Below are 230,686 nucleotides of genomic sequence, written 5' to 3'. Positions count from 1 at the left end.
ATTCGCGGTTTTCAGTTCCAGCAAACCTGTGCCCTGATGGTGCTCATCATCGTCACCGTCAGCCTGCTGGATTTCCTCTCTCAACGTTTGCGTAAGCACTTCATCTGAGAAGCGAGGCTTTGTTTTCTATGCACTTATCCAGACATCCGACCAGTTATCCTACCCGCTGGCAAGAGATTGCGGCAAAGCTCGAAGTGGAGCTGCGCACGCACTACCGCTGCGGGGACTACCTGCCCGCCGAGCAGCAGCTTGCCGACCGCTATGAAGTGAACCGCCACACCCTGCGTCGCGCCATTGACCAGCTGGTCGAGCGCGGCTGGGTCCAGCGCCGTCAGGGCGTGGGCGTGCTGGTGCTGATGCGCCCGTTCGACTACCCACTGAACGCCCAGGCGCGCTTTAGCCAGAACCTGCTGGATCAGGGCAGCCACCCGACCAGCGAAAAGCTGCTCTCGGTATTGCGTCCGGCCTCCAGCCACGTGGCGGACGCGCTGGGTATTCAGGAGGGCGACGACGTCATTCACCTGCGTACCCTGCGTCGCGTTAACGGCGTGGCGGTATGCCAGATAGACCACTACTTTGCGGACCTCGCCCTCTGGCCCGTGCTCCAGCATTTCTCCAGCGGCTCGCTGCATGACTTTCTTCAGGATGCGACCGGTATTGCGCTCAAGCGCACCCAGACGCGCATCAGCGCCCGTCGCGCGCAGGCGAAAGAGAGCAAGGTGCTCGAAATCCCCAATATGGCCCCGCTGCTCTGCGTACGCACCCTCAACCACCGTGACGGCGAGATCAACGCGACGGAATACTCCGTCAGCCTGACCCGCGCCGACATGATCGAATTCACCATGGAGCACTGAATGCACTTCGACATCGCCACCCGACAGCGCTGGATGCGCGTGCTGGCCCACAGCCAGCCTGCTGCGCTGGCTGCCCGCATGAACGCGCTCAGCCTGACGCCAGACTACGACACCCTTCGCGCCCCGGAGATCGGCCTTGTTCAGATCCAGGCGCGCATGGGCGGCACCGGCAAGCGCTTTTTCGCCGGAGACGCCACCCTCACCCGCGCGGCTATCCGCCTGCACAGCGGCACGCTGGGCTACAGCTACGTGCTGGGGCGTGATAAAGCCCACGCCGAGCGCTGCGCGGTGATCGACGCGCTTTTACAGGAACAGCCGTATTTCCAGACGCTAATGGAAACCCTTATTACCCCGCTGGAAGCCGACCGCGCCGCACGTCTTGCCGCGCGTCAGGCCGAAGTGAATACCAGCCGGGTCGACTTCTTTACGCTCGTTCGCGGAGACAACGCATGACGCTTCAACCTGCTTTTACCCTGGCCGTCCAGGATGCCCAACACAGTTTTCGTCGCCTGCTGAAGGCGATGAGCGAGCCGGGCGCGATCGTCTCGCTGCACCAGCTCTCCCAGGGCTGGCTGCCGCTGAATCTGGCGACCACCAGCGTGCTGCTGACGCTTGCCGACAACGACACCCCGGTGTGGCTTTCGGGCGCGCTGTCGAACGATATCGCCAGCCAGAACCTGCGTTTTCACACCAGCGCTCCGCTGGTCGATCAGCCCCAGCAGGCGGTTTTTGCCGTGGCCGATGAACAAATCAGCCATGAGCAATTGAACGCCCTGAGCGAAGGCAGCACCGTCGCCCCGGAGACCAGCGCCACCCTGATTTTGCAGGTCTCCAGCCTGAGCGGCGGCCGCATGCTGCGCCTCACGGGGGCAGGCATCGCCGACGAGCGCATGGTCGCGCCGCAGCTGCCGGAGTGCATCATTCACGAGCTGACCGAGCGCCCGCACCCGTTCCCGCTGGGCATTGACCTGATCCTGACCTGCGGCGAGCGCCTGCTGGCAATCCCGCGGACCACTCACGTGGAGGTGTGCTGATGTACGTTGCCGTCAAAGGGGGCGAGAAGGCCATCGCCGCCGCCCATGCGCTGCAGGCGCACAGACGACGGGGCGATGAACGGCTTCCCGAGCTGAGCGTCGCCCAGATTGAACAGCAGCTAAACCTCGCCGTCGACCGCGTGATGACCGAAGGCGGCATTGCCGACCGCGAGCTGGCGGCGCTGGCCCTGAAGCAGGCCAGCGGCGACAACGTGGAAGCCATCTTCCTGCTGCGCGCCTACCGCACCACGCTTGCCAGACTGGCGGTAAGCGAGCCGGTGAACACGGCGGAGATGCGCCTGGAACGCCGCATTTCTGCCGTTTATAAAGACGTTCCCGGCGGCCAGCTGCTTGGCCCCACGTACGACTACACCCACCGCCTGCTGGATTTTACCCTGCTGGCGAACGGCGAAGCGCCGACGCTCAGCACCTCCGACGCCGAACAGGAACCGTCTCCGCACGTCTTCAGCCTGCTGGCAAAACAGGGCCTGGCGAAGGCGGAAGAAGATTCTGGCGCGCAGCCGGATGACATCACCCGCACGCCGCCGGTTTACCCGTGCTCGCGCTCGTCCCGCCTGCAGCAGCTGATGCGCGGCGACGAAGGCTATCTGCTGGCGCTGGCCTACTCCACCCAGCGCGGCTACGGGCGCAACCACCCGTTTGCAGCCGAAATTCGCAGCGGCTACATCGACGTCGAGATCGTACCGGAAGAGCTGGGTTTTGCGGTGAACATCGGCGAACTGCTGATGACCGAATGTGAAATGGTCAACGGTTTCGTCGCCCCGGAAGACGAAGACCCGCACTTTACCCGCGGCTACGGGCTGGTATTCGGCCTCGGCGAGCGCAAGGCCATGGCCATGGCGCTGGTCGACCGCGCACTCCAGGCGCCGGACTACGGCGAGCACGTTGCAGGCCCGGCGCAGGACGAAGAGTTCGTGCTGGCCCACGCGGATAACGTTGAGGCCGCCGGTTTTGTCTCGCACCTCAAGCTGCCGCACTACGTCGATTTCCAGGCCGAACTGGAACTGCTGAAACGCCTGCAACGGGAGCGCAAAAATGGCTAACTTAAGCGGCTACAACTTTGCCTATCTGGATGAGCAAACCAAACGCATGATCCGCCGCGCCATCTTAAAAGCGGTGGCCATTCCGGGCTATCAGGTGCCGTTCGGCGGCCGCGAAATGCCGATGCCCTACGGCTGGGGCACGGGCGGCATCCAGATCACCGCCAGCGTGATCGGCGAGGCGGACGTGCTGAAGGTCATCGACCAGGGCGCGGACGACACCACCAACGCCGTGTCGATCCGCAGCTTCTTCCAGCGCGTCACCGGCGTCAATACCACCGAAAAAACCGAAGACGCCACGCTGATCCAGACCCGACACCGCATCCCGGAAACCCCGCTCACAGAAGATCAGATTTTGATTTTCCAGGTGCCGATCCCGGAGCCGCTGCGCTTTATCGAGCCGCGCGAAACGGAAACCCGCACCATGCACGCGCTGGAAGAGTACGGCGTCATGCAGGTGAAGCTGTATGAGGATATCGCCCGCTTCGGCCATATCGCCACCACCTACGCCTACCCGGTGAAGGTGAACGGGCGCTACGTGATGGACCCGTCGCCAATCCCAAAATTCGATAACCCGAAGATGGACATGATGCCGGCCCTGCAGCTTTTCGGCGCCGGGCGCGAAAAACGCATCTACGCCGTTCCGCCTTACACCCGCGTGGAAAGTCTCGATTTCGACGATCACCCGTTTACGGTGCAGGAGTGGGACGAGCCGTGCGCCATCTGCGGATCCAAACACAGCTATCTGGACGAAGTGGTGCTGGACGATACGGGCAAACGGATGTTTGTCTGCTCCGACACCGATTACTGCCGCCAACAGAGCGAGGCGAACGGCCAATGAAACCGCTGCTTTCGGTTAATAACCTGACTCACCTGTATGCGCCGGGCAAAGGCTTTAGCGACGTGTCGTTCGAGCTGTGGCCGGGCGAAGTGCTGGGGATCGTCGGCGAGTCCGGCTCCGGCAAAACCACCCTGCTGAAGTCCATCTCCGCGCGCCTGACGCCGCAGAACGGCGACATTTTGTATGAGGGCGCCTCGCTGTACGGCATGAGCGAGGCCGAGCGCCGCCGCCTGCTGCGCACCGAGTGGGGCGTGGTGCATCAGCACCCGATGGACGGCCTGCGCCGTCAGGTCTCCGCCGGGGGCAACATCGGTGAACGCCTGATGGCCACCGGCGCGCGCCACTACGGCAATATCCGCGCTACCGCCCAGCACTGGCTGGAAGAGGTGGAAATCCCCGCCTCGCGCATCGACGACCTGCCGACGACCTTCTCCGGCGGGATGCAGCAGCGCCTGCAGATTGCGCGCAACCTGGTCACCCATCCGAAGCTGGTATTTATGGATGAACCCACCGGCGGGCTGGACGTCTCCGTGCAGGCGCGCCTGCTCGACCTGCTGCGCGGCCTGGTGGTGGAGCTGAACCTCGCGGTGGTGATTGTCACCCACGATTTAGGCGTTGCGCGCCTGCTGGCGGACCGTCTGCTGGTGATGAAGCAGGGCCAGGTGGTGGAAAGTGGGTTAACCGACCGGGTGCTCGACGATCCGCACCATCCGTACACCCAGCTGCTGGTGTCGTCCGTATTGCAGAATTAAGAGGCCAACATGATCCGCGTAGAAAACGTAAGTAAGACCTTTGTGCTCCACCAGCAAAACGGCGTGCGCCTGCCGGTGCTGCAAAATGCCTCGTTAGAGGTCAGCAGCGGCGAATGCGTGGTGCTGTACGGCCATTCCGGTAGCGGAAAATCCACCCTGCTGCGCTCCCTGTATGCCAACTATCTGCCGGATGAAGGCCACATCCGCATTCGCCACAACGATGAGTGGGTCGATCTGGTGCAGGCCCCCGCGCGTAAAGTGCTGGAAGTCCGCCGCACGTCGATCGGCTGGGTGAGCCAGTTTCTGCGGGTGATCCCGCGGATCTCCGCCCTGGACGTGGTGATGCAGCCCCTGCTGGATCTGGGCGTGCCGCGAGAAGCCTGCGCCGCCAAAGCCGCCAGCCTGCTGACGCGCCTCAACGTGCCGGAGCGCCTGTGGCATCTCGCCCCGTCGACCTTTTCCGGCGGCGAGCAGCAGCGCGTCAATATCGCCCGTGGATTTATCGTCGACTACCCGATTTTACTTCTGGATGAACCCACCGCCTCGCTCGACGGTAAAAACAGCGCCGCCGTGGTGGAGCTGATCGAACAGGCCAAAGCTCGCGGCGCGGCGATCGTCGGGATCTTCCACGACGAAACCGTACGCAGCCGCGTGGCGGACAGACTGCACCCGATGGGGACAAACGCATGATTATCAATAACGTCAGGCTGGTGCTGGAAAATGAAGTCGTTGATGGCTCGGTTGAAGTTCATGAAGGCGTTATTCGCGCCTTTGCCGAAACCCAGAGCCGTACTCCTGAAGCGATGGACGGTGAAGGCGGCTGGCTGCTGCCGGGGCTGATTGAGCTTCATACCGATAATCTGGACAAATTCTTCACCCCGCGCCCGAAGGTGGACTGGCCCGCCCATTCGGCGATGAGCAGCCACGACGCGCTGATGGTCGCCAGCGGCATTACCACCGTGCTGGACGCGGTGGCGATTGGCGACGTGCGCGACGGCGGCGATCGCCTGGAAAATCTCGAGAAGATGATCAACGCCGTGGAGGAGACGCAAAAACGCGGCCTCAACCGCGCCGAGCACCGCCTGCACCTGCGCTGCGAGCTGCCGCACCACACCACCCTGCCGCTGTTTGAAAAGCTGGTAGGCCGCGAGCCGGTCTCGCTGGTCTCCCTGATGGACCACTCGCCGGGGCAGCGCCAGTTCGCCAACATTGAAAAGTATCGTGAATACTATCAGGGCAAATATTCTCTCAGCGATGCCGAGATGGCGCGCTACGAGGAGGAGCAGCTGGCGCTTGCGGCGCAGTGGTCGCAGCCAAACCGTCTCAGGATTGCCGCAATGTGCCGGGACCGCAATATCGCCCTGGCCAGCCATGACGACGCCACGCACGATCACGTGCGCGAATCCCACCAGCTTGGCAGCGTGATCGCCGAATTTCCCACCACGTTTGAAGCGGCTGAAGCCTCACGCAGGCACGGCATGAACGTGCTGATGGGCGCGCCTAACATCGTGCGCGGCGGATCGCACTCCGGCAACGTCGCGGCAAGCAGGCTTGCCTCCCTTGGTCTGCTGGATATCCTCTCATCCGACTACTACCCCGCCAGCCTGCTGGATGCGGCGTTCCGGGTTGCCGACGACGAGAACAACACCTTTACGCTGCCGCAGGCGATTCGACTGGTGACGAAAAACCCGGCCTCGGCGCTTAATCTTCAGGATCGCGGGGAAATCGCCGAGGGTAAACGCGCGGATCTGGTACTCGCCCACCGCAAGGGCGAGCACGTTCACATCGACCACGTCTGGCGTCAGGGAAAAAGGGTGTTCTGATGGGAAGGCTCATCTGGTTAATGGGGCCCTCCGGCTCCGGTAAGGACAGTCTGCTGTCCGCCTTACGGCAGCGGGAACATCCGCAGCTGCTGGTCGCGCACCGCTATATTACCCGCGCGGCCAATGCCGGGAGTGAAAACCATATCGCCCTGAGCGAGCAGGAATTTTTTACCCGCGCCGGGCAAAACCTGCTGGCGCTGAGCTGGCACGCCAACGGCTTTTACTATGGCGTGGGCATCGAAATTGACCTCTGGCTGCACGCGGGTTTTGACGTGCTGGTTAACGGCTCGCGTGCGCATCTGCCACAAGCGCGTGCCCGCTATGAGGCGGCCCTGCTGCCGGTCTGTCTGCAGGTTTCGCCGGACGTTCTGCGCAGCCGGTTGCAGAGTCGGGGGCGTGAATCAGCCCGTGAGATCGATCTGCGGCTTGAGCGCGCGGCCCGCTATGCCCCGTCGGACTGCCACATCCTCAATAACGACGGAAGTTTGCTACAGTCAGTCGATACCTTTTTATCGCTTATCCGTCAGAAGGAGAAACAGCATGCCTGACTGCCAGCTTCGCCCCGCCACCGCCGACGATGCGCAGATTGTCTATGCCCTGATCTGCGAACTGAAGCAGGCAGAGTTCGATCATCAGGCGTTCCACGCCGGGTTTCTTGCCAATCTGCAGGATCGCAACATGCGCTACCAGCTTGCGGAGAGAGAGGGACAGGTCATCGGCATGATCGGTCTGCACATGCAGTTTCACCTCCATCACGCGCGCTGGATCGGCGAGATCCAGGAGCTGGTCGTAATGCCGCAGGCGCGTGGGTTAAAGGTCGGAAGTCAGCTGCTGGCCTGGGCGGAAGAGGTGGCGCGACAGGCCGGCGCGGAGCTGACCGAACTTTCCACCAGCGTGAAGCGCACCGACGCGCACCGTTTTTACGTTCGTGAAGGATACACGCAGAGCCATTTCCGATTCACCAAACCGCTGTAGAGGTGCGCTATGAGTCTGACCATCACGTTGACGGGAACGGGTGGCGCCCAGCTGGTGCCGGTCTTTGGCTGCGACTGCGCGGCCTGCCGCCGGGCGCGCCTGCAGGACAACTATCGCCGTCGCCCGTGCAGCGCGGTGGTGAAATTCAACGATGCCGTCACCCTGCTGGATGCCGGTATTCCGCACCTGATGGACGACTGGCCGGCGGGCAGCTTCCAGCAGTTTTTGCTCACCCATTACCATATGGATCACGTTCAGGGGCTGTTCCCCCTGCGCTGGGGCGTGGGGGCGACGATCCCGGTTTACGGTCCGCCGGACGACGCCGGATGCGACGATCTGTTTAAACACCCCGGCATTCTGGATTTCAGCCACAGGGTCGAACCGTTTGTGATGTTTGAGCTTCAGGGTCTGCGGGTCACGCCGCTGCCGCTCAACCATTCGAAACTGACCTTCGGGTATTTGCTGGAATCGGCTCACAGCCGCGTGGCCTGGCTTTCCGATACCGCCGGACTGCCGGAAAAAACGGTGAAGTTCCTGCTCAACAATCAGCCGCAGGCAATAATTATCGACTGCAGCCATGAACCGCGCGAGGAAACGCCGCGAAACCATTGCGACTTAAATACCGTGATTGCGTTAAACGAGATAATTGGCTGCCCGCAGGTGATCCTGACGCACATCAGCCATCAGTTTGACGTGTGGATGATGGATAACCCGCTGCCGCAGGGCATAGAAGCGGGCTATGACGGGATGGTGCTGGTGCTGGATTAGGTTTTCTCCCTCTCCCGTGGGAGAGGGTTGGGGTGAGGGCAACAGGCGGCACTTAGCCTCGATCGTAATCGTCTTCTAACCTGCGCTCATCCTCTTCTAACCGACGGCGATCGTCATCCAGCTGACGCTGACGTTCATCTAAACGGCGGCGTCGGTCTTCGAGCTGCCGACGACGATCGTCGTATTGTCGACTGTCGATTTGACGGCTGCGATCGTAACGATCGTCGTCGTCATTGCTGCGGCTGCTGCTGGGGTTATAGGCATCGTTGATCGCCTGCTGAATGTTGCCAATAGCATCATCAACAATATCGGCATGAGCCAGCTGGCTGGTGAGTGACAGCAGACCGAATAACAGAGCAGTTAAGTAACGTTTCATAAGGCCAGACTCGCAGGTGAACTGGCCTTACGATAATGAACGGCGGAGCACTGAGGTAGCGGAGGAATCTCAAATTACCATGACCTTGCGCAGCGCCTGCGCCAGCTGCACCCGCGTAAACGGCTTGCGCAGTAGCTGGACGTCCGGCAGCTGAGGGTTATGCGCGGGCCGTAAATCCTGGCCGCTGATCAGCAGCACCGGAAGCTGCGGGTAATGGCTGCGCACATGGCTAATCACCTCAGCGCCGCTGAGGCTGCCGGGCAGCATCAGGTCGCTGATAAACATGCCAATATCCGGTGAAGCCTCCAGCATATTCAGCGCCTGCTCGCCGTTGTCCGCTTCCAGCGTCAGGTAGCCGAGCTGATGCAGCTGCTCGCACAGGGTTTGCCGAACATCGGCCTCATCTTCCAGCACCAGGACCAGCCGCTCGCTATCGACGGAGGCGGTGGCTGACAGCGCTTCATCGTCCGCCGCGGCAGGCAGCACGGAGCGCGGGAGGTGAAGCCGAACGGTCGTTCCCTGCCCCGGCGCGCTTTCAATCTCCACGCGCCCGCCGGACTGGCGGACAAAGCCGTAGACCATCGACAGGCCTAACCCGCTTCCGCTTCCGGTCTGCTTGGTGGTGAAGAACGGTTCAAAGACCCGGGATTTCACCTCCTGCGACATGCCGCTGCCGCGGTCAATCACCTCCAGCGCCACCATATCCTGCCTGCGCCCGTCGCTGCGGGTGACGCGCTGATTCCAGGTCCGGATTTTAATCACACCGCTTTGCCCTTCCATCGCATCGCGCGCGTTCATCACCAGGTTGATAATGGCGTTTTCCAGCTGGCTAACGTCAATCCACGCGGGCCATGCCGGGGTTTGCGCTTCAATCTCCAGGGTCAGGGTGGCAGGCAGGGAGTGGCGCATCAGTTCCCGGAGGTTCTCCAGCAGCGGCAGCATTTCTACCGCATGCGGCGTCAGGGACTGCTTGCGGGAAAATGCCAGCAGGCGCTGCGTCAGTAAGGCACCACGCTCGGCCGCCTTCAGCGCCCGGGTAATGCGCGGCGCGTCTTTCGATTCGGGGTCGGTGAGCTCAAGGCTGCCGATGATCACTGCCAGCAGATTGTTAAAATCATGCGCCAGCCCGCCGGTCAGCTGTCCGACCGCCTTCATCTTCTGGCTGTGCAGCAGCGCCTCTTCCAGCCCCTGACGCTCAACGCGGTCGATCTCCATCTGCGTGGTTTTCTCTTTCAGCAGGCGCGTGGTGTGCTCAAGCGAGGCGGTATTGCGGGCAAAAACGTTAAACGCGCGCGCCAGCTCGCCCAGCTCATCGCGCCGCTGGAGGGCGGGAACGGACACGTCCTGCTCGCCGTGAGCAAGGCGCGACATCGCCCGGGAAATCGCCGTCAGGTTAGAGGCCAGATTGCGGTAGATATACCAGCAGGCACACCCGGTGATGATCAGCGCCAGCACGGCGAAGATGCTGATAAACACGCTAATGGACTGCAGCTCGTGATGGCTCTGGGCCGTGCGAAGCCGGGAGGCCTGCGCCACCTGCCCGACGTACTGATTAATATCGCTGTTGAGGATCGCCACCAGCGCCTTGATGTGGAACATATACCAGCTTATCGCCAGATCGCTCTCTTCCAGCTGCTTCGACAGCGGGGCGAGCTTGCCTAACTCGGCATTAAAATCTGGCAGAACCTCCTTCACGACCGGCTGTACGGCACTCCGGGGCAGCGCTGCGGCCACGGCGTCCAGCTGCTGAACGGTCGCGCGAGGCGAAGGAGTGTCGATGGCGGCGACGATCAGCCGGTCCATCTCCATCAGCTGCTGCGCATCCGGCACGTTGCTGTCGTAACGGCGGTTGATGTCCTGCAGATGACGCAGGTAGCTTTGGCTTTGATACAGCGAGCTCAGCAGCGCGTTACGCTCCAGATGGCGGCGCTGTCCGCGCTCAAGCATCTCCGTCACGCTCTGCTGTAGCTCATTGCTTCGTTGAATAATGCGCGCTACCAGCGCCGGCTCCTGCTGCGCCAGCGGCGCATCCGCAAGCTGTTCCAGCGAGCGGCGCAGCGCCATTTGCGTCTGCTTAAGGCGCTCGGCTTCGCCTTTGTACTCCAGCGCCCCGACGACCTGTGAAAGCCGCACCGCCGCCGTCGCCACGTTGGCGGTATCGCGGGCCAGGTTCATGCTGCCGGTCATGTCATCCAGCGTTTGCTGCTGAACCTGCTCCTGGATTTGACTGGCGTGACGAAAGCCGAGCACCGCCACGCCGCTCACCATCAGCGTCACGGCGACCACCAGCAGATTAAAAATCAGCAGGCGGCCTCGGGCGCTGGCGAAAAAGGGCGGGCGGCGTGATGGCATGGGTTTGGGCTCCTGTGCGGTTTGGTGCCCTCACCCTGGCCCTCTCCCACCGGGAGAGGGAAAAGGAAAATGTGATGGCGATTAGCTATTCATAACTATGACAAATATGAACAGCTTCTGACATTTTGCATTTACGCACCTGTGATGAAGTGCAGATATCGGCATTCGCAGGAGATCCGCCATGAGCAGAACCCCGGTATTAGAGATGCGCAGCATTGCCAAAACGTTTGGCAGTTTCCACGCGCTCAAGGGTGTGGATTTGACGGTCTTTCCCGGAGAGATCCACGCGCTGATGGGCGAAAACGGCGCGGGAAAAAGCACGCTGATGAAAATCCTCGCGGGAGCCTATACCGCCACCAGCGGTGAGATCCTGATCGATGGTCAGCCGTTTCACATTAAAGGGCCGAAAGATGCGCTGGCCGCAGGCATTACCCTGATTTATCAGGAGATGCAGCTCGCGCCCAACCTGACCGTTGCCGAAAATATCTTTCTTGGCAGCGAGCTGTCGCGCGGCGGGATGGTGCAGCGCAAAGAGATGGCCGCCCAGGCGCAGGCGGTGATTGAGCGCCTCGGCGCACAGTTCAATGCTACCGACCTGGTGATGAAGCTGACCATTGCCGAGCAGCAGCAGGTGGAAATTGCCCGTGCGCTGCACCGCAACAGCCGCATTCTGGTGATGGATGAACCCACCGCCGCCCTCTCCTCGCGGGAAACCCACCGCCTGTTTGAACTGATTTTGCGCCTGCGCGATGAAGGGATGGCGATCATCTATATCAGCCACCGCATGGCGGAAGTGTATGAACTTTCTGACCGCGTCAGCGTTCTGCGCGACGGGCAGTACGTCGGCAGCCTGACGCGCGACAAGCTAAACGCCTCCGAGCTGGTGCGCATGATGGTGGGCCGCCCGTTAAGCGACCTGTTCAACAAGGAGCGTGATATTCCCCTCGGCAGCCCGCGTCTCAACGTCCACCACCTCACCGACGGTAAAAAAGTACAGCCGTGCAGCCTGCAGGTGCGTTCCGGTGAAATCGTTGGGCTGGCGGGCCTGGTCGGGGCCGGACGATCCGAGCTGGCGCAGCTGATTTTCGGCGTGCGTAAAGCCACCGGCGGCATGATTGAGGTCGACGGCGAGCCGGTGGTGATCCACTCCCCGCGTGCGGCCATCGAAAACGGCATCGGTTTTCTCACCGAAAACCGCAAGGAGCAGGGGCTGTTTCTGGAGCTGGCGGCGCAGGAGAACATCACCATGGCGACGCTGGAGCGCGACGCGACCTTCGGTATGTTAAACCGCAAAAAAGCCCAGTCGATTTCCGATGACGCCATTGCATTGCTCAACATCCGCGTGCCCCATTCGCAGGTGCGCGCGGGCGGGCTGTCAGGCGGCAATCAGCAAAAGCTGCTGATCTCCCGCTGGGTGGCCATCGGCCCGCGCATTCTGATCCTGGACGAACCCACGCGCGGCGTGGACGTCGGGGCGAAAAGTGAGATCTACCGCATCATGAACCAGATGGCGCGCAAAGGCGTAGCGATCCTGATGATCTCCAGCGAGCTGCCGGAAGTGGTGGGCATGAGCGACCGGGTGTACGTGATGCGGGAAGGCAGCATTGCGGGTGAACTCCACGGGCGCGACATCTCTCAGGAAAACATTATGACGCTGGCAACCGGCGTGAACGACACTCATCATCAGGCGGTGCAATCATGACAACTCCAACCCATCCGCAGCAGGTGGCGAAATCCGCCTCCGCCAAAAAAATGCTGATGAGCGATCTGATGCAAACGGTCGGCATCCTGCCGATTCTTATCCTGATTGTGGCGGTATTTGGCTTTATCGCCCCGAACTTCTTCACCGAGAGCAACCTGCTCAACATTACCCGTCAGGCGTCGATCAACATCGTGCTGGCGGCGGGAATGACCTTCATCATCCTAACCGGCGGGATTGACCTCTCCGTGGGCTCGATTCTGGGCACCACGGCGGTAGCGGCGATGGTGGTCTCGCTTATCCCTGAATTTGCCATGCTCTCCATTCCGGCCGCGCTGATGCTCGGCATGGTGCTGGGACTGTTCAACGGCGCGCTGGTGGCCTTTGCCGGGCTGCCGCCCTTTATCGTGACGCTCGGCACCTATACGGCGCTGCGCGGCGCGGCCTATCTGCTGGCGGACGGCACGACGGTCATTAACTCCAACATCAGCTTCGAGTGGATCGGCAATAACTACCTCGGCCCGATCCCGTGGCTGGTTGTCATTGCCCTTGCGGTGATTGCGGTGTGCTGGTTCATCCTGCGCCGCACCACGCTCGGCGTACATATCTACGCGGTGGGCGGCAACATGCAGGCGGCGCGACTGACCGGCATTAAGGTCTGGCTGGTGCTGCTGTTCGTGTACGGCATGAGCGGCCTGCTCTCCGGGCTTGGCGGCGTGATGAGCGCCTCGCGCCTCTACAGCGCCAACGGCAACCTCGGCACAGGCTACGAGCTGGATGCGATTGCGGCGGTGATCCTCGGCGGCACCAGCTTCGTCGGCGGGATCGGCACGATCACCGGCACGCTGGTCGGCGCGCTGATCATCGCCACCCTCAATAACGGCATGACGCTGATGGGCGTCTCCTACTTCTGGCAGCTGGTGATCAAAGGGGCGGTGATCATCATAGCGGTGCTGATCGACAAATACCGTACCCGACACCATCAAAGTGCATAACAACAAAACCCTACAGCTTAGAGGAAAACCATATGCGTTTGAAACCGTTAGTGACCGCGCTCTGTGCTGGCGCGCTGCTTGCCGCAACGCCGTTTGCGCAGGCAAAAGACCTGAAGTCCATCGGCGTGACGGTGGGCGACCTGGCCAACCCGTTCTTCGTGCAGATCACCAAAGGTGCCGAGCTGGAAGCGCGCAAGCTGGCTGGCGATAACGTCAAGGTGACGCTGGTCTCCAGCGGTTACGATCTGGGCCAGCAGGTGGCGCAGATCGACAACTTTATTGCTGCGAAGGTGGACATGATCATCCTCAACGCTGCGGATTCCAAAGGGATCGGCCCGGCGGTGAAGCGCGCGAAAGACGCCGGGATCGTGGTCGTTGCGGTTGACGTGGCGGCGGAAGGGGCGGATGCGACCATCACCTCCGATAACACCCAGGCGGGCGAAATGGCCTGTAAGTACATTACCGATCGCCTGAAAGGCAAAGGCAACGTGGTGATCATCAACGGACCGCCGGTCTCTGCGGTGCAAAACCGCGTGGAAGGCTGTCAGACGGAATTCAAAAAACATCCGGATATCAAGGTGCTTTCGGATAACCAAAACGCCAAGGGCAGTCGCGAAGGCGGTCTGGAGGTCATGACCTCCCTGCTGGCGGCCAATCCGAAGATCGACGGCGTGTTTGCGATTAACGATCCGACGGCGATCGGTGCCGATCTGGCCGCGAAGCAGGCTCAGCGCAACGAGTTCTTTATCGTCGGCGTGGATGGTTCCCCGGACGGTGAGGAAGCGCTGAAGCGCGAAAACTCGCTGTTTGTCGCAACCCCGGCGCAGGATCCGCAGGTGATGGCGGCAAAAGCGGTGGAGATCGGCTATGACATTCTACAGGGCAAACCTGCGCCGAAAGCGCCTGTGCTGATCCCGGTGACGATGATCGATAAAAAGAACGTCGGTACCTATAAGGGCTGGACGGTTAAGTAACTTCGGTGCGGCCTGATGCCCTCACCCTACCCCTCTCCCACAGGGAGAGGGAACTTACTCCCCCTCTCCCTCAAGGGAGAGGGCCGGGTGAGTGCTAAGGTTTTGCAAAAAAAGCCAGGAGTCCCCATGAAACGCTCCGACATCAATGAAATTCTCGGCCACACGCGACAGTTCTTTTCCATGCACGACGTGCATCTCCCGCCGTTTGCCAGCTTCCCGCCCACAAAATGGCAGCAGCTTGACCAGGCCGCCTGGCAGGAAGTGTTCGACCTCAAGCTCGGCTGGGACGTGACGGCGTTCGGCGGCAACAGCTTTGCCGCTGAGGGCCTGACGCTGTTTACCCTGCGCAACGGTTCGCCCAACGGCGTGCCTTATGAAAAGTGCTATGCCGAAAAAATTATGCACGTGCGTGACGGCCAGGTGACGCCAATGCATTTTCACTGGCGCAAGCGGGAAGACATCATCAACCGGGGTGGCGGGAATCTGATTATTGAGTTATGGAATGCCGGGGCGCATGAAGAGACGGAAAACACCGACGTGACGGTCACCGTCGACGGCTGTCGTCAGACCCACGCGCCCGGCAGCCAGCTGCGCCTCATGCCAGGGGAAAGCATCTGTCTGACACCCGGTCTGTACCACAGCTTCTGGGGCGAACGCGGCTTCGGCGACGTGCTGGTTGGGGAGGTGTCATCGGTAAACGACGACGAGCACGACAACCACTTTTTGCAGCCCGTTGCCCGCTATAACAACATCGAAGAAGACGAACCGGCGCTGCTGGTGCTGTGCAACGAGTACAACCTGTTTCGGATATAAGGAGTAAATGATGCCATTGATCTCTCTTGCCGACGGTCTGGAGCACGCCAGGGCGCATCGCTACGCGCTGGGCGCGTTTAACGTGCTCGACTCCCACTTCCTGCGCGCGCTGTTCGCTGCCGCGAAGCAGGAACGCTCGCCGTTTATCATCAACATCGCCGAAGTGCATTTTAAGTACGTTTCTCTGGATTCGCTTGTCGAAGCGGTGAAGTTCGAGGCCGCCCGTCACGATATTCCCGTGGTGCTCAATCTCGACCACGGCCTGCATTTCGAGGCGGTGGTGCGCGCCCTGCGCTTAGGGTTCAGCTCGGTGATGTTTGACGGCTCTACGCTAAGCTATGAGGAGAACATTCGCCAGACGCGGGAGGTGGTGAAGATGTGCCACGCGGTCGGCGTGTCGGTGGAAGCGGAGCTGGGCGCGGTCGGTGGCGATGAAGGCGGCGCGCTGTACGGGCATGCGGATGAAGCGTTCTTTACCGACCCGCAGCTGACGCGCGAATTTGTCGATTCAACCGGCATTGACGCGCTGGCGGTTGCCATCGGCAACGCGCACGGCAAATACAAGGGCGAGCCGAAACTCGATTTCCCACGCCTGGACGCCATTCGCCAGCATACGGGGCTGCCGCTGGTTTTACACGGCGGCTCCGGGATTAGCGATGCCGACTTCCGCCGCGCCATCGAGCTGGGCATACATAAAATCAACTTCTACACCGGCATGTCGCAGGCCGCACTCGCCGCCGTTGAGCAGCGCATGGCGAACCGCCAGCCGCTGTACGATGAGTTTGCCGAGCTGCTGCTGGGGATAGAAGAGGCGATTACCGATACGGTCGCCGAACAGATGCGCATCTTCGGCAGCGCGGGGCAGGCATAATGGAACGCAAAGGCATCATCGCCGCAGGCAACATGCTGGTGGATCACGTGCATCAGATCGTGCAGTGGCCGGAGCGCGGCTGGCTGGCGGAAATCACCCACAGCGAACGCTCAACCGGCGGCGCGCCGCTCAACGTGCTGCTGACGCTGGCAAAAATGCACGTTGGCCTGCCGCTGCAGGCAGTGGGGCTGATTGGTGAAGATGCCGACGGGGACTACATTCTGGCGATGCTCGACCAGTACCACGTCAACCGCCAGCGCGTGCAGCGCACCACCTTTGCCCCGACCTCCATGTCGCAGGTCATGACAGATCCCAGCGGACAGCGCACCTTCTTCCACTCGCCGGGCGCCAACCGCCTGCTGGATCTTCCCGCCTTCGATCGCTTAGACGGATCGATGAAGATCTTCCATCTCGGCTACCTGCTGCTGCTCGACAGCCTGGATATGCCCGATGACGAGTTCGGCACCCGCAGCGCGCGCCTGCTGGCGCAGATGCGCGACCAGGGTTATGAAACGTCGCTCGATCTGGTGTCCCGCAAGGGCGACCCGCGCTATCAGCCGCTGGTGCTCCCTGCCCTGCGCCATCTGGATTATCTGGTGATTAACGAGCTGGAAGCCGGGGAGTTTAGCGGGCTTGAGATGCGCGACGGCGACGATGCGCTGAATATCGCCCATATCGCCGATGCCGCGACGCAGCTGCTGGCGGCAGGCGTGCGTCAGCGGGTGGTGATCCACTGTCCGGAAGGCGCATGGGGTGAAGCGCCGGGTGAGCAAGGCCGCTGGATCCCATCATGGCTACTGGAGCAGAAAGACATTGTCGGCAGCGTCGGCGCGGGCGATGCGTTTTGCGCGGGGTTTTTATACGGCTGCCACGAATCGCTCCCGCTCACGGAGAGCATTTATCTGGCGCACGCCTGCGCGCGCGCAAGCCTGCTGGCCGCCAACGCAATTGACGGCGCGAAAACGCTGGCCGAGCTGCAGGCGTTTATTCGCGAGAGCACTTAATTTAACAAAAATTGCGATTTTTCATTACAGTTCTATGAATTTTATATCCCCGAACTACACTCTCTCCATCTGGCATATTCGGCGTGGGCAGCACTCTGCCCGCACGCTTTTCCGAAATGAGATAGAAAGAGGACAAGGGAAAAATGTTCGCAGCCATCATCATCGGTATTTTCATTATCAGCGTTATTTATGCGCATTCACGCGGCAAAGAAAAACAGACGCTTTCTCGTCAGCTCTTTGACCATTCGACGTTCATGGCGCCCATCAATATGTTTATGACGGCGTTTTCTTCCCTGCCCGCCAGGCAGCCATTCTTTGAAACAGAACGCTTCCCGGAATTAAATAAGCTGACGGAAAACTGGCTGGTTATTCGCGAAGAGGCCGTGCGTTTGCAGCATCATATTAAGGCAGCGCAAAATAATAACGATGCTGGCTTTAACACTTTTTTTAAACGCGGCTGGAAACGTTTTTATCTGAAATGGTATGCCGATGCCCACCCCTCTGCGCAGTCTTTATGCCCGGTGACGACCCGGCTGGTGAGTGAAATCCCCTCGGTGAAGGCGGCCATGTTTGCCGAGCTGCCGGCGGGTGCAAAGCTTGGCAAGCACCGGGATCCGTATGCGGGCTCGGTTCGTTACCATCTGGGCTTATTCACACCGAATGACGACCGCTGCTTTATTGAAGTCGACGGGCAGCGCCACAGCTGGCGGGATGGTGAAGCCGTTATTTTTGATGAGACCTACGTCCACTGGGCAGAGAATAAATCGGATCAAACGCGCATTATTCTTTTCTGTGATATTGAACGTCCGATGAAATGGCGCTGGGCGCAGGCGGTTAACCATTGGGTGGGAACCACACTGATGTCCGCAGCCAGCTCACCGAATGACGAGAATGACAGCACCGGCGGCATTAACCGCATTTTTAAATACGTTCATGCGGCCCGCGAACGAGGACAGCGTCTGAAAAAAAGGAACCGTAAAGCCTATTACGCCCTCAAGTATCTGTGCATCGTCGCAATTTTTGCCGCCATCATTGTTCCGGCGATAACGTAAGCCTTATGCCGCCTGCTCGGGCCGGCTCACATCGGTAGCAAACACGTAACCCAGCCCGCGGATCGTTTTGATGAGCGCAGGCTGATGCGGGTTAGCCTCTATTTTCCGGCGCAGGCGCATGATCAGCACGTCAATCGTGCGATCGAACACGTCGGCGCTTTCGCTGTGGGTCAGCTCAAGCAGCCGGTCACGGCTCAGCACCCGACGGGCATTTTGCGTGAGCGCCAGCAGCAGGCCGTACTCGCCCTGGGTTAAGGGAACAGGGTTACGCTGCGGATCGCTCAGCTCACAGCGGGTGGTATCCAGCGTCCAGCCGTTAAAAGCAATGCCCGCGACCGGCGCTGCGGGGGCTTCTGCCGCCAGCACGCCCGTACGGCGCAGCACCGCTTTCACGCGGGCGACCACCACGCGCGGATTGAACGGTTTGCCAATATAATCATCGGCCCCCATCTCCAGCCCCACCACCACGTCTGACTCACTGCCCAGCCCGGTTAACATGATCACCGGTAGCGCCGGGCGCTGCTTTTGCAACTGCAGCAAAACCTGTAAGCCGTTGATATCCGGCAGCATCATATCCAGCAGCACCAGCGCAATATTCGGATCCTGTTGTACCTGCCGCAGTGCATCCTGGCCGTTATGGCAGGCAAGCACGCTAAAGACGTGCTCGCTCAGCACGTCCTGAAGCAGTTCGCAGACTGCCGTATCGTCATCAACCACCAGGATCGCCGGTTTCATCGTATGCTTCCGTCAGGGGATTATGTTAAGTCTGAACCATTCTGCCGTCGGCTCCAGTCAAATGGTTTTTTCAGTGACGGAAATTCAACCCATGTCACATCCGCTGCCCTGTCGACACGTCAATTTTGACGATTGGCTGCTTTTTGTCAGGGTTTTCACCGCGAAGGGACCGTAAAGTCAGGGTATACCCATAAAAAAAACATGGCATAGAAGCTGCATAGTGGGTGCGAATGATTCGATTAACTGGAGCAGACTGATGAAAAAAGTCGTCACGGTTTGCCCTTATTGTGCCTCAGGTTGCAAGATCCACCTGGTGGTCGATAACGGCAAAATCGTCCGGGCGGAGGCCGCACAGGGGAAAACCAACCAGGGCACGCTATGCCTGAAAGGTTACTACGGCTGGGATTTTATTAACGATACCCAAATCCTCACCCCGCGCCTGAAAACCCCTATGATCCGCCGCGAGCGCGGCGGCAAGCTGGAAGCCGTCTCCTGGAGCGAGGCGCTGGATTACGTCGCCACGCGTCTGAGCGCCATCAAGGCAAAGTATGGCCCGGATGCGATTCAGACCACCGGCTCTTCACGCGGGACGGGGAATGAAACCAACTATGTGATGCAAAAATTCGCGCGCGCCGTTATTGGAACCAATAACGTCGACTGCTGCGCTCGCGTCTGACACGGCCCATCGGTTGCAGGTCTGCACCAGTCGGTCGGTAACGGCGCAATGAGTAATGCCATCAACGAGATAGATAACACCGATCTCGTCTTCATCTTTGGTTATAACCCGGCGGATTCTCATCCTATCGTCGCGAACCACGTTATTCGCGCTAAGCAGAACGGGGCGAAAATCATCGTCTGCGATCCGCGCAAAATTGAAACCGCGCGCATTGCGGATATGCATATCGCGTTGAAAAACGGCTCGAACATCGCGCTGTTGAACGCAATGGGGCACGTCATTATTGAGGAGAACCTGTACGACCAGGCGTTTGTCGCCGCCCGTACGGAAGGCTTTGAAGAGTATAAGAAAATAGTCGAAGGCTATACGCCTGAATCCGTCGAAGCGATCACCGGCGTCAGCGCGCAGGAGATCCGCCAGGCGGCACGGATGTATGCCGGGGCGAAAACCGCCGCCATTCTGTGGGGAATGGGCGTGACCCAGTTCTATCAGGGCGTGGAAACCGTGCGTTCTCTGACGAGTCTCGCGATGCTGACCGGCAATCTGGGTAAAGCGCACGTCGGCGTTAACCCGGTGCGTGGTCAGAATAACGTTCAGGGTGCCTGCGATATGGGCGCGCTGCCGGATACCTATCCGGGCTACCAGTACGTGAAGTTCCCGAAAAACCGCGAGAAATTCGCGAAGGCCTGGGGCGTGGAAAGCCTGCCGGAACACACCGGATATCGCATCAGCGAGCTGCCGCACCGCGCGGCGCACGGCGAGGTGCGAGCGGCCTACATCATGGGTGAAGATCCGCTCCAGACCGACGCCGAGCTGTCTGCGGTGCGCAAAGGGTTTGAGGATCTGGAGCTGGTGATTGTCCAGGATATCTTCATGACCAAAACCGCGGCGGCGGCGGATGTGATTTTACCGTCGACCTCCTGGGGCGAGCATGAAGGCGTCTACACGGCGGCGGACCGCGGCTTCCAGCGCTTCTTTAAGGCGGTCGAGCCGAAGTGGGATCTGAAAACGGACTGGCAGATCATCAGCGAAATCGCCACCCGCATGGGCTACCCGATGCACTACAACAACACTCAGGAGATCTGGGACGAGCTGCGCAATCTGTGTCCGGACTTCTACGGTGCAACCTATGAAAAAATGGGTGAGCTGGGATACATCCAGTGGCCGTGCCGGGATGAGTCCGAAGCCGACCAGGGAACGTCATACCTCTTTAAAGAGAAGTTCGACACCCCGAACGGGCTGGCGCAGTTCTTCACCTGCGACTGGGTCGCGCCGATCGATAAACTCACTGACGAGTATCCGATGGTGCTCTCCACCGTGCGTGAAGTGGGCCACTACTCCTGTCGTTCGATGACGGGTAACTGCGCCGCGCTGGCGGCGCTGGCGGACGAACCGGGCTACGCGCAAATCAACACCGCCGACGCAGCGCGCCTCGGCATTGAGGACGAAGCGCTGGTGTGGGTGAATTCGCGCAAAGGCCGGATCATTACCCGTGCGCAGGTCAGCGATCGTCCGAACAAAGGGGCGGTCTATATGACCTACCAGTGGTGGATTGGCGCCTGTAACGAACTGGTCACGGAGAACTTAAGCCCGATAACCAAAACGCCGGAGTATAAATACTGCGCCGTACGCGTGGAGCCGATTGTGGATCAGCACGCAGCGGAACAGTACGTCATCGACGAATATAACAAGCTGAAAGCCCGACTGCGCGAAAGCGCAATGGGTTGAAGCCGTTAATTCATCAGTGAATAAAGGGGGTGAGATATTCACTCCCTTTTTATTTCCGATTAACTCATCAAATATATCAATTATTAGTCTGGAAAGCGGCTCGCAGAAATAATGTAATTTTCGCGAAAAAGAATTACATCTTTTCATTTTAATTCAGAGAGATAAGATGTGCGGCGGGTGCTTAAGACTTTCTGTCTTGAGCATTGTTGAGGGACAGAAAGTAGAAAGCCCCGGGAAATTTTCATTTACCCGAGGCTACTCCCTCAACTCCGAACAAGTTGAGAGTAGCCTCTTATTCTTTTTTTGACAAGGAGTAAAAGGCATGACGCCATTAAAAACTGCGTTAGGCATCGTCTTTATTATTTGCCTGACGATAGTGATCTTTACCTTTATTACTCGAGGTAAGTTATGCGAGTTTTCAATAAAGGGTGAACATCAGGAGGTGGCGGCTAAATTAGCCTGTAACGCAGGCTAACCTCTACGGGCGGAACCACTGTTCCGCCCGGCTTGCAGGATGCTGAGGTCTTAATGCACCCATTTTTTTCTTCTGTCGCCGCGATTATACTGCGCGGCGTGTACCCCGATGATAAGAACCCATGAAACATATTTTTCTGTTGTTGTTACTTTTTACATCGCTTGTCCGTGCCGACGAGATTGGCAGCCAGTACAAAGAACAGGCTGAAGCGGGTGACGCCCGTGCCCAGTATTATTTGGCCGATACATACTTTAGCTCCGGTGACAGCAAGCAGGCCGCGCTGTGGGCCGAGAAAGCCGCTAAAGGTGGCGACGTCGACGCCATGGGGCTGCTCTCGCAAATCCTCTTTACCCAGGGAAATTATGCGCAAGCTAAGGCACTGGCGCAGCAGGCAACCATCGCAGGCAGCAAACGCGGCGCGATCATGCTGGCGCGCGTGCTGGTCAACACTCAGGCAGGTAAAACTGACTATCCTCAGGCCATCAAACTGCTGCAAACGGCGGCCGAAGATATCGACAACGACTCTGCGGTAGATGCGCAAATGCTGCTGGGGCTGATTTATGCCAACGGCGTTGAAGTGGCTAAGGACGACGTGCAGGCCGCCTCGTGGTTCAAGCGGAGCTCGGCACTTTCACGCACGGGCTACTCCGAGTACTGGGCAGGGATGTTGTTCAGGCAGGGTGAGAAAGGCTTTATCACGCCCAATAAACAGAAAGCGCTGTACTGGTTGAACCTGAGCTGCACTGAAGGATTTGATACCGGATGCGAAGAGTTTGATGCGCTGAGCGGGGAATAAAATCCCCTCATCCTAACCCTCTCCCCAAAGGGGAGAGGGAAGAAAACGTTACATTACTGGTCAGCCGTCTTATCAAAACGACCCAGCACCTCGCGTTCATACGCCAGCGCTTTTTTACGATCGAATTTGTGTTCCCACTTGGCGATAACCAGCACCGCCAGGGCATTCCCCACCACGTTCAGCGCGGTACGCGCCATGTCGAGGATACGGTCGACACCGGCGATAAACGCCAGACCTTCCAGCGGAATACCGACGCTGCCAAGCGTTGCAAGCAGCACCACGAAGGAGACGCCCGGAACGCCTGCAATACCTTTGGACGTCACCATCAGCGTCAGCACCAGTACGATCTCCTGCCACAGCGACAGGTCAATGCCGTACAGCTGCGCAATAAAGATAGCGGCGATGCTCTGGTACAGCGTCGAACCGTCCAGGTTAAAGGAGTAGCCGGTCGGTACCACGAAGCTGGTAATAGAGGCAGGCGCGCCGTAGGCTTCCATCTTCTCAATGATGCGCGGCAGCACGCTCTCAGAACTTGCCGTGGAGTACGCCAGAATCAGCTCATCTTTCAGGATGCGAATCAGGATCCAGATGCTCAGCCCGCACAGACGCGCCACGACCCCCAGCACCACCAGCGCGAAGAACAGAATGGCGAAGTGCACCAGGAGCACCAGCTTCGCCAGCGGCCACAGGGAGGCAAAACCGAAGTTCGCCACGGTGACCGCGATAAGCGCAAACACCCCTACCGGCGCGTAACGCATCACCATGTGGGTCACTTTAAACATGGTTTCGGAGATAGAGCGGAACACGGTCACCAGCGGCTCACGGTGCGTCGCCGGCAGGGAAGAGAGCCCCAGACCGAACAGCACCGAGAAGAAGATGATAGGCAACATCTCGCCCTTCGCCATCGACGCCACGATGTTGGTCGGCACCAGCGACAGGATAGTGCCCATCAGGCCGTGCGCATGGCTCTGCACGTCAGCGGTCGTGCTTTGGTATTTCGAAATATCCACCGTCGCCAGCTGCGACATATCAATCCCGGAACCCGGCTGGAACACGTTCGCCAGCGTGATACCGAGGATAATCGCAACCGTAGTGATCACTTCGAAATAGATAATGGTTTTCGCACCAATACGGCCTAACTGCTTCGCATCGCCGACGCCCGCAATACCGACCACCAGCGTCGAGATCACAATCGGTACCACAATCATCTTGATCAGATGAATAAAGATATCCCCTGCCGGAGAGAGCAGGTTCGCAATCAGCCATTCGCGGCTGTCGCTATGATAGTGGAGGTAACTGCCCAGCAAGATGCCCAGCACAAGGGCGATTAAGATCTGCCAGGCAAGGCTGACTTTAACGTTTTTCATAGAAACTGACTTCCTCAATGAAGCGCCTTATTCATTCAAACTGCATGAACAGGGAGACATACTGAAAGGGTATGAATTGTGTTGCGTTGGTTTATGGGATTTTTTAACGCGGCGTATGAGTATCATTTGCGCGACCTGTTGCGCAAGCCTTAAAGAACGACGCGTTTCACTCACAAAAGCGACGATGACGGGAGTTTGTTCTAATTCTGATAAATAACCTTTTGTTATAAAAACGCTTTTTTAAACATAAATGTGAATAATCGTCAGCATCAATTATTTTCCTTCAAAGTTTCATTCGCTCATTTTTCATACTCTTCAAACAATGCGTGATCTGTAGCCCAAATAATAAACAAAGCTTGTAAAGCCCCTACAATTAACGTTTTTGCGACATATTATTAACATCTTACAAGGAGAAAAAAAGCCATGAGCCAAATACATAAACACGACATTCCCGCAAATATTGCGGACCGTTGCCTGATCACCCCGGAGCAGTACCACGAGAAATATCAGCAGTCTATCACCGCCCCGGACACCTTCTGGGGTGAGCAGGGCCATATCCTGGACTGGATCAAACCTTATCAGAAGGTGAAGAACACCTCCTTTGCGCCCGGCAATGTCTCCATTAAATGGTATGAAGATGGCACCCTGAACCTGGCGGCGAACTGCCTCGATCGTCACCTCGCCGAGCGCGGGAATGAGACGGCCATCATCTGGGAAGGCGATGACGCCTCGCAAAGCAAACATATTACGTACAAAGAGCTGCACCGCGACGTGTGCCGCTTCGCCAACGTCCTGCTGGAAAAGGGCATTAAAAAAGGCGATGTGGTCGCTATCTATATGCCGATGGTGCCGGAAGCGGCGGTGGCCATGCTGGCCTGCGCGCGTATCGGCGCGATCCACTCGGTGATTTTCGGCGGGTTCTCGCCAGAGGCGGTTGCGGGCCGTATTGTCGATTCCAGTTCAAAACTGGTGATCACCGCCGATGAAGGCGTGCGCGCCGGGCGCGGTATCCCACTGAAGAAAAACGTCGACGAAGCGCTGAAAAACCCGAACGTCAAAACGGTCAGTAACGTCATCGTCCTTAAGCGTACCGGCGGCAAAATCGACTGGAACGAGGGGCGCGACCTGTGGTGGAGCGACCTGATCGAGAACGCGAGCGACCAGCATCAACCGGAAGAGATGAACGCAGAAGATCCGCTGTTCATTCTTTATACCTCCGGCTCCACCGGTAAGCCGAAAGGTGTGCTGCACACCACCGGCGGCTATCTGGTCTATGCGGCCACCACCTTCAAATACGTCTTCGACTACCATCCGGGCGACATCTACTGGTGTACCGCCGACGTGGGCTGGGTTACCGGACACAGCTACCTGCTGTACGGCCCGCTGGCCTGTGGCGCAACAACGCTGATGTTTGAGGGCGTACCAAACTGGCCGACCCCGGCGCGTATGTGTCAGGTGGTCGACAAACACCAGGTCAACATTCTCTACACTGCGCCAACGGCGATCCGCGCATTAATGGCTGAAGGAGATAAAGCCATCGAAGGCACTGACCGCTCTTCATTGCGCATCCTCGGTTCCGTGGGTGAGCCAATCAACCCGGAAGCCTGGGAGTGGTACTGGAAGAAAATCGGCAACGAGAAATGCCCGGTGATGGACACCTGGTGGCAGACCGAAACCGGCGGCTTCATGATCACCCCGATGCCGGGCGCCACGCAGCTGAAGGCCGGTTCCGCAACCCGTCCGTTCTTCGGCGTGCAGCCTGCGCTGGTGGATAACGAAGGCAACCCGCTGGAAGGCGCCACCGAAGGCAACCTGGTGATCACTGACTCCTGGCCTGGTCAGGCGCGTACCCTGTTCGGCGATCACGATCGCTTCGAGCAGACCTACTTCTCGACCTTTAAAAACATGTACTTCAGCGGCGACGGCGCGCGTCGTGACGAAGATGGCTATTACTGGATAACCGGGCGCGTGGACGACGTGCTGAACGTCTCCGGCCACCGTCTGGGCACCGCTGAGATTGAATCGGCGCTGGTGTCGCATCCGAAGATTGCCGAAGCGGCGGTTGTGGGCATTCCACACAACATCAAAGGCCAGGCGATTTACGCCTATGTCACCCTGAACCACGGTGAAGAACCGTCGCCTGAGCTCTACGCTGAGGTGCGCAACTGGGTGCGTAAAGAGATTGGCCCGCTGGCGACGCCGGACGTGTTGCACTGGACCGACTCGCTGCCGAAAACCCGTTCCGGCAAAATTATGCGTCGTATCTTGCGCAAAATCGCGGCTGGAGACACCAGCAACCTCGGCGATACCTCAACGCTCGCGGATCCTGGCGTGGTGGAAAAACTGCTCGAAGAGAAGCAGGCCATCGCGATGCCTTCCTAGTGTTTTCTCCCTCTCCCTGTGGGAGAGGGCTGGGGTGAGGGCATCAGACCGCACCTTCCTCCCCTCACCCTAACCCTCTCCCCAAAGGGGAGAGGGGACTAAAAACAAACCTACCTTACCTTTGGAGACTCTGTGATGAATAACGATATTTGTCAGCAGATAGAGAATAGTGCGCACTACAGGGAGCTCGTCGATAAGCGGCAACGGTTTGCCTTCATCCTTTCCATCATCATGCTGGTTATCTACGTCGGCTTTATTCTGCTGATCGCCTTTGCCCCGCACTGGCTGGGCACCCCGCTGCACGAAGGGACCAGCGTGACGCGCGGTATTCCGATTGGCATTGGCGTGATTGTGATTTCATTCTTGCTGACAGGCGTCTACGTCTGGCGCGCGAACGGTGAATTCGATCGACTTAATAAAGCGGTACTGCAAGAGGTAAAAGCATCATGAAGAGAGTTCTGACGGCGCTCGCCGCCACGCTTCCCTTTGCCGCCCACGCGGCGGATGCCTTTACCGGCGAGGTCCAGCGCCAGCCAACCAACTGGCAGGCCATTGTGATGTTCCTGATTTTCGTCCTGCTGACGCTGTACATCACCTACTGGGCGTCGAAACGCGTGCGCTCCCGTAACGATTACTACACCGCTGGCGGCAACATTACCGGCTTCCAGAACGGGCTGGCAATCGCGGGTGACTTTATGTCCGCCGCCTCGTTCCTCGGGATCTCCGCGCTGGTGTACACCTCCGGCTATGACGGCCTGATCTACTCTCTCGGCTTCCTCGTCGGCTGGCCGATCATCCTGTTCCTGATTGCCGAACGCTTGCGCAACCTGGGACGCTACACCTTCGCTGACGTGGCATCCTATCGCCTGAAGCAGGGGCCGATTCGCACCCTCTCCGCCTGCGGTTCGCTGGTGGTGGTGGCGCTGTACCTGATTGCGCAGATGGTGGGCGCGGGTAAATTGATCGAACTGCTGTTCGGCCTGAACTACCACGTCGCGGTGGTGCTGGTTGGCGTGCTGATGGTGATGTACGTCCTGTTCGGCGGCATGCTGGCAACCACCTGGGTGCAGATCATCAAAGCGGTATTGCTGCTGTTCGGCGCCAGCTTTATGGCCTTTATGGTGATGAAGCACGTCGGGTTCAGCTTCAATAACCTGTTCACCGAAGCGATGGCGGTCCACCCGAAAGGGGAAGCGATCATGAGCCCGGGCGGGCTGGTGAAAGACCCGATATCCGCGCTCTCGCTCGGTCTCGGCCTGATGTTCGGTACTGCGGGCCTGCCGCATATCCTGATGCGTTTCTTCACCGTGAGCGATGCGCGTGAAGCGCGTAAGAGCGTCTTTTACGCCACCGGTTTCATGGGTTACTTCTATATCCTCACCTTTATCATCGGCTTTGGCGCGATCATGCTGGTGGGGGCGAACCCGGCGTTTAAAGACGCGGCGGGCGCGCTGATTGGCGGTAACAACATGGCGGCGGTGCACCTGGCGGACGCGGTGGGCGGTAACCTGTTCCTCGGCTTTATCTCCGCCGTGGCCTTCGCCACCATTCTTGCGGTGGTTGCAGGGCTGACGCTGGCAGGCGCGTCTGCGGTATCGCATGACCTCTACGCCAACGTCTTCCGCAAAGGCGCGAGCGAGCGCGACGAGCTGAAGGTCTCGAAAATCACCGTGCTGGTGCTGGGCGTCGTGGCGATTCTGTTAGGCATTCTGTTTGAGAAGCAGAACATCGCCTTTATGGTGGGGCTGGCCTTCTCGATTGCGGCAAGCTGCAACTTCCCGATCATCCTGCTCTCCATGTACTGGTCGAAGCTGACCACGCGCGGCGCGATGATTGGCGGCTGGCTGGGGCTGCTGACGGCGGTGATCCTGATGATTCTGGGCCCGACCATCTGGGTGCAGATCCTCGGTCACGCAAGCGCTATCTTCCCGTATGAATACCCGGCGCTGTTCTCGATCGCCGTGGCGTTTATCGGCATCTGGTTCTTCTCGGCCACCGACAATTCGCCGGAGGGTAACCTGGAGCGTGAGAAATTCCGCGCCCAGTTTATCCGCTCGCAAACCGGCCTGGGCGTCGAGCAGGGCCGCGCGCATTAAGCCTTTCTCCCCGGTCATTCTGGCCGGGGAGCTTAGAACATCACCCACGCCACCAGCGGCGCAATCAGCACCATCACTACGCCTGAGAGCATCATCACCAGGCTTGCGACAACGCCCTCCTGCTGCCCCAGCTCATACGAACGTGCCGTGCCCGCCCCGTGCGACGCCGCGCCAAACCCCGCGCCTTTCGCCATCCCTTCACGGATCGACAAGCGCAGGAACAACATATCGCCGACCGCCATACCGAACACACCCGTCACGACAACAAACAGCGCCACCAAATCCGGCTGCCCGCCGAGCGGTTTAGCGGCCGCCAGCGCAAACGGCGTGGTTACCGAACGCACCGCCAGGCTGCGCTGAATTTCATCGGGCAGCGTAAACAGCCGCGCCAGCCAGACGGAGCTACACACCGCCACCACCGTGGCGGTGATTACACCCGCGCTGAGCGACATCCAGTGGCGTTTGATAATGGCGAGGTTGTCGTAAACGGGCACGGCAAAAGCGATGGTCGCCGGGCCGAGCAGCCACAGCAGCCAGTGGGATTCGCCAATGTAGTTCTGCCAGGAGATGTGGCCGAAGACCAGCATCAGCACCAGCAGGATCGGCGTGAAGACCAGCGGCATCAGCGGCAGGGCATGAAAGCGGCGATAGAGCCGCTTGTTAGCGAAGTAGATCGCCAGCGTCGCAATCAGGCACAAGACGCTGATCTGAAAGTTAGTCATGTTTATGCCTGCTGATTTCAAAGCGATACACTTTATCCACCACCCAGGCGGTCGCCCCCAGCACCATCAGCGTACTCAGCGCGATAACCGCAAAGATTCGCCAGCCGTCCACCATCAGCAGCTGCGCATAGTTCACCACCGCCACCACCGCCGGAACAAAGAACAGCAGCATCTCCGCCAGCAGCCAGCGCGCCCCGGCGCGCACCCAGTTAAGGGGGATCACGCGGCACAGAATAAGCGTCAGCATCAGCAGCATCCCGACAAGATTGGCGGGCAGCGGCAGATGCAGCCAGCCGACAAGATATTCCGCGAAAACAAACAGTCCCGCGTAGAGCAGTACCTGCACCGGGACCTGGAGTCGTTGCACAACGGCAGGCGTAACACGGCTTAACGCCACGGCCATGGGGGTTTTCCTCAAAAATGAGACGAGGCGCCAGTATAGAGAGCGCACGGTATGGACTGAAATGAATTAAAATCATCAAAGGTATAGTTTCGAGGAATAATCATGGACATAAGAACGCTGCGCTATTTTGTCGAAGTGGTTCGTCAGCAAAGTTTTACCCGCGCAGCGGAGAAGTTGTTTGTTACCCAGCCCACCATCAGCAAGATGCTGAAAAACCTCGAAGATGAACTGAACTGTACCCTGCTGATCCGCGACGGGCGCAAGCTGCTGCTGACCGACACCGGACGCGTGGTGTTCGAACGCGGGCTGGCGATTCTGGCGGAGTTTCGCCAGCTGGAAGCAGAGCTGGGCGATATCAATCATCTGAAGAAAGGTGTCCTTCGCCTCGGCATTCCGCCAATGGTGGGGATGATGATGGCCGGGCCGATCAGCCTGTTTCGCCAGCGTTATCCCGGCGTTGAGCTGAAGATTTCGGAGTTTGGTGGGTTAACCGTCCAGCAGGCCGTCACCAACGGCGAGCTCGACGTGGCAATGACCGCCCTTCCCGTTGAGGAAGAGAGCGGTCTGGCGACGCTTCCGCTCTTTAGCCACCCGCTGTGCGTGCTGGTTCCCCGCTCCGGCGACTGGCTGAAGTTAGACTCGGTGAAACCTGAACTGCTCGGCGAGCACCCTCTGCTGATCTACAACGAAGACTTCGCTCTCAGCCGCCAGCTGATGACGCTGTTTAACCAGCATAACGTCAAGCCGCGCATAGCGGTGCGCAGCGGACAGTGGGATTTCCTGGCGGCGATGGTGCAGGCCGGCGTGGGGATTGCCATTCTGCCGCAGCCGATTTGCGAGCGTCTGGATAAAAACACGCTGCGCTGGATCCCGCTGGAGAGCGATCTGCACTGGCAGCTGGGGATGATCTGGCGTGAAGGGGTGTATTTATCGCAGAGCGCGCAGGCGTGGCTGCAGTGTTGTGAGGGGTTTTGGGTGCGGTCACCCTAACCCCTGGGCTCGATCGGTTCCCTCTCCCCTGTGGGGAGAGGGCTAGGGTGAGGGGCAAAAACAGCGCTACTGATTCTCTATCAGCAGCGCTTCCAGCAGGTCCAGATCGTGCAGCAGCTTTTGCAGCGTTTCGTTGCTGATCTGCCGCGTGGCGCGTAGATGGTACAGCTCGGCGCGCTCTGAGCGCAGCGCCGCCAGGCGGAACCGGCGCTCCAGGTTTTCCTCCTGCAGCGAGCTTTCCACATCGTTACGCCCGTCCGCGCGGCGGCGCAGGTTACCAATCACGCGGGAACTGACCTCCGTCAGCAGCTGATTGTCGATGTTCTCTTCCGCATCCGCGGCCAGACGCTCTTCCATCTTCTGAATCGCGACAATTGCCACTTCGGCGGTGGCTGCCCGGGCAATACGCTCCTCTTTATGCTGCTGGGTCGAATCACCAGCATCAATATGCTGGAGTAAAATCGGCAGCATAATCACGCCGACAAACAGGGAGAACAGAATCACGCCCGCCGCCAGGAAGACCAGCTCGTAGCGCGCCGGGAAGACGTCGCCCGTAGGCAGCAGCAGCGGAATGGAGAGCACACCGGCCAGGGTGATCGCCCCGCGTACGCCCGCAAAAGAGGCGATCAGCAGCTCACGCGTTGTCCACGAGCCGAACTCCATCGGCTTTTTCTTCAGGAAGCGCACGCTGAATCTCTTCATCGTCCACAGCCAGCCGAAACGCACCAGCATCAGCGCCATGTAGATCAGCACGATGTCGGTAAACAGCATCCAGACCTCAACGTTCGGATCGGCTTCGGCCGCCACCAGCGAGGATTCCATAATGCCCGGCAGCTGCAGGCCCAACAGCAGGAACACCATGCCGTTAAAGACAAATTCCAGCATGGCCCAGGTGCTGTTGGCACGCAGACGCATGGCCAGCGGCGCGCGGCGCATTACGCCGGAACGGGTAATGGTCATCCCCGCCGCAACCGCTGCCAGAATGCCCGACACGCCGATATGTTCGGCAATCAGATAAGAGGCAAACGGCAGCAGGAACAGCAGTACGATCTGCGTTGCGGGCTCATCGCCGCCCCAGCGGCTGAGGAAGCGCAATGAGCGGCCGTACAGCCAGCTCACCACGAAGCCTGCGAGAATACCGCCAATCGCCACCTTGAAGAATTCCAGCGTCGCGCCGCCGACGGTAAAGACCATCGTGCCCATCGCAACGGCCACGGCAAACTTCAGGGCAACCAGGCCGGAGGCGTCGTTCATCAGCGCCTCACCCTGTAAAATCCCCATGATTTTCTTCGGAATACGGCCTTCACCCACAATGCCGGACAGCGCCACGGCATCGGTTGGCGACAGCACGGCGGCCAGCGCAAAAGCCGGTATTAATGGAATACCCGGTACCGCCCAGTAGATCAGAAAACCAATCCCGACGACGGTGACCACCACCAGCGCCAGCGCCAGGCCGAAGATCTCTCGCCCGTGCTCAAGGAATTCGCGCGTGGGCGTTTTCCAGCCATCGGCAAACAGCAGTGGCGGGATAAACAGCACGAGGAACAGTTCGGGGTCAAATTCCACGTGAAGGCCAAACGTCGGCCACGCCAGCAGCGCGCCGATGGCAATTTGCATTAATGGCAGGGGGACCTGAAAGGGCAGTACGCGTGTAACCACCCCGGATAGCGAGACCACAAGGGTCATGATGAGTATTGTGAAGAAGATTTCCATGCGTTCCCTGTTTGCTGTGTTGCTTATTTACTCCGGAAGGCGTCGTGCCTTTTATTCTATCTTCCCCAGAGTAACGCAAAAGGCAACAGGATGAGTCCTGAAAATAAAAACGGGCGGCCTGAGCCACCCGTTTTCGCATCAATGGACAACTTAGATTGCCCAGCCGCCCGCGTAGAACGCCACCAGCGCAACGGCGATAATCACGGTGCCAACGTTCAGCTTGCGCCATTCACCGGAAACCAGACGACCAATCACCAGCGACGCGAAGCCAATCATAATGCCGGTCACGATGTTACAGGTCAGGACGATGAAGACCGCGGTGATCAGGCCAGACATGGCGTCCACGAAATCCGCAAAGTCGATTTTCGCCACGTTGCTCAGCATCAGCAGGCCAACGTACATCAGCGCTGGCGCGGTCGCATACGCCGGAACCAGATAGGAGAGCGGAGAGAGGAACAGGATCAGCATGAACAGCACGCCGACGGTGATCGCCGTCAGGCCGGTTTTACCGCCTGCCGCCGTACCCGCTGCGGACTCGATGTACACCGCCGCAGGCGCCGCGCCCACCAGGCCGGAGAAGACGCTGCTCAGGGAGTCAGTGGTCAGCGCTTTGCCGCCGTCAATAATCTGACCGTCTTTATCCAGCAGGTTCGCCTGACCGGCCACCGCACGAATGGTACCGGTCGCGTCAAACACGGCGGTCATGACCAGCGCCAGCACGCTTGGCAGGATCACCGGGTTCAGCGCGCCAACGATATCCAGGCTGCCAATCAGGGAGTTGCCTTTGTCATCGCTTAGCGACGGCATGGCGAAGATACCGGAGAAGTGTACGGTTGGATCGAAAATCAGGCCGACGATGGATACACCGATAATGGTCAGCAGAATGCCGCCCGGGACTTTCAGTTTTTCCAGACCGATAATCACCGCCAGGCCGATCAGCGACATAATCACCGGGAAGCTGGCGAAGTGGCCCAGCGCCACCGGCAGACCGTCCAGCGGGTTCTTGATGACCAGACCGACGCCGTTGGCGGCGATCAGCAACAGGAACAGGCCGATACCGATGCCGGTACCGTGCGCCACGCCCTGCGGCAGGTTGCGCAAAATCCAGCTACGGATGCCGGTCGCCGAAATCACGGTAAACAGCACACCCATCAGGAACACGGCACCCAGCGCAACCGGTACGCTGATGTGCTGACCCAGCACCAGGCTGAACGCGGTAAACGCGGTCAGAGAGATGGCGCAACCAATCGCCAACGGCAGGTTCGCCCACAGGCCCATCACGATGGAGCCCACGCCGGCCACGAGGCAGGTCGCCACAAAGACGGCCGCTGGCGGGAAGCCTGCTTTGCCCAGCATGCCCGGCACAACGATGACGGAATAAACCATCGCCAGAAACGTTGTCAAACCGGCAACAATTTCCTGGCGCACGGTGCTGCCGCGGGCCGAAATTTTAAACATGGCGTCAAGTGAACCGCCAGTACGCGCAGATGGCGTAGACATAGAAAACATCCCCTGAGAGTTTTTTAGGAAGTCCGTAAGCGAGGTGGAGACGCCACTGCCAGCTGAACGTCAAATCCTTGTGTTGCGTTTGTGACGAAAGGGCGTCACAAAAAAAGCAAACGTTTAGCTCCGCGCTTACAAACGGGTGGTCAAATTAAGGCAAACGATTATCTAGCGTAATCCCCGCCCTTTTCAACTGAACTTTCTCGTTTTTCGCTAAAATTCACTTATGACGCTGAAGAAATAAACAGAGGATGCGCAAACGTTATCGTCTATGCGCAATTTGTTTACATTTCAGTCCTCACCGGGAATAGATAACGGTCCACCCTGTTCCAGGGTTCTTTGCCAGCCTGGGGTGTTCTCAACTTTTGCCTTCCATGCCTGAATATGCGGCAGATTAGCGATACCGCCGCGCGCCAGCAGCGCAAAGATCGGAAAGCTCATCTGGATATCGGCCATGCTGAGCGAATCCCCGGCAAACCAGCTGTTTTCGGCAAGATGTGACTCAATAAAGCGCGCATGGGTCTCCAGCTGACGGTTGAGATACGCTTTCTGCACCCCTTGCCCCAGCGCTTTGCCCAGGGTTCTGATACCAAACGGCACCGGCGGCTTGCCGAGGCTGTTGAAGACCAGCTTCATTAACAGCAGCGGCATCAGCGATCCTTCGGCGTAATGCAGCCAGAAGCGGTATTGCACCTTATGCGCGGGATCCAAAGGCTTAAGCCGAGACTCGGGATCGTACGTTTCCTGCAGATATTCCAGAATGGCGCCAGACTCCGCAAGAATCAGTCCGTTATCTTCGATGACCGGCGATTTGCCCAACGGATGCACCTTTTTAAGAGCCTCCGGCGCCAGCATGTTCTTTTCGCGCTGGTAGTGGACAATCTCATAAGGCAGGCCGAGTTCTTCCAGCGCCCAGATCGCGCGGTGCGAGCGCGACTGGTTAAGGTGGTGTACCGTGAGCATGGCTTTCTCCTGTTATTCATACTTTTTAACTATAGAAAATTGAACAACACCGCGAAAAAAATTCGTCTAAAAAACGGTCGGTGAGGCTGGCGAAAAAACGGGTCTTGCATAGAATTAAAGTGTCAGCACAATCCGGAACCTCCCCAACCAGCTCGACACTGAGGGGTGCTGATGTCGGGGGAAACCCTCCCGTGAACCAGCGGGATAGAGTGAAAGACAAAGACCGGGAAAAACTAAAGCGCCCTTATGTGGCGCTTTAGTTCTTTATTATGCTTTTTGCCGGCCGCACAAACTCAATCCTCTTCCAGCAGCCGCGCCCCCGTCCCCTGCTCGCCCAGCCTGTCGCCAGGGTTACGCAACGGACAATCGCTACGCGACAGGCAGCCGCAGCCGATACAACCGTCCAGCTCATCACGCAGGACGACCAGCGTATGAATACGCCGGTCCAGCTCTTCACGCCACTGGGACGACAGCTCTTTCCACTCTTTCGGGCTCAGCGTATGCCCTTCAGGCAGCACGCCAAACGCCTCGCCGATGGTGGCCAGGGGGATTCCGATTCGTTGCGCAATTTTGATAATCGCCACGTAGCGGAGCACGTCTCGGGTATAGCGGCGCTGGTTGCCGCCGTTGCGGATGCTTTTAATTAACCCTTTGCTTTCATAGAAGTGGAGCGCCGATACCGCAACGCCGCTTCGCTTCGCCACTTCGCCGGGGGTTAAAAGCGCTTTAATTCGCGGCAATCTCTTTTCCATAAAACCTCTTTACCTCAAGTTAACTTGAGGAATTATACTCGCCCGCAGAGAAAACGACGAATTAACCGAGATAGTTGTATCTACAGAGGGGCAACCTTATGTCGCATCAGCAGATTATTCAGACGCTTATTGAATGGATTGATGAACATATCGACCAACCGTTGAACATTGATGTGGTCGCTAAAAAGTCGGGCTATTCGAAATGGTATTTACAGAGAATGTTCCGCACGGTCATGCATCAGACGCTGGGCGAGTACATTCGCCAGCGCAGACTGCTGCTGGCGGCGCAGGCGCTACGCTCCACGCAGCGGCCCATTTTTGATATCGCGATGGACCTTGGCTATGTGTCGCAACAAACCTTTTCCCGCGTGTTTCGCCGCGAGTTTGACCGCACGCCGAGCGACTATCGCCACCAGTTGAATTAATCACCCTCAGTGCAAAGGCTGCTGCTGCCAGGTCATAAATTCCTGGGGCGGCATCGCTTTCGCGAAGTGCCATCCCTGACAAAACTGGACGCCGCGCTTCAACAGCCAGCTCACCTGCTCTGCCGTTTCTACCCCTTCCGCAATGGTTTTCAGCCGCAGGCTTTGCGCCATCTCGATAATATGCTCGGCGATCAGGTGGCTGGTACTGTTGGTCGTTAAGGTATCGATAAACGATTTATCGATTTTCAGAATATCCACGTTCAGCGAGTAGAGGTTGTGCAGGTTCGAGTAGCCGGTACCGAAATCATCGATCGCGACTTCGTAACCCGCCTGACGGAAAGCCTGAATCACCGGCGTGGTTTTTGGCACATCGATAAAACCGCGCTCCGTCACTTCTATTTTGATTTGCTGCGCACGGACGGCGTAGTGGCGGGCCTTGTCGGAAATCATGGCGATCAGCCGCGAGGAGTGGAAGTCCGTGGCCGACAGGTTAATCGAAATATAGAGATGCGGATGCTCGGCCAGGAAATGGCCCAGATCGTTGAACACCTCCTCAACGACATAGTCCGTAATCCGCTCGCTCATTCCCTCACTTTCCGCCAGCGGGATAAACTCAGCCGGGCTCATCACCTGCCCGTTAAAGCCAGGCCAGCGTAACAGCGCCTCCGCGCCCACACACTGGTTATTCTTAATATCAATAATCGGCTGATAGTGGACGCAAAGCTGTCGTTTGTTCAGCGCGCGGTGCAGTAAGCGCCCCGGCGAATTAAGCTCACGATGGGTACGGGACCATACCAGCAAAATAATAATGCTGCAGATCATGCCCAGCGGCAGCGTCAACGTCGCCTGGTGATAAAGCGTTTCATAAAAGCGTTTATTCGATGTCGACACAATGGCCGCAATCGGTCTTTTGGGAGATGTTACGATCGTATAAAAGCGGTTATCTTTTTGAAATACCGATTCCTTATCCCGAATCATCGAATTTAATAAAGAAACATTGGCTTTCTGGCTGACGGAAAAGAAAGCATTGGTTACCGTGTCGTACACACCCCAGGAGAGAGAATGATCCGCGGACATGACTTCGCTGTATGAAAGCGGATTGACGACAACCACATAATTTCCGCGCTGCATATATGTCATTTTATAGCCAGTATAAAATGGGGTGTCGCGATAATAATAGATAGCGACGTCAGGTTTACGCGTGTAATTAGCGACAGGAATGGCGTAGGGGTGATCCGGTGTAAAAACGGTCGAACAAAGAAAATTCTGACCTTCAGCGTAAATTAAATCGGCGACAAACAGGCGGCCACGAACAACGTTCAGCATATATTGACGGTGTCCCGGCGTGCAAAGCTCGCCCTGATATTTTACCGCCTCGTCCCTGGCCAGCTCAACCTGTTGAATAACCAGCTCTGTTTTGTCTAAAGCCAGTTCAGCAAATGTGCGTAGCTGGGCGCTTGTTTCAGAAACGGCTCGTAGCTGGGCAAACCATAGCGCAAGCATCACCGGCAGCATAACTACCATGATGATCCCTACCACCCTGAGCATTTTGCGCCGCGCGCTACGATTCATTTCCCGCCCTATATCCCTGCATGTTGTACGCCTGTAGTAATGAAGGCCGGATGCTTTGTTAAACAGGTGATTACGTTGCATGAATCATGCGAAGTTAGCAACTGACTTTTAGTATTAAAAATCTTAAATTTCGTTATGCCGATAATATTTTCCCGTAAGTTAAACTGTAAGTATTCGTTCCGTTTCAATTAAGGAAAATAATTATCCAGCCCGTTAGGGCTGACGGGAAGATAACACAACAGACGATCGTTGATTAAGCCAAACGTCTGACAGCATGAAAAAAGCACAACTTCATCGGGACGTTTTATGCTATTTGCTCGGAGGCATTGTGTTCGTTGATTTATAAATAGTCAGCCTTCACCACAATATTTTCAGGATTGGGTGAGAATAACGTCCCTCTTATAAAAACCGAATTTGCGGTATCACCACCTGCCCGATGTGCGTTTCCGGCACGCTGTGTGCCCACCTCCTCGAGCGCCGAAGGCCGAACCAACCCGCGCAATCGCCTTTTCTGAAGAATAAAATCCTCTTTTTTGATCGCTCAGACACTGGCGAATAAATCAACAAATGTGATATAGTTCACACATATTTTGTAACGAGAAACACCGTTTCATTCAGTTCGTCTGTTTTGTAGAGGATGGGTTTTATGGCAACCATTACTACCAGCATGGTTCTCCTGCGCTGGCCTTTGTTGAGTGCGGTACTGATGTTTTTAGCCAGCACGCTGAATATTCAGTTTCGTAAATCTGACTATGCGGGTCTTGCTGTCATCAGCACCCTGCTGGGGCTGGGTGCAGCCTGCTGGTTTGCAACGGGTCTGCTTGGCATCACCCTGCTGGATATCGCCGCCGTCTGGGAAAATATTAAAGTGGTGATGGTTGAGGCGATGAGCCACACGCCGCCAGACTGGCCGATGGTGATTACCTGATCCCTGACGGAATAAAAAAACCCAGACGATAGTCTGGGTTTTTTGTTTTCAGCACGCGGAAATCAGAACGGAATGTCGTCGTCGAAATCCATTGGCGGTTCGTTAGACGGCGCCGGAGCAGACTGCTGCTGCGGACGAGACTGCGCGCCGCCGCTGAACTGGTTGCCGCCCTGCGGCTGCTGAGGCTGACCCCAACCGCCCTGCTGCTGGCTCTGACCGCCGCCAGCCGGTGCGCCACCGCCCTGACGGCCACCCAGCATCTGCATGGTACCGCCCACGTTGACCACGACTTCCGTGGTGTACTTCTCAGCACCGGACTGATCGGTCCATTTGCGGGTACGCAGCTGGCCTTCGATATAGACCTGAGAACCTTTACGCAGATACTCACCGGCCACTTCGGCCAGTTTGCCAAACAGCACAACGCGGTGCCATTCGGTCTGCTCTTTCATCTCACCGGTCGCTTTATCACGCCAGGATTCGGAAGTAGCCAGCGTAATGTTGGCAACTGCGCCACCACTCGGCATGTAGCGTACTTCCGGGTCCTGGCCCAGATTACCGACGAGAATCACCTTGTTTACGCCTCTGCTGGCCATGTTCGTGTCTCCTGAATACGTTTCTTAATAGTGTAAACGCGCGAGTGTACCATTTCCATGCTGCACTTTGATAGTTGCGTAGCACGTTCCAGAGTTCTCTCGCAACTCCACATTGTGACACAGCCAATCAGAAAATGCATTCCAATACTGTATATTCAAACAGGTCAAATTGTGTCATAATTAGCCGTTTCTGACAGCCGTTTGTCCTTCAAACAAATCAGGCAATCCGTGTTCCAACCGGGAAAGGTGAATGGATAAGATCGAAGTTCGGGGCGCCCGCACCCACAATCTCAAGAATATCAACCTCATAATCCCTCGCGACAAACTCATTGTCGTGACCGGACTTTCGGGGTCTGGCAAATCCTCACTGGCTTTCGACACTTTGTATGCCGAAGGACAGCGTCGTTACGTTGAATCGCTCTCTGCGTACGCGCGTCAGTTCCTGTCGCTGATGGAAAAACCGGATGTCGACCACATTGAAGGGTTGTCTCCTGCTATCTCTATTGAGCAGAAGTCCACCTCGCATAACCCGCGTTCAACGGTCGGTACCATTACCGAAATTCATGACTACCTGCGTCTGCTGTATGCCCGCGTGGGCGAGCCGCGCTGCCCGGACCACGACGTCCCGCTGGCGGCCCAGACCGTCAGCCAGATGGTGGATAACGTGCTGTCGCAGCCGGAAGGCAAACGCCTGATGCTGCTGGCGCCGATCATTAAAGAGCGAAAAGGCGAACACACCAAAACGCTGGAAAACCTGGCAAGCCAGGGCTATATCCGTGCCCGTATCGACGGCGAGGTGTGCGACCTGTCCGATCCGCCAAAGCTGGAGCTGCAGAAGAAGCACACCATCGAAGTGGTGATTGACCGCTTTAAGGTGCGCGACGATCTCGCCACGCGCCTGGCGGAATCCTTTGAAACGGCGCTGGAACTCTCTGGCGGCACGGCCGTGGTCTCCGACATGGACGACCCAAAAGCGGAAGAGCTGCTCTTCTCCGCCAACTTCGCCTGCCCGATTTGCGGCTACAGCATGCGCGAGCTGGAACCGCGCCTGTTCTCATTCAACAACCCGGCGGGCGCATGCCCGACCTGTGACGGCCTGGGCGTCCAGCAGTATTTCGACCCGGACCGCGTGATTCAGAACCCGGAACTGTCGCTGGCGGGCGGCGCCATTCGCGGCTGGGACAAGCGTAACTTCTACTACTTCCAGATGCTGAAATCGCTGGCAGAGCACTATAAGTTCGACGTCGAAGCCCCGTGGGCGAGCCTGACCCCGAACGTGCACAAAGTGATCCTGTTCGGTTCCGGCAAAGAGAACATCGAGTTCAAGTATATGAACGATCGCGGCGATACCTCCGTGCGTCGCCACCCGTTCGAAGGGGTGCTGCACAACATGGAGCGCCGCTACAAAGAGACCGAATCCAGCGCGGTGCGCGAGGAGCTGGCAAAGTTCATCAGCAACCGCTCCTGCGCCACCTGTGAGGGCACGCGTCTGCGTCGCGAAGCGCGCCACGTGTTTGTGGAAAACACCGCGCTGCCGACCATCTCAGACATGAGCATCGGCCATGCGATGGACTTCTTCAACAACCTGAAGCTCTCCGGCCAGCGCGCGAAAATTGCCGAAAAAGTGCTGAAAGAGATCGGCGATCGCCTGAAGTTCCTGGTGAACGTCGGCCTGAACTACCTGACGCTTTCCCGCTCGGCAGAAACGCTCTCCGGCGGTGAAGCCCAGCGTATCCGTCTGGCCAGCCAGATTGGCGCGGGCTTAGTCGGCGTGATGTACGTGCTGGATGAGCCGTCCATCGGCCTGCACCAGCGCGACAACGAGCGCCTGCTCGGGACGCTGGTTCACCTGCGCAACCTCGGCAACACGGTAATTGTGGTCGAGCACGATGAAGATGCGATCCGCGCGGCTGACCACGTCATCGACATTGGCCCAGGCGCTGGCGTGCACGGCGGTCAGGTAGTCGCGGAAGGGACGCTGAAGGACATTATGGCGGTACCCGAATCGCTGACCGGCCAGTTCATGAGCGGCAAGCGCAAGATTGAAGTGCCGAAACAGCGCGTAGCGGCAGATCCGGAAAAAGTGCTGAAGCTGACCGGCGCGCGCGGCAACAACCTGAAAGACGTCACCCTGACGCTGCCGGTTGGCCTGTTTACCTGTATCACCGGCGTGTCCGGTTCCGGTAAATCGACGCTGATCAACGATACGCTGTTCCCGATTGCGCAGACGGCGCTGAACGGCGCGACGCTGGCCGAGCCTGCACCGTACCGCGATATCCAGGGTCTGGAGCATTTCGATAAAGTTATCGACATTGACCAGAGCCCGATTGGCCGTACCCCGCGCTCTAACCCAGCAACCTATACCGGCGTCTTCACGCCCGTACGTGAACTCTTTGCCGGTGTGCCGGAAGCGCGTTCACGCGGCTATACGCCAGGACGCTTCAGCTTTAACGTGCGCGGTGGCCGCTGCGAAGCGTGCCAGGGCGACGGCGTGATCAAGGTTGAGATGCACTTCCTGCCGGATATCTACGTGCCGTGCGATCAGTGCAAAGGCAAACGCTATAACCGCGAAACGCTGGAGATTAAGTACAAAGGCAAGACCATCCACGAAGTGCTGGACATGACCATAGAAGAGGCGCGCGAGTTCTTTGACGCCGTCCCTGCGCTGGCGCGTAAGCTGCAGACGCTGATGGACGTAGGCCTGACCTACATTCGTCTGGGACAGTCCGCAACCACGCTGTCCGGCGGTGAAGCGCAGCGCGTGAAGCTGGCGCGTGAGCTGTCAAAACGCGGCACAGGTCAGACGCTCTACATTCTGGACGAGCCGACTACGGGCCTGCACTTTGCCGACATCCAGCAGCTGCTCGAGGTTCTGCATCAGCTGCGCGATCAGGGCAACACTATCGTGGTCATCGAACATAACCTGGACGTGATTAAAACCGCGGACTGGATTGTCGATCTCGGCCCGGAAGGCGGCAGCGGCGGCGGTGAAATTCTCGTCTCCGGTACGCCAGAGACCGTTGCAGAGTGCGAAGCCTCGCACACCGCGCGCTTCCTTAAACCGTTGCTGTAATTGTCACACGGAGAGTTGCTGTCGGGTGGTTTCCGGCAGCAGCTCAACCGCCTGCTGATAGGACGCATCCACCAGGTAGTAGATCTGTGAGCCTGGAATCGATCCATCCAGATAGACGGTGCTCCAGTGCGCCTTATTAAGGTGCTTGCTCGGCCTCACGTCATCATGCTGTTGACGTAGCAAATCCGCCAGTTCAGGGCTGGTTTTCAGCGACGCCGCCGGACGGCCTTCCACCTCTTTCACCATCGCAAACAGGACATCTCCCACTTTAATCTGCGTGGCTTTCCAGTCGCTATGAACGCTCTGCTCCGCGCCGGGCTTGCTCATGCAGTACTGAAGTATCTCCGAAATTGTCATCTTTATTCCCCTTGTAGCGTGGCGATAATTTTACGCGAACCACCGTGAATGCGATGCTCTCCCAGCCAGATCCCCTGCCACGTTCCCAACAGCAACCGCCCGTTGTGAACCGGCAGCATCAACGATACGCCCAGCAGGGAGGATTTAATATGCGAAGGCATATCGTCCGCCCCCTCATAGTCATGCTCGTAAGGCGCGTTGTCCGGGACGCTCTTCAGAAAATGGTGCTCCATGTCGGACCGGACGGTGGGATCGCAATTTTCATTAAGCGTGAGAGAGGCGGACGTGTGCTGAAGCAGCAGATGCAGCAAACCCGTTTTCACCCGCGACAGGTCGCGGAGTTGACCGATGACTTCATCCGTCACCAGGTGAAATCCGCGTGGTTTAGCGCTTAAGGTCAGGGTCTGTTGATACCACATGTGCTGCTCCGTGATGAAAGATGAATCTTTCTAAGTGTGCAGCAAGAAGACGAAAGGTAAAACCCGCAGCAGCGAGATTTGATTAAAAAAGAGACAAACCCGCTGCCATGTACTTAATACTCCGAGTTGACGATCACCTCTTCGCCAAACTTTCCGGCCATCGGCAGCGGTCGATACGTGGAGTTAGAGGCACGCAACACCCTGATCCCTCTGGCTCCCACGTCATGCGCGGCGGTGATGTCGTTATCCGAATCGCCGTAGAATACTTTGATATTTTTCTTTTCCAGCCACTGGGTTTTGGTGTTTTGCCCTTCTTTGTCACCGGCAAAAATGACCGGATTCATGCTGGTTGCCGGGATCTGGAAATCATCCTGCAGCGTTTTAGAGACGGTTTCGGTTTTGGTCTGACTGCGGCCGGTAACAAAGTAGATGCTGTCACCACGCTTCACGTGCATGGCAATAAGCGCACGGGCTACCTCTTTCGGGATGCTGAATTCGTCCCAACCGTTATTCATTTTTTCCCAGAATTCCGGGTTCTTAAGATACGCTTCGCTGTCGGGTGAATACGTTTTCTTCCCGCGCCAGAAGCCGGGGCTTGAGAACAGCACTGTATCGTCAATGTCAAAACCCACGGCCATTGGCGGGCGGCCGATCAGGCTGTTTTCAATTTGGGCCACGGAAACCCAGTGAATGGGTGCCTGCTCGGCGAGAATGGCGGCGGTGGTGCCGGTGTAAAGCGGCGTCGGGGCAGAAGCTCGCGCGACGACGGCGCTATTAAGCGAGAACAATAAGCAGGCGGCGCTGAGCGCCAATGTGATCTTGCGCATATTTTCCCCTGAATATTCAGTTTGTTATCGTTTTAATTTGAGTAGATGGTCAAAAAACTATCCGACCATAACCCCAGCGGGAGGTGAAGGGAAGGAGTTTTTGCTTATGAAGCTGAATAAAAAGAAGATGATCACAAAGCGTCGGGCAAGGTTTCTGTGCGGTCAGATGCCCTCACCCCAGCCCTCTCCCATAGGGAGAGGGAGAACACCCAGCCCGTAGGCCCGGTAAGCGAAGCGCCACCGGGCAAGGTTTTGTGCGGCCAGATGCCCTCACCCCGCCCCTCTTCTACAGGGAGAGGGGGAAGCGAATAGTAAGTACTTACATTACAGCAGCAAAGGCCTGCGCCACGCGATGAACGTTGCTGGCATTCAGTCCCGCCACGCACATACGGCCGCTGGCGATCAGGTAAACGCCGAACTCTTCGCGCAGGCGATCGACCTGCGCCGCGCTCAGTCCGGTATAGCTGAACATCCCGCGCTGCTTGAGCAGATAGTCGAAGTTATGTCCCGGCACGGCCTCTTTCAGCACGTTAACCAGCTCCTGACGCATGGACAGGATGCGCTTACGCATCGCTTCCACTTCGGCAAGCCAGGACGCTTTCAGCTGTTCGTCGCCGAGAACCGTCGCCACCACCTGCGCACCAAAGTTTGGCGGGCTGGAGTAAATACGGCGCACCGTCGCCTTCAGCTGGCCGAGCACGCGACCCGCCGCTTCGGCGTCTTCACAGACCACGGACAGACCGCCAACGCGTTCACCGTACAGGGAGAAGATTTTAGAGAAGGAGTTACTTACCAGCGCTGGCAGACCTGCGCTGGCCACGGCGCGGATGGCGTAAGCATCTTCTTCCATGCCCGCGCCAAAGCCCTGGTAGGCAATGTCGAGGAACGGAATCAGGTCGCGGGCCTTCAGTACCTCAATCACCGCATCCCACTGGGCGTTGGTGAGATCCGCCCCGGTCGGGTTATGGCAGCATGGATGCAGCAGCACAATGCTGCGCGCCGGCAGGGTGTTCAGTTTTTCCAGCAGTGCTTCGACGCGCACGCCGTTCGTTTCGCTGTCGAACCACGGATAGGTCGCCACGCTGAAACCTGCGCCCTCGAAGATCGCAACGTGGTTTTCCCACGTCGGGTCACTGACCCACACGCCTGAATCCGGGAAGTATTTTTTCAGGAAGTCTGCACCCACTTTCAGCGCACCCGAGCCGCCCAGCGTCTGGATGGTCGCCACGCGTTTTTGCGCGAGCACCGCGTGATCGGCACCGAATAACAGCGGAGCGATGGTGTTGCGGTAGGCGTTTAACCCTTCCATCGGCAGATAAAGAGAAGCACCGTGTGGAACAGCGTTCAGACGCGCTTCGGCTTCGGCAACGGCTTTTAACTGAGGAATGATACCATCCTCGTTGTAATACAGACCGATGCTGAGGTTCACTTTGTCGCTGCGAGGATCTTCTTTGAAACGCTCCATTAAGGAGAGGATAGGGTCGCCGGCATAGGCGTCAACTTTCTGAAACACGCGATGGTTCTCCGGAATTCGATGAGGCAGGGATTTCAACAATAAACCGGAATATCACTCAACACCACCCCTTAAGATTATCCTGCGATCGGCATAGGTTTTTTGCGTCCTCTCGCCATGACATTTACCCAATATTTTCCCCTTCTCGCTTTCCGTAATGTGGCTCCTGCGCAACCGCGCATTCACTGATTCAAGGAGTTCACATCATGGATTCACAATTTATTGGTTCAGTTATTAACGCCCTGCCGCTGGAACATATGATCGGCGGTCCGCTGCAGGCGATGATCAAAGCACAGGTCCAGGCGAGCAAGTCCTATACCGACTTCCTGCTCTCCGTCTGTATTAAAGACGGCAAAGCTGTCGCGATCGAGTTCGATTACGACGAAACCGTGGTAGACGAACAGGGGGTCAATAAAGGCAGCGTGACCCGCAAGATGAGTATTCCGCTCCTGGCGGCGGTCACCCACCCTATCATCTGCATCGAGGACGGCACCATCGACTTTGAACTGGAAGTGAGCCAGAGCGAAGCCAGTTCCAGCAGCACCGAAGCGGAGGCTTCCGTGGAAGCGTCCATCGGCTGGGGCGTTTTCAAAGCGAAAATGACCGGCAAGGTCTCCCATAAATCGGAGCAGACCCGTTCGACCGATACACGCGCGAAATATTCCATTCATACCCAGATTAAACGCCAGGAGCCACCTGAAGCTCTGCAGCGCGTGATTGATTACCTGACCAACGCCAAAACCAAGCCTGTCGCCGCGCAATAATCTTCCACGCCGCGACATACGTGCGATTCCGTAACGCAGGGGCTACTCGGGTAGCCCTTTTTCCAGGAGCGAAATATGTCTTTTAAAAAATGGCTGCGCGGCGGCAAGGATGAGGAGCCGGAAAATAAGACGGGCAAAGAGGATGAAGGTACGCCGCCGGTACAGGAAAACACGTCTCCATCGCCTCCAGCCGATATTCCCGGCGTGCCGATCTCGCTTGAAGATATCACGCGCGGGATGCAGTACGCGGCCACTGCGGCCAACGAACTGATTGCTCAGCAGTATATGAAAGCGCTGGCTCCCTTTTTCGAACCCGCAGAAGACGGTTCGTTGGTACCGCGCACGGTACAGCTGGCGCTGGATGAAAAGCACTACTTTGACCTGCCCTTAGTCGCGCTTTCGACACCGCGCGGGCTGATGCTGGAAAAGATGAAGGTCAACCTGACGATCCGCACGGAAGGCATGCAGGCGCCTTCCCGCCAGTCCGGTGAAAACGAATTTGGCCGCTTTCACGTCAGCCTTTCGCCTTCCAGCGATAACAAAGGCGGGCGTGACAGCCGCCACGTCGATGTAGAGATGCAATTTACCGCACTTGAGCCACCGGAAAGCGTCATGCGTTTGATTGACGAATACACCAACAAGGTGATTCCCCGCCCGAAAGCAGAGGAGACTCCGTAATGCAAAAACAACCAGAACGTACAGGTGACAAGGGTATTCAGCTGATTTGCCAGTTTGAAGGGCTGAAGCTGGAGCGTTATCGCGATGCCGTAGGTTTGTGGACCATCGGCTACGGCCATTTGATCCTCAAAGAGGAGATGGAAAAGCTCACCAAAATTACCACCGGTGAAGCCAAAGATCTGCTGCGCAAAGATCTGAAACGCACCGAAGACGGCGTGAAAAAACTGATGAACAGCGTTTCAACACAGAACCAATTCGACGCGCTGGTTTCGTTCGCCTTCAACCTTGGCGTGGGCAATTTAAAGAAATCCACGCTGCTCAAAAAATTCAACGCAGGCGATATCCAGGGCGCCGCACTGCAGTTCAAAAGCTGGAATAAGGCAGGCGGTAAGGTTTTGACCGGGCTTACCCGACGCCGCGAGGCGGAAATGAAGCTATTTCTTAGTTAATTCAACAGGAAAATTACAATGAAACCACTATCCATAGTGAAAATGGCCGTACTGTCTGTTTCGTTATTCAACGTGTTACAGGCAACCGCTGCCATGCCAACCTGCGAAGAGGAAATAAAGGAAGCCAACGCCTTTTTATCTTCTCAGGGTATGGTGCCCGTCAATAACGTGACCGATCTGGCGACAACGCTTCGTCATATAAAAAATTTTGGGCGCCTGCCCGATCGCTATATCACCTCGGAGGAGGCTAAACGCCTCGGCTGGTCGGGAAGTGAAAGCGAATCGCTTTGGGGAGTGAAACTCACCCATCAAAAATGGATCGGTGGCGATAAATACAGCCATCGCGCTCTTCCTGCCAGTCAGCCCTGGCTTAGCGCGGATGTCGATGTCGTGAAGGGGTATCGCTCTCCCAAGCGTCTGATTTACAGCCTGTCAGGTCAGCAGCGCTTTATTACGACCGATAAGTATCAGCATATTGTTGAGCTGGATCCCTGCCAATAATAAGCGCCCGTTACGATAATAAATCCCCTTTTCCGAGGGGATTTATCCTTGCAGAGGATGAACATATGTCTGACATCTATCTCCCGACCCTCATCAGTGAAGCCTTGCTGGCTTTTTCAGGTTTATTCGGCGGCGTCAGTATCTCGTTTTTCTGGCAACCGCAGCGATTGCACCAGCACAGCCGATTTATGGCAGGCATTATTTTTGGTGGAATCAGCATGGGCGCGGCCGTCGCATTAGGTGGATTAGCAGCCCGCTGGTTAAAGATAGATCTTAATCAGGCCGATATCACGCTTGGTTTAGGGTATATCCTCGGGGCAATGAGTAATGGCCTGATCGTCTGGCTGGCAAACTTTTTTCGCCGGCATGAACAACGCGATATTTTTGATGTTGCAAGCGTCATCAAAAGTAAAGTCAGACATGAATCACTTTCTCCGTCTGATTTAACCCACAACAAACCCGATGGAGAATAAATGCTTAACATAATGAATGGCTGGGTGCTTCCCTTTATTATCTTCGTCGACCTGATAACATCGCTGCTGATTTTGTTTGCCGCCTTTAGCCGAAGAGTCCATGCCCTGCCGGTAATGTGTAAAATTGGCTTAGCCGCCCTCGCCTTTGGTTTTTTTGGTGAGAGCAGCTTAAACATGAAATTTATTCTTACCGGTGCTGATATACTGAGTGACAGCTTTCCATTCTGGCTATTGCAGGACTTCGGAACGCTGGTGGTGGTAGTATATTATTTTAAATCTCAATACCGTTAAAAAACAAAGCGCAACAGAGGTCTGTCTGTTGCGCTTTTCTTTTAACGCATTTTGACTGCAGCCCTTCGCTTTGCTGAAAATCGGCTAATTAGACATATATTTAAAATAGAGCATTGCGGCCTGTGTCCGATTGTTGACCTGTAATCGGTGAAAGATGGATTCAAGATGTACTTTGACCGTACCTGCACTGATATTCAATTGCCGGCTGATCTGTTTATTTGTTCCTCCATTCGCCAGCAGCTTAAGAACTTCCTTCTGCCGACGACTCAGGGAGTAGATCGGCAAACCACCAGTGGGTTGTTCTCGCTGGACCACGGCTTGCTCCGGAAAACAGACCACCCCCGAGAAGACCATGCAAAGTATCTGGCTGATTTTCTCGGCGGGGAGATCCTTGGTAAAAATGCCCTTAATGCTTTGGCGGATGTAGAAGTTGAATATCTTATCCGTCGTTTTTCGTAACATCACCACGATCGGTAGCTCAGGCCAGTTTGTCATCAAATTAGTGATAAAATCACGGCACTTCATTTCACCATCCAGCAAAATAATGCTGACTGGCATAGAGGTTAAAATTGCGTGTGCATCTTCAAAATTGTTCGCTGCAAAAACAGTGCATTCCGGCATTACGCGTTCCAGCTCTGTTTTCATACCGTGAATGAAGATCGGTAACTCATCGATCATTAATATATTCATCGTAGCATAACCCCGTGTGAAATGTATTTTCTTAGATTATTCAACCAACTTATTCCGAAATTAAGTATGCGTGCTATTACAAAACTGTAAAAACAGCATTCGGCATAAGGCAAACGTCATATACCCAAAGCAAAAAGTTAAGCAGTACTACACATTAAACATAGCCATGTTTAATTAAGAACTACCTTATCATTATCAAAAATAGCCTGGGCTTAATAGCATATTCCCCGAAAAATTGCTGGCACATATTATTTAACTGCACGCGTGCCATCCACCTACATATTAATATTTCAATGAGGTCATTTATGACAATACTAACAGTGTATTTCTGTGGTACTGGATCTAATAAATTTGATGAGTCTCATGCTAATTACTGGAACGGCGAGCTCATCTCTTCTCTGGCAGCCAATAACAAGGGTAAAGAGTTCGCCGAATGGGTCATTCTTGATGGCCCGGGGAGCGGCAATCTACAAAGCGATGAGCTTTGGGTCAAAAGCGGAGAATATTCTCAGCTTCGCGCCCAGCTTCTGGGCAGCGGCTGGAATGAGAATGTTCAGCATGCGATTAATATTATCAAAGGCCACGTTGACTGGCAGCGTGAGAAGCTCACAAAAGAAAACTATGAGCAGCTTAAAAAGGCGGGCGTGCCGATTCAGGACGTTGAGGTTACCGGTTCCTTTTGGTGGCGCAAATATGACTATGGCGATCGTAAAGTGACACAGCAGGCGCTGCAGCAGCAAATCATCAAAACCTTCCGCCAGGGTCAGATCCTACCCACTCAGGTGAACCTTGTTGGGTGGAGCCGGGGCGGAATTAGCTGTCATATGCTTGCCAATGCAATGCTTGCCGATCCCCTTTTAACGACGATTCCGGTGAATATTTTTGCGGTCGATCCCGTTCCGGGTATGGGTAATTTCCAGGCGGACAAAGTCACTCTGGGCAGCAACGTTAAGGAGTATGTGGCTTTCTATGCCAGACATGAGCGATCAAAAGGTTTCTCGTGCGTCATTCCACAGACCGATAGCGCGACAAAAGTACATATTTATCCCATGTCTGGTCGCCACGCTACGCTGGTGGGGAATGCTTCGGCCAATGGGAATAGCGGGGAAAAAGTGGTCCATGAGCCCGGCACGATCGTGCGTCATTTTGCAGAAGTTTGCCTGCAAAGATGGGGCGTCACGCTGGATAAAAAGCTCAATCTGGATGGAGTGCAGCTGCTGGAATTGCACCAGTCCATTCAGCGTAACGCTCCGCTATTCGCCGAGATGCAGAAAAAGGTGTACACCATTTCGGAAAACGATGGGGGGGAGCGCTATGTCTCGCTGGGCAGCACCGGAAAACGGTTCTCGTCCATCCAGGGTTCGCGCTTCAGTCCGGAGTCAGGGCTCGCGTCGGATTATTTGACTAATCAGGCGATCTATAACGTGTTGAAATAAGCGTTATGCGTCCAACGGCAGCTAATGCCGTTGGACGACTATCTGCGAGTCTCAGTCGATGTACTTCATCGCCACCCTTGACGTCAGGCGCGTGATAAGTTCGTAAGCACTCACTTTCGTAATTTCAGCAATGCGTTCAACGGGCAAACCTTCCCCCCACATCACGACATCGTCGCCGGGCTTATCCTGGGCTTCAGGCCCGAGATCGACACAAATCATGTCCATCGCCACGCGGCCAACAATCTTCACCTCGCGACCGTTGACCAGAACCGGCGTGCCCGAAGGCGCGGCGCGCGGATAGCCGTCACCATAACCCATCGCCACCACGCCGAGACGGGTATCACGCTCGCTGGTCCAGGTACCGCCGTAGCCCACAGGCTCACCTGCTTTATGGTCACGCACAGCAATCAGGTTAGAGACCAGCGACATGACCGGCTGGAAGCCAAAGTCCGGCCCCCAGGGTTTGTTCTCCAGCGGCGACACGCCGTAGAGAATGATGCCCGGTCGCGCCCAGTCGAAATGCGACTGAGGCCACAGCAGAATCCCGCCGGATGCCGCAATCGAGCGCATCCCCGGCTTGCCTTCGCAGAAGGTGTTAAAGATATCCAGCTGGCGCTCGGTCGCACCGCACTCGGGCTCATCGGCACGGGCGAAGTGGCTGACGATATTCACCGGCTGACGCACGTTTTTGCACCGGCATAAACGCTGATAAAACGCTTCCGCGCTTTCCGGACGCACGCCAAGACGGTGCATGCCCGTGTCGAGCTTCATCCAGACGGTCACCGGCTCGCTCAGTTCGGCGGTTTCGAGTGCGGTTAGCTGTTCTTCGTTATGTACCGCCGTGTGCAGATGCTGGTCAGCAATGGTCGGCAGATCGCTGGCTTCGAAAAAGCCTTCGAGGAGCAGTATGGGTTGAGTAATACCGCCCGCGCGCAGGCGGAGGGCTTCTTCAAGACGGGCGACGCCAAAGGCGTCGGCATCGGGGAGCGTTCGCGCGGTCTCAAGAAGACCGTGTCCGTAAGCGTTCGCTTTCACGACTGCAACGAGCTTGCTGGCAGGCGCCAGTTCACGCAGACGTTGCAGGTTGTGTCGCAGAGCGCGGCGGTTAATAACAACAGTTGCCGCTTGCATTTGAATTCCTTAGAAATTACTCATCATCATATTGAGGACCGGCATAGTTGTCGAAACGCGACCACTGTCCGTTAAAGGTCAGACGCACCGTCCCGATTGGGCCGTTACGTTGTTTACCAATAATAATTTCGGCGATCCCTTTCAGGTCGCTGTTCTCGTGATAAACCTCATCACGGTAGATAAACATAATTAAGTCGGCATCCTGCTCGATGGAGCCGGACTCACGCAGGTCAGAGTTGACCGGGCGCTTGTCGGCACGTTGTTCCAGAGAGCGGTTCAGCTGCGACAGCGCGACTACCGGTACGTGCAGCTCTTTGGCTAACGCCTTGAGCGAGCGGGAAATCTCCGCAATTTCAAGCGTACGGTTGTCGGAAAGCGACGGGACGCGCATCAGCTGAAGGTAGTCGATCATGATGAGGCCGATGCCACCGTGTTCACGGGCGATACGGCGCGCGCGGGAGCGCACTTCCGTCGGCGTCAGGCCGGACGAGTCATCGATATAGATGTTACGTTTTTCCAGCAGAATGCCCATGGTGCCGGAGATGCGCGCCCAGTCTTCATCATCGAGCTGGCCGGTACGAATGCGGGTCTGATCTACGCGCGACAGCGACGCCAGAGAACGCATCATAATCTGCTCGGAGGGCATCTCAAGGCTGAAGATCAGCACCGGCTTATCCTGCAACATCGCCGCGTTTTCGACGAGGTTCATCGCAAAGGTAGTTTTACCCATAGACGGACGCGCGGCGACGATAATCAAATCCGACGGCTGCAGGCCGGCGGTTTTCTTGTTCAAATCGTCATAGCCGGTGTTTACCCCGGTCACACCGTCGTGCGGCTGCTGGAACAGCTGTTCAATACGGGCAACGGTGGCGTCGAGGACATCGGCGATGTTTTTTGGGCCTTCGTCTTTATTGGCGCGGCTTTCGGCGATTTTAAAGACGCGGGATTCAGCCAGGTCGAGCAGGTCTTCGCTGGTGCGCCCCTGCGGATCAAAACCGGCCTCGGCGATCTCATTCGCCACCGAGATCATCTCGCGGACGACGGCACGTTCGCGCACGATATCGGCATAAGCGCTGATGTTCGCCGCACTAGGCGTGTTTTTTGACAGTTCCGCCAGATAGGCAAACCCGCCGCAGCTGTCGAGCTGACCAAGACGCTCCAGCGATTCCGCGAGCGTGATCAGGTCGATCGGGCTGCCCGATTCCTGCAGGCGCGCCATTTCAGTAAAGATGTGGCGGTGCGGGCGGGTGTAGAAATCTTCCGCCACGACGCGCTCGGCGACGTCGTCCCAGCGCTCGTTATCCAGCATTAAACCGCCCAACACCGACTGTTCCGCTTCAATCGAGTGCGGCGGGACCTTTAACCCTGCGACCTGGAAATCACGCTCGCGAGGTTCAGTCTGTTTGTTGAAGGGTTTGTTTCCTGCCATAGTGAATGGAGTTACCGAGATAAAGAGTGGGTCGAAAGATTACCATATTTTTCTTACGGAGGGAGCATGGCAACGCGCATTGAATTCCAGAAACACGGTGGGCCAGACGTACTGAAAGCGGTGGAGTTCACACCTGCCGCGCCTGGCGAAAACGAAGTGCAGGTTGAAAACAAAGCCATCGGCATTAACTACATCGACACCTATATTCGCGGCGGTCTCTATCCGCCGCCGTCAATGCCGAGCGGCCTGGGCACCGAGGCGGCCGGTGTCGTCGTTAAAGTGGGCAGCGCGGTTAAGCATTTTAAAGAGGGCGATCGCGTGGTATACGCGCAGTCTGCGCTGGGCGCTTACAGCTCCGTCCACAACGTTCCGGCGGATAAAGCCGCCCTGCTGCCTAACGCCATCTCCTTTGAGCAGGCGGCGGCCTCGTTCCTGAAAGGCCTGACGGTTTACTACCTGCTGCGCAAAACCTATGAAATTAAACCCGACGAGCAGTTCCTGTTCCATGCCGCAGCGGGTGGCGTCGGGCTCATCGCCTGTCAGTGGGCAAAGGCACTGGGCGCGAAGCTTATCGGCACCGTCGGAAATGCACAAAAAGCGCAGCGCGCGCTGCAGGCAGGCGCCTGGCAGGTGATTAACTACCGTGAAGAGAGCATTGTTGAGCGGCTGAAGGAGATCACCAGCGGCAAAAAAGTGCGCGTGGTGTATGACTCGGTGGGGAAAGACACATGGGAAGCGTCGCTGGACTGTCTGCAGCGCCGTGGTCTGATGGTCAGCTTCGGCAATGCGTCAGGCGCGGTAACCGGCGTTAACCTCGGCATACTGAACCAGAAAGGTTCGCTGTATGTGACTCGCCCTTCCCTGCAAGGATACATCACCAACCGGGAAGAACTTGAGGAAGCCAGCAACGAGCTGTTCTCGCTGATCGCCAGCGGCGTCATCAAAGTGGATGTGGCTGATGCGCAGAAATTCGCGTTGACCGATGCGCGGCGCGCGCATGAGGTGCTGGAGAGCCGGGCGACGCAGGGGTCGAGCTTGTTGATTCCCTGAGCCCCAAAAAGAAATTGGGCTTCCCGTGGGAAGCCCTTTCTTTTTTTAGTTCGGCTGTATGTAGGGTACAGCTCGATGAATTCTTTAACGGCAGTCATAGTGACAGATTCGATAACTAAATCCTATTCTGTTCTAAGCCATGCCGCCGGAAAAGTTACAAGTATGTGACGAACCCCTCAATACCTTAGTAACGGAAGCGGTTATTGCGCTGATAACTGGGCACTTTTGGCGCTTTAATCGCCCGAATCACCCACACGACCGCAATGGCCAGCAGTAGCCACGGCAACAGTTTGATCGTCAGCGCAAACAGTCCGCCAATAAACATGACCACCGTCGCCACCACGATAGCCGCCAGAATGCCGAGCAGCGAAACGCCTGTCGCTAACAGCATGACAAAAAAGCCAATCACAAAAAGTAGTTCCAGCATGGTGCTCTCCCACGAGTTCCTGAGTAATGCAGTCAGCATTACAAGAATCATGCCAGTATTAAACTGTTGTTATTAAAGCAAAACGCCCCGCGAACGTTCGCAGGGCGTGGTGAATTTGACGAACTTTTAGCGAAAGTTATCGCTTGTCCGCCACCAGTCGCAGCGCATGTTCCAGCACCTCAATATCGGCACCGGCTTTATGCGCATTCTCGCTCAGGTAGCGGCGCCACTGGCGCGCGCCCGGAATCCCCTGGAACAGACCAAGCATATGGCGGGTGATATGGCCGAGATAGGTACCATTGCTCAACTCGCGCTCAATGTAAGGGTACATCGCACGCACGACCGCAACCGGATCGGTGTCCGCGCCTTCGATACCAAAGATTTCGCGATCGACCGTCGCCAGAATGCCCGGGTTCTGATACGCCTCGCGCCCGACCATCACGCCATCCATATGCGCCAGATGCGCTTTGGCCTCTTCCAGCGACTTGATGCCACCGTTGATGGACATCGTCAGGTGCGGGAAGTCACGCTTCAGTTGATACACGCGCGGATAGTCCAGCGGCGGGATCTCACGGTTCTCTTTCGGGCTGAGGCCGGAGAGCCAGGCTTTTCGCGCGTGAATGATGAACATCTCGCACTCGCCTTTCCCGGATACCATGTTGATGAAGTCGCACAGGAATTCGTAGCTGTCCTGATCGTCAATGCCGATACGGGTTTTGACCGTGACCGGAATAGAGACCACATCGCGCATCGCCTTGATACAGTCCGCTACCAGCTGTGCATTCCCCATCAGACAGGCGCCAAACATGCCGTTCTGCACGCGATCGGACGGGCAGCCAACGTTCAGGTTGATCTCGTCGTAGCCGCGTTCTTCCGCCAGCTTCGCGCACTGCGCCAGCGCGGCCGGATCGCTGCCGCCCAGCTGCAGGGCAACCGGATGCTCTTCTTCGCTATAGGCCAGATAGTCGCCCTTCCCGTGAATGATTGCGCCCGTGGTCACCATTTCGGTGTACAGCAGCGTATGGCGGGAGAGCTGGCGCAGGAAATAGCGGCAGTGTCTGTCCGTCCAGTCGAGCATCGGCGCAATGGAGAAACGGTGTGCAGGGAAAGCGGTCTGTAATTCTGACGACATGGCGAAGTTTTAAGCATCTGGTGGAAAAGGGGCGCTACTATAGCACAAAGAAAAGCCGGAGGCGCAGCGCCTCCGGTGGACTTTAGAACGTCATGCTCAGCTGAGCCCCGGCACCCCAGGTTTCGTCCTCGCCGTACAGGCCCATCAGATCAACATGAACGGTACTGAACGGCGCGAAACCGACACCGCCGGTAAAGACATTGCTGTCGTTACCCTTCACGTCCGCGCGATAACCCGCACGCACCGCCAGCCAGCTGAGCGGCGTAACCTCGGCACCGACCCCCACGTACTGCGACGTATCTTCGCTCTTGAAGCCTTTGGTTTCCGTCAGATCGCCATCGGCGGTCAGCGTCACCAGGTCGTTGTGCCAGGCGGCACCGGCGGTCACCAGCGGACGGATCTGGTAGGTGTCTTTATAGCTCACCACTTCTCCCGTGCGCCCGTTGCGGATACGGATATCTTTGGTGTCGATATCGCGCGACATCAGGTTTTGGCCGCTCACGCCAACGGTCCAGTGTTCGCCGAAATCAGCCGCAATACCGGCATCGACGTTAAAGCCCGTGTCGTCCGTGCGGTAGCGGCTGTCGTTCCACTTGTTACTGTCGTAATCGTAGATTGACGTGGTGTAGTTATAGACCCAGGTTTTTTGCAGTTTTGGCGTCACGCCCACGGAAACCGGGACGCCGCCGAGGTCAAACTGACGGGCAACGGCAACACCATAGTCGGACACAATCGCTGCCCGGCCAGACGCCGTTGAGTTGAGATTTTTAGTGATCTGATCCGTGCCGTTCAGCGCAGCGTCCAGGGCAACACCGGCAGCCACCAGATTGCTTCGTTGAATACCGCGCAGATAATCAATATCCTGCTGATCGATAGACGAACTCACCCTGCCATGGGCGTACCCTTTCGCCATAAAGGCCACGGAAAGCACATCGTTAGGGATACTCACGGCAAGCCCAGCGCCTGCCGCCGCGCGTGCGGTTTTGCCCTTGAGGTAGTCAAGCTCATCGGCAAGATCTTTGGCCGCGCCCTGGAACTGGTTGATGGAGCCTAACGGATTGGTGATAACCTGAATTGGCGTAAGGTTATCAACCACATCCTTATAATGATTAATTTTGTCGTTGATGGTATCAATCTCGTCCTGCAGATTGTCCTCATCCGTCACCTGTACGCCAACGGACGGCAAAATGACCGTCACATCATCGTCCGGTTTTGCCTTTGCCAGCAACGCGGGGTTGATTAACGCCCCGCTACCATAGCTCCCGGAGGCAACGCCAGTGCCACCCATTGCGTCGCTACGTGATTCTGTCCAGGTATTGGCTGCTCCCGCCTGATTTGCCATAAACAAGGAAACAGCGATACTAACCACCGAAAATTTAAAATTTTTTTTCACAGTATGCCCGTTATAGTCTGTTATGAAATAACCCCTGTCTGTTATCACCCAAACAGGAACGAACTATTGCTGTGAATAAGTAGTAAAAGACCCGCTATTTCTATCCCTAAGTAAAACTTCCTTACGGCCTGTTGTATTTTGTGACGGCCCTCAATATTTATAGAAGAGGAAATTATTTTTTCCCAGGTTTTCCATCATGCGGTCCAAAAAACTGGGGCGGGTGGTCTACCCAGCGATCCTCACGGGTAGCGGCATAAACGGGGTTGAGCGGATAGTAGATGCGGTTGTGCTTCTTATTCGCCTCGCCAACGACCAGTAACCGCACCTCTTCGTCCGTGTTGTTGATAAAGGTATGGCAAATACCCGTTCCGGCAGGAAACCCCACGCTGTCGCCCGGTTCAAGTTTCCATAAATAGCCATTAATCCACGCTTCTGGATGACCTTCGAGCACATAAACGAACTCTTCTTCATCGCTTTCCGCATGCGGATAGGACGTCCTGCGCCCGGGCGGTAAACGCTCATGATGGATACCAATGCGCCCGAGCCCAAGCTTGCGAGCCAACGGGGCGCCGATAGAAAAACGCTCATCGCTATCTGGGTAGGTCGAATCATCCGCGCCTTCAACGTCGCGCCAGTGCCGAATACAGTCAGGTTTTTTCATTGTTTATTTCCCGGTTTGTAATGGGTCAGGTATAGCACAGACTGGCGGATCTCGGCGTTTTTACCAGAACATGATAAAGTGGGGGTTTCCGTCCTATAACATCCGGGGTGCTAAATGGATAAGTCCACAAAAGAGCTGTTAGCGCAGGCCGAAAAGCTATGTGCGCAACGCAATGTGCGCCTGACTCCGCAGCGCCTTGAAGTCTTACGTCTGATGAGCCTGCAGCAGGGTGCTATCAGCGCCTACGATCTGCTCGACCTGCTCCGCGAAAGCGAGCCGCAGGCGAAGCCACCGACCGTGTATCGCGCGCTGGATTTCCTGCTGGAACAAGGGTTCGTGCATAAGGTTGAGTCCACAAACAGCTATGTGTTGTGCCATCTGTTCGATCAGCCCACCCACACATCGGCGATGTTTATCTGTGACCGCTGCGGCGTGGTGAAAGAAGAGGTTGCGGAAGGTGTGGAAGATATTATGCATACGCTGGCAGCAAAAATGGGTTTTGCCCTGCGTCATAACGTGATTGAAGCGCACGGACTGTGCTCTGCCTGCGTGGAAGTGGAAGCCTGTCGTCATCAGGACGCGTGTCAGCACGACCACTCTATTCTTGTGAAGAAAAAACCGCGTTAACGGCAAAAGAACAGGCGGCTCATGGCCGCCCTCAGGGTGTACTTCCTTGTACTTGCGGGTATAGCCCGGTTACCAGCGGTAGTCGTTGCGTTTTTCCCAGTCGCCCACTTCTTTTTCCGCCTGGTCTTTCGCGTAGCCGTAACGTTCCTGAATTTTACCGACAAGCTGATCGCGTTTACCTTCAATGACGGTCATATCGTCATCAGTCAGCTTACCCCACTGTTCTTTCGCTTTACCTTTGAACTGCTTCCAGTTGCCGCCGATTTCGTCTTTATTCATCATCGTGTCCTCTTAGTTAAGCGTCGGGTCGTAACGTCCGTTACGTTCTTTTCTGCTGGACGTGATAATTATTGTAGTTAAGGATTCGGCAGTTGATTTCATATTCGGAATCTTTAACCGTCACGATATATCGTGACGTGAAGGGAACCAGGTATCGTTTTGCCAGTGGCGATGCCAGATAAAAGCCAGCGATATCCCTCTCAGCGAGAGGAAAACGGCCAGGGCCAGCCACAAACCGTGATTACCCAGCCAGGGAAGCGTCAGCAGCGTCAGGCCAAACCCTGCCGCCGCGACTGCCATGCTGTTGCGCATTTCCGCTCCGCGCGTCGCACCAATAAACATGCCGTCCAGCAGATAACACCAGACGCCGACCACCGGTAAGATGACTTGCCAGATGAGATAGTGACTCGCCAGCTCGCGCAGCGCAGGGATAGACGTAAGCAACGCGACGATTTGCTCACCAAGGCAGGCATAAACCAGGCCGAACGCCAGCGCCACCAGTCCCGACTGGCGGCAGGCTGCCCGCCAGACGTCCCGCAGCTGCCCGCTTTCGCGCGCGCCGTAAGCCTGCCCGGAATACGCTTCTACCGCATAGGCAAAACCGTCCAGCGCGTAGGCGGTAAAGGTCAGTAGCGTCATCAATACCGCGTTGACCGCGACGATTTCTGGCCCCAGTCGCGCCCCGAAAACCGTCAGCGCGCCGAAGCAGAGCTGAAGCAGCAGCGAGCGCAGCATGATGTCACGATTAAGCGCCAGCAGCCTACGGATATTGCCGCGCCATGCGGTTTTGAGCAGCGCCAGGGAGATGCCGCGCATCGCCAGCACGCGCCAGACCATCCACAGGCCAATAATAAAGGTTCCGTATTCGGCAATTGCCGTCGCCAGCGCCGCACCCCGCACGTTCATATGCAGGCCCATTACCAGCCAGACATCCAGCACAATGTTGAGAAGGTTGCCTACCACCAGCAAAATCACTGGTGCACGGGCGTACTGAACGCCCAGGAGCCACCCCAGCAGAACCAGGTTTGCCAGCGAGGCGGGCGCGCTGAGCCAGCGGATTTCAAGGAAACGTCGCGCCTGAGCCAGTACCGCCTCGCTGCCGCCGACAACATGGAGCGCAAGGTCGATCAGGGGCGTACGAAATAAAACGATTAACGCCCCTGCACCGAGCGCAAGGATCAGCGGCTGGACCAGCGCGCGCGCCAGACGCAGCGGATCTTTTGCACCATAAGCCTGGGCCGTGAGCCCGGTGGTGCTCATGCGCAAAAAGAGCAGCAGCATAAACAGGAAGCTGGTTGCCGTCGCGCCAATCGCCACGCCGCCAAGATAAACAGGCGAATCAAGGTGGCCAATAACGGCAGTATCGACCAGACCCAGCAAGGGAACGGTAATATTGGAGAAAATCATCGGCAGAGCAAGACGCCACAATGCCTTATCGGATGCCGTCAGCAGTGACATGAAAAATACCGGGAGTCGAGAATGAAGCAGGCTACAGCGGCGCCATAGCCTGTCAGGAAGAGGTTACAGCCATTCGCCGTTGCGAATGACCCCAACCGCCAGTCCTTCGATAGAGAAGTTGTGTTCGCGGAGATCGACCACAATCGGGGAGAACTCGTTGTTTTCAGGCAGTAGCTGAACAGTGTTCCCCTGTTTTTTCAGACGCTTGACGGTGACTTCATCATCAATGCGCGCGACAACCACCTGGCCGTTACGCACATCCTGCGTTTTGTGCACTGCAAGCAGATCGCCGTCAAGAATACCGATGTCTTTCATCGACATACCGCTGACGCGCAGCAGGAAATCAGCGCTCGGTTTGAACATGCCAGGATCGACCTGGTAGTGGCCTTCAATATGCTGCTGTGCCAGTAAAGGCTCACCGGCAGCAACACGGCCTATCAGCGGAATGCCCGTCTCTTCTTCCACCAGCAGGCGGATACCGCGTGACGCGCCTGAAACAATCTCAATCACGCCTTTACGCGCCAGCGCTTTCAGGTGTTCTTCAGCAGCATTCGGAGAACGGAAGCCCAGACGCTGCGCGATTTCCGCACGCGTGGGTGGCATACCCGTCTGGCCGATATGATCCCGGATGAGATCAAACACCTCTTGCTGCCTGGTCGTTAACGCTTTCATTCCGCCCCCTGGGTGTATATACAGTTATGCTGTGAGTATATACAGTCAAAGGCGATTTTGGAACCAAAAACTGCACAAAAAACCAGGGACTTAATTATTCCTCGAGGCTCATCGGAAATGTGACCAAAGCAGCGTGACCCAGGTGATAACGGCAGTGATAATCGCCAGCAGCACGGCAGCAGAGCCCATGTCTTTTGCGCGGCCAGAAAGCTCGTGGAAATCTGAACCTATGCGATCAACAACGGCCTCAATAGCGCTATTAAGAATTTCCACTATCATCACCAGAAGCACGGAACCGATAAGAAGTACGCGGGTAATAGCATCAACATCAAGGAAACAGGCGACGATCACCGCGATGATTGCGGCGACGCCCTCCTGGCGAAATGCAGCTTCGTTGATCCACGCGGCACGGAAACCTTTCCATGAATAGCCGGCGGCTTTGATGATACGCGTTAACCCAGTGGTATTATTGGCCATTAAAAGAACCTTTTATGAAAAAAAGCGTCAGTAACAGGAACTGTAGCGCGTTTCGCTACAGCCTGAAGTATGACGGGTAACAACAGAAATTTTGCGCGCTTTCTGTTATCCTTGCGCCGCAATTGCATTATTAACCAGAGGCTTTACATCGTTTATGTCCGGCTGGCCACGAATTTACTACAAATTACTTAATTTACCATTAAGCATCCTGGTAAAAAGCAAGTCTATCCCAGCAGAACCCGCGCTGGAATTGGGGCTCGATACCTCGCGTCCTATTATGTACGTTTTGCCTTATAACTCGAAGGCAGACTTACTGACGCTTCGCGCCCAGTGTCTGGCGCATGACTTACCTGACCCGCTTGAACCGCTTGAAGTTGACGGCACTTTACTGCCGCGCTACGTGTTCATTCACGGTGGACCGCGCGTGTTTACCTACTACACGCCAAAAGAAGAGTCCATCAAGCTGTTCCACGACTATCTCGACCTGCACCGGAGCAACCCCGATCTGGATGTGCAGATGGTGCCGGTATCGGTGATGTTTGGTCGTCGTCCGGGCCGTGAAAAAGGTGAAGAGAATCCGCCGCTGCGCATGCTTAACGGCATCCAGAAGTTCTTCGCGGTCTCCTGGCTGGGACGCGACAGCTTTGTGCGTTTCTCCCCTTCCGTTTCGCTGCGTCGAATGGCGGACGAGCACGGTACCGACAAGATCATCGCGCAAAAACTGGCGCGCGTGGCGCGTATGCACTTCGCTCGTCAGCGCCTGGCTGCCGTAGGGCCGCGTCTCCCGGCGCGTCAGGATCTGTTCAACAAGCTGCTGGCCTCCAAAGCGATTGCTCGCGCCGTTGAAGACGAAGCGCGCAGCAAGAAAATATCGCATGAGAAAGCCCAGCAGAACGCCATTGCGCTGATGGAAGAGATTGCAGCGAACTTCTCTTACGAGATGATTCGCCTGTCCGATCGTATTCTCGGCTTTACCTGGAACCGCCTGTATCAGGGCATCAACGTTCATAACGCCGAGCGCGTACGCCAGCTGGCGCATGATGGCCATGAGATTGTCTATGTTCCCTGCCACCGCAGCCACATGGACTACCTGCTTCTTTCCTACGTGCTCTATCACCAGGGGCTGGTACCGCCGCATATTGCTGCCGGTATCAACCTGAATTTCTGGCCAGCAGGTCCGATTTTCCGCCGCCTGGGCGCGTTCTTTATCCGTCGTACCTTCAAGGGCAACAAGCTCTACTCCACCGTGTTCCGCGAATATCTGGGCGAGCTGTTCAGCCGCGGCTATTCCGTGGAGTACTTCGTGGAGGGCGGTCGTTCCCGTACCGGACGTCTGCTCGATCCGAAGACCGGCACGCTGTCGATGACCATTCAGGCGATGCTGCGCGGAGGAAACCGTCCAATCACGCTGGTGCCAATCTACATTGGCTATGAGCACGTAATGGAAGTGGGCACGTACGCGAAAGAGCTGCGCGGTGCGACCAAAGAGAAAGAAAGCCTGCCGCAGATGCTGCGCGGCTTGAGCAAGCTACGTAATCTCGGTCAGGGCTACGTGAACTTCGGCGAGCCGATGCCGCTGATGACGTATCTGAACCATCACGTTCCCGAGTGGCGTGAATCCATCGATCCAATCGAAGCGATTCGTCCGGCCTGGCTGACGCCAACGGTTAACGGCATCGCGTCCGAGCTGATGGTGCGCATTAATAACGCCGGTGCAGCTAACGCCATGAACCTGTGCTGTACAGCGCTTCTGGCTTCGCGTCAGCGCTCGCTGACCCGCGAGCAGCTCACAGAGCAGCTGGATTGCTATCTGGACATGATGCGCAACGTGCCGTATTCCGTTGATTCAACCGTGCCTTCTGCTACCGCCAGTGAGCTTATCGATCACGCGTTGCAGATGAACAAGTTTGAAGTCGAAAAGGACACGATCGGCGACATCATCATTCTGCCGCGCGAGCAGGCAGTGCTGATGACCTACTACCGCAACAACATCACCCATATGCTGATGCTGCCGTCGCTCATGGCGGCTATCATCACCCAGCACCGCAGTATTTCGCGTCAGGAGCTATTGCGTCACGTTGAGACGCTCTATCCGATGCTGAAAGCGGAGCTGTTCCTGCGCTGGAGCAAGGATGAGCTGGCGGGCGAACTGGACAAACTGACGGAAGAGCTGCGTCGTCAGGGGCTGATCGCCGTCTCAAACGACGAGCTGCACATCAATCCGTCGCGTTCCCGTACCCTGCAACTGCTGGCGGCCGGCGCGCGCGAAACGCTGCAGCGCTACGCCATTACGTTCTGGCTGCTGAGTGCGAACCCGTCTATCAACCGCGGTACGCTGGAGAAAGAGAGCCGGACGCTGGCACAGCGCCTGTCCGTTCTGCACGGCATTAACGCCCCGGAGTTCTTCGACAAAGCGGTCTTCAGCACCCTGGTTCTGACTCTGCGTGATGAAGGCTACATCAGCGATACGGGCGATGCCGAGCCGGAAGAGACGCTGAAGGTGTACCAGATGCTGGCAGAACTGATCACCTCGGATGTGCGTTTGACGATTGAGAGCGCGACGCAGGGCGAGTGATGTGAAAAAGCCGGGTGGTGGTTTCACCTGACCCGGCCTGGCATCCTGCATAATATAAAGGCCCGGTAGGCGCTACCGCTACCGGGCCTTATTTTTGAGCCTTGTTAAATCACCGCATTCAGCTCAGCAATGTGAAAGCAATCATCCCGACAATCGCACCCGTCGTGCCGAGGATGGTTTCCATCAGCGTCCAGGTTTTCAGGGTTTGCGCTTCGGTGGCGCCGGTAAATTTACCGAAAAGCCAGAAACCCGCGTCGTTAACGTGAGAGACCACAATCGAACCGCCCGCGATACAGATAGACAGCGCGGCCATCTGCGCACCCGAGTAGTTCAGCTGTTCAATCACCGGCATCACCAGACCCACGGCGGTTAAGCACGCCACGGTTGCGGAACCCTGAATGATACGCACCGCCGCGGCCAGCACAAAGCAGGTTACCGCAATCGGCAGGCCCATCCCGGTCAGCGCTTCGCCCAGAGCCGGGCCCACGCCAGAATCCACCAGCACCTGCTTGAACACGCCGCCGGCGCCGATCACCAGCAGGATAATACCCGCCGGCTGCAGCGCGGCACCGCAGATCTCCATCACCCGGTCTTTCGGCATTCCCTGACGCATCGCCAGGCCGTAAATCGCCACCAGACAGGCCACCAGGATCGCCGTGAACGGGTGACCGATGAACTCGAACCATTCATAGGCGCTGGAACCCACCGGCACAAAGCGCGCGGCGATGGTTTTCAGACCCACGAGAACCAGCGGCAGCAGGATCAGCGACAGGCTGAAGCCGAAGGACGGCATTTTGCCCTCGCCCAGGTGCGGCTCGGTGATGTCGTCCGGAATATGCAGCTCAACGTAACGGCTGATGAAGTTGCCCCACAGCGGACCGGCAATAATCATCCCCGGAATTGCCGCGCACAGGCCAATCAGGATCATCCAGCCAAAGTCGGCGTGCATCTGGGACGCCAGCAGCATCGGCGCAGGCCCCGGCAGCAGAAACGCTGCAGCCGCCGCCACGCCCGCAAACAGCGGAATAACCAGCTTTACGAGGTTAGTGCCGGTATGGCGCGCCATGGAGAACGCGACGCTTATCAGCAGCACAACGGCCACTTCGAAGAACAGCGGCAGCGCGCAAATCAGGCCAGCCAGACCAATCGCGTAGTGCGCGCGGCTGTGGCCGAAGGATTTCAGCATCTTGACGGCAATCTGGTCGACCGCGCCCGTCTCGTGCAAAATCTTGCCAAACATCGCGCCAAGGGCGACCACAATCGCCAGGAAGCCCAGCGTGCCTCCCATCCCTTTTTCCATCGTCGCGGCGATCTTGTCGAGCGGCATACCGGAAAAGAGACCTGCACCTATAGAAACCACCATCAAAGCGACAAAAGCGTGCATACGCGCCTTCATCACTAAAAACAGCAGCAGCAACACGGAACCCACTGCTGTCAAAACTAGCGTTAATGTACTCAAAACTTACTGCCTTTTATTAATGACCTCGATGGTGCTGGCAACAACACCCTCCAGTGACTGATCGATATCAACCACTAAGACGTCTTTCTCGTCTTCACCCGGCTCCTGCAGCGCTTCGAACTGCGTCACCAGCATCTGGGTTTTGAAGAAGTGACCTTTACGCGCCTTCAGGCGGCTTTCAATCACCTCGAAATCCCCTTTCAGGTAGATGAAAGAGAGGTTCGGGTTGCCGTCGCGCAGCAGGTCGCGGTAGGTTTTTTTCAGCGCAGAGCAAACAATCAGGGAGACTTTGTTGGTACGCTGCATAGCGAACGCGGCGTCATTCAGCGCCTGCAACCACGGTTTGCGGTCGTCGTCGTTCAGCGGCTCGCCGGAGGCCATTTTCATGATGTTGCTGCGCGGATGGAGGAAGTCGCCATCAAGAAACGCAGCCTGGAGTTGATGCGCCACTTCGCTGGCTACGGCTGATTTCCCGCTACCGGAAACGCCCATCAGGACGTAGACGTGGTGATCGTGATTAGTCGTGCTCAAAGGGTGTCCCTCAGTCAATTGTTACGGGTAACAGTTATCGGTAACATTGTCCTGCCGGGGCAAAAGAGAAGCAATATCCAAACGTGCGCGAAGTGAATAAGTGTGAGCTACTTCAAATTTGTCAGTTCAAATAGATCCACCCGGTGACAAGGTGAAACCTAAATCTAACATTTTTGGGGTAACCGTCTCGCCACGAATGCGCGCCAGCAGGCGTTCTGCGCCAATGCGGCCCATACGTTCACGCGGGGTCAGGACGCTCGCCAGACGCGGCTCCATCACCTGGCCGATGTCGTGGCCGTGGAAACCGGCAATTGCCATATCATCCGGGATCTTGAGCCCCAGACGCTGGCACTCAAACGCCGCGCCAACCGCAAGGTCATCGTTGGTGCAGAAAATACCGTCCAGTTGCGGATACTCGCGTCGTGCCTGACGCATCAGTTCAATACCCGACGTATAGGAAGAGGACTGCTCCACCATCACGCTGTAGGGGGTTAAGTTCGCGTCGAGCATCGCCTGCTCGTATCCCTTCTGTTTGATGATAGTACGTTCATCAAGACGCGCACCCAGATAGGCAATATGACGATGCCCACGGGCGATGATGGCCGCCGTCATCTGACGCGCCGCTTCGAAGTTATCGAACCCCACGGCGATATCGAGGCACGGAGACTGGCTGTCCATCAGCTCCACCACCGGGATACCGGCCACTTCGATCATTTTGAGCGTGCGGGCAGTGTGGGTACGTTCCGTTAAAATCAGGCCGTCGATGTTCCAGGAAAGCATCGATTCAAGACGTTCTTCTTCCAGCTCCGGCTTGTACCCGTAGTGGGCGAGCATGGTCTGATAGCCAAAAGCATCGGTGACGCTTTCAATGCCGCGCAAAACTTCGGCGAAAACCTGGTTGGTCAGGGAAGGAAGCAGGACGCCTACCGCACGGCTGGTCGCATTGGAGAGAATATCGGGCGCGCGGTTGGGGATATAACCCAGTTCATCAAGGGCAGCGGCAATCTTGCCACGTAACGCCACGGAAACCTGCTCCGGGTTACGTAAAAAACGGCTGACCGTCATTTTGGTCACACCGACGCGATCGGCGACATCCTGAAGTACGGGGCGTTTCTTTTTCATCGTCCTGAGAAATCTTGAAGTGAGAGATTTGCTCAGTTTACCACGGACAAAGCCCATCCTTCCCCTGTCAAAGGGAAGGATGGGGATTTATTTATGTTTTATTACACCGGCGGCAGGTCAAACAGCAGAATTTCGCTTTCGCTGTCGGCATGCACGGAGATCGCCTGCTCATCCCAGACGGCCAGGCCATCGGCGGTGGTTGCTTTGGTGCCGTTGATGGACACTTCACCTTTCACCACCTGGATCCAGACACGGCGGTTAGCGGCAATCTGATGCACGGACTGTTCATCTTTCGCCAGCGCCCAGCGGTACAGCTCCATATCCTGATGCACCTTCAGGGAACCTTCACGCGCATCCGGAGACAGCACCAGCTGTTTGCCCTGTTTCGCGTCGAAGCGGCGCTGCTCGTAGCGCGGCGTGATGCCGGTCTCTTCTGGAATGATCCAGATTTGATACAGGTGCAGTTTTTCCGTTTTGCTCGGGTTGTACTCGGAGTGACGCACCCCGGTGCCCGCGCTCATAATCTGGAACTCGCCCGCCGGAACCTGCTCTTTGTTACCCATGCTGTCCTGGTGCTCAACCGCCCCTTCCAGCACATAGGTCAGGATTTCCATGTCTTTGTGCGGGTGGGTACCGAAGCCCTGGCCTGCATCAATCACGTCGTCGTTAATCACGCGCAGTGCGGAGAAGCCCATGAAGTTCGGGTCGTAGTAGTCGGCAAACGAGAATGAATGCCATGAGTCCAGCCAGCCATGATTCGCGTGACCACGTTCGTTTGCTTTGCGTAAGTAGATCATTGTTTTCACCCTCAGTTCGTTTCGATGGAGTAAGTGTGGACGCAAACCGCCTGGGATCATAGAGGGTGAAAATTGACTCCTCTGTTCAAAAATTATGAATAAGCGCAGAGGAGCCGTTTTTGCTTATTTCGCGAGGGTTACCGTGGCAGGAGAAGCCTGCTCGAAGGCCCGCTCGAGGATTTCCAGGTTGGTCAGAACGTCAGATTCCTTGACGTAATTCGGCGCGCCGGTTGTGAGAGTTTCATACAGCGCATCGTAGACGCGGCCATAGTCGCCAATTTCCGGTTTCATCTCTTCCCTGACCGTCACGCCCTCATCGTTTACGTATTCCAGAATGCCCACGGAATCATCCGCCGCAAAGCCCGGCTCACCCGGCATGATGTTGGCCTTCAGGCTGGTCTCCTGCTGGTCGATGCCGTACTTGATGAACGAGCCTCGGGTTCCGTGAGCGATAAATTTCGGATAGTCGATTTTCACCAGATGACTGGTTTTGACGATGGCTTTCAGGTCGCCGTAGAACAGCTGCGCTTCAAAGGTGTCGTCCGGGTTGGCTTTATTACGCAGGCTGCGGATGTCATACGCCACGTGGTCTGGTCGGCCAAACAGGGAGATGATCTGGTCCATCGTATGCACGCCCAGACCATAGAACGAGCCGTCCTGCGGCAGGCCGGGTTGGGTCTCCGCCACCGGACGGTAGTAATCGAAGTGGCTTTCGATTTCCACAATGCCGCCCAGCTTGCCGCTTTCAATCGCCTTTTTTGCCGTCAGGAAGCAGCTGTCAAAGCGACGGTTCTGATACGGCGTAACGGTCAGGCCTTTACTTTTCGCCAGCGCGAACAGCTGTTTTGCTTCGGCGATGGTCGGGGTGAACGGTTTTTCTACCAGCACGTTTTTGCCCGCTTCCAGCGCGCGTTTCGCGTAGTCAAAATGGCTGTCGGCGTGGGTGCAGACGACAACCAGTTTGACCTGCGGGTCGTTAAGAACTTCATCAAGATCGCTGGTGAAATGGATATGAGAATACTGCGGGGATTGCTCTTCCGGCTTCGCGCGGCGGCGGTAGATATGGGTCACGTGCCAGCTGTCTTTACGGTTGAGAACATACGGCAGGTGGTAGCGGGTCGTACTTTTACCAAATCCAATAAATGCGCAATGTAGTGTCATGGCTCAGTCCTTTTGGAAGGTTACTGAGTCTAACCATAACAAAAAAAAAGCCAGCTAAAAGCTGGCTAAAGTAATACTGGAAGCAATGTGAGCAATGTCGTGCTTTCAGGTTCCCGTAGCGGTCTTCCTGAATGCAGAGCAATAATAATCATTCTCATTCGCACTTGTCCAATACTTTTTGCAAAAAATAGCGGTTGACTCAAATTTCAAAGTCACTGATGTTGGAAGGGATGTTTAACTGACTGAGGAACAAGGAATGAGTGAGATAGTGATACGCCATGCGGAACCGAAAGATTATGACGCCATTCGTCAGATCCACGCCCAACCGGAGGTGTACCACAACACACTACAGGTTCCTCATCCGTCTGAGCAAATGTGGCAAGAACGACTCACCGACCAGCCCGGCATTAAGCAACTGGTCGCCTGTATAGACGGTAATGTCACCGGGCATCTGTGCATCGCTGTCGCGCAACGCCCACGCCGCAGCCATGTGGCTGATTTTGGGATTTGTGTAGGCGCGCAGTGGCAAAACCGGGGCGTTGCCAGCGCACTGATGCGCACCATGATTGATATGTGCGATAACTGGCTGCGCGTTGACCGCATTGAGCTGACAGTGTTTGTCGATAACGAGCCGGCGATTGCGGTGTACAAAAAACACGGATTTGAGATTGAAGGCACAGGCAAGCGTTATGCCCTGCGCAACGGCGAGTATGTGGATGCGTATTATATGGCGCGAATGAAGTAGTTTGTTGCCCTCACCCTAACCCTCTCCCATCGGGAGAGGGAATTACACAACAGATTAATACCCCGCCGTTAAATCATCCACCGACCGCGGATCCGACGCGCCAAACAGCGCCCCGTCCGGCCCGACCATAATGCTCTGGGTGCTGCCCATCGCCTCCTTCACCGCCACCTTCTGCCCGCGCTGTTCAAGCAGCTTGATGGTGTCCGGGCTAAAGCCCTTCTCCACGCGCAGCTCGTCCGGCAGCCACTGGTGATGGAAACGCGGGGCGTTGGTCGCTTCGGCGACGTTCATCCCAAAGTCGATGCTGTTCACCACCATCTGCAGCACGGTGGTGATAATACGGCTGCCGCCAGGGCTGCCGGTTACCAGCCAGGTTTTCCCGTCTTTCACGACAATGGTGGGCGACATGGACGACAGCGGACGTTTCTTCGGCCCTACCGCATTCGCATCGCCGCCCACCAGACCGTAGACGTTCGGCACGCCCGGTTTGGCAGAGAAGTCATCCATCTCGTTGTTCAGCAGAATGCCGCTGGTGCCCGCCACAATCCCGGTACCGAAGGTGGTATTGAGCGTATAGGTCACCGCCACCGCGTTACCGTCTTTATCCACCACCGAGAAGTGGGTGGTCTGGTTGCTTTCGTACGGCGCCAGCTTGCCGGGGCGGATCTCGCTCGACGGTTTGGCCTTGTTGATGTCGATCTGATCGGCAATGGATTTGGCATACGCCTTGTTGGTCAGCGCCTGCCACGGCACCTTCACGAAATCCGGATCGCCGAGATATTCCGACCGGTCGGCGTAGGCGCGTTTTTCCGCTTCCGCCATCACCTGCATGGCGTCCGCGCTGCCGAAGCCGAACTTGTGCATATCGAAATTTTCGAGAATATTGAGGATCTGCACGATGTGGATCCCACCGGAGGACGGCGGCGGCATGGAGAAGACCTCGTATCCGCGATAGGTGCCGCTAATCGGCTCGCGCTCCACCGCCTTGTATTCCGCCAGATCCGCTTTGGTGATGAGCCCGCCGTTCTTCTGCATCTCTTCGGCAATCTGGTCGGCAATCGCCCCTTTGTAGAAGGCGTCCGGGCCGTGCTCCGCAATCAGCTCCAGGCTTTTGGCGAGGTTCTTCTGCACCAGCCTGTCGCCCTTCTTCAGCGGCTCACCGTCTTTCCAGAAGATGGCCTTGCTATTTTCGTGATTCGGAATGACTTCGCTGCCGTAGGTCTTGAGATCGTCCGCCAGCGCATCGTTTACCACAAAGCCGTCGCGCGCCAGCTTGATGGCAGGCTGCACCACCTTGTTCAGCGGCATCGTGCCGTATTTTTCCAGCGCCAGCGAGAAGCCCGCGACGGTACCCGGCGTGCCGGAAGCAAGATGCGAGGTCAGGGATTTTTTGCTGTCAGGGTTACCCTGATCGTCGAGAAACATATCGCGGGACGCCTGAGAAGGGGCCATTTCGCGGAAGTCGATGGCGGTGGTTTTGCCGTCTTTGGTGCGCAGCATCATAAAACCGCCGCCGCCCAGGTTCCCCGCCTGCGGATGCGTCACCGCCAGCGCATAGCCGACGGCGACCGCTGCATCCACCGCGTTACCGCCCTGCCTGAGAATATCGACGCCCACTTTTGTTGCCAGGGCATCCACTGACGCCACCATGCCATGGGTTGCCCGCACGGGATGAAAAACATCTTCCTCCACGCCGTAAGAGACCGGAGGCGCCGCTGGCGGGTTGGCCGCCACGCTAAATGTACCGCCTGCCATCAGCGCGGCGATGGCGACCCAGCGCAAAAACGTTGGTTTCATCATTATTGTTCTCCAGGTGAAGGGATCCATATTCCCCGCTTAAGCCTGGTTCACAACTCCTAAAAAATCATCGTCATGGTGAAATCGGGGTAAACTTAAGAGAGACCTCAAAAGGAGGAAATGACAATGAAACGCTTGATGATTCTTGCGGCGCTGATCCCGTTTGCCGCGCTCGCACAGCCACTCAACACCATGAACAACCCGAACCAGCAGGGCTATGTTATCCCGAGCCAGCAGCGTATGCAGACGGAGATGATGAGCCAACAGCAGCAGCAAAAAGGGATGCTCAATCAGCAACTGAGAACGCAGACCCAGATGCAGCAGCAAAGCCTGCAAAATCAGATGAACGCCAACACCCAGCGCGTACAGCAGGGGCAGATGCGCGAGCAGCCGCTGCCGAACAAAAACGGCGGAATGTTAGGGGGGATGACGTCGTCAGGCAGCGGACAGCAGCATATGCTGCCGCCGCAGTCGAATGGCAGTATGCTTAATCCGCAGAACTAAAGTCCGGGCCGATCAGGTCGATTGCATCGGTACAGATGCTGTCCACGCCCCAGCGCAGCAGTTCGGCTGCGCGCTGGGGTTTGTTAACCGTGTAGACCAGAATATGCAGACCCGCGTCCTTCAGCATCTTCACCCGCGCCTCATCCAGCAGCCTGTGGTTGAGATGGATAGAAACGCACGCTAAGCGTGTCGTCAGCTCGCGCCAGTCCTCGCGCCACTCGTCAAGCAGCAGCCCGCGCGGCAGCTCCGGCACGGCCGCCTGTGCGGCCTCCAGCGCATCGATTTCAAATGATGACAGCAGCGGCGCGGTCATCCCTTCCCACAGCTCGCGCGCGGCCAGGGCAATGACTTTGCCCGTCAGCGGCCCGGTGCCGGTGGTCGGTTTGATTTCGATATTGGCCATCATGCCGTGCTGGCGACAGCGATCGGCCACTTCCGCCAGCAGCGGCAGCGGTTCGCCTTTAAATTCGCCGCTGTACCAGCTTCCGGCGTCGACCTTCAGCAGATCGCGCCACGGCAGCTCGCCAGCCACGCCCCATCCGTTGCTGGTGCGTTCGAGGTTATCGTCATGCAGCAGGAAAATCTCGCCGTCTTTCGACAGCTTGGCGTCGAACTCGATCATCGTGTGACCGTAGCGTGCGCCAACGTCAATCGCCGCCAGCGTATTTTCCGGCGCCAGCTTACCGCCGCCGCGGTGGGCGACGACATGGGGATAAGGCCAGTTGCTCATACTCGTTGTCCTGTTTCACCGTCAAACAGGTGCAGATGATTTTCCGGCAGGTGTAGCCAAAGCGTGCTGCCTGCTTTAGGGCGCTCCTGATGTGCCAGCCGCACCACCATTTTTTGCTCGCCCCAGCGCCCGTGCGCCAGGTTATCTGCACCCAACATCTCCAGCGTGTCCATCACCAGCGGCACGCCGCCGTCCGCCTGAGAGGTTAAACCAATATGTTCCGGGCGGATACCAAGCGTCATCTTACGCCCGGCGTGGCCACGATAGTACCAGTTGATCGGCAATGCCATCCCGCTTTCCAGCTCAAAATGCGTGCCCGCATTGCTGATACGCCCTTCCAGCAGGTTCATTGCCGGGCTGCCGATAAAGCTCGCCACAAAGCGGGTGGCCGGTTTCTCGTAGACCTCCACCGGGGTACCAATCTGCTCGGCAACGCCTTTGTTCATCACCATCACGCGCTGGGCGAGGGTCATGGCCTCAACCTGATCGTGGGTAACGTACAGTGACGTGGTTTTCAGACGACGGTGTAATTGCTGCAGCTCAAGACGCATCTGCACGCGCAGCTTGGCGTCGAGGTTAGACAGCGGCTCGTCGAAGAGGAATACCGCCGGATCGCGCACGATGGCGCGCCCCATTGCCACGCGCTGGCGCTGGCCGCCGGAGAGCTCGCGCGGGCGACGCTTCAGCAGGCCGTCCAGCTCGAGAATACGCGCCGCCTCTTTCACCCGCTCGTCGATATGGCCTTTGCCAATGCCGCGGATTTTCAGCCCCCAGGCCATGTTCTCTTCCACGCTCATGTGCGGATAGAGGGCGTAGTTCTGGAACACCATCGCGATGCCCCTGTCTTTTGGCTCCATTTCGGTGACGCGCTGACGATCAATCCAGATATCCCCGGAGGTTACGCGCTCCAGCCCCGCCACCATGCGCAGCAGGGTGGATTTGCCGCAGCCGGACGGGCCGACCATCACGATGAATTCCCCGTCCGCCACGTCGAGCGTCAGCGGCTGAATCACCTGGGTTTTACCATCCCAGCTTTTGGTTACTGCCTGAAGTTTTAAACCTGCCATCTTATTTCTCGCTATCGACCAGGCCGCGGACAAACGCGCGCTGCATGGCTAAAACAATGACTACGGGTGGGATAAGGGTGAGCAGCATCGCCGCCATCACCTGGTTCCAGAGGGTGGTGCCTTCGCCGGTGGCGATCATGCCTTTGATGCCCGCCACGGCGGTGCCGAGGTTGACGTCCTGAATAATCAGCAGCGGCCACAGGTACTGGTTCCAGCCGTAGATAAAGGTGATCACAAACAGCGCCGCAAGGTTGGTTTTCGACAGCGGCAGCACGATGTCGCGGAAGAAGCGCATCGGCGACGCGCCGTCGATGCGTGCCGCTTCAATCAGCTCGTCCGGCAGAGTCATAAAGAACTGGCGGAACAGGAAGGTGGCGGTCGCCGAGGCCATCAGCGGCAGGGTTAAGCCCGCGTAGCTGTCGAGCATCTTCAGGTTGGCGATCACCTCCACCGTCGGGAAGATACGCACTTCTACCGGCAGCATCAGCGTAATGAAGATCATCCAGAAGAAGAAGTTACGCAGCGGAAAGCGGAACCAGACGATGGCGAAGGCCGAAAGCATCGACACCGTAATTTTGCCGACCGTAATGCCAAACGCCATGATGAAGCTGTTGAGCATCATCAGCCAGAACGGCGCACTGTTGGCGCCCACGCCCCGGGTCCAGATGGTCTTCATGTTCTCGAACAGATGCCCGCCGGGGATCAGCGTCATCGGCGTGTCGAACACCGCTTTGGTGTCCAGCGTGGCGGCGACAAACGCCACGTATAGCGGGAAGAGGATAACGATGATCCCTAAAATCAGCATGGTATGGCTGAAAATCGTCAGCCCGCGACGGTTCTCAATCATTGGTAGCGCACCTTACTTTCGACATAGCGGAACTGCACCACCGTGAGGATGATGACGAGGAACATCAGCACAACCGACTGCGCGGCGGAGGCGGAGAGATCCAGACCGGCGAAGCCTTCGCGATAGATCTTATAGATAAGCGTCGTGGTCGCCTGCACCGGACCGCCTGCGGTCGCCGCGTCGATCACCGGGAAGGTGTCGAAGAAGGCGTACACGAGGTTAACCACCAGCAGGAAGAAACTCACCGGGGCGATCAGCGGCAGCGACAGCCTGAAGAAGCGACGAATGGGCCCAGCGCCGTCGATGGCAGCGGCTTCCACCAGCGAGCGCGGGATGGACTGCAGCGCGGCAAAGAAGAACAGGAAGTTGTAGCTGATCTGCTTCCACACCGAGGCGAACACCACCAGAAACATCGCCTGGCCGCTGTTCTGGGCGTGGTTCCAGTCGTAGCCCAGTTCGGCCAGGAAGTGGGTAATCAACCCGCGCCCGGGGTTAAACAGGAAGATCCACAGCACGGCGGCGACGGCGGGAGCCACGGCGTAAGGCAGCAGCATCAGGGTTTGATAAATACGGCTGCCGCGCACTACATAGTCCACCAGCGCGGCGAAAAACAGCGAGGCAACCAGACCGCTGACGGTCACCAGCGCGCTGAACTTCATCGTCGTCCAGAAGGAGCCCAGGTAGTAGCTGTCATGGAACAGCGCGGTAAAGTTGTCCAGGCCAACAAACTGGCTGGAGAGCCCGAACGGATCGACGCTTTGTACCGAGTACCACAGCGCTTCGCCCGCAGGCCAGATAAAGAAGATAACGGTGATGACCAGCTGCGGCGCGACCAACAGGTACGGAAGCCAGCGGGAACGGAACACCGGACGGGATGATGACATTGAGATTTGGTTCCTGGCGATTTCTGTTTTCTCCCTCTCCCTGGGGGAGAGGGTTGGGGTGAGGCATCAGGCCGCATTAATCCGTAGGCCCGGAACGCTGCGCGTCACCGGGCATTTTTTTACGATTTCGTCGACTGCTCAAAGCGGCGCAGCAGCTGATTCCCGCGCTCTACCGCAGAATCCAGCGCCTGCTGTGGCGTTTTCTTCCCGGTCCACACGCTTTCCAGCTCTTCATCCACGATGGTGCGGATCTGCGGCATGTTGCCCAGACGCAGGCCTTTGGTGAACGGCAACGGCGGCTTGTTCAGCATCTGACGCGTCGCGATGTCCGCCCCTGGGTTCTTGCTGTAGAAGCCCTGCTCGCGGGTCAGGTCGTACGCGGCTTTGGTGATCGGCAGGTAGCCGGTCTTCTGATGCCATTCGGCGGCGTTTTCAGGCTTGGCCAGGAAGTCGAGGAACTCGGCCACCCCTTTGTAGGTGCCCTTGTCTTTACCCTGCATCACCCACAGGCTCGCTCCGCCGATGATGGCGTTCTGCGGCGCGCCCTTCACGTCAGCGTCGTACGGCATCATGCCCACGCCGTAGTTGAATTTGGCGTAGTGGCGGATATCCGCCAGCGAGCCGGAAGAGGCGGTGGTAATGGCGCAGTCGCCGTTGTAGAACTTCTCGGTGGATTCGTCTTTACGCCCGAAGTAGCTGAAGTCGCCCTTCTTGTTCAGATCGGCAAGCAGCGCGATGTGCTTCACCTGCTCCGGCTTGTTGAACTCCAGTACCGCATCGGTGCCGTCGAAGCCGTTGTTTTTGGTCGCCACCGGCAGGCCGTGCCAGGCGCTGAAGTTTTCAATCTGGATCCAGCCCTGCCAGCCGCTGGCGTAGCCGCACTTCATCCCCGCCGCTTTCAGCTTCGCGGTGTACTCCGCCAGGTCCTGCCAGGTTTTTGGCGGCTGCTCCGGGTCTAAACCGGCTTTTTTGAAGGCGTCTTTGTTGTAGTACAGCACCGGCGTGGAGCTGTTAAACGGCTGAGACAGCAGATGGCCGGTTTTGGAATCGGTGTAGTAACCCGCTACGGTCGGCACGAACTGCGACTCATCGAAGTTGATGCCCGCTTCTTTGAACACTTCATAGACCGGCTTGATGGCTTTGGAGGCCATCATGGTGGCGGTGCCCACTTCATAAACCTGTAACAGCGCAGGAGCGTTGCCGGTACGGAAGGCGGCGATGCCCGCGCTCAGGCTCTGCTCGTAGTTGCCTTTGTACACCGGCACAATTTTGTAATCCGGATGGGCGTCGTTGAAACGCTGCGCCAGGGAGTCAACTTCTTTACCCAACTCCCCTTCCATGGAATGCCAGAACGGAATGGTGGTCACAGCCATTGCGTTCGTCGCAAAAGCCAGACCCAGTGCCAGACCCAAAGCTGTGTGTCGTAACGATGTCATTGTCATCTCTCTTATTGTGCCGGATGCGCGATATCACGCGTTTTATGCTCGCGAGGTAACATGACATGCTCGAATTACAGAAAAATAACTGTTTGTTTACAGATAAGTGACAGCCAGGCTTCAGGGGGATGATGGTTGTGTGAAGGGGGATGGGGGGGTTAGGTGCGGTCTGGTGCCCTCACCCCAGCCCTCTCCCTCGGGGAGAGGGAGCAAACACTAAAAAAGGCAACTTGCGTTGCCTTTTTGCTTTTACCTCGTGCGGTCTGGTGCCCTCACCCCGACCCTCTCCCACGGGAGAGGGAGAAAACATTAAAAAAGGCAACTTGCGTTGCCTTTTTGCTTTTACCTATCCGCCCAGATACGCGCTCCGCACCGCCTCGTTCGCCAGCAGCGCGTCGCCGGTATCCTCCAGCACCACGCGGCCGTTCTCCAGCACGTAGCCACGGTCGGCGAGCTTCAGCGCCTGGTTGGCGTTCTGCTCGACGAGGAAGATAGTCATCCCCTCTTTGCGCAGCTGCTCAATGGTGTCGAAAATCTGCTGAATGATGATCGGCGCCAGACCGAGCGACGGTTCGTCCAGCAGCAGCAGGCGCGGTTGGCTCATCAGCGCGCGGCCAATCGCCAGCATCTGCTGCTCACCGCCGGACATGGTGCCCGCACGCTGAATGCGCCGCTCCCACAGGCGCGGGAAGAGTTCGTATACCCACTTGATGCGGGTCTGGTATTCATCGCGGTGAGCGAAGAAACCGCCCATCGCCAGGTTCTCTTCCACCGTCATGCGGGAGAAGACGCGGCGCCCTTCCGGAACAATCGCCACCGCCTCGCGCATGATTCTGGCAGTCTGCCAGTCGGTAATGTCTTTACCATCGAACACAATCCGCCCGCTGGTGGCGCGCGGGTCGCCGCACAGGGTGCCGAGCAGCGTGGTTTTGCCCGCGCCGTTGGCGCCAATCAGGGTCACGATTTCACCCTGATTGATATGCAGGCTGACGTCGTGCAGCGCCTGGATCTTGCCGTAGTGCGCGTTGACCTTGTCGAACGTTAACATCGCTTTTTCCATCTTATGCCTCACCAAGGTATGCGCGGATCACGTCCGGGTTGTTGCGGATCTCTTCCGGCGTGCCGTTAGCCAGCGGCGTGCCCTGGTTTACCACGTAGATACGGTCCGAAATGCCCATCACCAGCTTCATGTCGTGCTCAATCAGCAGGATGGTGGTGTCGTGACTGTCGCGCAGCTCGGCAATCAGCTCGTCCAGCTCTTTGGTCTCTTTCGGGTTGAGCCCTGCCGCCGGTTCGTCGAGCATCAGGATTTCCGGCTGCGTCACCATGCAGCGCACGATTTCCAGGCGACGCTGGTCACCGTAGGCCAGGTTGCTCGCCTGACGGTTGGCGTGCTGCAGCAGGCCAATTCGGTCGAGCCAGGTGGCGGCGCGATCAAGCGCTTCATCCTGCGCGCGGCGGAAGGCCGGGGTTTTCAGCAGGCCGGAGAACAGCCCGGTTTTCAGCTGCTGATGCTGTGCCACCAGCAGGTTCTCAATCACCGTCATCTCGCGGAACAGACGCACGTGCTGGAAGGTTCGCACTACGCCCATGCGGGCGATCTGCTGGCCAGGCAGCCCTTCAAGGTGCTGGTCGCGCAGCATGATGGTGCCGCCCGTTGGCTTGTAGAAGCCGGTCAGGCAGTTAAAGACCGTGGTTTTCCCCGCGCCGTTCGGACCAATCAGGGAGACAATCTCTTTCTTGTGCAGATCCAGATTCACGTTGTTGACCGCCAGCAGGCCGCCAAAACGCATCATCAGGCCGTTAACGGATAATAATGGCTGACTCATGCCTGCTCTCCTTTCGCTTGCCCGTTCTTCAGCTTCAGCTGTGGACGGGTCATCGGCAGCAGACCCTGCGGACGCCAGATCATCATCAGCACCATCAAACCACCCAGCATCAGCATGCTGTATTCGTTAAAGTCGCGCATCAGCTCGCGTGAGACCACCAGCAGGATGGCCGCGAGGATAACGGCAAACTGCGAGCCCATCCCGCCGAGCACCACAATTGCCAGCACAAAGGCGGATTCGGCAAAGGTGAACGATTCCGGGCTGACGAAGCCCTGACGCGCGGCAAACAGCGTTCCGGCGAAACCGGCAAACGCGGCGCTGATGGTGAACGCGGTCAGCTTGATGCGGGTCGGGTTCAGGCCCAGGGAGCGGCAGGCGATCTCATCTTCACGCAGCGCTTCCCACGCGCGGCCCAGCGGCATGCGCAGCAGACGGTTGATCACGAACAGTGTAATCACCACCAGCAGCAGCGCCACCATGTAGAGCCAGATCACGCGGTCGGACGGGTCATACTTCACGCCGAAGAAGTTGCTGAAGGTATCCCAGCCGCCTTCGCGGGCGGTACGGCTGAATTCCAGGCCGAAGAAGGTCGGTTTCGGGATCTGGCTGATGCCGTTCGGGCCGCCGGTCACTTCGGTGTTGTTCAGCAGCAGGATACGGACGATTTCGCCGAAGCCTAAGGTCACAATCGCCAGGTAGTCACCGCGCAGGCGCAGCACCGGGAAGCCAAGCAGGAAGCCAGCAGCGGCAGAGACCAGCCCCGCCAGCGGCAGGCAGGTCCAGAAGCCGAGACCGTAATAGTGGTTCAGCAGCGCGAAGGTATAGGCGCCGATGGCGTAGAAGCCGCCGTAGCCCAGCACCAGCAGGCCCGAGAGCCCCACGACCACGTTCAGACCGAGGCCGAGAATCACGTAGATCATGGTCAAAGTGGCGATATCCACGGTGCCGCGAGACACCACAAACGGCCACGCCACGGCGGCTACCAGCAGCGCCACGAGGAACAGCTTCTGCTTAACCGTAGAACCGTCGATTGCCGGCAGCACGAATTTCGGACCGGAGACGTTTTTCAGCGTCTTCTGGAACAACGGACGCAGCAGCTGGAACAGGAACACCACGGCCGTACCGATAAATACCCACTGCCAGCGAATGTCAGCTGCGGTATCGACAACCAGTTTGGTGCCATTCAGCTCAAGCTGGACGCCCATAAAGACGCTGGCCAGCACGAAGAACATGGCGGCAGAGAGCAGCGCCATTGCAAAATGCATCGGTTTCATACTTTCTCTACCTCCGGACGGCCCAGAATACCGGTAGGCATCACCAGCAGAACCAGAATCAGCAGGGCAAACGACACCACGTCTTTATATTCCGTGCTCAGGTACGCCGAGGAGAGCGCTTCCGCCACGCCCAGGATCAGGCCGCCGATCATCGCGCCCGGAATACTGCCGATACCGCCCAGAACCGCCGCGGTGAAGGCTTTCATCCCGGCCATAAAGCCGATGTACGGGTTGATCACGCCGTAGAACTGGCCGAGCAGGACACCCGCCACCGCCGCCATCGCGGCGCCAATCACGAAGGTCAGGGCAATCACGCGGTCGGTGTTGATGCCGAGGAGACTCGCCATCTTCAGGTCTTCCGCGCAGGCGCGGCAGGCGCGTCCCATACGCGAGTAGCGGATGAACAGCGTCAGGGCGAGCATCGCAATAAAGGTCACGACCCAGATAACCAGCTGCATGGTGGTGATAGAGGCCGCGAAGTTTTCGCTGGCCCCCACAATCCACTGGCCGTTAAACAGGCTTGGCAGCGCCACGTCGCGCGAACCTTCGGTCAGGCTGACGTAGTTTTGCAGGAAGATCGACATCCCGATCGCGGAAATCAGCGCAATCAGGCGCTTGGAGCTGCGCACCGGCCGGTAGGCCACGCGCTCAATGCTCCAGCCGTAGGCGCTGGCAATCACAATCGCGCCGACAAACCCGGCGGCGACCAGCAGCCAGCTGCTGTCGATGCCCATCATCATCAGGGCGGCGATAATCATGAAAGAGACGTAGCTACCGATCATGTACACCTCGCCGTGGGCGAAGTTGATCATGCCGATAATGCCGTAAACCATCGTATAGCCGATGGCGATCAGCGCGTAGGTGCTTCCCAGCGTAACGCCGTTAAACATCTGCTGCAGGAAATAGAGAAACTGCTCGGACATATGCAAACCTTTTTATACCCGCCCGTCATGCCGGGCGGTGGGATGATTATTTGGCGGCCGAGGATGAACCGTCGGCGTGCCACTTAAAGACACCAAACTCAAATCCCTTCAGATCGCCTTTCTCATCCCAGTTCAGCGGCCCAATCACGGTGTTCGCCCCGTGTGCTTTTAAATCTTTCACCAGATCCAGCGGTTCTTTGCTGCCGGAGCGATCCAGCGCGGTGGCCAGAGACTGTACGGCCGCGTAGGTGATCCAGACGTATGGACCACTCGGATCTTTCTTCTGCGCCTTGAGCGCATCCACGATAGCCTTGTTGGCCGGATCCTGGTCATAGCGTTTTGGCATCGTCACCAGCATGCCTTCGGCAGAATCCCCCGCGATATTTGACAGGGAGGCATTGCCCACGCCCTCTGGCCCCATAAACTGGGTTTTCAGACCGGTGGCGCGCGCCTGACGCAGCATCTGTCCCATCTCCGGGTAATAGCCGCCGTAGTAAACGAAGTCGATATTCTCTTTTTGCAGACGGGCAATCAGCGCGGAGAAGTCTTTCTCACCGGCGGTAATGCCGTCGAAGAAGACGATGTTCGCGCCGCCTTTTTTCAGGCCGTCCTGCACGGAGCGCGCCAGGCCTTCGCCGTACTGCTGTTTGTCATGAATAATGGCAATGCGCTGTGGCTTAACGGTCTCGAGGATGTATTTGGCAGCGGTGGGACCCTGAGAGGAGTCCAGACCGGCGGTACGCATGATGTGCTGATAGCCGCGCTGGGTCAGCTCCGGGTTCGTTGCGCCTGGGGTGATCATCAGTATGCCTTCGTCTTCGTAGATATCAGACGCAGGCTGCGTGGAGGATGAGCACAGGTGGCCGATCACATACTGGATACCGTCGTTGACGATTTTGTTGGCGACCGCGACGGCCTGTTTAGGATCGCAGGCGTCGTCATATTCCACGCCCACCAGCTTGTCGCCTTTGATGCCGCCCTTAGCGTTGATGTCTTTGATGGCCTGGCGCGCGCCGTTGAACTCCATGTCACCCCACTGGGCAACAGGGCCGGACATCGCCCCCACTACCGCAACCTTAATGTCGTCTGCCATAGCGGCATGCGAGATCGACAGTGCGACCATCCCCGCGATAAACGTCTTCGCGTTCCTTTTCATTTCTGAATCCCCATTCGTGATGTCGTGTTTATATTTTGTTTTATTATGGTTAAAAAGCATTCTGTACTTTTAATGAACAACGCTATTTTTACCAGTGCCTTTAATGGTTTAGCGCAGGTTTTTGTCAAAAACCAGACTAAAATCTCTATTTTTCAGGCGATTAAGCAAAGATAATATTCTGAAATCAGGCAGAGATAAACAAATAAAAGTGCAGTTTGCAGCATAAAATAACGGTACAAAGCGCCGAATAAATCACTACCGTTCAGGTTAAAATTCTGCTTATTTTTCGATCCATGTGTTTTCAAACTGCCCATCGCGTTGCCAAAAAACTAATCACCTGGTTAATGAGAATAAAAAGAGGAAGCCGCTGAGTGAATAAATTGAGTACACTGCCCCTACTCAATCTGATTTGGACAAGTGGCTAATGAAACTGACTATCGTGCGTCTGGTGACCTTTAGCGACCAGGATCATATCGACCTGGGCAAGATCTGGCCGGAATATTCCCCTTCGTCGCTGCGCGTTGATGAGACCCACCGCATTTATGCCGCGCGTTTTAACGAACGCCTGCTGGCTGCGGTTCGCGTAACCCTGAGCGGTACAGAAGGGGCGCTGGACTCGCTGCGCGTGCGTGACGTCACCCGTCGTCGCGGTGTGGGACAGTATTTAATTGAAGAAGTGATCCGCGAAAACCCGAGCGTGACCTCATGGTGGATGGCTGACGTGGGCGTGGAAGACCGCGGCGTGATGGCGGCGTTTATGCAGGCGTTAGGGTTTACGGCGCAGGAGAGCGGTTGGGAGAAGCGCCAGGGCTGATTTGTGCTGCCTGATGCCCTCACCCCGGCCCTCTTCCACGGGGAGAGGGAGAAAACATTAAAAAAGGCAACTTACGTTGCCTTTTTGCTTTTATTTTGCGTCTGTCGCCGTGCCGTTAGCATGCCAGTCAAACACGCCGAACTCAAAGCCCTTCAGGTCGCCCTTCGTGTCCCAGGAGAGTGGTCCCATGACGGTCTCGACGGTATTCGCTTTCAGCCAGGTGGCAATCTCAGCCGGATCGGCCGACTGGTTCAGGCCCGCCTGCAGCGACTGCAGCGCCGCGTAGGTGGTCCAGACGAACGCGCCGCTTGGATCCTGTTTCTTCGCCTTGATGGCATCTACGATAGGTTTGTTCGCAGGGACCTGATCGTAGTTCTTAGGTTTGGTCACCAGCAGGCCTTCGGCTGATTCACCCGCAATGTTAGACAGGGAAACGTTCGCCACGCCTTCCGGGCCCATAAACTGGGTTTTCAGGCCCGCGGCGCGCGCCTGGCGCAGGATCTGACCCATTTCCGGGTGGTAGCCACCGTAGTAAACGAAGTCGATATTCTCTTTCTTCAGACGCGCCACCAGGGTGGAGAAGTCTTTCTCACCGGCAGTGATCCCGTCGAAGAACACCACGTCGGCATTCGCTTTCTTGAGGTTATCCTGCACTGAACGCGCCAGACCTTCACCGTACTGCTGCTTGTCATGAACGATAGCAATGCGCTTCGGCTTCACTTTTTCAACGATGTATTTCGCCGCGGTTGGACCCTGGTCAGAGTCCAGACCGGTGGTGCGCAGGGTCAGCTTGTAGCCGCGCGCGGTAAGCTCTGGTGCGGTCGCCGCCGGGGTGATCATCAGAATACCTTCGTCTTCGTAGATGTCAGACGCTGGCTGAGTAGAGGAAGAGCACAGGTGACCGATAACGTATTTGATCCCGTCGTTCACCACTTTGTTCGCGACCGCGACCGCTTGTTTCGGGTCACAGGCATCATCATATTTTACGATCTGCAGTTTTTCGCCTTTGATACCGCCCTTAGCATTAATGTCTGCAACCGCCTGTTCAGCGCCGGTAAATTCCTGGTCGCCGTACTGTGCTACCGGACCGGACATTGCGCCAACCACAGCCACCTTGATGTCTGCCTGTGCCATGGTGCTGAATGCCAACGCGATACATCCTGCCAGTAACGCTTTACCCTTCATGTTCATCCTGAGATTCCCCATTATTATGGTTATTACGATTGTTGTGATGTTGTTGTGCAGCGCTTTATGTCAGTTATAGGTGTGCTGTCCGCGCTTTTTCAGCATACTCTGCTAAAACATACCCGATTTTTATGATTTTGGAATAGCTAATTTGAAATGAATATATGATAAGCCCGGCAGGGATTTTCGCCGGGCATATGGCTTTAACGTGTCAGCGACGCGGAGATAATGTCCAGCGCTTTACGGAATTGCGCTTCAGGAATAGTCAGCGGATACAGGAAACGAATGACGTTGCCGTAGACGCCGCAGCTCAGCAGCAGCAGCCCTTCCTGCAACGCGCGATCCTGCACCTGGCGGGTAAATTCCGGCGAAGGCTGCCCCGTTTGCGGGTCGTTAAACTCCACCGCTACCATCGAGCCCTGCGCGCGAATGTCAGCGATATACGGGCAGCGTTCCTTCGCCTTATTCAGCACTTCCACCAGGTGGTGGCCAAGATGCGCCGAGCGCGTGCAGAGATCCTCTTCATCAATCACGTCGAGCACGGCATGTGCCGCCGCAATCGCCAGCGGGTTTCCGGCGTAGGTACCGCCCAGCCCGCCAGGCGCGGGTGCGTCCATCACTTCCGCACGGCCAGAAACCGCCGAAAGCGGCATCCCGCCCGCCAGGCTTTTCGCCATGGTGATTAGATCGGGCTTCACGCAGTGGTGTTCCATCGAGAACAGCTTGCCGGTACGGGCGAAGCCGCTTTGCACCTCGTCGGCAATCAGCAAAATACCGTGGGTGTCGCACAGGGCGCGCAGCGCCTGCATAAAATCAGCTGGCGCAATGTTGAAACCGCCCTCTCCCTGAACCGGTTCGAGAATAATGGCCGCGACCTGGTCGGGTGCGATATCCGCTTTAAAGATGCGTTCCAGGCTTTTCAACGCTTCCGCCGTGCTGACGCCGTGCAGTTCATTCGGATACTGCGCGTGATACACCGAACCGGGGAACGGGCCAAAGCCGATCTTATACGGCGCAACTTTGCCGGTCAGCGCCATGGTCATAAAGGTGCGGCCGTGGAACGCGCCGCCAAAGGTGATAAGGCCAGGACGCCTAGTGTAAGCCCGGGCAATTTTGACCGCGTTTTCGACCGCCTCCGCCCCCGTGGAGAAGAACGCGGTTTTGGCCGGACCGTCAACGGGCACGCGCTGGTTGATGCGCTCGGCCAGCGCCACATAGCCTTCGTACGGCACAATCTGGTACGCCGTATGGGTAAACGCGTGGAGCTGTTTTTCAATAGCGGAAATGACTTTTGGATGGCGATGGCCGGTATTCAGCACCGCGATCCCGGCGGCGAAGTCGATGTACTCGTTGCCTTCCACGTCCCACACCGTGGCGTTTTCAGCTTTATCAGCATAGAAGCTACACATTACGCCGATGCCGCGCGGCGTCGCCTGTAAACGCCGGTCGTTCAGTTCGTTATTTTTCACCCTGTCCCCCTGAGAAAGTCGCCTGCTTAGCGCATCAGTAAGTGTTTGCCAGGGGGAGGAAATTCGCCAGAGCGGGCGCTAAAAAAACAAAACCCCCAGACTTTCATCCAGGGGTTCTCGGTGTACTTCGCGGAAATTACGCTTCGATAGCGGCGCGAAGTTTTTTCATGGCGTTCTTTTCAAGCTGACGGACACGTTCCGCAGAAACGCCGTAGCGGTCGGCCAGCTCCTGCAGCGTGGACTTGTTGTCTTCGTCCAGCCAGCGGGCGCGGATAATATCCTGGCTACGCTCGTCGAGGCCTTCCATCGCATGGGTCAGCTTGTTCGCGGCCTGATCTTCCCAGTTATCCTCTTCGATGCCGTCAGCAAAGTTCGAGGTTTTATCCTGCAGATACAGAACCGGTGCCATCGGCTGGCTGTCAGATGCGTCGTCGTCGGAGGACATATCAAAGGTCATGTCCTGCGCGGCCATACGGGATTCCATCTCACGCACGTCTTTGCTGGTTACGCCCAGCTCGCGCGCCACCATTTCCACTTCATCCTGGTTGAACCAGCCCAGACGCTGCTTGGCTTTACGCAGGTTGAAGAACAGTTTGCGTTGCGCTTTTGTCGTGGCGACTTTCACGATACGCCAGTTGCGCAGCACGTATTCATGAATTTCTGCTTTGATCCAGTGCACAGCGAAGGAGACGAGTCGCACACCCACTTCCGGGTTAAAGCGACGCACAGCCTTCATCAGGCCGATATTACCTTCCTGAATCAAGTCCGCCTGCGGCAGGCCATAGCCCGCATAGTTACGAGCAATGTGAACAACAAAGCGCAGGTGAGACAGGATCAGCTTTTTCGCTGCTTCCAGATCGCCCTGGTAATGCAGCTTTTCAGCAAGCTCCTTTTCTTCCTCGGCCGTTAACATCGGCCAGGTGTTCGCAGCCCGGATATAAGATTCCAGGTTACCAACAGGGGCTAAAGCTAAAGTTTGCATTTCTTTGGTCATTCATTCCTCTCAATGTTTCTTCTGGTCCTGGTCGTCCCCGTCAGGCAACAACCATGCCAAAGCGTTTGAGCAACGAGATTAGCATTCACTCTTTTATCAGACAGTGATTTTATCCACAAGTTCCAGGTGCAACGGTGAATAAATTACGCACAAATTGTGACATGGAGATAATAACAGGGGAAGCGATAACAGGGACGCTTTCCCTGCAGAGCGAGCATCTCGGTGCAGGGAAAGATTATATCACGCTTTTATTAGTCGGGAGTAAAGTGACGTAAATGTTGAACGGTTGCCAGCCAGGCTGCCACCCACCCAATCATCGAACAAACCAGCAGCAGCAACAGGCACTCATCGAAGCCTAAGCCACTGATATCAAACTTTGTTCCGAAAACCTGCGCCACTTCAGTGACGGCAGACGAAAGCCGCATCACCAAAATTTCTGACAATATCAGTGAAAGAAATGCACCGGAAAAACCGAGCAGTGCACCGCCGTAAAGGAACGGTCGGAGGATGAAACCATCCGTTGCACCAATCAGTTTCTGCACGTTGATGGTATCGCGACGGGCGAAAATGCTCAGGCGCACGCTGTTACCGATGACGAGGAAGACCGCCGCCACCATCAGCACGCCAATCATCGCCGCGACGCGTCCTACCAGCCCGGTCAGGGCAGAGAGACGCGCAAACCAGCTGTCGTCCATGCGCACTTCATCAATGCCCTTAATGCGCGTGATGCGATCGCGCAGGGTGTTAAGCGAATCGGTCCCCTGGAAATCCAGCTTCGGGATCACCACCGCAACGGCGGGCAGCGGGTTCTCTTCGAGCATATCCAGCGCGCCGCCAAAGCCAGACCAGTTACGGAACTCGCCCAGCGCGTCTTCACGTGAGAGATAGTTGACCTTCTCCACGCCCTGCTCGGCCTGGATTTGCCCAACCACCTGCGCCGCGGCGTTATCGTCGAGCGCTTTATCCATATAGACCGTGATCTGCGGAGACGGATAATACTGTGAGGCCGCCTGGTTGACGTTTTTATAGACCATATAGCAGACGCTTGGCAGCGTCAGGGAGATGGCGATCACCATCACCGTCAGGAACGTCGCCAGCGGTTTGCTTTTCAGATCCTGCAGCGCGCCGTGGAAAGCGTAGCGCACCTGCTCGTTGAACACGTTGGTTTTACGGGAGGCCGGTTTTGGCGCGGCCTTCTGGCGCTTCGACGCATTACGATTGCCGTCACCACCGCCCTGCGGCTTACGGAAACGGTCAAACCGGTTCCCGAACTGCCGAATCTGGTTTATTGCATCACGCTTGTTCACCGTGGCCTCCGTGCAAATGCCCGTCGCTCAGGGTCAGCATGCGGTACGAACGACGGGAAATGAGCCCGATGTCGTGCGTCGCCATCAATACGGTGACTCCTACGCGGTTAAATTCCTCAAACAGACGCAAAATCCCTTCTGACAGAGCATCGTCCAGGTTACCGGTCGGTTCATCCGCCAGCAGTACGGCAGGCTTGTTCACCACCGCGCGGGCGATGCCCACGCGCTGCTGCTCACCGCCGGAGAGCTGGATCGGGAAGTTCTTCGCTTTGTCCAGCAGCCCGACCTTATCCAGCGCCGCAGAAACGCGACGGCGGATATCGTCATAGCTGGCGCCGGCAATAATCAGCGGAATGGCCACGTTATCGAAAACGGTGCGATCCATCAGCAGGTGGTGATCCTGGAAAATCATGCCGATCTGACGACGCAGGAACGGCACTTCGCGGTTTTTCAGGCGGCTGATCTCATGGCCGCCAAAAAAGATTTTCCCGGCGCTTGGGCGCTCGATCCCACAGATAAGCTTGAGCAGGGTACTTTTCCCCGCGCCGGAATGGCCGGTCAGGAATGCCATCTCGCCCGGCTGCAGGTGGAATGTCACCCCCTGCAGCGCTTGTCTCCCACCGAGATAGGCCTTGCTGACGTGTTCAAAGCGAATCATTGTTAGTCCTCTCGGGCAAATAATGCCTCAATAAAGTCGTCCGCCTTAAACGGACGTAAATCCTCAATACGCTCGCCCACACCAATGTAGCGGATAGGAATGCCGAACTGATCGGCCACGGAGAAGATCACCCCGCCTTTCGCGGTGCCATCCAGCTTGGTCAGCGCGATCCCGGTCAGTCCTACCGCTTCAGTGAACAGCTTCGCCTGGCTGATGGCGTTCTGTCCGGTGCTGGCATCAATGGTCAGCATAATTTCATGCGGCGCGTCTTCGTCCAGCTTCTTCATGACGCGGACGATTTTCTTCAACTCTTCCATCAGGTGCGATTTGTTCTGCAAACGCCCTGCGGTATCGGCAATCAGCACGTCCACGTTGCGCGCCTTCGCCGCCTGGATGGCATCGAAGATCACGGACGCGGAATCCGCGCCGGTATGCTGGGCAATCACCGGAATGTTGTTGCGCTGGCCCCAGACCTGCAGCTGCTCAACCGCTGCCGCGCGGAAGGTATCGCCCGCCGCCAGCATCACCGATTTGCCCTGCTGCTCGAACTGACGCGCCAGCTTGCCGATGGTGGTGGTTTTACCCACGCCGTTCACGCCAACCATCAGAATAACAAATGGCGTTTTGCCTTCAATATTAAGCGGTTCGTCAACTTTTGCGAGAATTTCGCCCATCTCGTCTTTCAGCAGACCGTACAGCGCTTCGGCGTCGCGCAGCTGTTTGCGGCTCGCCCCTTCGGTCAGATTGGCGATGATCTTACGGGTGGTTTCCACGCCGACGTCCGCAATCAGCAGCTGTTCTTCCAGCTCTTCAAAGAGATCGTCGTCGATCTTCTTGCCGCGGAACAGACTGATAAATCCGGAACCTAAGTTTTCTTTGGTTTTGAGCAGGCTGCGCTTCAGGCGCGCGAAGAAACCTTCTTTGGTCGGTTTTTCCTGCTCCTGGACGCTCTCTTCTTCGGCCTGCTCTTCTACCGGCACGACGATGACCGCTTCTTCCGCGGCTTCTGCCGCCAGCGCCTGGGCTTCCAGCTCTTCGTCGGTAAGCTCTGGCTCGAGTGCGGCTTCTTCTTCCACCGCCTCAACAATTTCAACGGTTTCCGCTTCCGCCTGCCACTCTTCGGCAGAAACCTCTTCGGCTTTCACCTCTTCCGGCAGCGGCAGCTCTTCATGTTCGATAACGGCCTGTGGCGCTTCGGTAATGTCCTCAACGATAATCGGTTCTGGCTTCTCGCTCTCCTGAACCTGTTCAGTGACCTCAACCACCTCTTGTGCAAAGGATTCAATCTCTTCTTTGCTGTGCGCCGTTTCTTCCGCTTCGACAACCGCGGCGGTTTCTACAGGCGTTTCAGGCTGCGACTGCTCTTCAACGGCTTGTTGCTCTTCGGTTTTCTGTTCTGTTTCTTGCTCTTTTTCACCGAAGCCCAGCCAGGAAAAGAAGCCACGTTTTTTTTGTTTTGCCATCTGCGACTACACTCCTCGCGGCGCTATATACATGGAAGCTAAAAAAATGATGAAATAGTCTAACACTTTACTTAATTGACATCACCGCCCGCAATCGCAGGCCAATTGTTAACAGAGCTTTCCTGAGATGAAGAAACCCAACCGCGCCCCGGCCGGTCAAATTCGTATTATCGGCGGTCAGTGGCGAGGCCGGAAATTACCGGTGCCGGACAGCCCCGGTTTACGCCCTACTACCGACCGCGTGCGCGAGACGCTGTTTAACTGGTTAGCCCCGTCAATGGTAGACGCCCACTGCCTGGACTGCTTCGCCGGAAGCGGCGCGCTGGGGCTTGAAGCGCTGTCGCGCTATGCCGCCAGCGCCACGCTGCTGGAGATGGAGCGCGGCGTTGCGCAGACGCTGCAGCAAAATCTGGCGACGCTGAAAGCGAGCAACGCCAAAGTCGTGAACACCAACACGCTGAGTTTTCTTGCGCAGAAAGGCACGCCGCATAACGTGGTGTTTGTCGATCCGCCGTTCCGTAAGGGGCTGCTGGAAGAGACGTTATCCCTGCTGGAGCAAAACGGCTGGCTGGCGGATGACGCGCTAATTTACGTTGAAAGCGAAGTGGAAAACGGTTTGCCGCCGGTTCCCGCCCACTGGGATCTGCACCGCGAAAAGGTCGCCGGCCAGGTCGCTTATCGTCTGTATCACCGTCAGGCACAAGGAGGCTCCGATGCCGGTACTGATTAACCTGGGACGTTTGCTGATGCTGGGCGTCTGGGCATTTTTGATTTTAAATCTGGTGCACCCGTTCCCGCGCCCGATGAATATTTTCGTTAACGTCGCGCTGATTTTCACGTCGTTCATGCACGCCCTGCAGATGGTGATGCTGAAAAACGGTCTGCCGAAAGACGGCCCGCAGATGACGGGCTGGCAGCAGCTGCGCGTGTTTATTTTCGGCGTGTTTGAACTGCTGGTGTGGATGAAAAAGTTTAAGGCGCAGGTGAAGAAGTAAGGCGCGGCCTGATGCCCTCACCCTAACCCTCTCCCACAGGGAGAGGGCCGGGGTGAGGGGAAAATTACCGCTCCGGTTCAAACCCTTCAAACCGCGACCCTTTGTAGCTCAACGTCCCTTTCTCCCCCACCGTCAGCTGATGGTACTGCTGCGCCTCCAGGCGGAAGGTTATCTCCAGGCCGCCCGCTTCCGGCCTAAAGCTCGCTTCATAGCGCATTGCTGTGCCCGCAGGCGTCACCTGCTGCTGGCGCGAGCGGCGGTCGTTGAGCGGTTTCTCGCGTTTGTTGGTCACCACCACTCGCTTTTGCATCAGCGGCGCGGCATCGTTATCCACCTTCTCGCGGCGCTGCTGCACGAAACGGAACGAGGCGGCAATGACGATAATCGCCACCACGATAATGAAAAAAAGCGGCATCTTGCTCATTCGACAATCCCATCAGATTTTGCGGAATTCAGGATACCTTGCCTCCCCCGCCATTGCCAAACGCCCGCCCGCGTCACTACACTGGATCAGAAACTGATTATTCAGACTTAACAGATACAGGGAGTTAATATGCTTTGGTCATTTATCGCTGTCTGTTTTTCCGCATGGCTTTATGTCGATGCGTCGTACCGCGGTCCCACCTGGCAGCGCTGGTTGTTTAAACCGGTCACGCTGTTGCTCCTGCTGCTGCTGGCCTGGCAAGCGCCGATGTTCAACGCCGTCAGCTATCTGGTGCTAGCCGGACTGTGTGCATCCCTGATTGGTGATGCCTTAACCCTGCTGCCGCGCCAGCGCCTGCTCTACGCCGTTGGGGCGTTCTTCTTGTCGCATCTGCTCTATACCATCTACTTTGCCAGCCAGATGACGCTCTCCTTCTTCTGGCCGCTGCCGCTGGTGCTGCTGGTGATTGGCGCGCTGCTGATTGCGGTGATCTGGTCACGACTGGAAGAGATGCGTTTGCCGGTCTGTACCTTTATCGCCATGACGCTCGTGATGGTGTGGCTGGCGGGCGAGCTATGGTTCTTCCGTCCGACCGCTCCGGCGATGTCCGCGTTCTTCGGCGCCGCGCTTCTGCTGATCGGGAATATCGTGTGGCTGGGCAGCCACTATCGCCGCCGCTTCCGGGCGGATAACGCGATAGCCTCCGCCTGTTACTTTGCCGGGCATTTCCTGATTGTGCGTTCGCTGTATATCTAAAAAGCGCTTGACTCTGGAGTCGACTCCAGAGTGTATGCTGCGGTTAATGAGAAAATTATCATTGCCGGAGACTGCCATGTCGACTCCAGAAATACCTAAAAAAGTTCCTCAATTCTCGGCACTTAAGCTCAGCCCGGCTCCGTCGAAAGACGACTGCTGCTGCGAAGGCGCGTGCGAAACGCAAGCTCAACCCCTTCCTGAAAGCGGCAACCGCTACAGCTGGGTCGTCAACGGAATGGACTGCGCGGCCTGCGCCCGCAAGGTGGAAAACGCCGTCAAGCAGGTGCCGGGCGTGAGTCACGTTCAGGTGCTGTTCGCCACCGAAAAGCTGCTGGTCAGCGCCGATAACGACGTCAGCAAACAGGTTGAAGCCGCCGTCAGCAAGGCGGGCTATACCCTGCGCAGCGAAACGGCGCCCGTTGAAAAAGCCTCCTCCCTGAAAGAAAACCTGCCGCTCATTACCCTCACCATCATGATGGCCCTGAGCTGGGGTCTGGAGCAGATTAACCATCCGTTCGGCAATCTGGCGTTTATCGCCACCACGCTGGTCGGCCTGTTCCCGATTGCCCGTCAGGCGCTGCGCCTGATGAAAAGCGGCAGCTGGTTTGCAATCGAAACGCTGATGAGCGTGGCGGCAATCGGCGCGCTGTTTATTGGCGCGACGGCAGAAGCGGCGATGGTGCTGCTGCTGTTCTTAATCGGCGAACGTCTTGAGGGCTGGGCGGCGAGCCGGGCGCGTAAAGGGGTCAGCGCGCTGATGGCGCTGAAGCCGGAAACCGCCACTCGCGTGATAAACGGCACGCGTGAAACGGTCGCCATCAATACGCTGCGCCCGGGCGACGTGATTGAGGTGGCCGCAGGGGGGCGTCTGCCCGCAGACGGCGCGCTGCTTGGCGCCACCGCGAGCTTTGATGAAAGCGCCCTGACCGGGGAATCCATTCCGGTAGAGCGTGCCGCGGGTGAAAAAGTGCCTGCTGGCGCCACCAGCGTCGACCGTCTGGTGCAGCTCACCGTGCTTTCCGAACCGGGCGACAGCGCCATCGACCGTATCCTGAAGCTGATTGAAGAGGCCGAAGAGCGCCGCGCGCCGGTCGAACGCTTTATCGATCGCTTCAGCCGAATTTATACCCCTGCCATCATGCTGGTTGCCCTGCTGGTCACCGTCGTCCCGCCGCTGTTACTTGGCGCGCCGTGGGAGGGCTGGATTTATAAAGGGCTGACGCTGCTGCTGATTGGCTGCCCGTGCGCGCTGGTGATTTCCACCCCGGCTGCGATTACCTCAGGTCTTGCGTCGGCGGCGCGTCGCGGGGCGCTGATTAAGGGCGGCGCGGCGCTGGAGCAGCTGAGCCAGGTCCAGCATATCGCCTTCGATAAAACCGGTACGTTAACCGTGGGTAAGCCGCAGGTAACCGGCGTATATCCGCAGGAAATCAGTGAAGATGAGCTGCTGACCCTGGCCGCCGCCGTTGAACAGGGGTCCACTCATCCGCTGGCGCAGGCGATTGTGCGTGAAGCGCAGTCGCGCGGACTGGACATCCCTCCGGCAATCGCCCAGCGGGCGCTGGTCGGGTCAGGGATTGAGGCCATCGTTGACGGTAAAAAGGTGCTGATTGTCGCGGCGGGCAAGTCTTCTAATCCAGAGGTTGAGGCGTTAGAACAGACCGGACAAACCGTCGTGACCGTTATGCAGGACGGCGTCGCGAAAGGGATGCTGGCGCTGCGCGATACCCTGCGCGATGACGCCAAAGAAGCCGTGGCGGCGCTGCACAAGCTGGGCGTGAAGGGCGTTATACTCACCGGTGATAACCCTCGCGCGGCGGCAGCGATTGCCGGTGAGCTGGGGCTGGAGTTTAAAGCCGGACTGTTGCCTGCGGATAAGGTCAGCGCCGTGACGGAGCTGAACGCTCGCGCGCCGCTGGCAATGGTCGGTGACGGGATTAACGATGCCCCGGCGATGAAAGCGTCCACCATCGGTATAGCGATGGGCAGCGGCACCGACGTGGCGCTGGAAACGGCCGACGCGGCATTGACGCACAACCGCCTGACCGGGCTGGCGCAGATGATTAGCCTGGCGCGCGCGACGCGGGCCAACATCCGTCAGAACATCGGCATTGCGCTCGGGCTGAAAGGAATTTTCCTCGTGACGACGCTGCTCGGCATGACCGGATTGTGGCTGGCGGTGCTGGCGGATACCGGGGCAACGGTACTGGTGACGGCGAACGCGCTCCGGCTGCTGCGTCGCCGATAAAAAAAGCCCGGTGGCGCTAGCGCTTACCGGGCCTCCATGTCCTGCTAACTCGTAGGTCGGGTAAGGCGAAGCCGCCACCCGACTTTTTTATAAGAAATAGCTCATCGCCAGGCCTAAAAACAGCACCAGACCAACGTAGTTATTGTTCATAAACGCTTTAAAACAGGCGTCACGTTCACGCCTGGCGATCAACTTCTGCTGATAAGCAAACAGCAGTCCCGCCACCAGCACGGACCAGTAAAACTCCCAGTTCAGCCCGTTCAGGCGACCGATCGCAACCATCAGCGCCAGTACCGCAACCTGCAGGATACCGATAATCAGCTTGTCCTGACGACCAAAGAGGATGGCGGTGGACTTGATGCCAATCTTCAGGTCATCGTCGCGATCTACCATCGCGTATTGCGTGTCATACGCCACGGCCCAGAGAATGTTCGCCAGGAACATCAGCCAGCAGCTGAGCGGTAAGGACTCACTAACCGCCGCAAACGCCATCGGAATCGACCAGCCAAACGCTGCGCCCAGCACCACCTGAGGCAGGTGGGTATAGCGCTTCATAAACGGATAAACCCAGGCTAACGCCAGCGCCGCAACGGAAAGCAGAATGGTCATGGTGTTGAGGGTTAACACCAGCAGGAAAGAGAGCAGCACCAGAACAATGAACAGCACGCGGGCTTCTTTCCCGGTGACCTGCCCGCTGGGTAACGGACGACCGGCAGTACGCTTAACATGACCGTCGAATTTACGATCGGCATAGTCATTCACCACGCAGCCCGCCGCGCGCATCAGCCAGACGCCGGCAACGAACACGGCCAGGATCCACAGCGGCGGCACGCCCGGCGTGGCGAGCCACAGCGCCCACAGGGTCGGCCACAGCAACAGTAACGCGCCAATGGGTTTATCGGTACGCATTAAGCGGTGATACGCCAACAGCTTATTCTGCGTCAGGCTCCACTCCATTTTTTCTTCCTCTTAGTACAACGGTGATGCCGGTAAAAAAAGCTCCGTCAGAATTAACGGTTTACCGCTCAGGCGAAGGCGGGAACGACGCCCCCAGAGTTCGGCATCACGACCAATCTCAATAAAATCCCGGGTAAGCTCAGACGAGGTGAAAAGGTAACGCCCCAGCGGCGTTTTCCCCAGACGTTGCAGCGCCAGCTCTGGCCCGGAAAGGGTGGACTCGGGGACCACCGTCCGCCCGGCAAGCCAAGGCTCACCATCAGCACAGAGTAAAATTTCGCGCAGCCAGTAGCGTGGTTCGTGCGGCAGCAGCGGCAGCTCGCTGGCGATCTCATCACCAGAGACAAACCCTTCCTGAATCAGGGTCACCGTGACCGTTTTACCCTGTTGCTCAAAACGTTTCGTCATGGAATCTTCCAGCAACAACCAGTCCAGCTGCTGCGGTTCAAGCGCAGGTATTTGGTCGAAATAGCGCAGCGCACGCAGTTGCGTTAGCGCAGGGTGTGACATGCCAGACTCTCCGATACATAACGTAATGGCATTGTATCGCAGAAACACGGATTGAGGGGGGCCAAACGTTATTTAACGATCACGATCGCAACATGGGCGCAACAGCCTGGCCGATACGAAAAAAAGTGCGCCCACTCAGGCGCACCAAACTACTAACAAATCAGCACTGTGGGGAAACGGTTACCCCTTGCCTTTTACACTGCTGATAAAGGTGGAACGGGCAGTGGTTGAACCTAAACGTTCGGCTTCATCAAGCAGTTTCAGCGCTTTATCGACATCGCCGCGCTTCACCGCCTGCTTAATGGCGTTGTTGAAGTACTCTTCGGTGTCGTTCAGTACCGGCTCGGCTTTCTTCGCCGGGGCAGGTGCTGCGGTCGCTACCGGTGCGGCTGCCGTGGCAGCTGGCGCGGTATAAACAGGTGCAGCAGTGTTACCTACGGTGACGGGGCCGGTGCCGGAGGAGCCAAACAGCGGGCCGACCAGCACGCTGGACGCATTGTTAGTTGAGACTTTCAGTTTGAGCAGGCCGTCGGTGACGTGGCGCGCTAACGGATCCGGAATATCCGGAACAGAGTTACCCGTTCCTTTGGCGTAGGCTTTTGCCGGATCGATAAGCTTAGTGGTCTGCTGTAGATCTTTTTCAGTCGTGAAAACCAGAACATAAATCTTCTGCTGTCCCAACGCTGGCGTCAGGCGCATTTTTCCTTCCAGACGGTCGGCGCTCATGACGCCAGGCTCCTGGTAGCTAAAGTACTCGCTTGGGAAGAAGGCAGACGGCGTCAGATTCTGATCCAGAATCAGCACGTTCGGTGCAAATACGCTGGTTTGCTTGTTCACTTCGCTGGTCAGCGTCAGGGTTAGCTCACCAATGTTAGCCGGCACGCTGTAGGCGGCAACCGGCCCGGTGATACCCGGTACGTTCAGCTGCTGGCCGCCCGTAGAAAGCTGTGTCGACTGGGTTTTGGATTGATCAACTGGCGTCCACGTCAGCTGCTGGAGGGCCGCCGCCGGGATAGCCGGCGCAGCGCTGGTATTTTGTGGCACGAAATTCACGTCTGCCAGGGAGATGGCCGGAACACAGGCTAACAGCCCCGCAGAGAGGCACAGCGCGACGAGACTTTTCTTCATTTTCATTGTTATTACCTCTGATAGCGTGAGCACTGCGGTGGCCAGGCAATAGCGCGCAGCACCCTAAGGAGAGAGGGGCTTACGCCCCTCTTTTCAGGTCATTACGTCAGGTCTAACGAATTACCACCAGATTTCCATCTGGGCGCCGAAGGTCCATTCATCGTTGTCGCCACGGCTGAAGGTTTTCGCAGAGGTGTCACTGTAAGCCACACCAGAGGTGTAACCCGTGTCGCTGTTGTTTGCGTAACCCCATTTCTCATCCCACTTCGCGTAGGTTGCGAAGACACGGATAGCCGGACGAGACCAGATGCTGTCGCCTGCCTGCCATTGCTGTGCCAGGGTGATTTTGTACTGGCTGTTTTTCTCGTCAGTTCTCTGAGATTTGACGTTGTCGTAGCCCACTTCAAGCAGGGTGCTCATGATTGGCGTCCATTTGAACATCGGACGAACACCCACAGTCCACCACTCGGTACCGTTGTTGTTGTCACGATCGATGTTCTGGTACATACCGACGTACATCAGGTCCCAACGGTCTGCCAGGGTAATTGCACCGTGGTCCAGCACACGCCACATGGAGCCGTCGTTATCAACGCTGCCGCCCTGTGGAATACCTTTACCGTTAGAGGTCATGGAGTCTGTACCGTACTGCAGTACGAACTTGTTGAAGCCCTTCATCATGCTCTGGGTATGTTCAGCAGTGAACAACCAGCCATCTTTAGAAGCGCCTGGCTGCAGGTAGTAGTCGTCAGGAATGTTGGTGTGACCATAGTCAACGCCCAGTTCCAGCGTACCGCCCGGGTTAGTTTCCAGCCCCGCTAAACGCACGTCGAAGACGTCATTTGGTACAACGTTGTCATAAATACGGTCGCCGTTCGCATCACGATCGGCGAAGGTTGCAGAACCGCCTGATTCAGAAGAGCGGGTGGCTGCCAGAGAGAGTTTACCAAAGCCCAGATCGATGTTTTCAATACCGGCACCAGGACCTGAGATGTCCCAGTAGTAGAAGTCGATCATGTGAACGTCATGACGCTGATAGAAACGCTTACCGGCCCAGATGGTGGAGCCTGGCAGCCATTCAATCAGGTTTTTACCCTGCACGTTAGCTTCACGGAAGGCCGGGCTGGTGGATTCCCAGTCGTTCTGCTGAGAAACGGAATACGCTACGTTAGTGTCGAAATAGAAGCTCTTGTCGCCTTCTTTCCACACTTCCTGACCCAGTTTCAATTCCGCATAGGTTTCACATTCGTTACCGAGACGGTATTTACTTTGAGCACCCGTTGCCTGGAAACATTGTTGTTCACCGCCACTCCCGGTCCAGCCAATGCCGGAACGAGCATAACCTTTAAAGTCCACGGCGCCTGCCTGGGCAGACAGGATGCCTGCCGCAACGGCGATTGCCAGAGGGACTTGTTTGCGCAGAGTAATCATCATTCTATCTCCTGAGATCATTGCTTTTCTTTGAACACTTCACCTGTCGGTTTCGTGTCTTCTTTTGGGATTGCTTAAACGCCTGGCTCTTTGTGCAACCGACGACATGCGGTGCCATCCTCACGGAACAGATGGCAACGCTCTGGCGGCAAGCCGATAGCGAATGTGGCACCCTCTTCTACCAACACCACGTCGTTCTGGCGGTAGACCAGGTTCTGACGGATGGCGGGGATCTGGATATGAATCTGTGTTTCGTGACCAAGCTGTTCGACGACCTGAACGTCACCTTCCAGGGTCACATCAGCGATGTGGCTCGGCAGCAGGTGCTCAGGACGAATACCGAGGGACATGTTTGCCCCGACCTGTACGTTGGCGCTGTCGACCGGCAGCCAGACCTGCTGGCGGTTTGGCAGCTCCACCTGTACCTGTTCAATGGCTGTCGCGGTCACTTTGACGGGCAGGAAGTTCATCTTTGGCGAGCCAATAAAGCCCGCAACAAAGCGGTCTGCCGGGTAGTGGTACAGCTCCAGCGGTTTACCCACCTGCGCCACGCGGCCGGCATCCAGCACCACGATTTTGTCGGCGAGGGTCATCGCTTCCACCTGATCGTGGGTGACGTAAATCATCGTGCGGCCAAGACGCTTGTGCAGACGGGAGATTTCAATTCGCATCTGGACGCGCAGGGCGGCATCCAGGTTAGAGAGAGGTTCATCGAGCAGGAACACGCGCGGTTCGGCCACCAGGGTACGGCCAATCGCCACACGCTGACGCTGACCACCGGAAAGCGCTTTTGGTTTACGCTCCAGCAGGTGGGCCAGCTGTAACACTTCCGCCACCTGCGTCACGCGCTGGTTAATGACTTCTTTCTTCGCGCCGGCCAGCTTCAGGCCAAAGGACATATTTTCGGCAACGGAAAGGTGTGGATAGAGTGCATAAGACTGGAACACCATACCGACGCCACGTTCGGCAGGCGGGATGTCGTTCATTCGGGTATCACCAATCAGCAGGTCGCCGCTGGTAATCGTTTCAAGACCGGCAATCATACGCAGCAGAGTAGATTTACCACAGCCTGATGGGCCAACAAACACCACGAATTCGCCTTCGTTGATGTCCAGATTGATGTCTTTCGACACCACAACGTCACCCCAGGCTTTCGTTACATTACGCAGCTGTACGCTCGCCATGCCCTTCTCCCTTCGTTACAACCTGTCACCGACAGAAACATTCAAGATAAGTTCACTATGGGGTATCCATTACTTTCACGAATCCTCCACCCCCCGCCTTTTTTATGGGGGAGGAGGCGGGAGGATGAGGGAGCAGGCTCTGCGACCGCCGCGGGCGGGCTGAGGCAAAATTCGTGAAGCCGCCTGCAAAATTCGGTGGGTTTTTATGTGCGCCAGCACTCATAACTTAAATTTATGTAACGGAGATCACACAAACGGGGGGTGGGGCGTAGGGGTTGGGAGGATGGAAAGAGGATGTCAAATAAGGAGACTGAGTCACGTTGAACCACCTTATGTATCCACGAGCACATCACCAAAAAGGATGGCAGATATGAATATCAAGACTGGCGCACGCGTTTTCGCATTGTCCGCCCTTGCAGCAATGATGGTTTCCGCCCCAGCGCTCGCCAAAATTGAAGAAGGCAAGCTGGTTATCTGGATTAACGGCGATAAGGGCTATAACGGCCTGGCCGAAGTGGGCAAAAAATTCGAAAAAGATACCGGCATCAAAGTTACCGTAGAACATCCGGACAAGCTGGAAGAGAAGTTCCCGCAGGTTGCAGCAACCGGCGACGGCCCGGACATCATCTTCTGGGCGCATGACCGTTTCGGGGGTTACGCGCAGTCTGGCCTGCTGGCAGAAGTGACGCCAGATAAAGCCTTCCAGGACAAGCTGTTCCCGTTCACCTGGGATGCCGTTCGCTATAACGGCAAGCTGATCGCTTACCCTATCGCGGTTGAAGCCCTGTCTCTGATTTACAACAAAGACCTGGTACCAAACCCACCGAAAACCTGGGAAGAGATCCCGAAACTGGATAAAGAGCTGAAGGCGAAAGGTAAATCCGCCCTGATGTTCAACCTGCAAGAGCCGTACTTCACCTGGCCGCTCATTGCTGCCGATGGCGGTTACGCGTTCAAGTTTGAAAACGGCAAATATGACGTGAAAGACGTGGGCGTGGACAACGCTGGCGCGAAAGCGGGTCTGACCTTCCTGGTGGATCTGATCAAGAACAAACACATGAACGCGGATACCGACTACTCCATCGCGGAAGCGGCGTTCAACAAAGGCGAAACCGCGATGACCATCAACGGTCCGTGGGCCTGGACCAATATCGACAAGAGCAAAATCAACTACGGTGTGACGCTGCTGCCAACCTTCAAAGGCAAGCCGTCTAAACCGTTCGTTGGCGTGCTGAGCGCGGGCATCAACGCCGCCAGCCCGAACAAAGAGCTGGCGAAAGAGTTCCTGGAAAACTACCTGCTGACCGATCAGGGTCTGGATGAAGTGAACAAGGACAAACCGCTGGGCGCCGTCGCGCTGAAATCCTTCCAGGATCAGCTGGCGAAAGACCCACGTATCGCGGCCACCATGGATAACGCCCAGAAAGGCGAAATCATGCCGAACATCCCACAGATGGCTGCGTTCTGGTACGCCACGCGTACCGCGGTCATCAACGCTGCAAGCGGTCGTCAGACTGTCGATGCCGCGCTGAAAGATGCTCAGGGTCGTATTACTAAGTAATGACGTAGTCCCCTCTCCCTTTGGGAGAGGGTTAGGGTGAGGGTTGGCGCTATCCGCACGCCCTCACCCCGGCCCTCTCCCCCAGGAGAGGGAGAAAAGATCAAACGTTGTAGAGGAAAAACCCCATGGATGTCATTAAAAAGAAACGCTGGTGGCAAAGCGACGCGCTGAAGTGGTCAGCGATAGGTCTGCTGTGTCTGCTGGTGGGTTACCTTGTTGTTTTAATGTACGTACAAGGGGAATATCTGTTTGCCATCATGACGCTGATTTTAAGCTCTGCTGGCCTGTATATTTTCGCTAATCGTAAAGCCTATGCCTGGCGCTATGTCTACCCGGGCGTGGCCGGGATGGGGCTGTTTGTTCTGTTCCCGCTGATTTGTACCATCGCCATTGCGTTTACCAACTACAGCAGCACCAACCAGCTTGCGCAGGAACGCGCGCAGCAGGTCCTGCTGGATCGCTCATATCAGGCAGGCAAGACCTTTAACTTCGGCCTGTATCCTGACGGTAACGAGTGGAAGTTAGCGCTTACTGACGAAGCAAGCAGCAAATACTATGTCTCCGACGCGTTCAAATTTGGCAGCGAGCAGAAGCTGGCCTTAAAAGAGGCACAGGCCCTGCCGGAAGGTGAACGAGCCAACCTGCGCGTCATTACCCAGAACCGTCAGGCGCTGACCCAGCTCACCGCCGTGCTGCCAGACGAAAGCAAGGTGACCATGAGCTCGCTGCGCCAGTTCTCCGGCACGCAGCCGCTGTATACCCTGGCGGACGACGGCACGCTGACCAACAACCAGAGCGGCGTGAAATATCGTCCGAATAACGACATTGGTTTCTATCAGTCCATTACTGCCGACGGCAAATGGGGTGATGACAAGCTCAGCCCTGGCTATACCGTCACCATCGGCTGGGACAACTTTACCCGTGTGTTTACCGACGAAGGCATTCAGAAGCCGTTCTTCGCCATCTTCGTCTGGACGGTGGTCTTCTCGGTGTTGACGGTGATCCTGACCGTGGCCGTGGGCATGGTGCTTGCCTGCCTGGTCCAGTGGGAATCCCTGAAAGGCAAAGCGATTTACCGCGTGCTGCTGATCCTGCCGTATGCCGTACCGTCGTTTATCTCGATTCTGATTTTCAAAGGGCTGTTTAACCAGAGCTTCGGTGAAATCAACATGATGCTGAGCGCCCTGTTCGGCATCAAACCAGCCTGGTTCAGCGACCCGACCACCGCTCGCTCGATGATTATCATCGTGAACACCTGGCTCGGTTATCCGTACATGATGATCCTGTGCATGGGCCTGCTGAAGGCTATCCCGGACGATCTGTACGAAGCCTCGGCGATGGACGGCGCGGGCCCGTTCCAGAACTTCTTTAAAATTACGCTGCCGCTGCTCATTAAGCCGCTGACGCCGCTGATGATTGCCAGCTTCGCCTTTAACTTTAACAACTTCGTGCTGATTCAGCTGTTGACCAACGGCGGCCCGGACCGCCTTGGCACCACGACGCCAGCAGGCTATACCGACCTGCTCGTGAGCTACACCTACCGTATCGCCTTCGAAGGCGGCGGCGGCCAGGACTTCGGTCTGGCGGCAGCGATTGCCACCCTGATCTTCCTGCTGGTAGGCGCTCTGGCGATTGTGAACCTGAAAGCCACACGTATGAAATTCGACTAAGGAGGGCATCGATCATGGCAATGGTACAACCCAAATCTCAGAAACTGCGCCTCCTGGCGACGCACTTAGGCCTGCTGATTTTCATCGCGGCGATCATGTTCCCGCTGCTGATGGTTATCGCCATCTCCCTGCGTTCGGGTAACTTCGCGACGGGGAGCCTGATCCCGGACGAAATCTCCTGGGAGCACTGGAAGCTCGCGCTGGGCTTCAGCGTGGAACACGCGGATGGCCGCGTCACGCCGCCGCCGTTCCCGGTGCTGCTGTGGCTGTGGAACTCGGTGAAAATAGCAGGCATTACCGCCATTGGTATCGTGGCGCTTTCCACCACCTGCGCCTACGCCTTCGCCCGCATGCGTTTCCCGGGCAAAGCGACGCTGCTGAAAGGGATGCTGATTTTCCAGATGTTCCCGGCCGTGCTGTCGCTGGTGGCGTTGTATGCCCTGTTTGACCGTCTGGGCCAGTACGTACCCTTTATCGGCCTGAACACCCACGGCGGCGTGATCTTCGCCTATCTTGGCGGTATCGCACTGCATGTATGGACCATTAAAGGCTATTTCGAAACTATCGACGGCTCGCTGGAAGAAGCGGCCGCCCTGGATGGCGCAACCCCGTGGCAGGCGTTCCGCCTGGTGCTGCTGCCGCTGTCGGTGCCGATTCTGGCGGTAGTGTTTATCCTGTCGTTTATCGCTGCGATCACCGAAGTACCGGTTGCCTCACTGTTACTGCGTGATGTGAACAGCTACACCCTGGCCGTAGGTATGCAGCAATACCTCAACCCGCAAAACTACCTGTGGGGCGACTTTGCCGCGGCGGCCGTGCTTTCCGCCATCCCGATTACCGTGGTGTTCCTGCTGGCGCAGCGCTGGCTGGTCAACGGCCTGACGGCGGGCGGTGTGAAAGGTTAAGTTTCATTTTGTTATGCCACTGCAACCCTCAACTTTAGACGTATTGTATTGACCCAATACTCAAAATATTTTGCGGTGCTGGAAGGCGGCAAGTGAGTGAATCCCCACGAGCTTACTAAAGTAAGTGACTGGGGTGAGCGAACGCAGCCAACGCATCAGCAGCGTAAAATATGAAGAGTAAACTTGTGACTGTTGTTAGGCGCTCTTCGGAGCGCCATTTTTTTATTCGCGTTTCAGCCGCTTCGAGTTGCACAGCCAGAGGGTGATCACCAGCAGCAGGATCGCCGCCGAGTAGATCAGCACGTCGAGCGGGGATTTATGATCGACGATGATCAGCCGCACTATCGCAGTGATCCCAATGTAGACAAAATAACGCAGCGGGAAGTGAAATCCGGACTGAAAGTACTTCACAATCAGGGCGATAAATTCAAAGTAGAGAAAGTAGACCACCAGGCCTTCCACCAGCGCATATTTGCTGGTTTGTTCAGGGGCGAACAGTACATCCGCAAGATGCACCGTCTCTTTACCCAAAAAGACGACCAGTATCAGGCCAAGGCTCAACAGACCGAGGTTCAGCACGGTCTGGAGGATAGTTGAGATGAACTCAACGCGCGGGCGAGTCAGGGATGTCATACAGCACCTCATTCTCCAGGGCGAGGTTCCTGTATAACGCAAAAATGTGACGGGGATCTATATTTTTTAATTATGTTTTATGTAGGAAGAAAACCGATGGAGCGTAAACAAACCGGGGTTCGCAACGTGACCTGTGGCGACAATGTGATCGTATATGAGCCTGCTAACCTTTACGACTGTGTGCTGGGCAACGGCGTATTCGTCGGCCCGTTTGTTGAAATCCAGGGCAATACGCGCATCGGTGACGACTGCAAAATCCAGTCGCACACCTTCATCTGCGAGTATGTCACTATTGGTCAGCGTTGCTTTGTTGGCCATGGCGTGATGTTTGCCAACGATATGTTTCGGGAGGGGAAACCGAACGCTGACCGTGAGAGCTGGGGCCATATTACCGTGGGGAATGATGTTTCGATAGGCAGTGGAGCGACCATTCTGGCGGTATCCATCTGCGACGGTGCGGTGATTGGAGCAGGGAGCGTGGTAACAAAATCGATCGTCGAGAAAGGTGTCTATGCCGGTAACCCGGCGAGGCTACTACGCCGCTTGTGATTCGCCCGGTGGCGCTGCGCTTACCGGGCCTACAAAAGAGCAGGCCGGGCAAACGCGGTGCCGCCCGGCGTGAAGCATCAGCGGAAGTTAATGTTCTTATCGCTCGTCATATCATACAGCTGGAACTTACGTCCAAGCTGCTGACCCCCGTCACGCGTCAGCGGCGTCCAGCCAATCGCCGCGCGGCTGCGGGTTGGGCCTGACGAGAACAGATCCAGCGGAATCGACACGTAGACCCCTTTAGTGAAGTCCCCTTCCCCGTATTCGTCCGGCGAGACGTTGGTGATGGTGGCGTAGCCGCCCACCACGACGCCGCTGTCGAAGTGTTTAGAGATATCGAGCGTGCCGCCCTTATCGCCCGCCAGGTACTGACCGACGCTGGCTTTCACCAGCACGTCAGGTGCGAACGACGGCGTCCAGTAGGCGGTCAGATGGCCCGTTTTGACGCTGTAGTCGGTGAACTTCATCATGTCCTGCGCGCTGCGCCAGTCACGCTGCTTGACGTAGTTGGCATCCACCCCGAACGCCCAGTTGCTGTCGACAGGACGATAAAGCACTTCCGCCCCCGCGCCGCCGTACATGGTTTCCAGATACCCGCCGTACACCTGGCCGTAGAAGCCGTTGCCGAAGTACTGGAAGTAGTTGGCCTGCAGGTTGTTCACGTAAGCATCGTTCTGCACATACTCACGCACGCGGGTGCGCACGCGCGGCAGCGTCGAGTCTTTTGGCGGGTTGGTGTAATTGAATTTGTCGTAGTTGTTGGCGATGTTGCCGAACAGGCTGCCGGTGGTCAGCAGGTGGTCGGTGAGCCACAGATCCGCCGTCGCCATGACGCCCAGCTGATACATGTAGAAGTTTTCAGGCCCGCCCACGGACTGGTTCAGCACCGGATCGATATGGAAATCGAAGCGCGATTTGTCGATATACCAGCCCTGCTCGGTGGTTTCCGGCACGATCGGCTCTACGCGTTTTTGCACCAGCTCGGTCTCATGCCCGAGCGGCTCGCCTTCCAGATGGCGCTTGAGGCTGGCAACGTCCGTTTCGGTTGTGACCTGCGGCAGGTTGAGACGGTTTTCCGTCACGCGGATCGTTCGGATCCCCTCCGGGAGATCGTTCATCACGATCCGGTTGGCGCGTTCGATCCCTTCCCGTGAGTCGCGGTATTTTACCTGCTCGCCGGTGACGTAAAGCGTGTCGCCCTTGGTCTGAATCTTCGGATCCGCCAGGCCGGCATTGTATTTCAGCAGCGTCAGCTGGTTTGCCACCACGGAGTGCTGCAGAATCGCATCCTGCGGCTCCGGCCGGTATGCAGGGCGCGCGTTATCATTGTAGTGCGGCCGCATGTCGTTAAAGTTGGTGCGCAGCGTGAAGCCAAACATCACCGTATTGCCGCGCTCGTAGCTGAGGTTAACGTCGGCCCAGTCGGTGACGCGATAAATGGCGCCGACGTTAAACTTGCTCTTCTGCTCAATCTTCCCGGCGAAGTCCTGCGAGTAGTCATTCCCTTCATACTCCAGCTTCAGGCGTAATGGCTGCCAGGGCGTTTGATACTCTACGCCGCCAAACAGCGACGCCGGACCGTGGAACATCTGGTCTCCGTTAATGGAGCCCGCTTTCTTATAGCTGTTATCGCGATAGCAGTATTTGTCGCTGTAGGAGCAAAACGGGTTTTTCACGTTACCGCTGGTGCCGAGATAGCCCCATCCCAGGCCGAGCGAGAAGTCGAACGGTCCCCAGGCTTTGCTGGCCACGATGTATTCCGCATCAAACAGACCGGTACCACCGATATCTTTGGCGCCCACGGACACCTGCGGCATCCAGTAGCTCTCTTCCCACAGGCGCAGCTTGACGTCGAAGGCTTTATCTTTGTAGGTCTGATCGCCGGAGAACGCCTCTACGCTGCTGTATTGTTTCGTACGCACGTCGGTATAGCGCAGCGTGGTTTCAAGCCACGGGAACATCTGTACCGAGGCGGAGTAGTAGCGATACTGGTCGTTATCACGGTAGTTAAGGCTAATTTCCCCTTCGCGCGCCATACGCGCGGTGGGCGTTTGCAGTAAACCGACGCCGCCGAAGTCTGACTGAGACGGGCCAATGGGTGCCGGATACGTTTCTGCATGGCAGGCGGCACTCACGCAGAGCGCCAGCATGCTGTAGAGATAGGTTTTTTTCATTATTCCGGTATCCGCTGAATCAGGGAGTGAAGGATATCGGCGTTAAGCCCGTCATACGCCTTCGTCCAGAAATGGTCGGCAAAACCGACAAAAATAATGCTGCCCGGCATAGGTTCGATATGCCGTTTATTCCAGTAAGCGACGGGGGCTTTCTGCGTGTGCCCGTCAGGGTAAACCACCCAGGCGTAGCTGTTATCGGCACCGCTCAGCAGGCTCTGCTCGTCGAGGTAGCTCGCCACGTCACGACCGGGCGTAAAGGGCTTTTTACCCGGGCTGCTGATTAGCCCCATTACGGTCACCGTCGTCGGCTTCTCCGGCAGCCAGAGCGTATACTCCCCTTCAAGCGTGGGATTACCCTTTTCCGTAACGCGCACTTCGTCGGGATCAAGGTTCACGTTCTGACGGCCCGTCACCTTCAGCGTCTGCAGCTGCTGGCCAACGCTATTAATCGCCGCCGCGTCGTCGCCATCTTCCTGTTCCGCTAACCCCGTCAGCCTGGCAAGGAGCGCCTTGTGCTGTTGTTCCGCTTCAGCGGTCTTCTGACGTTCAGCGATCACTGCCCCCGGCCACCAGCTGTTGGCGAGCCTTGGCTGTCCGACGAGATCGAGCAGATGCTCAGCGTGGGTTAAGGTTTTGGGTTTTTCACTGTCCGGCGTGTAGACCTTCACAGTCCCTGCGGACCATGCCAGCGGCGCGGCGAGGCTGGCGATAAGCGCAACGTGGATGAGCGTTTTCATGATTTCGCCGCCTTGATCAGGGTGGTTTTCACCGGGAAGAATCCGGCACCGAGATACTGCAGGGACTGGCGGATCTGCCCTTCCTCGTCGATCCAGAAGCGGTTGTGCCAGGTGGCCTGGTCGGTGGTAACTTCTTCATCCAGCACGCGGACACGGGTTTCGTCGCTGCCGACTTTCACGCTGTCCGTGCCGTCCCAGCGGAAGGTCGAGCGTGCCGTGGCGTAACGCACCTGCTTATGTTCGGTCCAGCCCATCGTGCGCGTCCAGCTTACGCCGTCGGCGATCTGGTTCGGCTTGATTAGCGGGTCGTCGGCGATATTATTCACCTCCAGCAGGTTATCGCCGCCCAACAGGGTTTTCACGATACGGCCATGCTGCGTCACGATGGTGGCCTGATCCTGCGTCACCCATTTCTGCTGCCCGTTTTCATCGAAAGCGAGCACCACAAACAGCTGCGGGCCATCGTTTAGCTGCATGTACTGACTGGCATAGGGCATGTTTTGAAGTTCGTCATCGGTCAGATGCACGCCCGGTGTACCGAACATGCTTTCCCACAGTGAGTTTCCCAGCCCTTTGGTGGTGGCCGAGCACGCCTGCAGCAGCAGGCAAATCAGAATGATTGCAGGTCGCTTCACGACTCTTCTCCGAAGGGGCGAAATAACCACACCGAAGTGTGGTTATGATTAAAACACCCGCTATTACTGGGTGCTGGTTGTCGTGGTGGTCGTGGTTCCGGTATTGGAGCCATCACCGCCACCGGTTGCCGCCAGCGCGACACCCACGGCTGAACTTACGGTGCTGGCGCTGGCTGCGGTAGAACTACCCGCAGACGCAGACGTCGCAGCCGAACCTGCCGCTTCCCCGACCTGAACCGGAGCTGCATAGACAGATGTCGCCGCAAGCGCAGATATGGCAAAAATGCCATACAGTACTTTCTTCATAACAATTTCCCTTCAATGAATGAATGGAGATTTGCCCGAAAAGAATTTCAGGCGGAATCGAGTATACACAACTAGTGCCGTGGGTTTGCCGTAAGGGGAAATAGGGATGGAGTTTTCGGACTAATGGTTAAAATGGAAATGAAAGACAAATAGCATTAATATATAAATTATAAAAATCAATAATTTATAATATAAATATATTAATGGATTACTACGTATTTTCTTAAAATAAACCGCAGGAATTAACGGGTTAAGCGTCTTTTTCGGATTAAACTCAGATTCAGAATTTGAGTTAACTAACAGACATCAGGAATTATCCGATAAAAAAATGCCGGCATTAAGCCGGCACGTTTTCATGACGTTTTAATTACGCGCGCCATGCTTTATAACGGTTGATCAAACCATTTGTCGAGCTGTCATGGCTGGCAATCGCTTTATCGTCACCCAGCTCTGGCAGAATACGGTTTGCCAGCTGTTTGCCCAGCTCAACGCCCCACTGGTCAAAGGTGAAGATGTTCAGGATGGCACCCTGCGTGAAGATCTTGTGCTCGTACAGGGCAATCAGCGCGCCCAGGCTGAACGGCGTGATTTCGCGCAGCAGGATGGAGTTGGTTGGGCGGTTGCCTTCGAACACTTTGAACGGCACCACATGGTCCAGGGTTGCCGGATCTTTACCCTGGTCACGGTATTCCTGTTCAACCACTTCGCGAGATTTACCGAACGCCAGCGCTTCGGTCTGCGCAAAGAAGTTCGACAGCAGCTTCGGATGGTGGTCGGACAGCGGGTTATGGGTGATAGCCGGGGCGATGAAATCGCACGGTACCATTTTGGTGCCCTGGTGGATCAGCTGGTAGAAGGCATGCTGACCGTTGGTGCCCGGCTCGCCCCAGATGATTGGGCCAGTCTGGTAATCCACCGCGTTGCCGTTACGGTCAACGTATTTACCGTTGGATTCCATGTTGCCCTGCTGGAAGTAGGCTGCGAAGCGGTGCATGTACTGGTCGTAAGGCAGGATCGCTTCGGTTTCAGCGCCGAAGAAGTTGTTGTACCAGATACCGATCAGCGCCAGCAGTACCGGCAGGTTTTTCTCAGGCGCGGTAGTGGAGAAGTGTTTATCCATCGCGTGCGCGCCGGAGAGCAGCTCAACGAAGTTGTCGAAGCCCACGGACAGGATGATGGACAGACCGATCGCAGACCACAGGGAGTAGCGGCCACCGACCCAGTCCCAGAACTCGAACATATTCGCGGTATCAATGCCGAACTCGCTGACCGCTTTACCGTTGGTAGACAGCGCCGCGAAGTGTTTCGCCACGTGCTTGTTGTCGCCCGCGGTTTTCAGGAACCAGTCGCGCGCGCTGTGGGCGTTGGTCATGGTTTCCTGAGTGGTGAAGGTTTTGGACGCAACCAGGAACAGGGTGGTTTCCGGGTTCACGTTCTTCAGCACTTCGGCGATGTGGGTGCCATCGACGTTAGACACAAAGTGCATATTGAGGTGGTTTTTATACGGGCGCAGCGCTTCGGTCACCATGAACGGGCCGAGGTCAGAACCGCCGATACCGATGTTCACCACGTCGGTGATCGCTTTGCCGGTGTAGCCTTTCCAGCTTCCGGAGATGATCGCTTCGGAGAAGGCTTTCATCTTTTCCAGCACCGCGTTCACTTCCGGCATGACGTCTTTGCCGTCAACGATGATTGGGGTATTGCTACGGTTACGCAGGGCCACGTGCAGCACTGCACGGTCTTCGGTGCGGTTGATCTTCTCGCCGGAGAACATGGATTTGATGGCATCCGCCAGCTCGGTTTCTTTCGCCAGATCCTGCAGCTTTGCCAGCGTCTCTTCGGTAATGCGGTTTTTAGAGAAATCCACCAGCATCAGGTCGTCGAAGGTCGCGGAGAACTTGTTGAAACGATCGGCATCTTTCGCGAACAGATCCGCGATGGTGACGTCTTTCATTTCATCAAAATGTTTCTGGAGTGCCTGCCAGGCAGCGGTCTGCGTTGGGTTGATGTTTTTCATTAGCAATACTCTTCTGATTTGAGAATTGTGACTGCGGTCGATTGTAGCGCCTGCAAATAAAAATTGTGATGGTTTTTATGCCATTGCCCTGGCCTACATCAAACACAGGTGAAAAGACCCGAAAAGTATAGCTGCTGACGGAGCCTCCTGGGGCGGCGAAATGTCGGTCAAAAAGCCCTAAAACGGAGCATAAAATCTGGCGCTGTTATAAGTCCTGTTTCTCAGGGGTACCCCCCCATAAAAAATCCGCATAATCCCAGCATTGACAGGACCTCCCCCGCATTTTATTTATAGGGCCGTATTTTGCGCCTGCACCTGTTTTCGTTTCACTCTTGTGCCAAGGTCGCTTATTCATTCCCTGACACGAGGTTGTTATGACGAGTTTTGTGGTCGCCAAATTTGGCGGCACCAGTGTGGCCGATTACGATGCCATGAACCGCAGCGCCGATGTGGTGCTGGCCGATCCGAATACCCGCCTGGTGGTGCTGTCTGCATCCGCCGGCGTGACGAACCTGCTGGTTTCTCTGTCTGAAGGACTGGAAGCGACAGAACGTTTCGTGAAGCTGGATGCACTGCGCAAAATTCAGTTCGACATTCTTGAGCGTCTGCAGAACCCGAACGTCATCCGCGAGGAAGTGGAGCGTCTGCTGGAAAATATTACCACTCTGGCAGAAGCGGCTTCTCTGGCCACCTCCACCGCCCTGACCGACGAACTGGTCAGCCACGGCGAGCTGATGTCCACCCTGCTGTTTGTCGAAATCATGCGCGAGCGTAACGTTCAGGCGCAGTGGTTTGACGTGCGTAAAGTGATGCGTACCAGCGATCGCTTTGGTCGTGCCGAGCCGGACGTTGAGGCGCTGGCGGAGCTGACCAATCAGCAGCTGGCACCACGCCTGGCAGACGGTATCGTGATCACCCAGGGCTTTATCGGCAGTGAAGCGAAAGGCCGCACCACCACGCTTGGCCGCGGCGGCAGCGACTACACCGCCGCGCTGCTGGGCGAAGCCCTGCATGCAACGCGCGTGGATATCTGGACGGACGTTCCGGGCATTTACACCACCGACCCGCGCGTCGTTTCCGCGGCTAAACGTATTGATGTGATCGCCTTTGAAGAAGCGGCGGAAATGGCCACCTTCGGCGCGAAAGTGCTGCACCCTGCAACGCTGCTGCCTGCAGTGCGCAGCGATATTCCGGTCTTCGTCGGCTCCAGCAAAGATCCCAAAGCGGGCGGGACGCTGGTCTGCAAGAAAACGGAAAACCCACCGCTTTTCCGCGCCCTGGCCCTGCGTCGTCGCCAGACGCTGGTGACGCTCCACAGCCACAATATGCTGCATTCCCGCGGTTTCCTGGCGGAAGTGTTTGGCATTCTGGCGCGCCACAATATCTCGGTGGATCTGATCACCACCTCTGAAGTGAGCATTGCGCTAACGCTGGACACCACCGGCTCGACCTCCACCGGCGACACGCTGCTGACGCAGTCGCTGCTGATTGAGCTGTCTGAGCTGTGCCGCGTGGAAGTGGAAGAAGACCTGGCGCTGGTTGCCATCATCGGCAACAAGCTGTCGCGCGCCTGCGGCGTGGGTAAAGAGGTGTTCGGCGTGCTCGACCCGTTCAGCATCCGCATGATCTGCTACGGCGCATCCAGCTATAACCTCTGCTTCCTGGTGCCTGCCGATCAGGCCGAGCAGGTCGTGCAGAAACTTCATCAGAATTTGTTTGAATAAAATTCGTTAGCACGATAAATAATACCTATAAGCCGGGCACAGACCCGGCTTTTTCATAACTAAACAACACGACAATACTGCAAGGAATCCACTATGTTATCCGTCGTTACGCGGCTGTTCCCGTTATGGGCGCTGCTGCTCTCCGTACTCGCATATTACACCCCCGCTACGTTCACGGGCATTGGTCCGTGGGTCGCCACGCTGCTGATGCTGATCATGTTCGGTATGGGCGTGCATCTGAAAATCGACGACTTTAAACGCGTGCTGTCTCGCCCTGCGCCCGTCGCAGCAGGGATCTTCCTGCACTACCTGGTGATGCCGCTTGCGGCGTGGCTGCTGGCGATGGCCTTTAAGATGCCGCCCGATCTCTCGGCCGGGATGGTGCTGGTGGGCAGCGTGGCCAGCGGCACGGCGTCCAACGTCATGATCTACCTGGCGAAAGGCGACGTGGCGCTCTCCGTCACGATCTCGTCCGTTTCGACGCTGGTGGGCGTCGTTGCCACACCGCTGTTAACCCGCCTGTACGTGGACGCGCATATTCAGGTGGACGTGATGGGCATGCTGCTCAGCATTCTGCAGATTGTGGTGATCCCGATTGCGCTGGGGCTGGTCATTCACCATCTTTTCCCGCGCGTGGTGAAGGCCGTTGAGCCGTACCTGCCTGCGTTTTCGATGGTCTGCATTCTGGCGATCATCAGCGCCGTGGTGGCGGGTTCCGCATCGCACATTGCCTCCGTGGGCTTTGTGGTGATCATCGCCGTGGTGCTGCATAACACGATTGGCCTGCTGGGCGGCTACTGGGGTGGGAAGCTGTTCGGTTTTGACGAATCTACCTGCCGCACGCTGGCAATCGAGGTAGGCATGCAGAACTCCGGCCTGGCGGCGGCGCTCGGTAAAATCTACTTCTCCCCGCTGGCGGCCCTGCCTGGCGCGCTGTTCTCCGTCTGGCATAACCTCTCCGGCTCGCTGCTGGCAGGCTACTGGTCCGGCAAACCGATTGATGAACAAACGAAAAAAGATGCGGTGAAGCAGGGTTAATTTGCGCGGCTTGCTTTACACTGAAGCCTCTCTATCAGGAGGCTTCAGCAATGGCTACACCACGTTTGACCCAGAAAGACATGACGGAAGCCGAGCAGCGCGAACTGAAAACGCTTCTCGACCGCGCCCGTATCGCACATGGCCGCACGCTGACGAACGCCGAAACCAATCAGGTGAAAAAAGAGTACATCGATAAGCTGATGGCGCAGCGTGACGCCGCGGCGAAAAAAGCCCGCAAGCTGAAAAAAGAGCAGGCTTATAAACCGGATACAGAGGCGACATTTTCCTGGTCGGCCACAACGTCTACACGTGGAAGGCGCTAATCAGCGCCCTTTCTTTTTGCGTCCCGGCTGGGTAAAGCGTTTTCCATTACCCGGCTTGCCTCGCCCCTTATCTTCCGCCTGCGGCGCCTTCACCACCGGGCGCTTAATCGCCTGGGTTTTCGGTTTTGCTTTGGCCTTCGGCTTCGCTTCGGACGAGGAATTCTCGATAAGCTTGAAGAGTTCAATCAGCTCGTCATCCGTTAAATCGCGCCACTCGCCCAGCGGGATGCCTGACAGGCTGACGTTCATGATGCGCGTGCGTTCCAGCTTCGTCACTTCATAACCGAAGTGCTCGCACATACGGCGGATCTGGCGGTTCAGGCCCTGAACCAGCGTAATGCGGAACGCGAACGGCGCTTCTTTCTTCACCTTACACTTTTTCGTGACGGTGCCGAGGATCGGCACGCCGGCGCCCATGCCGCGAATAAATTCGTCCGTGACCGGCTTGTTCACCGTCACGATGTACTCTTTCTCGTGATCGTTACCGGCACGCAGGATCTTGTTGACCAGATCGCCGTGGTTGGTGAGGAAAATCAGCCCCTGTGAGTCTTTATCCAGACGGCCAATCGGGAAGATACGGCTGCTGTGGTTCACGAAATCAACAATGTTGTCCCGCTCACCGTCTTCCGTGGTACTGACAATCCCAACCGGTTTGTTCAACGCGATAAACACCAGGTCTTCAGCATCACGCGGTTCGATGACCTGACCATTCACTTTAACCACATCGCCAGGCACCACCTGGTCGCCGATGGTGGCGCGTTTGCCGTTAAGAAACACGTTACCTTGTTCAATGTAACGGTCAGCCTCGCGACGTGAGCAGATCCCGCTCTCGCTAATGTATTTGTTTAATCGGGTTGATTGAGCTGGCAGCATAGTTTCTCCTGTGAAGGGCGAAATATACCTTACCTTGCGGCTGACAAAAAAGTGTTAGTAGCCGTTGATCAAAAAATCGAGTACATCCCGCAATGAAGCCCGGTTTTGCGTAAGATCGGCAACACGCTCACCTAACTCTTTTGGCGATATGCCAGCCATCATGTGCATCATGACCACGCAGGGCTTACCCGCTATCTCAACGACAGGGCACACTTTCGCAGGCGGCTGAATGCCTCCCAGGTTGCTAAGCTCAACTGCTGGTGCGACCAGGACATGCTTCATCACATTGGCCACGGGATGCTGCATATTGATTAGCCAGGGATAGGCAGTTTTCCCCTTACCTTCATTCTCATAAGCAAAATATTGCTCCATCAGAACGATCTCTGAGAATCACTAAAGGAGCCGTTTTCATCAACCCACTGGTTAATGGCCTCGATAGAAGCTTTATTTTCTGCTAACCACTCTGCGCGCTGATGCGCTCGAAACTGCTCTTGCAGCGCAGCCGTGAGTACAGCAGAGAGATTAAGTTTAAGCCGACGCGCCTCTTCAAGGATTTCTGGTGCTAACGACACATTGACTGATTTTTTGATGCCATGAGTAGCGCGCATGAGAACTCCCATCGGAATGCGCATGAATTGGCGAAGTGTAGCGTAATAAACGAGCATTTTCTATTCCCTTCAAAATGTAAGGTCTGAAGAGTAAATGGCGCTTTATAAGGTGTCACGCCCCGCAAAACGGTTTTGCGAGGCGCTTCCGGAGATTAATACTCATCCCGCTCGTCGTCTTCATCCGGCTGTTCCATTACGCTGTACGCCACCGCGCAGAACAACGAGTTGAGACGCTTCATATCCCCCAGTAGCCCCAGATGCAGGGAGCTGGTCTCGATACTCTGCACGTTCTGCTGGTGCAGACGCTCAACGTGGGCATGCGAGTAGCGGCGGTTCAGAATACGGAAACGATGCTTGTTGCGACGCAGGCGGCGCGCGCTCGGCACGTCGCTGGAGAAGAAGACCAGCATCGCCAGCTTGAGGTTGCTGACCAGCTGTTCGTGCAGCGCTTCCAGCTCCTTCAGGCCTTCACCTGAAAACGCACGACGCGCGGCAAGGGATTTGTCGGCTATCTCGCTGCCCATGCGCTCCACGATATCCGAGGCCTGCTCAAGGTTAAGCGACATCTCGATAATTTCCGCCCAGCGGCGGGACTCCTCTTCCGCCAGCTCGTCCTGCGGCATACGCGCCAGGTAAAGCTTAATGGCGGTATAGAGCACGTTGATATCGTCCGCCAGTCTGCGCAGTTCTTTCTCTTCACGCGGCTCGCCGTGCATCACCTTTTGCAGGCCTTCGAGCATGGTTTCCATTGCGTCGCCCATGCGCAGCGTCTCGCGCGCGGCGTTCGCCAGCGCCAGCGCAGGGGTATCCAGCGCGGACGTATCCAGGTGCTTCGGCTTCAGGCGCGCATCCAGCTCCGGTTCGTCCTGAATGAGGCGTTCGCAGAAGCGGGCCATCGGCGCGGCAAACGGCACCATCGCCAGGCAGCGCACCAGGTTGTAGAACACGTGGAAATAGATCACCAGCTCCGCCTTCGGCAGCGGTAGGTTGTCCATCAGGTTCGCCAGCGGGTGAACGAACGGCAGAATAATCAGGCTGCCCACCAGCTTAAACAGCAGGCTGCCGAGGGCCACGCGGCGGGCTGCGGCGTTGGCCGCGCTGTTATTGAGCATCGCCAGCAGGCCGGAGCCGAGGTTGGCCCCGATCACCAGACACAGCGCCACCGGGAAGGAGATCGCCCCTGTGGCGGTTAAGGTCGCCGTCAGAAGAACCGCCGCCAGGCTGGAGTAGCTGACGATGGCAAACACCGCGCCAATCAGCGCGTCAAGCATGATGTCCCCGGTCAGGGAGGCGAAGATGACCTGCACGCCGTTGGCCTCGGTGATTGGCGTGACCGCCTGCACAATCAGCTCCAGCGCCAGCAGGATCAGCCCCAGGCCTATCCCTACGCGCCCGAGCTGTCCGGCGCGCGTCTGCTTGCGGCCGAGGAAGAAGATAACGCCGATAAAAATCAGCAGCGGCGACAGCCAGGAGAGATCGAAGGTCAGGATACGCGCCATCAGCGCGGTACCTACATCCGCCCCCAGCACAATCACCAGCGCCGGGGCCAGCGCCACCAGATCCTGCGCCACAAAGGAGGTGACAAGCAGGGTCGTGGCGTTACTGCTCTGAACCAGTGCCGTTACGCCAATGCCCGCGCAGAAGGCGAGCGGCTTCTTCTCAACGCTGCTGCTGAGAACGGTACGTAAGCGCGCGCCAAATACGCGCATCACGCCGGTACGGACGATATGGGTGCCCCATACGAGCAGTGCGACTGCAGAGAGCAGGTGTAACAACGTCAGCACGGAAGTTTTTCCTCCTTATCGTTATGTGTTTTCCTGAGGTTTGTTGCGCATTGTCTTGCCGGATGGCGGCTACGCCTTATCCGGCCTACGCGCAGGTCCGGTAAGCGCAGCGCCACCGGGCAAAAGATAAGAACCTTCTTCCAGTATAAGGGTTTAAACGTAAGAAAGAGACAGGGCGCCCAATGAGCGCCCTGTTTGTTGTAAGGAAAAGTGATTTTAGTCTGCGTCGTAGCCGAGATTTGGCGCCAGCCAGCGCTCCACTTCAGACACGCTCATCCCTTTGCGCAGGGCGTAATCTTCAATCTGATCCCGCTGCAGTTGCGCCACGGCAAAGTACTTGCTGTCCGGATGGCTGAAGTACCAGCCTGAGACGGACGCGCCTGGCCACATGGCGAACGACTCGGTGAGCTTCATGCCGGTATGGGCTTCCACATCCAGCAGTTTCCAGATAGTGCCTTTTTCGGTGTGCTCCGGACAGGCCGGATAGCCCGGCGCCGGGCGAATCCCCTGGTAGTTTTCGCGGATCAGATCCTCATTGCTGAGGTTTTCATTCGCCGCGTAGCCCCAGTGCACCTTACGCACGCGCTCGTGGAGATACTCGGCAAAGGCTTCCGCCAGGCGGTCGGCAATCGCTTTCACCATGATTTTATTGTAATCATCGTGCTGCGCTTCGAACGCGTCCGCCAGCGCGTCTTCTTCCAGACCGCCGGTCACCGCAAAGGCGCCGATATAGTCGGCTTTACCACTCAGCTTAGGCGCGACGAAATCGGCCAGGCAGTAGTTGGCAAAGCCCACTTTCTCCGTTTGCTGGCGCAGATGGCGGCTGACCGCCAGCACGTGGGTGCGGGTTTCATCGCGATAAATTTCGATGTCGTCGCCCACGCGGTTCGCCGGGAACAGGCCCACCACGCCGCGCGGGTTAAGGGTTTTCTCCGCACTCAGCCTGTCGAGCATGTCGTTGGCATCTTTAAACAGGCGTTTCGCCTCCTCGCCGACCACCTCATCTTCCAGGATGCGCGGATATTTGCCCGCCAGCGACCAGGTCATAAAGAACGGCGTCCAGTCGATGTAGTTACGCAGCGTCTCAATGCTGGCCGTCACGTCCTGCACGCCCAGACGGTGTGCCACCGGTGGCGTGTAGCTGGACCAGTCGAAGGCCAGATCGTTGTCGCGCGCCGCCTGAAGCGAAACAGGCGGGGTGCGCGGCTTCTTACGGCCGTGCTGGATGCGAACGGTTTCGTACTCTTTGCGGGTGCGCGCCACAAAATCGTCGCGCTGGGTGTCGGAGAGCAGCGCGGAGACTACGCCCACCGTGCGCGAGGCGTTCTGCACGTACACCGTCGGGCCACTGTAGTTCTGCTCGATTTTCACCGCCGTGTGCGCTTTTGAGGTGGTCGCCCCGCCAATCAATAGCGGAATGGTGAAGCCCTGCCGCTCCATCTCTTTTGCCACGTTGACCATTTCGTCGAGCGACGGCGTAATCAGGCCGGAGAGGCCAATCAGGTCGGCGTTCACTTCGCGCGCGGTCTTGAGGATTTTGTCCGCCGGGACCATCACGCCGAGGTCGATAATTTCGTAGTTATTACACTGCAGCACTACGCCGACGATGTTCTTGCCGATGTCGTGCACGTCGCCCTTCACGGTGGCGATAACCATCTTGCCGTTGCTGGAACCTTTCTCTTTGCTGGCTTCGATGTAGGGCTCAAGATACGCCACCGCCTGCTTCATCACGCGGGCGGATTTAACCACCTGCGGCAGGAACATTTTTCCCTCACCGAACAGATCGCCGACCACGTTCATGCCGTCCATCAGCGGGCCTTCGATCACCTCAATCGGGCGGTCTGCCTGCTGGCGCGCCTCTTCGGTATCGAGCTCGATAAATTCGGTGATGCCTTTGACCAGCGAGTATTCCAGACGCTTTTTCACGTCCCAGGAACGCCACTCGGCCTGCTGAACGTTTGCCGCCTCATCCGATTTGCTGCCGCGATATTTCTCCGCCAGGTCCAGCATGCGCTCGGTGGCATCGTCGCGGCGGTTAAGGATCACGTCCTCTACGGCGTCGCGCAGCTCGGCAGGGAGATCGTCGTAAATCGCCAGCTGGCCGGCGTTAACGATCCCCATGTCCATGCCGTTGCGGATGGCGTAGTAGAGGAACACGGCGTGGATCGCTTCGCGCACCGGGTCGTTACCGCGGAACGAGAACGACACGTTCGACACGCCGCCGGAGATCAGCGCGTGCGGCAGCTCGCGCTTGATGTCCTCACATGCCCCGATAAAGTCCTGGGCATAGTTGTTGTGCTCTTCAATCCCGGTCGCGACGGCGAAGATATTCGGGTCAAAGATAATGTCTTCCGGCGGGAAGCCCACCTCTTCGGTCAAAATCTTGTACGCGCGGCGGCAAATCTCAATTTTACGCTCGCGGGTATCCGCCTGGCCCACTTCGTCAAAGGCCATCACCACCACGGCGGCACCGTAGCGGCGGACCATCTTCGCGTGGTGGATAAAGATATCAACGCCCTCTTTCATCGAGATAGAGTTGACGATGCCTTTACCCTGGATGCACTTCAGCCCTTTTTCGATGACTTCCCACTTGGAGGAGTCAATCATGATCGGCACGCGGGCGATGTCCGGCTCACCGGCGATCAGGTTGAGGAAACGCACCATCGCCGCTTCGGCGTCGAGCATCCCCTCGTCCATGTTGATATCGATAATCTGCGCGCCGCTTTCCACCTGCTGGCGGGCAACGTCCAGCGCTTCGCTGTATTTCTCTTCTTTGATCAGGCGCTTGAACTTTGCAGAACCTGTGACGTTAGTACGCTCACCCACGTTCACAAACAGGCTGTCGTCGCCGATGGTCAACGGCTCAAGGCCGGACAGACGACAGGCAACCGGAAGCTCGGGCAGCTTGCGCGGCGGCAGTCCGGCGACGGCGTTGCTCATGGCCGCGATGTGCTCCGGCGTGGTGCCGCAGCAGCCACCGACGATGTTCAGGAAGCCAGACTCGGCCCACTCGCGGATTTGCGCCGCCATGGTGTCGGCATCGAGATCGTATTCACCGAACGCGTTCGGCAGACCGGCGTTCGGGTGGGCGGTGACGTAGCATTCCGCGATACGGGAAAGCTCCTGCACGTACTGGCGCAGCTCATCAGGCCCCAGCGCGCAGTTCAGGCCAAAGGAGAGCGCTTCGGCGTGGCGCAGAGAGTTATAAAACGCTTCGGTTGTCTGACCGGACAGGGTACGGCCGGAGGCGTCGGTGATGGTGCCGGAAATCATGATCGGCAGGTCAACGCCCAGCGCCTCAAACTCCTCTTTCACCGCGTAAATCGCGGCTTTGGCGTTAAGGGTGTCGAATACGGTTTCAATCAGGATCAGATCGGAACCGCCTTCCACCAGCGCTTTGGTCGATTCACGGTAGGCCGCAACGAGCTGATCGAAGGTGATATTACGAAACGCCGGGTCGTTGACGTCCGGTGAAATCGACGCGGTTCGGTTCGTCGGGCCAAGCACCCCGGCAACGTAGCGAGGCTTGTCCGGCGTGCGTGCCGTCCACTCGTCGGCGCAGGCGCGCGCCAGCTTCGCGGCTTCCAGGTTGATTTCCGCCGACAGGGATTCCATCTGGTAATCCGCCATGGCGATGGTTGTCGAGTTAAAGGTGTTGGTTTCAACGATATCCGCACCCGCTTCGAAGTAGGCGTTGTGGATATCCTTAATGACGGACGGCTTGCTGAGCACCAGCAGATCGTTGTTCCCTTTCAGGTCGCAGGGCCAGTCGGCAAAGCGCTCGCCGCGGAAATCGTCTTCACTCAGACGATACCCCTGGATCATGGTGCCCATGCCGCCGTCCAGCACCAGAATTCGTTCATTTAACTGCGCACGCAGTTGCTCTACTTTGCTGCTCACACTTGCTCCCGACAACGCTCAACAAGGCCAAAAGGCTGCGTTCCATACTGGCACAATCTCGCAGGGTGGAAAAGCCGCACAGCGGTAACATGAGACATGTTCACCATCACTCCTCCGATCAGTCAGGATAACGGTTGCAAATTCACCAAATAAAACGAAAATGATTTCCACGATACAGAAAAAGGAGATCGTCATGGTCGCGACCGTTCCCGCTAAACGCGGCAGAAAACCTGCTGCCACCGCCGCCGCCGCACAACAGGGCGGACAGGTTCAATCGCTCACGCGCGGTTTGAAGCTGCTGGAGTGGATAGCCGAGTCGCACGGCAGCGTGGCCCTGACGGAGCTGGCCCAGCAGGCTGGCCTGCCGAACTCCACGACGCACCGCCTGCTGACCACCATGCAGCAGCTGGGCTTTGTCCGCCAGGTCGGCGAGCTGGGGCACTGGGCGGTGGGCGCGCACGCGTTTATCGTCGGCAGCAGCTTCCTGCAGAGCCGCAACCTGCTGGCGATTGTGCACCCGATTCTGCGCAAGCTGATGGAGGAGTCCGGCGAGACCGTAAACCTGGCGGTGCTGGACCAAAGCGACCACCAGGCGATTATCATCGACCAGGTGCAGTGCACGCAGCTGATGCGTATGTCTGCGCCGATTGGCGGCAAGCTGCCGATGCACGCCTCCGGGGCGGGGAAAGCGTTTCTGTCGCAGCTGAGCGAAGAGCAGGTGACGGGACTGCTGCACCGTAAAGGGCTGCACGCCTATACCCACGCCACGCTGGTATCGCCCGTGCATCTGAAAGAAGATCTGGCCCTGACCCGCAAGCGCGGCTATTCGTTTGATGATGAAGAACATGCCCTGGGCCTGCGCTGCCTCGCGGCCTGTATTTTTGACGAGCACCGCGAGCCGTTTGCCGCCATCTCCATCTCCGGGCCGATTTCGCGGATGACCGACGACCGCGTGACCGAGCTGGGTGCGCTGGTGATTAAGGCGGCGAAAGAGGTAACGCTGGCGTACGGTGGGATTCGCTAAGTTGGATTCCGGCGAACATTCGAACCGTAGGTCCGGTAAGCGCAGCACCACCGGGCGATGGGGTTACACTGTGGCCTGATGCCCTCACCCCGGCCCTCTCCCATAGGGAGAGGGAGAAAACATGATGCCCTCACCCTGCGAGAGAGGGTGCAAACATGATGTCCTCATCCTGCGAGAGAGGGTGCAAACCTAATGCAAAACCGCTGCTTGCGGCGGTAAGCGTACACATCTTCGACATGCCCGTTTTTGATCCGCGTTTGCAGTCCGCGCCAGTAGCTGGCGCGGAACAGATCCTCATGCATTTCTTCGAATAGCGGCCCGATGCGCGGGTCGGCGCACAGCCAGTGGCGAAACTCCTCCGGAAACACATCGCCCGGCGAGACGCTGTACCACGGCTCACCGGAAAGCTCATCTTCCGGGTAGCGGGGCTGTGGTATATCGCGGAAATTCACTTCGGTCATGTAGCAAATTTCGTCGTAATCGTAGAACACCACCCGCCCGTGACGGGTGACGCCGAAGTTTTTAAACAGCATGTCGCCCGGAAAAATATTGGCGGCGGCAAGCTGGCGAATCGCATTGCCGTATTCTTCAATGGCATCCCGCAGTGCCTGACCTTCGGACTGCTCAAGCCAGATATTCAGCGGTACCATGCGGCGCTCAATGTAGAGATGGCTAATCACGATTTTGTCACCCAGATCGGTGATTTTCGCAGGTGCTTCCTGCATTAACAGCGCCATGAGAGCCGGGTCGATCTGCTGTTTATCCAGCACAAAGTTTTCGAACTCCTGGGTATCCGCCATGCGCCCGACGCGATCGTGTTCTTTGACCAGCTGATAGCAGGCGCGAACGTGCGCGGCGGTCATCTCTTTCTGCGGCGCGAATCTGTCTTTAATCACCTTAAAGACCCGGTCGAAACCCGGCAGCGTAAAGACCAGCATCACCATGCCGCGAATGCCGGGCGCTTCGATAAACTGCTCATCGGCCGCGGTGACATAGCGCAGGTACTCCCGGTAACTTTCCGTTTTGGCGTGCTTCTGGCAGCCAATGGCCATATACAGCTCGGCGGTGGTTTTGCCCGGCAGGATCTCTCGCAGCCACTCCACCAGCGCGGCAGGCAGCGGGGCGTACACCATGAAATAGGAGCGGGCGAAGCCAAACACGATGCTGGCCTCGGCGCCGGTGGTCAGGCAGGTATCGACAAACAGTTCCCCATCGTCGGTACGGTGAATGGGCAGCAGAAAAGGCACAATGGCGGTCGGCGTAACCAGTTTGCCGACCAGCCAGGCGGCTTTATTGCGGTAGAAAAGCTCGTTGGCCACCTGCAAATGGCTATGGCTAAGCACCTCCGCGCCGAAGGTTTCGTTGAGATGCGCGTGGATATAACCGATATCCCGGGTTTTATTCTCCCAGGGCAGGCGCAGCGGCAGATCCGTTAGCACGCGGTGCAGGAGTTTTTCCCATCCGCGATCGGGAAAGAAATCTTTCGCCAGCGGACGGGGAATGGTTCGAAAGCGTCGCTCGGGCTGGGAGCTGAAGATAAATAACCGCTCAGGAGATAGTGAGCGGTGGTCAAATAACCGGCAATAGACGGAGTTGAAAAAGCTCTCCGCAATCTCGAAGCGCGGGTAGTCGGGTAACAGATGGGTGTAGTGCTCCTTCACGCGCAGTAAAAATTCCGCGTCCGGGCTTTTACCGTCGGTAATACAGCGCAGCTGCTCCACCACCAGACCCACGTGGTGGTCATAGAGATGGATACGCTGCTTCATGGCCTGCTGAACCGCATGCCAGTCTGCATGTTCGAAGCGCTGCTGCGCGCCGGATGTCACTTCAAGAAAACGACCATACTGGGCATCGAAGCCCTGCAAAATAGTTTGGGCAATCAGCAATTCCAGGCCACGCGACATATATTCCCCCTCACCCCAACCCTCTCCCCGAGAGGGGAGAGGGGGAAAAGTTTAGAACTGTGCTTCTTCCGTTGAACCCGTTAAGGCAGTGACGGAGGAGGTGCCGCCCTGAATAATCGTGGTCACATTGTCAAAGTAGCCGGTCCCCACCTCCTGCTGGTGAGACACGAAGGTGTAACCGTCTTTGCCCGCCGCAAACTCCGGCTGCTGCACCTTCTCAACGTAGTGCTTCATGCCCTCACCCTGCGCATAGGCGTGCGCCAGGTCGAACATGTTGAACCACATGCTGTGGATACCTGCCAGGGTAATGAACTGGTATTTGTAGCCCATGTCGGACAGCTGCTGCTGGAAGCTGGCGATGGTTTTGTCATCCAGCTTTTTCTGCCAGTTGAAGGACGGCGAGCAGTTATAGGCCAGCAGTTTGCCCGGATACTTCGCGTGGATGGCGTCGGCAAAGCGTTTTGCCAGCGCCAGATCCGGCGTGGAGGTTTCACACCAGACCAGGTCCGCATAAGGCGCATACGCCAGGCCGCGGCTGATCGCCTGTTCAATGCCGGCATGGGTGCGGTAGAAGCCTTCACTGGTACGCTCGCCGGTGATGAATTCGCTGTCGTACGGGTCGCAGTCAGAGGTGATCAGGTCCGCCGCGTCCGCATCGGTACGGGCAATCACCAGCGTCGGCACGCCGAGCACGTCAGCAGCCAGACGCGCGGCAACCAGCTTCTGAATCGCTTCCTGAGTCGGAACGAGCACCTTACCGCCCATGTGTCCGCATTTCTTCACTGATGCCAGCTGATCTTCGAAGTGAACGGCCGCTGCACCGGCCTCAATCATCGATTTCATCAGCTCGAAGGCGTTCAGCACGCCGCCGAAGCCTGCTTCCGCATCCGCGACGATCGGCAGGAAGTAGTCAGTAAAGCGCGGATCGCCAGGTTCGATACCGGCAGCCCACTGGATCTGATCCGCACGGCGGAAGGTGTTGTTGATCCGATCCACCACCGACGGCACGGAGTTAGCCGGATAGAGCGACTGATCCGGGTACATGCTGGATGCCAGGTTGGCGTCCGCTGCGACCTGCCAGCCGGAAAGATAGATAGCTTCAATACCGGCCTTCGCCTGCTGCAGCGCCTGACCGCCGGTCAGCGCGCCGAGGCTGTTGATGTAGCCCTTTTTAGAGCCACCGTGCAGCAGCTTCCACATTTTCGCCGCACCGTTCTGTGCCAGCGTGCATTCCGGATTGACCGAGCCGCGTAATTTCACCACTTCCTCCGCGCTGTAAGGACGGCGGATGCCTTCCCAGCGAGGTTGTGTCCACTCTTTCTTTAACTCTTCGATTTGTTGGGTACGGGTTTTCATGTGCAGATGCTCCATATTGTTATGCGGTGAGTTACGCCAGGAAGCGGTAGCCCGGCAGGGTCAGGAAGTCGATTAAGTCATCTGATGTGGTGATTTGCTCCATCAGGCGCGCAGCGTCGTCAAAACGTCCGCTGCTGAAGCGGTGTTCGCCCAGCTCGTCCTGGATCACCCGCATCTCTTCGGCCAGCATCTGGCGGAACAGAGATTTGGTCACCGGCTTGCCGTTGCTGAGCGTTTTTTGATGGTGGATCCACTGCCAGATGGAGGTACGTGAGATCTCCGCCGTCGCGGCATCTTCCATCAGGCCGTAGATAGGTACGCAGCCGTTGCCGGAGATCCACGCTTCGATGTACTGGACCGCGACGCGGATATTGGCACGCATGCCCTCTTCCGTACGCTCGCCCGCGCACGGTGCCAGCAGCTGTTCTTCAGCCGTTGGGGCATCGTCTTCACGCGTGACGAACAGCTGATTTTTATTGTCGCCGAGAACGCGGTTGAAGACCTCCATCGCCGTATCGGCCAGGCCGGGATGGGCAATCCACGTGCCGTCGTGACCGTTACGGGCTTCAAGCTCTTTATCGGCTTTCACCTTGTTGAGCACCTGATTGTTCCGCTCTGCGTCTTTGCTCGGGATAAAAGCCGCCATGCCGCCCATCGCAAAGGCGCCGCGCTTGTGGCAGGTTTTGATCAGCAGACGCGAGTAGGCGCTCAGGAACGGTTTATCCATGGTCACGACCTGGCGATCCGGCAGTACGCGATCGGGATAGTTTTTCAGGGTTTTGATGTAGCTGAAAATATAGTCCCAGCGTCCGCAGTTCAGGCCGACAATATGGTCGCGCAGGGCGTGCAGAATTTCATTCATCTGGAACACGGCAGGCAGCGTTTCAATCAGCAGGGTGGCCTTGATGGTACCGCGCGGCAGGTTGAAACGATCTTCCGCGTAGCTGAACACTTCGCTCCACCAGGCCGCTTCTTGCCAGGCCTGCGTTTTTGGCAGATAGAAATAAGGGCCGCTGCCTTTTGCCAGCAGATTCTTGTAGTTATGGAAGAAATAAAGCGCGAAATCAAACAGGCTGCCCGGAATGGCTTCCCCACGCCAGGTGACATGTTTTTCAGGCAGGTGCAGGCCGCGTACGCGACAGATCAGCACCGCCGGGTTCGGTTTGAGCTGGTAAATTTTGCCGGCTTCGTTGGTATAGCTGATGGTGCCGTTCACGGCGTCGCGCAGGTTGATCTGCCCCTCGATGACCTTACGCCAGTCAGGCGCCAGTGAGTCTTCAAAATCGGCCATAAAGACTTTAACGTTGGCGTTCATGGCGTTGATCACCATTTTGCGCTCTACCGGACCGGTGATCTCAACGCGACGATCCTGTAAATCTTCAGGGATGCCGCGGATTTTCCACTCACCGCGACGAATGGAAGCGGTTTCCGAAATGAAGCCAGGCAACTTGCCATCGTCAATTTCCTGCTGCTGATGAATGCGTGCCGCCAGCAGCTTATTACGCTGCGGCGTAAAGCGAGTCACCAGTTCAGTCAGAAATTCTACCGCTTCCGCTGTCAAAACCTGCTGTTCCTGTTCGCCATACGGCTGGGTAAAGGCCAGTTCATCGACCGTCGTTGCCTGTTGAGTCATTACTCTGCTCCTCATCAAAGATCCAAAATCACGCCCCCGATGCGAACGAAAGATCGTTGGGTAGTTTTCGCTCAGCAGAATTAAGACTATCTATATTTTTTCTAAAATCAAAAACAATTTCCATTTTAATGTAAATATAAAATTAATTATCTGATTTTATTGGGATTAAAGTTTTATTGAATGGTGAGCGACATTTCGAAAATAAAAAAGGCACCCGAAGGTGCCTGATTTGAATAGCTGAAACGCTTTAGGATCGTCTAGTGCAGAAGATTACTCCAGCGTCGGATTCATGTGACGCAGATCGTATGGCGTTATCTGGTAGACGTAATAGTTGAGCCAGTTAGTGAAAAGCAAATTCCCGTGGCTGCGCCAGGTTGCTCTCGGTTTGTTTTGCGGGTCGTCTTTCGGGAAATAGTTGTACGGTACATCCGGATTTAGACCCGCTTCGACATCACGGAAATACTCTGACGCAAGGGTATGCGGATCGTACTCAGGATGCCCGGTCACGAATGCAATGCGTTTATCCTTGCTGGCAAACAGATAAGCATCTCCATCTTCCGTTTCGGCCAGGATCTCCAGATCGGTGTAATCACGAATCAGCTGGGCCGGGAAATCGGCATAGCGAGAATGCGGGGCCAGGAAAGAGTCATCGAAACCGCGCGTCAGCAACGCGTGCGGGTGAAGAATGTGATGTTCGTATACGCCGGAGAGCTTTTCAGTACGGGTTTGCTTGGGGATGCCATAAAGAATATTCAGCGCGGCCTGTACCGCCCAACAGACAAACAATGTGGAGGTAACGTGATCTTTTGCCCACTCCAGAACCTGTTTGATCTGCGGCCAGTAAGCGACATCGTTAAATTCAACCAGACCGAGCGGCGCACCGGTCACGATCAGTCCGTCGAAGTTTTCCCCCTGAATGTCATCGAAGTTACAGTAGAAGTTGTTCAGATGCTCAGAAGGCGTGTTACGTGACTCACGGGCATCGATTCGCAGCAGCTGAATATCAACCTGCAGCGGGGAGTTCGACAGAAGACGCAGGAACTGGTTTTCTGTTTCGATCTTTTTTGGCATCAGATTGAGAATAAGCACCTTCAGCGGGCGAATTTCCTGACCTGTCGCACGCGAAGCCGTCATGACGAAGACGTTTTCTTCACGCAAGAAATTGACGGCTGGTAGCTCGTCCTGCACCCGAATCGGCATAACTTTATATCCTCACAGCATACGTATAAACGTTTAGACATCCAGACAGCTAACGATACCCAGAAATGGTTTGAATGTCGAGTCCGCAAGCAGAAGGTGAGAAAGTTTCAAGGAGGGGATGGTGCGGTTTGACTTGCCCGATGGCGCTGCGCTTACCGGGCCTACAAAGCCACTCGGCATGATTTCTGACGCACAAAGCAAAAAACCCCGCACCTTTCGGTACGGGGTTCTTCTATTTGATGCCTGGCAGTTCCCTACTCTCACATGGGGAGACCCCACACTACCATCGGCGCTACGGCGTTTCACTTCTGAGTTCGGCATGGGGTCAGGTGGGACCACCGCGCTAAAGCCGCCAGGCAAATTCTGTTAATCTGTATCAGGCTGAAATTTGATTGTTCTGTCTCTTCGCCAAAACAGCTTCGGCGTTGTAAGGTTAAGCCTCACGGTTCATTAGTATCGGTTAGCTCAACGCATCGCTGCGCTTACACACCCGACCTATCAACGTCGTCGTCTTCAACGTTCCTTCAGGACCCTTAAAGGGTCAGGGAGAACTCATCTCGGGGCAAGTTTCGTGCTTAGATGCTTTCAGCACTTATCTTTTCCGCATTTAGCTACCGGGCAGTGCCATTGGCATGACAACCCGAACACCAGTGATGCGTCCACTCCGGTCCTCTCGTACTAGGAGCAGCCCCCCTCAATTCTCCAGCGCCCACGGCAGATAGGGACCGAACTGTCTCACGACGTTCTAAACCCAGCTCGCGTACCACTTTAAATGGCGAACAGCCATACCCTTGGGACCTACTTCAGCCCCAGGATGTGATGAGCCGACATCGAGGTGCCAAACACCGCCGTCGATATGAACTCTTGGGCGGTATCAGCCTGTTATCCCCGGAGTACCTTTTATCCGTTGAGCGATGGCCCTTCCATTCAGAACCACCGGATCACTATGACCTGCTTTCGCACCTGCTCGAGCCGTCACTCTCGCAGTCAAGCTAGCTTATGCCATTGCACTAACCTCCTGATGTCCGACCAGGATTAGCTAACCTTCGTGCTCCTCCGTTACTCTTTGGGAGGAGACCGCCCCAGTCAAACTACCCACCAGACACTGTCCGCAACCCGGATCACGGGTCTACGTTAGAACACCAGCCATTAAAGGGTGGTATTTCAAGGATGGCTCCACGCAGACTGGCGTCCACGCTTCAAAGCCTCCCACCTATCCTACACATCAAGGACCAGTGTTCAGTGTCAAGCTATAGTAAAGGTTCACGGGGTCTTTCCGTCTTGCCGCGGGTACACTGCATCTTCACAGCGAGTTCAATTTCACTGAGTCTCGGGTGGAGACAGCCTGGCCATCATTACGCCATTCGTGCAGGTCGGAACTTACCCGACAAGGAATTTCGCTACCTTAGGACCGTTATAGTTACGGCCGCCGTTTACCGGGGCTTCGATCAAGAGCTTCGCGTTGCCGCTAACCCCATCAATTAACCTTCCGGCACCGGGCAGGCGTCACACCGTATACGTCCACTTTCGTGTTTGCACAGTGCTGTGTTTTTAATAAACAGTTGCAGCCAGCTGGTATCTTCGACTGATTTCAGCTCCACCCGCAGGGGCTTCACCTACATATCAGCGTGCCTTCTCCCGAAGTTACGGCACCATTTTGCCTAGTTCCTTCACCCGAGTTCTCTCAAGCGCCTTGGTATTCTCTACCTGACCACCTGTGTCGGTTTGGGGTACGATTTCGTGTTACCTGATGCTTAGAGGCTTTTCCTGGAAGCAGGGCATTTGTTACTTCAGCACCGTAGTGCCTCGTCATCACACCTCAGCGTTAAAAGGTACCGGATTTACCTGGAACCTCCGCCTACATGCTTAAACCGGGACAACCGTCGCCCGGCTAACATAGCCTTCTCCGTCCCCCCTTCGCAGTAACACCAAGTACAGGAATATTAACCTGTTTCCCATCGACTACGCCTTTCGGCCTCGCCTTAGGGGTCGACTCACCCTGCCCCGATTAACGTTGGACAGGAACCCTTGGTCTTCCGGCGAGCGGGCTTTTCACCCGCTTTATCGTTACTTATGTCAGCATTCGCACTTCTGATACCTCCAGCATGCCTCACAGCACACCTTCAACGGCTTACAGAACGCTCCCCTACCCAACAACGCATACGCGTCGCTGCCGCAGCTTCGGTGCATGGTTTAGCCCCGTTACATCTTCCGCGCAGGCCGACTCGACCAGTGAGCTATTACGCTTTCTTTAAATGATGGCTGCTTCTAAGCCAACATCCTGGCTGTCTGTGCCTTCCCACATCGTTTCCCACTTAACCATGACTTTGGGACCTTAGCTGGCGGTCTGGGTTGTTTCCCTCTTCACGACGGACGTTAGCACCCGCCGTGTGTCTCCCGTGATAACATTCTTCGGTATTCGTAGTTTGCATCGGGTTGGTAAGCCGGGATGGCCCCCTAGCCGAAACAGTGCTCTACCCCCGAAGATGAGTTCACGAGGCGCTACCTAAATAGCTTTCGGGGAGAACCAGCTATCTCCCGGTTTGATTGGCCTTTCACCCCCAGCCACAAGTCATCCGCTAATTTTTCAACATTAGTCGGTTCGGTCCTCCAGTTAGTGTTACCCAACCTTCAACCTGCCCATGGCTAGATCACCGGGTTTCGGGTCTATACCCTGCAACTTAACGCCCAGTTAAGACTCGGTTTCCCTTCGGCTCCCCTATACGGTTAACCTTGCTACAGAATATAAGTCGCTGACCCATTATACAAAAGGTACGCAGTCACACCACGAAGGTGCTCCCACTGCTTGTACGTACACGGTTTCAGGTTCTTTTTCACTCCCCTCGCCGGGGTTCTTTTCGCCTTTCCCTCACGGTACTGGTTCACTATCGGTCAGTCAGGAGTATTTAGCCTTGGAGGATGGTCCCCCCATATTCAGACAGGATACCACGTGTCCCGCCCTACTCTTCGAGTTCACAGCCTGTGTGCTTTCGTGTACGGGACTGTCACCCTGTACCGTGCGACTTTCCAGACGCTTCCACTAACACACAAGCTGATTCAGACTCTGGGCTGCTCCCCGTTCGCTCGCCGCTACTGAGGGAATCTCGGTTGATTTCTTTTCCTCGGGGTACTTAGATGTTTCAGTTCCCCCGGTTCGCCTCGTTAACCTATGTATTCAGTTAACGATAGTGCAACGAATTGCACTGGGTTTCCCCATTCGGACATCGCCGGGTCAAAGGTTCATATCACCTCGCCGGCGCTTTTCGCAGATTAGCACGTCCTTCATCGCCTCTGACTGCCAGGGCATCCACCGTGTACGCTTAGTCGCTTAACCTCACAACCCGAAGATGTTTCACTTCTGATTGCGAAAATTTGAGAGACTCGAACACACCATTTAAGATGTGTCGTTTCAATTTTCAGCTTGATCCAGATTTTTAAAGAGCAAATATCTCAAACGTCACCCGAAGATGAGTTTTGAGATATGACGGCCGGTGACTTTCACTCACGAACCAGCAAGTGGCGTCCCCTAGGGGATTCGAACCCCTGTTACCGCCGTGAAAGGGCGGTGTCCTGGGCCTCTAGACGAAGGGGACGTAAAGTCTCAATCGCAAGACGCCTTGCTATTTACTTTTCATCAGACAATCTGTGTGGACACTACAAAGGCAGGTTCTTTAAGGTAAGGAGGTGATCCAACCGCAGGTTCCCCTACGGTTACCTTGTTACGACTTCACCCCAGTCATGAATCACAAAGTGGTAAGCGCCCTCCCGAAGGTTAAGCTACCTACTTCTTTTGCAACCCACTCCCATGGTGTGACGGGCGGTGTGTACAAGGCCCGGGAACGTATTCACCGTAGCATTCTGATCTACGATTACTAGCGATTCCGACTTCATGGAGTCGAGTTGCAGACTCCAATCCGGACTACGACGCACTTTATGAGGTCCGCTTGCTCTCGCGAGGTCGCTTCTCTTTGTATGCGCCATTGTAGCACGTGTGTAGCCCTACTCGTAAGGGCCATGATGACTTGACGTCATCCCCACCTTCCTCCAGTTTATCACTGGCAGTCTCCTTTGAGTTCCCGGCCGGACCGCTGGCAACAAAGGATAAGGGTTGCGCTCGTTGCGGGACTTAACCCAACATTTCACAACACGAGCTGACGACAGCCATGCAGCACCTGTCTCAGAGTTCCCGAAGGCACCAAAGCATCTCTGCTAAGTTCTCTGGATGTCAAGAGTAGGTAAGGTTCTTCGCGTTGCATCGAATTAAACCACATGCTCCACCGCTTGTGCGGGCCCCCGTCAATTCATTTGAGTTTTAACCTTGCGGCCGTACTCCCCAGGCGGTCGACTTAACGCGTTAGCTCCGGAAGCCACGCCTCAAGGGCACAACCTCCAAGTCGACATCGTTTACGGCGTGGACTACCAGGGTATCTAATCCTGTTTGCTCCCCACGCTTTCGCACCTGAGCGTCAGTCTTTGTCCAGGGGGCCGCCTTCGCCACCGGTATTCCTCCAGATCTCTACGCATTTCACCGCTACACCTGGAATTCTACCCCCCTCTACAAGACTCTAGCCTGCCAGTTTCGAATGCAGTTCCCAGGTTGAGCCCGGGGATTTCACATCCGACTTGACAGACCGCCTGCGTGCGCTTTACGCCCAGTAATTCCGATTAACGCTTGCACCCTCCGTATTACCGCGGCTGCTGGCACGGAGTTAGCCGGTGCTTCTTCTGCGGGTAACGTCAATTGCTGAGGTTATTAGCCTCAGCACCTTCCTCCCCGCTGAAAGTACTTTACAACCCGAAGGCCTTCTTCATACACGCGGCATGGCTGCATCAGGCTTGCGCCCATTGTGCAATATTCCCCACTGCTGCCTCCCGTAGGAGTCTGGACCGTGTCTCAGTTCCAGTGTGGCTGGTCATCCTCTCAGACCAGCTAGGGATCGTCGCCTAGGTGAGCCGTTACCCCACCTACTAGCTAATCCCATCTGGGCACATCTGATGGCAAGAGGCCCGAAGGTCCCCCTCTTTGGTCTTGCGACGTTATGCGGTATTAGCTACCGTTTCCAGTAGTTATCCCCCTCCATCAGGCAGTTTCCCAGACATTACTCACCCGTCCGCCGCTCGCCGGCAAAGTAGCAAGCTACTTTCCGCTGCCGCTCGACTTGCATGTGTTAGGCCTGCCGCCAGCGTTCAATCTGAGCCATGATCAAACTCTTCAATTTAAGTTTGATGCTCGTGAATTAAACTTCGTAATGAATTACGTATGTTCACTCAGAGACTTGGTATTCATTTTTCGTCTTGCGACGTTAAGAATCCATGTCACTTTGAGTGCCCACACAGATTGTCTGATAAATTGTTAAAGAGCAGTGCAACGCGGCTTTCGCTCACCGTTGCGAGGTGGCGTATATTACGCTTTCCTCTTTCAGAGTCAATCCGTTATTTCAGGATTTTTTCTCTTCAACCGACCGGGCTGTTTGTGAAGTGATTCACATCCGCCGTGTCGATGGAGGCGCATTATAGGGAGTTCTCAGCAGGCCGCAACCGCTAAATGTCAGAAAAATGACTGACTGCTGCATTCCACAGCAAAACCCCGCCTTATACCTTTTTACACACAGACTTATCCACAATGATACGAAAAAGTGAAAATGTGCGAGCGTTGCGCAAACGTTTTCGTTAAAATGCTCGCGCTTAATAAGGATGCCCCGTCAGGTGTGTTAGATGAGTTTTTCGCAGGAAAATTCATCTAACGCTCTCTGTAATCGTGAAATCCAGGGGATTTACCATGCAACAACGTCGTCCAGTCCGCCGCGCTCTGCTCAGTGTTTCTGATAAAGCCGGTATCGTCGAATTCGCTCAGGCACTTTCCGCACGCGGTGTGGAGCTGCTTTCTACAGGCGGTACCGCTCGCCTGTTAGCAGATAAAGGTCTGCCGGTAACCGAAGTGTCCGATTACACCGGTTTCCCGGAAATGATGGATGGACGCGTCAAAACCCTGCATCCGAAAGTGCACGGTGGTATTCTTGGCCGTCGCGGTCAGGACGACGCCATTATGGAACAGTATGACATCGCGCCAATCGACATGGTTGTCGTTAACCTCTACCCGTTTGCCCAGACCGTAGCCCGCGAAAACTGTTCTCTGGAAGATGCCGTAGAGAATATTGATATCGGCGGCCCAACCATGGTGCGCTCCGCGGCCAAGAACCATAAAGATGTGGCCATCGTCGTAAAGAGCAGCGATTACGAAACCATTATTAATGAGATGGATGCCAACGAAGGGTCACTGACTCTGGAAACGCGTTTCGACCTCGCCATCAAAGCCTTCGAGCACACCGCGGCGTACGACAGCATGATCGCCAACTACTTCGGTAGCCTGGTGCCTGCTTACCACAGTGAAAGCAAAAATCCTTCTGGCCGTTTCCCGCGCACCCTGAATCTGAACTTCATTAAGAAGCAGGATATGCGTTACGGCGAGAACAGCCACCAGCAGGCAGCCTTCTATATAGAAGAAGAGGTAAAAGAAGCCTCTGTTGCGACCGCTCAGCAGGTTCAGGGCAAAGCGCTCTCCTATAACAACATTGCTGACACCGACGCCGCGCTGGAATGCGTGAAAGAGTTCAGCGAGCCGGCCTGCGTTATCGTCAAGCATGCGAACCCATGCGGTGTTGCGGTAAGCACCTCTATTCTGGACGCCTACGATCGCGCCTACAAAACCGACCCGACCTCCGCGTTCGGCGGCATTATCGCCTTCAACCGCGAGCTGGATGCTGAAACCGCGCAGGCCATCATCTCCCGCCAGTTCGTTGAAGTGATCATCGCGCCATCGGCATCCGAAGAGGCGCTGAAAATCACCGCGGCGAAACAGAACGTACGCGTGCTGGTTTGCGGCCAGTGGGCAGAACGCGTGCCGGGCCTGGACTTCAAGCGTGTGAACGGCGGCCTGCTGGTTCAGGACCGCGATCTGGGTATGGTGACAGAAGCCGACCTGCGCGTGGTAACCAAACGTCAACCGACCGAACAGGAACTGCGTGACGCTCTGTTCTGCTGGAAGGTCGCGAAGTTCGTCAAATCCAACGCCATCGTCTACGCCAAAGAAAACATGACTATCGGGATAGGCGCAGGCCAGATGAGCCGCGTTTACTCCGCGAAAATCGCGGGCATTAAAGCAGGTGACGAAGGTCTGGAAGTAAAAGGCTCCGCCATGGCTTCTGACGCCTTCTTCCCGTTCCGTGACGGTATCGACGCGGCGGCTGCAGTGGGCATCACCTGTGTGATCCAGCCTGGCGGCTCAATTCGCGACGACGAAGTGATTGCCGCTGCCGACGAACATGGCATTGCAATGATCTTCACCGACATGCGCCACTTCCGCCATTAATTCCCGGAGCAGAAAATGAAAGTATTAGTTATTGGTAACGGCGGACGCGAGCACGCTCTGGCGTGGAAAGCGGCGCAGTCTCCGCTGGTGAAAACAGTCTTCGTAGCACCGGGCAACGCCGGAACCGCGCTGGAACCCGCGCTGCAAAACGTGGCTATTGGCGTAACCGATATTCCTGCGCTGCTGAGCTTTGCCCAGAGCGAGAAAATCGATCTGACCATCGTCGGCCCGGAAGCGCCGCTGGTGATTGGCGTGGTGGATGCGTTCCGCGCGGCGGGCATGACAATCTTCGGGCCAACGGAAGGCGCCGCGCAGCTGGAAGGCTCCAAAGCCTTCACCAAAGATTTCCTCGCGCGTCACAACATCCCGACGGCGGAATATCAGAACTTCACCGAAGTGGAGCCAGCCCTGGCCTATCTGCGTGAAAAAGGCGCGCCGATTGTCATCAAGGCCGACGGTCTGGCTGCTGGTAAAGGCGTTATCGTCGCGATGACCCTCGAGGAAGCAGAAGCCGCGGTTCAGGATATGCTGGCGGGCAACGCCTTTGGCGATGCGGGCCACCGCATCGTGATCGAAGAGTTCCTCGACGGTGAAGAAGCGAGCTTTATCGTGATGGTCGACGGCGAGCACGTTCTGCCGATGGCCACTAGCCAGGATCACAAGCGTGTGGGTAATGGCGATACCGGCCCGAATACTGGCGGAATGGGCGCTTACTCCCCTGCTCCGGTAGTGACTGACGAAGTCCACCAGCGCACCATGGATCGCATCATTTGGCCAACCGTGAAAGGGATGGCGGCGGAAGGCAACACCTACACCGGTTTCCTCTATGCGGGTCTGATGATCGACAAGCAGGGCAATCCTAAGGTCATCGAATTCAACTGCCGCTTTGGCGATCCGGAAACGCAGCCCATCATGCTGCGCATGAAATCCGATCTGGTGGAACTGTGTCTGGCAGCCTGCGAAGGCAAGCTCGACGAGAAAACCTCAGAGTGGGACGAGCGTGCGTCTCTGGGCGTGGTGATTGCTGCAGGTGGTTATCCGGGCAACTACAACACCGGGGATGAAATCCACGGCCTGCCGCTGGAAGAGATTGAAGGTGCGAAGGTGTTCCATGCGGGTACGAAGCTGGCTGACGACGATCGCGTCCTCACCAACGGCGGACGCGTGCTGTGTGCAACCGCGCTGGGCCATACTGTGGCAGAAGCGCAGAAACGCGCCTACGCGCTGATGGCGGATATTCACTGGAACGGCAGCTTTAGCCGTCAGGATATCGGTTATCGCGCGATTGCGCGTGAGCAGGGAGAGTAATTTCCCGCTCACCCTAACCCTCTCCCTCAAGGGAGAGGGGATTTAAATCAAAAACTTTTTTCCGTCGGCTGCCAGGTGCAGAAGTCTTCGTTCGCCACCAGCAGCAGCTGAGAGCCTTCCGGCGCTTCCAGCCACGCCACACTCACCTCCATTGATGAATGACGCTGACGACGTTGTATGTGTTCGGTTGCCCAGGATTCGAGCTCAGGCTTGACCGTCTGTCCTTCGCAGGTTGTCACCATCCCATCGGCATGCCAGCGCCCCTGGCGCAGCACAACGCGTCCCAGACGAAGCGCATCGCTGGTCTGGCGGATTTGTTCGGCACGATAGCGGTAGAGGGCGATTTGATCGCTGGAAAGCTGCTGTTTTTGACCGCTGACTTCGCGCTGCATAAAGCTCAGCTCGCCATGGTCGTCAAAACGCACTTTCACGTGTTCGGGGGTCTTGCTGTAGACGTTCAGTTCAATCAGCGACAGGTCATCTCCCTGCCAGCGATATTCCGCAGTCGACGTATTGCCGTTATGCCACGGGCTGAAGGCAGAAAGCAGATGCACTTCGCCGCCGGAATCTTTGCGCCAGATCCTGACCGCACCCTGGTTGTCCGCGTAACCGCTGGCGGTAAACGGCGGCAGAGAGGTGTCGTGGCTGCAGGCTGACAACAGCAGCATGCCTGCCAGCGCGAGCGTTCCACGCCAGAAAGACAAAAGGGGCGTTACCGCCCCTTCGCTAAAACTGTTCACTGCCACGCGTCTTACTTAACAGCGTCTTTCAGTGCTTTACCAGAAACAAATGCCGGCACGTTAGCTGCGGCGATTTTGATTTCTTTACCGGTCTGCGGGTTGCGGCCAGTACGCTCAGCGCGGTGGTTCACTTTGAAGGTACCGAAACCAACCAGTTGCACAGCATCGCCTTCTTTCAGAGACTCAGTAATAGCAGCCAGGGTAGATTCCAGAGCAGCTTTAGCCTGCACTTTAGACAGATCAGCCTTGTCCGCAATTACATCAATCAGTTGAGTCTTGTTCATAAGTTATCCTTTCAATGTGTTTATCGCTTGCTAAGCATCGAGTGCGACGAAAATGCCAAAAAAGCACTCTCCTGCATACACGCACCGATAGCCACTTTTTTTCGCCCCCCAAATGTAGACCAGACAAGGGGCGAAAGGGAAGAGTCGAGGAGCGACAAAACGGGCGTTATCTCAAGTTTTATTGTCTCATTGGTTAAAAATTATACCAATATTGCTCTCACCAGCCTCTCGTAAGTCCGCGCGCAGCCCTTTTATCAGCTCAATATCGCGTTCTTCACACTCTGCCAGCAGGCGGAAAATTTCCCACTGAATGTCCCATTCTTGCTCAACCGCCGGGTTTGCACGCAGCTCTTCGTCGGTCATCTCGCGGCCTTCCTGGGTCATTTCCAGCATCGCGACGGTCGTAATAGATGCCTTACTGACTTCAATTGCGTGCTCCAGCGTTTCACCGCTCAGACGGGAGTGGAGCAGTTCGCTTAACGCCACGCAGGCGTCAATCGCCGGGTAGACACCGTACAGGTCAAAATCATCCGCAGCCGGAATCGCCTCTTCCAGCTTTTCCAGCTGGGAGTCGAAGTTCACCTTCGCGTCTTTCACCGTCAGCGTTTCCCAGATCAGATCCAGAATGCGGCGGTAGATATGGCCATCACCAAAGCCCGTCTCCTTACAGAACGCGGCATAGTTGGGATACATGCGCTCGCACAGGCAAGCCATAAACGTCACGTGCTGCCAGCTTTCAAGTTTCTCAAGGCGCAGGTGAATCGGGTTTTGTAGCATGATGATCTCTCGAATCGAAAATTAGGCGCAGTTTACCTGAATCATCGCTGAATTTCCTGCCAACGAACAAAAGCCGGACGCGAAGAGGCCACGGCGTCTGCCCAGCGCGTCGGCTCCGGCAAGCGGTAGCCCTTCATGCAGCGCTGCACCCACGCCAGGGCGCTGTCCATGCTCACCCGGTGCCCGGTGGCGATAAAGAGCGGGTTACAGCGCGCCTTGCTGCGCCAGACCCACGCTAGCTGCTCGCCTTTATGGATAAGCGGCGCCAGCGCGCCCGGTTCGGCAGAAAGAGGTTCAAACGCGCCGCACAGGCGTTTCTTGGCGACGCCAATGGTCGGCACATCCACCAGCAGCCCAAAATGGCTGGCAACGCCTAAACGGCGCGGGTGTGAGATACCGTGTCCATCGACAAACAGCAGGTCAGGTTTTTGCGAGAGTTGCTCCCACGCTGCCAGCAGCGCGGGATATTCGCGGAAGGAGAGAAAGCCCGGAATGTACGGCATGGTGGTCGCGATACGCGCTACCTTGTACTCCACCAGCTCAAGCGAAGGGTATTTCAGTACCACCATCGCCGCTCGCGTCACTTCCCCACCCTGCTCGAATCCGACGTCTGCTCCGCCAATGTACTGCGGAGGATCTTTATCCAGACGATCCTCGCGGATCACCGATGAGGCCAGTTCGATTTGTTGAGCGCGTAGCGACGCGAGATCCATAATCACTCCTTACTGGTGATACTGGGCAGAAAGCCGATGCACCGCCTCCACAAATACGCCTGCGTGTTCTGGCGGCACATCCTGATGAATGCCGTGGCCGAGGTTAAAGACGTGGCCTTCCCCCTGGCCGAAACCAGACAGTATAGTCGACACTTCTTCTTCAATGCGGGCTGGCGGCGCATAGAGCATGGACGGGTCCATATTGCCCTGCAGCGCCACTTTGTCGCCTACGCGACGGCGCGCATCGGCGATATCGGTGGTCCAGTCGAGGCCCAGCGCGTCGCAGCCGGTTGCCGCCATCGCTTCCAGCCACTGACCGCCACCTTTGGTGAACAGCGTCACCGGCACGCGGCGGCCTTCGTTTTCACGCAGCAGGCCATCAACGATTTTGTGCATGTAGTACAGGGAGAACTGCTGATAATCGCGCCCGGTCAGCACGCCGCCCCAGGTATCGAAAATCATCACCGACTGCGCACCGGCCTTAATCTGCGCGTTCAGATAGAGGGTGACGCTCTTCGCCAGCTTGTCGAGCAGCGCATGCAGGGCCAGCGGCTCGGCGTACATCATCTTTTTAATCATGGTAAAGGCTTTGCTGCTGCCCCCTTCAACCATATAGGTCGCCAGCGTCCACGGGCTGCCGGAGAAGCCAATCAGCGGCACTTCACCTTTCAGCTCGCGGCGAATGGTGCGCACGGCGTTCATCACGTAGCCCAGCTCGCCTTCCGGATCGGGGATCGGCAGCTTATCCACGTCGGCTTTGCTTTTGATTGGGGAGGTGAAACGCGGGCCTTCGCCGGTTTCGAAGTACAGGCCAAGGCCCATTGCATCCGGAATGGTCAGAATATCCGAGAAGAGGATCGCGGCATCCAGCGGGAAGCGGCGCAGCGGCTGGAGCGTCACTTCACAGGCCAGCTCGGCGTTTTTGCACAGCGACATAAAATCGCCCGCCTGCGCGCGCGTGGCTTTGTACTCCGGGAGATAGCGTCCCGCCTGGCGCATCATCCACACCGGGGTGACATCAACGGGCTGGCGCAGCAGCGCACGCAGATAACGATCGTTCTTCAGTTCGGTCATTTTTGCAGTTCCTTAAGCGTCATGGCCTCAGTGTAACACTACTCATACTCGGCCCGACACATCGCCACGGTATCTTCTATCAGGCGACGCGCCACGGTGCCCGGCGGAGGCAACAGCGGTAGATCGTCGTAGCGATACCAGTTCGCGTCCAGAAGCTCTTTCTGGTCGATAACGATCTCGCCGCTGTCGTATTCGGCCATAAATGCCGTCATCAGCGACTGCGGGAACGGCCACGGCTGGGAGGTGACGTAGCGCAGGTTCTTCACTTTGATCCCACTCTCCTCCATCACCTCGCGCGCCACCGCCTGCTCCAGCGTTTCGCCCACCTCGACGAAGCCGGCCAGCACGGTGTGAATGCCGTTGCGATGGCGGGTATGCTGCGCCAGCAGGATGGAATCCTCCCGGCGGATAGCGACGATAATGCACGGCGCAATCTGCGGATAGTAGCGTTCGCGGCAGTGGCTGCAGAGCATCGCCCACTCGGTTTTGCTCGGGCGCATGGTATGACCGCAGTAGCCGCAGTATTTATGCGAGCGGTAAAACTCGGCCAGCTGCACGCCGCGCCCCGCCAGCTGGAACAGCCCTACGTCCAGATCCAGCACCTGGCGCACCGATCCCATATCCTGGCGGCGGGGCTGTTGGATCAACCACACGGGCTCACCCTGCCACTCGCCGATCTGTAGCGCTGGCTGTCCAACGAGATCGAACGCTTCAGCTGCACCGTAGGGGATTTCCCCGGCAGGAAGCCATAATTTTTGTTCGTGACTGACGATCCACCAACCAAGATCTGATTTTTCAATAATACGATCCATATCTATTGCACTACCTTCGCTTCACTGACATGTTGTTAGCATTGTGGTTACATTCTGGATAAGCAGATTCAATCCTACATTTTGCGGAGTCGACCATGTTAAACCAGCTGCAAAGCCTGACTGAGCGCGTTAGAGGAAATAACAAACTGGTGGATCGCTGGCTACATGTACGCAAGCATCTACTCGTGGCTTATTACAATCTGGTCGGTATTAAGCCTGGCAAAGAATCGTTTATGCGACTGAACGAAAAAGCGCTGGATGATTTTTGTCAGGGCCTGGTCGACTATCTGTCCGACGGCCATTTCAATATTTATGAACGCATTATCCGCGAAATGGAAGGGACAACGCCGTATTTAGCGGCCAGCAAGCTCTATCCGCTTCTGGAAGCCAACACCCAGCAGATCATGGATTACTATGATTCCGCGCTCGAGAACGCTATCGACCACGATAACTATCTTGAATTTCAGCAGGCGCTATCCGACCTCGGCGAAGCGCTGGAAGAGCGATTCACGCTGGAAGATAAGCTGATCGCCCTCGTGCTGGACAACGATTTGAACATCAGTAACGAAGAGAACGTCGCGCGCCCTGCTTGAGTTCTTCATCGTTAACGAGTAATTTACAACCATTCGCCCCTCTCACGAGGGGGATTTTTCTTGTCGGAGTGCCCAGCGCCTGAAAGCGCGGGCTGAGACCGTTAATTCGGGATCCGCGGAACCTGATCAGGCTAATACCTGCGAAGGGAACAAGAGTCACACTGCTGTTGTATCGCCTGAGGGCGATCCTCTCTTGCTTCATCCGTCGTCTGACAAGCCATGTCCTTCACTTTTGGAATGAGCTATGTCTACTGCAAAACTGACCCGCCGCGAACAGCGCGCACAGGCCCAACACTTCATCGACACGCTGGAAGGCACCGCTTTCCCGAACTCGAAACGCATCTACATTTCCGGCTCGCAGGCCGATATCCGCGTCCCAATGCGCGAAATTCAGCTCAGCCCGACGCTTATCGGCGGCAGCAAAGATAACCCGCAGTACGAAGACAACGAAGCCGTGCCGGTGTATGACACCTCCGGCCCGTACGGGGATCCCTCTGTTACTATCAACGTCCAGCAGGGTCTGGCAAAGCTGCGCCAGCCGTGGATTGACGCGCGTAACGACTGCGAAGAGCTGAACGTCCTGAGTTCTGCATACACTAAAGAGCGCCTGGCCGACGACGGTCTGGACGAGCTGCGCTTTACCGGCCTGCTGACGCCAAAACGCGCTAAGGCGGGCAAATGCGTGACCCAGCTGCACTACGCGCGCCAGGGCATCGTCACGCCGGAGATGGAGTTCATCGCCATCCGCGAAAACATGGGTCGCGAGCGCATCCGTAGCGAAGTGCTGCGCTATCAGCATCCGGGTGAAGGCTTTGGCGCTCGCCTGCCGGAGAACATCACGCCGGAGTTTGTGCGTGACGAAGTGGCCGCCGGGCGCGCAATTATCCCTGCCAACATCAACCACCCGGAATCCGAGCCGATGATTATCGGCCGCAACTTCCTGGTGAAGGTCAACGCGAACATCGGTAACTCGGCCGTCACCTCCTCCATCGAAGAAGAGGTGGAAAAGCTGGTCTGGTCCACGCGCTGGGGTGCGGACACGGTAATGGACCTCTCCACTGGACGCTATATTCACGAAACCCGCGAATGGATCCTGCGTAACAGCCCGGTACCAATTGGCACCGTCCCGATTTATCAGGCGCTGGAAAAGGTCAACGGCATTGCCGAAGACCTCACCTGGGAAGCGTTCCGCGACACGCTGCTGGAGCAGGCCGAGCAGGGCGTGGACTACTTCACCATTCACGCGGGCGTGCTGCTGCGCTACGTGCCGATGACCGCGAAGCGTCTGACCGGCATCGTCTCGCGCGGCGGTTCCATCATGGCGAAGTGGTGCCTGTCACATCATCAGGAAAACTTCCTCTACGAGCACTTCCGCGAAATTTGCGAAATCTGCGCCGCGTACGATGTCTCTCTGTCGCTGGGCGATGGCCTGCGTCCGGGCTCTATTCGCGACGCGAACGACGAAGCGCAGTTTGCCGAGCTGCACACGCTGGGTGAGCTGACCAAAATCGCCTGGGAGTATGACGTGCAGGTGATGATTGAAGGTCCGGGCCACGTGCCGATGCAGATGATCCGCCGCAACATGACCGAGGAGCTGGAGCACTGCCACGAAGCACCGTTCTACACCCTGGGGCCGTTGACTACCGATATTGCGCCGGGCTATGACCACTTCACGTCGGGCATTGGGGCGGCGATGATCGGCTGGTTCGGCTGCGCCATGCTCTGCTACGTGACGCCGAAAGAGCACCTCGGCCTGCCAAACAAAGAGGATGTGAAGCAGGGGCTGATCACCTACAAAATTGCCGCCCACGCGGCTGATCTGGCCAAAGGCCACCCGGGCGCGCAAATCCGCGATAACGCCATGTCGAAGGCGCGCTTCGAATTCCGCTGGGAAGACCAGTTCAACCTGGCGCTGGACCCGTTCACCGCCCGCGCCTATCACGACGAGACCCTGCCGCAGGAGTCAGGCAAAGTCGCGCACTTCTGCTCTATGTGCGGACCGAAGTTCTGCTCGATGAAAATCAGCCAGGAGGTGCGCGACTACGCCGCCGCGCAAACCATTGAAGTGGGTATGGCGGACATGTCTGAGACCTTCCGCGCCAAAGGCGGCGAAATCTACCTCAAAAAAGAGGAGGCGTAATGTATAAGCCCGATTTCCCGCCCGTCCCCTACCGTTTAGGGCTCTATCCGGTGGTGGACAGCGTGGAGTGGATAGAGCGCCTGCTGGAGACAGGCGTTCGAACGATCCAGCTGCGCATCAAGGATAAACGCGACGACGAGGTAGAAGCCGATGTGGTTGCCGCCATCGCGCTGGGGCGTCGGCATAACGCCCGTCTGTTTATCAACGACTACTGGCGGCTGGCCGTTAAGCACCAGGCGTACGGCGTGCATCTGGGTCAGGAGGATCTGGAAACAACGGATCTGAGCGCTATCCGCGAAGCCGGGTTGCGTCTTGGCGTGTCAACGCACGATGACATGGAGATCGACGTGGCGCTGGCGGCCCGTCCTTCTTACATCGCGCTGGGTCACGTCTTCCCGACGCAAACCAAGCAGATGCCCTCCGCACCGCAGGGGCTGACGCAGCTGGCGAGTCACGTTAAACGCCTTGCCGATTACCCCACCGTCGCCATCGGTGGAATCAGTCTTGAACGCGCCCCGGCGGTGCTGGAGACCGGCGTCGGCAGTATCGCCGTCGTCAGCGCCATCACCCAGGCCGCAGACTGGCGTCTCGCCACCGAACAGCTGTTACAGCTGGCAGGAGCGGGTGATGAACGATCGTGATTTTATGCGCTACAGCCGTCAGATCCTGCTGGAAGATATCGCCATCGACGGGCAGCAAAAGCTGCTCGCCAGCCGGGTGTTAATTGTCGGTCTGGGCGGGTTAGGCGCGCCCGCCGCGCTTTATCTGGCAGGCGCAGGTATCGGTACGCTGGTGCTGGCCGACGACGACGAGGTTCACCTTAGCAACCTGCAGCGACAAATCCTCTTTACCACCGAGGATATCAACCAGCCGAAAGCGCAAATTACCCGGCAGCGCCTGAACCAGCTCAACCCGGATATTGAGCTGATTGCCCTGCAGGACCGGCTCAGCGGTGACAATCTGCGCCGTGAGGTCGCCCTGGCCGACGTGGTGCTGGACTGCACGGACAACATGGCGACGCGCCAGGCGATTAACGCCGCCTGCGTGGCAAATAATACGCCGCTTATCACGGCCAGCGCGGTGGGTTTCGGCGGGCAGATGATGGTCCTGACCCCGCCGTGGTCGCAGGGCTGCTATCGCTGCCTGTGGCCGGATGATGCAGAGCCAGCGCGCAACTGCCGTACGGCGGGCATTCTTGGTCCGGTGGTCGGCGTAATGGGCACAATGCAGGCGCTGGAGGCCATCAAGCTGCTCAGCGGCATGGAGACGGAACGCAATACGCTGCGGCTGTTCGATGCCCGCTCCAGCGGCTGGCGCCATCTGGCATTACACCGCGCCAGCCGCTGCCCGGTATGCGGAGGCCGCGATGCGCATTCTGTTTAACGATGAGCCGATGAGATGCGACGACGGTCTCACCGTTGCGGTACTGCTCGACAAGCTGCGCCAGCTCAAGCCGGGAACGGCGCTGGCGCTCAATCAACAGATCCTGCCGCGCGAGCAGTGGGAAAACCAGCAGGTCAATGAAGGCGACCAGATCCTGCTGTTTCAGGTTATCGCAGGGGGCTGAGATGTTACGTATTGCCGATAAAGTCTTTGATTCACATCTGTTTACCGGAACCGGAAAATTCGCCTCGCCGCAGCTGATGGTGGATGCCATTCGCGAAAGCGGCAGCCAGCTGGTGACGCTGGCGCTCAAGCGCGTGGATCTGCGTCATCACAGCGACGCCATTCTGGCGCCTTTACTGGAGGCTGGCGTCACGCTGCTGCCCAACACCTCCGGTGCCAAAACAGCCGAAGAGGCGATTTTTGCCGCGCAGCTGGCCCGCGAGGCGCTCGGCACCCGCTGGCTGAAGCTGGAAATTCATCCTGACGCCCGCTGGCTGCTGCCCGACCCCATCGAAACGCTGAAAGCGGCTGAAAAGCTGGTGCAGCAAGGGTTTACCGTCCTGCCTTACTGCGGCGCCGACCCTGTCCTGTGCAAACGGCTGGAAGAGGTCGGCTGCGCCGCCGTCATGCCACTGGGCGCCCCCATTGGCTCCAACCAGGGGCTGGAAACCCGCGCGATGCTGGAAATCATTATTGAGCAGGCTACCGTACCGGTGGTGGTTGATGCGGGCATTGGCGTGCCCAGCCATGCCGCGCAGGCGCTGGAGATGGGCGCCGACGCGGTACTGGTCAATACGGCCATCGCGGTTGCCGACGATCCGGTCATGATGGCGCGTGCGTTCCGCATGGCCGTAGAGGCTGGCCTGCTGGCAAGGGAGTCCGGTCCTGGCTCGCGCAGTTTCCAGGCGCAGGCCACCAGCCCGCTGACCGGTTTTCTGGAGGCGATCTCATGAGCACGTTTACCGAGCGCTGGCGCCAGCTTAACTGGGACGACATTGCCCTTCGCATCAACAGCAAAACGGCGGCTGACGTGGAGCGCGCGCTGAATGCCCGCCATCTGACCCGCGAGGATCTGATGGCTCTGCTCTCCCCGGCGGCCAGCGCGTACCTCGAACCGATGGCCCAGCGAGCACAGCGGCTCACCCGCCAGCGTTTTGGCAACACGGTGAGCTTCTACGTGCCGCTCTATCTCTCAAACCTGTGCGCCAATGACTGCACCTACTGCGGTTTTTCCATGAGCAACCGCATCAAGCGTAAAACGCTCGATGAAGATGAGATTGCCCGTGAGTGTGCGGCCATTCGTGAAATGGGTTTTGAACATCTTCTGCTGGTCACGGGCGAACATCAGGGAAAGGTGGGAATGGACTATTTCCGTCAGCACCTTCCCGCCATTCGCCGTCAGTTTGCATCGCTGCAGATGGAAGTACAGCCTCTCGCGCAGGAGGAGTACGCGGAGCTCAAAACCCTCGGGCTGGACGGGGTCATGGTCTATCAGGAAACCTACCACGAGGCGACGTACGCCCGGCACCACCTGAAGGGCAAGAAACAGGATTTCTTTTTCCGGCTGGAAACGCCGGACAGGCTGGGTCGTGCGGGCATCGACAAAATCGGCCTGGGTGCGCTGATCGGGCTCTCTGACAGCTGGCGGGTGGATTGTTACATGGTGGCGGAACATTTGCTGTGGCTTCAGCAGCACTACTGGCAGAGCCGTTATTCCATCTCCTTCCCGCGCCTGAGACCCTGCGCGGGCGGGATTGAACCGGCTTCGCTGATGGATGAACGCCAGCTGGTGCAGACCATCTGTGCGTTTCGCCTGCTCGCCCCGGAAGTTGAATTATCGCTCTCAACGCGTGAATCCCCGGCGTTTCGCGATCGCGTTATCCCGCTTGCGATTAACAACGTCAGCGCGTTTTCCAAAACGCAGCCTGGCGGCTACGCTGACGATCGTCCGGAGCTGGAGCAGTTTGTGCCGCATGACGGGCGACGTCCGGAAGCGGTCGCCGCAGCGCTGACGGCCCAGGGTCTTCAGCCTGTCTGGAAAGACTGGGACAGCTGGCTGGGAAGAGTCTCGCAATGACGCTGAAACGTACTGCAACGCTATAAAAAATTGTCGAGGCGCTACGAAAAGGCAAAACCGGATGGTTGTCAGCGATCGTCCGGTTTTTTATTGTCACACGGTCAGCAACGGATGCTGACCAGGGCGAAAAGCTTCTTCCTCGTTTCGCCCTGCCTCTGGTTCATTGCACAAACGGCTCCTGACAAGTTGAATAAGTATTTTCTTAATGGTTCTTAAGATAAATCATCCCACCAGAAATCGTGTGCCGTATAATTCACCGCTAACCGCAGGACAGCGACTATGCTGAGAGGATATCGGCAGACGAAAAGTATTCACCATCAGGAACGATGTACAGCTCATGGCACTTCACAGCAAAAAGCTCTCTTTTACCCGGCCAATCATGCTCAGCTTTGCGGGGATCCTCTGCAGTTTTGCGGTGATCGCGATCGCGGTAACGCTTTCGCAACGAAAGGATTTTCTTGAGGATTATCATCAGATCAACAGCAATTTCACGCACAACCTGGCGGTGAACTACACCGAATCTATCCTGCGTGAAAACGACTATATCCTGGGCCGTTCCGCGATGTACTTTGCCCGCGACGACAGGCTCAACGAGACGCTCAACGTCAACCCGACGCAGGGGCTGCAGATGATGATGCATTTGCAGAACCTGATGCCGACCGTCTCCTCCATCTCGCTGGCGGACACGCAGGGGCATTATCTTCGCGCGCCGGAAGTGCTCCCCACGGAGACGAGTAAAACCTTCGATCCCCGGACACGCCCGTGGTTCGTCGCTCAGGCGGAAGCCAGTATCTTCAGTCACTATACCCGTCCCTATATGGACTACTTCACTGGCCATCCGACTGTGACACTCTATAAACCTTTGATTTCGCCTGAAGGGAGACTGAAGGGAACGCTCGCTTTCCATCTCGATTTGACGTCTATGGGCTTCACCCTGCGCCAGATGGTGGCGCCCGTTCAGGGGGAATTCTTCGTCGTCGAACGCGACGGCGCCGTGGTGCTGCATCCGGATACCGGCGCGCTGTTCAAACAGTACGTGAGCGAAGCGCTGATGGACAAAATGACCAGCGGCGAAGGTCATCTTTACGACAAGAAAAGCAACGCCTGGTATTACTACTACTCGTTTACCAACCCGGACTGGTTTGTCATCTACCGGGTATCCGGTGCGACGCTCACCGATATCACCCGCCACGAAACGACGATCGTTGGCTGGGGGTTTGCGCTGGCCGCCATCATCATCATCCTCTTCGGCTTATACCTCCGCCACGCCTCGCGTTCAGTGCTGATGCACATTATCAATGCCATCAAAACTGGCGATGTTAGCGAGGCACCGCGCCTGGAAGCGATGTTGAGCCATACTATCCAGTCCAACAAAGAGCGTGAGATGGCCTATGTGCGCCAGGCCACTCACGATGCGCTGACGGGCTGTAAAAACCGCCGCGCGTTCGACAGCGATGTCGCGGAGCTGCTGAATGCCCAGCAGCCTTTCGCGATGGCGCTGGTTGACATCGATAACTTCAAGTCGATTAACGACACGCTGGGCCACCTGACCGGTGATATTGTTCTGCGCAACGTGGCCCGCGAAGGGATCCAGATCATGCAGCCACATCACGTCTCGCTTTACCGGTACGGTGGAGAAGAGTTTGCGGTAATTTTCCAGGCTGAGCAGATGACGTCTGCGCTCTCATTGCTGGAAGCCTGGCGTACCGCAGTTGAAAAACGCGTCTGGCGAGAAGAAAACCTGCGGGTTACGTTCAGCGGCGGTCTTGGGGAGTGGCATTTTGAACCGCTGGAGCAATTTGTCGGAAGCGTTGATAACGCCCTCTATAGCGCCAAACAGCAGGGCAAAAACCGCATTAACCGAACGTCCATCAGCTAATCCTCCCTCTTTCACCCTGCCCGTTTCCACGGGCCGGGTGCCCGACAATGTAAAATTGTAACCGGTTTCAGAAAATCACCGGTTTCTTTGTGATGCCTGACACACAATCGCGGTAAACCGGTTGTTGAAGCGCTCTGCACGGGATAATTATCAATAAACACATGTAGATCGAGGCTGATTATGAAGAACATCGTTTTATGCTGTGCAGCGGGAATGTCAACCAGCATGCTGGTTCAACGTATGAAAGACGCCGCACAGAAAAAAGGGGTTGAAGTCACCATTAAAGCCGTTCCGGTTGCGGAGTTTAAAGACAACATCGCGACGGCCGACATCGTATTGCTGGGGCCACAGGTTAAATACGAGCAGGCTAAACTCCAGGCGCAGGCCGACCCGTTGGGTAAAAAGGTCGCGGTGATCGACATGATGGATTACGGCATGATGAAAGGTGATGCCGTACTGGAAAAAGCGCTCAAACTTCTGGAGTCATAATGGAAGACTTAGAAACCACGATTATGGAACTGCTGGTCAACGCGGGCGCGGCGCGCAGTGCAGCCCTGACGGCGTTGCAGATGGCGCGTAAAGGTGATTTTGACGAAGCTGAAAAAGCGATGGAAGAGTCGCGTGAATATGTGAAGCATGCGCACACTATACAGACGCAGCTTATCGGTCTTGATGAGGGGACCGGGAAGCTTCCGGTTAACCTGATCACCGTCCACTCGCAGGATCACCTGATGAACGCCATGGTCATTCAGGATCTGGCGGGCGATATGATTGAGCTTTATCGTCGGATCCCGTTGGTGAATTGAATACATGCAGATGTAAAAAAACCCGCCGAGGCGGGTTTTTTATTTACGGCATCAACGATTACTCGTTGTCGGAACCGCCCAGACCTGCGTTCAGCAGTTCTGCCAGGCTCGCGGATGCATCTTCAGCAGTCACCTGCGGTGCAGCTGGCAGTTCGCCCGCAGCACGACGACGCATACGATCCTGATGGTACGCATAACCGGTACCCGCCGGGATCAGACGACCCACGATGACGTTCTCTTTCAGACCGCGCAGTTCATCACGTTTACCTGCAACAGCGGCTTCGGTCAGGACACGAGTCGTTTCCTGGAACGATGCTGCAGAGATGAAGGACTCGGTTGCCAGAGACGCTTTGGTGATACCCAGCAGATCGCGCGAGAAGGTCGCACCGATTTTGCCGTTCGCTTCCAGTTCGCGGTTAGCGATCTTGACGCGTGAGTATTCAACCTGCTCGCCTTCCAGGAACTCGGAGCTGCCTGCGTTTTCGATGGTTGCTTTACGCAGCATCTGACGAACGATAACTTCGATGTGCTTATCGTTAATCTTAACGCCCTGCAGACGGTAAACGTCCTGTACTTCGTTGGTGATGTAACGCGTTACCGCGTGTACGCCACGAAGACGCAGAATGTCGTGCGGAGCTTCTGGACCATCGGAAACCACGTCACCACGTTCTACACGTTCACCTTCGAACACGTTGAGCTGACGCCACTTAGGAATCATCTCTTCGTACGGTTCGCTGCCATCTACTGGAGTGATAACCAGACGGCGCTTCCCTTTGGTCTCTTTACCGAAGGAGATGATACCGCTGATTTCAGCCAGGATTGCAGGCTCTTTCGGACGACGTGCTTCGAACAGGTCCGCAACGCGTGGCAGACCACCGGTGATGTCCTTGGTACCGCTGGATTCCTGTGGAATACGCGCCAGAGCATCACCCGCACCGATCTGAATGCCATCTTCCAGCTGAACGATCGCTTTACCCGGCAGGAAGTACTGCGCAGGCATGTCGGTACCAGGGATCAGAACGTCGTTACCCTGAGCATCAACGATTTTCAGTGCAGGACGCAGATCTTTACCACCGGTAGTACGTTCAGCAGAATCCAGAACCACCAGAGAAGACAGACCGGTCAGCTCGTCGGTCTGACGAGTAATGGTCTGGCCGTCGATCATGTCAGTGAAGCGGATGAAACCACTCACTTCGGTGATAACCGGCATGGTGTGTGGATCCCAGTTTGCAACGGTTTCACCGCCGGCAACCTGTTCGCCATCACCTTTCGCCATAACCGCACCGTAAGGCACTTTATAGCTCTCTTTGGTACGACCGAATTCGTCGATCAGCTTCAGCTCGGTGTTACGGGAGGTCACAACCAGCTTGCCAGCGGAGTTAACAACAGACTTCGCGTTGCTGAGCTTGATGCTACCTTTGTTTTTCACCTGGATGCTGGATTCAGCAGCCGCACGAGATGCCGCACCACCGATGTGGAACGTACGCATCGTCAGCTGTGTACCCGGCTCACCGATGGACTGTGCCGCGATAACGCCGATTGCTTCACCTTTGTTGATGATGTGGCCACGCGCCAGGTCACGACCGTAGCAGTGCGCACATACACCAAAGTCGGTGTCACAGGATACAACGGAACGTACTTTCACGGAGTCAACAGAGTTCGCTTCCAGCAGGTCACACCAGTGCTCGTGCAGCAGCGTGTTGCGTGGAACCAGGATGTCTGCAGTACCCGGCTTCAGAATGTCTTCCGCGGTTACACGACCCAGAACGCGATCGCGCAGTGGCTCTTTAACATCACCACCCTCGATAACCGGGGTCATGGTGATACCTTCGAGGGTGCCACAATCGTCTTCGGTCACAACCAGATCCTGCGCAACGTCAACCAGACGACGCGTCAGATAACCGGAGTTCGCCGTTTTCAGTGCGGTATCCGCCAGACCTTTACGAGCACCGTGCGTGGAGATGAAGTACTGGAGTACGTTCAGACCTTCACGGAAGTTCGCGGTGATTGGCGTTTCGATGATGGAGCCATCTGGCTTCGCCATCAGACCACGCATACCTGCCAGCTGACGAATCTGTGCTGCGGAACCACGCGCACCAGAGTCGGCCATCATGTAGATGCTGTTGAAGGAAACCTGCTGCTCTTCTACGCCGTCACGGTTAATCACGGTTTCGGTCTGCAGGTTATCCATCATCGCCTTGGATACACGATCGTTCGCTGCAGCCCAGATATCGATAACTTTGTTATAGCGTTCGCCCGCGGTAACCAGACCAGACTGGAACTGCTCCTGGATCTCAGCAACTTCGGCTTCCGCTTCAGAGATGATCTCGTGTTTCTTCTCTGGGATGACCATGTCATCGATACCAACAGATGCACCTGAACGCGCTGCATAAGCAAAGCCGGTATACATTGTCTGGTCAGCGAAGATAACGGTCGGCTTCAGACCCAGAATGCGGTAACAGGTGTTCAGCATTTTGGAGATCGCTTTCTTGCCCAGCGCCTGGTTGACGATGGAGAAAGGCAGACCTTTCGGTACGATCATCCACAGAATGGCACGGCCAACGGTCGTGTCTTTCAGGCTGGTTTTCGCAACGAATTCGCCGTTTTCATCTTTTTCGTATTCGGTGATACGCACTTTAACGCGCGCATGCAGAGAGGCCAGGCCAGCGCGATAAATACGCTCAGCTTCTTTCGGGCCAGTCAGCACCATGCCTTCGCCTTTGGCGTTAACACAGTCACGGGTCATGTAGTACAGACCCAATACAACGTCCTGAGAAGGAACGATAATTGGTTCACCGTTCGCTGGGGACAGGATGTTGTTAGTAGACATCATCAGCGCACGCGCTTCGAGCTGGGCTTCCAGCGTCAGCGGTACGTGAACAGCCATCTGGTCACCATCGAAGTCGGCGTTATATGCCGCACATACCAGCGGGTGCAGCTGGATAGCTTTACCTTCGATCAGGACTGGCTCAAATGCCTGGATACCCAAACGGTGCAGAGTTGGTGCACGGTTCAGCAGTACCGGGTGCTCGCGGATAACTTCGTCCAGGATATCCCAAACGACAGCTTCTTCACGCTCAACCATTTTCTTAGCGGCTTTGATGGTGGTGGCGAGGCCACGCAGTTCCAGCTTGCCGTAGATGAACGGTTTGAACAGCTCCAGTGCCATTTTCTTCGGCAGACCGCACTGATGCAGACGCAGGTATGGACCTACGGTGATAACAGAACGACCAGAGTAGTCAACACGCTTACCGAGCAGGTTCTGACGGAAACGACCCTGCTTACCTTTGATCATGTCGGCCAAAGATTTCAGAGGACGCTTGTTAGAACCGGTGATCGCACGACCGCGACGACCGTTATCCAGCAGGGCATCTACCGCTTCCTGCAGCATACGTTTTTCGTTGCGTACGATGATGTCCGGCGCAGCCAGATCCAGCAGACGTTTCAGACGGTTGTTACGGTTGATAACGCGACGATACAGATCGTTCAGATCGGACGTTGCGAAACGACCACCATCCAGCGGAACCAGTGGACGCAGATCTGGCGGCAGAACCGGCAGAACGGTCAGGATCATCCACTCTGGTTTGTTACCAGACTGAACGAAAGCTTCCAGCAGTTTGATACGCTTGGTCAGCTTTTTACGTTTGGTTTCGGAGTTGGTTTCGTTCAGCTCTTCACGCAGCTGCTCGCACTCTTGCTCCAGATCCATGCTCTTCAGCAGGGCCTGAATAGCTTCCGCACCCATCTTCGCATCGAATTCGTCACCGAACTCTTCCAGCGCGTCCAGATACTGCTCTTCAGTCAGGATCTGATGACGTTCCAGGTTCGTCATCCCGCCTTCGATAACCACATAAGATTCGAAGTACAGAACGCGTTCGATATCGCGCAGCGGCATATCCAGCAGCAGACCGATACGGGACGGCAGAGATTTCAGGAACCAGATGTGAGCGGTCGGAGACGCCAGCTCGATGTGGCCCATGCGTTCACGACGCACTTTGGTCTGGGTCACTTCAACGCCGCACTTCTCACAGATCACACCACGGTGTTTCAGGCGCTTGTACTTACCGCACAGGCACTCGTAATCTTTTACTGGCCCGAAAATACGCGCACAGAAAAGGCCGTCACGCTCAGGTTTGAACGTACGGTAGTTGATGGTTTCCGGCTTTTTAACTTCACCGAATGACCATGAACGGATCATGTCTGGCGAAGCCAGAGCAATTTTGATCGCATCAAACTCTTCGGTTTTAGTCTGCGCTTTCAGAAACTTTAATAAATCTTTCACGGATTTGCTCCCGTCGGAGTTAGCACAATCTGGTGCCGGGGGTTAACCCGGCACCAGTGACCTGTTTGAGCGAGAATTACTCGTCTTCCAGTTCGATGTTGATACCCAGCGAACGAATCTCTTTCAACAGTACGTTGAAGGATTCTGGCATGCCCGGCTCCATCTGATGGTTGCCGTCCACGATGTTTTTATACATCTTGGTACGACCGTTCACGTCATCAGACTTAACGGTGAGCATTTCCTGCAGGGTGTATGCCGCGCCGTATGCTTCCAGCGCCCACACTTCCATCTCCCCGAAGCGCTGACCACCGAACTGTGCCTTACCACCCAGCGGCTGCTGAGTAACCAGGCTGTAAGAACCGGTAGAACGAGCGTGCATCTTGTCGTCGACCAGGTGGTTCAGTTTCAGCATGTACATGTAACCTACGGTTACCGGACGCTCGAACTGTTCACCAGTACGGCCGTCAAACAGCGTAATCTGACCAGACGTTGGCAGACCACCCAGTTGCAGCAGCTCTTTAATTTCAGCTTCTTTTGCACCGTCGAATACCGGCGTTGCAATTGGCATACCTTTGCGCAGGTTCTCTGCCAGACGCAGCACTTCTTCATCGCTGAAGGTGTTCAGGTCGACTTTCTGACGCACGTCGGTACCCAGATCGTAGGCACGCTGGATGAATTCGCGCAGTTTCGCGACTTCCTGCTGCTGTTTCAGCATGGCGTTAATCTTATCGCCGATGCCTTTCGCAGCCATACCCAGGTGAGTTTCCAGGATCTGACCAATGTTCATACGAGACGGTACGCCCAGCGGGTTCAGTACGATATCTACCGGCGTACCGTTAGCATCGTGCGGCATATCTTCGATCGGGTTGATCTTAGAGATAACACCCTTGTTACCGTGACGACCTGCCATCTTATCACCAGGCTGGATCTGACGTTTAACGGCCAGATACACCTTAACAATCTTCAGCACGCCTGGTGCCAGATCGTCGCCCTGAGTGATTTTGCGGCGTTTCGCTTCGAGTTTTTTCTCGAACTCGTGTTTCAGTTCGTCATACTGCTCAGCCAGCTGTTCCAGCTGATTTTGTTTCTCTTCGTCGGTCAGGCCCAGTTCCAGCCAGCGATCGCGTGGCAGTTTGTCGAGCTTCTCAGCTTCAACGCCACCGGCAACCAGCACCGCATAGATACGGCTGAACAGACCCGCTTCGAGGATCTGCAGTTCTTCAGACAGGTCTTTCTTAGCCTGTTTGAGCTGCATCTCTTCGATTTCCAGCGCACGCTTATCTTTTTCAACGCCGTCACGAGTGAAGACCTGAACGTCGATAACCGTACCGGAAACACCGTTTGGTACGCGCAGAGAAGAGTCTTTAACGTCAGACGCTTTCTCACCGAAGATTGCACGCAGCAGTTTCTCTTCTGGCGTCAGCTGGGTTTCACCTTTAGGCGTAACCTTACCAACCAGAATGTCGCCGCCGGTCACTTCAGCACCGATGTAAACGATACCGGATTCATCCAGTTTGGAGAGCGCAGCTTCACCCACGTTAGGGATGTCAGCGGTGATCTCTTCTGGCCCCAGCTTGGTGTCACGGGACACACATGCCAGCTCCTGAATATGGATGGTGGTGAAACGATCTTCCTGAACCACCCGCTCGGAGACGAGGATGGAGTCTTCGAAGTTATAACCATTCCACGGCATGAACGCTACGCGCATGTTCTGACCAAGCGCCAGTTCACCGAGGTCGGTGGACGGACCGTCTGCCAGCACGTCGCCGCGCTCAACTGGCTCACCCAGAGATACGCAAGGCATCTGGTTGATACAGGTGTTCTGGTTAGAACGGGTGTATTTGGTCAGGTTATAAATGTCGATACCTGCTTCGCCCGGATACATCTCGTCTTCGTTAACTTTGATAACGATACGGGATGCATCGACGTACTGAACAGTACCGCCACGTTTAGCAACTGCAGTAACACCGGAGTCAACGGCAACAGCACGTTCCATACCGGTACCAACCAGCGGCTTATCAGCGCGCAGAGTTGGAACGGCCTGACGTTGCATGTTCGCACCCATCAATGCACGGTTGGCGTCATCGTGTTCCAGGAACGGGATCAGGGACGCACCGACGGATACCACCTGCTGGGTGGATACGTCCATGTAGTCAACCTGGTCGCGGCTGAACAAGCTGGATTCGCCTTTGCTACGGCAGGTAACCAGATCTTCTACAAAGTGGCCTTCGTCATCCAGGTTGGAGTTCGCCTGAGCGATAACGTAGTTGCCTTCTTCGATAGCAGACAGGTAGTGAATTTCGTCGGTTACAACACCGTCGGTCACTTTACGGTACGGGGTCTCGAGGAAACCGTATTCGTTAGTCTGTGCGTACACGGACAGGGAGTTGATCAGACCGATGTTTGGACCTTCAGGCGTTTCGATTGGACATACGCGACCGTAGTGCGTCGGGTGTACGTCTCGAACTTCAAAGCCTGCGCGTTCACGGGTCAAACCGCCTGGGCCGAGTGCAGAGATACGACGTTTGTGCGTAATCTCAGACAGCGGGTTGTTCTGGTCCATGAACTGAGACAGCTGGCTTGAACCGAAGAACTCTTTCACTGCTGCAGAAATCGGCTTGGCGTTGATCATATCCTGAGGCATCAGGGTATCCAGATCGCCCAGAGACAGACGCTCTTTCACCGCACGTTCTACACGTACCAGGCCAACGCGGAATTGGTTTTCCGCCATTTCGCCTACGGAACGGATACGACGGTTGCCGAGGTGGTCGATATCGTCCACTTCGCCTTTACCGTTACGGATATCGATGAGCTTCTTCATCACTTCGATGATGTCGTCTTTGCTCAGGATACCGGAACCTTCGATTTCGTCGCGCAGCAGAGAACGGTTGAACTTCATACGACCAACCGCGGACAGATCGTAGCGGTCTTCGGAGAAGAACAGGTTCTCGAACAGGCTTTCCGCCGCTTCGCGAGTTGGTGGCTCACCAGGGCGCATCATGCGGTAGATTTCTACCAGCGCGCTCAGACGATCGGTGGTTGGGTCGACGCGAATAGTCTCAGAGATATACGCACCGTGGTCCAGATCGTTGGTGAACAGCGTTTCGATACGTTTGTGGCCAGACTGGCTCAGCTTAGCCAGCAGATCCAGGCTCAGCTCCATGTTAGCTGGGCAGATCAGCTCACCCGTTGATTCATCAACGTAATCTTTCGCGGCTACTTTTCCTGCAATGTACTCAACCGGAACTTCGATGAGTTTGATATCATCTTTTTCCAGCTGGCGGATGTGGCGCGCGGTGATACGGCGACCTTTTTCCACATACACTTTGCCGTCGGCTTCGATGTCGAACGACGCGGTCTCGCCACGCAGACGTTCCGGCACCAGCTCCATCTGCAGCTTGTTGTCGCGGATTTCAAAGATCACTTTCTCAAAGAACAGGTCCAGGATCTGTTCAGTGGTGTATTGCAGCGCACGCAGAATGATGGTTGCAGGCAGCTTACGACGGCGGTCGATACGGACAAACAGGTTGTCTTTCGGATCGAACTCGAAGTCCAGCCATGAACCACGGTAAGGAATGATGCGTGCGTTATACAGTACTTTACCGGAAGAGTGTGTTTTACCTTTATCGCTGTCGAAGAAGACGCCCGGGCTACGGTGCAGCTGGGAAACGATAACACGCTCAGTACCGTTGATTACGAAAGTACCGTTGTCTGTCATGAGTGGAATTTCACCCATGTAGACTTCTTGTTCTTTAATGTCTTTTACGGTGCCTTCCGGCGCTTCGCGCTCGTAGATCACCAGACGCAGTTTTACGCGCAGCGGTGCGGAATAGGTCACGCCACGGATCTGACATTCCTGAACGTCAAACACCGGTTCGCCAAGGCGGTAGCTGACGTACTGCAGCTCGGAGTTACCGCTGTAGCTCTGAATCGGGAACACGGAGCGGAAGGCTGCTTCCAGACCGTACTGCCCTTCAGGATCTTGCTCGATAAACTTCTGGAACGAGTCAAGCTGGATAGAAAGGAGATATGGAATGTCCAGAACTTGTGGACGTTTACCAAAATCCTTACGAATACGTTTTTTCTCGGTATAGGAGTAAACCATAGGGTTCCTCAGCTCGCTGACAAGTCGACCCATCTGTCCGACGAAGGGACAGTTTGTGCAACACCATTTTGTGGACCGGAAAATTGAATACTTTCCGCAATACCTGTTGCTATCACGCTTAAATCATTTCGTCGCGATTTACACAGAGCGAGCACCCTGTCGCAATATATTAAGTCGTCGATAGAAACATGCATTGTCAGGACAATCAGCAGTCAAACAGTGTGAAATGCTACTGATGCCTTACAGCGCAAAAAGGCTGGTGACTAAAAAGTCACCAGCCATCAGCCTAATTACTCAGGCTGCAACCAGAAAAGTTGGCTTATTTAACTTCAACTTCAGCGCCAGCTTCTTCCAGAGATTTTTTCAGTGCTTCTGCGTCGTCTTTGCTCACGCCTTCTTTCAGCGCAGCTGGAGCAGATTCTACCAGGTCTTTAGCTTCTTTCAGACCCAGGCCAGTTGCGCCACGTACTGCTTTGATAACAGCAACTTTGTTAGCGCCAGCAGCTTTCAGAATTACGTCGAATTCAGTTTTTTCTTCAGCAGCTTCAGCCGGGCCCGCAGCTACAGCTACAGCAGCAGCAGCAGAAACACCGAATTTTTCTTCCATTGCAGAAACCAGCTCTACAACGTCCATTACGGACATAGCTGCTACTGCTTCAATGATTTGATCTTTAGTGATAGACATTTAAATTGTTCCTGAAAATCAGAATAAGTTTATACGTAAGCAAATGCTTTATAAAGATAACTGCGATTAAGCAGCTTCTTTCGCATCGCGTACAGCAGCCAGAGTGCGAACCAGTTTGCCAGCCGCAGCTTCTTTCATGGTTGCCATCAGGCGTGCAATTGCTTCTTCGTAGGTCGGCAGGGTTGCCAGGCGATCGATTTGCGATGCCGGGATCAACTCACCTTCAAAGGCTGCAGCTTTGACCTCAAATTTTGCATTCGCTTTCGCGAACTCTTTGAACAGACGAGCAGCAGCGCCCGGGTGTTCCATAGAGTATGCAATCAGGGTCGGACCAACAAACGTGTCTTTCAGGCACTCGAACTGAGTACCTTCAACTACGCGGCGCAGCAGGGTGTTACGAACAACACGCATGTATACGCCAGCTTCACGACCTGCTTTACGCAGTTCAGTCATTTTGTCTACAGTAACGCCACGGGAATCCGCAACTACTGCAGACAGCGCGCCTTTGGCTACTTCGCTGACTTCAGCAACAATCGCTTGTTTGTCTTGAAGATTTAAAGCCATTAGCTTTGCTCCTGGATGTTTGCCGGAACTCATGTTCCGGAACTCACTTCACTCTCCCCAACGGAAAGAGCGTCTTAATACGGTGAGCAGAAACAAGCCAGAGTATCCAAAAATAATCTTAGCGTTCTGTCACCGTCTACGCAGGGGATTAAGTCTCTTGCGAAACACCTGCGGTCTTCGACGGAGGCCTGGATTAGGCCAGGCTCCAACGAACAAATCTTTTAGCCGCTAACTTTCGTTAGCAAACGTGGGGGTAAGATTGTAGACAAAATCACCGCCCACGTAAAGGCATTAGTTTGCAGCAGCGCTCAGGCCAGCCTGGTCAACTGCAACACCTGCACCCATGGTGGTGGAGATGCTAACTTTCTTGATGTACACGCCTTTCGCCTGAGTTGGTTTTGCTTTTTTCAGCGCAACCAGCAGAGCTTCCAGGTTTTCTTTCAGTTTGTCAGCGTCAAAGTCCACTTTACCGATGGTGGTGTGGATGATGCCGTTTTTGTCGTTACGATAACGAACCTGACCTGCTTTAGCGTTCTTAACCGCTTCAGCAACGTTAGGAGTTACAGTACCCACTTTCGGGTTTGGCATCAGGCCGCGTGGACCCAGAACCTGGCCCAGCTGGCCAACAACGCGCATTGCATCTGGAGAAGCAATAACAACGTCAAAGTTCATTTCGCCTTTCTTGATCTGATCAGCCAGATCTTCCATACCTACCAGTTCAGCGCCGGCAGCTTTAGCAGCTTCAGCGTTTGCACCCTGAGCAAATACAGCTACGCGAACGGAACGGCCAGTACCGTGTGGCAGTACAGTCGCGCCACGAACGTTCTGATCGGATTTACGCGCGTCGATGCCGAGGTTAACGGCAACGTCAACGCTTTCAACGAACTTAGCAGTTGCCAGTTCTTTCAGCAGAGCGATAGCTTCGTTGATGTCGTACTGTTTGGTCGCATCAACTTTGTCACGGATCACGGACATGCGCTTGGTCAGTTTAGCCATTTCTTAGTCCTCCACTACCAGGCCCATGGAACGTGCTGTACCTTCGATTGAGCGAGTCATCGCTTCAATGTCGGCACCAGTCATGTCGGCAGCTTTGGTCTGCGCGATTTCCTGCAGCTGAGCGCGGGAAATTTTACCCACTTTGTCTTTGTTCGGTTTACCGGAACCAGACTTGATACCAGCCGCTTTCTTCAGCAGAACAGCTGCTGGAGGGGTTTTGGTAACGAAAGTGAAAGAACGGTCAGCGTAAACAGTGATTACGACTGGGATTGGCAGACCTTTTTCCAGGGATTCGGTTTTGGCGTTGAACGCTTTACAGAATTCCATGATGTTCACACCCTGCTGACCCAGAGCTGGACCAACTGGTGGACTTGGGTTCGCCATACCAGCTGCAACCTGCAGCTTGACGTAGGCTTGTACTTTCTTAGCCATTCTAAAATCCTCTGATTGGGTGATAGCGCCTCAGGGAGGCTCCCCGTGAATAAAATTCGTTTTACGGGCCGGGCCCATAAAAACAAAAGGCGCGAAATTGTATTCCAATCTCGCGCCCTGTGCAACGATTAAATCGCCGCTTTTTTGATCGCTGCTTAGGCTTTTTCGACCTGCGCAAAGTCCAGTTCTACCGGGGTCGCACGACCGAAGATAGAAACAGAAACTTTCAGGCGGGACTTCTCGTAGTCCACTTCTTCAACCACACCGTTAAAGTCAGCAAACGGACCGTCGCTAACACGAACCATTTCACCCGGTTCAAACAGCGTTTTCGGACGCGGCTTATCACCCACCTGCTGCAGGCGGTTCATAATCGCATCAACTTCTTTGTCGCTGATTGGCGCCGGACGGTCAGACGTGCCGCCGATAAAGCCCATCACGCGCGGTACGCTGCGCACCAGGTGCCAGCTCGCGTCGTTCATCACCATCTGAACCAGCACGTAACCCGGGAAGAATTTACGCTCGCTTTTGCGACGTTGGCCGCCACGGATCTCAACCACTTCTTCGGTCGGAACCATAACTTCGCCAAATAACTCTTCCATGTTGTGTAATTTGATATGCTCACGCAGCGACGTTGCTACGCGGCCTTCAAAACCGGAAAACGCCTGAACGACGTACCAACGCTTTTTAGGGGCTTCAGACATCTTAGAACCTCAGGCCAGTAATAAAGGAAACCAGGCGAACCAGAATACCATCCAGTCCCCACAGGATCAGTGACATTACCGCAGTCACTGCAGCCACGATCAGAGTGGTGTGCAGTGTTTCCTGGCGAGTCGGCCAAATGACCTTGCGGACTTCGGTACGTGCTTCGCGAGCGAAAGCAACGGTTGCTTTACCTTTAGTCGTCAACAGCGCGACACCGCCCGCTGCAGCAATCAGAATCACCACTGCCAGCGCGCGGAGCGGCAGCATCATGTCACGATAAAGATAGTTGCCAACGATTGCCACAATCAGCAGCACGGCAACAGCGACCCACTTCATCGCTTCCAGGCCGCGCCCGCTCCCTTGAGCTTCGGTATTCGCACTCATAAACCAACCTGTCAGAAGAATTCTACAAATAATTTCACCCCGCGATTGCGAGGCGAGCCAAATCGAAATAATCCCTTTATGGATTATACGCTCTCTGCAGAGCCTGTCTCAGCAATGATTATGACAAAAATAATCACTGATGAGCCAGGTTCTGATGTGAAAGCGTGCAAAAAGGGCATCAAATGATGCCCTTTTCATGCGCATTGCGTCAAATGTTATCAGCGATTAGCCGAGAACTTTAGCAACCACGCCCGCGCCAACGGTACGGCCACCTTCACGGATTGCGAAACGCAGACCGTCGTCCATCGCGATTGGGTGGATCAGAGTCACAACCATCTTGATGTTGTCGCCTGGCATTACCATCTCAACGCCTTCTGGCAGTTCGATGGTACCGGTCACGTCAGTTGTACGGAAGTAGAACTGTGGACGGTAGCCTTTGAAGAACGGAGTATGACGGCCGCCTTCGTCTTTGGACAGAATGTACACTTCAGATTCGAACTTGGTGTGTGGCTTGATTGAGCCTGGCTTCGCCAGAACCTGACCACGTTCGATTTCTTCACGTTTGATACCACGCAGCAGAACACCAACGTTCTCACCAGCACGGCCTTCGTCCAGCAGTTTGCGGAACATTTCAACGCCAGTACAGGTAGACTTCGCAGTCTCTTTGATACCAACGATTTCAACTTCTTCGCCAACTTTGATGATACCGCGCTCTACACGACCGGTAACAACGGTACCACGACCGGAGATGGAGAATACGTCTTCGATTGGCAGCAGGAATGGCTTGTCAATCGCACGCTCTGGTTCTGGGATGTAAGAATCCAGGAAGCCAGCCAGTTCGATGATTTTCGCTTCCCACTCTGCGTCGCCTTCCAGCGCTTTCAGAGCAGAACCACGAACGATTGGAGTATCGTCGCCCGGGAAATCGTACTGAGACAGCAGTTCACGAACTTCCATCTCTACCAGTTCCAGCAGCTCTTCGTCATCAACCATGTCGCATTTGTTCAGGAACACGATGATGAAAGGAACGCCTACCTGACGACCCAGCAGGATGTGCTCACGAGTCTGAGGCATTGGGCCGTCAGTCGCAGCAACAACCAGGATCGCGCCGTCCATCTGCGCAGCACCGGTGATCATGTTTTTAACATAGTCGGCGTGGCCCGGGCAGTCTACGTGTGCGTAGTGGCGAGTCGGGGTGTCGTACTCAACGTGAGAGGTGTTGATGGTGATACCACGAGCTTTTTCTTCTGGTGCGTTATCGATCTGATCGAATGCACGAGCAGAACCACCGTAGGTTTTTGCCAGAACGGTAGTGATTGCAGCGGTCAGCGTTGTTTTACCATGGTCAACGTGGCCGATAGTACCGACGTTAACGTGCGGTTTTGTACGTTCAAACTTTTCTTTAGACATCGATTGTCCCTCTAAGACACGGATAAATCGGTGATATCACCACATCAACCAGGCGAAATGCCTGAATTGTTGAATACAGTAAAATTGAAACAGAGAGAAACGGGAAGGAGAAGTGAAGTGGTGCTGATACCCAGAGTCGAACTGGGGACCTCACCCTTACCAAGGGTGCGCTCTACCAACTGAGCCATATCAGCACGTATTGGAGCGGGCAGCGGGAATCGAACCCGCATCATCAGCTTGGAAGGCTGAGGTAATAGCCATTATACGATGCCCGCATCCTGAAACTCGGCTACCCAGTTCTTTCTGTAACAAAAAAAGAGATTTCTCTCTTTTTCAGTTTGAGCTGGCTAATTTTTCCAACCAGCTCCGGCGGCATTTACGCTGCCAGAAAGTGGTGGTGGGGGAAGGATTCGAACCTTCGAAGTCTGTGACGGCAGATTTACAGTCTGCTCCCTTTGGCCGCTCGGGAACCCCACCGGACTTGATGGTGCCGACTACCGGAATCGAACTGGTGACCTACTGATTACAAGTCAGTTGCTCTACCTACTGAGCTAAGTCGGCATCAAGTAGCGCGCATTCTATGGATACCTGCGCGGTCATGCAACTAAAAATTTGCATAAAACGTTCTTTCGCTCACATTTTATGCGAAGAGCGTGTCAGGCGCTGTAAAAGTAGTCATTTGAGGTCAAATATTCAACATATCATCGTGATTTGCACCGTATTCAACGTAGCGTGACGGCTTCCGCGTAACGCAGCGCTTTCCATCTTTTTTCTTATTATTCCCGTCATCTGGTGTTAACCTCCTGCCCATTGTCCAAAATTAACTGTGTGATGAGCCACGATCCGGCAGTGTGGTGCTGGCTCACTGAAGCATGCTTATGAGCAAAAAAGAGCAAACGTTAATGACGCCTTATCTTCACTTTAACCGCAGCCAGTGGGCTGCCCTGCGTGATTCCGTCCCTATGACGCTGACGGAAGGTGAAATCGCACGGTTAAAAGGGATAAACGAAGATCTGTCCCTGGAAGAAGTGGCAGAAATTTATCTCCCCCTCTCTCGCTTGCTTAACTTCTATATCAGCTCGAACCTGCGTCGTCAGGCCGTGCTGGAGCAGTTTCTCGGGACGAACGGTCAACGCATTCCTTATATCATTAGTATCGCAGGCAGCGTGGCCGTGGGTAAAAGTACCACCGCGCGCGTCCTGCAGGCGCTGTTGAGCCGCTGGCCGGAACACCGCAGCGTGGAGCTGATTACCACTGACGGCTTCCTGCACCCGAACGAGGTGTTAAAAGAACGCGGGCTGATGAAGAAGAAGGGCTTCCCGCTCTCTTACGATATGCACCGTCTGGTGAAATTTGTCTCTGACCTGAAATCCGGCGTGCCTCACGTGACTGCACCAGTCTATTCGCACCTGATCTACGATCGCATCCCGGGTGGGGATAAAACCGTGGTCCAGCCGGACATCCTGATTCTGGAAGGTCTGAACGTGCTGCAAAGCGGGATGGACTATCCTCACGACCCGCATCACGTATTCGTCTCGGATTTCGTCGATTTCTCTATTTATGTCGATGCGCCGGAAGACCTGCTGCAAAACTGGTACATCAACCGCTTCCTGAAGTTCCGCGAAGGGGCGTTCACTGACCCGGATTCCTATTTCCACCACTATGCTCAGCTTTCTGAAGAAGAAGCGATCGGCGTGGCCACGGGGCTGTGGAATGAGATCAACTACGTGAACCTCAAAGAGAACATCCTGCCGACGCGCGAGCGTGCGAGCCTGATCCTCACCAAGAGCGAGAAGCACGCCGTCGACCAGATTCGCCTGCGGAAATAATCAAGCAGACATAAAAAAACCGGCTTAACGCCGGTTTTTTTCGTTATGCCTGTGGCTTCTCGCCATTTTCATCCTGATCGACCGCGAAGCAGGCAACCAGCTGGCCGCCATAATCCTTCAGCTGCGGCTGGAGCTGGGTGCACGGACCGAAGCGGCGACTGCAGCGGGCGTTGAATGCACATCCCGGAGGCGGATTCAGCGGGCTTGGCAGTTCACCCGTCAGCTTAATACGCTCACGACGATCGTCCGGGTTCAGACGCGGCGTCGCAGACAGCAGCGCCTGGGTATACGGGTGACGAGGGTTATTAAAGATCTGGTCTTTAGTCCCCTTCTCCACGCAACGCCCCAGGTACATCACCATCACTTCATCGGCAATATGCTCTACCACCGACAGGTCGTGGGAGATGAACACGTAAGACAGCCCCAGCTCCTGCTGGAGATCCATCATCAGGTTCAGCACCTGCGCACGCACGGATACGTCGAGCGCGGAGACCGGCTCATCGGCAATCACCACGTCCGGATCGAGCATCAGCCCGCGGGCGATCGCAATACGCTGACGCTGGCCGCCGGAGAACATGTGCGGATAGCGATCGTAATGCTCGGTTTTGAGGCCGACCTTCGCCATCATCGCCAGCGCCTTTTCACGGCGCTGCTCTTTACTCAAATTACTGTTGATCAGCAGCGGCTCTTCCAGAATCTGCCCGACTTTTTTACGCGGGTTCAAAGAACCATAGGGGTTCTGGAACACAATCTGAATTTTCTGGCGGCGCAGCTTCTGCGCCTGCGGATCGTGCTTGAGCAGATCCTGCCCCTGATAGTAGAGCTCCCCGCCGGTCGGCACTTCAATCATCGTCAGCAGACGGCCCAGCGTGGATTTGCCGCAGCCTGACTCCCCCACCACCGCCAGCGTTTTACCGCGTTCGAGGTTAAAAGAGACGCCGTCCAGCGCTTTCACCAGGCGTTCAGGGGCAAACAGCCCCTTCTTCACCGGGTAGTATTTTTTCAGGTCGATGGCCTGCAACAGCGGTTGTTGCGTGGTGGCCTGTTGCGTACTCATAGTGTTGGCCTCCCGGCATCATCGAGTGGGTAGTGGCATTTCGACTGACGGCCGTCAGCAAGCTGGTTCAGCTCTGGCTCTTCTGCCCGGCATTTGTCCGTTGCATACGGACAGCGCGGATTGAGCAGACAGCCCTGCGGACGGTCATATTTACCCGGTACCACACCCGGCAGCGACGCCAGACGCGCTTTGTCCTGGGCAAACTCCGGCAGCGCGCGTAAAAGCGCCTGGGTATACGGGTGACGCGGCGCGCGGAAAATATCGTGTGAATTCCCGGTCTCGACCACCTGGCCGGCATACATCACGATGATTTTGTGCGCGGCTTCGGCCACCAGCGCCAGATCGTGCGTAATCAGCACCAGCGCCATATTCTCTTTCTGCTGCAGCTCCAGCAGCAGCTCGATGATTTGCGCCTGGATGGTCACATCCAGCGCCGTCGTAGGTTCATCCGCAATCAGCAGTTTTGGTCGACAGGCAATCGCCATCGCGATCATCACGCGCTGACTCATCCCACCGGAGAGCTGGTGCGGGTAAACGTCCAGGCGTGATGCCGGGTCAGGAATACCCACCTGGTTCAGCAGGTCGATCGCGCGCTGGCGACGGGTTTTCTTATTCCCACCCTGATGCACCTTAATCGCTTCCATAATCTGGAAACCAACGGTGTAGCAGGGGTTCAGGCTGGTCATGGGATCCTGGAAAATCATCGCCACTTCGGCGCCCACCAGCTGGCGGCGCTGTTTCTCAGAAATGCGCTTCAGATCCTGACCGTTGAACTGCAGGTTTTCCGCCATCACGCGGCCCGGGTAATCAATCAGCCCCATGATCGCCAGCGAGCTCACTGACTTACCGGAGCCGGACTCCCCGACGATACCAACCACTTCGCCCTGATTTACGCTGTAGCTGATGCGGTCCACGGCGCGAAACGGGGTGCCTTCGTCGCCAAAGTGCACCGATAATTTATCTACATTTAATAACGCCATCTCGTGCCTCTTACTGCTTCAGTTTGGGATCAAGCGCATCACGCAGACCATCACCCATCAGGTTAAATGCCAGCACCGTCAGCAGGATTGCCAGACCCGGGAAGGTGACAACCCACCAGGCGCTTTGTGCGAACTGCAACACGTCGGAGAGCATCGTGCCCCACTCCGGTGTTGGCGGCTGCGCACCCATGCCCAGGAAGCCAAGAGCGGCCATATCAAGAATGGCGTTAGAGAAACCGAGCGACGCCTGAACAATCAGCGGCGCAAGGCAGTTAGGGAAGATATTCACGAACATCTGGCGCATCGCACCGGCACCCGCCACGCGAGAGGCGGTGACGTAATCGCGGTTCACTTCCACCAGCACCGCCGCACGGGTTAAACGCACGTAGTGAGGGAGCGCCACGAAGGTCAACGCCAGCGCGGCATTGCCTATCGACGGGCCGAAGATCGCCACCAGCACCAGCGCCAGCAGCAGGCTTGGCAGCGCCAGCATGATATCGACGATGCGCATGATGATGTTATCAACGATACCGCCGAAGTAACCGGCAATCAGACCCAGCACGATCCCCATAATCAGGGATAACACCACCACCAGGCAGCCGACCAGCAGCGACAGGCGCGCGCCGTACATCAGACGCGACAGCACGTCGCGGCCAACGTCATCGGTACCCAGCAGGTGCGCCAGGCTGCCGCCGTCCTGCCACGCAGGCGGCGCGAGCAGCGCATCGCGGAACTGGTCCGCCGGGTTATACGGTGCGAGGAAATTCGCAAACACCGCAATCAGGATCATGATTACGACATACACCAGCCCTACCACCGCGCCTTTATTGCGCTTGAAGTAGTGCCAGAATTCCTGCAGCGGCGTCATAGGAACCGGTGCAGCGACCACTTTATTTTGAGTGACTTGTGACATGATGGTCCCTTACTTCTTATGACGAATACGCGGGTTCACCACGCCGTACAGCAAATCGACCAGCAGGTTGACGAGGATAATCATCGTCGCGACCAGCAGTACACCGCCCTGCACAACCGGATAGTCACGGCGTTGCAGCGCGTCAATCAGCCAGCGTCCAAGGCCCGGCCAGGAGAAGATGGTTTCGGTCAGGATCGCCCCCGCCAGCAACGTCCCCACCTGGAGGCCGATAACGGTCACCACCGGCAGCATGGCATTACGCAGCGCATGGACGATGATGACGCGCATACGCGTCAGGCCCTTGGCGCGCGCGGTGCGGATATAATCCTCACCCAGCACTTCCAGCATCGATGAACGGGTCATTCGCACGATCACCGCCAGAGGAATGGTGCCCAGCACCATGGCAGGCAGGATCATGTGCGCCACGGCATCAATGAAGTTGCCCTCTTCGCCCCATATAGCCGTATCAATCAGCATAAAGCCGGTAAGCGGGTTGGAGTCATCCAGGAAGACCATATCACTGACGCGCCCGGAGACCGGTGTCAGGTTAAGCTGCACCGATACCAGCATGATCAGCATCATGCCCCACCAGAAGATAGGCATGGAGTAGCCGGTCAGCGCCAGGCCCACGGCGGTATGGTCAAAAATAGAGCCACGCTTGACGGCAGCCAGTACCCCGACAGGAATACCCACCGCAGTGGCGAAAATCATGGCGCAGATGCCAAGCTCCAGCGTCGCTTTAAAACGCGGCACGAACTCGTCCCACACCGGAAGGCGGCTTTTCAGCGAAATCCCTAAATCACCGTGCAACACGCCCCAGATATAGTGGAGGTACTGCTGCCACATCGGCTTATCGAGACCGAGTTCCGCCAGCAGCTGTGCATGGCGCTCAGGGGAAATACCACGCTCGCCCGCCATAATCATTACCGGGTCGCCGGGGATCATATGGACGAAGGCAAAAGTGAGAAGGGTGATACCGATAAACGTGGGGATAACAAGTCCCAGACGTCGGAGGATGAACTGCAACATAACCCGGATTCTCTCTGATGACGCACGACCAGTGGCGTGACGTCTGTATTGCTCACAAATGTAAATTCCCTCTCCCAGCGGGAGAGAGTTAGGGTGAGGGGATGCATGCACGCCCCTCACCCCTGCCCTCTCCAGAGGGAGAGGGAGAACACCCTACTTATTATTCAACCGATACGTTTTCGAAGTGGTGTTTGCCCAGTGGATCTACCACGTAGCCCTTCACTTCTTTACGCACTGGCTCGTACACGGTGGAGTGAGCAACAATCAGCGCCGGAGCCTGATCGTGCATAACAACCTGAGCCTGCTTGTACAGTTCAATACGTTTGTTGTGATCGTCGGTCGCACGCGCCGGCTGGATCAGGTCTTCAAACGGCTTGTAGCACCAGCGAGAGTAGTTAGAACCGTCTTTCGCCGCCGCGCAGCTGAACAGGGTGGCGAAGAAGTTGTCCGGATCCCCGTTATCACCGGTCCAGCCCATCATTACCGCCTGGTGCTCACCTGCTTTGGCGCGCTTCAGGTACTCGCCCCACTCGTAGGTCACAATCTTGGCCTGAACGCCAACCTTAGCCCAGTCAGCCTGAACCATTTCCGCCATACGGCGTGCGTTCGGGTTGTAAGGACGCTGTACCGGCATCGCCCACAGCTCAACGGTAAAGCCTTTGTCCTGGCCCGCTTCTTTCAGCAGCGCTTTCGCTTTCTCAGGATCGTAGGTGTAGTCTTTAACGTCGTCGTTATAACCCCACATGGTTGGTGGGATCAGGTTTTTGGCAGCAACGCCAGCGCCCTGGTAAACCGCCTTGATAATCGCTTCTTTGTTCACCGCGTAGGTCAGCGCCTGACGCACTTTCACGTCATCAAACGGTTTCTTCTCGGTGTTAAAGGAGAGATAGCCCACGTTCAGGCCGGCCTGCTCCAGCAGGTTGATGTTCTTGTCCTGCTTCATGCGGGCGATATCAGCCGGGTTCGGGTACGGCATCACCTGACATTCGTTTTTCTGCAGTTTTGCGTAACGCACGGAAGCATCAGGCGTGATGGAGAAGACCAGACGGTCGATCTGCGGCTTGGTGCCCCAATAGCCTTCGAACGCTTTATACAGAATGCGGGAGTCTTTCTGGTACTGCAGCAGCTGGAATGGACCGGTACCGATTGGGTTCAGGTCAACTTTCTCCGGCGTGCCGGCTTTCAGCATGTTGTCCGCGTACTCTTTGGACAGAATCGAGGCGAAGTCCATGGCCAGGTCAGCCAGGAATGGCGCTTCCGGACGCGTCAGCACGAACTGAACCGTTTTATCGTCCACTTTTTTCACTTCAGCGATCAGGTCTGGCAGACCCATCCCTTCGAAGTATTCATAGCTGCCGCCAGACACTTTATGGTACGGGTTCTGAGCGTTTTTCTGACGGTCGAAGGAGAACACAACGTCGTCGGCGTTAAAGTCGCGCGTTGGTTTGAAATCTTTGCTGTCCTGCCACTTCACGCCCTGGCGCAGGTGGAAGGTATAGGTTTTGCCGTCTTCGCTGACGTCCCACTTCTCGGCCAGACCCGGAATTACTTCCGTGGTACCGGTTTTGAATTCAACCAGACGGTTATAGATCGGTACAGAGCTTGCGTCGTAAGTCGTACCAGAGGTAAAGAGCTGTGGGTTAAAGCCTTCCGGCGAGCCTTCAGAACAGTAAACCAGGGTTTTTGCCTGTACGCTTGCTGCCACGGTCATAGCCACCAGGCTCAGACCAAGCTTCAGCATCCCTGACTTCTTCAAGGAAATACTCATTATTCTGCTCCAATGTGATGTTTTGCTTTGTTGTGTTACGCCGCCAGACCTTTATTTATTTTTTACCCGGTCCGGTCGGTGATGCCCGAAGGCTTTAAAGGGATGGAGAATCCTTTCAGAAGAGCGTTTGAGTTGCAGCGCAGATCGTCCCTGAAATGCCCCTCATGCCCTACAATCTGTCAACAGAATGTGAAAACGTCAATACAGGTGACGGGGATTTACGCTGAGTGTGAGAAACCGCAAACAAAGATTAAAAAAACTATGCATGCCAGTTTTCAGCAGGGAAATTTATGCTACTCGCTATCTTGCAGCACAAGTCTCTTCATATTTCGCAACAATCAGTGATTAACTTTTATTCAGAATGGGTAAATTTTCTTGCAGAATGGTGATTATCTGAGCACTAAATACCGCGAACGTTAAAACGCACAGCGAAAAATGCTGAGGTTATCCATAAGCAACGCGAAAAAAGATCAATCTATATATAAAAAAATACAATGGATTATGTCACAAAATCGTTAACAGGCAGGGAGAAGCAGGCCTAAGGGGCGTTTTGGATACTCTGACGGGATAAGATCATAATGCAAAAAGGGCTAACCTTGCGGTTAGCCCTTTTCAGAATGTGGTCGGCGAGAGAGGATTCGAACCTCCGACCCACTGGTCCCAAACCAGTTGCGCTACCAAGCTGCGCTACTCGCCGAATGCGGAGCGCATCTTACTGCTGAGGTGCGCCCCCGTCAATCCCTTATTTTCAAAAAGCCATTCAACTGGCGATATTCTCGCCAGGGCAGCTACTGCGCGGCTTTTACGCTGTTATCAGGGAGTTTACACCAGTTGTTGTTTTCGTTAATCCCACCGTTCGGTGAGGTATAACCGAGACAACCCATAATGGTGTCGTACAGCTCAACGTGACGACGCGGCACCTTCATATCCGCCTCTTTTTTCAGCTGAGCAAACATCTTCGCCTTCTCCGGATTTTCAAGATACTTATCCGACATCCACATGATCATCGGCACGCGGAACTGTTCCGGCGGTGCCAGCTTGCGCGGCGTACCGTGCAGATGCTCTTTCTCATTGATGGATTCACCGTGATCTGCCGCGTAAATCACAATCGCTTTTTTATCGCGCAGCTGGTCGATCACCCGGCTCAGGAAGGTATCCACGTACAGCACCGAGTTGTCGTAGGCGTTGATCAGCTCCTGCTTGCTGCAGTCTTTATTAATGCCCACGCACTCAGGCTGCCACTTCGCGAAATCACGCGTGTAGCGCTGGTAGTAGCTGTAATGCGACCCTTTGGTATGCAGAATAACCAGATGCTTACCCTGCGGATGGTTCTTGAGGGACTGGGACATCTCTTCCAGCAGCAGCATGTCGTCGACGTTTTTGCCGCGGTTACGCGGTTCGGCGCCAATCTGCTCGCGGTACGCGATGTTATCTGCCAGCGTGTTGGTGTAGAACCACATCTCACTTTGCATGGCGAACAGGTCAGAGCTAAATCCAAGCTGCTTCAGCACGGCAAACACGTTCTGCTCTTTCAGCGTGCGTTGCGGGTTATCACTTGCACCGCCTTCACGCACAAACATGCAGCGCAGCGAGAGCTTGGTTGCGGTATCGCAGGAGTAGCCACGGTAGGCCACCAGGTTTTTCTCCTGCGCCAGCTTTGGCGTGGTATCCCGGTTATAGCCGAGAATACCCATATGATCCCAGCGCGTCGTTTCGCCGATGACGAAGACGACGTACGTATCATCAATCCCGTCGGCTGGCGGCTGGTAGGTGAATTGTTTTGTTGGATTGATCAGCGATTTCACATCACTGGATTCGTCCGCCTGCGCCCAGGCATACAGCCCTAACGCTGACAGCCAGTTAGATGGCAAATACGAGTTTGCCACCACGCCGCCATAGCTTGGCATATCCACGCCCGTCGCTTTTTCGACGCGTTTTTGCTGCGTTTCCATCAGGCGGATAGGCGCCCACACCAGCAGACCGGCCAGCAGGACGACGACGATATTGCGGATCCGCTGTCCACGGGTGCGCAGCTGGCGTAACAGCGTATAGCGGCACGTATTGCTCCAGATAAAGAACAGCGGGATCAGACAGGCTAAAACCGTCCAGACGATAAAGCCTTTCCCTACCACCTCTTTCGAGAGGTCGATATCCGTGGTCATCACCGAGGCAACGATACCGTAACCAATGACCACGTTCATAAAGGTCATGTAATAGCTTGCGGCGGCGGAAATAATCACCACCAGCGAGGCCAAAATTTGCCAGGTACGTCGACCAAAAAGGGACAGGAGGCGTAAGAGGAAGAAGGTCGCGAGAACGGAGCCGAATACTTCTATTGCGGCAAATATACCATTACTTAGGGTAAGGTTTTCAACATACCCTTCCACTCTTCTGAACAGTACCGCGCCATTCAGAAATAATCCGATATAGACAGCCAGCATCAGACACAATCTTTGCTGGGTAAGAGACCTAATGTATTTCATGCAAACAACCCTGGGGGAAGGGGTATAAAGACCCGTCGAATCTCAAAGAGAAAGCGGACAGAGTAAGTAAATGCGTAAGGAAGCGTTATGAGAAACGTCTACAAGCGCGGTAAGTAGACCACAGCGGGAGAGAAAAGTGGCAGCAGAGAGTGTGATCGGTGTAAATTTTTACAAAATATCGAGACGGGAAGCGTCTCGCATAAAGAAAAAAGAGGCCACGGAGGCCTCTTTCATACCGCTTACGCGTGCGCTTCTTTGAATACTTCGCGCTGCGGCTGGCGAATCGTGGTCGAGAGCGCCAGCGAGATAATCAGCAAGGCAAATATGACGCAGAAGGTCACGTAGAATCCGCCGAACAGGGAGGCAATCAGCGAGCCGCAGATACTGCCGATCCCGAAGCCAAGATAGATAACGCCGTAGTTTTTCGCCAGATTGTTCAGGCCAAAGAACTCGCTCACCAGTGACGGGAAGACGGTAATGGTGCCGCCGAAGTTAAAGGCCACGCAGGCAATCGCCGCAAAGAAGGTGGCTTCATTCAGCGGAGCGAACAGCAGCGCTGCCATACCGACCAGCGAAACCACCTGCCCAATCGTAATCACACGGATGCGGGCAATTTTGTCAGACAGAATGCCGAGCACCAGACGACCGGAGAGGTTGGCAATGGAGATGACCGTCACCGCATTCGCCGCCGTAGCCGCATCCAGCTTCACCATGCCCTGCGCGATATCCTTCGCCACGCCGATAACATACAGACCGCTCATGCAGGCCGTCAGGAACATCACCGCCAGCATCCAGTACTGTGGCTTACGCATGGACTGCGCGAGGGTGAAGTCGTTCTCCACCACGCCGTTCACGGATTTAACCTCCTGCTGCGGCGCATCTTTCATCAGCGTGGCGCCGAACAAAATCATCACCAGCACGATTGCGCCCCAGATCATAAAGGTTTTTTCGAGGCCAACGGACGCCAGCAAATGGGCGTCGATAAATTTGAACCCGAGGCTGCCCAGGCCATAAGAACCAATGGCAAACGCGGAGATTAAGCCTTTACGTTCCGGGAACCACTTCACGCAGTTCGACAGAGTCAGCAGGTAACCTGCGCCATCGGCCAGACCCACCAGCACGCCGGCGCTCAGCCACAGCATCATCAGGTTGCTGGAATGCGCCGTCAGGAAAAAGCCCAGACCCAGCAGAATGCCGGACGCCATGGTCACGCGCTTCACGCCAAAACGCTCCTGCAGCTTGCCCGCGACGGAAGACGAAATCGCCAGACCCAGGCTCAGCAAACCAAAGGAGAACGCGACCTGGCTGACCGGCGCGCCGAGTTTGTCGGAAAGCGCGCTGTTGAACAGGCTCCAGGTATAGACCGATCCCAATGCAAACTGAGTGACGATGGTGCCAAAGAGCGTGAGCCAGCGCGTGCGGTTATAGGTTGATGTGTTCATGGCAGTTGTCCTGCAAGAGAAATTAAGGAAGTTCGCTGAGGACAACGATAAACAAAACCTTAAAACGCCTGGGGTAAAACGGCATGAAATGCAGGCTGAACGGAATGAAATGCCTGGAATTGGGAATGAATGGCCTGGCCCGGGAATAAAGTGACAGCATGTTAGTATCTGCTATCGCTGTAAAGCCCGTGGTTATTGTATTCGAGATGTTATCGTAACGTTTAAAAAAGTAACAACTCTAGAATTTCGCGCTAACGCCGAGAGTGTATAAAAACTCCTCACCGGTGGTGGTGTGCTCCCCCTGAGCCAGCGACGCATAGGCCGCCACGTGCGTATTAAAAGGAATATCCGTTCCCACGGTGACGTCCATCCAGCTACCGCTTTGGGCAGGGGCTGGCGTTTGCGGCATGCCAAACTGCGATTTCCACTGGTTTTCACCAAACTGCTGGTTATAGCTAATCTGCGCCCACGGACGAAGATCGCCGTACTGGGTATTCACGCGCCATCCCAGCGTGCTGACGCTGGCATGCCAGAGCGGGTCGGTGATTGCCTGCGTCGACGCGCTATCACCAAACTCGTTGATCATCATGGGAGCCGTGCCGTCGTAACGCCACGCCACCATCGGACCGGTGGTGATACGTGCTGAAACGGGAAAATTCCAGCCCACGCTCATTGCCCCCTCCGTCGTTCTGCCAGACGGTATATTCAGGGCAAGTCCCGGCGCGTTCTGCGAAGACTGAATACGCTCAGCCAGAATATCCTCATAACGCGGTTGGTGATCCGCGTCCCATGTATAGCGTTCCGCCGTATTATTTTGGGCATCTGAAACGATATATTCCTGTTGCCAGGCAGACGCTGTATTACAAAAAAACAGGCAGGCTGAAATTCCCACCAGGCCAGAAGCAGCATGGCGACCACTGATTTTTTTTATCATCATCAACGCGACCCCAGAGAGAGCCGAATTCGGCGATATTTGTCGTTATTCAGGAAGAACTTATAGACCTTGTATTAACTATTGTCTTTATAGTAAACACGTCAAGCCAGTCAGAATGAAAATTTTGCGAAATCAGTAGTAATAAGGGAGATGACGGATGGAACGTTGCGGTTGGGTGAGCCAGGATCAGCTTTATATCGACTATCACGATCGGGAATGGGGCGTGCCGGAAACGGATGGCAAAAAACTCTTTGAGATGATCTGCCTGGAGGGCCAGCAGGCGGGGCTGTCGTGGATTACGGTACTGAAGAAACGCGAAAACTACCGCAACGCCTTCCACCAGTTCGATCCTGTTGCCGTCGCCGCCATGACCGATGAGGACGTGGAACGACTGGTGCAGGACGCGGGCATCATCCGCCATCGCGGTAAGATCCAGGCCATCATCGGTAATGCACGCGCTTATCTGGCAATGGAACAAAACGGTGAATCGTTCTCAGAGTTTGTCTGGACGTTTGTGAACAACGATCCGCAGGTCACCCAGGCCGCCACGCTTGCGGAAATCCCGGCCTCGACCCCTGCCTCGGATGCACTCTCGAAGGCCCTGAAAAAACGCGGCTTTAAGTTTGTCGGTTCCACCATCTGCTACGCCTTTATGCAGGCCTGTGGCCTGGTCAACGACCATGTTACCGGCTGCTTCTGTCATCCGGGAGGCCATCATGATCCGCAAATGGCAAAGTGAGAATACCGCACCGCTTCTGAGCCTGTGGCTTGAAAGCACCACGGAAGCGCATCCGTTTATCGAGCCGGGTTACTGGAAAGAGAACGAGGCCATGGTGCGCGAAGTTTACCTGCCGTCGGCGGAAACCTGGGTCTGGGAAGAGGATGGCGAACCTTGCGGATTTATCAGCGTGATGCAGTCTCAGTTTGTCGGCGCGCTGTTTGTCGCACCGTCATGCATAGGGAAAGGCATCGGGCGCGCGCTGCTGAACCATGTTCAACAGCGCTTCCCGCATTTAACGCTGGAGGTATATCAGAAAAATGTGCGGGCGGTGAATTTCTACCATGCTCAGGGCTTTCGCATTGAAGACAGCGCCTGGCAGGATGATACCCAGCACCCGACGTGGATCATGAGCTGGCAGGCGGATCAAACGCCGTTAAGGTAAGCTCGGGTCCCTGATATTTCTCTACCCAGGCCAGCGCCGTGTTCCCTGCACAACCATTCCCCAGCTTCGAGCTGGGGAGATCTTTGGTCAGCACGTTAACCGCCCCGTTTTTACAGATCCCTCCCTCGGCGGGCTCAAGGTCGGGCCATGCGCCCTGATGAATGCAGATCACGCCCGGTTTAATCCCGTCGCTCACCACCGCCCCTGCCAGCACCTGCCCGCGCGAGTTCCAGACGCGCACCACGTCGCCGTCCGCGATCCCGCGGGCTTTCGCATCAAGGGTATTCAGCGTGATCGGCTCTCGCCCGGCGACCGCATACTGCTCGCGCAGGGAGGTATAGTTAAGCTGGCTGTGCAGACGGTGAGCGGGATGCGCAGACAACACCTGCAGCTGTTCCGGCTGGGCGTTGCCGTGCCACTCGTCCGGCTCGAGCCACATAGGGTGTGGCGGGCAGTCGGCATAGCCAAAGCTGGCGATACGCTCGCTATAGATCACGATCTTTCCACTCTCGGTTTTCAGCGGGTGGCTCTCCGGGTCGCGGCGGAAATCGGCAAAACGGACAAACTTCGCGTTCTGTTCGCTCTCCGGCATCTCGACGAGCTGGTTAGCCTCCCAGAATTCAGCAAATGGCGGAAGCGTCACGCCCTGCGCCGCGCCGCGCTGTCCGGCAATCTGGTAGAAGCTCTCCAGCCATTGCAGATCGCTTTTCCCCTCGGTAAAACGCTCGCGACCGCCCGCTTCCCACAGCTCGCTCAGTTCAGCAAACACGTCAAAATCATCACGCGCCTCATCGCGCGGGGCCACAACGCGCTTCATCGGGACCATATGCTGGTTGCTGTAGTCGCCGGTCATGGTGAGATCGTTACGCTCAAACGAGGTGGTCGCCGGCAGCACGATATCTGCATGCTTAGCCGAACCTGTCCAGAAGCACTCGGAAATCACCACCAGCTCCGGCTTTTGCCAGGCGCGTATCAGGCGGTTGGTATCCTGATGGTGCGTGAAGTTCGATCCGCCCGCCCACCAGACAAATTTAATGTCCGGGAAGTGGCGGTCCAGACCGTTGTGCTGATAAAAACCGCCCGGGTTTTCCAGGGCTTCAACAATACGCGCCACCGGGATTTTATCCACGGCATCCACGCCGCCCTGCACCGAGCCTTGCAGCGACGCCAGCACCGCCGCTTTACGCGTTGGGTTACCGCCGTTCGCAAAGTGATAGGAGAGACCAAAACCCCCGCCCGGCGTGCCGATCTGCCCAAGCATTGCGGCAAGGGTGACCAGCATCCAATGTTTTTGTTCGCCAAACTGCTGGCGCTGCATTCCCCAGCCGGACATTAACATGGTGGTATTTTTATGGAACAACGCCGCCAGTTCGCGGAGTTTGTCCGCAGGAACGCCACAAATTTCTGCGGCCCACTCTGCCGTTTTTGCTACCCCATCGGATTGGCCCGTCAGGTAGTGGGCGAATTTATCGAAGCCGGTGGTACAGCGCGTCAGGAATTCAACATCGTGCCAGCCGTTTTCAACCAGCGTATGGGCAATCCCCAGCATCATCGCCACGTCGGTGCCCATATGAGGGGCAATCCACTCGGCGCTGTCGCCGAAGAAATCCATGGTTTCAGAGCGCATCGGGTCAATGCAAATGATGCGCTTGCCGCTTTTGCGCAGCGCGTCGAAATACCCGATGCCCTGCTCGTCGCTGGCGTTCCAGGCAATTTTCAGCGTGTTGATGGGGTTAGCGCTCCAGAGCACCACCACGTCGGTATGTGCCAGCACCAGCGGCCAGCTGGTCTGCTGCTGGTACACTTCGTTCCCCCCCACGACGTACGGCATGATCGCCTGTGCCGCGCCGGTGGAGTAATCCCCCAGATGGCCGGTATAGCCTCCCGCCAGGCTCATGTAACGCTGCAGCAGCGTCGAGGCCTTGTGCAGCACGCCGTTAGAACGCCAGCCGTACGACCCGGCGAAAATGGACGACGGACCGTAGCTGTCGCGAATGCGCTTGTGCTGGGCGTGGATCAGCGCCAGCGCGTCATCCCAGCTCACGCGAACAAACTCATCCTGACCGCGAATCCCCTGTGGCTTATCCGGCGAGGCCAGAAAACCTTTACGCACCATCGGCCAGCGCACGCGCGTTTTGCTATGCACCTGATCGCGAACGACGGTCTGTAACGAGTTGGAATGTTGGGTTGGCAGTGCCCCGCGGGACGACAGAACATTTTCGCCATCGGTTTCGACCAGCATCGGCCCCCAGTGGGCGGCGGTCAGAATGGTTTTCGTTGAGGTGCTCAAGCGTGCGCTCCTGGTTGCGTGCAGGTTTACGGCCTTCTTTCTGAGGCAGTTTATGGTTTGTCACAAATTTCAGAGTTATACCCGGAATTTTCTCCGTATCTGGACGTCATAATCAACTGCCACGCTCGCCGTGGCAAAGAATAAAAAGGATTAAGGAAAGAAGATGAAAAAACGCGTACTCGTTATTGCCGCTCTGGTGAGCGGTGCCCTGGCTGTTTCTGGCTGCACAACTAACCCTTACACCGGTGAGCGTGAAGCGGGTAAATCCGGCATTGGCGCGGGTATCGGCTCGCTGGTCGGCGCAGGCGTGGGGGCGCTCTCCTCCTCCAAGAAAGACCGCGGTAAAGGCGCGCTGATTGGCGCAGCGGCGGGCGCGGCGCTGGGTGGCGGCGTTGGCTATTACATGGACGTGCAGGAAGCGAAGCTGCGCGACAAAATGAAGGGAACCGGCGTGAGCGTGACGCGCAGCGGCGATAACATCATCCTGAATATGCCGAACAACGTGACCTTCGATAGCAGCAGCGCAACGCTGAAACCAGCAGGCGCAAACACCCTGACCGGCGTGGCGATGGTGCTGAAAGAGTACAATAAAACCGCCGTTAACGTGATTGGCTATACCGACAGTACCGGCAGCCAGGATCTGAACATGCGTCTGTCTCAGCAGCGCGCCGATTCCGTGGCCAGCTCGCTGATTACCCAGGGTGTTGAAGCGAACCGTATCCGCACCAGCGGCATGGGCCCTGCCAACCCTATCGCCAGCAACAGCACGGCGGAAGGCAAAGCGCAGAACCGCCGCGTTGAGATTACGTTAAGCCCAATTCAGTAGGTAAAAGCAAAACGGCAACGCTCGTTGCCGTTTTTAGTGGTTGCACCCTCTCCCGTGGGAGAGGGCTGGGGTGAGGGCACCAGACCGCACCTCCGGTAAGCGCAGCGCCACCGGGCAAATTACTTGATTCGTCTGATTTTCCCGTTAAGGTATTCTCACTAAATTCAGGGAAATCAGCGATGAGCAAACCAGCCCGGGCCACCATCAGCGACGTGGCGAAAGCCGCTAAAACCGGTAAAACCAGTATTTCACGCTACCTTAACGGCGAGAAACACCTGCTGTCCGACGCATTGCTGGCGCGTATTGAACAGGCCATTGCCGATCTCGACTACCGTCCCAGCCTCATGGCGCGCGGGCTCAAACGCGGCCGCACCCGCCTTATCGGGCTTATCATCGCCGATATCACCAACCCCTATTCCGTTAACGTGCTCAGCGGTATTGAAGCCGCCTGTCGCGAGAAGGGGTTCACGCCGCTGGTCTGTAATACCAACAACGAAGTCGACCAGGAGTTGCATTACCTCGATCTGCTGCGCAGCTATCAGGTCGAAGGGATTGTGGTGAACGCTGTGGGCATGCGGGAAGAGGGTTTAAACCGCCTGCAGCAGTCCTCTCTGCCTATGGTCCTCATCGACCGTAAAATCCCGGAATTTGCCTGCGATGTGGTCGGTCTGGATAACACCCAGGCAGCCACTACCGCCACCGAACATCTGATTGAACAGGGCTTCGAGGCCATTCTGTTTCTGAGTGAACCGTTAGGGATGGTCAATACCCGTCGCGAGCGCCTGAGCGCATTTCGCACCACGCTGGAGCGATATCCCGGCGTGATCGCCGAAAATGCCGAAACGCCGCTTCACGAAGCTGACCAGCTCGATAACACCCTGCGCCAGTTCCACACGCGCCATCGCGGCATGCGCAAAGCCGTTATCTCCGCCAACGGGGCGCTTACGCTTCAGGTCGCCCGCTCGCTCAAGCGCATTGGCCTGCACTGGGGCAGCGATATCGGTCTGCTGGGGTTTGATGAACTGGAGTGGGCGGAGCTGGCGGGCGTCGGCATTACTACCCTTAAACAACCCACCTGGCAGATTGGCTATGCTGCTGTTGAACAAGTAGTTCGTCGCATTGAAGGCACCAGCGATGCCGTTCGCGAGCAGGTCTTCTCCGGCGAGCTCATCGTTCGCGGCTCCACGGCGCGTTAATTTTCCCTTGTGATACCGATCATAAATTCGACATCCTGACCTTTTCTTTGGAACCGGTTCCATATAGCGTAATAGTATTGATATGTTGCGATGGAGTCCGAAGATGGGCAGGAAAATTATGGTGGTCACCGCCGCGTACGGTGCGGAACAGGTGCGACAGGCGGGCGGTCAGCGGGCAATGCTTCCCGTGATTGCAGGCGCGGGGGCAGACGGCGTGGAGATCCGCCGGGAATTGTTCAACAGCGAAGAGCTACTGGCGCTGCCTGCGCTGGGAGAATCCATTGAGCTGCTCGGCCTGCTGGCGTGCTACTCCGCCCCCGCCGCCCTGTTTGTGCCTGACGGCACCCTCAACCCGGACCTGACCCGCTATCTCTCTGAGGCCAGCACCCTGAACGCCCTGTGGCTGAAGGTTTCCCTGGGCCATTTCCGCGACGCGCAGCCTCTCGACGCCCTGCGTACCCTGCTGAACGCAAGCGGCATGGCGCTGGTCGTGGAGAACGATCAGACCGACTGCGGACAGCTCGCGCCCATGCAGCGCTTCCAGGCCGCCTGTCGGGAAATGGCCTTACCCGTCACGCTGACCTTCGATATGGGCAACTGGCTGTGGGTTGGCGATTCGCCTGAAGAGGCCGCGCGTCATCTGGCCCCTGCGGTGAGCTATATCCACGTGAAAGCGGCCGTGCCGCACAAAGATAACTTCCGCGCCGTGGCACCAGACCACGCCGATGCGCGCTGGCTGGATCTGCTCGGCCAGCTGCCTGCCGATGCCCCGCGCGGTATCGAGTTCCCGCTGGAAGGGACGGATTTAACCGCCGTTACCCGCCATTACGTCAACCTGCTGCGCGAGGAGTAAAACATGCACAAGACGCTGGATGTCATCACGATCGGCGAAGCCATGGCGATGTTTGTCGCCACTGAAACGGGTGAGCTGAGCGCGGTGGAGCACTTTATCAAGCGCGTGGCAGGCGCAGAGCTGAACGTCGCAACCGGCCTGGCGCGTCTCGGCCTGAACGTCGGCTGGGTCAGCCGCGTGGGGGACGACAGCTTTGGCCATTTCGTTCTCGACTCGCTGAAAAAAGAGGGAATTGATGCCGCGGGCGTCACCCTCGATGGACGCTTCCCTACCGGCTTTCAGCTTAAATCTAAGGTCGAGAATGGAACCGATCCCATCGTGGAGTATTTTCGTAAAGGATCGGCGGCAAGCCACCTCTCTGTAGAAGACTATCACGCCGACTATTTCGCCTCTGCGCGCCATCTGCACCTGAGCGGCGTGGCGGCTGCGCTGTCTGCCACCTCGTATGAGCTGCTGGATCACGCGGCAGCCACGCTGAAAGCCAGGGGAAAAACGATCTCTTTCGATCCAAACCTGCGCCCGGTGCTGTGGAAAAGCGAAGCGGAAATGGTCGAGAAGCTCAACCGTCTGGCGTTCCAGGCGGACTGGGTTCTGCCGGGCCTGAAAGAAGGGATGACCCTGACCGGCAAAAGCACGCCGGAAGGCATTGCCGATTTCTACCTGAATAAAGGGGTAAAAGCGGTGGTGCTGAAGACCGGCGCCGATGGCGCATGGTTTAAGACGGCCGACGGCCAACAGGGCGCGGTCGCGGCGGTGAAGGTTGAGAACGTTGTCGACACCGTCGGCGCGGGCGACGGTTTTGCCGTGGGCGTGATTAGCGCCCTGCTGGAAGGCGAAACGCTGCCGCAGGCCGTGGCGCGGGGCAACAAGATTGGCTCGCTGGCCATTCAGGTGCAGGGCGACAGCGAAGGATTACCAACGCGAGCAGAGCTCGGCATTTAAATTCCCTCTCCCTGTGAGAGAGGGCCAGGGTGAGGGCAGCAAGCCACACCAAATAATTAAGCCACCGTGTACCCTACAGACAACGGCGGTAACAACCTCAACAACAGAGGCAAGCCTATGAACAGTTCGACCAATGCAGTAAAACGCTGGTGGTACATCATGCCAATCGTGTTTATCACGTACAGCCTGGCGTACCTTGACCGTGCCAACTTCAGCTTCGCGTCCGCGGCGGGGATCACAGAGGACCTTGGCATCACCAAAGGTATCTCCTCCCTGCTGGGTGCCCTTTTCTTCCTGGGCTACTTCTTCTTCCAGATCCCGGGCGCGATTTATGCAGAACGCCGCAGCGTGCGTAAGCTGATCTTCGTCTGTCTGATCCTGTGGGGCGCCTGCGCGTCACTGACCGGCGTGGTGAACAATATTCCTGCCCTGGCCGCCATTCGCTTTATCCTCGGCGTCGTTGAGGCGGCGGTCATGCCGGCGATGCTGATCTACATCAGCAACTGGTTTACCAAATCTGAACGCTCGCGCGCGAATACCTTCCTGATCCTCGGTAACCCGGTCACGGTGCTGTGGATGTCGGTGGTGTCTGGCTACCTGATCCAGTCCTTCGGCTGGCGCGAAATGTTTATCATCGAAGGGGTCCCGGCAGTGATCTGGGCATTCTGCTGGTGGGTACTGGTAAAAGATAAACCAGCCCAGGCGAAATGGCTTTCCGAAGACGAAAAAGCGGCGCTGCAGGCGCAGCTGGATAAAGAACAGCAAGGTCTGAAGGCGGTACGCAACTACGGTGAAGCCTTCCGCTCGCGCAACGTGATCCTGCTCTGCGCGCAGTACTTTACCTGGAGCATTGGCGTGTACGGCTTTGTGCTGTGGCTGCCGTCGATTATCCGCAGCGGCGGCGAGAACCTCGGCATGGTAGAAGTGGGCTGGCTCTCTTCCGTACCGTATCTGGCCGCGACCATCGCCATGATCGTCGTCTCCTGGGCGTCGGACAAGCTGCAGAACCGAAAATTGTTTGTCTGGCCGCTGCTGCTGATCGCTGCTTTTGCCTTTATCGGCTCGTGGGCCGTGGGTGCAAATCACTTCTGGGCCTCTTATACCCTGCTGGTGGTCGCCGGTGCCGCCATGTATGCCCCGTATGGTCCATTCTTTGCCATCATCCCGGAAATGCTGCCGCGTAACGTCGCGGGTGGCGCGATGGCGCTGATTAACAGCATGGGTGCGCTGGGGTCGTTCTGCGGCTCATGGTTCGTCGGCTACCTGAACGGTGCCACCGGCAGCCCGTCCGCATCGTACATCTTTATGGGGGTGGCGCTTTTCGCCTCCGTGTGGCTTACTCTGATTGTTAAGCCTGCTAATAATCAACAACACCCTGTCGGCGCACGCCACGCCTGAATCCTTAAAAATCAACGGAGATTAGCATGAAGCCGTCCGTCATTTTGTACAAAGCACTGCCGGAAGATCTGCAGAAACGCCTTGAAGAACACTTCACCGTCACGCAGGTGAAGAACCTGAGCCCGGAAACCGTGGCGCAGCACGCAGAAGCGTTCGCCAGCGCCGAAGGCCTGCTGGGTTCAAGCGAGAAAGTGGATGTCGCCCTGCTGGAGAAAATGCCGAAGCTTCGTGCTACCTCTACCGTTTCCGTGGGTTACGACAATTTCGATGTAGATGCCCTTAACGCCCGCAAGATCCTGCTGATGCATACGCCACATGCCCTGACGGAAACCGTGGCCGATACGCTGATGGCGCTGGTACTCACCACGGCACGTCGCGTGGTGGAAGTAGCCGAGCGCGTCAAAGCGGGCGAATGGACAAAAAGCATTGGACCGGACTGGTTCGGCGTGGACGTTAACGGCAAAACGCTGGGCATTGTTGGCATGGGGCGTATCGGGCTGGCACTGGCGCAGCGCGCGCATTTTGGTTTTAACATGCCGATTCTGTATAACGCGCGTCGCCATCACAGTGAAGCCGAAGAACGCTTCAACGCCCGCTACTGCGAGCTGGATACCCTGCTGGAGGAAGCCGACTTTGTTTGTCTGGTTCTGCCGCTGACGGACGAAACCCGTCATCTGATTGGCAAATCCGCATTTGAAAAAATGAAGAAATCCGCCATTTTCATCAACGCGGGTCGCGGCCCGGTGGTGGATGAGAAGGCGCTGATTGAAGCTCTGCAGAACGGTGAGATCCATGCCGCAGGTCTGGACGTATTTGAACAGGAGCCGCTGCCGGTGGATTCCCCGCTGCTGGCAATGCCAAACGTCGTCGCCCTGCCCCACATCGGCTCAGCCACCCATGAGACGCGCTACAACATGGCGGCCACTGCGGTCGATAACCTTATCGCCGCCCTAAGCGGAAAGGTGGAGATAAACTGCGTGAACCCGCAGGTGCAACGATAGAAACGAAAAAACCCGCCAGAAGGCGGGTTTTTGAATTTTGTGCTACTGGGTTGGAAGCTTACAGGCTTACAACGTTACCAGCTGCTGGGCCTTTAGCGCCGCTTTCGATGGTAAAGGAAACTTTCTGACCTTCGTCCAGAGATTTGTAGCCATCGTTCTGGATAGCAGAGAAGTGTACGAACACGTCTTTAGAGCCATCGTCAGGAGTGATGAAGCCGAAACCTTTATCAGCGTTGAACCATTTTACCAGACCAGTCATTTTAGCAGACATAGAAATTACCTTATTAACAAATATATTGAGCCTTCCGGCTTGATGGATTGCGTTACAGATTTTTAAGCGATGAAGGAAGGGTCACAACGAAGGGTATCTATGGATAACAATCTGGACTGCTTTACTAAACTGCTTTAGGTCTGTGTAACAAACCGACGGGGATAGTTATACCGATGTGGTAGAAGAATGACAAGCGTTATTTTCCATAAGCATAAAAAAACCCCGCCGGGAGCGGGGTTTTTTTCGGTTTATTCTGTGGCCGTGACGGCGGCACTCCAGGCCTGGCTAAAGGCCTGATGCTGGGAGGCCAGCGGCCCAATCAGCGTATTGTACTGGCTTGCCTGCTGCGAGGTCGGGAACTGAATGCCGTTGGCAACGAAGCTCACCTGAGTATCCTGCTGGGCAATAAAGTCGCCCACCTGAACCAGCTGCTGCGTGAAGATTTGCGCGGCCGGAATCAGCGGTTGCAGCGCTTCAGACGGTTTCATCACCACTTTCTCATACACTTTGTCGAAGACAGGTTTGAGATCGTCACCCTGCTTCAGCGCAGAACGTGACGCGTCAGCCTGCATTTTCGCATTCTGCAACTGCTGGCTCAGTACGCCAAGCGCACCGTTGGACTGGCGAAGCGGTTCACGCTGCGTCATATAATCCTGCGGAACGCGAATGGCGTTCACGCTATCCACTACCGGGCGGATACCGGAATCCATCGCCTGGCTCACCTGCTGTGAATAACCATAAAGAATGGCGTAATCGGACACGAAGGGGCCAAACTGTTTTTTCTGATCCGCAGTCAGCGTCGGCAAACGCTCGCCGCTGCGCATCACTGTATTCTGCAGAAAATCGATAAACGCTTTGCGCTGATCGCCTTCTTTATCAAAACACCCACTCAGGCTAACAACCATCAACAACGCCGCAATAGGCGCAAACCAGCGAGAGCAGGACTTTCCTGTCGCCATTTTATTACTCCTTTCACCCAAAAAAGCGCACACCGGCACACGCGTGCCCGACGCTGACAAGGATAGTCCAGGTCAGCCTTGCAAGATACTCTTTTCATGCAAAACGGCTATTGCCGATTTATTTCTTACCATTTACAAAAAAATACCTGACGAAGCTGACATATGATTAATCAGGGAATTAGCATAACTATCCATATTGCTGAATCGGGTAAAGCGATCGTTATCGCACGATTAATCACACCCGTGACGATCCTGGGTTCATATTAGGGACTATTCTTAACTGGCTCTCTGATGTTCTTGATCACGATGTGAGATTTAAGAGGAGTCCTCAATGGAATATAAAGATCCTGAGTTTGAGCTGCTGAGCAGCCTGGAACAGATCATTTTTAAAGACGTACCGCAGACGATTAGCCTGCAACAAAAATCCAATCCCTTTACAGAATATGAGCAATTGCGCAAAGGGACAGGACTGAAAACCGAAGAATTCGCCAGAGCGATGGGTGTCAGCGTGGCTATGGTGCAGGAGTGGGAGTCAAAACGTGAGAAACCCACCCCAACCGAGTTAAGGCTGATGCGTCTGATTCAGGCCAACCCTGCACTCAGCAAACAGATAGCGTAGTGAAGATTGAATGCCCCCGCCTCTGCGGGGGCTTGTGTTTTAAAGGCTCTCGCAACGCCAGCCCGCTTCTTCCCATACCCACTCATGCGTTAACGTTAAGCCTCTTAAAAAAGCCTCGTCGTGTGATACCACCAGCAGAGCTCCGGGGAAACCGGCCAGCGCCGCTTCAATGGCCTGGACCGAGGCCAAATCCAGATGGTTGGTAGGTTCATCCAGCAGCAGAAGCTGGGTGGCCTCTGCACGCCACAGCACGCAGGCCAGGGCGGCCTTAAGACGCTCGCCGCCGCTGAGCTCCGCCAGGGGGAGCGTAACTTTGTCGGCACCCAGTTGAAGCTGTGCCAGACGGGTTCGCAATCCCCCCTCGTCCAGAGGCGTATGACTCAGGTTGAGATGCGTCATGACCGACTGCGAAAGATCGAGCAGGGAAAGATGTTGGTCGAGATAAGCGCAGCTGACGGAAACCCTACAGGTACCCGAACGGGGAGCAATCTCGCCGAGGAGGGTTTTTAACAGCGTCGATTTGCCGCAGCCGTTCGGTCCCTTTAACGCCACGCGCATCGGTCCGTCCATTCGCAAGTTGAGCGGAGGAACAGGCACATGCGGCAGCACCAGATCCTCCAGCACCAGCACCTGCTTCCCCTCCGGGATCTGACTCCCCGGCAGGGTGAACATTACCGGGTTATCTTCCTCAACGCGTTCACGCGCCTTATTTACCGCGGCGTTCAGGGCTTCATTTTGCTCGCTGTGCTGTTTTTTCCAGGAGCCGATCCGCTCCTTTGCCGCGCCTTTATATTTGACCCGCTCGAACGACGCGATATTCAGGGTATCGACGGTGCGCAATGTCTTTGCCGAACGCCGCTGGCTATCGTCATGCTCTTTTTGCATGCGTACCCGGGTGCGTTTGCGCTCGGTTGCCGCATGTTCCAGCGCCGCGCGGGCCGCCTGCTGTTCGGCATCGCGCTGGGTTTGATAATCCGCATAATTCCCGCCGTAGCTGCGCAGGCCCGAGGCGCTCAGCTCAAGGATACGTGGCACCTGCTCCAGAAGTTCGCGGTCATGGGTGGCTACCAGCACGCCGCCCTGAAAACGATGGAGCTGGTCGTAGAACCACGCCCGGCCCTGTCGGTCCAGATGGTTAGTGGGCTCGTCCAGCAGCATGAAATCGGCTTCAGCCGTAAACGCCCCGCACATCAGGGCGCGAATGCGCTCGCCGCCGCTGAGTTCGCCGGCGGGTTTATCCGGATCAAACGGTGGGAGCTGCGCATTGATAAACGCCTCGCTCAGGCGCTCGGCGACATCCCAGCGGCCGTCAAGCAGCTCCAGATCGTCAGGCTGGTAATCGCCGCTGTCGATGCGCTTACGCGCCGCAAAAATCGCGTCATACCCGAGCAGTTCAGCAAGCGTCGTCTGCGGCGAAATGACGTGCTGCTGCGCCATCCAGGCATGCGAGCCAAAGCGTTCAATATGACCGGAAGCCGGTTCGTCCAGCCCCGCCAGCAGACGCAGCAGACGCGTTTTCCCGCTGCCGTTGCGGCCAACCAGCGCGCACAGGGAGGGTTCCAGCGTGAGATTCAGCGGACCAAAAAGGGTATCGCCCGTCGGAAACTGACAGGTGACCTGATGCAAAATAAAAGAAGGGGACTGCGCAAAATGAGCCATAAGCACTCCTGAATGAAATCAAAACATCCCCTGCCGACGCGGTGGCGTTTAGCAAGGATCGAAATTCATCAGTCGTGTTTGTTCATTTTTGGGGGGCGCTCCAGCGCGAGAAAGTTAACACGTTAAGGATAGCGGTAATGCGTTGAAGGTTTCAAGGTTAAATTTTGGGCGAAACGGTATAAAAAAACCCGCCGAAGCGGGTTTTTCTCACCTGTAGGCCCGTGCAAGCGAAGCGCCGCCGGGCAGCGGGCACATTACTGCAGCAGCGAAATATCCGCTACTCGCAGGAACAGCTCGCGCAGTTTCTCGAGCATAGAGAGACGGTTAATACGCAGCTCTTTATCTTCTACGTTCACCATCACTTTCTCGAAGAAGGCATCGATCACGTCACGCAGCTCGGCCAGCTCCACCAGCGCTTCCTGGTAGCGACCTTCCGCGAAGTACGGCTCGAGCTTATCGCGCAGCACCACAACCTGCATCGCCAGAGCGATCTCTTCCGGCTCTTTCAGGGTTGCGGCGTTCACGCGCTCGTTCAGCGTCTCGTCGGATTTCGCCAGAATGTTGGATACACGCTTGTTGGCCGCGGCCAGGGCAGATGCCGCTTCCAGGGTACGGAAGTGGGACACCGCCTTCATACGCGCATCGAAATCAGCCGGACGGGTTGGGCGACGCGCCAGCACCGCCTGAATGGTGTCAACGGTATAACCTTCGTCCTGATACCACGCGCGGAAACGGCCGAGCATAAAGTCGATCACGTCATCCACAACGTTCGCGTTGGTCAGCTTGTCGCCGTACAGACGCACCGCTTCTTCGGTCAGCGTTTGCAGATCAAGGTTCAGGTTTTTCTCTACGATGATACGCAGCACGCCCAGCGCGGCACGACGCAGCGCAAACGGGTCTTTATCGCCTTTTGGATGCTGGCCGATGCCGAAGATACCCGCCAGGGTGTCCATCTTATCGGCAATCGCTACGGCGCAGGCAACCGGGTTGGATGGCAGATCGTCACCCGCAAAGCGCGGCTGATACTGCTCGTTCAGGGCCACGGCCACGTCTTCCGCTTCGCCATCGTGACGCGCGTAGTGCATGCCCATCACGCCCTGTGTGTCGGTAAATTCGAACACCATGTTGGTCATCAGGTCGCACTTGGACAGCAGGCCCGCGCGAGTCGCGTGGTTGACGTCTGCACCGATTTCACGGGCAATCCAGCCGGACAGCTCCGCAATGCGGTCGGTCTTGTCGCGCAGCGTGCCCAGCTGCTGCTGGAACAGCACGGTCTGCAGGCGCGGCAGGTTATCTTCCAGACGCTTTTTACGGTCGGTGTTGAAGAAGAACTCGGCATCCGCCAGACGCGGACGAACGACTTTCTCGTTACCGGAGATAATCTGGATAGGATCTTTCGATTCGATGTTTGCCACGAAGATGAAGTTTGGCAGCAGCTTGCCGTCGTTGGCATAGACCGGGAAGTATTTCTGGTCACCCTTCATGGTGTACACCAGCGCTTCAGCCGGAACGGCCAGGAATTTCTCTTCGAACTTCGCCGTCAGCACAACCGGCCATTCCACCAGAGAGGTCACTTCTTCCAGCAGGCTGTCGCTCAGGTCGGCGTTACCGCCAATCTTGCGTGCCGCTTCTTCGGCGTCCGCTTTGATTTTGGCTTTACGCTGCTCATAGTCGGCAATAACCTTACCGCGCTCCAGCAGGATCTGCGGATACTGGTCGGCATTGTCGATGGTGAACTCAGGCTCGCCCATGAAGCGGTGGCCGCGGATCACGCGATCGGACGCCACGCCCAGAATGGTCGCCGGGATAACGGTATCGCCCAGCAGCAGGGTCACGGTGTGAACCGGACGCACGAAGTGCACGTCGGACGCGCCCCAGCGCATCAGCTTAGGAATCGGCAGCTTCGCCAGAGACGTGGCAATCATGTCCGGCAGCAGCGCTTCCGCGCTTTCGCCTTTCACGTGCGCACGATACAGCAGCCATTCGCCTTTATCCGTGGTCAGACGCTCGGCCTGATCGACGGTGATGCCGCAACCGCGCGCCCAGCCTTCAGCCGCTTTGCTCGGCTTGCCTTCCGCGTCGAATGCCTGGGCAATCGCCGGGCCACGTTTTTCGACTTCGCGATCCGGCTGAGACGCCGCCAGGTTAGCCACTTTCAGCGCCAGACGGCGCGGTGCGGCAAACCACTCAATTTTACCGTGCGCCAGGCCAGCGTTATCCAGCTCGGCGGTCACGTTCGCAGCGAAAGATTCAGCCAGGCTGCGCAGGGCTTTTGGTGGCAGCTCTTCGGTGCCGATTTCCACCAGGAAAGTTTTCTCAGACATGGCCGCCTCTTATTTGTTTCGGTTGCACATCGGGAAGCCAAGGGCTTCACGGGACGCGTAGTAAGCTTCTGCAACGGCTTTGGTCAGGGTACGAATACGCAGAATGTAGCGCTGACGTTCAGTCACGGAGATGGCTTTGCGGGCGTCCAGCAGGTTGAAGCTGTGGGCGGCCTTCAGAATACGCTCGTAAGCAGGCAGCGGCAGCGGAGTCTCCAGCGCCAGCAGCTGCTGCGCTTCTTTCTCGTACTGCTCGAAGCAGGTGAACAGAAAGTCCACGTCCGCGTATTCGAAGTTATAGGTGGATTGCTCCACTTCGTTCTGATGGAACACGTCGCCGTAGGTGGTTTTACCCAGCGGGCCGTCGCTCCAGACCAGGTCGTAAACGCTGTCTACGCCCTGAATGTACATGGCCAGACGTTCCAGACCGTAGGTGATTTCACCGGTGATTGGCTTACATTCCAGACCACCCACCTGCTGGAAGTAAGTGAACTGGGTCACTTCCATGCCGTTCAGCCACACTTCCCAACCCAGCCCCCAGGCACCCAGCGTTGGGTTTTCCCAGTTATCTTCCACGAAGCGAATGTCGTGGATGGTTGGATCCATACCCAGCTCTTTCAGCGACCCGAGGTACAGTTCCTGAATGTTGTCGGGTGATGGCTTAATCACCACCTGGAACTGATAGTAATGCTGCAGACGGTTCGGGTTCTCACCGTAACGACCATCGGTCGGACGACGGGAAGGCTGCACATACGCGGTCGCCATTGGCTCTGGCCCCAACGCGCGCAGGCTGGTCATCGGGTGTGAAGTGCCGGCGCCGACTTCCATGTCCAAAGGTTGAACAATGGTACAGCCCTGACGAGCCCAGTAATCCTGTAAGGTCAGGATCAGGCCCTGGAAGGTCTTGGTATCAAACTTTTGCATAGTATTTCGTGCTGGATACGTGTGGTTTTAAATGGAAGGGACCAGTATACCCGCTGGCTGCAAGATATACAGTACGAAACGGGGTTGTTTAGGGAAAATTGGGAAATAAGCCTTCCGGCCAGAACGCTGACGGCGTCTGGCTGCTGATTATACGAGCAGGCTAGCGCATGGAGAGGTGTAAAAACTGACCGTCCGCATCAAACGAGCAGACAAAGCCCTCTTTACGCGCCGTATATCCTCTTAGTTCATAGCTGCCCTGAAAGCGCTCGAATCCGATGACGTTAATTTTCTGAACGTCCGAGTTATAGCGGCGGGCGGCCTTGTCCTTGCAGAGAGACTCCATATTCAACGAACGTTCCGGACTCATTTTACCCTGCTGCGCTTTTTGCACAGGTGCTTCTTGCGGCGCGCTGCATCCCGCCAGGATCACCAGCAGAAAGAGTGACGCCGCACGCTTCATCATCATTTTTATTACCGCCCTGGTCAGTGGCTGTTATTTTTAATATCAACACTTTTATAGATTAAGGTCTGCCATTCTGCGAATCTCACGGTCTCCCGGCAAGCCTGCGCATAAAACTCAGAATTTTCCAAGCGAAGACTTTTGGACAATGGCAGTCACACTCAATTTACAGGGAATACGAGGAACTGATGCAGTCAAAAATTAACTGGATTGATAACCTGCGAGGAATAGCGTGTCTGATGGTGGTCATGATCCACACGACGACCTGGTACGTCACGAATGCCCACAGCATCAGCCCCGTTAACTGGGATATCGCCAATATTCTCAACTCTGCGTCACGCGTCAGCGTGCCGCTATTCTTTATGATTTCCGGCTTTCTCTTTTTTGGCGAACGTAGCGCGCAGCCGCGGCACTTCATCCGCATCGCGGCCTGCCTGGGGTTCTACAGCGCCGTTGCCCTGCTCTATATCACGCTGTGCACCTCCATTAACGCCGGGCTATCGCTGAAATACGTGCTGCAAAAACCGGTGTTCTACCACCTGTGGTTCTTCTTCGCCATTATCGTTATCTATCTGGTCTCCCCGCTCATCCAGGTAAAAAACGTCAGCGGTAAAATGCTTCTGGCCCTGATGGTGGTTATCGGTATTGTCGCCAACCCGAATACGGTTTCGCAGAAAATCGACGGATTTGAGTGGCTGCCGGTCAATCTCTATATCAACGGCGATACTTTTTACTATGTGCTTTACGGCATGCTGGGGCGCGCCATCGGGATGATGGACACGCAAAAACGCGGTCTGAACTGGCTCTGCGGGGTGCTGTTTATCGCTGGGGTGGCGGTGATTTCGCGCGGGACGCTACACGAGCTGGAGTGGCGCGGCAATTTTGCCGATACCTGGTATCTCTACTGCGGGCCAATGGTCTTTATCTGTGCCGTTTCGCTGCTCACGCTCGCCAAAAATACCCTGAACGCGCGCGCCCTGCCCGTGCTGAGTCTTATCTCGCGGCACTCTCTTGGGATTTACGGTTTTCATGCGCTGGTGATCCACGCGCTGCGCACGAGAGGCGTTGAGCTTAAAAGCTGGCCGGCGCTGGATATCGTCTGGATTTTTGCCGCCACGCTGGCGATCAGCCTGCTGCTGTCGATGCTGCTGCAAAAAATAGACGTTCGCCGCTTCGTCAGTTAACGCTGCGCTGCCGGGCACGATGATACTGGCGCGGGGAGGAAAACCCTGCCGCCAGTGAGGCCTGTTCCACGCCGCGCCCCTGCAATAGCCACTGTTCCGCCACCGCCAGACGCAGCTGCTCCAGATAATCGCGAACGCTAATCCCTAAATGTGACTGGAAAAGCCGGGTGAGATGACGCGGGCTGACGTGCGCCAGTGCGGCAATGTCAGGCAAGCTCCACGCTTTTTGCGGCTCGGCGGTGAGCGCATCCTGCGCCCGATGGATCGCCGGATGAAGATGATTGCGGTAGCGCAGCCACGGGGATAGCTGGGGATCGTCACCGGAACGGCGGAACCAGACCACCATCTCACGCGCCACACTCAGCGCCTTTTCGGGGCCGCACAGGCGGTTAATCATGTGCAGCGCCAGATCGATGCCAGACGTGATCCCCGCGCTGGTCCAGATGTTCTCATCCTGCACAAAGATGCGGTTTTCTTTAATCGTCGCCGTGGGGGCCGCGGTGCGTAAACGGCTAATAACGTCATGATGGGTCGTGCACTGCCGGTTGTTCAACAGGCCCGATTTCGCCGCCAGTAAGGCCCCTGAACAGACGCACATCACGGTGATTTCCTGGCGCTGGATCTGCGGCTGCAGGCACATCAGCCAGTGCTGGATCTGCTGCGCCTGTGGCGTTGAGAACTGACTGCGGGAGTCGCTCACACCCGGCAGCACCAGCAGGCTGCCTTCCGGCAGACGCTCCGGCAGCGGCTGAATGCCGCTCATCGTCAGGCCAATCGACGTCTGAACGTCAGATTGCGGGCCAATGTAATGCAGGCGAAACGCGTCGCCTGCCAGCACAAAGGTTTCTGCCGGGCCGGTCATGTCTAATGACAGCACCCCGGGCAACATCACGAACCAGACGTCGATGCTCATTACAGGGACTCCAGCGTCTCCGCTACCGTTTTAATCTCGGCAAAACGCCCGGACAGTACCGTCTCGGTACGATGGCGAATTTCCGCTGCGCTAAGGGTTATCCCCTTGTACGTCATGGGAAACGTCAGCGTTGCCTCACTAACAAAGGTCACAGCATAACCCAGATCGGAAGCCACCCGGGCGGTGGTTTCACAGCATTGCTCAGTACGAATTCCGCAGATAATCACACTGTTGATATCACGCTCGCGCAGCCAGCGGTCAAGCCCGGTATCCGTGAAGGCATTATGGACGTGTTTCTGAAAAACCACATCCGGCTGATGACGTAAAAAGGCCATCGGTTTGACATAGCCGCTTTCCAGAGTGAAAGGACCGTCTTCATCCACGTGAAAAATATCAACGACCGGAATATTGCGCGCCTGGCAACCTTCGATCAGCCCCAGCATCGCCTGCTGAAAGGCAGGAATTTCGTCCTCCTGCCAGTAATTGCGGTGATGGAATGACTGCTGAGTATCGATGTTGATTAATGCAATGCGTGACATGATAAATCTCCTCGCCAGTGGGTGTAACACCATACTGGCAAGGAAATGAAGGCACGCACAGACCAAAAAAGGACATCCTCGTGCCTCTCCCGGACAAGCGTATTTACGACATCAGCGGCAGCAGCTGCTGGTAGATTTTGCGGAACACGTCGCGCCTTTCCGCGTACCGCGCATGGCGCGTTGCATCAGGCAAATGCGCCTGTTCAAGCTTCAGCTGCGGCAACAGTTGCGAAAGCGGCTGTTCCGGATGAATGGCTATCTGCGCCAGACGTGCGGCACCGAGCGCGGGCCCGACATCCCCGCCGGTGCGGAAATCCAGCTGCAAGCCGCTGATATCCGACAGCATCTGTCGCCAGTAAGGGCTTCGCGCACCGCCGCCAATCAGGGTGACGCTCGTCGGTTTCAGGCCACAGCCGTGCACCACGTCCATCCCGTCGGCCAGCGCATAGCCCACGCCTTCCAGAACCGCACGCGCCAGTTCTGCCGGGCCATGTTGATGAGTTAAACCAAAGAACACCCCTTTCGCTTCCGGGTTGTTGTGCGGCGTACGCTCGCCGGAAAGATACGGTAAAAACCAGACGGTACCCGCAGCGTCATCCGCCTGCTGGGCTGCGGAAATGAGCGCCGGAACGTCGGCCATGCCGGTGAGTTTTGCCGCCCAGTCCAGGCAGGATGCCGCGCTGAGCATCACCGACATCAAATGCCATTTCCCGGGAAGGGCATGACAGAAACTGTGCACAGCGCTTTCAGGGTTGCTGCGATATCCGTCGCTGACGGCAAAATAGACGCCAGACGTTCCCAGTGACAGCATCGCCTGGCCCGCCTCAACCATCCCTACACCGACAGCGCCCGCCGCGTTATCGCCGCCCCCGGCTACCACCGGTACGGCAGGCATATTCCAGCGTTCAGCAACGGCTGGCAGCAGTGCGCCTGTCACCTCACAGCCTTCGTACAGCGCGGGCATATGTTCCCGGGTCAGATGGCAGGCATCCAGCATCGCCTCGCTCCAGTCGCGCTTCGCCACGTCGAGCCACATGGTGCCCGCGGCATCCGACATGTCGCTGGCGAAATCGCCCGTCATGCGAAAACGCAGATAGTCTTTCGGCAGCAGGACTTTCGCCACCTGACGGAAAATCTCCGGTTCATGGCGCTGCACCCACAGCAATTTGGGCGCAGTAAAGCCGGGCATCATCAGGTTGCCGGTAATCTCGCGGGAATTGGGTACGCGTTCCTCAAGAAGCGCGCACTCTTCCGCGCAGCGGCCATCGTTCCAGAGGATCGCAGGACGCAACACACGATGCTGGCTATTGAGCAGCGTAGCGCCGTGCATTTGTCCGGCAATCCCCAGCGCTTTAACGTCGCGCAGGCTGTGCTGCTCACCTAAGGCTTTGATTGCGCGATCCGTCGCCTGCCACCACTGTTCCGGATCCTGTTCCGACCACAGCGAATGCGGACGTGAAACCTGCAGCGTTTCCGTCTGCGTTGCTAACACGTCGCCCTGCTCGCTCAACAGGATAGCTTTCACACCCGATGTGCCAAGATCGATCCCGATATACATTACGGTGACTCCTTTAACAGAAATGCCCGGTGGCGCTAACGCTTACCGGGCCTACGTGCATCTTCAGCTCAATCACTTATCAAACAGATAGTGGTTTACGAGATTTTCCAGCAGTTCCTGGTGCCCGCTCTGGTGCTGCGGCGCCAGCTGCTGTTGTTCAGCGTACTTCGCAATTTCCGCCAGCGATAACTGACCTTTCAAGATTTGCTGGCCCAGCTCACTGTTCCAGCCGCTGTAACGCTTCGCTACGCGCTTATCCAGATCGCCGTCTTCAATCATGCGCGCGGCCACTTTCAGCGCCAGCGCCATGGTGTCCATCGCGCCAATGTGGCCGTAGAACAGGTCGTATTTGTCGGTGCTCTGACGGCGTACCTTGGCGTCAAAGTTCAGGCCGCCGGTGGTGAAACCGCCCGCTTTGACGATCTCGTACATCACCAGCGCATTCTCTTCCACGCTGTTCGGGAACTGATCGGTGTCCCAGCCCAGCTGTGCATCGCCACGGTTCGCATCGACAGAGCCGAAAATGCCCAGCGCAATGGCAGACGCGATCTCGTGATGGAAAGAGTGGCCCGCCAGCGTGGCGTGGTTGGCTTCAATGTTCACTTTAATCTCTTTTTCCAGACCGAACTGCTTCAGGAAGCCATACACCGTCGCCACGTCGTAGTCATACTGATGCTTGGTCGGTTCCTGCGGTTTCGGCTCGATCAGCAGCGTGCCGCGGAAGCCGATTTTGTGCTTATGGTCGACAACCATCTGCATAAAGCGGCCAATCTGCTCGCGCTCCTGACGCAGGTCGGTGTTCAGCAGCGTTTCATAACCTTCACGGCCACCCCACAGGACATAGTTCTCGCCACCCAGCTGATGCGTAGCGTTCATTGCCGTCACCACCTGCGTGGCTGCCCAGCTAAACACTTCCGGATCCGGATTGGTTGCCGCGCCCGCGCCGTAGCGTGGGTTGGTGAAGCAGTTTGCCGTGCCCCAGAGCAGCTTCACGCCGCTTTGCTGCTGTTTCGCCGCCAGTACATCCACCATCTGCGCAAAATTGTTCAGATACTCTTTCAGCGACGCCCCTTCCGGCGACACGTCCACGTCATGGAAGCAGTAGTACGGCACGTTTAGCTTGTGGAAGAACTCAAATGCGACATCAGCTTTGCGCTTTGCCAGCTCAATGGCCTCACCCGGCTGCTGCCACGGGCGGTCAAAGGAACCCACGCCGAACATATCGGCGCCGTTCCAGCAGAAGGTATGCCAGTAACAGGCGGCAAAGCGCAGATGATCTTCCATGCGCTTACCCAGCACCAGCTCATCCGGGTTGTAGTGACGAAATGCTAAAGGATTGGTCGTTTTTGGGCCTTCGTAACGAACACGATCGAGTTGGTCGAAATAAGCTTGCATATTGAGCTCCATAATCAGGGTATGCGGCGAGTCGTTGATACAGGAGTAATAGTGAATAGACATTTTGGGTTGCTCAATTACGTTATTTCACACTGCTATTGAGAGAATGCACAACTGTGCGCTGGCTCGCAAAATAATGCGCAGACAAACTATTTTTCGGCGCGTATTCCAGAATCAAATGTAATTAAGACGTTACGTATTTTAAAATCCGATCGCGGTCATAAATTCAGAAATAAACCAAATATCATAATGAGAAGATAAAAATCTGTAATTGCCAGCCCGCCTTTCCGCGTTAAAAATTTGCTGCGTCTCAGCAGTGAATGTTTCTTTTATCTCAGCAACACATACCCCTACAAAAAGGCCTAATAATTATGAAGATAAAGAACCTGACTCTAACGCTCTGCGCCACGCTCCTCCTTGCAAGCTTTGCAGGACATGCCAAAGAGGTCAAAATTGGTATGGCGATTGACGACCTCCGCCTGGAGCGCTGGCAAAAAGATCGCGATATTTTTGTGAAGAAGGCAGAATCCCTCGGCGCCAGCGTGTTTGTTCAGTCGGCTAACGGCAATGAAGAAACACAAATGTCGCAGATCGAGAATATGATCAACCGTGGCGTCGATGTTCTGGTCATTATCCCCTATAACGGCCAGGTATTAAGTAACGTGGTGAAAGAAGCCAAACAGGAAGGCATAAAAGTCCTGGCCTATGACCGCATGATTAATAATGCGGATATTGATTATTATATTTCGTTCGACAATGAAAAAGTCGGGGAATTACAGGCGCAAAGCCTGATCGACAAAGTGCCTCAGGGCAATTATTTTCTGATGGGCGGATCTCCGGTAGATAACAACGCCAAACTGTTCCGCGAAGGGCAAATGAAAGTCCTTAAGCCGTACATCGATAACGGGAAAATTAAAGTGGTTGGCGATCAGTGGGCCGACGGCTGGCTGCCAGAAAACGCGCTGAAAATTATGGAAAACGCGCTGACGGCCAACAACAACAAAATTGATGCGGTTGTGGCCTCCAACGATGCCACTGCAGGCGGTGCTATCCAGGCCCTGAGCGCGCAGGGGCTGGCCGGAAAAGTCGCCATTTCAGGACAGGATGCCGATCTGGCTGGCGTAAAACGCATTATCGCAGGCACCCAAACCATGACGGTCTACAAACCGATTACCCAGTTGGCCAATACGGCGGCGGAAATCGCCGTGGAGCTGGGCAATGGCAAACAACCTAAAGCAGATGCAACGCTGAATAACGGCCTGAAAGACGTTCCAGCTCGCCTGCTCACGCCGATTGAAGTCAATAAAGAGAACATTGACGCCACCGTGGTTAAAGACGGTTTCCACAAGAAGAGCGAACTGTAATCCGGCGCAGCCCCTGCTCTGCGGGGGCGCATCACGTTGTACTGTTCTTCCCTCGGGTTATGTGGAGCGGTTATGCCCTATTTACTTGAAATGAAAAGCATCACCAAGCGCTTCGGCACGGTGAAAGCCGTCGACAACGTTAGCCTCCGGTTGAACCCCGGCGAAGTGGTTTCGCTGTGCGGCGAGAACGGCTCGGGCAAGTCGACGCTGATGAAAGTGCTGTGCGGGATCTACCCACACGGCAGCTACGAAGGCGAAATCGTCTTTGCCGGCGAAGTGATTCAGGCGACACACATCCGCGATACCGAGCGCAAAGGCATCGCCATCATTCACCAGGAGCTGGCGCTGGTGAAGCATCTCACCGTGCTGGAGAACATCTTCCTCGGGGCCGAAATTTCCCACCGCGGCGTGCTGGATTACGACACCATGACGCTCCGCTGCGAAAAGCTGCTGGCGCAGGTGAGCCTCAACATTTCACCGGATACCCGCGTGGGGGATCTGGGCCTCGGGCAACAGCAGCTGGTCGAAATAGCGAAAGCGCTTAATAAGCAGGTCAGGCTGCTGATCCTTGATGAGCCCACGGCCTCGCTCACCGAACAGGAAACCGCGGTTCTGCTCAACATCATCCGCGATCTGCAAAACCACGGCATCGCCTGCATCTACATTTCGCACAAGCTGAACGAGGTCAAAGCCATTTCGGACACCATCTGCGTGATCCGCGACGGGCAGCACATCGGCACGCGTGAAGCCGCAGGCATGAGTGAAGATGACATCATCACCATGATGGTGGGCCGCGAGCTGACGGCGCTCTACCCGAATGAGCCTCACGCTAAGGGCGATGAAGTGCTGCGCGTGGAAAACCTGACCGCGTGGCACCCCGTTAACCGCCACATCAAGCGCGTCAATAACGTCTCGTTTTCCCTTCACAGCGGTGAAATTCTTGGGATTGCTGGCCTCGTCGGTGCCGGGCGCACCGAAGCCGTACAGTGCCTGTTTGGCGTGTGGCCGGGGCGCTGGGAGGGCACGGTTTATATCGACGGTCAGCCGGTGAAAATCGACAACTGCCAGCAGGCGATTGCCCACGGCATTGCCATGGTGCCGGAAGATCGTAAGAAAGACGGCATCGTACCGGTGATGGCAGTGGGTAAAAACATTACGCTTGCGGCACTCGATCGATTCTCCGGCGCGCTGAGCAGCCTGGACGATGCCGCCGAGCAGCAGTGCATCCTCCAGTCGCTTGCCCGGCTGAAGGTCAAAACCTCCTCGCCGGAGCTGGCGATAGGCCGCCTGAGCGGGGGAAACCAGCAGAAGGCGATTCTGGCGCGCTGCCTGCTTCTCAATCCACGCATATTAATCCTTGATGAGCCCACGCGCGGGATTGATATCGGTGCCAAATATGAAATCTACAAACTGATTAATCAGCTTGTACAGCAAGGGATTGCCGTCATTGTCATTTCGTCTGAGTTACCCGAAGTGCTCGGCCTGAGCGACCGCGTGCTGGTCATGCACGAGGGAAAACTGAAAGCCAACCTGATTAACCAGAACCTGACGCAGGAGCAGGTGATGGAAGCCGCTTTAAGGAGCGAACGTCATGTCGAAAAGCAATCCGTCTGATATCAAAGTCGCTGTTCCGACGCCCGGTGCATTCGCAGGGCTAAAAGCGCTTAACCTGCAGGTTTTCGTGATGATCGCGGCCATTATCGTCATCATGCTGTTCTTTACCTGGATGACCGATGGCTCGTACTTAAGCGCGCGTAACGTCTCCAACCTGCTCCGCCAGACCGCCATCACCGGCATTCTGGCCGTGGGCATGGTGTTCGTGATTATCTCCGCGGAGATCGACCTGTCGGTCGGGTCGATGATGGGTCTACTCGGCGGCGTGGCGGCGATTTTTGACGTCTGGCTCGGGTGGCCGCTGCCGCTGACCGTGGCGGTCACGCTGGTGCTGGGTCTGGTTCTGGGTGCCTGGAACGGCTGGTGGGTTGCCTACCGTAAGGTGCCATCGTTCATTGTCACCCTGGCGGGGATGCTGGCCTTTCGCGGGATCTTAATCGGCATCACTAACGGCACCACCGTCTCCCCGACCAGTGCAGCCATGTCGCAGATTGGCCAGAGTTACCTCTCAGATAGCGTGGGCTTTACCCTCGGTGTGGTGGGGTTGCTGGGGTTTGTCGCGTGGCAGTGGCGTGGACGCATGCGTCGTCAGGCGCTGGGGCTGGCTTCTCCGGCGTCAACTTCGGTGGTGGGGCGTCAGGCGCTCACGGCGGTCATTGTGCTGGGCGCCATCTGGCTTCTGAACGACTATCGCGGTGTCCCGACACCCGTCCTGCTGCTGGCGCTTTTACTGCTGGCCGGTATGTTTATGGCGACGCGCACCGCATTTGGCCGCCGTATTTATGCCATTGGCGGCAACCTTGAAGCTGCCCGCCTCTCGGGTATCAATGTCGAGCGTACCAAGCTGGCGGTCTTCGCCATTAACGGCCTGATGGTCGCTATCGCCGGGCTGATCCTCAGCTCGCGTCTGGGCGCCGGTTCTCCCTCCGCCGGTAACATCGCCGAGCTGGATGCTATCGCCGCCTGCGTCATTGGTGGCACCAGCCTCGCAGGGGGTATCGGGAGCGTGGCGGGCGCGGTCATGGGGGCATTTATCATGGCGTCGTTGGATAACGGGATGAGTATGATGGACGTCCCGACGTTTTGGCAGTATATCGTCAAGGGGGCCATTCTTTTACTCGCAGTCTGGATGGACTCGGCCACCAAGCGACGGGCCTGATAACCGTATTGTGACTTAATTGGGAAGTGAGCCATGTTTGAAAAGCGTCACCGCATTACGTTGTTATTCAATGCCAATAAAGCCTACGACCGTCAGGTGGTGGAAGGTGTTGGTGAATATTTGCAGGCGTCGCAATCTGAATGGGACATTTTTATTGAAGAAGATTTTCGCACCCGTCTGGAGAACATCAAAGACTGGCTGGGCGATGGCGTCATTGCCGACTATGACGATCCCGTCATTGAGCAGCTGCTGACCGACGTCGATGTCCCGATAGTGGGCGTCGGCGGCTCCTATCATGCGCCCGAACACTATCCGCCGGTCCACTATATTGCCACCGATAACCATGCCCTGGTCGAGGCCGCCTTTCTCCATTTAAAAGAAAAAGGCGTCCATCGCTTCGCGTTTTATGGGTTACCAGCCACCAGCGGCAAGCGCTGGGCCGTTGAGCGAGAACACGCATTTTGCCAGCTGGTCGCACAGGAGAAGTATCGCGGCGTGGTGTACCAGGGGCTGGAGACCGCGCCGGAAAACTGGCAGCACGCGCAAAACCGCCTGGCGGACTGGCTGCAAACGCTGCCGCCGCAAACCGGTATTATCGCCGTGACGGACGCTCGCGCGCGGCACGTGCTGCAGGTCTGCGAACACTTACACATTCCGGTGCCCGAAAAGCTGTGCGTGATTGGCATAGATAACGAAGAACTGACCCGCTATCTGTCTCGCGTGGCGCTCTCCTCCGTTGCTCAGGGCACGCGTCAGATGGGCTATCAGGCGGCGAAGCTGCTGCATCGTCTGCTGGATAAAGAATCTCTGCCGCTTCAGCGTTTGCTCGTGCCTCCTGTCCGCGTCGTGGAGCGTCGCTCAACCGATTATCGCTCCTTAAGCGACCCGGCCGTCATTCAGGCCATGCACTACATTCGCAACCACGCCTGCAAAGGGATTAAGGTCGATCAGGTGCTGGATTCGGTGGGCATTTCGCGTTCGAATCTGGAGAAGCGTTTTAAAGAAGAGGTAGGCGAAACCATTCATGCCGTCATCCATGCTGAAAAGCTGGAGAAAGCACGCAGCCTGCTCATTTCTACGTCACTGTCGATCAACGAAATCTCGCAGATGTGCGGTTACCCGTCTCTGCAATACTTCTATTCGGTGTTCCGCAAAGAGTATGACACCACGCCGAAGGAGTATCGGGATCGCCACAGCGAGGTGCTGATATAGAAAAAAAAACGCCTTCCAGTGGAAGGCGTTTTTTTTGAGATTACATATGGGCGGCGATTAAACGCTGGTTATCCTGGTACATGGCGAACAGATAGTTGTTATAGCTCTGTCCCTTTGTCGAATAACCTTTCAGCTTGTGGATCATCGTACTGGCCGTCACCTCCTGGTCCGCTTTACGCAGCTGAGCGCGTGATTTACGGAACGATGAGTAGGCCGGGTGCGTGTTCAGATTCACTACGTAAGCGCTGACGGAATCTTTCACAGATTCAAACTGCGAATAGCCTTTCACCTTGCCAGGGGCATTATTACAACGACCTTTCACACATTTCATGCCGAAAAGGTTGTTGTTGCTACGCGCAAGCTTAGAAGTACCCCAGCCGCTTTCGGCAGCAGCCATGGTAGCAACCATGCTGCCCGGGATGATATCTACACGCTCAAGGAGAGCATTCCACGGCACACGACGGGTGTTACCGTTCCAGCTCAGCTTGTAGCGCTTCGTGATATCTTTCAGACGCGCGCGCTCTGACGGCGACCAGCGGCTATCGTACTGTTTGGAAATCAGCCAGTTACGATCCGCAGTAATCGCGGCATTTTGACTCGTGATGTAAGGCATTACCGTCCGGAGAAACGCTTTTTTCCTTGGTGTTCCGGAAGGGTATTTTCGCAAATCAGGAAGTGAACTACTCTTTGCACTATTGCGAGAATACTCTTGTTTACTGCTAACCTTACTACTTGTCGTCTTTATTACGTGGGCTTTCTTACTCGTTGTATCCGTGTGCGTCTTCGCAAGCACCTCACCCGAAAATGCCGTGGTGAGTAACATGAGTATCGCAGCCCCATATCGTCGAATGGGAGTCGATATCATTAGGTCTCCTGGTCGGATGTAATCATCCCAACACCTTATTTTTTTCACAAATTTGAGAGCGGAATCTCAAATCATATCAAAAATAGACTTCAAGAGCACGTATAGAAATAGTCCAATTCCGAAACTATGTCACCTGAAACTTGCTCATAAAAACATCATTCCACAAAAACTGTGTGCGCTATCGCAGATAACTGCCTAATTTTGCGCGAGATCACTCATCCTCACGCATCCTCCTGGCAGAAAGCGACAGGGGATGAGTTTCAGCCCCCCGCCTGATGGCACACTGGTCAAAAATGCCGCGACAGGAAAAAGGAATGAAACGTACCGCATTAGCCTTTCTGATGTTACCCGCACTGGCGCATGCCGACTGGTCATCGCCGGGGTTTAACGCATTTACCGCCGAAGGCACCGGTGTCTTCACCAGCCAGGCAAAGCTTGCGAAGGGTACGCGTCCTCTGACGCTGAGTTTTGACAAGACGTGCTGGCAGCCTGCGGATGCGATAAAACTCAATGAGATGCTGTCGCTCAAGCCCTGTGACGGCACGCCGCCGCAGTGGCGCCTTTTCCGCGACGGTGACTACCAGATGCGGATTGATACCCGCTCCGGCACGCCCACCCTCATGCTGACGATTCAGAGTACCGCAGAACAGCCGGTTGCAAACGTTATCCGCCAGTGTCCGAAGTGGGACGGCAAACCGCTGACGCTGGACGTCAGCAGTACCTTCCCGGAAGGCTCCGTGGTGCGCGACTACTACAGTAAACAGACGGCGACGGTGCAGAATGGAAAAATCACCCTGCAGCCAGCCGCTAACAGTAACGGCCTGCTGCTGCTTGAGCGCGCCGAAACCGACAGGCCGGCGCCGTTTAGCTGGCAAAACGCCACCGTCTATTTTGTGCTGACCGACCGTTATGTGAATGGTGACCCGGGCAACGACAACAGCTACGGTCGTCATAAAGACGGTATGCAAGAGATTGGCACCTTCCACGGCGGGGATCTCAAAGGACTTGCCGGCAAGCTCGATTATTTACAGCAGTTGGGGGTGAACGCGCTCTGGATAAGCTCCCCGCTTGAGCAGATCCACGGCTGGGTAGGCGGTGGCACCAAAGGAGATTTCCCCCACTACGCCTATCACGGCTACTACACCCAGGACTGGACCAGGCTCGACGCCAACATGGGCACCGAAGATGATTTACGCCATCTTGTCGACGAAGCGCACAAGCGCGGGATCCACGTTCTGTTTGATATCGTTATGAACCACGTTGGCTATGCCACGCTGGCAGACATGCAGGAATTTCAGTTTGGTGCCCTGTACCTTCAGGGTGATGAGCTGAAAAAGACGCTGGGAGAACGCTGGACGGACTGGAAGCCGGGCGCGGGCCAAAGCTGGCACAGCTTTAACGACTACATCAACTTTAGCGACAAAGCCGCATGGGAAAAATGGTGGGGCAAGAAATGGATCCGCACGGACATCGGCGATTACGACAACCCTGGCTTCGACGATTTGACCATGTCGCTGGCATTTCTGCCGGATCTGAAAACGGAATCCACGACGCCTTCCGGATTGCCTAACTTTTACCAACACAAGCCCGACACCCACGCGAAGGCCATCCCGGGATATACCCCGCGCGATTATCTGACCCACTGGCTGAGCCAGTGGGTACGTGACTACGGCATCGACGGTTTCCGGGTGGATACGGCGAAACACGTTGAGCTTGCGGCCTGGCAACAGCTGAAAGACCAGGCAAGCCAGGCGCTGGCCGCCTGGAAAGGGGCGAACCCGGATAAAAAGCTCGACAACGCACCCTTCTGGATGACCGGGGAATCCTGGGGGCACGGGGTGATGCAAAGCGATTATTACCGCCACGGTTTTGATGCGATGATTAACTTTGATTATCAGGAGCAGGCGGCAAAAGCAGTGGATTGTCTGGCAGATATGGATCTCACCTGGCAGCAGATGGCGGAAAAGCTGCAAAGCTTCAACGTGCTGAGCTATCTCTCATCACACGATACGCGTCTGTTCCGCGAAGGGGGCCAGCGAGCTGCGGAGCTGCTTCTGTTAGCACCGGGCAGCGTACAAATCTATTACGGGGATGAATCCGAGCGTCCGTTCGGGCCGACAGGTTCTGACCCATTACAGGGCACCCGATCAGATATGAACTGGCAGGACGTCACGGGTAAGCAGGCCCTAACCGTCGCCCACTGGCAAACGCTGGGCCAGTTCCGCGCCCGCCATCCGGCGATCGGTGAAGGCAAGCAAACCACATTGTCGCTGAAAGAGGGATATGGCTTCGTGCGCGAGCACATGGGCGATAAGGTGATGGTGGTATGGGCAGGTAATCAATAATTCCCCCCTAACCCTCTCCCCGCAGGGGAGAGGGAACCGCACGGCGCCGTCTTTTCCCCCTCTCCCTCTTGGAAGAGGGTCGGGGTGAGGGAAAATCCACCAGAACTATTCACTGTATAAATCCAACTCCGCCATACAAAACAACAAATCCGACCACATCACCCGATTTGCACCAGCACGGTGCTAGCGTTATGGTTACCCACTTTCAAAATAAGCTCGACAGATCACCTGCTATGACGTTTTCACTTTTCGGCGACAAATTTACCCGCCATTCAGGCATTACTCGCCTGATGGAGGACCTCAACGACGGGCTGCGCACACCGGGCGCAATCATGCTCGGCGGCGGAAACCCGGCTCAAATTCCGGAGATGAATACCTATTTCCAGACGCTGCTCGCTCAGATGCTGGAAAGCGGCAAAGCAACCGATGCGCTTTGCAATTACGACGGCCCGCAGGGGAAAACTGAACTGCTGGCACTCCTCGCCGAAATGCTGCGTGACGAGCTGGGTTGGGATATCGAACCACAGAATATTGCACTGACAAACGGCAGCCAGAGCGCGTTTTTCTACTTGTTTAATCTGTTCGCAGGGCGTCGCGCCGACGGCACCACCAAAAAAGTGCTGTTCCCGCTGGCGCCGGAGTATATCGGCTACGCCGATTCCGGCCTGGAAGAGGATCTGTTCGTCTCCGCGCGCCCGAACATCGAGCTGCTGCCGGAAGGCCAGTTCAAATATCACGTCGATTTTGAACACCTGCATATTGGTGAAGAGACGGGCATGATCTGCGTATCGCGCCCGACTAACCCAACGGGCAACGTGATCACCGACGACGAACTGATGAAGCTGGATGCGCTGGCGAATCAGCACGGCATTCCGCTGGTGATCGATAACGCCTACGGCGTGCCGTTCCCGGGCATTATCTTCAGCGAAGCGCGTCCGCTGTGGAACCCGAACATTGTCCTGTGCATGAGCCTCTCTAAGCTGGGTCTGCCGGGCAGCCGCTGCGGCATCATCATCGCCAACGAGAAAATCATCACCGCCATAACCAATATGAACGGCATTATCAGCCTTTCACCGGGCGGCATTGGCCCGGCGATGATGTGCGAAATGATTAAGCGCAACGACCTGCTGCGTCTGTCCAATGACGTGATCAAGCCATTCTATTACCAGCGCGTTCAGGAGACGATTGCGATACTTCGCCGCTACTTGCCGGAAGAACGCTGCCTGATCCATAAACCTGAAGGGGCGATTTTCCTGTGGCTGTGGTTTAAGGATTTGCCTATCACCACCGAACTGCTCTACCAGCGCCTGAAAAAGCGCGGCGTGCTGATGGTACCAGGCGATTATTTCTTCCCGGGGCTGGATAAGCCGTGGCCGCATACACACCAGTGCATGCGCATGAACTACGTGCCCGATCCGGAAAAAATCGAAGCGGGTGTTAAAATTCTCGCCGAAGAAATTGAAAAAGCCTGGCGCGAAGACGGTCAGTAAGTTCTTACGCCAGATTATGCAGCCGTTCGGCGCGTAGTCTGGCAGGATCAACGCATCGCAACGCGTGGGTTGGACAGGCCTCCACGCAGGCCGGTCCGCCTTCGCGATGCAGGCATAAATCACATTTCAGCGCCTGCGCCCTATTACCCTCCAGGCGCACCTGCATCGCCCCAAACGGACACGCCACCATACAGCTTTTGCACCCAATGCAGCGCGTCTGCTCAACGAGCCAGGCTCCCGCCGTACGACTGATGGCATGGGTTGGGCAGACGTTAGCACAAGGCGCGTCCTCGCACTGATGGCAACCCACTGCCGTTGTGTAGTCGTCCCCCTTAACCACCTGAAGGCGGGGCGTAAAGGCATGAGCGGAGACGGCGTCCTGATGCGACACCGCGCAGGCCACTTCGCAGGTGCGGCACCCAATGCATTTTTCCGCATCCGCCACGATAAATCGGTTCATCTGTTACGCCTCGCGCACGTTAAAATCCAGTTCTTTTGAGATAGCCGCTGGCGCTACCGTCGGAATCAGAATGAATGTAAGCCGGATAAAACATAACGACTCCTGATATCCGTGCTTAATTCCCACCCGTCGCCAAATACGGACGAGAGTGCACGGTTTAATTTTCTTTAAGAATGATACACATGATGCACACCTTTATTGATGGCGCAGATCGCATTAGCGTATCAGGAATATTAATGAGGAAGTCATGACGGGAAGGGAAAACGGAAGATCGGTACTCTCAAATATGCCCGGCGGCGCTTCGCTTGCTCGGGCCTACGTAAAACTGCGATGGCAGTCCATGTAGGCCGGGTAAGGCGAAGCCGCCACCCGGCTTTAACGCATCAGAAACGCCAGGTCAGGCCGGTCATCAGCGCGAAGCTGTCGTCGCGGTCGATCATCGGGCTGTTCTTCACGTCGTCAGGCAATACGGTGTAGACCGCGCTGGCGTTGAGATACAGCTTCTGGGTTAACTGATATTTGGCCGCCAGGCCAACGTATGGCGTCCAGCTGTCACCGGCGGTGTATTCATCCAGACCTGAGCGGCGAGACTCGCTGCCGGATACGCCGTAGTAGTAGTCGTTATAGCTTTCGTCGCTATAGAAAATACCGACAGAGGGCGTCAGGGTCAGGCGTTCCATCCTGATTGGACGGAAGTAAGAAACCTCGCCGATCATACCGCCGCTTTCATCCGTGGCATCACCAGAGACCGCCACTTTCAGAGAACCCCAGCTTTCGTGGCGGTAGTACGCGCCGCCGAGGAAGGCAGAGGCTTTACGCTCATCAAGCTGTTTCATCTGATGGTCGTCGTTGTCATCTGGATCGAAATGCAGCGGCATCCACGATGCGGTCAGGCTGAGTTCATTTTTTGCGTCTTTCCACAGGATCCATCCGCCCGTGGTCTGGCGAACATAAAAGTTGTCGCCTTCGTAACTAATTAACGGTACTGCGGTCGTATTTTCGTTATAGCCTTTGTAAGGAGACTCATTAAATACAGCCCCCGCTCCTAGTGAAAAGTCACCGGCCATTGCTGAGGATGTTGCAAATAACGTGGCCGCGATGAGTAAATTGTATTTAATAGTCATTACATGTAATCCATTAAAATGCCAAACAAGCGAGGCGCATAATAATGGTTACAAATTTGCCAATGCAACGCTGTGGTTTATATAATATTATATATAAAATCATATAGATGGGTGTGCAGGATGAGTAATTTACAGCTGAAGCCACGCGAATTAAAAATCATATCCGTCATCGCCGCAACTCGCAGCATTGGTGATGCCGCCGCCCTGCTGGGCATGGCGCAGGCCAACGTTAGCAAATATCTGTCTGATTTTGAAACACGGGTTGGACTCAAGGTTTTTGAACGCACCACGCGTCAACTGGCGCTTACTCAGTTCGGTGAAGCGTTACTTCCCTATGTTAACGCCACGCTGGATAAAAATACTCAACTTGTTAATTTCATTGCGGATTACAAGCATGAAAAACGCGGAAAAGTCACGATTTACGCCCCTACGGGTATCGTGACCTATCTCGCGCGTCACGTGATCCATCAGATAGAAGATATCGGTGACATCCGCATCTCCCTGAAAACCTACAACCTCGACCGGAATGAATTTTCAGAAGGCGTTTTCTTCCCGGATGACTGCGATATTTTAATTACCTATGCGCAGCCGAAAGACGAAAGTCTGGTTGCCAGCGTGTTAACAAAATATTCCGTTACAGCATTTGCAACCGTTGATTATTTAAATAAGCATCCCTTAAAGGGACCTGAAGATTTAATTAATCATTCCTGTATTCTCATTGACTCCATGCTGGTCGATGATGCAAATATCTGGCGTTTCCGCGTGCACGGCAGTGATAGCGTGCATGACTACCGGGTGACCGGTAATTATATTTGCGACAATACGCAGACGGCCCTGGAGCTGGCAAGAAATAATCTTGGGATTGTTTTTGCGCCAAAAGAGAGTCTGAAAAAAGAATTAACGCAAGGGATGCTGGTTCCCTGCTTCCCGCATCAGGAAGAGTGGTGGCTCGATCTGACGGCCATCTTCCGCAAACGCGAATACCAGCCCTGGCGCGTGCAATACGTTCTGGATGGCGTTCTGAACTGCCTGCGCCAGCAAATTGCTCAGGCCGCCCATGGACGGCCTGAGCTGGGCGATTAGAACAGCCCCAGCGGTTTATCGGAGTAGCTGACCAGCAAACATTTCGTTTGCTGATAATGCTCCAGCATCATCTTGTGGGTTTCACGCCCGATACCCGATTGCTTATAACCACCAAATGCAGCGTGGGCTGGATAGGCGTGGTAGCAGTTGGTCCAGACGCGCCCGGCCTGAATACCTCTGCCCATTTTATAGGCCAGATTACCGTTGCGGCTCCAGACGCCCGCTCCCAGCCCATACGGCGTGTCGTTGGCAATCTCCAGCGCCTCCTCCATCGTTTTGAAGGTGGTCACGGCCAGTACCGGTCCGAAAATTTCCTCCTGGAAGACGCGCATGTTGTTCTGACCGAACAGGATCGTTGGCTCCAGGTAATACCCTTCCTGCAGATCCCCACCGAGCACCTTACGGCGACCGCCGGTCAGAATATCCGCCCCCTCTTTCTTGCCGATATCGATGTAGTTGAGGATCGTTTCCAGCTGTCCATGCGAGACCTGCGCCCCCATCTGCGTCACGTTATCGAGCGGGTTACCGCTGCGGATAGACTCTACGCGGCGAATGGCCCGCTCCATAAAGCGCTCATAGATGGACTCCTGCACCAGCGCGCGGCTTGGGCAGGTGCAGACTTCGCCCTGGTTAAACGCAAACAGCGCAAACCCTTCCAGGGCTTTATCAAAGAAGGCATCCTCTTCCTCCATCACGTCCGCGAAGAAGATGTTCGGGGATTTCCCGCCCAGCTCCAGGGTCACCGGAATGATGTTCTGCGTGGCGTACTGCATAATCTGCTGGCCCACTTCCGTCGACCCGGTAAACGCCACTTTAGCGATCCGTTTCGAGGTAGCCAGATATTCCCCTATCTCACCGCCCGCACCGTTGACCACGTTAATCACGCCCGGCGGCAGAAGGTCGCCAACGATTTCCATCAGCAGCAGGACCGAGAGCGGGGTCAGACGCGCCGGTTTCAGCACAATGCAGTTGCCGGCCGCCAGCGCGGGCGCCATTTTCCAGCTCGCCATCAGCAGCGGGAAGTTCCACGGAATGATTTGCCCGACGACGCCCAGCGGTTCGTGGAAATGATACGCCACGGTGTCGCTGTCTACCTCGCTTATTCCGCCCTCCTGAGCGCGAATGCAGGAGGCAAAATAGCGGAAGTGGTCGATGGCCAGCGGCACGTCTGCCGCCATCGTTTCCCGGATCGGCTTGCCGTTATCCCAGGTTTCCGCCGTCGCCAGCAGCTCCAGATTCTGCTCCATCCGGTCAGCGATTTTGAACAAAATAGCCGCGCGGTCCTGAACTGAGGTATGGCCCCATTTATCTTTCGCTTTGTGCGCCGCATCCAGCGCCAGATCGATATCGCGCTTGCCGGAGCTGGCTATTTCGCACAGCGGCTGGCCGGTTACGGGGGTCAGGTTGGAATAGTATTCGCCGTCGACGGGAGCTACCCAGTCGCCGCCAATAAAGTTGTCATAACGAGGCTTCAGCTTGAGGGGAAAACCATACTCGCCGGGCTGGATACGCGATGAGGGAGGATTGTTTGTCATGACCGTCTCCTTGCTGTTGGTGTACAACAAGGGTAGTTCCGGCTGGCGTTTTTCTCGCCAGTGGGTGACGGGTTTACGAGCCGTATCACGGATTACCGTACTTTACGTTTCGTTTCTGCCACTGAGCCATACTTAACAAGTCAAGAGCTCATAAGGAAGGATGCGATGCAGCTATTTATCGGTTTTGACGTAGGCGGAACCCATATCAAGCACGGCGTGATTGATGAAAATGGCAAGGAGCTGACGACAGACGAGTACGATACCCCTGAGGATAAAAACACCTTCAAAAAGAAGTGGAAAGCGGTAGTTGAAGCGTATCAGGACGAATACGATATCGTCGGTATCGGCGTGAGCTTTCCCGGCCATATTAACCACCATAGCGGCGAAGCGGCTAAAGCGGGCGCGCTCGACTATCTCGACAGCGAAAACCTGTGCGAACTCTTCGCCGATCTGACCGATCTTCCCGTCACCGTGGAAAATGACGCCAACTGTGCGGCGCTGGGCGAGCGCTGGCAGGGCGCGGGTAAGGATTACGAGCATTTCGTCTGTATCACCATCGGCACGGGCATCGGTGGCGGGATTGTGATGGAAGGCGATCTCTATCGCGGGTCGCATTACCGCGCCGGCGAATTTGGCGTGCTGCCCGTGGGGGACCAGGGCGAACCGATGCACGAGGTTGCGTCTGCCAGCGGCCTGATGAAAGCTTGCCGCCGCGCGCTGGCCGTTTCAGAAGAAGAAATGCCCGACGGCAAGGAGCTGTTTAAACGTATGGAGAGCGACGTGCATCTGCGCGAAGCTATTGAAGCCTGGGCGCATTTTCTCTCGCGCGGCGTTTATAGCGTGATCTCGATGTTCGATCCACAGGCAGTGCTGATTGGCGGAGGGGTAAGCGAGCAGGAGAAAATCTATCTCCTGCTCGATAAGTACCTGGAGCGATTCGAGGAATGGGAAGCACTCAAAGTGCCCATTCTGCCCTGCGAGCTGGGTAACCAGGCAGGAAGACTGGGCGCGGTATGGCTGGCAAAGCAAAAACTCTCCCGCCACACGTAGCGCTCAGGGAAATAGCTGCGCGTCACGAAGCAGATGGTCATTACCCCGACGGCGGGTAAAGCCGATACGGTTGAAATATTCCAGGATCTGTATCGCCAGCTTGCGGCCCACGTTCAGCCGATCGCGGAAATCGGCTGCGCAGGTAGAGCCCCGCTCCTGATCCAGCTCGCGGATCAGGTTCGCAAACGCCACAATCCGATCGTTACGGTAATAACGATCTTTCACGATCGCGACTATCAGCCCCTGCTGCGCCGCATGGCGCAATACCTGACGCATTACCTGCTCGTCGGTATTCGTTTCGCGGGCCAGATCGCGAACCCACCACGGCTCATCGCCAAACAGCGAGGCCACTTTTTGCCATACCGCTTCTTGCTCTGCGGTAAACCCGGCCTTGTGATCCGGCAGATGCAGCCAGCCGTGATGGCTTTTGATCGCCCCGCTTTCGCGCATGTTTTCAATCAGCAGCAGCACCAGCGCATCGTCTTCCATCGGCAGCGCCATGCGCCGCAGACGCTCACGGCCCGGGCCAGGCTCATCCTGATGCTGTTCATGGTACGTTGCGAGCGTGCTCAGTATCTTACGCTGCCAGTTCGCAGCAACCGGGGCGTTTAGCAGACTGTTTCCAGCCTGAATAAAGCCCGGCTGCTGGACCAGCAGGCGTAACCCTTCCTCGCTCAGCTGGCGTGCCCATGCAAAATCACGCAGGCTCACCGCACCGCGCTCAAGATGCACCCGCAGCGCGGCGTTATCATCGCTGGCCTGCGCCAGAGCAGCCAGCCACTGCAAATACTCAGGTTTACGCTTGCCGCGTCGCGGTGGATTCAGCGCGACCACCCGTGCCCCGGCAAGCGTTTCCCGCGCGGAAATATCACGCAGAACCAGACGATCGTTGTCTGCAAGCCAGAGCGGTGAATCGAATACCAGTTCGGCAAGGTCGTTTTCCAGCAGCGACACGCGTCCGGTGATATGGCTGGCCGCGTGGTGAATATGCAGCGGCTGCCATTGGGTCAGGGGCACGTTTGTCTGCAGGCAAACAATGACGCGTTCAGACGGCTCAGGTGGGGCATCGGCCAGCAGCCAGTCGCCGCGGTTAAGCTGCTCTTTTTCCGCATCCCCGGCAATGTTCAGCGCGATCCTCTGCCCGGCATGAGCACGCTCCGCGGGCTGGTTTTGCGCATGTAAGCCGCGCACGCGCATCGGCTTGTTAACGCCCGTCAGCCAGAGCGTATCACCTACGTTCACTTCACCGCTCAGCGCCGTACCGGTCACCACCAGCCCCGCGCCTTTGACGGTAAACGCCCGGTCAATTGCCAGACGGAAGCGGTGATGGCTGGCGTGGTCACGCGACGAAAGCTGCCGTAAGTGGTGGCGAAGTTCATCGATACCGCGCCCTTCTGTCGCCACGGTGACAAAAAGCGGAGCATCGGCAAAACCATACTCCTGCAAGGTCGACTGTACCGTTTCGCGCACTTCGCTGACGCGTGCGTCATCCACGCGATCGGCTTTGGTCAGCGCCACGGTCAGCTGCGGGTTGCCAGTCAGCTGCAGGATCGCCAGGTGCTCACGGGTTTGCGCCATGACGCCATCATCACAGGCCACCACCAGCAGGGCATGATCGATGCCCCCCACGCCCGCCAGCATGTTGGACAGAAACTTTTCATGCCCCGGAACATCAATAAAACCCAGAACGCGACCGTCAGGCTGGGGCCAGTAGGCATAGCCCAGATCGATGGTCATGCCGCGCTTTTTCTCTTCCGGCAGGCGGTCGGCGTTTATGCCGGTAATCGCCTGAAGTAGCGTGGTTTTTCCGTGGTCGACGTGACCGGCGGTGGCAATAATCATTTCAACAACATCTCCAGAAATCGCTCTTCATCTTCAAGGCAGCGCAGATCCAGCCACATTCGGCCATCGTAAATCCGCCCGATAACCGGCGCGGGCAGGCCACGCCAGCGCGACGACAGGGCTTCAAGGTGGCTGCCGCGCCCGTCACGCGGGGTGAACGTGAGCGCTTCACTCGGCAGCCTGTCCACCGGCAGCGAACCGCTGCCAATCTGCGACTGGCAGGGTTCAATGCGAACGTCAAAATCGGGGTAGCACGGGGCAATGCGCGGCAGCAGTAATTCGGCCTGGGCGCGAATCGAAGCGGCATCGCGGGTTAACAGACGCAGCGTGGGCAGGCGGTCGGCCAGTTTCTCCGGATGGAGATAGAGCCGCAGCGTCGCCTCCAGCGCGGCAAGCGTCATTTTATCGGCTCGCAGGGCGCGCTTGAGCGGATGCTGCTGGAGCTGCGCAATCAGCTCGCGCTTGCCGACGATAATCCCGGCCTGCGGCCCGCCAAGCAGCTTGTCACCGGAAAAGCTGACCAGGCTGACGCCTGCGGCAATCATCTCTTGCGGCATCGGCTCTTTGGGCAGCCCATAAAGGCTCAGATCCACCAGCGAGCCGCTGCCGAGATCGGCAATCACCGGAATATTCAGTTCGCGTCCAATCGCCGCCAGCTCGCCCTCTTCAACCGTTTTGGTGAAGCCTTCTATATGGTAATTGCTGGTGTGAACCTTCATCAGCAGGGCGGTATTTTCATTCACCGCCGCGCGATAATCTTTCGCATGGGTGCGGTTGGTAGTGCCCACCTCATGCAGCGTGCAGCCCGCCTGGCGCATCACGTCCGGAATACGAAACGCCCCGCCAATCTCCACCAGCTCGCCGCGGGAAACCACCACCTCTTTGCCGCTGGCGGTGGCCGCCAGCATCAGCAGCACCGCTGCGGCGTTGTTATTCACAATGCAGGCATCTTCCGCGCCGGTCAGCTGGCACAGCAGGTCCGCCAGCGCCCGGTCACGATGCCCGCGTCCGGCGCCGTCCAGATCGTACTCCAGCGTCACGGGCGCCCGCATGGCCTGAACAACCGCCGCGATAGCCTCTTCCGCCTGCTGCGCGCGTCCCAGGTTGGTATGCAGGACGGTACCGGTCAGGTTAATCACCGGGCGTAACGCGCTTTGCGCTTTCTCATCCAGCCGGTGCTCAACTTCCTGCTCCCACGCCGCGCACCATTCGGGCAAGGCGTTTTCTGACTGAATAGCGCATCGGGCTTCGTCCTGAAGCAGGCGTAACATCTCCACCGTCGCGGTATGGCCAAAACGCTCAACGGCAGCATGAATGCGGGGCTCGCGAAGGAGACGGTCGGTAGCGGGGATCTGGCTGTACAGCGAATGATGAGTAGTCATGAAGGCGCCTGGCGAGTAAATATCTTCCCCCCTCCCGACGGGAGAGGGAGTTAACATGTGGAGGGATTGTACAACCTCCGACGCCGAAGTGTTATAACCCGCGTCAAGCCTTTGGCGGTTCGGTACGGGCAAAGCTCTCGCGGCTAAAAAGCGTGTCTGCAAGTTTCACCAGCAGCGGACGGTCGACGCACCAGCCAGGGGAAACCCGGCGGAAGTTGAGATAGCCGATGGCGCAGGCGATAGCGATGGTTGCCAGGTTCAGGCTGTCGGTTTGAATCTTTCCTTCCCGGATAAGCTGTTCGCACCTGTCCAGGCTGCGGCTGATTTTTTCCCGCTGGCGTAACAGTTCCGTTTCCGACTGCTGGGCGACGGGCCTTGCCTGTTCACGCACGGAGGTTAACGCCGCATCCATAATGCCATCGGCCAGGGCTTCAATTTGCTTCACTGCCAGCGCCGCTTTTGGGTCAGCCGGCAGCATTGCCGGGGCAACGCCCAGCAGCTCGATATACTCCGCAATAATCGGGGAATCGAACCAGTATTCGCCCTCGTCCGTCACCAGCGCCGGGACTTTCCCCAGCGGGTTGTACTGCGCGACGCCGTTTTCAGCGTTGTAGGGCTGTTCATTGATGAATTCAAATTCAATCCCTTTCTCCAGCAGGAGAATCGAGATCTTTCGCACGAAGGGACTGGTGTAGCTACCGATGAGTTTCATTGCCTGATCCTTGATGCCGGAAAAAAGTCAGTATGGATCAAGCGATGAAAAAAGGGCAGGTTTGCGTGTCGCATTCCTGCCCCGGAAGGATTAGTGATCGAGATAGAGGTAGTGCATCCAGCTGGTCATGCGCAGCAATACTTTACGCATCACCGAGACGTGGGCGAAATGGTCCGAGTAGACCGCCACCTGGGCATAGATACCTTCTGGCAGGGCATCGACATCGGCGTTAGGCTCCAGCTCAATTAACGCCTGTACGCCATCCGTACCCGGCACGACTGTCAGTGCCTGCAGCGCACCCTGTGCCTGATAAGACCCGCCTGGCACTACTGGCAGAACGCTGGTGAGCTTACCGGTAAACACCTGACCCGGGAGTGCGTTAAACACCACTTCCGCTTCATCGCCCGGCTTCAGACGCAGCAGCGAGTTCTGACGGAACTGGGCCACGATCTGACGCTTCTGTTCAGGAATAAAGACCATCACCGGACGCAGCGGCAGCGCGGCGGCGTACGTCCCCGGACGGATCAGCACCTGGGTGATGTAACCATCGCTTGGCGCACGGACCACGGTCTGATCCAGGTTGTATTTGGCTTCGGCAAGCTGCGCGCGTAAGGAGGCAATCTGCGACTGCTCGCCGTTCACCATGCTGTCCAGCTGGCTTTGAATTTGCGTCTGTTCAGCAACGGAGCCTTTCACCAGCGCATCCTGCGCCAGATAGTTCTGCCGCGCGTTGTCGATATCGCTTTCAGAGAACGGATTCACCTTCGCCTGGCTGCCTTTCAGGTAGCGCTGATAATCTTTATACAGGCGGTCACGCTCTGCGGAAACGCGCGTCGTATTGGCGACGGCTTCCGCCAGCTGCGCTTTAAGATTGTCGATATTATGCGTCGCGGTCACCAGGTCGGCCTGGAGTCTGTCGACGCGCGCCTGATAGCGGCCCGGATCCAGTTTAAATAACACTTCGCCTTTTTTAATGAGCTGGTTATTTTTATCGGTCACTTCACTAACCACCCCGGTAACCTGCGGCGTAATCGGAATAGAAATAACCGCTTTTTGCGCCGTAAAGGTGTATGGATGGTTATAGTTCATTAACAGAATAAGTCCGGCAACAATAAACACCCCGCCTAATGTTGCGGTGGCAAGCGTCCACTGGTTTACCGGAATGCGGAATATTTTAAAGATGGCCCAGGCAAATGCCACGTAGGTCAAAATAATCAACAGATCCATGATTAGCGCTCCAGCGTGTTCTTATCAGCAGCAGGCTTTACCGCGGCCAGCTTTTGTTCTAATTCGGCCACACGTTTGGCCAGCGCATCCATGCCCGGAACCTCATCAGGCTTGGTGATGTGGTTTTGCATCCCCCAGCCGCGATCTTCACGGTACAGCGTGGCCCATATCCACAGGAACGGCCAGATGGCATGGAGCGTAAACAGGCTAATCCAACCTGCCGTATGAATCGCATCGGCATGCGGATGGTTACGCTTTTTGGCCATATTATAAGGAATGTCATGGATGGCGATGATTCCATAAAAGAGAACCAGAAATACAAAAATCAATACGCCCAGCGCAAAATAGTTGAGAAACATATTCTCCTCACTTAAACAACGTCAACTCATTGAATTAATAAAACAGTACGCAACCTAATTAATTTATTTTGAAATACATAAGGTATGCTGGTTATTTCAGAGCCGAGGAGTATCGGTTTTTATAATATCTCCGTGCAAGTTTATAAGCGTGTCAAAATATATCCTGAATAATAATATACTTAACCTTACAATATGAGCGTAATCCACGTTTTAACTTTTCGCCATACCACACATCAAAAGTGGTTTTTTAGCTTAACGTGTCGCGCTATGCCATCCTGACGCCGAATCGCTAAACAGAGTTTGCCGCCGATCACAGCCGGAGAAATCTGCATAAAAATATTTTGTGAAATCAGTCACAATCCAGAAACAAACACACAAAACCAAAGCGTGACAACCATCACAAAAAAGGATGGTTTTTGCCGTATTTCTCGCCATTGTATTTTTTTTGCCCACCTTTTTTGTGACCAGGATCACCTCATTGACATCCACACCCCCTATCTTTACGTGACATGCGTCACACAAATTTTCGCTGTCTGGACAGTTGAACGATTCAGTGCCAGATTTCACAGCATCAGAACAGGGCCCGGCTACCTCTGCCGCCTCATTAACAATAAACCTCGGGCCGCAAGCCTAAGCGTAAACAGAAGAAGGGGTGTTTTATGTCATCCGATTTCAAGATCAAAGTTCAAAGCTTTGGTCGTTTCCTCAGCAACATGGTGATGCCAAATATCGGCGCGTTTATCGCGTGGGGTATCATCACTGCATTGTTCATTCCGACAGGGTGGTTGCCTAACGAAACGCTGGCGAAACTTGTTGGCCCAATGATTACCTATCTCCTGCCGCTGCTCATCGGTTTCACCGGTGGTCGTCTGGTGGGCGGTGACCGTGGTGGCGTAGTGGGCGCTATCACGACCATGGGTGTTATCGTCGGTGCGGATATGCCGATGTTCCTCGGAGCAATGATTGCCGGTCCTCTGGGCGGCTGGGCGATTAAGAAATTCGACGTCTGGGTTGATGGTAAGATCAAATCCGGCTTCGAAATGCTGGTGAACAACTTCTCTGCGGGCATCATCGGGATGATCCTCGCGATTCTGGCGTTCCTCGGCATTGGCCCTGCGGTTGAAGTGCTGTCCAAAATTCTGGCGGCAGGCGTTAACTTCATGGTTGCGCACGACATGCTGCCGCTGGCGTCTATCTTCGTAGAACCGGCGAAAATCCTGTTCCTCAACAACGCTATCAACCACGGCATCTTCTCGCCGCTGGGTATTCAGCAGTCTCACGATCTCGGCAAGTCTATCTTCTTCCTGATTGAAGCCAACCCGGGTCCGGGTATGGGCGTACTGCTGGCGTACATGTTCTTTGGTCGCGGCAGCGCTAAGCAGTCTGCTGGCGGTGCGGCAATCATCCACTTCCTGGGCGGTATCCACGAAATTTACTTCCCGTACGTGCTGATGAACCCACGTCTGATCCTGGCCGTTATCCTTGGCGGTATGACCGGCGTGTTCACCCTGAGCGTGCTGGGCGGCGGTCTGGTGTCTCCAGCCTCTCCGGGTTCTATCCTGGCGGTGCTGGCGATGACGCCAAAAGGGGCGTACTTCGCGAACATCGCGGCCATCTGTGCGGCAATGGCGGTCTCATTCGTGGTCTCTTCTATCCTGCTGAAAACCAGCAAAGTGAAAGAAGACGACGATATTGAAGCGGCGACCCGTCGTATGCACGACATGAAAGCCGAATCCAAAGGCGCGACCCCGCTGGCGGCTGGTGATGTCTCTAACGACCTGAGCCACGTGCGTAAAATCATCGTTGCCTGTGACGCCGGTATGGGTTCCAGCGCAATGGGTGCAGGCGTGCTGCGTAAGAAAGTGCAGGATGCGGGCCTGACCAACATCTCCGTCACCAACAGCGCCATTAACAGCCTGCCGCCGGACGTTGACCTGGTCATCACGCACCGCGACCTGACTGAACGCGCCATGCGCCAGGTACCGCAGGCACAGCACATTTCGCTGACTAACTTCCTCGACAGCGGCCTGTACACCAGCCTGACCGAACGTCTGGTTGCGGCGCAGCGTCACGAAGACAACGAAGTGAAAGTGCGCTCAAGCCTGCAGGACAGCTTTGACGAGAGCAACGCCCACCTGTTCAAACTGGGTGCGGAAAACATCTTCCTCGGTCGCACAGCGGCAACCAAAGAAGAAGCGATTCGCTTTGCCGGCGAGCAGCTGGTGAAAGGAGGCTACGTTCAGCCTGAATATGTTGACGCGATGCTGGAACGCGAAAAACTGACGCCAACCTACCTGGGCGAATCCATCGCGGTGCCGCACGGTACGGTTGAAGCGAAAGATCGCGTCCTGAAAACCGGCGTCGTATTCTGTCAGTATCCGCAGGGCGTGCGCTTCGGTGAAGAAGAAGACGACATCGCCCGTCTGGTGATTGGTATCGCCGCTCGCAACAACGAGCACATTCAGGTGATTACCAGCCTGACCAACGCGCTGGACGATGAGTCTGTCATTGCGCGTCTGGCGAGCACTACCAGCGTGGAAGAAGTCCTGGCACTTCTTAACAAATAAGTCCTCTTCCCTCTCCCCTCTGGGGAGAGGGCTAGGGTGAGGGGAAACGTTCCTCACCCCAGCCCTCTCGGGTAAAAACATTGATGAAGGTTAAATCTATGAAAGCATTACATTTTGGCGCAGGTAACATCGGTCGTGGTTTTATCGGTAAACTGCTGGCAGACGCGGGCATTACGCTGACATTCGCCGATGTGAATCAGGTGGTCCTGGATGCCCTGAATGCGCGTCATAGCTATCAGGTCCATGTAGTCGGTGAAAACGAGCAGGTTGAGACGGTATCCGGCGTCAACGCGGTCAGCAGCATCGGGGAAGACGTTATCGACCTGATCGCCAGCGTCGATCTGGTCACCACGGCCGTGGGTCCGGTCGTTCTTGAGCGTATCGCCCCTGCGGTTGCGAAAGGCCTGGCAAAACGTAAAGCGCAGGGCATCGACACCCCGCTGAACATCATCGCCTGTGAAAACATGGTGCGCGGCACCACGCAGCTGAAAGGCCACGTGCTCAACGCTGTAGCAGATGAAGACAAAGCCTGGGTTGAAGCGCACGTCGGGTTTGTGGATTCCGCCGTGGACCGCATCGTTCCGCCGTCTGAATCCGCCACCAACGACCCGTTGGAAGTGACTGTGGAAACCTTCAGCGAGTGGATCGTTGATAAAACCCAGTTTAAAGGCGCCCTGCCGACCATTCCGGGAATGGAATTAACCGATAACCTGATGGCATTTGTCGAACGCAAACTCTTCACGCTGAACACCGGGCATGCTATAACCGCGTACCTCGGAAAATTGGCCGGTCATCAGACCATTCGTGATGCGATCCTCGATGAGAAGATCCGCGCGGTGGTAAAAGGGGCAATGGAAGAGAGCGGCGCGGTGCTGATCAAACGCTACGGTTTTGATGCTGATAAACACGCAGCATACATCCAGAAAATCCTCGGTCGCTTTGAAAATCCGTATCTGAAAGATGACGTTGAACGCGTGGGCCGTCAGCCTCTGCGCAAACTGAGCGCGGGCGACCGTCTGATTAAGCCGCTGCTGGGCACGCTGGAATACGGCCTGCCGCACGCCAACCTGGTGAAAGGGATTGCCGCCGCGATGCACTACCGCAGCGAGCAGGACCCACAGGCGCAGGAACTGGCTCAGCTGATTGATGACAAAGGCGCGCAGGCTGCGCTGGCGCAGATTTCCGGTCTGGACGCCAACAGCGACGTGGTTGTGGAGGCGGTTAACGCATACAACGCAACCAAATGATGCACAGTGCGGCGCAGGTTAACCTGCGCCCAAATAATAGATTGTCAGATATGCAGGCAATAATGGAACAAACCCAGGCCTTTGAAAATCGTGTGCTTGAGCGTCTGAATGCTGGCAAAACCGTACGAAGCTTCCTGATTGCCGCCGTCGAGCTGTTAACCGAGGCGGTGAATATCCTGGTGCTTCAGGTGTTTCGCAAAGACGACTACGCGGTAAAGTATGCTGTAGAACCGTTACTGGACGGAGACGGACCGCTGGGCGATCTATCCGTGCGTCTGAAGCTGATTTATGGTCTTGGCGTGCTCAACCGACAAGAGTATGAAGATGCGGAGCTGTTAATGGCGCTGCGCGAAGAACTCAATCATGACGGTAACGAGTACACCTTTACCGATGATGAGATCCTGGGGCCCTTCGGCGAGCTGCACTGCGTCACCGCGCTGCCCCCTGCTCCCCATTTTGATAACAGCGACCCTGAGCTCTACGCGATGCAAAAGCTGCGTTATCAACAGGTTGTCCGTTCCACGATGGTTCTCTCCCTGACTGAGCTGATTTCCCGAATCAGCTTAAAAAAAGCGTTTCAGAAGTAAGCCTGCTCACATTGGTGTATCCTTCCCTGTAAATTCCCCGTTTTCAGAGTTATTTGTCATGAAAGAAGTCGAAAAGAACGAAATTAAACGCCTGAGCGACCGCCTGGATCTGATCCGCCATCAGATGGCTGGCCTGTCACTGGTCGATTCCGCCGAGAAGTACGCCGAGCTGGAAAAAGAAGCCGCCACGCTGGAAAAAGAAATCGAGCGCCTGCGCGAAGTGAAAGGCCAGAAGCTGAGCAAAGAAGCGCAGAAGCTGATGAACATGCCGCACCGCCGCGCGATCACCAAAAAAGAACAGGCCGACATGGGCAAGCTGAAGAAAAGCGTCCGCGGTCTGGTGGTGGTACACCCGATGACCGAGCTTGGCCGCGAAATGGGCCTGAAAGAGATGACGGGTTTTTGTAAGACCGCGTTCTGATACTTCCCCCTCACCCTAACCCTCTCCCAAAAGGGGCGAGGGGACTGTACGGTGCGGTTTTCTCCCTCTCCCCATGGGAGAGGGACGGGGTGAGGGCATCAGGCCCCACCCCGCTTCAAATTGGCCCAACCAATCCCCCTTTTCTTTCTTCCCCGGTTCACAATTCCATTATTTCCGCTCACAAACTCATTGCTTGACCATAACATTTGGTTAACCATTCATTGTCATTAACCCTACAACACAACATTGGCAGGACCACTTTTACACAACCTGTGACGCAGAGTTGAGCGGAGACTCACCCGCAGCGCAGGCTGTCTGGTCCCCAGGAGACCTGCATGAGCCTCTGGCAACAAAACTACGACCCAGCCGGTAATATCTGGCTGTCGAGCCTGATCGCATCGCTTCCGATCCTGTTCTTCTTCTTTGCGCTGATTAAGCTCAAGCTGAAGGGCTACCTCGCCGCGACGTATACCGTTGCTATCGCCCTGATGGTAGCGCTGTTCTTCTATAAAATGCCGGTCGATCGCGCGCTGGCCTCCGTCGTCTACGGTTTCTTCTACGGCCTGTGGCCGATTGCGTGGATCATCATCGCGGCGGTGTTTGTCTATAAAATCTCGGTGAAAACCGGGCAGTTCGACATAATCCGTTCGTCGATTCTTTCCATCACGCCGGACCAGCGCCTGCAGATGCTGATTGTCGGCTTCTCCTTCGGGGCGTTTCTGGAAGGCGCGGCAGGCTTTGGCGCACCGGTGGCGATCACAGCCGCGCTGCTGGTGGGTCTGGGCTTTAACCCGCTCTATGCCGCGGGCCTGTGCCTGATTGTGAACACCGCGCCGGTTGCGTTTGGCGCGATGGGCATTCCGATTCTGGTGGCCGGACAGGTCACCGGGCTGGACAGCTTCGAGATCGGCCAGATGGTTGGCCGCCAGCTGCCCTTCCTGACCATTATCGTCCTGTTCTGGATCATGGCGATTATGGACGGCTGGCGCGGCGTGAAGGAGACCTGGCCTGCGGTGATGGTGGCGGGCGGTTCGTTCGCTATCGCTCAATACCTCAGCTCGAACTTCCTCGGCCCGGAGCTGCCGGACATCATCTCTTCGCTGGTGTCGCTGGTCTGTCTGACGCTGTTCCTTAAACGCTGGCAGCCGGTGCGTATTTTCCGCTTCGCCGACATGGGCGCTTCGCAGGTTGATCAAACCCTGGCACGTACGGGCTATACGGCAGGACAGGTGATCCGCGCCTGGTCGCCGTTCCTGTTCCTGACCGCAACGGTCACCCTGTGGAGCATCCCGCCGTTTAAAGCCCTGTTTGCCCCGGGCGGGGCGCTGTACGACATGGTGATTAACATCTCCGTACCGTTCCTCGACAAGATGGTCGCCCGTATGCCGCCGGTGGTGCACGCTGCCACGCCGTATGCCGCGGTCTATAAATTCGACTGGTTCTCCGCCACCGGTACCGCCATCCTGTTTGCCGCTATTCTTTCCGTAGTATGGCTGCGCATGAAGCCTGCGGCCGCGGTGCAGACCTTTGCCGCGACCGTTAAAGAGCTGATGCTGCCGATTTACTCCATCGGCATGGTGCTGGCGTTCGCGTTTATCTCGAACTACTCCGGCCTGTCATCGACGCTGGCGCTGGCGCTGGCCCATACCAGCCACGCCTTCACCTTCTTCTCGCCGTTCCTCGGCTGGCTGGGGGTGTTCCTGACCGGTTCCGATACCTCGTCTAACGCCCTGTTCGCCGCGCTGCAGGCAACGGCAGCCCAGCAGATTGGCGTGTCGGACGTCCTGCTGGTGGCCGCGAATACCACCGGCGGCGTGACCGGAAAAATGATCTCTCCACAATCCATCGCCATTGCCTGTGCGGCGGTGGGACTGGTCGGTAAAGAGTCGGATCTGTTCCGCTTTACCGTGAAACACAGCCTGATATTCACCTGCATGGTGGGGGTAATCACCACCCTGCAGGCCTATGTCTTAACCTGGATGATCCCATGATAGTAATGCCCAGACGCCTGTCCGACGAGATTGCCTCTCGCGTGCGGGCGCTGATTGAAGAACAACAGCTGGAAGCGGGCATGAAGTTGCCCGCCGAACGCCAGCTCGCCGCCCAGCTTGGCGTGTCGCGCAATTCTCTGCGTGAGGCGCTGGCGACGCTGGTTAGCGAAGGGGTGCTGGTGAGCCGTCGCGGCGGCGGCACCTTTGTACGCTGGCAGCATGACGACTGGTCCGAGCAAAACATCGTGCAGCCGCTGAAGACGCTGATGGAGAACGACCCGGACTACAGCTTCGACATCCTTGAAGCGCGTCACGCTATCGAAACCAGTACCGCCTGGCACGCGGCCATGCGGGCAACCGACGCCGACAAAGAGAAACTCATCGCCTGCTTTGAGGCCACGCAGAGCAGCGACCCGGATATCGCCTCCCAGGCGGACGTCCGTTTTCACCTGGCGATTGCCGAGGCGTCGCACAACGTGGTGCTGCTTCAGACCATGCGAGGGTTCTTCGACCTGCTGCAATCCTCCGTGAAGCAGAGCCGCCAGCGCATGTATCTGGTTCCGCCAGTGTTTGCCCGGCTAACCGAACAGCACGAGGCGGTGCTCAACGCCATTCTGGCCGGTGATGCCGAGGCCGCGCGCAAAGCGATGATGGCGCATCTCGGCTTCGTGCACACCACCATTAAACGATTCGATGAAGACCAGGCCCGACAGGCGCGTATTACCCGTCTGCCTGGCGACAGTGATATTTCCAGGGAGAACAAAGCATGATTATTTCAGCAGCCAGTGACTATCGCGCCGCGGCGCAGCGCATTTTGCCCCCGTTCCTGTTCCACTATATCGACGGCGGGGCGTATGCCGAATACACCCTGCGCCGCAACGTGGAAGATCTGTCGGAGGTGGCTCTGCGCCAGCGCGTGCTGAAGAATATGTCTGACCTGAGCCTTGAGACAAAGCTGTTCAACGAAACGCTCTCCATGCCGGTGGCGCTCGCGCCTGTAGGCCTGTGCGGCATGTATGCCCGCCGTGGCGAAGTGCAGGCGGCCGCGGCGGCGGATGCCAAAGGCATTCCGTTTACCCTCTCCACCGTGTCCGTCTGCCCGATTGAAGAGGTCGCCCCGACCATCAAGCGCCCGATGTGGTTCCAGCTGTACGTCCTGCGCGATCGCGGCTTTATGCGCAACGCGCTCGAGCGCGCCAAAGCGGCGGGCTGCACCACGCTGGTCTTTACCGTCGATATGCCGACCCCCGGGGCGCGCTATCGTGATGCCCACTCCGGCATGAGCGGCCCGAATGCTGCGTTACGCCGCTACTGGCAGGCCATGACCCATCCGCAGTGGGCGTGGGATGTCGGCCTGAACGGTCGTCCGCACGATCTCGGGAATATCTCGGCATACCTCGGTAAACCGACCGGGCTGGAGGATTACATCGGCTGGCTGGCGAACAACTTCGATCCGTCGATCTCGTGGAAAGACCTGGAGTGGATCCGCGAGTTCTGGGACGGCCCGATGGTGATCAAAGGGATCCTCGATCCGGAAGATGCCCGCGACGCGGTACGCTTTGGCGCAGACGGGATTGTGGTCTCTAACCACGGCGGACGCCAGCTTGACGGGGTGCTCTCTTCCGCACGCGCCCTGCCGGCCATCGCCGATGCGGTGAAAGGCGATATTGCGATCCTGGCCGACAGCGGCATCCGCAACGGGCTGGACGTGGTGCGCATGATTGCGCTGGGCGCCGACAGCGTGCTGCTGGGACGCGCGTATCTGTATGCGCTGGCGACGGCGGGCCAGGCAGGGGTGGCGAATCTGCTCAACCTGATCGACAAAGAGATGAAGGTGGCGATGACGCTGACAGGAGCGAAAACAATCGGTGAAATCAGCAGAGATTCTCTGGTGCAGGAGTTAAGCAAATTACCGGCGGCGCTGGCGCCACTTGCTCAGGGAAACGCGGCGTAAATTCTCCTCCGTTAATACACCTTTCTCACGCGCCCGATTTCCCCCTCGGGCGCTTTTTTACGCCAAAAATAACATCCAGATAACATATTGGATAAGAAAATTTGACATCCACCCGCAGTCCGCAATTGTATAGACAAGCAAATACAAGAACACAAAAACAACATCAGATCGGAGTGGAGCGTATGGCGTATTCAGGTAAGGTGGATATTCAGCAGGTGATCGATGAGAGTCCCTTTTCAGGGTTTCACTGGCTGCTCATTGTACTGGGCTTTCTGGTTCTGGCGATCGATGGTTTTGATACGGCAGCGATGGGCTACATTGCACCCACGCTGTCGGCAGAATGGGGAATACACAAACAGGATCTGGGGCCGGTGCTGAGCGCAGCGCTGCTGGGGCTGTCGCTGGGCGCGCTGGTTGCCGGTCCGGTATCGGACCGGATGGGGCGCAAGCGCGTGCTGGTCTTTTCGTGCCTGTTCTTCGGCCTTGCGAGCCTGGGGACGGCCTGGGCGCAAAGTCTGAATACCCTGACGCTGTGGCGCTTTCTGACTGGACTGGGCCTCGGCGCCGCAATGCCTAACGCCATCACGCTGATCTCCGAGTTTGCCCCCCAGCGCTGTCGCGCCATGGCGATCAATACCATGTACTGCGGCTTCCCTCTGGGCGCGGCGGGCGGCGGCGCGATCTCTTCCTGGCTTATCCCCCACCACGGCTGGCGAAGCGTGCTGCTGACCGGGGCGATTGCGCCGCTGGTTTTAACGCTGCTGCTGGCGCTGTTTTTACCGGAGTCCGTGAAGTTTCTGGTGCAGCGCGGGAAAGACGTCATGCAGGTCCGCCGCATCGCCAGCCGGTTTGCCCGCAGCACGCTGGATAGCGTCACGGGCTTTTTCCTGGCGGAGGAGAAAGTCGCCTCTAAAAAAGGGAGCGTGTCGCAACTGTTTTCCATGCCCTGGCTGCCCGGCACCCTGATGCTGTGGGTGACCTACTTTATGGGGCTGGTCATTTACTACGTTCTGCTAAGCTGGATGCCAACGCTGATGCAGGGGATGGGCTATGCCCTGGCGGAATCTGCCTGGCTCACCTCGTTGTTCACCTTCGGCGGCACCGCAGGCATTCTGCTCGCGGGCTGGATGATGGACCGCTGGGAAGCGCACAGGGTGGTCGCGTGTGGTTTCGTGCTGACAATGGGCCTCATCCTTTTGCTTGGCATTGAGCATAACCATATCGCCCTGTTTGGCGGGCTGATTTTCCTGATGGGGATCGCGATGAACGGCGCGCAATCGGGCATGCAAACCCTGGCCGCCACCTTTTACCCTACCGAGTGCCGCGCGACGGGCATCGCCTGGATGCAGGGGATCGGCCGCTTTGGCGGCGTGGCGGGAACCATGACCAGCGCCCAGCTTCTCTCTATGCAGTGGCAGGCAGACAGTATTTTAATGATCCTCAGCGTGCCCGCTCTGGTAGCCGCTGCGGCAACCGTCTACAAAATGCTGTACGGCCGCTCGCAGGAACCCGGCGTCGCGTAGTTCCTCTCTTTTCTGCTATTCTGCCCCCGCAATTAAGGGGGCAGCATGCTTAACATCGTTTTATTCGAACCAGAAATTCCGCCGAATACCGGCAATATTATCCGCCTGTGTGCCAACACCGGTTTTCGTCTGCATATCATTGAGCCGATGGGCTTTACGTGGGACGACAAACGTCTGCGTCGCGCAGGGCTGGATTATCATGAATTTACCGCCGTCGTTCGCCATCACGATTACGCCGCGTTTCTGGAAGCAGAGAAGCCGCAGCGCATGTTCGCCCTGACTACCAAAGGCACGCCAGCGCATAGCGCCGTGAGCTATCAGGCAGGTGACTATCTGATGTTTGGCCCGGAAACCCGCGGCCTGCCGGCCACGATCCTGGATGCCCTGCCCGCCGAGCAGAAAATCCGTATTCCGATGATGCCGGACAGCCGCAGCATGAACCTGTCGAATGCGGTGTCGGTGGTGGTGTATGAAGCCTGGCGCCAGCTGGGGTATCCGGGCGCCATTCTCAGAAGTTAAATGCCGTCACCATACTCGAACGTATGGTGAATGCCGTTGAAGTGCTGATCCATGTCCATGGACGGCTTATCGCTGTCTGGTTTACCGACGATGCGCGCCGGTACGCCAGCGGCGGTGGTATGCGGCGGCACGGGCTGGAGCACTACGGAGCCTGCGCCGATCTTCGCACCGCGCCCGACTTCGATATTGCCAAGGATTTTGGCACCCGCGCCAATCATCACCCCTTCACGGATTTTCGGGTGGCGATCGCCGCTGGTTTTACCGGTACCGCCCAGGGTAACCGACTGCAGGATCGAGACGTCATCTTCAATGACCGCCGTTTCCCCGACGACAATCCCGGTGGCGTGGTCGAGCATGATCCCGCGGCCAATTTTCGCAGCCGGGTGAATATCGACCTGGAACGTCACGGAAACCTGGTTTTGCAGGAAGATCGCCAGCGCGCGGCGGCC

Annotated in this window: 208 protein-coding genes, 6 tRNA genes, 3 rRNA genes and 1 riboswitch (2 of these 218 running past the window's edge); of the genes, 94 read left to right on the top strand and 123 right to left on the bottom strand. The window is 56.5% G+C overall.

The window, feature by feature from the left end:
• The 12 genes in view from phnE to phnP are tightly spaced (at most 20 nt apart) and all read left to right on the top strand, a layout consistent with a single transcriptional unit that may run on beyond the window.
• On the top strand, positions 1–108 hold the 3' portion of the coding sequence (phnE, locus tag WM95_RS01965) for a phosphonate ABC transporter, permease protein PhnE (RefSeq protein ID WP_023310092.1). The gene continues 672 nt to the left of window position 1, outside the view; only the last 108 of its 780 coding nucleotides appear in the window; its start codon lies beyond the left edge, outside the window; it ends in the stop codon at positions 106–108.
• Between the two features lie 20 nt (positions 109–128).
• Positions 129–854, top strand: a complete 726-nt coding sequence (gene phnF / locus WM95_RS01960; protein WP_023310091.1) for a phosphonate metabolism transcriptional regulator PhnF — start codon at positions 129–131, stop codon at positions 852–854.
• Positions 855–1,307, top strand: coding sequence for a phosphonate C-P lyase system protein PhnG (gene phnG / locus WM95_RS01955; RefSeq protein ID WP_059445294.1), 453 nt, complete (start codon positions 855–857; stop codon positions 1,305–1,307).
• A complete protein-coding gene (phnH, locus tag WM95_RS01950; protein WP_045355276.1) occupies positions 1,304–1,888 on the top strand; it encodes a phosphonate C-P lyase system protein PhnH in 585 nt (194 codons plus the stop codon). The genes phnG and phnH overlap by 4 nt, the downstream gene beginning before the upstream one ends.
• Positions 1,888–2,952, top strand: coding sequence for a carbon-phosphorus lyase complex subunit PhnI (locus tag WM95_RS01945; RefSeq protein ID WP_023310088.1), 1,065 nt, complete (start codon positions 1,888–1,890; stop codon positions 2,950–2,952). The genes phnH and WM95_RS01945 overlap by 1 nt, the downstream gene beginning before the upstream one ends.
• Positions 2,945–3,790 carry an alpha-D-ribose 1-methylphosphonate 5-phosphate C-P-lyase PhnJ gene (gene phnJ / locus WM95_RS01940; RefSeq protein ID WP_023310087.1) on the top strand — a complete coding sequence of 282 codons (846 nt, stop codon included), beginning with the start codon at positions 2,945–2,947 and terminating at the stop codon, positions 3,788–3,790. The genes WM95_RS01945 and phnJ overlap by 8 nt, the downstream gene beginning before the upstream one ends.
• A complete protein-coding gene (phnK, locus tag WM95_RS01935) occupies positions 3,787–4,542 on the top strand; it encodes a phosphonate C-P lyase system protein PhnK (RefSeq protein WP_006177354.1) in 756 nt (251 codons plus the stop codon). Before phnJ ends, phnK begins: the two co-directional genes overlap by 4 nt.
• Positions 4,543–4,551: 9 nt before the next feature.
• The gene (gene phnL, locus WM95_RS01930) at positions 4,552–5,232 is read left to right on the top strand and encodes a phosphonate C-P lyase system protein PhnL (protein WP_088544619.1); all 681 of its coding nucleotides are present in this window, start codon (positions 4,552–4,554) and stop codon (positions 5,230–5,232) included.
• Positions 5,229–6,365: an alpha-D-ribose 1-methylphosphonate 5-triphosphate diphosphatase gene (phnM, locus tag WM95_RS01925; RefSeq protein WP_045355272.1), complete on the top strand. Its 1,137-nt coding sequence runs from the start codon at positions 5,229–5,231 to the stop codon at positions 6,363–6,365. The genes phnL and phnM overlap by 4 nt, the downstream gene beginning before the upstream one ends.
• Complete coding sequence (phnN, locus tag WM95_RS01920; protein ID WP_088544618.1) at positions 6,362–6,913, top strand: ribose 1,5-bisphosphokinase; 552 nt, start codon at positions 6,362–6,364, stop codon at positions 6,911–6,913. The genes phnM and phnN overlap by 4 nt, the downstream gene beginning before the upstream one ends.
• Entirely contained in the window at positions 6,906–7,340 is a 435-nt protein-coding gene (gene phnO, locus WM95_RS01915) for an aminoalkylphosphonate N-acetyltransferase (RefSeq protein WP_023310082.1), read from the top strand. Before phnN ends, phnO begins: the two co-directional genes overlap by 8 nt.
• A 9-nt stretch (positions 7,341–7,349) precedes the next feature.
• Positions 7,350–8,108 carry a phosphonate metabolism protein PhnP gene (gene phnP, locus WM95_RS01910; RefSeq protein ID WP_045355270.1) on the top strand — a complete coding sequence of 253 codons (759 nt, stop codon included), beginning with the start codon at positions 7,350–7,352 and terminating at the stop codon, positions 8,106–8,108.
• A gap of 52 nt (positions 8,109–8,160) precedes the next feature.
• Here the strand turns inward: phnP and yjdP are convergent, their stop codons facing one another.
• Positions 8,161–8,484 carry a DDRRRQL repeat protein YjdP gene (gene yjdP, locus WM95_RS01905; RefSeq protein WP_023310080.1) on the bottom strand — a complete coding sequence of 108 codons (324 nt, stop codon included), beginning with the start codon at positions 8,482–8,484 and terminating at the stop codon, positions 8,161–8,163.
• Positions 8,485–8,553: 69 nt separating this feature from the next.
• On the bottom strand, positions 8,554–10,836 hold the full coding sequence (locus WM95_RS01900; RefSeq protein WP_088544617.1) for an ATP-binding protein: 2,283 nt from the start codon (positions 10,834–10,836) through the stop codon (positions 8,554–8,556).
• A gap of 181 nt (positions 10,837–11,017) precedes the next feature.
• Between WM95_RS01900 and WM95_RS01895 the strand changes: the two genes are divergently transcribed.
• The 7 genes from WM95_RS01895 to lpxO all read left to right on the top strand — a co-directional run bounded on the left by WM95_RS01895 (position 11,018) and on the right by lpxO (position 18,244).
• On the top strand, positions 11,018–12,538 hold the full coding sequence (locus tag WM95_RS01895) for a sugar ABC transporter ATP-binding protein (RefSeq protein WP_023310078.1): 1,521 nt from the start codon (positions 11,018–11,020) through the stop codon (positions 12,536–12,538).
• Positions 12,535–13,530, top strand: a complete 996-nt coding sequence (locus WM95_RS01890) for an ABC transporter permease subunit (RefSeq protein WP_023310077.1) — start codon at positions 12,535–12,537, stop codon at positions 13,528–13,530. The genes WM95_RS01895 and WM95_RS01890 overlap by 4 nt, the downstream gene beginning before the upstream one ends.
• 32 nt (positions 13,531–13,562) lie before the next feature.
• Positions 13,563–14,504 (top strand): ABC transporter substrate-binding protein, encoded by a 942-nt coding sequence (locus tag WM95_RS01885; protein ID WP_021242935.1) that lies wholly within the window; start codon positions 13,563–13,565, stop codon positions 14,502–14,504.
• 126 nt (positions 14,505–14,630) lie between these two features.
• A complete protein-coding gene (locus WM95_RS01880; RefSeq protein WP_023310076.1) occupies positions 14,631–15,317 on the top strand; it encodes a D-lyxose/D-mannose isomerase in 687 nt (228 codons plus the stop codon).
• 10 nt (positions 15,318–15,327) lie between these two features.
• Positions 15,328–16,188, top strand: coding sequence for a ketose 1,6-bisphosphate aldolase (locus WM95_RS01875; RefSeq protein WP_063408989.1), 861 nt, complete (start codon positions 15,328–15,330; stop codon positions 16,186–16,188).
• Positions 16,188–17,192, top strand: a complete 1,005-nt coding sequence (locus tag WM95_RS01870) for a carbohydrate kinase family protein (protein WP_023310074.1) — start codon at positions 16,188–16,190, stop codon at positions 17,190–17,192. Before WM95_RS01875 ends, WM95_RS01870 begins: the two co-directional genes overlap by 1 nt.
• Positions 17,193–17,335: 143 nt before the next feature.
• Complete coding sequence (lpxO, locus tag WM95_RS01865; RefSeq protein ID WP_063408990.1) at positions 17,336–18,244, top strand: lipid A hydroxylase LpxO; 909 nt, start codon at positions 17,336–17,338, stop codon at positions 18,242–18,244.
• A 3-nt stretch (positions 18,245–18,247) separates the two neighbouring features.
• Here lpxO and WM95_RS01860 read toward each other — a convergent pair whose 3' ends face one another.
• Positions 18,248–18,979, bottom strand: a complete 732-nt coding sequence (locus WM95_RS01860; protein ID WP_023310072.1) for a response regulator — start codon at positions 18,977–18,979, stop codon at positions 18,248–18,250.
• Positions 18,980–19,235: 256 nt separating this feature from the next.
• Here WM95_RS01860 and fdhF point away from each other — a divergent pair, with 256 nt between their 5' ends.
• From fdhF to WM95_RS01845, 3 genes are all read left to right on the top strand, one after another.
• Positions 19,236–21,383 (top strand): formate dehydrogenase subunit alpha, encoded by a 2,148-nt coding sequence (gene fdhF, locus WM95_RS01855; protein WP_081247945.1) that lies wholly within the window; start codon positions 19,236–19,238, stop codon positions 21,381–21,383.
• 322 nt (positions 21,384–21,705) lie between these two features.
• Positions 21,706–21,858, top strand: a complete 153-nt coding sequence (locus WM95_RS01850) for a Hok/Gef family protein (protein ID WP_032644722.1) — start codon at positions 21,706–21,708, stop codon at positions 21,856–21,858.
• Positions 21,859–21,979: 121 nt separating this feature from the next.
• Positions 21,980–22,654 (top strand): tetratricopeptide repeat protein, encoded by a 675-nt coding sequence (locus WM95_RS01845; RefSeq protein ID WP_063408992.1) that lies wholly within the window; start codon positions 21,980–21,982, stop codon positions 22,652–22,654.
• Positions 22,655–22,707: 53 nt separating this feature from the next.
• Here WM95_RS01845 and gltP read toward each other — a convergent pair whose 3' ends face one another.
• Complete coding sequence (gltP, locus tag WM95_RS01840) at positions 22,708–24,021, bottom strand: glutamate/aspartate:proton symporter GltP (protein WP_045355265.1); 1,314 nt, start codon at positions 24,019–24,021, stop codon at positions 22,708–22,710.
• A gap of 423 nt (positions 24,022–24,444) precedes the next feature.
• Here gltP and acs point away from each other — a divergent pair, with 423 nt between their 5' ends.
• The 3 genes from acs (at position 24,445) to actP (ending at position 28,499) form a co-directional block, all read left to right on the top strand.
• The gene (gene acs, locus WM95_RS01835) at positions 24,445–26,403 is read left to right on the top strand and encodes an acetate--CoA ligase (RefSeq protein ID WP_023310066.1); all 1,959 of its coding nucleotides are present in this window, start codon (positions 24,445–24,447) and stop codon (positions 26,401–26,403) included.
• Between the two features lie 135 nt (positions 26,404–26,538).
• A complete protein-coding gene (locus WM95_RS01830; protein ID WP_023310065.1) occupies positions 26,539–26,853 on the top strand; it encodes a DUF485 domain-containing protein in 315 nt (104 codons plus the stop codon).
• Positions 26,850–28,499 carry a cation/acetate symporter ActP gene (actP, locus tag WM95_RS01825; RefSeq protein ID WP_063408993.1) on the top strand — a complete coding sequence of 550 codons (1,650 nt, stop codon included), beginning with the start codon at positions 26,850–26,852 and terminating at the stop codon, positions 28,497–28,499. The genes WM95_RS01830 and actP overlap by 4 nt, the downstream gene beginning before the upstream one ends.
• Positions 28,500–28,531: 32 nt before the next feature.
• Here the strand turns inward: actP and WM95_RS01820 are convergent, their stop codons facing one another.
• Positions 28,532–29,221 carry an LrgB family protein gene (locus WM95_RS01820; RefSeq protein ID WP_023310063.1) on the bottom strand — a complete coding sequence of 230 codons (690 nt, stop codon included), beginning with the start codon at positions 29,219–29,221 and terminating at the stop codon, positions 28,532–28,534.
• Positions 29,214–29,624: a CidA/LrgA family protein gene (locus WM95_RS01815; protein WP_021242769.1), complete on the bottom strand. Its 411-nt coding sequence runs from the start codon at positions 29,622–29,624 to the stop codon at positions 29,214–29,216. The genes WM95_RS01820 and WM95_RS01815 overlap by 8 nt, the downstream gene beginning before the upstream one ends.
• 102 nt (positions 29,625–29,726) lie before the next feature.
• On the opposite strand from WM95_RS01815, the gene WM95_RS01810 reads away from it, so the two are divergent.
• Positions 29,727–30,614 carry a LysR family transcriptional regulator gene (locus WM95_RS01810; RefSeq protein WP_088544616.1) on the top strand — a complete coding sequence of 296 codons (888 nt, stop codon included), beginning with the start codon at positions 29,727–29,729 and terminating at the stop codon, positions 30,612–30,614.
• A 66-nt stretch (positions 30,615–30,680) separates the two neighbouring features.
• Here the strand turns inward: WM95_RS01810 and WM95_RS01805 are convergent, their stop codons facing one another.
• The 4 genes from WM95_RS01805 to soxR form a co-directional block, all read right to left on the bottom strand.
• Positions 30,681–32,327 (bottom strand): Na+/H+ antiporter, encoded by a 1,647-nt coding sequence (locus tag WM95_RS01805; protein WP_063408995.1) that lies wholly within the window; start codon positions 32,325–32,327, stop codon positions 30,681–30,683.
• A 150-nt stretch (positions 32,328–32,477) separates the two neighbouring features.
• A complete protein-coding gene (gene ghxP / locus WM95_RS01795) occupies positions 32,478–33,827 on the bottom strand; it encodes a guanine/hypoxanthine transporter GhxP (RefSeq protein WP_023310059.1) in 1,350 nt (449 codons plus the stop codon).
• Positions 33,828–34,121: 294 nt separating this feature from the next.
• On the bottom strand, positions 34,122–34,793 hold the full coding sequence (locus WM95_RS01790; RefSeq protein ID WP_063408996.1) for a glutathione S-transferase family protein: 672 nt from the start codon (positions 34,791–34,793) through the stop codon (positions 34,122–34,124).
• A gap of 293 nt (positions 34,794–35,086) precedes the next feature.
• A complete protein-coding gene (soxR, locus tag WM95_RS01785; protein WP_023310057.1) occupies positions 35,087–35,545 on the bottom strand; it encodes a redox-sensitive transcriptional activator SoxR in 459 nt (152 codons plus the stop codon).
• Positions 35,546–35,643: 98 nt separating this feature from the next.
• Between soxR and soxS the strand changes: the two genes are divergently transcribed.
• On the top strand, positions 35,644–35,970 hold the full coding sequence (gene soxS, locus WM95_RS01780) for a superoxide response transcriptional regulator SoxS (RefSeq protein WP_013095071.1): 327 nt from the start codon (positions 35,644–35,646) through the stop codon (positions 35,968–35,970).
• Between the two features lie 6 nt (positions 35,971–35,976).
• Here soxS and WM95_RS01775 read toward each other — a convergent pair whose 3' ends face one another.
• Positions 35,977–37,542: an EAL domain-containing protein gene (locus tag WM95_RS01775; RefSeq protein ID WP_032662576.1), complete on the bottom strand. Its 1,566-nt coding sequence runs from the start codon at positions 37,540–37,542 to the stop codon at positions 35,977–35,979.
• Between the two features lie 646 nt (positions 37,543–38,188).
• Between WM95_RS01775 and WM95_RS01770 the strand changes: the two genes are divergently transcribed.
• Entirely contained in the window at positions 38,189–38,470 is a 282-nt protein-coding gene (locus WM95_RS01770) for a YjcB family protein (protein ID WP_008503385.1), read from the top strand.
• Between the two features lie 62 nt (positions 38,471–38,532).
• Here WM95_RS01770 and ssb1 read toward each other — a convergent pair whose 3' ends face one another.
• Entirely contained in the window at positions 38,533–39,063 is a 531-nt protein-coding gene (ssb1, locus tag WM95_RS01765) for a single-stranded DNA-binding protein SSB1 (protein WP_023310055.1), read from the bottom strand.
• Positions 39,064–39,313: 250 nt separating this feature from the next.
• On the opposite strand from ssb1, the gene uvrA reads away from it, so the two are divergent.
• Entirely contained in the window at positions 39,314–42,136 is a 2,823-nt protein-coding gene (uvrA, locus tag WM95_RS01760) for an excinuclease ABC subunit UvrA (protein WP_045355262.1), read from the top strand.
• Positions 42,137–42,139: 3 nt separating this feature from the next.
• Here uvrA and WM95_RS01755 read toward each other — a convergent pair whose 3' ends face one another.
• From WM95_RS01755 to tyrB, 4 genes are all read right to left on the bottom strand, one after another.
• Positions 42,140–42,493: an MmcQ/YjbR family DNA-binding protein gene (locus WM95_RS01755; RefSeq protein WP_023310053.1), complete on the bottom strand. Its 354-nt coding sequence runs from the start codon at positions 42,491–42,493 to the stop codon at positions 42,140–42,142.
• A 2-nt stretch (positions 42,494–42,495) separates the two neighbouring features.
• Positions 42,496–42,912 (bottom strand): secondary thiamine-phosphate synthase enzyme YjbQ, encoded by a 417-nt coding sequence (locus WM95_RS01750; protein ID WP_023310052.1) that lies wholly within the window; start codon positions 42,910–42,912, stop codon positions 42,496–42,498.
• A 113-nt stretch (positions 42,913–43,025) separates the two neighbouring features.
• On the bottom strand, positions 43,026–43,739 hold the full coding sequence (aphA, locus tag WM95_RS01745) for an acid phosphatase AphA (protein ID WP_045355260.1): 714 nt from the start codon (positions 43,737–43,739) through the stop codon (positions 43,026–43,028).
• A 319-nt stretch (positions 43,740–44,058) separates the two neighbouring features.
• A complete protein-coding gene (tyrB, locus tag WM95_RS01740) occupies positions 44,059–45,252 on the bottom strand; it encodes an aromatic amino acid transaminase (protein WP_045355258.1) in 1,194 nt (397 codons plus the stop codon).
• A gap of 206 nt (positions 45,253–45,458) precedes the next feature.
• Between tyrB and WM95_RS01735 the strand changes: the two genes are divergently transcribed.
• From WM95_RS01735 to WM95_RS01710, 6 genes are all read left to right on the top strand, one after another.
• On the top strand, positions 45,459–46,016 hold the full coding sequence (locus tag WM95_RS01735) for a DUF2589 domain-containing protein (RefSeq protein WP_063408997.1): 558 nt from the start codon (positions 45,459–45,461) through the stop codon (positions 46,014–46,016).
• A gap of 75 nt (positions 46,017–46,091) precedes the next feature.
• Positions 46,092–46,694 carry a DUF2589 domain-containing protein gene (locus WM95_RS01730; RefSeq protein ID WP_063408998.1) on the top strand — a complete coding sequence of 201 codons (603 nt, stop codon included), beginning with the start codon at positions 46,092–46,094 and terminating at the stop codon, positions 46,692–46,694.
• Positions 46,694–47,143, top strand: a complete 450-nt coding sequence (locus tag WM95_RS01725; protein ID WP_059445309.1) for a lysozyme — start codon at positions 46,694–46,696, stop codon at positions 47,141–47,143. Before WM95_RS01730 ends, WM95_RS01725 begins: the two co-directional genes overlap by 1 nt.
• Positions 47,144–47,161: 18 nt before the next feature.
• Positions 47,162–47,644, top strand: a complete 483-nt coding sequence (locus tag WM95_RS01720; RefSeq protein ID WP_080470222.1) for a ribonuclease domain-containing protein — start codon at positions 47,162–47,164, stop codon at positions 47,642–47,644.
• Positions 47,645–47,709: 65 nt separating this feature from the next.
• Positions 47,710–48,117 (top strand): hypothetical protein, encoded by a 408-nt coding sequence (locus tag WM95_RS01715; protein WP_063408999.1) that lies wholly within the window; start codon positions 47,710–47,712, stop codon positions 48,115–48,117.
• Positions 48,118–48,408 (top strand): hypothetical protein, encoded by a 291-nt coding sequence (locus tag WM95_RS01710; RefSeq protein WP_063409000.1) that lies wholly within the window; start codon positions 48,118–48,120, stop codon positions 48,406–48,408.
• Positions 48,409–48,492: 84 nt separating this feature from the next.
• Here the strand turns inward: WM95_RS01710 and WM95_RS01705 are convergent, their stop codons facing one another.
• Positions 48,493–49,086, bottom strand: coding sequence for a response regulator transcription factor (locus WM95_RS01705; RefSeq protein ID WP_231106832.1), 594 nt, complete (start codon positions 49,084–49,086; stop codon positions 48,493–48,495).
• 317 nt (positions 49,087–49,403) lie between these two features.
• Between WM95_RS01705 and WM95_RS01700 the strand changes: the two genes are divergently transcribed.
• Positions 49,404–50,534, top strand: coding sequence for a hypothetical protein (locus WM95_RS01700; RefSeq protein ID WP_063409001.1), 1,131 nt, complete (start codon positions 49,404–49,406; stop codon positions 50,532–50,534).
• 51 nt (positions 50,535–50,585) lie between these two features.
• Here the strand turns inward: WM95_RS01700 and alr are convergent, their stop codons facing one another.
• Positions 50,586–51,665 (bottom strand): alanine racemase, encoded by a 1,080-nt coding sequence (alr, locus tag WM95_RS01695; protein WP_029740224.1) that lies wholly within the window; start codon positions 51,663–51,665, stop codon positions 50,586–50,588.
• Between the two features lie 16 nt (positions 51,666–51,681).
• On the bottom strand, positions 51,682–53,094 hold the full coding sequence (gene dnaB, locus WM95_RS01690; RefSeq protein ID WP_023310046.1) for a replicative DNA helicase: 1,413 nt from the start codon (positions 53,092–53,094) through the stop codon (positions 51,682–51,684).
• A gap of 66 nt (positions 53,095–53,160) precedes the next feature.
• On the opposite strand from dnaB, the gene WM95_RS01685 reads away from it, so the two are divergent.
• Entirely contained in the window at positions 53,161–54,144 is a 984-nt protein-coding gene (locus WM95_RS01685) for a quinone oxidoreductase (RefSeq protein ID WP_063409003.1), read from the top strand.
• Positions 54,145–54,328: 184 nt separating this feature from the next.
• On the opposite strand, the gene pspG is transcribed toward WM95_RS01685, so the two are convergent.
• The 4 genes from pspG to WM95_RS01665 all read right to left on the bottom strand — a co-directional run bounded on the left by pspG (position 54,329) and on the right by WM95_RS01665 (position 57,757).
• Positions 54,329–54,571 carry an envelope stress response protein PspG gene (gene pspG, locus WM95_RS01680; protein WP_023310044.1) on the bottom strand — a complete coding sequence of 81 codons (243 nt, stop codon included), beginning with the start codon at positions 54,569–54,571 and terminating at the stop codon, positions 54,329–54,331.
• A 136-nt stretch (positions 54,572–54,707) separates the two neighbouring features.
• On the bottom strand, positions 54,708–55,703 hold the full coding sequence (dusA, locus tag WM95_RS01675) for a tRNA dihydrouridine(20/20a) synthase DusA (protein WP_063409004.1): 996 nt from the start codon (positions 55,701–55,703) through the stop codon (positions 54,708–54,710).
• 82 nt (positions 55,704–55,785) lie between these two features.
• Positions 55,786–57,096 (bottom strand): conjugal transfer protein TraF, encoded by a 1,311-nt coding sequence (locus WM95_RS01670; protein WP_063409005.1) that lies wholly within the window; start codon positions 57,094–57,096, stop codon positions 55,786–55,788.
• 172 nt (positions 57,097–57,268) lie between these two features.
• Positions 57,269–57,757 carry a cupin domain-containing protein gene (locus tag WM95_RS01665; protein ID WP_023310041.1) on the bottom strand — a complete coding sequence of 163 codons (489 nt, stop codon included), beginning with the start codon at positions 57,755–57,757 and terminating at the stop codon, positions 57,269–57,271.
• A gap of 114 nt (positions 57,758–57,871) precedes the next feature.
• Between WM95_RS01665 and zur the strand changes: the two genes are divergently transcribed.
• Positions 57,872–58,384 (top strand): zinc uptake transcriptional repressor Zur, encoded by a 513-nt coding sequence (gene zur / locus WM95_RS01660; RefSeq protein ID WP_063409006.1) that lies wholly within the window; start codon positions 57,872–57,874, stop codon positions 58,382–58,384.
• 69 nt (positions 58,385–58,453) lie between these two features.
• Here zur and WM95_RS01655 read toward each other — a convergent pair whose 3' ends face one another.
• The 4 genes from WM95_RS01655 to WM95_RS01640 all read right to left on the bottom strand — a co-directional run bounded on the left by WM95_RS01655 (position 58,454) and on the right by WM95_RS01640 (position 61,270).
• Positions 58,454–58,663 (bottom strand): CsbD family protein, encoded by a 210-nt coding sequence (locus WM95_RS01655; protein WP_014830284.1) that lies wholly within the window; start codon positions 58,661–58,663, stop codon positions 58,454–58,456.
• Between the two features lie 120 nt (positions 58,664–58,783).
• Positions 58,784–60,121: an MATE family efflux transporter DinF gene (gene dinF, locus WM95_RS01650; RefSeq protein ID WP_063408479.1), complete on the bottom strand. Its 1,338-nt coding sequence runs from the start codon at positions 60,119–60,121 to the stop codon at positions 58,784–58,786.
• Between the two features lie 63 nt (positions 60,122–60,184).
• On the bottom strand, positions 60,185–60,793 hold the full coding sequence (lexA, locus tag WM95_RS01645; RefSeq protein WP_023310039.1) for a transcriptional repressor LexA: 609 nt from the start codon (positions 60,791–60,793) through the stop codon (positions 60,185–60,187).
• A 108-nt stretch (positions 60,794–60,901) separates the two neighbouring features.
• On the bottom strand, positions 60,902–61,270 hold the full coding sequence (locus WM95_RS01640) for a diacylglycerol kinase (protein WP_047653110.1): 369 nt from the start codon (positions 61,268–61,270) through the stop codon (positions 60,902–60,904).
• Between the two features lie 154 nt (positions 61,271–61,424).
• Between WM95_RS01640 and plsB the strand changes: the two genes are divergently transcribed.
• Entirely contained in the window at positions 61,425–63,845 is a 2,421-nt protein-coding gene (gene plsB, locus WM95_RS01635; RefSeq protein WP_063408480.1) for a glycerol-3-phosphate 1-O-acyltransferase PlsB, read from the top strand.
• Positions 63,846–63,963: 118 nt separating this feature from the next.
• On the opposite strand, the gene gntU is transcribed toward plsB, so the two are convergent.
• The 5 genes from gntU to WM95_RS01610 all read right to left on the bottom strand — a co-directional run bounded on the left by gntU (position 63,964) and on the right by WM95_RS01610 (position 68,915).
• Positions 63,964–65,304, bottom strand: a complete 1,341-nt coding sequence (gntU, locus tag WM95_RS01630; protein ID WP_010436459.1) for a gluconate transporter — start codon at positions 65,302–65,304, stop codon at positions 63,964–63,966.
• 3 nt (positions 65,305–65,307) lie between these two features.
• Positions 65,308–65,835, bottom strand: coding sequence for a gluconokinase (gene gntK / locus WM95_RS01625; protein WP_008503362.1), 528 nt, complete (start codon positions 65,833–65,835; stop codon positions 65,308–65,310).
• Between the two features lie 126 nt (positions 65,836–65,961).
• Positions 65,962–66,957: a gluconate operon transcriptional repressor GntR gene (gntR, locus tag WM95_RS01620; protein WP_021242747.1), complete on the bottom strand. Its 996-nt coding sequence runs from the start codon at positions 66,955–66,957 to the stop codon at positions 65,962–65,964.
• A 101-nt stretch (positions 66,958–67,058) separates the two neighbouring features.
• Positions 67,059–67,754, bottom strand: a complete 696-nt coding sequence (locus WM95_RS01615; RefSeq protein WP_059445320.1) for a pirin family protein — start codon at positions 67,752–67,754, stop codon at positions 67,059–67,061.
• 123 nt (positions 67,755–67,877) lie between these two features.
• The gene (locus tag WM95_RS01610) at positions 67,878–68,915 is read right to left on the bottom strand and encodes an oxidoreductase (protein WP_063408481.1); all 1,038 of its coding nucleotides are present in this window, start codon (positions 68,913–68,915) and stop codon (positions 67,878–67,880) included.
• Positions 68,916–69,171: 256 nt separating this feature from the next.
• On the opposite strand from WM95_RS01610, the gene yhhY reads away from it, so the two are divergent.
• Positions 69,172–69,660 carry an N-acetyltransferase gene (gene yhhY / locus WM95_RS01605; RefSeq protein ID WP_014833581.1) on the top strand — a complete coding sequence of 163 codons (489 nt, stop codon included), beginning with the start codon at positions 69,172–69,174 and terminating at the stop codon, positions 69,658–69,660.
• 54 nt (positions 69,661–69,714) lie between these two features.
• On the opposite strand, the gene ggt is transcribed toward yhhY, so the two are convergent.
• Complete coding sequence (gene ggt / locus WM95_RS01600; protein WP_176600584.1) at positions 69,715–71,460, bottom strand: gamma-glutamyltransferase; 1,746 nt, start codon at positions 71,458–71,460, stop codon at positions 69,715–69,717.
• A 123-nt stretch (positions 71,461–71,583) separates the two neighbouring features.
• On the opposite strand from ggt, the gene WM95_RS01595 reads away from it, so the two are divergent.
• A complete protein-coding gene (locus WM95_RS01595) occupies positions 71,584–71,961 on the top strand; it encodes a DUF2756 family protein (protein ID WP_063408482.1) in 378 nt (125 codons plus the stop codon).
• Here the strand turns inward: WM95_RS01595 and ugpQ are convergent.
• The 10 genes from ugpQ to livK form a co-directional block, all read right to left on the bottom strand.
• On the bottom strand, positions 71,945–72,691 hold the full coding sequence (gene ugpQ / locus WM95_RS01590; protein WP_045888354.1) for a glycerophosphodiester phosphodiesterase: 747 nt from the start codon (positions 72,689–72,691) through the stop codon (positions 71,945–71,947). The two genes, WM95_RS01595 and ugpQ, sit on opposite strands and share 17 nt — an antisense overlap.
• Positions 72,688–73,758, bottom strand: coding sequence for a sn-glycerol-3-phosphate import ATP-binding protein UgpC (locus WM95_RS01585; protein WP_063408483.1), 1,071 nt, complete (start codon positions 73,756–73,758; stop codon positions 72,688–72,690). The genes ugpQ and WM95_RS01585 overlap by 4 nt, the downstream gene beginning before the upstream one ends.
• 1 nt (position 73,759) lies before the next feature.
• Entirely contained in the window at positions 73,760–74,605 is an 846-nt protein-coding gene (gene ugpE, locus WM95_RS01580; RefSeq protein WP_063408484.1) for a sn-glycerol-3-phosphate ABC transporter permease UgpE, read from the bottom strand.
• Positions 74,602–75,489, bottom strand: a complete 888-nt coding sequence (gene ugpA, locus WM95_RS01575; protein ID WP_063408485.1) for a sn-glycerol-3-phosphate ABC transporter permease UgpA — start codon at positions 75,487–75,489, stop codon at positions 74,602–74,604. Before ugpA ends, ugpE begins: the two co-directional genes overlap by 4 nt.
• A 119-nt stretch (positions 75,490–75,608) precedes the next feature.
• Positions 75,609–76,925 (bottom strand): sn-glycerol-3-phosphate ABC transporter substrate-binding protein UgpB, encoded by a 1,317-nt coding sequence (ugpB, locus tag WM95_RS01570; protein ID WP_059445326.1) that lies wholly within the window; start codon positions 76,923–76,925, stop codon positions 75,609–75,611.
• A gap of 346 nt (positions 76,926–77,271) precedes the next feature.
• Positions 77,272–77,985 carry a high-affinity branched-chain amino acid ABC transporter ATP-binding protein LivF gene (gene livF / locus WM95_RS01565; protein WP_008500102.1) on the bottom strand — a complete coding sequence of 238 codons (714 nt, stop codon included), beginning with the start codon at positions 77,983–77,985 and terminating at the stop codon, positions 77,272–77,274.
• Position 77,986: 1 nt separating this feature from the next.
• Positions 77,987–78,754, bottom strand: coding sequence for a high-affinity branched-chain amino acid ABC transporter ATP-binding protein LivG (gene livG / locus WM95_RS01560; protein WP_023310024.1), 768 nt, complete (start codon positions 78,752–78,754; stop codon positions 77,987–77,989).
• On the bottom strand, positions 78,751–80,028 hold the full coding sequence (locus WM95_RS01555) for a high-affinity branched-chain amino acid ABC transporter permease LivM (protein ID WP_047743095.1): 1,278 nt from the start codon (positions 80,026–80,028) through the stop codon (positions 78,751–78,753). The genes livG and WM95_RS01555 overlap by 4 nt, the downstream gene beginning before the upstream one ends.
• A complete protein-coding gene (gene livH, locus WM95_RS01550) occupies positions 80,025–80,951 on the bottom strand; it encodes a high-affinity branched-chain amino acid ABC transporter permease LivH (RefSeq protein WP_008500099.1) in 927 nt (308 codons plus the stop codon). Before livH ends, WM95_RS01555 begins: the two co-directional genes overlap by 4 nt.
• A 46-nt stretch (positions 80,952–80,997) precedes the next feature.
• A complete protein-coding gene (gene livK / locus WM95_RS01545; RefSeq protein WP_063408489.1) occupies positions 80,998–82,107 on the bottom strand; it encodes a high-affinity branched-chain amino acid ABC transporter substrate-binding protein LivK in 1,110 nt (369 codons plus the stop codon).
• A gap of 424 nt (positions 82,108–82,531) precedes the next feature.
• Here livK and panM point away from each other — a divergent pair, with 424 nt between their 5' ends.
• Positions 82,532–82,921 carry an aspartate 1-decarboxylase autocleavage activator PanM gene (gene panM / locus WM95_RS01535; protein WP_023310021.1) on the top strand — a complete coding sequence of 130 codons (390 nt, stop codon included), beginning with the start codon at positions 82,532–82,534 and terminating at the stop codon, positions 82,919–82,921.
• Between the two features lie 90 nt (positions 82,922–83,011).
• On the opposite strand, the gene livJ is transcribed toward panM, so the two are convergent.
• The 6 genes from livJ to ftsY all read right to left on the bottom strand — a co-directional run bounded on the left by livJ (position 83,012) and on the right by ftsY (position 89,997).
• Positions 83,012–84,112, bottom strand: a complete 1,101-nt coding sequence (gene livJ / locus WM95_RS01530) for a branched chain amino acid ABC transporter substrate-binding protein LivJ (RefSeq protein WP_021242735.1) — start codon at positions 84,110–84,112, stop codon at positions 83,012–83,014.
• A 197-nt stretch (positions 84,113–84,309) separates the two neighbouring features.
• On the bottom strand, positions 84,310–85,575 hold the full coding sequence (locus WM95_RS01525) for a 4-aminobutyrate--2-oxoglutarate transaminase (protein WP_063408490.1): 1,266 nt from the start codon (positions 85,573–85,575) through the stop codon (positions 84,310–84,312).
• Positions 85,576–85,711: 136 nt separating this feature from the next.
• Positions 85,712–86,569 carry an RNA polymerase sigma factor RpoH gene (gene rpoH, locus WM95_RS01520; RefSeq protein WP_023310018.1) on the bottom strand — a complete coding sequence of 286 codons (858 nt, stop codon included), beginning with the start codon at positions 86,567–86,569 and terminating at the stop codon, positions 85,712–85,714.
• A gap of 251 nt (positions 86,570–86,820) precedes the next feature.
• Positions 86,821–87,876 carry a permease-like cell division protein FtsX gene (gene ftsX, locus WM95_RS01515; protein ID WP_063408491.1) on the bottom strand — a complete coding sequence of 352 codons (1,056 nt, stop codon included), beginning with the start codon at positions 87,874–87,876 and terminating at the stop codon, positions 86,821–86,823.
• Positions 87,863–88,534 (bottom strand): cell division ATP-binding protein FtsE, encoded by a 672-nt coding sequence (gene ftsE, locus WM95_RS01510; RefSeq protein WP_023310016.1) that lies wholly within the window; start codon positions 88,532–88,534, stop codon positions 87,863–87,865. Before ftsE ends, ftsX begins: the two co-directional genes overlap by 14 nt.
• 2 nt (positions 88,535–88,536) lie before the next feature.
• Positions 88,537–89,997 carry a signal recognition particle-docking protein FtsY gene (gene ftsY / locus WM95_RS01505; protein ID WP_045355222.1) on the bottom strand — a complete coding sequence of 487 codons (1,461 nt, stop codon included), beginning with the start codon at positions 89,995–89,997 and terminating at the stop codon, positions 88,537–88,539.
• Positions 89,998–90,124: 127 nt separating this feature from the next.
• Between ftsY and rsmD the strand changes: the two genes are divergently transcribed.
• The gene (gene rsmD, locus WM95_RS01500) at positions 90,125–90,727 is read left to right on the top strand and encodes a 16S rRNA (guanine(966)-N(2))-methyltransferase (protein ID WP_023310014.1); all 603 of its coding nucleotides are present in this window, start codon (positions 90,125–90,127) and stop codon (positions 90,725–90,727) included.
• Complete coding sequence (locus tag WM95_RS01495) at positions 90,711–90,992, top strand: DUF1145 family protein (protein WP_010436509.1); 282 nt, start codon at positions 90,711–90,713, stop codon at positions 90,990–90,992. The genes rsmD and WM95_RS01495 overlap by 17 nt, the downstream gene beginning before the upstream one ends.
• Before the next feature lie 64 nt (positions 90,993–91,056).
• Here WM95_RS01495 and WM95_RS01490 read toward each other — a convergent pair whose 3' ends face one another.
• Positions 91,057–91,416 carry a DUF2500 domain-containing protein gene (locus tag WM95_RS01490; RefSeq protein WP_045355221.1) on the bottom strand — a complete coding sequence of 120 codons (360 nt, stop codon included), beginning with the start codon at positions 91,414–91,416 and terminating at the stop codon, positions 91,057–91,059.
• 129 nt (positions 91,417–91,545) lie between these two features.
• Here WM95_RS01490 and WM95_RS01485 point away from each other — a divergent pair, with 129 nt between their 5' ends.
• On the top strand, positions 91,546–92,172 hold the full coding sequence (locus WM95_RS01485) for a lysoplasmalogenase (RefSeq protein ID WP_023310011.1): 627 nt from the start codon (positions 91,546–91,548) through the stop codon (positions 92,170–92,172).
• Between the two features lie 76 nt (positions 92,173–92,248).
• A complete protein-coding gene (zntA, locus tag WM95_RS01480; protein WP_063408493.1) occupies positions 92,249–94,420 on the top strand; it encodes a Zn(II)/Cd(II)/Pb(II) translocating P-type ATPase ZntA in 2,172 nt (723 codons plus the stop codon).
• A gap of 87 nt (positions 94,421–94,507) precedes the next feature.
• Here zntA and ubiA read toward each other — a convergent pair whose 3' ends face one another.
• The 5 genes from ubiA to malK form a co-directional block, all read right to left on the bottom strand.
• Positions 94,508–95,377, bottom strand: a complete 870-nt coding sequence (gene ubiA / locus WM95_RS01475; RefSeq protein ID WP_023310009.1) for a 4-hydroxybenzoate octaprenyltransferase — start codon at positions 95,375–95,377, stop codon at positions 94,508–94,510.
• A 12-nt stretch (positions 95,378–95,389) separates the two neighbouring features.
• A complete protein-coding gene (gene ubiC / locus WM95_RS01470) occupies positions 95,390–95,887 on the bottom strand; it encodes a chorismate lyase (protein WP_023310008.1) in 498 nt (165 codons plus the stop codon).
• A 180-nt stretch (positions 95,888–96,067) separates the two neighbouring features.
• Entirely contained in the window at positions 96,068–97,021 is a 954-nt protein-coding gene (malM, locus tag WM95_RS01465) for a maltose operon protein MalM (RefSeq protein WP_045355218.1), read from the bottom strand.
• 114 nt (positions 97,022–97,135) lie between these two features.
• Positions 97,136–98,446, bottom strand: coding sequence for a maltoporin (locus WM95_RS01460; protein WP_023310006.1), 1,311 nt, complete (start codon positions 98,444–98,446; stop codon positions 97,136–97,138).
• Between the two features lie 71 nt (positions 98,447–98,517).
• Positions 98,518–99,627, bottom strand: coding sequence for a maltose/maltodextrin ABC transporter ATP-binding protein MalK (gene malK / locus WM95_RS01455; protein ID WP_023310005.1), 1,110 nt, complete (start codon positions 99,625–99,627; stop codon positions 98,518–98,520).
• A gap of 370 nt (positions 99,628–99,997) precedes the next feature.
• Here malK and malE point away from each other — a divergent pair, with 370 nt between their 5' ends.
• The 3 genes from malE (at position 99,998) to malG (ending at position 103,763) form a co-directional block, all read left to right on the top strand.
• Positions 99,998–101,188, top strand: a complete 1,191-nt coding sequence (gene malE, locus WM95_RS01450; protein WP_032662640.1) for a maltose/maltodextrin ABC transporter substrate-binding protein MalE — start codon at positions 99,998–100,000, stop codon at positions 101,186–101,188.
• A gap of 125 nt (positions 101,189–101,313) precedes the next feature.
• Positions 101,314–102,858 (top strand): maltose ABC transporter permease MalF, encoded by a 1,545-nt coding sequence (malF, locus tag WM95_RS01445; RefSeq protein ID WP_063408494.1) that lies wholly within the window; start codon positions 101,314–101,316, stop codon positions 102,856–102,858.
• A gap of 14 nt (positions 102,859–102,872) precedes the next feature.
• Positions 102,873–103,763: a maltose ABC transporter permease MalG gene (gene malG / locus WM95_RS01440; RefSeq protein ID WP_023310002.1), complete on the top strand. Its 891-nt coding sequence runs from the start codon at positions 102,873–102,875 to the stop codon at positions 103,761–103,763.
• Positions 103,764–103,985: 222 nt separating this feature from the next.
• Here malG and psiE read toward each other — a convergent pair whose 3' ends face one another.
• Positions 103,986–104,396, bottom strand: coding sequence for a phosphate-starvation-inducible protein PsiE (psiE, locus tag WM95_RS01435; RefSeq protein WP_000202963.1), 411 nt, complete (start codon positions 104,394–104,396; stop codon positions 103,986–103,988).
• A gap of 96 nt (positions 104,397–104,492) precedes the next feature.
• On the opposite strand from psiE, the gene WM95_RS01430 reads away from it, so the two are divergent.
• Positions 104,493–104,945, top strand: a complete 453-nt coding sequence (locus WM95_RS01430) for an acyltransferase (RefSeq protein ID WP_045355214.1) — start codon at positions 104,493–104,495, stop codon at positions 104,943–104,945.
• Positions 104,946–105,022: 77 nt separating this feature from the next.
• On the opposite strand, the gene WM95_RS01425 is transcribed toward WM95_RS01430, so the two are convergent.
• From WM95_RS01425 to pgi, 5 genes are all read right to left on the bottom strand, one after another.
• Complete coding sequence (locus WM95_RS01425; protein WP_063408495.1) at positions 105,023–107,119, bottom strand: YjbH domain-containing protein; 2,097 nt, start codon at positions 107,117–107,119, stop codon at positions 105,023–105,025.
• Positions 107,119–107,856, bottom strand: a complete 738-nt coding sequence (locus WM95_RS01420) for a capsule biosynthesis GfcC family protein (protein WP_063408496.1) — start codon at positions 107,854–107,856, stop codon at positions 107,119–107,121. The genes WM95_RS01425 and WM95_RS01420 overlap by 1 nt, the downstream gene beginning before the upstream one ends.
• Complete coding sequence (locus tag WM95_RS01415; RefSeq protein WP_063408497.1) at positions 107,853–108,491, bottom strand: YjbF family lipoprotein; 639 nt, start codon at positions 108,489–108,491, stop codon at positions 107,853–107,855. Before WM95_RS01415 ends, WM95_RS01420 begins: the two co-directional genes overlap by 4 nt.
• A gap of 63 nt (positions 108,492–108,554) precedes the next feature.
• On the bottom strand, positions 108,555–108,797 hold the full coding sequence (yjbE, locus tag WM95_RS01410; protein WP_008503423.1) for an exopolysaccharide production protein YjbE: 243 nt from the start codon (positions 108,795–108,797) through the stop codon (positions 108,555–108,557).
• 367 nt (positions 108,798–109,164) lie between these two features.
• Positions 109,165–110,814, bottom strand: a complete 1,650-nt coding sequence (pgi, locus tag WM95_RS01405; RefSeq protein WP_023309997.1) for a glucose-6-phosphate isomerase — start codon at positions 110,812–110,814, stop codon at positions 109,165–109,167.
• Between the two features lie 374 nt (positions 110,815–111,188).
• On the opposite strand from pgi, the gene lysC reads away from it, so the two are divergent.
• The 3 genes from lysC (at position 111,189) to WM95_RS01390 (ending at position 113,899) form a co-directional block, all read left to right on the top strand.
• Complete coding sequence (lysC, locus tag WM95_RS01400) at positions 111,189–112,538, top strand: lysine-sensitive aspartokinase 3 (RefSeq protein WP_023309996.1); 1,350 nt, start codon at positions 111,189–111,191, stop codon at positions 112,536–112,538.
• Positions 112,539–112,631: 93 nt separating this feature from the next.
• Positions 112,632–113,576 carry a ketopantoate/pantoate/pantothenate transporter PanS gene (gene panS, locus WM95_RS01395; RefSeq protein ID WP_023309995.1) on the top strand — a complete coding sequence of 315 codons (945 nt, stop codon included), beginning with the start codon at positions 112,632–112,634 and terminating at the stop codon, positions 113,574–113,576.
• Between the two features lie 50 nt (positions 113,577–113,626).
• On the top strand, positions 113,627–113,899 hold the full coding sequence (locus WM95_RS01390) for a DUF3811 domain-containing protein (RefSeq protein ID WP_059445336.1): 273 nt from the start codon (positions 113,627–113,629) through the stop codon (positions 113,897–113,899).
• On the opposite strand, the gene rluF is transcribed toward WM95_RS01390, so the two are convergent.
• The 5 genes from rluF to metH all read right to left on the bottom strand — a co-directional run bounded on the left by rluF (position 113,900) and on the right by metH (position 121,064).
• Positions 113,900–114,772, bottom strand: coding sequence for a 23S rRNA pseudouridine(2604) synthase RluF (gene rluF, locus WM95_RS01385; RefSeq protein ID WP_059445337.1), 873 nt, complete (start codon positions 114,770–114,772; stop codon positions 113,900–113,902).
• 54 nt (positions 114,773–114,826) lie between these two features.
• A complete protein-coding gene (locus WM95_RS01380) occupies positions 114,827–115,144 on the bottom strand; it encodes a CcdB family protein (RefSeq protein WP_063408498.1) in 318 nt (105 codons plus the stop codon).
• Positions 115,144–115,437: a type II toxin-antitoxin system CcdA family antitoxin gene (locus tag WM95_RS01375; RefSeq protein ID WP_032662656.1), complete on the bottom strand. Its 294-nt coding sequence runs from the start codon at positions 115,435–115,437 to the stop codon at positions 115,144–115,146. Before WM95_RS01375 ends, WM95_RS01380 begins: the two co-directional genes overlap by 1 nt.
• A gap of 95 nt (positions 115,438–115,532) precedes the next feature.
• The gene (locus WM95_RS01370) at positions 115,533–117,164 is read right to left on the bottom strand and encodes a Na/Pi cotransporter family protein (RefSeq protein WP_023309990.1); all 1,632 of its coding nucleotides are present in this window, start codon (positions 117,162–117,164) and stop codon (positions 115,533–115,535) included.
• A gap of 216 nt (positions 117,165–117,380) precedes the next feature.
• The gene (gene metH / locus WM95_RS01365) at positions 117,381–121,064 is read right to left on the bottom strand and encodes a methionine synthase (RefSeq protein ID WP_088544615.1); all 3,684 of its coding nucleotides are present in this window, start codon (positions 121,062–121,064) and stop codon (positions 117,381–117,383) included.
• A 193-nt stretch (positions 121,065–121,257) separates the two neighbouring features.
• Between metH and iclR the strand changes: the two genes are divergently transcribed.
• Positions 121,258–122,088, top strand: a complete 831-nt coding sequence (iclR, locus tag WM95_RS01360) for a glyoxylate bypass operon transcriptional repressor IclR (RefSeq protein ID WP_023309988.1) — start codon at positions 121,258–121,260, stop codon at positions 122,086–122,088.
• Between the two features lie 164 nt (positions 122,089–122,252).
• Here iclR and aceK read toward each other — a convergent pair whose 3' ends face one another.
• The 8 genes from aceK to WM95_RS01320 all read right to left on the bottom strand — a co-directional run bounded on the left by aceK (position 122,253) and on the right by WM95_RS01320 (position 133,400).
• Positions 122,253–123,992 carry a bifunctional isocitrate dehydrogenase kinase/phosphatase gene (gene aceK / locus WM95_RS01355; RefSeq protein ID WP_059445339.1) on the bottom strand — a complete coding sequence of 580 codons (1,740 nt, stop codon included), beginning with the start codon at positions 123,990–123,992 and terminating at the stop codon, positions 122,253–122,255.
• Between the two features lie 51 nt (positions 123,993–124,043).
• Positions 124,044–125,348, bottom strand: coding sequence for an isocitrate lyase (gene aceA / locus WM95_RS01350; protein ID WP_029742132.1), 1,305 nt, complete (start codon positions 125,346–125,348; stop codon positions 124,044–124,046).
• Between the two features lie 31 nt (positions 125,349–125,379).
• Positions 125,380–126,981 (bottom strand): malate synthase A, encoded by a 1,602-nt coding sequence (gene aceB / locus WM95_RS01345; RefSeq protein ID WP_023309985.1) that lies wholly within the window; start codon positions 126,979–126,981, stop codon positions 125,380–125,382.
• Between the two features lie 270 nt (positions 126,982–127,251).
• Positions 127,252–128,181 (bottom strand): homoserine O-acetyltransferase MetA, encoded by a 930-nt coding sequence (gene metA, locus WM95_RS01340; protein WP_024906663.1) that lies wholly within the window; start codon positions 128,179–128,181, stop codon positions 127,252–127,254.
• Between the two features lie 241 nt (positions 128,182–128,422).
• A 5S ribosomal RNA gene (rrf, locus tag WM95_RS01335) occupies positions 128,423–128,538 on the bottom strand.
• A gap of 72 nt (positions 128,539–128,610) precedes the next feature.
• Positions 128,611–131,515: ribosomal RNA gene (locus WM95_RS01330) — 23S ribosomal RNA — on the bottom strand.
• Between the two features lie 183 nt (positions 131,516–131,698).
• A tRNA-Glu gene (locus WM95_RS01325) sits at positions 131,699–131,774 on the bottom strand.
• Between the two features lie 84 nt (positions 131,775–131,858).
• Positions 131,859–133,400 (bottom strand): 16S ribosomal RNA (locus WM95_RS01320).
• The 16S, 23S and 5S rRNA genes sit together here with 1 tRNA gene alongside, the layout of an rRNA operon.
• Before the next feature lie 560 nt (positions 133,401–133,960).
• Between WM95_RS01320 and purH the strand changes: the two genes are divergently transcribed.
• Both purH and purD read left to right on the top strand, forming a co-directional pair.
• Positions 133,961–135,550 carry a bifunctional phosphoribosylaminoimidazolecarboxamide formyltransferase/IMP cyclohydrolase gene (purH, locus tag WM95_RS01310; RefSeq protein ID WP_063409578.1) on the top strand — a complete coding sequence of 530 codons (1,590 nt, stop codon included), beginning with the start codon at positions 133,961–133,963 and terminating at the stop codon, positions 135,548–135,550.
• A gap of 15 nt (positions 135,551–135,565) precedes the next feature.
• Positions 135,566–136,858, top strand: coding sequence for a phosphoribosylamine--glycine ligase (gene purD, locus WM95_RS01305; protein WP_063409577.1), 1,293 nt, complete (start codon positions 135,566–135,568; stop codon positions 136,856–136,858).
• Between the two features lie 47 nt (positions 136,859–136,905).
• Here the strand turns inward: purD and WM95_RS01300 are convergent, their stop codons facing one another.
• The 6 genes from WM95_RS01300 to nudC form a co-directional block, all read right to left on the bottom strand.
• Positions 136,906–137,598, bottom strand: a complete 693-nt coding sequence (locus WM95_RS01300; RefSeq protein ID WP_063409576.1) for a DUF1481 domain-containing protein — start codon at positions 137,596–137,598, stop codon at positions 136,906–136,908.
• Between the two features lie 11 nt (positions 137,599–137,609).
• Positions 137,610–137,882 (bottom strand): nucleoid-associated protein HU-alpha, encoded by a 273-nt coding sequence (hupA, locus tag WM95_RS01295; RefSeq protein WP_002445246.1) that lies wholly within the window; start codon positions 137,880–137,882, stop codon positions 137,610–137,612.
• Between the two features lie 186 nt (positions 137,883–138,068).
• Positions 138,069–138,659, bottom strand: a complete 591-nt coding sequence (locus WM95_RS01290; RefSeq protein ID WP_023309980.1) for a YjaG family protein — start codon at positions 138,657–138,659, stop codon at positions 138,069–138,071.
• A gap of 41 nt (positions 138,660–138,700) precedes the next feature.
• Positions 138,701–139,372, bottom strand: coding sequence for a deoxyribonuclease V (gene nfi, locus WM95_RS01285; protein WP_023309979.1), 672 nt, complete (start codon positions 139,370–139,372; stop codon positions 138,701–138,703).
• 9 nt (positions 139,373–139,381) lie between these two features.
• The gene (hemE, locus tag WM95_RS01280) at positions 139,382–140,446 is read right to left on the bottom strand and encodes a uroporphyrinogen decarboxylase (protein WP_059446346.1); all 1,065 of its coding nucleotides are present in this window, start codon (positions 140,444–140,446) and stop codon (positions 139,382–139,384) included.
• A gap of 38 nt (positions 140,447–140,484) precedes the next feature.
• On the bottom strand, positions 140,485–141,258 hold the full coding sequence (nudC, locus tag WM95_RS01275; RefSeq protein WP_045357738.1) for an NAD(+) diphosphatase: 774 nt from the start codon (positions 141,256–141,258) through the stop codon (positions 140,485–140,487).
• A 95-nt stretch (positions 141,259–141,353) separates the two neighbouring features.
• Between nudC and WM95_RS01270 the strand changes: the two genes are divergently transcribed.
• The 10 genes from WM95_RS01270 (at position 141,354) to WM95_RS01225 (ending at position 150,139) form a co-directional block, all read left to right on the top strand.
• On the top strand, positions 141,354–141,851 hold the full coding sequence (locus WM95_RS01270) for an Rsd/AlgQ family anti-sigma factor (protein WP_023309976.1): 498 nt from the start codon (positions 141,354–141,356) through the stop codon (positions 141,849–141,851).
• Positions 141,852–141,905: 54 nt separating this feature from the next.
• Positions 141,906–142,017: riboswitch (TPP riboswitch) on the top strand.
• A gap of 78 nt (positions 142,018–142,095) precedes the next feature.
• A complete protein-coding gene (thiC, locus tag WM95_RS01265) occupies positions 142,096–143,991 on the top strand; it encodes a phosphomethylpyrimidine synthase ThiC (RefSeq protein ID WP_063409575.1) in 1,896 nt (631 codons plus the stop codon).
• Complete coding sequence (gene thiE, locus WM95_RS01260) at positions 143,991–144,632, top strand: thiamine phosphate synthase (protein ID WP_058841895.1); 642 nt, start codon at positions 143,991–143,993, stop codon at positions 144,630–144,632. Before thiC ends, thiE begins: the two co-directional genes overlap by 1 nt.
• A complete protein-coding gene (locus WM95_RS01255; protein WP_023309973.1) occupies positions 144,619–145,374 on the top strand; it encodes a HesA/MoeB/ThiF family protein in 756 nt (251 codons plus the stop codon). Before thiE ends, WM95_RS01255 begins: the two co-directional genes overlap by 14 nt.
• Complete coding sequence (thiS, locus tag WM95_RS01250; RefSeq protein ID WP_063409574.1) at positions 145,358–145,558, top strand: sulfur carrier protein ThiS; 201 nt, start codon at positions 145,358–145,360, stop codon at positions 145,556–145,558. The genes WM95_RS01255 and thiS overlap by 17 nt, the downstream gene beginning before the upstream one ends.
• Before the next feature lies 1 nt (position 145,559).
• Positions 145,560–146,330, top strand: coding sequence for a thiazole synthase (gene thiG, locus WM95_RS01245; protein WP_023334103.1), 771 nt, complete (start codon positions 145,560–145,562; stop codon positions 146,328–146,330).
• Positions 146,327–147,454: a 2-iminoacetate synthase ThiH gene (thiH, locus tag WM95_RS01240; RefSeq protein ID WP_047173781.1), complete on the top strand. Its 1,128-nt coding sequence runs from the start codon at positions 146,327–146,329 to the stop codon at positions 147,452–147,454. The genes thiG and thiH overlap by 4 nt, the downstream gene beginning before the upstream one ends.
• A gap of 337 nt (positions 147,455–147,791) precedes the next feature.
• Positions 147,792–149,333 carry a sensor domain-containing diguanylate cyclase gene (locus tag WM95_RS01235; protein ID WP_047173780.1) on the top strand — a complete coding sequence of 514 codons (1,542 nt, stop codon included), beginning with the start codon at positions 147,792–147,794 and terminating at the stop codon, positions 149,331–149,333.
• Positions 149,334–149,513: 180 nt separating this feature from the next.
• Positions 149,514–149,822 carry a PTS sugar transporter subunit IIB gene (locus tag WM95_RS01230; RefSeq protein WP_010425948.1) on the top strand — a complete coding sequence of 103 codons (309 nt, stop codon included), beginning with the start codon at positions 149,514–149,516 and terminating at the stop codon, positions 149,820–149,822.
• Positions 149,822–150,139, top strand: a complete 318-nt coding sequence (locus tag WM95_RS01225) for a PTS lactose/cellobiose transporter subunit IIA (RefSeq protein WP_003862327.1) — start codon at positions 149,822–149,824, stop codon at positions 150,137–150,139. The genes WM95_RS01230 and WM95_RS01225 overlap by 1 nt, the downstream gene beginning before the upstream one ends.
• Before the next feature lie 58 nt (positions 150,140–150,197).
• Here WM95_RS01225 and rpoC read toward each other — a convergent pair whose 3' ends face one another.
• From rpoC to WM95_RS01155, 13 genes are all read right to left on the bottom strand, one after another.
• Positions 150,198–154,421 (bottom strand): DNA-directed RNA polymerase subunit beta', encoded by a 4,224-nt coding sequence (gene rpoC / locus WM95_RS01220; RefSeq protein WP_023309968.1) that lies wholly within the window; start codon positions 154,419–154,421, stop codon positions 150,198–150,200.
• A 76-nt stretch (positions 154,422–154,497) separates the two neighbouring features.
• On the bottom strand, positions 154,498–158,526 hold the full coding sequence (rpoB, locus tag WM95_RS01215) for a DNA-directed RNA polymerase subunit beta (RefSeq protein WP_063409573.1): 4,029 nt from the start codon (positions 158,524–158,526) through the stop codon (positions 154,498–154,500).
• Positions 158,527–158,845: 319 nt separating this feature from the next.
• Positions 158,846–159,211, bottom strand: coding sequence for a 50S ribosomal protein L7/L12 (gene rplL, locus WM95_RS01210; RefSeq protein WP_002445276.1), 366 nt, complete (start codon positions 159,209–159,211; stop codon positions 158,846–158,848).
• Positions 159,212–159,277: 66 nt separating this feature from the next.
• Positions 159,278–159,775, bottom strand: a complete 498-nt coding sequence (rplJ, locus tag WM95_RS01205) for a 50S ribosomal protein L10 (protein WP_003862338.1) — start codon at positions 159,773–159,775, stop codon at positions 159,278–159,280.
• Between the two features lie 291 nt (positions 159,776–160,066).
• The gene (rplA, locus tag WM95_RS01195; RefSeq protein ID WP_006810530.1) at positions 160,067–160,771 is read right to left on the bottom strand and encodes a 50S ribosomal protein L1; all 705 of its coding nucleotides are present in this window, start codon (positions 160,769–160,771) and stop codon (positions 160,067–160,069) included.
• 3 nt (positions 160,772–160,774) lie between these two features.
• Positions 160,775–161,203: a 50S ribosomal protein L11 gene (rplK, locus tag WM95_RS01190; protein ID WP_008503452.1), complete on the bottom strand. Its 429-nt coding sequence runs from the start codon at positions 161,201–161,203 to the stop codon at positions 160,775–160,777.
• Between the two features lie 155 nt (positions 161,204–161,358).
• Complete coding sequence (nusG, locus tag WM95_RS01185) at positions 161,359–161,904, bottom strand: transcription termination/antitermination protein NusG (protein WP_002438628.1); 546 nt, start codon at positions 161,902–161,904, stop codon at positions 161,359–161,361.
• Between the two features lies 1 nt (position 161,905).
• Positions 161,906–162,289 carry a preprotein translocase subunit SecE gene (gene secE, locus WM95_RS01180; protein WP_014068449.1) on the bottom strand — a complete coding sequence of 128 codons (384 nt, stop codon included), beginning with the start codon at positions 162,287–162,289 and terminating at the stop codon, positions 161,906–161,908.
• 225 nt (positions 162,290–162,514) lie between these two features.
• A complete protein-coding gene (gene tuf / locus WM95_RS01175; RefSeq protein WP_023309456.1) occupies positions 162,515–163,699 on the bottom strand; it encodes an elongation factor Tu in 1,185 nt (394 codons plus the stop codon).
• Positions 163,700–163,817: 118 nt separating this feature from the next.
• Positions 163,818–163,893: transfer RNA gene (locus tag WM95_RS01170), tRNA-Thr, on the bottom strand.
• A gap of 6 nt (positions 163,894–163,899) precedes the next feature.
• A tRNA-Gly gene (locus tag WM95_RS01165) sits at positions 163,900–163,974 on the bottom strand.
• Between the two features lie 117 nt (positions 163,975–164,091).
• A tRNA-Tyr gene (locus tag WM95_RS01160) sits at positions 164,092–164,176 on the bottom strand.
• An 8-nt stretch (positions 164,177–164,184) separates the two neighbouring features.
• Positions 164,185–164,260 (bottom strand) — tRNA-Thr (locus WM95_RS01155).
• Between the two features lie 317 nt (positions 164,261–164,577).
• Here WM95_RS01155 and coaA point away from each other — a divergent pair.
• A complete protein-coding gene (gene coaA, locus WM95_RS01150) occupies positions 164,578–165,528 on the top strand; it encodes a type I pantothenate kinase (protein WP_032668002.1) in 951 nt (316 codons plus the stop codon).
• Between the two features lie 43 nt (positions 165,529–165,571).
• Here coaA and dppF read toward each other — a convergent pair whose 3' ends face one another.
• The 9 genes from dppF to WM95_RS01100 all read right to left on the bottom strand — a co-directional run bounded on the left by dppF (position 165,572) and on the right by WM95_RS01100 (position 176,137).
• Positions 165,572–166,585 (bottom strand): dipeptide ABC transporter ATP-binding subunit DppF, encoded by a 1,014-nt coding sequence (gene dppF, locus WM95_RS01145; RefSeq protein WP_023309965.1) that lies wholly within the window; start codon positions 166,583–166,585, stop codon positions 165,572–165,574.
• Positions 166,582–167,565 (bottom strand): dipeptide ABC transporter ATP-binding protein, encoded by a 984-nt coding sequence (gene dppD, locus WM95_RS01140; RefSeq protein WP_008502772.1) that lies wholly within the window; start codon positions 167,563–167,565, stop codon positions 166,582–166,584. Before dppD ends, dppF begins: the two co-directional genes overlap by 4 nt.
• Before the next feature lie 10 nt (positions 167,566–167,575).
• A complete protein-coding gene (gene dppC / locus WM95_RS01135) occupies positions 167,576–168,478 on the bottom strand; it encodes a dipeptide ABC transporter permease DppC (RefSeq protein ID WP_045400214.1) in 903 nt (300 codons plus the stop codon).
• Positions 168,479–168,487: 9 nt separating this feature from the next.
• Complete coding sequence (gene dppB / locus WM95_RS01130; RefSeq protein ID WP_023309962.1) at positions 168,488–169,507, bottom strand: dipeptide ABC transporter permease DppB; 1,020 nt, start codon at positions 169,505–169,507, stop codon at positions 168,488–168,490.
• A gap of 160 nt (positions 169,508–169,667) precedes the next feature.
• The gene (gene dppA, locus WM95_RS01125) at positions 169,668–171,275 is read right to left on the bottom strand and encodes a dipeptide ABC transporter periplasmic-binding protein DppA (protein WP_023309961.1); all 1,608 of its coding nucleotides are present in this window, start codon (positions 171,273–171,275) and stop codon (positions 169,668–169,670) included.
• 620 nt (positions 171,276–171,895) lie between these two features.
• Positions 171,896–171,972 (bottom strand) — tRNA-Pro (locus WM95_RS01115).
• 91 nt (positions 171,973–172,063) lie between these two features.
• Positions 172,064–173,758, bottom strand: a complete 1,695-nt coding sequence (gene eptB / locus WM95_RS01110; protein WP_047173778.1) for a kdo(2)-lipid A phosphoethanolamine 7''-transferase — start codon at positions 173,756–173,758, stop codon at positions 172,064–172,066.
• Between the two features lie 239 nt (positions 173,759–173,997).
• Entirely contained in the window at positions 173,998–175,200 is a 1,203-nt protein-coding gene (locus tag WM95_RS01105; RefSeq protein ID WP_023309959.1) for an L-lactate MFS transporter, read from the bottom strand.
• 238 nt (positions 175,201–175,438) lie between these two features.
• The gene (locus tag WM95_RS01100; RefSeq protein WP_063409264.1) at positions 175,439–176,137 is read right to left on the bottom strand and encodes an autotransporter domain-containing protein; all 699 of its coding nucleotides are present in this window, start codon (positions 176,135–176,137) and stop codon (positions 175,439–175,441) included.
• A gap of 154 nt (positions 176,138–176,291) precedes the next feature.
• Here WM95_RS01100 and tag point away from each other — a divergent pair, with 154 nt between their 5' ends.
• Both tag and WM95_RS01090 read left to right on the top strand, forming a co-directional pair.
• Entirely contained in the window at positions 176,292–176,873 is a 582-nt protein-coding gene (tag, locus tag WM95_RS01095) for a DNA-3-methyladenine glycosylase I (RefSeq protein WP_023309957.1), read from the top strand.
• Entirely contained in the window at positions 176,851–177,297 is a 447-nt protein-coding gene (locus WM95_RS01090; protein WP_047743141.1) for an N-acetyltransferase, read from the top strand. Before tag ends, WM95_RS01090 begins: the two co-directional genes overlap by 23 nt.
• Here the strand turns inward: WM95_RS01090 and WM95_RS01085 are convergent.
• Complete coding sequence (locus tag WM95_RS01085; protein WP_063409274.1) at positions 177,260–179,539, bottom strand: molybdopterin guanine dinucleotide-containing S/N-oxide reductase; 2,280 nt, start codon at positions 179,537–179,539, stop codon at positions 177,260–177,262. The genes WM95_RS01090 and WM95_RS01085 overlap by 38 nt on opposite strands.
• Positions 179,540–179,750: 211 nt before the next feature.
• On the opposite strand from WM95_RS01085, the gene WM95_RS01080 reads away from it, so the two are divergent.
• From WM95_RS01080 to ghrB, 6 genes are all read left to right on the top strand, one after another.
• Positions 179,751–180,413, top strand: a complete 663-nt coding sequence (locus WM95_RS01080; RefSeq protein WP_008502762.1) for an OmpA family lipoprotein — start codon at positions 179,751–179,753, stop codon at positions 180,411–180,413.
• A 179-nt stretch (positions 180,414–180,592) separates the two neighbouring features.
• The gene (locus tag WM95_RS01075) at positions 180,593–181,609 is read left to right on the top strand and encodes a LacI family DNA-binding transcriptional regulator (RefSeq protein ID WP_023309954.1); all 1,017 of its coding nucleotides are present in this window, start codon (positions 180,593–180,595) and stop codon (positions 181,607–181,609) included.
• A 103-nt stretch (positions 181,610–181,712) separates the two neighbouring features.
• On the top strand, positions 181,713–182,462 hold the full coding sequence (locus tag WM95_RS01070) for a sugar phosphate isomerase/epimerase family protein (RefSeq protein WP_063409265.1): 750 nt from the start codon (positions 181,713–181,715) through the stop codon (positions 182,460–182,462).
• A 3-nt stretch (positions 182,463–182,465) separates the two neighbouring features.
• Positions 182,466–183,404 (top strand): sugar kinase, encoded by a 939-nt coding sequence (locus WM95_RS01065; protein WP_045357269.1) that lies wholly within the window; start codon positions 182,466–182,468, stop codon positions 183,402–183,404.
• A 117-nt stretch (positions 183,405–183,521) separates the two neighbouring features.
• Positions 183,522–184,802 (top strand): MFS transporter, encoded by a 1,281-nt coding sequence (locus WM95_RS01060; RefSeq protein WP_023309951.1) that lies wholly within the window; start codon positions 183,522–183,524, stop codon positions 184,800–184,802.
• Positions 184,803–184,828: 26 nt separating this feature from the next.
• Complete coding sequence (gene ghrB / locus WM95_RS01055; protein WP_047743146.1) at positions 184,829–185,803, top strand: glyoxylate/hydroxypyruvate reductase GhrB; 975 nt, start codon at positions 184,829–184,831, stop codon at positions 185,801–185,803.
• A 58-nt stretch (positions 185,804–185,861) separates the two neighbouring features.
• Here ghrB and cspE read toward each other — a convergent pair whose 3' ends face one another.
• Complete coding sequence (gene cspE / locus WM95_RS01050; RefSeq protein ID WP_003860775.1) at positions 185,862–186,074, bottom strand: transcription antiterminator/RNA stability regulator CspE; 213 nt, start codon at positions 186,072–186,074, stop codon at positions 185,862–185,864.
• A gap of 248 nt (positions 186,075–186,322) precedes the next feature.
• Positions 186,323–187,033, bottom strand: coding sequence for a DUF3053 domain-containing protein (locus WM95_RS01045; protein ID WP_063409266.1), 711 nt, complete (start codon positions 187,031–187,033; stop codon positions 186,323–186,325).
• A gap of 331 nt (positions 187,034–187,364) precedes the next feature.
• On the opposite strand from WM95_RS01045, the gene WM95_RS01040 reads away from it, so the two are divergent.
• Positions 187,365–187,652 (top strand): HTH-type transcriptional regulator, encoded by a 288-nt coding sequence (locus WM95_RS01040; RefSeq protein ID WP_023309948.1) that lies wholly within the window; start codon positions 187,365–187,367, stop codon positions 187,650–187,652.
• A 39-nt stretch (positions 187,653–187,691) separates the two neighbouring features.
• Here WM95_RS01040 and WM95_RS01035 read toward each other — a convergent pair whose 3' ends face one another.
• The 4 genes from WM95_RS01035 to WM95_RS01020 all read right to left on the bottom strand — a co-directional run bounded on the left by WM95_RS01035 (position 187,692) and on the right by WM95_RS01020 (position 193,022).
• Positions 187,692–189,311 carry an ABC-F family ATP-binding cassette domain-containing protein gene (locus WM95_RS01035; RefSeq protein ID WP_063409267.1) on the bottom strand — a complete coding sequence of 540 codons (1,620 nt, stop codon included), beginning with the start codon at positions 189,309–189,311 and terminating at the stop codon, positions 187,692–187,694.
• A gap of 254 nt (positions 189,312–189,565) precedes the next feature.
• Positions 189,566–191,635 carry a glycine--tRNA ligase subunit beta gene (gene glyS / locus WM95_RS01030; RefSeq protein WP_063409268.1) on the bottom strand — a complete coding sequence of 690 codons (2,070 nt, stop codon included), beginning with the start codon at positions 191,633–191,635 and terminating at the stop codon, positions 189,566–189,568.
• A 9-nt stretch (positions 191,636–191,644) separates the two neighbouring features.
• The gene (gene glyQ, locus WM95_RS01025; RefSeq protein WP_003860141.1) at positions 191,645–192,556 is read right to left on the bottom strand and encodes a glycine--tRNA ligase subunit alpha; all 912 of its coding nucleotides are present in this window, start codon (positions 192,554–192,556) and stop codon (positions 191,645–191,647) included.
• Between the two features lie 160 nt (positions 192,557–192,716).
• Entirely contained in the window at positions 192,717–193,022 is a 306-nt protein-coding gene (locus WM95_RS01020; RefSeq protein ID WP_063409269.1) for a YsaB family lipoprotein, read from the bottom strand.
• A gap of 182 nt (positions 193,023–193,204) precedes the next feature.
• Between WM95_RS01020 and WM95_RS01015 the strand changes: the two genes are divergently transcribed.
• Positions 193,205–194,200, top strand: coding sequence for an acyltransferase (locus WM95_RS01015; RefSeq protein WP_063409270.1), 996 nt, complete (start codon positions 193,205–193,207; stop codon positions 194,198–194,200).
• On the opposite strand, the gene WM95_RS01010 is transcribed toward WM95_RS01015, so the two are convergent.
• The 4 genes from WM95_RS01010 to xylA form a co-directional block, all read right to left on the bottom strand.
• Complete coding sequence (locus WM95_RS01010) at positions 194,193–195,113, bottom strand: GlxA family transcriptional regulator (protein ID WP_063409271.1); 921 nt, start codon at positions 195,111–195,113, stop codon at positions 194,193–194,195. The two genes, WM95_RS01015 and WM95_RS01010, sit on opposite strands and share 8 nt — an antisense overlap.
• Positions 195,113–195,652 (bottom strand): isochorismatase family protein, encoded by a 540-nt coding sequence (locus WM95_RS01005; protein WP_023309941.1) that lies wholly within the window; start codon positions 195,650–195,652, stop codon positions 195,113–195,115. Before WM95_RS01005 ends, WM95_RS01010 begins: the two co-directional genes overlap by 1 nt.
• 103 nt (positions 195,653–195,755) lie before the next feature.
• Positions 195,756–197,210: a xylulokinase gene (gene xylB / locus WM95_RS01000; protein ID WP_088544614.1), complete on the bottom strand. Its 1,455-nt coding sequence runs from the start codon at positions 197,208–197,210 to the stop codon at positions 195,756–195,758.
• Between the two features lie 72 nt (positions 197,211–197,282).
• Complete coding sequence (gene xylA, locus WM95_RS00995) at positions 197,283–198,605, bottom strand: xylose isomerase (RefSeq protein ID WP_088545026.1); 1,323 nt, start codon at positions 198,603–198,605, stop codon at positions 197,283–197,285.
• A 371-nt stretch (positions 198,606–198,976) separates the two neighbouring features.
• Between xylA and xylF the strand changes: the two genes are divergently transcribed.
• The 4 genes from xylF to xylR all read left to right on the top strand — a co-directional run bounded on the left by xylF (position 198,977) and on the right by xylR (position 203,954).
• A complete protein-coding gene (gene xylF / locus WM95_RS00985) occupies positions 198,977–199,969 on the top strand; it encodes a D-xylose ABC transporter substrate-binding protein (RefSeq protein WP_023309938.1) in 993 nt (330 codons plus the stop codon).
• A gap of 72 nt (positions 199,970–200,041) precedes the next feature.
• On the top strand, positions 200,042–201,583 hold the full coding sequence (locus WM95_RS00980; protein WP_039261158.1) for a xylose ABC transporter ATP-binding protein: 1,542 nt from the start codon (positions 200,042–200,044) through the stop codon (positions 201,581–201,583).
• The gene (gene xylH, locus WM95_RS00975) at positions 201,561–202,742 is read left to right on the top strand and encodes a xylose ABC transporter permease XylH (RefSeq protein WP_039261156.1); all 1,182 of its coding nucleotides are present in this window, start codon (positions 201,561–201,563) and stop codon (positions 202,740–202,742) included. The genes WM95_RS00980 and xylH overlap by 23 nt, the downstream gene beginning before the upstream one ends.
• A 33-nt stretch (positions 202,743–202,775) precedes the next feature.
• Positions 202,776–203,954, top strand: a complete 1,179-nt coding sequence (gene xylR / locus WM95_RS00970) for a D-xylose utilization transcriptional activator XylR (protein ID WP_023309935.1) — start codon at positions 202,776–202,778, stop codon at positions 203,952–203,954.
• Positions 203,955–203,994: 40 nt separating this feature from the next.
• Here xylR and WM95_RS00965 read toward each other — a convergent pair whose 3' ends face one another.
• Positions 203,995–204,819, bottom strand: coding sequence for a protein bax (locus WM95_RS00965; RefSeq protein ID WP_032661838.1), 825 nt, complete (start codon positions 204,817–204,819; stop codon positions 203,995–203,997).
• A 314-nt stretch (positions 204,820–205,133) separates the two neighbouring features.
• Between WM95_RS00965 and WM95_RS00960 the strand changes: the two genes are divergently transcribed.
• On the top strand, positions 205,134–207,164 hold the full coding sequence (locus WM95_RS00960) for an alpha-amylase (RefSeq protein WP_063408568.1): 2,031 nt from the start codon (positions 205,134–205,136) through the stop codon (positions 207,162–207,164).
• 233 nt (positions 207,165–207,397) lie between these two features.
• Positions 207,398–208,654, top strand: a complete 1,257-nt coding sequence (gene avtA, locus WM95_RS00955; RefSeq protein ID WP_023309932.1) for a valine--pyruvate transaminase — start codon at positions 207,398–207,400, stop codon at positions 208,652–208,654.
• 4 nt (positions 208,655–208,658) lie between these two features.
• Here avtA and WM95_RS00950 read toward each other — a convergent pair whose 3' ends face one another.
• The gene (locus tag WM95_RS00950; protein WP_063408569.1) at positions 208,659–209,114 is read right to left on the bottom strand and encodes a 4Fe-4S dicluster domain-containing protein; all 456 of its coding nucleotides are present in this window, start codon (positions 209,112–209,114) and stop codon (positions 208,659–208,661) included.
• A gap of 383 nt (positions 209,115–209,497) precedes the next feature.
• Positions 209,498–210,238 (bottom strand): MipA/OmpV family protein, encoded by a 741-nt coding sequence (locus tag WM95_RS00945; RefSeq protein WP_023309930.1) that lies wholly within the window; start codon positions 210,236–210,238, stop codon positions 209,498–209,500.
• Positions 210,239–210,358: 120 nt separating this feature from the next.
• On the opposite strand from WM95_RS00945, the gene WM95_RS00940 reads away from it, so the two are divergent.
• Positions 210,359–211,321 carry a LysR family transcriptional regulator gene (locus WM95_RS00940; protein WP_063408570.1) on the top strand — a complete coding sequence of 321 codons (963 nt, stop codon included), beginning with the start codon at positions 210,359–210,361 and terminating at the stop codon, positions 211,319–211,321.
• Here the strand turns inward: WM95_RS00940 and aldB are convergent.
• Entirely contained in the window at positions 211,318–212,856 is a 1,539-nt protein-coding gene (gene aldB, locus WM95_RS00935; protein ID WP_023309928.1) for an aldehyde dehydrogenase AldB, read from the bottom strand. The genes WM95_RS00940 and aldB overlap by 4 nt on opposite strands.
• A gap of 165 nt (positions 212,857–213,021) precedes the next feature.
• Between aldB and WM95_RS00930 the strand changes: the two genes are divergently transcribed.
• Positions 213,022–213,906, top strand: a complete 885-nt coding sequence (locus WM95_RS00930; protein ID WP_063408571.1) for an ROK family protein — start codon at positions 213,022–213,024, stop codon at positions 213,904–213,906.
• 3 nt (positions 213,907–213,909) lie between these two features.
• Here WM95_RS00930 and selB read toward each other — a convergent pair whose 3' ends face one another.
• The 5 genes from selB to WM95_RS00905 all read right to left on the bottom strand — a co-directional run bounded on the left by selB (position 213,910) and on the right by WM95_RS00905 (position 219,428).
• Positions 213,910–215,748 carry a selenocysteine-specific translation elongation factor gene (selB, locus tag WM95_RS00925; RefSeq protein ID WP_063408572.1) on the bottom strand — a complete coding sequence of 613 codons (1,839 nt, stop codon included), beginning with the start codon at positions 215,746–215,748 and terminating at the stop codon, positions 213,910–213,912.
• A complete protein-coding gene (gene selA / locus WM95_RS00920; protein WP_063408573.1) occupies positions 215,745–217,130 on the bottom strand; it encodes an L-seryl-tRNA(Sec) selenium transferase in 1,386 nt (461 codons plus the stop codon). The genes selB and selA overlap by 4 nt, the downstream gene beginning before the upstream one ends.
• Before the next feature lie 103 nt (positions 217,131–217,233).
• Positions 217,234–217,842, bottom strand: a complete 609-nt coding sequence (locus WM95_RS00915; protein ID WP_023309924.1) for a glutathione S-transferase — start codon at positions 217,840–217,842, stop codon at positions 217,234–217,236.
• Between the two features lie 90 nt (positions 217,843–217,932).
• Positions 217,933–219,069, bottom strand: a complete 1,137-nt coding sequence (locus tag WM95_RS00910) for an HlyD family secretion protein (RefSeq protein ID WP_088544613.1) — start codon at positions 219,067–219,069, stop codon at positions 217,933–217,935.
• A gap of 2 nt (positions 219,070–219,071) precedes the next feature.
• Complete coding sequence (locus tag WM95_RS00905) at positions 219,072–219,428, bottom strand: DUF3302 domain-containing protein (protein WP_024906600.1); 357 nt, start codon at positions 219,426–219,428, stop codon at positions 219,072–219,074.
• A 659-nt stretch (positions 219,429–220,087) separates the two neighbouring features.
• Here WM95_RS00905 and WM95_RS00900 point away from each other — a divergent pair.
• The 9 genes from WM95_RS00900 (at position 220,088) to trmL (ending at position 230,237) form a co-directional block, all read left to right on the top strand.
• Entirely contained in the window at positions 220,088–221,995 is a 1,908-nt protein-coding gene (locus WM95_RS00900) for a PTS mannitol transporter subunit IICBA (protein WP_023309922.1), read from the top strand.
• 98 nt (positions 221,996–222,093) lie between these two features.
• A complete protein-coding gene (gene mtlD / locus WM95_RS00895; protein ID WP_023309921.1) occupies positions 222,094–223,242 on the top strand; it encodes a mannitol-1-phosphate 5-dehydrogenase in 1,149 nt (382 codons plus the stop codon).
• Entirely contained in the window at positions 223,239–223,829 is a 591-nt protein-coding gene (gene mtlR / locus WM95_RS00890; RefSeq protein WP_023309920.1) for a mannitol operon repressor MtlR, read from the top strand. The genes mtlD and mtlR overlap by 4 nt, the downstream gene beginning before the upstream one ends.
• Positions 223,830–223,887: 58 nt before the next feature.
• The gene (locus WM95_RS00885; RefSeq protein ID WP_063408574.1) at positions 223,888–224,250 is read left to right on the top strand and encodes a YibL family ribosome-associated protein; all 363 of its coding nucleotides are present in this window, start codon (positions 223,888–223,890) and stop codon (positions 224,248–224,250) included.
• Between the two features lie 335 nt (positions 224,251–224,585).
• Complete coding sequence (gene lldP / locus WM95_RS00880) at positions 224,586–226,241, top strand: L-lactate permease (RefSeq protein WP_023309919.1); 1,656 nt, start codon at positions 224,586–224,588, stop codon at positions 226,239–226,241.
• Positions 226,238–227,011, top strand: coding sequence for a transcriptional regulator LldR (gene lldR, locus WM95_RS00875; protein ID WP_045400284.1), 774 nt, complete (start codon positions 226,238–226,240; stop codon positions 227,009–227,011). The genes lldP and lldR overlap by 4 nt, the downstream gene beginning before the upstream one ends.
• Positions 227,008–228,195 carry an FMN-dependent L-lactate dehydrogenase LldD gene (gene lldD, locus WM95_RS00870; RefSeq protein ID WP_063408575.1) on the top strand — a complete coding sequence of 396 codons (1,188 nt, stop codon included), beginning with the start codon at positions 227,008–227,010 and terminating at the stop codon, positions 228,193–228,195. Before lldR ends, lldD begins: the two co-directional genes overlap by 4 nt.
• A 182-nt stretch (positions 228,196–228,377) precedes the next feature.
• Positions 228,378–229,718 (top strand): MFS transporter, encoded by a 1,341-nt coding sequence (locus tag WM95_RS00865; protein ID WP_059445367.1) that lies wholly within the window; start codon positions 228,378–228,380, stop codon positions 229,716–229,718.
• Between the two features lie 45 nt (positions 229,719–229,763).
• Positions 229,764–230,237: a tRNA (uridine(34)/cytosine(34)/5-carboxymethylaminomethyluridine(34)-2'-O)-methyltransferase TrmL gene (gene trmL, locus WM95_RS00860; RefSeq protein WP_033147028.1), complete on the top strand. Its 474-nt coding sequence runs from the start codon at positions 229,764–229,766 to the stop codon at positions 230,235–230,237.
• Here trmL and cysE read toward each other — a convergent pair.
• A protein-coding gene (gene cysE, locus WM95_RS00855; RefSeq protein WP_008502718.1) for a serine O-acetyltransferase crosses the window boundary here: on the bottom strand, positions 230,234–230,686 show its 3' portion. 369 nt of this gene lie beyond the right edge of the window; the window shows 453 of its 822 coding nt (coding positions 370–822); the start codon falls outside the window, past its right edge; its stop codon occupies positions 230,234–230,236. The genes trmL and cysE overlap by 4 nt on opposite strands.

Source organism: Enterobacter cloacae complex sp. ECNIH7 (assembly GCF_002208095.1).
GTDB classification, from domain to species: domain Bacteria; phylum Pseudomonadota; class Gammaproteobacteria; order Enterobacterales; family Enterobacteriaceae; genus Enterobacter; species Enterobacter cloacae_M.
The sequence above is the reverse complement of the archived record's forward strand: the minus strand, read 5'-3'. Positions and strand labels throughout refer to the sequence as shown.

What these genes read in the sequence shown, in the direction of transcription:
- WM95_RS01820 (WP_023310063.1), bottom strand. Translation starts at nt 29,221, where the DNA reads ATGACTAACTTTCAGATCAGCGTCTTGTGCCTGATTGCGACGCTGGCG.
- WM95_RS01290 (WP_023309980.1), bottom strand. Translation starts at nt 138,659, where the DNA reads ATGCTACAAAACCCGATTCACCTGCGCCTTGAGAAACTTGAAAGCTGG.
- WM95_RS01060 (WP_023309951.1), top strand. Translation starts at nt 183,522, where the DNA reads ATGAACAGTTCGACCAATGCAGTAAAACGCTGGTGGTACATCATGCCA.
- WM95_RS01665 (WP_023310041.1), bottom strand. Translation starts at nt 57,757, where the DNA reads ATGAAAAAACCTGACTGTATTCGGCACTGGCGCGACGTTGAAGGCGCG.
- gntR (WP_021242747.1), bottom strand. Translation starts at nt 66,957, where the DNA reads ATGAAAAAGAAACGCCCCGTACTTCAGGATGTCGCCGATCGCGTCGGT.
- phnJ (WP_023310087.1), top strand. Translation starts at nt 2,945, where the DNA reads ATGGCTAACTTAAGCGGCTACAACTTTGCCTATCTGGATGAGCAAACC.
- purH (WP_063409578.1), top strand. Translation starts at nt 133,961, where the DNA reads ATGCAACAACGTCGTCCAGTCCGCCGCGCTCTGCTCAGTGTTTCTGAT.
- xylF (WP_023309938.1), top strand. Translation starts at nt 198,977, where the DNA reads ATGAAGATAAAGAACCTGACTCTAACGCTCTGCGCCACGCTCCTCCTT.
- WM95_RS01715 (WP_063408999.1), top strand. Translation starts at nt 47,710, where the DNA reads ATGTCTGACATCTATCTCCCGACCCTCATCAGTGAAGCCTTGCTGGCT.
- WM95_RS01880 (WP_023310076.1), top strand. Translation starts at nt 14,631, where the DNA reads ATGAAACGCTCCGACATCAATGAAATTCTCGGCCACACGCGACAGTTC.
- yjbE (WP_008503423.1), bottom strand. Translation starts at nt 108,797, where the DNA reads ATGAAGAAAGTACTGTATGGCATTTTTGCCATATCTGCGCTTGCGGCG.
- xylH (WP_039261156.1), top strand. Translation starts at nt 201,561, where the DNA reads ATGTCGAAAAGCAATCCGTCTGATATCAAAGTCGCTGTTCCGACGCCC.
- malE (WP_032662640.1), top strand. Translation starts at nt 99,998, where the DNA reads ATGAATATCAAGACTGGCGCACGCGTTTTCGCATTGTCCGCCCTTGCA.
- rluF (WP_059445337.1), bottom strand. Translation starts at nt 114,772, where the DNA reads ATGCTGCCAGCTCAATCAACCCGATTAAACAAATACATTAGCGAGAGC.
- malK (WP_023310005.1), bottom strand. Translation starts at nt 99,627, where the DNA reads ATGGCGAGCGTACAGCTGCGTAATGTAACGAAAGCCTGGGGTGACGTT.
- WM95_RS00965 (WP_032661838.1), bottom strand. Translation starts at nt 204,819, where the DNA reads ATGATATCGACTCCCATTCGACGATATGGGGCTGCGATACTCATGTTA.
- WM95_RS01770 (WP_008503385.1), top strand. Translation starts at nt 38,189, where the DNA reads ATGGCAACCATTACTACCAGCATGGTTCTCCTGCGCTGGCCTTTGTTG.
- cspE (WP_003860775.1), bottom strand. Translation starts at nt 186,074, where the DNA reads ATGTCTGCTAAAATGACTGGTCTGGTAAAATGGTTCAACGCTGATAAA.
- thiC (WP_063409575.1), top strand. Translation starts at nt 142,096, where the DNA reads ATGTCTACTGCAAAACTGACCCGCCGCGAACAGCGCGCACAGGCCCAA.
- panM (WP_023310021.1), top strand. Translation starts at nt 82,532, where the DNA reads ATGAAACTGACTATCGTGCGTCTGGTGACCTTTAGCGACCAGGATCAT.
- WM95_RS01230 (WP_010425948.1), top strand. Translation starts at nt 149,514, where the DNA reads ATGAAGAACATCGTTTTATGCTGTGCAGCGGGAATGTCAACCAGCATG.
- WM95_RS01895 (WP_023310078.1), top strand. Translation starts at nt 11,018, where the DNA reads ATGAGCAGAACCCCGGTATTAGAGATGCGCAGCATTGCCAAAACGTTT.
- rplJ (WP_003862338.1), bottom strand. Translation starts at nt 159,775, where the DNA reads ATGGCTTTAAATCTTCAAGACAAACAAGCGATTGTTGCTGAAGTCAGC.
- WM95_RS01655 (WP_014830284.1), bottom strand. Translation starts at nt 58,663, where the DNA reads ATGAATAAAGACGAAATCGGCGGCAACTGGAAGCAGTTCAAAGGTAAA.
- pgi (WP_023309997.1), bottom strand. Translation starts at nt 110,814, where the DNA reads ATGAAAAACATCAACCCAACGCAGACCGCTGCCTGGCAGGCACTCCAG.
- WM95_RS01890 (WP_023310077.1), top strand. Translation starts at nt 12,535, where the DNA reads ATGACAACTCCAACCCATCCGCAGCAGGTGGCGAAATCCGCCTCCGCC.
- thiE (WP_058841895.1), top strand. Translation starts at nt 143,991, where the DNA reads ATGTATAAGCCCGATTTCCCGCCCGTCCCCTACCGTTTAGGGCTCTAT.
- ftsE (WP_023310016.1), bottom strand. Translation starts at nt 88,534, where the DNA reads ATGATTCGCTTTGAACACGTCAGCAAGGCCTATCTCGGTGGGAGACAA.
- hemE (WP_059446346.1), bottom strand. Translation starts at nt 140,446, where the DNA reads ATGACCGAACTGAAGAACGATCGTTATCTGCGTGCGCTGCTGCGCCAG.
- dnaB (WP_023310046.1), bottom strand. Translation starts at nt 53,094, where the DNA reads ATGGCAGGAAACAAACCCTTCAACAAACAGACTGAACCTCGCGAGCGT.
- WM95_RS01850 (WP_032644722.1), top strand. Translation starts at nt 21,706, where the DNA reads ATGACGCCATTAAAAACTGCGTTAGGCATCGTCTTTATTATTTGCCTG.
- aldB (WP_023309928.1), bottom strand. Translation starts at nt 212,856, where the DNA reads ATGACAAACAATCCTCCCTCATCGCGTATCCAGCCCGGCGAGTATGGT.
- rplA (WP_006810530.1), bottom strand. Translation starts at nt 160,771, where the DNA reads ATGGCTAAACTGACCAAGCGCATGTCCGTGATCCGTGACAAAGTTGAT.
- WM95_RS00980 (WP_039261158.1), top strand. Translation starts at nt 200,042, where the DNA reads ATGCCCTATTTACTTGAAATGAAAAGCATCACCAAGCGCTTCGGCACG.
- ubiC (WP_023310008.1), bottom strand. Translation starts at nt 95,887, where the DNA reads ATGTCACACCCTGCGCTAACGCAACTGCGTGCGCTGCGCTATTTCGAC.
- selA (WP_063408573.1), bottom strand. Translation starts at nt 217,130, where the DNA reads ATGACTACTCATCATTCGCTGTACAGCCAGATCCCCGCTACCGACCGT.
- WM95_RS00865 (WP_059445367.1), top strand. Translation starts at nt 228,378, where the DNA reads ATGGCGTATTCAGGTAAGGTGGATATTCAGCAGGTGATCGATGAGAGT.
- phnH (WP_045355276.1), top strand. Translation starts at nt 1,304, where the DNA reads ATGACGCTTCAACCTGCTTTTACCCTGGCCGTCCAGGATGCCCAACAC.
- rsmD (WP_023310014.1), top strand. Translation starts at nt 90,125, where the DNA reads ATGAAGAAACCCAACCGCGCCCCGGCCGGTCAAATTCGTATTATCGGC.
- soxS (WP_013095071.1), top strand. Translation starts at nt 35,644, where the DNA reads ATGTCGCATCAGCAGATTATTCAGACGCTTATTGAATGGATTGATGAA.
- thiG (WP_023334103.1), top strand. Translation starts at nt 145,560, where the DNA reads ATGTTACGTATTGCCGATAAAGTCTTTGATTCACATCTGTTTACCGGA.
- yhhY (WP_014833581.1), top strand. Translation starts at nt 69,172, where the DNA reads ATGAGTGAGATAGTGATACGCCATGCGGAACCGAAAGATTATGACGCC.
- WM95_RS01090 (WP_047743141.1), top strand. Translation starts at nt 176,851, where the DNA reads ATGATCCGCAAATGGCAAAGTGAGAATACCGCACCGCTTCTGAGCCTG.
- aceK (WP_059445339.1), bottom strand. Translation starts at nt 123,992, where the DNA reads ATGTCGCGTGGCCTGGAATTGCTGATTGCCCAAACTATTTTGCAGGGC.
- WM95_RS01105 (WP_023309959.1), bottom strand. Translation starts at nt 175,200, where the DNA reads ATGAACACATCAACCTATAACCGCACGCGCTGGCTCACGCTCTTTGGC.
- WM95_RS01730 (WP_063408998.1), top strand. Translation starts at nt 46,092, where the DNA reads ATGTCTTTTAAAAAATGGCTGCGCGGCGGCAAGGATGAGGAGCCGGAA.
- ugpE (WP_063408484.1), bottom strand. Translation starts at nt 74,605, where the DNA reads ATGATTGAGAACCGTCGCGGGCTGACGATTTTCAGCCATACCATGCTG.
- ggt (WP_176600584.1), bottom strand. Translation starts at nt 71,460, where the DNA reads ATGATGAAACCAACGTTTTTGCGCTGGGTCGCCATCGCCGCGCTGATG.
- WM95_RS00940 (WP_063408570.1), top strand. Translation starts at nt 210,359, where the DNA reads ATGAGTAATTTACAGCTGAAGCCACGCGAATTAAAAATCATATCCGTC.
- livK (WP_063408489.1), bottom strand. Translation starts at nt 82,107, where the DNA reads ATGAAAAGGAACGCGAAGACGTTTATCGCGGGGATGGTCGCACTGTCG.
- livG (WP_023310024.1), bottom strand. Translation starts at nt 78,754, where the DNA reads ATGAGTCAGCCATTATTATCCGTTAACGGCCTGATGATGCGTTTTGGC.
- zur (WP_063409006.1), top strand. Translation starts at nt 57,872, where the DNA reads ATGGATAAGTCCACAAAAGAGCTGTTAGCGCAGGCCGAAAAGCTATGT.
- WM95_RS01610 (WP_063408481.1), bottom strand. Translation starts at nt 68,915, where the DNA reads ATGACACTACATTGCGCATTTATTGGATTTGGTAAAAGTACGACCCGC.
- WM95_RS01015 (WP_063409270.1), top strand. Translation starts at nt 193,205, where the DNA reads ATGCAGTCAAAAATTAACTGGATTGATAACCTGCGAGGAATAGCGTGT.
- ugpB (WP_059445326.1), bottom strand. Translation starts at nt 76,925, where the DNA reads ATGACATCGTTACGACACACAGCTTTGGGTCTGGCACTGGGTCTGGCT.
- WM95_RS00915 (WP_023309924.1), bottom strand. Translation starts at nt 217,842, where the DNA reads ATGAAACTCATCGGTAGCTACACCAGTCCCTTCGTGCGAAAGATCTCG.
- thiH (WP_047173781.1), top strand. Translation starts at nt 146,327, where the DNA reads ATGAGCACGTTTACCGAGCGCTGGCGCCAGCTTAACTGGGACGACATT.
- WM95_RS01045 (WP_063409266.1), bottom strand. Translation starts at nt 187,033, where the DNA reads ATGGCGACAGGAAAGTCCTGCTCTCGCTGGTTTGCGCCTATTGCGGCG.
- WM95_RS01010 (WP_063409271.1), bottom strand. Translation starts at nt 195,113, where the DNA reads ATGAGCATCGACGTCTGGTTCGTGATGTTGCCCGGGGTGCTGTCATTA.
- aceB (WP_023309985.1), bottom strand. Translation starts at nt 126,981, where the DNA reads ATGACTCAACAGGCAACGACGGTCGATGAACTGGCCTTTACCCAGCCG.
- WM95_RS01255 (WP_023309973.1), top strand. Translation starts at nt 144,619, where the DNA reads ATGAACGATCGTGATTTTATGCGCTACAGCCGTCAGATCCTGCTGGAA.
- WM95_RS01870 (WP_023310074.1), top strand. Translation starts at nt 16,188, where the DNA reads ATGGAACGCAAAGGCATCATCGCCGCAGGCAACATGCTGGTGGATCAC.
- soxR (WP_023310057.1), bottom strand. Translation starts at nt 35,545, where the DNA reads ATGGAAAAGAGATTGCCGCGAATTAAAGCGCTTTTAACCCCCGGCGAA.
- trmL (WP_033147028.1), top strand. Translation starts at nt 229,764, where the DNA reads ATGCTTAACATCGTTTTATTCGAACCAGAAATTCCGCCGAATACCGGC.
- iclR (WP_023309988.1), top strand. Translation starts at nt 121,258, where the DNA reads ATGGTCGCGACCGTTCCCGCTAAACGCGGCAGAAAACCTGCTGCCACC.
- uvrA (WP_045355262.1), top strand. Translation starts at nt 39,314, where the DNA reads ATGGATAAGATCGAAGTTCGGGGCGCCCGCACCCACAATCTCAAGAAT.
- WM95_RS00910 (WP_088544613.1), bottom strand. Translation starts at nt 219,069, where the DNA reads ATGGATCTGTTGATTATTTTGACCTACGTGGCATTTGCCTGGGCCATC.
- WM95_RS01705 (WP_231106832.1), bottom strand. Translation starts at nt 49,086, where the DNA reads ATGATCGATGAGTTACCGATCTTCATTCACGGTATGAAAACAGAGCTG.
- glyS (WP_063409268.1), bottom strand. Translation starts at nt 191,635, where the DNA reads ATGTCTGAGAAAACTTTCCTGGTGGAAATCGGCACCGAAGAGCTGCCA.
- WM95_RS01065 (WP_045357269.1), top strand. Translation starts at nt 182,466, where the DNA reads ATGCACAAGACGCTGGATGTCATCACGATCGGCGAAGCCATGGCGATG.
- WM95_RS01420 (WP_063408496.1), bottom strand. Translation starts at nt 107,856, where the DNA reads ATGAAAACGCTCATCCACGTTGCGCTTATCGCCAGCCTCGCCGCGCCG.
- lldP (WP_023309919.1), top strand. Translation starts at nt 224,586, where the DNA reads ATGAGCCTCTGGCAACAAAACTACGACCCAGCCGGTAATATCTGGCTG.
- xylA (WP_088545026.1), bottom strand. Translation starts at nt 198,605, where the DNA reads ATGCAAGCTTATTTCGACCAACTCGATCGTGTTCGTTACGAAGGCCCA.
- WM95_RS01490 (WP_045355221.1), bottom strand. Translation starts at nt 91,416, where the DNA reads ATGAGCAAGATGCCGCTTTTTTTCATTATCGTGGTGGCGATTATCGTC.
- WM95_RS00900 (WP_023309922.1), top strand. Translation starts at nt 220,088, where the DNA reads ATGTCATCCGATTTCAAGATCAAAGTTCAAAGCTTTGGTCGTTTCCTC.
- WM95_RS01805 (WP_063408995.1), bottom strand. Translation starts at nt 32,327, where the DNA reads ATGGAAATCTTCTTCACAATACTCATCATGACCCTTGTGGTCTCGCTA.
- WM95_RS00960 (WP_063408568.1), top strand. Translation starts at nt 205,134, where the DNA reads ATGAAACGTACCGCATTAGCCTTTCTGATGTTACCCGCACTGGCGCAT.
- WM95_RS01775 (WP_032662576.1), bottom strand. Translation starts at nt 37,542, where the DNA reads ATGAATCGTAGCGCGCGGCGCAAAATGCTCAGGGTGGTAGGGATCATC.
- nusG (WP_002438628.1), bottom strand. Translation starts at nt 161,904, where the DNA reads ATGTCTGAAGCCCCTAAAAAGCGTTGGTACGTCGTTCAGGCGTTTTCC.
- ghxP (WP_023310059.1), bottom strand. Translation starts at nt 33,827, where the DNA reads ATGTCTACGCCATCTGCGCGTACTGGCGGTTCACTTGACGCCATGTTT.
- WM95_RS01810 (WP_088544616.1), top strand. Translation starts at nt 29,727, where the DNA reads ATGGACATAAGAACGCTGCGCTATTTTGTCGAAGTGGTTCGTCAGCAA.
- WM95_RS00905 (WP_024906600.1), bottom strand. Translation starts at nt 219,428, where the DNA reads ATGTTTCTCAACTATTTTGCGCTGGGCGTATTGATTTTTGTATTTCTG.
- WM95_RS01075 (WP_023309954.1), top strand. Translation starts at nt 180,593, where the DNA reads ATGAGCAAACCAGCCCGGGCCACCATCAGCGACGTGGCGAAAGCCGCT.
- WM95_RS01900 (WP_088544617.1), bottom strand. Translation starts at nt 10,836, where the DNA reads ATGCCATCACGCCGCCCGCCCTTTTTCGCCAGCGCCCGAGGCCGCCTG.
- WM95_RS01710 (WP_063409000.1), top strand. Translation starts at nt 48,118, where the DNA reads ATGCTTAACATAATGAATGGCTGGGTGCTTCCCTTTATTATCTTCGTC.
- ssb1 (WP_023310055.1), bottom strand. Translation starts at nt 39,063, where the DNA reads ATGGCCAGCAGAGGCGTAAACAAGGTGATTCTCGTCGGTAATCTGGGC.
- ugpQ (WP_045888354.1), bottom strand. Translation starts at nt 72,691, where the DNA reads ATGAGCAACTGGCCTTATCCCCATGTCGTCGCCCACCGCGGCGGCGGT.
- lpxO (WP_063408990.1), top strand. Translation starts at nt 17,336, where the DNA reads ATGTTCGCAGCCATCATCATCGGTATTTTCATTATCAGCGTTATTTAT.
- lexA (WP_023310039.1), bottom strand. Translation starts at nt 60,793, where the DNA reads ATGAAAGCGTTAACGACCAGGCAGCAAGAGGTGTTTGATCTCATCCGG.
- WM95_RS01720 (WP_080470222.1), top strand. Translation starts at nt 47,162, where the DNA reads ATGAAACCACTATCCATAGTGAAAATGGCCGTACTGTCTGTTTCGTTA.
- WM95_RS01735 (WP_063408997.1), top strand. Translation starts at nt 45,459, where the DNA reads ATGGATTCACAATTTATTGGTTCAGTTATTAACGCCCTGCCGCTGGAA.
- WM95_RS01885 (WP_021242935.1), top strand. Translation starts at nt 13,563, where the DNA reads ATGCGTTTGAAACCGTTAGTGACCGCGCTCTGTGCTGGCGCGCTGCTT.
- WM95_RS01425 (WP_063408495.1), bottom strand. Translation starts at nt 107,119, where the DNA reads ATGAAAAAAACCTATCTCTACAGCATGCTGGCGCTCTGCGTGAGTGCC.
- livF (WP_008500102.1), bottom strand. Translation starts at nt 77,985, where the DNA reads ATGGAAAAAGCGATGTTAACGTTCGACAAGGTCAACGCGCACTACGGC.
- purD (WP_063409577.1), top strand. Translation starts at nt 135,566, where the DNA reads ATGAAAGTATTAGTTATTGGTAACGGCGGACGCGAGCACGCTCTGGCG.
- plsB (WP_063408480.1), top strand. Translation starts at nt 61,425, where the DNA reads ATGTCCGGCTGGCCACGAATTTACTACAAATTACTTAATTTACCATTA.
- mtlD (WP_023309921.1), top strand. Translation starts at nt 222,094, where the DNA reads ATGAAAGCATTACATTTTGGCGCAGGTAACATCGGTCGTGGTTTTATC.
- WM95_RS01080 (WP_008502762.1), top strand. Translation starts at nt 179,751, where the DNA reads ATGAAAAAACGCGTACTCGTTATTGCCGCTCTGGTGAGCGGTGCCCTG.
- phnG (WP_059445294.1), top strand. Translation starts at nt 855, where the DNA reads ATGCACTTCGACATCGCCACCCGACAGCGCTGGATGCGCGTGCTGGCC.
- xylR (WP_023309935.1), top strand. Translation starts at nt 202,776, where the DNA reads ATGTTTGAAAAGCGTCACCGCATTACGTTGTTATTCAATGCCAATAAA.
- WM95_RS01375 (WP_032662656.1), bottom strand. Translation starts at nt 115,437, where the DNA reads ATGCTCGTTTATTACGCTACACTTCGCCAATTCATGCGCATTCCGATG.
- WM95_RS01020 (WP_063409269.1), bottom strand. Translation starts at nt 193,022, where the DNA reads ATGATGATGAAGCGTGCGGCGTCACTCTTTCTGCTGGTGATCCTGGCG.
- phnK (WP_006177354.1), top strand. Translation starts at nt 3,787, where the DNA reads ATGAAACCGCTGCTTTCGGTTAATAACCTGACTCACCTGTATGCGCCG.
- WM95_RS01495 (WP_010436509.1), top strand. Translation starts at nt 90,711, where the DNA reads ATGCCGGTACTGATTAACCTGGGACGTTTGCTGATGCTGGGCGTCTGG.
- WM95_RS01585 (WP_063408483.1), bottom strand. Translation starts at nt 73,758, where the DNA reads ATGGCAGGTTTAAAACTTCAGGCAGTAACCAAAAGCTGGGATGGTAAA.
- psiE (WP_000202963.1), bottom strand. Translation starts at nt 104,396, where the DNA reads ATGACATCCCTGACTCGCCCGCGCGTTGAGTTCATCTCAACTATCCTC.
- lldD (WP_063408575.1), top strand. Translation starts at nt 227,008, where the DNA reads ATGATTATTTCAGCAGCCAGTGACTATCGCGCCGCGGCGCAGCGCATT.
- WM95_RS01615 (WP_059445320.1), bottom strand. Translation starts at nt 67,754, where the DNA reads ATGATCTACTTACGCAAAGCAAACGAACGTGGTCACGCGAATCATGGC.
- rplK (WP_008503452.1), bottom strand. Translation starts at nt 161,203, where the DNA reads ATGGCTAAGAAAGTACAAGCCTACGTCAAGCTGCAGGTTGCAGCTGGT.
- mtlR (WP_023309920.1), top strand. Translation starts at nt 223,239, where the DNA reads ATGATGCACAGTGCGGCGCAGGTTAACCTGCGCCCAAATAATAGATTG.
- WM95_RS01070 (WP_063409265.1), top strand. Translation starts at nt 181,713, where the DNA reads ATGGGCAGGAAAATTATGGTGGTCACCGCCGCGTACGGTGCGGAACAG.
- WM95_RS00885 (WP_063408574.1), top strand. Translation starts at nt 223,888, where the DNA reads ATGAAAGAAGTCGAAAAGAACGAAATTAAACGCCTGAGCGACCGCCTG.
- WM95_RS01725 (WP_059445309.1), top strand. Translation starts at nt 46,694, where the DNA reads ATGCAAAAACAACCAGAACGTACAGGTGACAAGGGTATTCAGCTGATT.
- livJ (WP_021242735.1), bottom strand. Translation starts at nt 84,112, where the DNA reads ATGAACATGAAGGGTAAAGCGTTACTGGCAGGATGTATCGCGTTGGCA.
- dinF (WP_063408479.1), bottom strand. Translation starts at nt 60,121, where the DNA reads ATGTCACTGCTGACGGCATCCGATAAGGCATTGTGGCGTCTTGCTCTG.
- ftsY (WP_045355222.1), bottom strand. Translation starts at nt 89,997, where the DNA reads ATGGCAAAACAAAAAAAACGTGGCTTCTTTTCCTGGCTGGGCTTCGGT.
- phnF (WP_023310091.1), top strand. Translation starts at nt 129, where the DNA reads ATGCACTTATCCAGACATCCGACCAGTTATCCTACCCGCTGGCAAGAG.
- glyQ (WP_003860141.1), bottom strand. Translation starts at nt 192,556, where the DNA reads ATGCAAAAGTTTGATACCAAGACCTTCCAGGGCCTGATCCTGACCTTA.
- dppB (WP_023309962.1), bottom strand. Translation starts at nt 169,507, where the DNA reads ATGTTGCAGTTCATCCTCCGACGTCTGGGACTTGTTATCCCCACGTTT.
- phnL (WP_088544619.1), top strand. Translation starts at nt 4,552, where the DNA reads ATGATCCGCGTAGAAAACGTAAGTAAGACCTTTGTGCTCCACCAGCAA.
- WM95_RS01485 (WP_023310011.1), top strand. Translation starts at nt 91,546, where the DNA reads ATGCTTTGGTCATTTATCGCTGTCTGTTTTTCCGCATGGCTTTATGTC.
- phnO (WP_023310082.1), top strand. Translation starts at nt 6,906, where the DNA reads ATGCCTGACTGCCAGCTTCGCCCCGCCACCGCCGACGATGCGCAGATT.
- ugpA (WP_063408485.1), bottom strand. Translation starts at nt 75,489, where the DNA reads ATGTCATCATCCCGTCCGGTGTTCCGTTCCCGCTGGCTTCCGTACCTG.
- nfi (WP_023309979.1), bottom strand. Translation starts at nt 139,372, where the DNA reads ATGGATCTCGCGTCGCTACGCGCTCAACAAATCGAACTGGCCTCATCG.
- WM95_RS01815 (WP_021242769.1), bottom strand. Translation starts at nt 29,624, where the DNA reads ATGGCCGTGGCGTTAAGCCGTGTTACGCCTGCCGTTGTGCAACGACTC.
- nudC (WP_045357738.1), bottom strand. Translation starts at nt 141,258, where the DNA reads ATGGATCGTATTATTGAAAAATCAGATCTTGGTTGGTGGATCGTCAGT.
- eptB (WP_047173778.1), bottom strand. Translation starts at nt 173,758, where the DNA reads ATGAAATACATTAGGTCTCTTACCCAGCAAAGATTGTGTCTGATGCTG.
- acs (WP_023310066.1), top strand. Translation starts at nt 24,445, where the DNA reads ATGAGCCAAATACATAAACACGACATTCCCGCAAATATTGCGGACCGT.
- WM95_RS01860 (WP_023310072.1), bottom strand. Translation starts at nt 18,979, where the DNA reads ATGAAACCGGCGATCCTGGTGGTTGATGACGATACGGCAGTCTGCGAA.
- dppA (WP_023309961.1), bottom strand. Translation starts at nt 171,275, where the DNA reads ATGAGTATTTCCTTGAAGAAGTCAGGGATGCTGAAGCTTGGTCTGAGC.
- actP (WP_063408993.1), top strand. Translation starts at nt 26,850, where the DNA reads ATGAAGAGAGTTCTGACGGCGCTCGCCGCCACGCTTCCCTTTGCCGCC.
- WM95_RS01755 (WP_023310053.1), bottom strand. Translation starts at nt 42,493, where the DNA reads ATGACAATTTCGGAGATACTTCAGTACTGCATGAGCAAGCCCGGCGCG.
- WM95_RS01875 (WP_063408989.1), top strand. Translation starts at nt 15,328, where the DNA reads ATGCCATTGATCTCTCTTGCCGACGGTCTGGAGCACGCCAGGGCGCAT.
- WM95_RS01430 (WP_045355214.1), top strand. Translation starts at nt 104,493, where the DNA reads ATGGAGCGTAAACAAACCGGGGTTCGCAACGTGACCTGTGGCGACAAT.
- lldR (WP_045400284.1), top strand. Translation starts at nt 226,238, where the DNA reads ATGATAGTAATGCCCAGACGCCTGTCCGACGAGATTGCCTCTCGCGTG.
- selB (WP_063408572.1), bottom strand. Translation starts at nt 215,748, where the DNA reads ATGATTATTGCCACCGCCGGTCACGTCGACCACGGAAAAACCACGCTA.
- WM95_RS01380 (WP_063408498.1), bottom strand. Translation starts at nt 115,144, where the DNA reads ATGGAGCAATATTTTGCTTATGAGAATGAAGGTAAGGGGAAAACTGCC.
- WM95_RS01225 (WP_003862327.1), top strand. Translation starts at nt 149,822, where the DNA reads ATGGAAGACTTAGAAACCACGATTATGGAACTGCTGGTCAACGCGGGC.
- rpoB (WP_063409573.1), bottom strand. Translation starts at nt 158,526, where the DNA reads ATGGTTTACTCCTATACCGAGAAAAAACGTATTCGTAAGGATTTTGGT.
- WM95_RS01790 (WP_063408996.1), bottom strand. Translation starts at nt 34,793, where the DNA reads ATGCTCACGGTACACCACCTTAACCAGTCGCGCTCGCACCGCGCGATC.
- yjdP (WP_023310080.1), bottom strand. Translation starts at nt 8,484, where the DNA reads ATGAAACGTTACTTAACTGCTCTGTTATTCGGTCTGCTGTCACTCACC.
- phnP (WP_045355270.1), top strand. Translation starts at nt 7,350, where the DNA reads ATGAGTCTGACCATCACGTTGACGGGAACGGGTGGCGCCCAGCTGGTG.
- livH (WP_008500099.1), bottom strand. Translation starts at nt 80,951, where the DNA reads ATGTCCGAGCAGTTTCTCTATTTCCTGCAGCAGATGTTTAACGGCGTT.
- WM95_RS01390 (WP_059445336.1), top strand. Translation starts at nt 113,627, where the DNA reads ATGGCTACACCACGTTTGACCCAGAAAGACATGACGGAAGCCGAGCAG.
- WM95_RS01640 (WP_047653110.1), bottom strand. Translation starts at nt 61,270, where the DNA reads ATGGCCAATAATACCACTGGGTTAACGCGTATCATCAAAGCCGCCGGC.
- malG (WP_023310002.1), top strand. Translation starts at nt 102,873, where the DNA reads ATGGCAATGGTACAACCCAAATCTCAGAAACTGCGCCTCCTGGCGACG.
- dppF (WP_023309965.1), bottom strand. Translation starts at nt 166,585, where the DNA reads ATGAGTACGCAACAGGCCACCACGCAACAACCGCTGTTGCAGGCCATC.
- dppD (WP_008502772.1), bottom strand. Translation starts at nt 167,565, where the DNA reads ATGGCGTTATTAAATGTAGATAAATTATCGGTGCACTTTGGCGACGAA.
- dppC (WP_045400214.1), bottom strand. Translation starts at nt 168,478, where the DNA reads ATGTCACAAGTCACTCAAAATAAAGTGGTCGCTGCACCGGTTCCTATG.
- WM95_RS01685 (WP_063409003.1), top strand. Translation starts at nt 53,161, where the DNA reads ATGGCAACGCGCATTGAATTCCAGAAACACGGTGGGCCAGACGTACTG.
- WM95_RS01555 (WP_047743095.1), bottom strand. Translation starts at nt 80,028, where the DNA reads ATGAAACCGATGCATTTTGCAATGGCGCTGCTCTCTGCCGCCATGTTC.
- phnM (WP_045355272.1), top strand. Translation starts at nt 5,229, where the DNA reads ATGATTATCAATAACGTCAGGCTGGTGCTGGAAAATGAAGTCGTTGAT.
- xylB (WP_088544614.1), bottom strand. Translation starts at nt 197,210, where the DNA reads ATGTATATCGGGATCGATCTTGGCACATCGGGTGTGAAAGCTATCCTG.
- WM95_RS01035 (WP_063409267.1), bottom strand. Translation starts at nt 189,311, where the DNA reads ATGGCTCATTTTGCGCAGTCCCCTTCTTTTATTTTGCATCAGGTCACC.
- WM95_RS01595 (WP_063408482.1), top strand. Translation starts at nt 71,584, where the DNA reads ATGAAACGCTTGATGATTCTTGCGGCGCTGATCCCGTTTGCCGCGCTC.
- WM95_RS01100 (WP_063409264.1), bottom strand. Translation starts at nt 176,137, where the DNA reads ATGATGATAAAAAAAATCAGTGGTCGCCATGCTGCTTCTGGCCTGGTG.
- WM95_RS01700 (WP_063409001.1), top strand. Translation starts at nt 49,404, where the DNA reads ATGACAATACTAACAGTGTATTTCTGTGGTACTGGATCTAATAAATTT.
- WM95_RS01750 (WP_023310052.1), bottom strand. Translation starts at nt 42,912, where the DNA reads ATGTGGTATCAACAGACCCTGACCTTAAGCGCTAAACCACGCGGATTT.
- WM95_RS00930 (WP_063408571.1), top strand. Translation starts at nt 213,022, where the DNA reads ATGCAGCTATTTATCGGTTTTGACGTAGGCGGAACCCATATCAAGCAC.
- malM (WP_045355218.1), bottom strand. Translation starts at nt 97,021, where the DNA reads ATGAAAATGAAGAAAAGTCTCGTCGCGCTGTGCCTCTCTGCGGGGCTG.
- coaA (WP_032668002.1), top strand. Translation starts at nt 164,578, where the DNA reads ATGAGCAAAAAAGAGCAAACGTTAATGACGCCTTATCTTCACTTTAAC.
- ubiA (WP_023310009.1), bottom strand. Translation starts at nt 95,377, where the DNA reads ATGGAGTGGAGCCTGACGCAGAATAAGCTGTTGGCGTATCACCGCTTA.
- pspG (WP_023310044.1), bottom strand. Translation starts at nt 54,571, where the DNA reads ATGCTGGAACTACTTTTTGTGATTGGCTTTTTTGTCATGCTGTTAGCG.
- rpoH (WP_023310018.1), bottom strand. Translation starts at nt 86,569, where the DNA reads ATGACCAAAGAAATGCAAACTTTAGCTTTAGCCCCTGTTGGTAACCTG.
- rplL (WP_002445276.1), bottom strand. Translation starts at nt 159,211, where the DNA reads ATGTCTATCACTAAAGATCAAATCATTGAAGCAGTAGCAGCTATGTCC.
- dusA (WP_063409004.1), bottom strand. Translation starts at nt 55,703, where the DNA reads ATGTCGTCAGAATTACAGACCGCTTTCCCTGCACACCGTTTCTCCATT.
- WM95_RS01040 (WP_023309948.1), top strand. Translation starts at nt 187,365, where the DNA reads ATGGAATATAAAGATCCTGAGTTTGAGCTGCTGAGCAGCCTGGAACAG.
- WM95_RS01235 (WP_047173780.1), top strand. Translation starts at nt 147,792, where the DNA reads ATGGCACTTCACAGCAAAAAGCTCTCTTTTACCCGGCCAATCATGCTC.
- avtA (WP_023309932.1), top strand. Translation starts at nt 207,398, where the DNA reads ATGACGTTTTCACTTTTCGGCGACAAATTTACCCGCCATTCAGGCATT.
- aceA (WP_029742132.1), bottom strand. Translation starts at nt 125,348, where the DNA reads ATGAAAACCCGTACCCAACAAATCGAAGAGTTAAAGAAAGAGTGGACA.
- zntA (WP_063408493.1), top strand. Translation starts at nt 92,249, where the DNA reads ATGTCGACTCCAGAAATACCTAAAAAAGTTCCTCAATTCTCGGCACTT.
- WM95_RS00950 (WP_063408569.1), bottom strand. Translation starts at nt 209,114, where the DNA reads ATGAACCGATTTATCGTGGCGGATGCGGAAAAATGCATTGGGTGCCGC.
- tuf (WP_023309456.1), bottom strand. Translation starts at nt 163,699, where the DNA reads ATGTCTAAAGAAAAGTTTGAACGTACAAAACCGCACGTTAACGTCGGT.
- WM95_RS01945 (WP_023310088.1), top strand. Translation starts at nt 1,888, where the DNA reads ATGTACGTTGCCGTCAAAGGGGGCGAGAAGGCCATCGCCGCCGCCCAT.
- gltP (WP_045355265.1), bottom strand. Translation starts at nt 24,021, where the DNA reads ATGAAAAACGTTAAAGTCAGCCTTGCCTGGCAGATCTTAATCGCCCTT.
- WM95_RS01845 (WP_063408992.1), top strand. Translation starts at nt 21,980, where the DNA reads ATGAAACATATTTTTCTGTTGTTGTTACTTTTTACATCGCTTGTCCGT.
- WM95_RS01005 (WP_023309941.1), bottom strand. Translation starts at nt 195,652, where the DNA reads ATGTCACGCATTGCATTAATCAACATCGATACTCAGCAGTCATTCCAT.
- secE (WP_014068449.1), bottom strand. Translation starts at nt 162,289, where the DNA reads ATGAGTGCGAATACCGAAGCTCAAGGGAGCGGGCGCGGCCTGGAAGCG.
- alr (WP_029740224.1), bottom strand. Translation starts at nt 51,665, where the DNA reads ATGCAAGCGGCAACTGTTGTTATTAACCGCCGCGCTCTGCGACACAAC.
- panS (WP_023309995.1), top strand. Translation starts at nt 112,632, where the DNA reads ATGTTATCCGTCGTTACGCGGCTGTTCCCGTTATGGGCGCTGCTGCTC.
- malF (WP_063408494.1), top strand. Translation starts at nt 101,314, where the DNA reads ATGGATGTCATTAAAAAGAAACGCTGGTGGCAAAGCGACGCGCTGAAG.
- WM95_RS01270 (WP_023309976.1), top strand. Translation starts at nt 141,354, where the DNA reads ATGTTAAACCAGCTGCAAAGCCTGACTGAGCGCGTTAGAGGAAATAAC.
- WM95_RS00945 (WP_023309930.1), bottom strand. Translation starts at nt 210,238, where the DNA reads ATGACTATTAAATACAATTTACTCATCGCGGCCACGTTATTTGCAACA.
- WM95_RS01460 (WP_023310006.1), bottom strand. Translation starts at nt 98,446, where the DNA reads ATGATGATTACTCTGCGCAAACAAGTCCCTCTGGCAATCGCCGTTGCG.
- ghrB (WP_047743146.1), top strand. Translation starts at nt 184,829, where the DNA reads ATGAAGCCGTCCGTCATTTTGTACAAAGCACTGCCGGAAGATCTGCAG.
- aphA (WP_045355260.1), bottom strand. Translation starts at nt 43,739, where the DNA reads ATGCGCAAGATCACATTGGCGCTCAGCGCCGCCTGCTTATTGTTCTCG.
- metA (WP_024906663.1), bottom strand. Translation starts at nt 128,181, where the DNA reads ATGCCGATTCGGGTGCAGGACGAGCTACCAGCCGTCAATTTCTTGCGT.
- tag (WP_023309957.1), top strand. Translation starts at nt 176,292, where the DNA reads ATGGAACGTTGCGGTTGGGTGAGCCAGGATCAGCTTTATATCGACTAT.
- lysC (WP_023309996.1), top strand. Translation starts at nt 111,189, where the DNA reads ATGACGAGTTTTGTGGTCGCCAAATTTGGCGGCACCAGTGTGGCCGAT.
- WM95_RS01085 (WP_063409274.1), bottom strand. Translation starts at nt 179,539, where the DNA reads ATGCTGGTCGAAACCGATGGCGAAAATGTTCTGTCGTCCCGCGGGGCA.
- hupA (WP_002445246.1), bottom strand. Translation starts at nt 137,882, where the DNA reads ATGAACAAGACTCAACTGATTGATGTAATTGCGGACAAGGCTGATCTG.
- WM95_RS01830 (WP_023310065.1), top strand. Translation starts at nt 26,539, where the DNA reads ATGAATAACGATATTTGTCAGCAGATAGAGAATAGTGCGCACTACAGG.
- thiS (WP_063409574.1), top strand. Translation starts at nt 145,358, where the DNA reads ATGCGCATTCTGTTTAACGATGAGCCGATGAGATGCGACGACGGTCTC.